The sequence below is a fragment of the Rhizobium sp. BIGb0125 genome, assembly GCF_024810055.1.
In the GTDB taxonomy this organism is placed as follows: Bacteria; Pseudomonadota; Alphaproteobacteria; order Rhizobiales; family Rhizobiaceae; genus Agrobacterium.
In genome coordinates this window covers 345208-575893 of sequence record NZ_JANUDV010000001.1, presented here as the reverse complement: position 1 = coordinate 575893, position 230686 = coordinate 345208, and the positions used below count along the sequence as shown (strand labels likewise).

Below are 230686 nucleotides of genomic sequence, written 5' to 3'. Positions count from 1 at the left end.
TCGCAGTTGTAACGTTTCAGTAGATGAAATGACCTAGCTGGAAAAAATCACATAATTTGTACACCGCACCGGATGAAACCGGCAAACCCAGCAAAAAATGGTATTTTCAAGCCCGAAACCGGCAAATAGAGTACGTTTTCTTAACAAAATTTGCTGATAAACTATTTTTACATGATAATATAAAACGAAACTAATAAAGTGGTCCTATACCTTAGATTTAGGTATATACAACATTGTGTCCATCTTGCTAAATTGGGCACATCAAATTTAATAAGCCAACGTGACGCGTTCGCAGGAGAGCCTCGCATATGAATACCCAATCTCTTTCAGAGCAATCCAACGCGGCTGCGGGGCTTTTGTCGGCAATGGCAAACCCAAAGCGGCTGATGATCCTTTGCAGCCTTGTAGAAGGTGAAGTCCCCGTTGGTGTTTTGGCAACACAGGTTGGCCTCAGCCAGTCCGCTCTGTCCCAGCACCTTTCCAAGTTGCGTGCACAGAGGCTTGTTAAAACCCGTCGCGACGCACAGACGATCTACTATTCCAGCTCGTCAGAAGCTGTGAAGAAAATCCTGGCTTCGCTTGAAGAGATTTATTGTCAGCCGCAGAGCAGCAAGTCTGCCGCCTGAATGATAGCGCGAACATTGCAACCTTCTTGTGAAAGAAGTCTGCAAAATAATTGCGTCAAATAGGTATATTTCGATGAAAGCGGTCATTTTTAATGGCCGCTTTTGTCATTTATGGCCTAACGCAGAATAAATATTCATTTCAATCGATATAAATCACATTTTTTACTTCACGTTACGTGAGGTCATAGTCACGGTTGACGGCTACCTTGCCTCAACGCCAGTGGATTTACGCCATTTGCGCCTTGAGGCGGCTTGCCGCCGTGGCGTAACCGCCTGAAGCACCATCGACAAAATGCATGTGATCGTGACTAAGCGCAGTTGGCACGATACAAGTCATCAACGCTGCGTCCTGTTCGTGCATGCCGTAATAACAAACGTCATCGTCCGCCGCCTGCTTTAGCGTAGCCTTTATGCGAGCGAGACTGGATACCGAGACATCCACAGTCATTTTCAACCCGTCATCGAACTTACGGAAATCGGTATTGCTGGCCACTTCTCGCTTATAGTTTGCCGCATTAAAGCGTCCCAGCGATGCCCCGAAGGCATAAAGCACACGCACCAGAAAAACTTGGCCCAGAATAGACAGGGAGTGCCGCAGCCGCGCGGTCAGATCGCCTTGAGCGGATTGCGCCCGCGCCTCCATGCCGAGCCCCTCGCGCACAAAACCGAGCTCCGGCCCATCCACGGGTACGGGATGCCCTCCCCGGCCATCTTCATTGGCAAGCATCACCACCCGCGCCACCAGCTTGCGAAAGGCGGTTGGGTCAGCTTTGGGGTGTGGAATGGCAATGATGGAAACAATCTGACCGTGGTTGGATTTGATCGGGTTCCAGCGACAGGAAAGCCCGGTCAGATCCGGCCGTGAACCAGAGGTGGCAGCTTCAATCGTATAAAGCCCTTCCTTCATGCGAGCTTCTGCCCAGCTATTACCGCCGCCCGAAAACATAGCATAGGTCGCATGTTCGCTGGCACGGTAACGGGCGACCCGTACGTCCAGACCATTCGCCCTGATTTCTGACACCGGCACCAGTGCTGCACGTAATACCAGATCCATATCGTCACGCACCCAGCTTTGGGCACGAGATAGCGCGTCTCGCGCTTGATCAAGACCGTCGGGCGGGATTGCAACCACGGCGCCATCGCCACCAAACACGAATGGAAGGTCGGCCTTGCCAAGCACGTTGGCGATGGCCGAGATGACGCCTGCACCCGCCATGTTGACGGCCTTGTAGCGCCCGCTTTCAATTGCCCCGGTAGAGTCGATAATATCAGCAACCGCAAGCGCCCAGCCATCTGGCAATGGCAAGTAGAGGGACGCGTCTGCCACATCCTCAAAATCGAAAATAACAGGCAGCTTTTCAAGGAAATCGTCTGTGGTTTGGCTCATCACTGAAATATCGGTCCATTTCAGTTCAAACACCAGAGGCTGCATGGGAATATTTATCGTGTCGAGCCGACGAAAGAAGCTGTCCAAGATACCACAAACAAAACAATAATCGGCACGAAACACCTTGTGGAATCGTGGTCTAATTTCCTAGACTGCGAACAGGATGCTGCCGAACGCAAAAATGAACGGAGCGACCAACGTCTGGTGGTGTGAAAACCGTCCAGACCACAAACGGGCGAAAAGCCCACCCCAAGGAGACAGCACATGAAAACTAAGCTACTGGCAAGCGTCGCTCTCGCCGCCTCGTTCGCCTTCGCGCCTCTGGCGCATGCAGAAATCGTAATCGGCCTCATCGCCCCGTTAACCGGCCCGGTTGCCGCTTATGGCGAGCAGGTCAAGAACGGCGCACAGGTTGCCGTGAACGAGATCAACAAGAAGGGCGGCATTCTCGGTGAGCAAGTCGTGCTCAAGCTGGCGGACGATGCCGGCGAACCAAAGCAGGGCGTTTCTGCCGCCAACCAGCTGGTTGCTGAAGGCATTCGTTTTGTCGTTGGTCCTGTAACGTCGGGCGTTGCCATTCCAGCATCTGACGTCTTTGCTGAAAACGGCATCCTGATGGTGACGCCGACTGCAACGGCTCCAGACCTGACCAATCGTGGTCTCACCAACATTTTGCGCACCTGCGGTCGCGACGATCAGCAGGCTGAAGTTGCAGCTGCTTATGTCATCAAGAACCTCAAGGACAAGCGCGTTGCCGTGCTGAACGACAAGGGCGCTTACGGCAAGGGCCTGGCAGACTCCTTCAAGAAGACCCTGAACGCCGGTGGTGTAACGGAAGTGTTCGATGACGCCCTGACACCAGGCGAAAAGGATTTGAGCGCGCTCGTTTCCCGTCTGAAGTCTGAAAAGGTTGATGTGGTTTACTTCGGTGGTTACCACCCTGAAGCTGGCCTGCTGGTTCGTCAAATCAACGACGCTGGCGCCAAGATCACCGTAATTGGTGGTGACGGCCTCTCCAACTCCGAGTTCTGGAACATCGGTTCTGAAGCAGCTGCTGGCACCGTTTTCACCAACGCTGCTGACGCCCTGAAGAATGCAGACTCCAAGACTGCCGCTGATGCGCTTGCTGCTGCAAACATTCCTGCGGAAGCATTCACCCTGAACGCCTATGCTGCAGTTGAAGTTCTGAAGGCTGGCATCGAAAAGGCTGGCAGCGCGGAAGATTCCGAAGCAGTTACTACAGCCTTGAAGTCCGGTGAGCCTGTTGCAACAGCAATCGGCGCCGTGACCTACGGTGAAGCTGGTGACCTGACTTCGCAGGCATTCTCGCTCTACAAGTGGGAAGGCGGCAAGATCGTTCCAGCTGAATAAGCTGCAACTTTCGTCACTTACGACACAGAAAAGCCGGGTGTTGCAAAGCGCCCGGTTTTGTTTTTTCAGGAATTGTTCTAGGTTGAGAATCCATATTTTTTGAACAGATGAGGCTGCCGTGACCGCTACTCTTGAAAACAGGATCGATCAGGGCACAGGCCGCCAACCGGCAGATATCGTTCTGAAAGGCGGTCGTTTTTTCGATCTGGTCACCGGTGAACTCGTCGCCTCCGACATCGCGATCTGTGGTGATACCATCGTCGGCACCTGCGAAAACTATGTCGGAAAACAGGAAATCGACATCACCGGCAAGATTGTCGCCCCAGGCTTCATTGATACACATCTGCATATCGAATCCTCACTGGTCACACCGCATGAATTTGACCGCTGTGTGCTGCCCTATGGCGTGACAACAGCGATCTGTGATCCGCATGAAATCGCCAATGTGCTGGGCACGGAAGGCATTCAGTTCTTTCTGGATTCAGCGCTGCAGACAGTCATGGATATCCGCGTGCAGTTGTCATCCTGCGTGCCGGCAACCCATTTGGAAACCGCAGGTGCGGATTTGCCGATCGAACGGCTTTTGCCGTTCCGCAGCCATCCCAAGGTCATCGGCCTTGCCGAATTCATGAATTTCCCCGGCGTCATCCACAAAGACCCGGTTTGCATGGCAAAGCTCGAAGCCTTTCAAGGCCAGCACATTGATGGCCATGCCCCGCTTCTGTCTGGCACCGCGCTCAATGGTTACCTGTCGGCTGGCATTCGCACAGAACATGAATGCACCAATGCACCTGAGGCTTTGGAAAAGATCCGCAAAGGCATGCATATTCTGGTACGCGAAGGGTCTGTCTCCAAGGATCTGCACGCGCTGATGCCCATCATCACCGAACGCCTGTCGCCCTATCTGGCGCTCTGCACCGACGACCGAAATCCGCTAGACATCGCCGAGCAGGGCCATCTGGACTATATGATCCGCACGGCAATTGCCCATGGCATTGAGCCTCTGGCGATCTACCGTGCGGCTTCTATCTCCGCAGCGCGCGCCTTCGGCCTGCGCGACCGTGGCCTCGTCGCACCCGGGTGGCGCGCTGATCTGGTGGTGCTGGACAGCCTTGAAAACTGCAAGGCGGAAATGGTCTTTGCTGCCGGCAGGCGGGTATCCGACGCGTTGTTTGATGCCCGTAAACCAATTGAACCCGTCGGTCTGGATAGCGTGAAGGCAAGGCATGTTCTGGCTTCACATTTTGGCGTGCCGGTCAGCGAAGGTGAAACACCCGTCATCGGCGTTATGCCGGGCAAGATCATCACCGAACATCGCCGTTTCCGCCTCCCCTCCAGCAGCAATCAGACGGCCGTTGATCTTGACCGGGATATTATCAAGGTCGCTGTTATCGAGCGCCACGGCAAGAACGGTAACCATGCCAATGGTTTCGTGCAGGGATTTGGTCTGAAGAACGGTGCGATCGCTTCTACGGTCGGTCATGACAGCCACAATATCTGCGTGGTTGGCGTCAATGAAGACGACATGGCGCTTGCCGCCAACCGACTGGGTGAGATCAAGGGCGGTTTTGTTGTGGTCGCGGACGGCAAGGTCACCGGCGAAATTGCCTTGCCTATCGCTGGTCTGATGAGCCTCGAACCCTATGAAAGCGTGCGCGACACGTTGCACACATTGCGCCAGGCGGCTTACGCACTTGGCACCACGCTCGAAGAGCCGTTCTTGCAGGTGGCATTCCTACCTCTGCCGGTCATCCCTCACCTGAAGATTTCAGACAAGGGCATGGTCGACGTGGATAAATTCGCCCTCATCTAAACGGAGCTGCTTAAATGGGGGTGAGCGAAGTTGTCTTCGCTCACCGTCAAGCGATCAGCGCAGAAAAACCGTCCAGCCCATCCAGCTTTACCACCTGCTGGTTCATCGTTGCGGAGAAACCGGGCATTGGCAGGATATCTTTCACCCCGACGCCTTTCGGCAGCAGGAAATCCACTGGCTCCCTCGTCAGGTTGAACACGAAAAGCAGGCTTTCGCCCGCCTTGCTGCGGGTGAATGCCAGAACATCCTGATTGCTATCAAGGAATGTCATGTCACCATCAATCAGCGGACCATGGCTTTTGCGGAACGCCAGCGTTTCCCGGTAATGATGCAGCACCGTATCCGGCTTGCGCTCCTGCCCATCCACCGCCAGCAGACCATGGTCATAGGGCACCGGCAACCACGGCTTTTCCGCCGTGGAGAACCCGGCATTGGGGCTGCCTGTTTCCCAGACCATTGGTGTGCGGCATCCATCCCGGCCCTTAAATGCCGGCCAGAAGCGAATGCCATAGGGGTCACGCAAATCCTCAAAGGCAAGTCCGGCTTCCGTCAAACCGAGTTCCTCGCCCTGATAAAGGCAGATAGAACCGCGAAGGCTGGCCAGCACCGAAAATGCCAGTTTGGCAATATGCTCGCGCTCCGCACCGCTTTCGGTGAAACGGCTGACATGCCTGACGACATCATGATTGGAAAAGGCCCAGCACACCCAACCATCCGTTACAGCCTTGTGGAAACCATCGACCGAGTTGCGAATGTGCTCAGCGGTAAAATCCGGGCCTAGAAGGTCGAAGGTGTAACACATGTTCAGCTTGTCATTGCCGGATGTGTAGGCCGCCACAGTTTTGAGTGAGCGCGCACCGTCGCCAACTTCACCCACCGTCATGCGGCCGTCATAGCGGTCCAGCAGCGTGCGGAACCGCTTGAGAAACTCGATATTCTCGCTCTGGGTCTTGTCATAGAGATGGTTCTGCATGCCGTATGGATTGACATCAGGCGCATCCAGACCAAAAGCGCCTTCTTCATCCAGCGGCGGGTTGTTGCGCAGCGCCTTGTCGTGAAAATAATAATTCACCGTGTCCAGACGGAAGCCATCAACGCCGCGATCCAGCCAAAACCGGACGGTGTCCAGCAAGGCATCCTGCACTTCCGTGTTATGGAAATTCAGGTCAGGTTGCGAGGTGAGGAAGTTGTGCATGTAATATTGCTTGCGAACGCCGTCCCACTCCCATGCTGGTCCGCCAAACACTGACAGCCAGTTGTTGGGTGCCGTGCCATCCGGCTTTGGATTGGCCCATACGTACCAGTCCGCCTTGGAGTTCGTCCGGCTGGCTCTGCTGTCCACAAACCACGGATGCTGGTCGGACGTGTGGGATATCACCTGATCGATGATCACTTTCAGTCCAAGACGGTGTGCCTCGGCCACCAAAATATCAAAGTCATCCAGCGTGCCGAAAAGCTTGTCGACGTTGCGGTAATCGGAAACGTCATATCCCATGTCCGCCATGGGCGAGGTAAAGAATGGCGATAGCCAGATACCGTCGACACCAAGAGATGCAATATAGGGCAACCGCTTCGTCACGCCGGGAAGATCACCGTAACCGTCGCCGGTCGTGTCCTGAAAAGACCGTGGATAGACCTGGTAGATAACCGCTCCCCTCCACCAGTCTGCATTGATAACGGGCTTGATAGCGGAGGTATTCGGTTGCGTCATGAAAAGGCTCCCTGAAATAGTGAGGGTAACGATATAGGCGCGCCTCCGATCCGTAAACCACACTTAAGATTGAACAACGCAGAGGCCGCAAGAAAATGCCTTTGCCCTTGTCAGCCGGGCCAAGGCATCGTAATGGCCACACGTTCAACATATGCGGGAGGACATGGTTTTGGGCGGACGTTTTGTTTCAATAGGCGAATGCATGGTGGAACTCTCGCAAGCTGGCGACAATCTGCTGCGCAAAGGTTTTGCCGGAGATACGTTCAACACCGCATGGTATGCCCGCGCCTGTCTGTCCCGTGATTGGTCGGTCGATTATTTCACAGCACTGGGTGACGACCCGCTCTCCGAAGAGATGCTGACCTTCATCAAGCAGGCCGATATCGGCACTGACGCGGTAACCCGCATTCCCGGCGGCACACCCGGCCTTTACCTGATCAACCTCAAGAATGGCGAGCGCACCTTCAGTTACTGGCGCGGCATGTCCGCAGCCCGGCAACTTGCCGCGGATGCAGACCATCTGCGCCGCACGATGGACACCGCCGACCTCATATATTTCTCAGGCATTACGCTGGCGGTTCTGGCAACCCCTGCTCATGTCGAAACATTCCTGTCCGAACTGCGCCGCGCCCGTGCGGCCGGCAAGATCGTCGCCTTCGATCCCAACATCCGTCAGCGCCTTTGGGCCAACAAGGATGTGATGTTGCAGACAATCACCGATGGCGCACGCGCCGCCTCCATGGTCATGCCAAGCTTTGACGACGAAGCTACCAATTTTGGTGATGCATCGGTTGAAGCAACGATTGAGCGCTACCGCAGCCTCGGCGTCGCAAACATCGTGGTCAAGGATGGTGCAGCAGGTGCAACGCTGGACTTCGAGGGCGTTCGAAGCTTCGCGCCCGCCCATGAGGTCAGCGATGTCGTTGACACGACCAGCGCTGGCGACAGCTTCAACGGCGCCTTCCTGGCACGTCTCCTGTCCGGCGCGACACCCCAGGATGCAGCGGCATTTGCCGCCAAGGCCGCAGCAACCGTTATCGGCCATCACGGCGCCCTCATAAGCCCTGACCTGCTGCCTCTCATGGGCTAACAAGCCTACCGTTGCCCTGACATGATCCTGTAACACGCGCACGCCATAGAGGGATTAAATCCCGCAGGCGGATTCGCAAGCGCGGGTAAAAACAGGATCGGCGCAGCAATGACGAGAATTACCATTGTCACGGATGCCTGGCACCCGCAGGTCAACGGCGTGGTCCGCTCGATTGAAAACACCAATGCGGAACTACAGCGCATGGGTGTTGAGGTGTGCATGGTCACACCGCAGAGCTTTCACAACGTGCCTTGCCCGACCTATCCGGAAATTCGCCTCTCGGTCACAAGCTACCGCCACGTTGCGCAGGAAATTGAAAAAAGCCAGCCATCCTATGTGCATATCGCAACAGAAGGCCCGCTTGGTTTTCTGGCACGCCGCTGGTGCATCAAGAACCATATGCGCTTCTCCACCAGCTACCACACCCGTTTTCCGGAATATGTGGCTGCCCGTTTCCCCGTGCCGGAAAGCTGGCTTTATGCCTTCGTGCGCTGGTTCCACAATGGTGGCAATGCCTGCATGGTGGCCACACAAAGCCTTGAAAACGAACTGGAAGATCGCGGTGTGCGTAATCTCAAACGCTGGAGCCGCGGCATCGATCTGGCGCAATTTCACCCACGCCAGCGACGCGAAGCGCCGTTCGATCTGCCGCGCCCGATCTTCATGACCGTTGGTCGTGTCGCCGTTGAAAAAAACCTGCCTGACTTTTTGAAGCTCGACCTGCCCGGCTCCAAGGTGGTGGTGGGTGATGGCCCTGCCAGCGCTGATCTTCAGGCACAATTCCCCAACGTTCACTTCACCGGCACCAAGACGGGTGAAGACCTGGCCGACGCCTATGCGCAGGCTGATGTGTTCGTGTTCCCATCCAGAACAGATACCTTTGGCAATACCATTCTGGAAGCACTGGCCAGCGGCGTGCCGGTTGCCGCCTATCCGGTCACCGGCCCAATCGATATTATCGGCCCGAATTCCAAGGCTGGTGCCCTGAACCGCGATCTGCGGCAGGCCTGCTTGGATGCGCTTGAGTGCTCGCCGAAGGACGCCATAGCTCTTGCCAGAACCTATTCCTGGGAAAAGGCATCCAAGCAGTTTCTGGACAACGTCACGGCTGCCGCCAACAATTGCCTTCCGGATTTTCGAGCAACGCCGGCGATCTAGGATCGTCTGTCAGCAGATTGCAAAATGAAGTGCTGGACGAAACGCTTGCGGGCTGTCACAAGACGGGCTGGACGCGACTGCCGTTATTGAGAACGGGGTCGGGCTGCTGATTGACGTCAGGCGGCTGCCACGAGATCACGATGGCCGTCCAACTTAACTCCCCTTTCCCTGAAAGCTCCGTCTTCTAAATCCCCTTGTTATGTGTGCAGCATGTAGCAATTCATGTGCTCGGCCCTATATAGAGAACCGTAGCTGATTGCGTAATAAAAACAGGGCCATGCATATGAAAGACCTTCAAGGGAAAACCGTTGTTGTCACCGGCGCAGCACGAGGATTGGGGGCGGCCTTTGCAATTGCGTTTGCTGATGCCGGATGTGATCTGGTGCTATGTGGTCGGCGTCTTACCGACCTTGAAGACATGGCCGACATCATCACAAGGCGTGGCGGCACCCGGCCTCTACAGGTCGTGCTTGATCTTGCCAATTCTGACAGCGTCAACCGCGCGGTCACCGAGATCAGTGAACGCACATACAAGGTCGATATTCTGATCAACAACGGTGCCATGTGGCTCGAAAGCAGCGATACACCTTACGCCGCAGATGCTGTGCTGACCACGATCAACGCGGCAATATCAGGCACATTTCTATTCACTCAAGGCTTGCTACCGCGACTGCAAAGCTCAGACAGACCAGATGTCGTCACAATCGGGTCAATTAGCGGCCTGCCTAATGCCGCACTGCAGAGTGTTTCGGTACCGTTTTATGCAGCCAAGCGCGGACAGACAGCGCTGGCCGACGGTTTCCGGCAGAGTTTTGCAGGCACGAAAATTCGCTCGATCGCCGTTCACCCGCCGTACCTCGATGATATCAGCCCTGATCAGGACGATTGGCAGCAAGCGGCAGAGCGCCAAAAGGGCGAGCGCGGAACCAGCCGTGATGTGGTGGAAGCAGTGCTCTTTGCCGTGACCAGACCGCGCCATGTGACGCTGAACATCACCATTGATACGGATGATGGCGGCCTGTTTCCCGCCTAAGCCAGAGATCGAAACGATCGCGCGCCGTGTGAACAAATCCACGGCGCTCCAATTGCAGACATCACCAGGCGCCGGTCAGCGCGTTACCAGACAGCGGAATGGTGTTTGTTTCACCATTATGATTTTTGGTGGAAATCGACGTCTGCATCTGCTTGGGCGATTTTCTGAACCATGTTGCGGCGATGCTGGCGAGATCACCGATCATCGCATGTTTATGCCAGTCGGCGAAGCGCTTGGCCGTTGCATCCGGTTCCGACTGAAAGAAGAAGTCACCGGATTGGCCAAGATCGTTGATTGACTGCGCCATCACGGCCAGCGGCCGCTGAAACATCTTGGAAGGCAACGACAATTCTGGCGCAGCCTGGCTAAATGCCGGAGCCATGAAGTCGATCGCCCAGCCATCGGCCTCAACCCAGCAGTGAAAGTTTTCGCCAGCGCCAGTCACGTAACCATCTTCACGATGGTCGGCAAACAACAGCATCGTCCCACCAAGATTAAAGGCTGCAAGGCCGCCCTTGGGTTTGGCCTTGATCTTGAATTGCTGTTCAAGAATGAACGCACCAAAGGTGCTGAAATACATCGATGCGGATGCCGGATTGGCATTTTCGTTGATCAGCAGGCTGTTGATGACACGGTAAATCCGGTGATAGTCGCTCTGCTTGATCAGCATTGTCTTGTCTTCCGTTAGAATGGGACGGTCAGTCTGAATGACCATCATCCCCGGCCCTTTGCCGGGGTTTCGTCATTGCCATGGATCAAACCACCACTGACCTGCGGGTCGAACCCGCAGATGGCACTGAGTGTCTGGCATGCCTGAAGCTTAAAGGAAGCGGCAGATTACCGCTTCTTTTTAGCCTTATTCTCGAACGGGTTGTCCGAGCCACGGTAATGCACACGGATCGGCACGCCCGGCATGTCGAAATCATTGCGCAGGTTGTTGACCAGATAACGCGTGTAGGATTCCGGGATCGACTCTGGTCGTGTGCAGGAAATCATGAAAGCAGGTGGACGGGCCTTTACCTGCGTCATGTATTTCAGCTTCAGACGACGGCCAGAAACGGCTGGCGGCGGGTGATGCGTGGTCTGCGATTCCAGCCAACGGTTGAGCTTTGCTGTCGAGATACGGCGGTTCCACACCTTGTCCGTATCGACAATATTCTGCATCAACCGGTCAAGCCCGTAGCCAGTCTGGCCCGACATCGGAACAGCGCGAATACCACGCGCCTGTGGCAGCAACCGTTCGGTCTTTTCACGCAAGTCAGCAAGGTACGCCTGAGGGTCTTCAACCAAATCCCACTTGTTGAATGCCAGCACCGCTGCACGACCCTCGCGAATAACGAGGTCCACAAGCTGCAAATCCTGCTTTTCAAATGGGATGGTGGAATCGAATACGATCACCACAGTTTCGGCAAAACGGATGGAACGCAGGGAATCGGCAACCGACAGCTTTTCCAGCTTTTCCGTAACCTTGGCCTTGCGGCGCATGCCAGCCGTATCAAACATCTTGATGCTGCGTCCGCGCCAGTCCCATTCGACAGAGATGCTGTCGCGGGTAATGCCGGCTTCCGGACCAGTCAACAGGCGGTCTTCACCGAGGAAGCGGTTGATAAGTGTCGATTTACCGGCATTTGGGCGACCGATGATCGCAACGCGAAGCGGCTTGGTTTCATCGTAAACCGGCTCTTCTTCGTCTTCGTCCTCGTCTTCACCGCGTTCGGAGCGAGGAATGACAACGTCGGTTTCCGCCTCATCGTCTTCAGACGGAAAGGCCATGTCTTCGCCAATGGCTTCGATGATCGCGTCGCGCAAATCATGCATGCCTTGGCCGTGCTCAGCGGAAATAGGGGTCGGTTCGCCAAGGCCCAGAGTGAAGGCATCATAATAGCCACCATCAGAACCGCGCGCTTCAGACTTGTTGGCCACCAGCACAACTGGTTTACCACGACGACGCAGCATGGTTGCCAGGGTTTCGTCTGCCGGTGTCAAACCATACTTGGCATCGACCACGAACAGCGTCAGGTCCGCCTCTTCGATCGCAGCCTCGGTTTGCGCCCACATGCGACCCTGCAGTGTCTCGGGGCCGGACTGTTCAAGACCTGCGGTATCGATGATCGTGAAGCGCAGATCATCAAGCCGTGCCGCACCCGGCCTGCGGTCGCGGGTCACGCCGGGCGTGTCGTCCACAAGCGCCAGCTTCTTGCCAACCAGACGGTTGAAAAGCGTCGACTTTCCGACATTGGGGCGCCCTACTATGGCGACGGTGAAGCTCATGGTGCGTTCTTCCTTGGGGTATATGTTTCTTACGGCGCCTTGCCGGAAGCAGCGATGTTATCGAGCATGATCTGGGCGCGGTTGGCAACATTCCGCGGTGCCTGTGCGTCGGTGGTGATCTGCTGGAACCAGTCTCTGGCCTTCGCGAAATCACCCGCCTTATAGGCGGCAAGACCAAGAGCCTCGCGTGCAGAGCTGCGGAACGCCTGGCTTTCGCCAGAGAGAACCTCAACCTGGGCAGACACCTGATCATAGCTGCCATTGTCGACCAGCAGCCATGCGGCGCGGATCTTGGCAGCGTCACGGAACACCTGCGGAGCAGATGTGTCATTGCCGATGGCGGTGAACGCTTCGGTAGCAGCCGTTGCGTCGCCCTTCTGGGCCTGCAGGGTTGCCGAGCGGAACTTGGCCAGAACCGGGTAGGAACCGTGGCCAGCCGTCTCAAGTGCAGCCAGTGCTGCCAGTGCATCATCTGGCTTGTTTTCAGAAGCCAGCTTCATAGCAGCGATAAATTGGTCACCGGAGTTGGAGGCACGGTTGCTGTTCCAATATTCGTAAATACCAGCGCCCGCAGTTCCCAGCACAATCAATACCGCGCCGCCAATAACAACGATGCCGTATCTGCTCCAGAAATTCGTCATCTTCTCCGAACGAAGCTGCTCGTTCACTTCGCGGATGAAGGTGTCATTTTCATTTGCCATCGAATTCTCCGTAGCCGCATATCCGCATCGATATCCATCGAGAAGGATGAACGGTTATGACTTCACGCTGAAACTTGCCTGTCGGGCACTGAACCGCAGGCATTTGTTCGGCCTTCTAGCGCATTTTGCCTTTTATGTAAGGGGGAAAGCGTCACTTTCCTGTCAGTGACGCCCCATCAGTACATAGATTTTAAAGCGCAAGCGGCTGAACGCCAATCAGCCATTCGTGCAACTTGAATATAAATGCCGCCCAAAGTGCAACCCCGCCGACCACGGCAATCAGGTCATAGCGAGCAGAAACGAAGGCCGGGCGCACCAACAGACCTGCCCGCTCCCGCCGTTTCAGCGCAATACGCATCACCACACCCCAAGCCAAAAACGCAGCAAACAGAATGACCGACGATGTTTCACCATTGGCAAGCAGGTGCGACAACGCCCAGATTTTAACCGACAAAACCAGCGGGTGTTTGGTCTTGGTTGCAATGTGCCCCGGCGGAAGAAGGCTTGCCACAAGACAGATCATCGCGATCAACATCAGCGTCAGCGCAATATGGCTCATCCAGACCGGTGGATAATACAGCATTCCCGTGACCTGCCGGGCCTGACCGAAAGCATAGATCACCAGCACAAGCGTTATGACGCTGGCAACGGAATAAAGTCCCTTCCAAGCACCAGCGCCCAATCTGGCAATTGCGGCATCCCGAAAGCCCGGTGCAACGATGCGTATCAGGTGGGTGGCGAAGAACAAGCAAAGACAGAGTACGAGCAGCAGCATGGGAAAATCCTCGAAAACAAGCGGCGTTTCAGCCGGATAATTGAGATCGTTACCACGACCTTGCTATAAGAAAATCACAAAAATGCCAGACAATTCAAAGGTTCGCCTTATTCCGGCGGCACAAGGCCCTGTCACGGCAGTTTTTCTCCTGCTTCAAAACATGGGCGCCTTCGCCCGCGCCTTTAGAACATGCACGTCGATTGGTCCTGAAATGTTGCGTAAAATCTTTGTTGCTTCGCTTCTCTGTTCGGTTTTCTCATCTGCGGCACTCGCTGAGGAACAGCCGCGCAAGCAATTTGTCATCGTGTCGTTCGATGGCGCAGGCGACAACACGCTGTGGGACCGCAGCCGTGCGACATCAGCCGAGACAGGTGCAAAATTCACCTACTTCCTGTCATGTACCCTCATCATGGACTACAAAACTGGCAAGGCGACCTACCAGGGACCGGGCAAAAAACTCGGCCGCTCTAATGTCGGTTTCGGCCAGACCGTGCAGGAGGTGGAAACCCGCCTCAACAACATCTGGCAGGCCCATCAGGAAGGCCATGAAATAGCCAGCCACGCCTGCGGCCACTTTGATGGCAAGGACTGGACGGCAGCCGACTGGGAAGCTGAATTCGAGACGTTCAGCAAAACGCTTGAAAACGCGTGGGAGATGATTGGCAAAAAAGATGCCGAGCCGCAAGGCTGGCGGGAATTTGCCAAAACCGACATCAAGGGTTTCCGTGCCCCTTACCTCTCGCAAAGCGATGGCCTGACTGCAGCCGAAAAGAAACACGGTTTCATTTATGATGCGAGCCTTGTGACCAAAGGCCCGCAATATCCTGTTACGGCCAAGGATGGCATGACCCGCTTTGGTCTGCCACTGATCCCCGAAGGACCGAACAGCCGCCCGATCATTGCCATGGATTATAATCTGTTTGTGCGCCATTCCGTCGGCGTAGAAACACCCTCCAAGGCTGCGGAATTCGAGGAGCGCGCCTACAAGGCGTTTCGTGCTGCATTCGACAAACAATATAATGGCGAGCGCATTCCCCTGCAAATGGGCTTCCACTTCGTGAAAATGAATGGTGGCGCCTATTGGAATGCCTATGAGCGTGTATTGCGGGAAGTCTGCAAAATGCAGGATGTGTCCTGCATCAATTACGCCAGCTACATGGAAACCTTGAAGAGCGAGAAGGCGGAACAGAAACCAGCGGCAGGTTCGTCTTTCTAAAACCGCATCCCCGCTATCATCCAATAGGGATTTGCAGAATAAATGCCTTTATACGAGGCAATAAAAAACCCGCCTCGAAGGCGGGTTTTTGTTTGATGGAGAGGCTTATGGACGGTTGGCAGCCATTTCACCGTCTGCAGCTTCACGCTCCAGATAGCGCTGGTCGATCTCAGGCAGAGCATCACCTTCGATTGCAGCTTCAAACGCCACCAGACGCTTGCGGATCGACATGAGTTCGATGATCGTCGACCATGAACTGACGAGATACTGGAAGCTGTCGCTGACCTGACCGAAGGCCGTCGCAATCTGCTGCCAGATGCCCATGGTGATACGGCCTGCAACAAAGGTTGGAATAAGCATGAAGTTCAAGAAAATAGCGTCCAGCTGGCCATAGGTGTAGCGGGCAACGTTGAAGTAGAGATAATGCCAGTACATGCGGAAATAGTTTTTACGCACGTTACCGAACAATTGCGTCATCGTGACAGGATCCGCACGATCCTCATGGTCTTCGCCATAGACCAGTTCCTTGCGGAACGCCGCTTCGACGCGCTGATTACGGAATTGCAGACCTGGAAGCTTGATGCCGACTGCCGCCAGCAAAACCGTGCCGAATACGGACCAAACAATCGCCAGCCAGAACAAAGAATGTGGAATTGCACCAAACAGTGGTAGATCACCGACATGTTGTGACATGGCGAACAGAAGTGGCAGGAACACCACCAGCGTCATGATCGAATTAATCAGCGCAACGCCAAGCCCTTCGATGATATTGGCAAACCGCATCGTGTCTTCTTGCACACGCTGGGACGCACCTTCGATGTGACGCAACCGGTCCCACTTGGACAAATAGAAATTATTCATCGCCGTGCGCCAGCGAAAGACATAGTGGTTGGTGAAGAACGCTGTGATAACGTTGAGCGCCACGTTCACCATACCGATTTCCACGAAGCGCAATTGCAGATCGTAGAACTGCCCGGTTGTTATTCCCGGCTGCTTGGACAAGGCATTTTGTAAGAGATCGAAAAACGGACCGCGCCAGTTATTCAGCGCGACGGAAACCTGTACGCTGAAATAAGCAATAAAAATAATAAACGCCGACCCCCAGATAGACCAGTTGGTCCATGGATGATCTTTGGCAATTGTCTTCCACGCCGTTCCAAAGATCAGAACGAAAATGGTGAAGTACATGTAGAACCACAAATTGTCTGGCGAGATGAAATAGGCCAGACCGATCGGTGCTGTTTCACCTGGCGCCAGCGGCGGCATGCCAAGTGCCGCACCCATTTGCGGGCCGACCAGATACCACACGGCGATACATATGGCAGCCCATACAACGGCAGACGTGAAGAACAGTTTCGGATTTGGGAAAAATGAATGGAACACGTTTGGAACTCACGCGGACGTTAGGGAGCGGCCGGAATTGGCGAAGCAGTCAAGGTATGGAAAATACGGCAGAAATCAGCGTACAGCAATCAACCATCCGCATCCTTACCAACTTGTAACTGAAAAACCACCAAAACCTGATGTTTGACGCTTACCGCATCAATCCCGCATGCGGGCAACCGGCACCATCAACAGCATGGCAATGCCAAGTGCAGCGGCAGCGAGAATGGTTGGCAGGGTAAAATTGCCGGTAAATTGCGCCACCCAGCCGGCCACCAGAGGTCCGGTAATCTGCCCGACACCAAAGGCAGCAGTCATGAACGAAAAGACGCGCCTCGGGCTGTGCGGCGAAAACTGCCGGCCCAATTGCAGGCCATATGCCGTCACGACCATGAATGTCAGGCCAAACAATAGCCCGCCGAAAAGCGCGCCCACCACAGGTGGCAGCAGTACGGATGCAAGAACACCGACAACTTCAATTGCGAGGGCCATGACGAAGGTCCAGCGATGCCGGATGAGTTTTGCAACCGGTCGCCAGATGTAAAGAGAAATTGCACTGGCGCTACCCGTGATAAACCATGCCAGACATTCTACCAGTGCGCCCCCATCGGCCATTCGCACAATGGTGATCAGAAAGGTGGCGGTAATCACATAACCAAAACCGAACAGACCATAGGCAATGGTCAGCAACACCAATGGCATGCGCCAGCGTATTGGCGGCTCAACAGTTGCTACTGCGGTGCGAGGTGGACCAGAGGGTAAAACACGCGCCACGAAGATGAAGGCAATAAAAACGAACACCGCCCCGACAATCCATTCCGCTTGCCAGGACACGCCCTCCCCGTGCAGCAGCGAACCGATAACAAAAACGAGAAGTGACGAAACGGCAATGCCGACGCCAACGCCAGCAAAATGCAAAGACTGCACATCTTCCCGCCCGGCTACAGTGGCGTGGCCGATAACGATCTGCGACGTGAAGATCATTGCCAGAGCGCTGGCCATACCGGCCAGAAAACGAATGAGAATAAAGACTTCGACTGCACGCGTCATGGCCATGGCCAACAGCAGCAGACCGGTGGCCAGCATTCCGCCAAGCGCCACCAGTTTTTCACGTCCGTTCGCCCAACCGTAAGCGGCAAGAATGGCACCCAGCAGATAACCGGCAAAGTTACCTGCGGCAATCAACCCTGCATCAGAAGCCTTGAGCGACAGGTCGCTGATCATGCCGGGCAGGACTGGCGTATACAAAAAACGCCCGAAACCTTGCGAACAGGCCATGGCCAGCGCGCCGGCAAAGCCGATCAGCAGGACACGCGAATGGGATTGTGCGGCACCGTCAGTCATGTCGCGTCTATGGCAGTGCAGCATGGGTCAGGCAAACCATTTATTTTGATGGCACCTGCCAATGCTATTGAACCCGATAATTTGGCGCTGATAAGCAGCCAGCCTATTTCGAAAGTGCCACCAACCGGTCAAGCGCGGTGGGAAATCCCTTCAATGACAGGCCCAACAGCACATTCTGCCCGCTGTCATGGGCTTTGGCGACCAGCTTGACATTACTGCCGCCCCGCAAGGTTTGCAGAGTGAGCGCATCAAGAAGCACTTGCACGATACAGCCCGTTGGCAAGCAGGTTGCAAAAGGTGACGGGTTCGACACCACGCCATCATCGACCTGAACCGTCACACCCGCCGCCAGTTGCAGTCCGAATGGCAGAATAATCGTTCCACGTATTTGGTCATTCTGGTCAGTGCTGATTTCGGCTGCAATGACCAGCTGCTTGGTATCGTTCTTGCGTTGTTGTTGCGTCATCAAACAAATTTGTTTTGCCTCAGCCTGTGAACACAGCACGATCCAGTCGCCATGGGTTTCGTTGACGGAGAAGACATTGTTACCTGCCGCCGCTGGTGCCTCTGTTTGCGCTGCCACGATGGATGGCTGTGTCACGAACGACACCAGAGCGACTGCGGCAGCCGCCTTTATGTTTTTTCCGAACATGCAGACACCTGTCATTATTCTGAACGTCCAGCGCCATCTACAAGCGACTGGCCGTTCAGAATTGCATTGAAATCAAAAACGAACCTGTAACTTGGCGTTGACGCCATGGTCATAGGCTTTGGCACTGAACTGCCCGGTATAGGATATGCTTAAGGTCGAGGCCGACGAAAGAGCAAAATCCATTCCCGTTTGCACAATCGCCGTATTTCTGTCCAGTGGCGTGCCAACCACTCTGAAGCTGTCACCGGAGGCGAACCGGGCCGTGGTTTCCGGCTCCACGTCACCAAAGGCGTAGATCCAGCCTAGGGAGCCACGCAATGTGGCCGGAACAGACCCGACATCAAGATCGGTCGACGCGCGGAACCCAAGTGTCGTGTAGGTGGTGTTCAAATCGGTCTCACCCATGGTCAGGGCGGAAAGGCCACCGGTTTCGGTAAAGCCATCGGTCTTTACCCGTATATGGCTCAGGCTAACGAAGGGTTCGAATGATGCAGGTGCGACATCGATACGGTAGCTCATCTCGCCAAACATGTTGAGGGTGCTGGCATCATAGTCAGCTCTCAGCGTCTCACCGAGAAAATCAACCTCGCGCACCGTGTCGACCCTGTGCCAAGTGTAGTTGATGCCAGTACGAAACGAGATGGCATCCCAACGGCTACCGGCATAGACACCGAGATGATAGTTGTTGCTGTCGCCGTCACTGTCTGACGTGTCAAATGATGACCGGCTGTAGCCACCAAACACACCGACCCGCCAATTGTCGGAGATGCTAGCGTCACCACCGATCAACACACCCGCATTAGATATATCGGTATCGGGACTGCCAGTCAGACCGTCAACTTTGCCCCAGGAACCAAAACCGTTTGTCCAGACGGAGAACCGGTCCTGATCGAAAACATCCGTTTTCTTCTCGAAGGATGCAAACTGGCCACTTTTGGCCGGTTTTGTTTCCTCGGCATAACCGAGGGCTGGAACGGAGGGTGCAGCAACCCCATCGGTCATGGAACGGATACGGCCATTCACCGTGTTGTTGACGGATTGGGCGGTCTGGAAAAAGGCGGCACGCGGTGCGGTATGAGTTTCGCCCGACAATTGCCGCAGTGCCTCTTCCTGCTCACTGTCAGACACGGAACCGAGCGAAGACCAGAGACCACCAGGCGCGCCACCGGATTGCAGAACAGACAGCACCGAAGACTGGTTTGGCGTCAGATCAGACCCGCCATTGCCAACACTGACCGTTGAGAGAAGCGAAACAACACCATTGTCATAGGAGATTTCGTAATTGGACAATCCACCCCAATCAATCGTGACAAATGTGCCGGTCACACTCGTTGCCTTCAGGATGGTGTACCGACTGGCATTTGCGGCCCCGGAAAGCGAAATTTGCAGCGACGTGCCGGGATTGATGGTCACCGCCCCGCCGGTCAACACCACTGCATCGCTGCTAAGACCTGACACCTGCACGACATAGGTTGAGCCGGTCGAAAAGGCGAGATCGCCCACAACAGACAATGTCCCTCTGGAACCCACAAGACCGGGCGATAGTGTGCCACCATTGCCGATCGAAAGCGTGGACCCTGACTTGCCAACAGTGCCCGTGCCGCCCAGTGTGCCGTCGCTCAAAACGTCTATCATACCGCCGAGCGAACCGGTAACCAGCGCGGTTCCACCAGAGATGCTGGTGATACCACCAAGCGTGGAGCTGTTGCCGGAAAACGTCGTCACACCAGAGAGATGATTGATGAAGCCGGTGCCCGAGATAGCGGACGAAAAATCATAGCTAGTATTTGTGTGATTGAAAACGAGCGTGCCTGAACCGGGACCGAACACCACCTGGGGAGACTCGATATGTCCAGCAACACCAGCCGTATCGCCTGCTGCAGCGCCGATATTCAGCGTACCTGTTGAGCCTGCCAAATATCCAATTCGAACACCAGCAGCACCGGTTACCGCAATGGTGGCCCCATCCCGCACAGTTGCTTCACCGATCCCATAATAACCAACAGCTATGTAATTGGTGTTTACAAATCTGGTATCGGCTCCAGTCAAATCGAGAGTGCCGTTACCGGATGCCAAGAAGCCCAAAACAGCCGTATTGCTATTGAACGATGCTCCATCAGCCAGTTTGACCGTGCCAACACCAGAACTACCGACGGCAAGATAAATGTCGGAGGTCGTACCGTTTATTGTAAAGCTGCTGTCGGCTCCGGTGACTGTGATTGTCCCCTCAGCAGTCGATTTGTCACCGACGATTACTCGCTTGAAAGTATTGGTCGTAGCGCCGCCACTCACAGTCAGGCCACCCTCGCCCTCGTAACCAACAACCAATGCGCCGCCTGTGATAGACCATGTCGAGTCGTCGCCGTCGATCAGTGCGGCACCAACGCCCCCATCACTATAACCAATCGTTACAGCGTAATCTGTCGCTGTCGCGCCACCGCTGACCGTAAACTTGCCCTCACCTGTATGGCCGATAATTGTGGCTCCACCGCTGGCAGTCCAGGAACTACCCTCACCATCAACGGTAAACGTACCCGACGAGCCGGCAAATTGGCCGAGATGCAGTGCATTAACGGTACTTGCAGATCCGCCATCTTCAATAAGGATCGTACCATCGCCGTAAAATCCTGCTGTAAGCCATCCAGTGGCCAAGAATGCATCTGCGCCCGAGATCGTCAGAGTGCCGATTTCACCGACGGCTTCACCTACACTCAGACTGGTGCCCGTCAGACTGCCGTTACCCGAAATATCTAAGTAAATTTCGCTCCCCGAACCAACGTACAGATTGTTATAGCTCGCGGCATCGGTGATGCTCGTTCGCCCGTCGACGCCGGGTAGCTTGATGTTGACAGTGCTTCCCGCTACCGGGATGACACCTCCAATCCAGTTTGCTGGATTGTGCCAATCGTTTGACGTGCCGCCAGTCCAATCAATGGCATAAGCTGGAAAACCGCTGCTAACAGCGACGACGAAAATAGCTGCTGATCCCAGCAACCTGCTTCGGTAGAACCTCATGCTCCCCCCGGAATAGACGATACACAACGCTTGGTGGCTGTCCTCCATCAGGTTTAAGTTGATTTAACCTGACCCAACCACTGATTGCGTTAAGGCTTGCATATTTGGAGAGCGGTTGAAAGTTAGCAAATGGGAATATTCGCCTTCTGGATGTGGTCATCCAGCGCGTAAAATAGAATTTATTACGCCGACGACTGAACATCTTGATATTACGTAACGAAGGATAGTCGCCAATTTAGGGCGTAGATCAACAGAGTAAGGTACGCGGCAAGCGCTGAGTCGGTGCTTTGGGCACCGGCCTCACCTCAAATGCAATCCCTGCAAAATCAGTCAGCAAGCGTCAAAACGAGCGGACCATTTTTGGTCACCACAATCGTGTGCTCGAACTGGACGGTCGGAGCACTGGGATCGCTGTAAAGTGTCCAGGGATCATTATCGCCATCTTCCGCCCAATAGGCACCGGTAGACAGGAAGGGCTCTACGGTAAAAACCATGCCCTCTTCCATGATCCGGGTTTCATCCTTGTCCGGCCATGTCGCAAGTTCGCGCGGCTCTTCATGCAATGAGCGGCCAATGCCATGGCTGGCAAGGTTGGTGATGAGGGTGTAGCGGTTCTTGCGGGCAAAGGCGCCAATGGCATTTCCGATATCAGCCATCGGCTTGCCGGTCTTTACCTGCTGCAGACCAGTCCACATGGCGCGTTTACCATCCCGGCACAGACGCTCGATTTCCTTTTTCACGGGCGGCACGGCGAATGACGCGCCTGTGTCACCAAAGAAGCCATCCTTTACCGCGGAGACGTCGATGTTGACGAGGTCACCTGGCTTGATGATGCGCACGCCGGGAATACCATGCGCCACTTCTTCATTGACGCTGATACATGTCGCGCCGGGAAACTGATAACAGAACTCTGGTGCCGATTGTGCACCATTGTCTTCCAGTATTTTACGACCGATATCGTCCAACTCGGCCGTGGTGATACCCGGCTCCAGCGCATCAGCCATGGTATTCAGGGCAACGGCACACAGGCGGCCGATTTCCTTCAGCTTCACCAATTCTTCTTCGGACGAGACGATCATAAAACTACCCGGACATGCGGATTGCGGCAGTTTGGCGCCGCAACCCTATACTTACATCATGCGGTGGCTTTCACCCTATCAGCGCTGCCAGTCAATTCTTTTCTGACAATCGGCGCGACTTTCGTACCGTACAACTCGATACCGCGCATGATCTGATCGTGCGGCATCAGACCGATGGCCATCTGCAGCAGGAAACGATCATTCTTGAACACGTCATGTGCTTTGATGATTTTTTCCGCAACCAGTTCTGGCTCACCTAAGAAGAGATTGCCTTCCGGCCCACGCGCCATGTCGAAATGGGCACGGCTGGTCGGCCCCCATCCGCGTTCACGCCCCAGCCGGTTCATAACCTCTGCCTGCGGACCATAGAACTGGTCAGCGGCAAGATCGGTGGTGTCGGCAATAAAGCCATGCACGTTAATGCTGGTTTTCTGTTTGGTCTCCGGCTGGCCAGCGCGGCGGGCCGCTTCGCGGTAAAGATCAAACAGCGGTGCAAACCGACGGTATTCGCCGCCGATAATCGCAAGCGCCACCGGAAGGCCCATTGCTCCTGCTCTTGCGACGGATTGCGGAGTGCCGCCAACGGCAATCCACACCGGCAACCTTTCCTGCAAGGGGCGCGGATAAACACCACGGCCATTGATCGGCGTGTGTTTGTTGCCAGACCATGTGACAATCTCGTTTTCACGCAGGGTCAGTAGCAGGTCGAGTTTTTCAGCAAACAACTCGTCATAGTCTTCCAGATTATAGCCGAACAGCGGATAGGATTCGATGAAGGAGCCGCGACCGGCCATGATCTCTGCGCGGCCATTCGACAGCAGGTCAACTGTTGCGAACTGCTGGAAGACGCGGATCGGATCATCGGAGCTCAAAACCGAAACTGCGCTCGACAGTCGGATATTGTTTGTCTTGACGGCGGCAGCGGCCAGCACGGTGGATGGCGACGACACCGCATAGTCCGGGCGGTGGTGTTCGCCAAGACCGAACACATCCAGCCCGACCTGATCGGCAAGCTCGATTTCCTCGATAAGATTTTTAAGACGTCGTGCACCTTCCGGTCCCTTGCCATCCGGTGCGTTCGGATCGACATCCGCAAATGTGTAAAGACCGAGTTCCATGATCGATGCTCCTGTTTCTTCACGCAGAGATAGGCATCGCAAAAGACTATGGCAATTTCAAAATATGGAACGATCCGTTCGATGAAATGGATAGGAAAACTTTGCCCCGAAGCGGGCCGTAAGATCAGAGATGCGATTCTGTTTTCAAACACTTGGCAGCGTAACTTGAATCACTCTGCCAAGCAGTTGAATCAGAATTTGAAGTCTCTTCAGATTTGCTCCAAGAGAGCCTCCAGTTGGTCGGCGGCTTTGCCCCAGCCTTCGTCGAAACCCATTTCTTCATGAGTCTTCTTGTCCTCAGCCGTCCAGTGCAGCGCCTTGGCGGTGTAGCGTGTCTGGCCGTTTCCAGCCTCCTCAAAACTCACATAACCGGTCATGAATGGCTTTTCGCTGGGCACCCATCCATCCTGATAGGCATCTGTAAACACGAGAAGCCGATTGGGGACAACCTCAAGAAAAATGCCGTTATTGGGATAAACCTCACCATCCGGACCGCGCATGGTTACGTTAAAAACGCCACCGGACCGCAAATCCATTTCCACGTCGGAAACGGTATAGGGTCGCGGTGTGAACCATTCTTTCAAAAGATCAGGATCGGTCCACGCCCGATAAACCTTATTAGGTGGCGCATCAAATATACGGGTTAAGGACAGTTCATGTTCTCCCAGTCTTGGCATGCTGCTTCCTCCTCTGTGTGATGTCGGCCAACCGATACAAGCGCCGTCAGACCTTAACGAGCGTCCTGCGAACGGCGTTCCTCCACCCCTTCACTTTTGTTTTACGGATACTGGTTTCCATTTTGGGTTCAAACCGCTTATCTCGCGACCACGCCTTTGCAAATGCCTCCATGTCTGGCCACACACCAGCCCGGCTGCCCGCAAGCCATGCAGCACCAAGTGCGGTCGTTTCCAGAATGACGGGGCGATCAACCGGCGCATCGATAATGTCCGACAGTCGCTGCATCGTCCAGTCACTTGCGACCATGCCGCCATCCACCCGCAATACAGTCTCACCGTCGCCGTTATTTTTCCAGTCCTTATGCATCGCATCCAGCAGGTCACCCGTCTGGAAACAAACGGCCTCCAATGCGGCGCGCGCAAACTCCGCGGGGCCAGTGCCGCGCGTCAGACCAAAGATCGCACCACGAGCTTCCGCATCCCACCAGGGCGCACCAAGCCCGACAAAAGCCGGCACCAGATAAACCTCCTGCGAAGGATCAGCCTTGTCGGCCAACTCGCCGGTCTGCGACGCTTTCTCTATGATCTTCAGGCCATCGCGCAGCCATTGCACGGCGGCGCCAGCCACAAAAATCGACCCCTCCAGTGCATAGGTCGTCTTGCCGTCCAGCCGGTAGGCAATCGTCGTCAACAGGCGGTTCTTGGAGCGCACAATGTCCGCGCCGGTATTCAGCAACGCAAAACATCCGGTACCGTAAGTTGACTTCAACATGCCCGGCGCAAAACACGCCTGCCCAATGGTGGCCGCATGCTGGTCTCCCGCAACCCCCAAAATGGGTATTTCAGCACCGAACAGATCTTTTTCCGTTGTTCCGAAATCGGCAGCACAATCCTTTACTTCGGGCAGCATGGCCTGCGGTATATCCAGAATGCCGAGCAGCTTTTCGTCCCAACGATTTTTTTCGATGTTGAACATCAGGGTGCGCGAGGCATTTGTGGCATCTGTCACGAAGGATTTGCCGCCCGTCAGACGCCAGATGAGAAACGTATCAATGGTGCCAAAGCACAGTTCGCCCTTTTGGGCGCGCTTGCGTGCGCCCTTGATGTTGGACAACAGCCAGGACAATTTGGTGCCGGAAAAATAAGGATCGAGTAGCAGGCCGGTCTTGGCTGTAAAGGTCTTTTCATGCCCGGCTCGTTTGAGCTTTTCACAATCCTTTGCGGTGCGGCGGTCCTGCCAGACGATGGCATTGTGTATGGGCTTGCCACTTTCCCGCTCCCAGACCACGGTTGTTTCGCGCTGGTTGGTGATGCCGATGGCAGCAATGTCGCCCGCCTTGATATCGGCCTTTTTGATCGCCTCCCTGATCGACCACAGCACGCTTTCCCATATTTCTTCGGGATCATGCTCTACCCAGCCGGACTTCGGAAATATCTGGCGAAATTCCTTCTGCCCGACCCCGGCAACCTGCATCTTTGCATCGAACACGATGGCGCGGCTCGACGTCGTGCCCTGGTCGATTGCAAGAATGTATTCACCCATAATTTTGCTCCTCACATGTCCCGTCGCAGGGAAATGCGCCTCGCCGTCATTGTCAACCCGCAGCCATATTAGGAAGCTGTGAAAACCCGATTGCCAGCCGCCCCTGTTTGAGCATACCTTCGATGCTCGCAATGCGTCATCAAGTACGCAGGGGAACATATATGACGAGAACAGTCATCGTAACCGGCTCAACGAGTGGTATCGGCCTTGGAATCGCGCAAGCTTTTGCAAGGGACGGTGCAAACATTGTCATGAACGGACTTGGCGATCCCGGTGAAATTGAAAACACCCGCCTGATGATGGAGGCGGAAAATGGGGTGCATGTCATCCACCACGCCGCCGATATGACCAAGCCGGAAGAGATTGCCGACATGGTGGCGCAAGCCGAACAAAAGTTCGGACGCATCGACGTACTGGTCAACAATGCCGGTGTGCAGCATGTGGCCCCGGTCGACGAATTTCCGCCGGAAAAATGGGACCAGATCATCGCCATCAATCTGACGAGTTCTTTCCATACCATGCACCACACTATTCCGGTGATGAAGAAGGCCGGGAAAGGCCGCATCATCAACATTTCGTCGGCCCACGGTCTGGTTGCCTCACCGTACAAGTCAGCCTATGTGGCGGCAAAACACGGTATCATGGGCTTGACCAAATCCGCGGCATTGGAGCTGGCGGAAACCGGCATCACCGTTAATGCCATTTGCCCCGGTTACGTGCTGACGCCTTTGGTAGAACAGCAGATACCGGACATGGCAAAGACCAGCGGCATCAGCGAGGAAGCAGTTAAAAATGAGGCGCTGTTACGGCTGCAGGCCACCAAAGAATTTGTCAGCATTGAAGACATCGCAGCAACGGCAATATTTCTTGCCAGCGACGCAGCATCACAGATCACCGGAACACATATCTCGGTGGATGGCGGCTGGACCGCCCAATAAACCTGATAAAGAAGGCAATGCATGAACGACGCGATAAGCTTCATTCTTAATAGTCAGACCGTTTCCCTTGATGACTTCGGGCCAACGGACACTCTCCTTGACTATCTACGGCTGAACCGCAAACTGACCGGCACCAAGGAAGGCTGTGCAGAGGGCGATTGCGGCGCCTGTACGGTATTGGTCGGCCGACTGATCGATGGATCGCTGCGCTATGAGAGCGTCAATGCGTGTATCCGCTTTATAGGCTCGCTGCACGGCACCCATGTCGTGACAGTGGAACATCTGGCATCAAAGGACGGCACTCTCCATCCGGTACAGCAGGCGATGGTGGATTACCACGGTTCGCAGTGCGGTTTCTGCACGCCCGGTTTCATCATGTCGCTCTACGGCCTGTGGCTTTCCGATGAAAAGCCTTCGCGCGCAGCGATTGAAAAAGCACTGCAAGGCAATCTCTGTCGATGCACCGGCTATGAGCCAATCGTTCGCGCCGCTGAGCATGTCTCCTCTGCCCGTCCAAGCGCCCTGTTCGACCCGCTGCAGCGTGACCGCTCGGAGATTGTCAGCCGCCTTTGGGCCATTGCGCAGAACGGCACCATCACCGTGGCGAAGGGAAATGAGCGCAGCATCATTCCGGGCTCGGTCACAGAACTTGCCGAAATCCTGAAGCAGGAACCGAAAGCCACCATCGTTGCCGGCAGCACGGATGTGGGCCTGTGGGTCACCAAACAGATGCGTGCCCTCAATCCTGTGGTCTTCATCAACAATCTCGCGGAACTGCAAACCATCGCAGTGGATGAAAATACCATCACCATTGGTGCCGGCGTAACCTACAGTCAGGCATTTGAAACCATCGCCGCCCGTATTCCGGCCTTCGCCCGCTTGATCGACCGTATTGGTGGGCAGCAGGTCCGCAACATGGGCACGATCGGTGGCAACATCGCCAATGGTTCGCCAATCGGCGACACACCGCCGGCTCTGATTGCACTTGGCGCGACACTGACACTGCGTGCAGCCAATGGTCCGCGCACCATATCGCTTGAGAAATATTTCATCGACTACGGCAAGCAGGATCGCCTGTCTGGTGAGTTCGTGGAGAAGGTGACCATTCCTCTACCCAAACAGGGCAGTCACTATGCGGTCTATAAAATCTCCAAACGGCGTGATGAAGACATCTCCGCACTTTGTACCGCATTCCATCTGACGCTTGGCGAGGACAATACCGTCAGCGATCTCCGTCTTGCTTTTGGCGGCATGGCCGGCACCCCTAAACGGGCGGCCAATCTGGAAGCTGCACTTTCCGGCAAACCATGGACACAAGCCACCATCGACGAGGTCCGTGACACGCTGGACGAAGATTTCACCCCGCTGACCGACTGGCGCGCCACGGCGGCCTATCGCCAATTGACTGCCAAGAACCTGCTGACCCGCTTCTTCCTGGAAACCTCCGGCACCCCGCAGGAGATCAAGCGTTTCGAATTGCAGGAGGCCTGACCCCATGGACACCACAACATTCGACACCGCAAAAACCACGGTCGAGGGCCAGATGCATGGCTCGCTGCGACATGATTCAGCACACAAACATGTGACGGGAAGTGCCGAATATATCGATGATATTCCCGAACCCGCAGGCTTGTTGCACGGCGGGTTGGGCATGTCCGATCGCGCCCACGCCACCATCGCATCCATCGACCTTTCCGAGGTGGAAAGCGCGCCCGGTGTGGTCTGGGTCATGACGGCAAAGGATATTCCCGGTGAGAACGATGTGTCCTCCGGTGGCCGTCACGATGAACCCCTGCTGGCAGAAACCAAGGTCGAGTTTCATGGACAGTTGATTTTTGCGGTCTTTGCCGAGACACGGGATCAGGCACGCCGTGCCGCCCGCAAAGCCAAGATCACCTATGAAGACCTGCCGCACTGGAGCGATATCGACAGCGCGCTGGAAAACAATGCCCCGCTGGTTGTTGACCCCATGACGCTGAAGCGTGGCGAAGCGGCACTCGAGATGGATGTTGCGCCGCGTCGCCTGACCGGCACGATGCGGATTGGCGGACAGGAGCATTTTTACCTCGAAAGCCATATCGCCATGGCCATTCCGGGCGAAGATGACGAAGTCACGGTGTGGAGCTCGACCCAGCACCCCAGCGAAATCCAGCATATCGTCAGCCACATCATGCAGGTGCCGTCCAATGCCGTCACCGTGCAGGTACGCCGCATGGGCGGCGGTTTTGGTGGCAAGGAAACGCAGGGCAACCAGTTTGCCGCCCTGTGTGCCATTGCCGCCAAGAAGCTCAACCGCGCCATCAAGATCCGCCCTGATCGCGACGAAGACATGAGCACCACAGGCAAACGTCATGATTTCCGGGTCGATTACGAACTGGGCTTTGATGATGAAGGCCGCATCCATGCTGTCGATGCCACCTATGCGGCACGCTGCGGTTTCTCCTCGGATCTTTCAGGCCCGGTCACCGACCGTGCCCTGTTTCATGCTGATTCCAGCTATTTCTATCCGCATGTAAGACTGACCTCGAAACCGTTGAAAACCCACACCGTTTCCAACACCGCCTTTCGTGGGTTCGGTGGCCCGCAGGGCATGCTGGGTGCGGAACGTTTTATTGAAGAAATCGCCTATGCAGTCGGCAAGGACCCGCTCGAGGTCCGCAAGCTGAACTTTTACGGCCAGCCGGAATCGGGGCGCACACTCACCCCCTATCATCAGGAGGTCGAGGACAACATCATCGCCCGCATCGTTGAAGAACTTGAACAGTCCAGTGACTATCAGGCACGGCGACAGGCGATCATCGAGTTCAACAAGACCAGCCCGATCATTCGCAAGGGCATTGCGCTGACACCGGTCAAATTCGGTATTTCCTTTACGCTGACAGCCTTCAATCAGGCCGGGGCATTGGTGCACATCTACAATGATGGCTCCATTCACCTGAACCATGGTGGCACGGAAATGGGCCAGGGCCTTTACACCAAGGTTGCCCAGGTCATTGCCGATGCATTCCAGGTCGATATCAGTCGGGTGAAGATTACCGCGACAACGACAGGAAAAGTGCCCAACACCTCGGCCACCGCCGCTTCATCCGGCACCGATCTCAACGGCATGGCCGCCTATGATGCTGCCCGTCAGATCAAGGAACGCCTTGTCCAGTTCGCCTGCGAAAAGTGGAATGTCGGACCGGAAGAGGTAACCTTCCTGCCAAACCGCATTAGAATCGGTTTGGAAGAAGTTGCCTTTAACGACTTCATAAAACAGGCTTATTTCGGTCGCGTGCAGCTCTCTGCCGCCGGCTTCTACAAGACCCCGAAAATCCACTGGGACCGTGCCGCCGGTCGAGGCAAACCGTTTTATTATTTCGCCTATGGTGCGGCAGTCTCGGAAGTTTCCATCGATACGCTGACCGGCGAATATATGGTAGAGCGGGCCGATGTGCTGCATGACGTCGGCAAATCCCTCAACCCTGCCATCGACATTGGCCAGATTGAGGGTGCCTTCGTACAGGGCATGGGCTGGCTGACCACGGAAGAACTGTGGTGGGACAACAAGGGGCGTCTGCGCACCCATGCACCGTCCACCTACAAGATACCGCTGGCATCTGACCGTCCCAAGACCTTCAACGTCAAGCTGGCGGAATGGGCTGAAAATGCCGAGCCAACCATTGGTCGTTCCAAGGCCGTAGGTGAGCCACCATTTATGCTGGCCATATCCGTGCTGGAAGCATTGTCCATGGCAGTTGCCAGCGTGGCCGATTACAAGGTCTGCCCACGACTTGATGCACCGGCCACACCGGAACGGGTGTTGATGGCCGTCGAACGCTTGAAGAAGGTATAAGGGGGAGCCTTGATGCGCGACACCTCCCTTGCAGCCTTTCTGGATGGCGCAGAACCAGTCATCCTGATCGAAATTGAATCCGTGAAAGGCTCGTCGCCGCGCGAGGCGGGTACCATCATGCTCGTCTCCAAGGACGGCATCTGGCAAACCATTGGTGGTGGCCAGTTCGAATATATGGCCATTGACCACGCGCGTGCGATGTTGAGCGGCAAGACGGTGGCCGGCAGCATGGACATTCCGTTGGGGCCGGAAATTGGCCAGTGCTGTGGTGGGCGCACACTTTTGCGTTTCACCGAGGTCAATGACACGGTGGCGGCAGAATTAAAGGCAAGGCTTGAGCAGGAAAACCGCGCGCAGCCATCGGTGTTCATCTTCGGGGCCGGTCATGTCGGAAAGGCACTTGCCCAGGCGTTTTCGCTTTTACCCATGTCAACCAGCATCATCGAGACGCGGCAAGACGAGTTACACGACCTGCCGGATGGCGTGGCAACACATCTCAGTGCCATGCCAGAGGCGAAAATTCCCTCCATTCCTGCTGGCAGCGCCGTTATCATCGTCACTCATGACCACGCACTGGATTTCCTGATTGCGAAACAGGCCTTGGCACGCGCAGACCTCGCCTATGTCGGCATGATTGGCTCAAAGACCAAACGCGCCACCTTCGCCCACTGGATCGAGCGGGAAAGCGACGCCGAGGCGTCCGTCAATCTTGAAAGGCTGACCCTGCCAATCGGCGGATCAACCGTCAAAGACAAACGCCCGGCGATCATAGCGGCCTTGGTTGCCGCAGAAGTGCTTCACGCATTTCATCGCTCTGCCGCTCCCGTGGAGAGCCAAGCCCTCGCCTTCCATCCATAAGACCGAGATCACGTTTGATGTCGTCACTTAGGCTGTCATCGACAAGGTTCTGGGGTCGTGTTGTCGCGCTTTTAATCCGCATGGACCTGACAAGGTCCAACAGCCGCGAAACCGCAAGCATAGGGCTTCGCACGCGCAAGGTTGCTCCACGCATCGTCTTTTCCTCATAAACTGAATTGTTGTATGAGATGAAAATGCCGTTGTTTTCTTTCAAAAACCAATGAAATATCGCAGGTAGTAAATAAAGAGAACTTATCCATGAAACTGTCACGCCAGTTGCCGTTGAATGCCTTGCGGGTTTTTGAGGCCACCGCCCGCCATATGAGTTTCACCAAGGCGGGTGACGAGCTTGGCATGACGCAGACCGCTGTCAGCTATCAGATAAAACTGCTCGAAGACTTCATTGGCATGGCGCTGTTTGTGCGCAAACCTCGACAGGTTACCCTGACGGAAAGCGGACAGAAGCTGGCGCCAAGAGTGGCCGAGGCTTTTGGCGTATTGCGCAATGCGGTGGCCGATGCGAAGCAGATCAAAAGCGACACGCTTTTTATCCACACCACACCAACCTTCGCAGCCCGTTGGCTGTCACGCCATATCGGTGCCTTCCAGCTTGAAAATCCCGGCATTGCCGTCCGGCTGGAAACCTCGCAGGAATTTGTCAATTTCAGCCAGACGGATGTTGACCTGGCAATCCGCGCTGGCGCTGGTATCTGGCCGGGCCTGAACTCGCATCTTCTGATGCGAGGTGGGTTTTCACCGATGTTAAGCCCGGCACTGGCCGAGACCATTGGCGGCGTGAAGACACCGGCCGACCTTTTAAAACTGCGCCTTATCGATGCAGGTGATCCATGGTGGCAACAATGGTTTCATCAGGCTGGAGTGAGCGACCCGCCCTTGCAAAACCGCACAGGCAGTCGTCTTGGCGCGCAAACATTCGAGGCTGCTGCCGCCATCGCCGGTCAGGGCGTTGCCATTCTGACACCCGAGTTTTATACTGATGAGGTGGCGCTTGGGCGCCTCATGCAACCCTTTGACATTACCAGCCACGACGGCGCGCATTACTGGCTGGTCTATCCCGAAAACCGCAAGAACGCGCCAAAGATCAAAGCCTTTCGCGAGTGGATTTTCAAGCTAATGCCATCAGTTGATCAACAGGGTCAAAAACCCATATCCGGCGCGTAAAAACAGCGCGGCGTATTTTCATCCGGATAAAGGCACAGGTGATATTCACCATCATCGGAACGGCGGGTTTCCCGTTGCGTCCAGTTAAACACATGTCGTCTCGTGACCAATCGATGATCACCGGGCGCCAGTGACACCTCATACCCACCCTGCACGACCCGCACGCTTTTTGTCGGGATCATCTGGCAATCACCGGTCTCGGAATTGCCATTGCAGCAATAGCTCTCATATTTGAATCCCTTGTGGGATTCATGGGCAAACACACTCGGTACGAGAGCAAAAACAAGGGTAAAGACGGCATAGAACCAAACCGGCCGAAATCCGGAAAATTTGTAAAAACAAGAAGCTAACGCATTTGCCTGATTCAATTTCGCATGCAAACGCTCAATCACAGTCACAGTATGGCGCATGGGCATTGTCTCCGTTGAAGATAACGGCAGTCACCCGAAACGCATTGCGTCCTCACAAAAATTACGACTTTAGACCAGATTTAAAAATCAACATCGGGACGCAATGCATTCATTGGCATATCTGCAAATCCCTCCCCTTGAACCACCCCCGACCCAAGGATATGCAGCATTGCGATTTCGGAAAACCGCCACGCGAACCATGAGAGCGCCGTGCGTCCTTTGGATTGCACACAAGACACTCTGACTTTCTGCACAACGCATCATGCTCTCACGGAAATCGGCGCCGCGCGGCCTGTTGCGTGCAACAGATTTTAGCTGAGTCGTGGGTAGTCGGCTAACGGCATTTGCGCAAAACAAAATCCGCCGCCATGCAAATTTGCAAGAGCAGATAAAGCTTGCGTGGAGAATGAGAACAATCCGTCGTTCGCACCGGCTTTTCTCTTTTCAGAGACTGTTTTTTTTCGCAATGTGCAATGCAATAAGCATAAGGGGAACTGCATGTACGAATACGCCATTGCCTGGGAATGGATGGCCTTCGCCGTCCGTTGGGTGCACGTCATCACCGCCATTGCCTGGATCGGCTCATCATTTTATTTCATCGCGCTGGATCTGGGCCTGGTACAACGCGCCCATCTGCCACCGGGTGCCTATGGCGAGGAATGGCAGGTGCATGGCGGCGGTTTCTACCACATCCAGAAATATCTGGTCGCACCGGCCCAGATGCCCGAGCACCTGACCTGGTTCAAGTGGGAAAGCTACGCCACCTGGGTCACCGGTTTTGCCATGCTGTGCGTGGTTTATTATGGTGGCGCAGACCTGTTCCTGATTGACCGCACGGTCATGGACCTTTCGCCAGTTCAGGCCATCTGTCTTTCCATCGCCTCTCTGGCCATTGGCTGGGTGTTTTATGATCTTCTGTGCAAATCCCCGATTGGAAACAACACCTGGGGTCTGATGATTGTGCTTTACATTGCACTGGTCGCCATGGCCTGGGGTTACACGCAGGTCTTTACCGGCCGTGCCGCCTTCCTGCATCTGGGTGCGTTTACGGCCACCATCATGTCGGCCAATGTGTTCATGATCATCATTCCCAACCAGAAGATCGTGGTTGCGGACCTGATTGCCGGACGCACGCCAGACCCGAAATACGGGCGCATTGCCAAGCAGCGGTCTTTGCACAACAACTACCTGACCCTGCCCGTCATCTTCTTCATGTTGTCCAACCACTATCCGCTAGCCTTTGCCACGACCTATAACTGGATTATCGCGGCGCTGGTGTTCCTAATGGGCGTCACCATTCGCCACTGGTTCAACACCACCCATGCTCGCAAAGGCAAACCGACATGGACATGGCTGGCAACAGCGGTGATCTTCATCATCATCATGTGGCTTTCAACCGTGCCGAAGGTTCTGACCGGCGAGGAAGAAACCACATCCTCGCTGACACCCGTGCAACAGATGTTTGCGAGTGACGTCCATTTTGCGTCGGCGCGCGATATCGTGCAGGGACGCTGTTCCATGTGCCATGCCGCCGAGCCGGTTTGGGAAGGCATCAGTTTCACACCAAAGAACGTCAAGCTGGAATCGGATGCGGATATCGCCGCCCATGCCCGAGAGATCTATATTCAGGCAGGCCGCAGCCATGCTATGCCGCCCGGCAACATCACGGATATAACGCCCGAAGAACGCAAGGTGCTGACCGCCTGGTATGAAAGCGCCTTGTCACAAGGAAAAACAGAATGAGCATGCTTCTGCTGCGCGGTCGTCTTTTGAGTTTTCGCCGCGCACCACACTCCATCGATGACACGGCAAGTTATCTTTACATCGAAGATGGCGGCCTGCTGATTGATGATGGCAAGATTGTCGCGATTGGCGACTATAGCGACATCAAAAAATCCGCGCCCGAAGATGTGGCAGAAAAAGACCATCGTCCGTACCTTATCGTGCCCGGCCTTATCGACCTGCACCTGCATTTCCCGCAAATGCAGGTCATCGGCTCCTACGCCGCCAATCTGCTGGAATGGCTGAATACCTACACCTTCCCCGAGGAATGCCGCTTCGTGGAAAGCGCGCATGCGCAGCGTATTGCCACGCATTTCTACGATGAGCTGCTGCGCCACGGCACCACCACGGCTGCCGCCTATTGCTCAGTACACAAGACCTCCGCCGATGCCTATTTCGCAGAAGCCATGAAGCGCAACATGTTGATGGTTGGCGGCAAGGTGATGATGGACCGCAACGCACCGCAGGGTCTGCTCGACACACCTGAAATGTCCTACGATGAAACCAGAGCGGTTATCGCAGACTGGCACGGCAAGGGCCGCAACCACGTCGCCATCACCCCACGTTTCGCCATCACCTCCACCCCGCAGCAAATGCAGGCGGCACAGGCGCTGGCGCAGGAGTTTCCTGATCTGTTCATCCAGACCCACCTGTCGGAAAACCTGGACGAGATCAAATACACCTGCGAACTTTATCCAGAGGCGACCGACTATACCGACATCTACGTGCGCTATGGCCTGATGCGCGATACCACCCTCTTGGGTCACGCCATCCACCTGTCGGAACGGGAAGCGGATGTATTGTCGGAAACCGGCGCGGTTGCCGTCCATTGCCCGACCTCAAACCTGTTCATTGGTTCCGGCCTGTTTCCGATGAAGAAGCTGCAGCGCCGCGAAAAGCCAGTTCGTATTGCCGTTGCCACAGATATTGGCGGCGGATCCAGCTACTCCATGCTGCGCACCATGGATGAGGCCTATAAAATCCAGCAGCTGCTGGGTGAACGTCTGAACCCGCTGGAAAGCTGGTTCCTGATGACGCTTGGCAATGCGCAGGCACTGTCGATGGCAAGTCGCATCGGTACACTGGATGTTGGCACCGACGCCGACATCACGGTGCTCAACGCATCCTCAACGCCTGCCATGGCGTTGAAAATGGAAGTGGTCAACAGCCTGACCGAAGAACTGTTCCTGATGTTGACCATGGGCGATGACCGCACCGTCAGCGAAACCTATGTTGCTGGCAAGGCGATGAAATCGACATTGGCCTGAAGACCATCACGTTGTAACCTCATGCATGCGATACAGTCTGCATGAGGAACGGCCGTCATGGCACTGACCAGCAAAATCACCGCCTATGACCCGAATTGGCCCAGCCTCTACCAATCAGAGGCAATATGCCTGCGACAGGCATTTGGTCCCGCCCTTCTGGAAATTCACCACATCGGCAGCACCGCCGTTACTGGCCTTGCCGCAAAACCGGAAATCGACATCCTCATTCTCGTCAAGGACAGCGATGTGGCTGAGAACATGACGCCAGCACTTGTTGATCTCGGTTACCGGCGTGGCGGTGATCTGTCGGTTGGTCACAGCTTTTTCAAGCGGGATGTGGATGGTGTCAGAACCCATAAGCTGCATCTCTGCCTTGCTGGACACGAAAAGGCTATTGAGATGCTCAAATTCCGCGATCATTTGCGGCAAGACAGCGAGGCGCGTGATGCCTATGGTCGCCTGAAACTTCAGCTTGAACAGGAAAACACCAAAGGGATCTCCGAGTATCTGCGCGGCAAGGAGCCCTATATCCAGTGCATCGTTGACGGGCTCTAGACCAGACACATGACGTTAATGTGGAAGAGGATACATCGGCCGTCACCGTAACATCAGGTGGGATATCCGGTTAAAAAAGCCATACCCGCCACTCACCGCACCGGATGCTCATGCCTGAAATGACAGCTGACTTATCTTTCGCCGCAATCGCCCTCATCACGCTTACCTTCTTTCTGGCCGGCATCGTCAAGGGCGCAACCGGCATGGGTCTGCCCACCGTTGCTATGGGTGTGCTTGGGCTGTTCATGTCACCAGTTACGGCGGCAAGCCTGTTGATCCTGCCTTCCTTCGTCACCAACATCTGGCAGCTGCTGGCCGGGCCATCCTTCATTGCCTTGTTGAAACGGCTGTGGACCATGATGCTGGCCATCATCATTGGCACATTGCTGGGCGCTTCTTTCATGGCAGGCAATTCAGGCGTCTGGGCAACGGCGGCTCTCGGCGTTGCGCTCGCTTCTTATGCGGCCTACACACTGTTGGCCCCACCATTTTCCGTGCCTGATAAAATCGAGCCCTGGTTGTCACCGATCATCGGTCTGCTGACCGGTTTGATGACAGGCGCAACCGGCGTTTTTGTTATTCCGGCCGTCCCCTACATCCAGGCCCTCGGTTTTGATCGGGAAAATCTGGTGCAGGCCCTTGGCCTCTCCTTTACCGTTTCCACGATTGCGCTGGCCATCGGTCTTGGCTCCCACAGCGCATTCCAGCTGCAGGAGCTGGCAACCTCGACACTGGCTGTTGCACCTGCTCTCCTTGGCATGTGGGCAGGCCAGATCGTGCGCCGCGCGGTCAGCCCCGCCACCTTCAAGCGATGGTTCCTGATCTGCCTGCTGCTGCTCGGTTTGCAGCTTGCCCTGCGGCCATTGATGGGTTGAACGGCGTCATCGAGCGGTACTTTTAAAGTGCCGCACAATCCGTTGAATCGACTCTGCTTTACCGTGGCAGTTTCGTCAAAGCATGCTAGTCATGGACGCTGAATTTGAACTGTGAAGGCATCATCCATGAGGAAACCACTCGAAATCGCGGACCTGAAAAAGCTGGCGAAAAAGCGCGTGCCAAAAATGTTTTTCGACTACGCCGATAGCGGCGCATGGACGGAAAGCACCTACCGCGCCAACGAAGATGACTTTGCCAAGATCAAGCTGCGTCAGCGTGTGCTGGTGGACATGAGTGACCGTTCGCTGGAAAGCGAAATGATCGGTCAAAAAGTGGCCATGCCCGTGGCACTATCCCCCACCGGCCTCACCGGCATGCAGCATGCCGATGGTGAAATGCTGGCAGCACAGGCGGCCGAAGAATTCGGTGTTCCGTTCACTTTGTCCACCATGAGCATCTGCTCGATCGAGGATGTCGCATCCGTCACCAAGAAACCTTTCTGGTTTCAGCTCTACGTGATGAACGACCGTGACTTCGTTTATAATCTGATTGACCGGGCGAAGGCCGCTAAGTGCTCGGCTCTGGTATTGACGCTTGACCTGCAAATCCTCGGTCAGCGTCACAAAGACATTCGCAACGGTCTGTCTGCCCCGCCGAAATTCACGCCCAAACATATCTGGCAGATGGCCACGCGTCCTGCATGGTGCCTTGGCATGCTTGGCACCCAACGCCGTACCTTCGGCAATATCGTTGGCCATGCCAAAAGCGTGACCGATCTGAAATCTCTTTCGGCCTGGACCACGGAACAGTTCGACCCGCGCCTGTCTTGGAAGGACGTCGAATGGATCAAGGAACGTTGGGGTGGCAAGCTCATTCTCAAGGGCATTCTCGATGAGGAAGATGCACGCGCTGCGGCTGGTTCCGGCGCAGATGCGATCATCGTTTCCAACCATGGCGGTCGCCAGCTTGACGGCGCACATTCATCCATCGCCATGCTGCCCAAAATCGTCGAAGCTGTCGGTGACAAAATCGAAGTGCATATGGATGGTGGCGTTCGCTCTGGACAGGATGTGCTGAAAGCCCTCGCACTCGGTGCAAAGGGCACCTATATCGGCCGCCCGTTCCTTTACGGCCTCGGCGCCGGTGGCAAACAGGGCGTTACCACCGCACTTGAGATCATTGCCAAGGAAATGGATATCACCATGGCGCTGTGCGGCAAACGCCGTATCGTCGACGTCGGCCCCGATATCTTGGCTTGAGCGCAGAATAACAAACACGGGCTGCAACAACCTGCAGCCCGTCTTCGGCGGACCATCAGGGCATAACACGCAGTCGACCTCACAAAACAGGCTCGAACCAATTGGCACCAAAACTCGTTTAGCTGATCATCCAGCCTTAGAGGCAGCTGATGGAGGACCGCCATGACTATCACCATTACCGCATTTGAAAACTCTCCCGATGGCGGCAAGGGCATGGCGCGAGACATGCGGGTGCGCTGGGCCCTTGAAGAGGTCGAGCAACCCTATGACGTTCGGCTTTTGTCGTTCAAGGCCCTGAAAGAGCCGGCGCATCTTGAGCTGCAGCCCTTCGGACAAATCCCGACCTATCAGGAAGATGACCTCACCCTGTTTGATTCAGGCGCAATCGTTTTTCATATCGCCGACCACCACCCCGGGCTGCTACCGAAAGATGACAATGCTAAGGCCCGTGCCATTACTTGGATGTTTACGGCAGTCAGCACCATGGAACCGCCGATGCTGGAACGGGAGGTTGCCCGCTTTCTTGAGGGCGATGAAAGCTGGCACGATGCACGTCTGCCACTGATTGACAAACGGATCCGCAAACGACTGGGCGAGCTTTCCGTCAAATTCGGCCAATCGCAATGGCTCGAAGACACATTTACGGCCGGTGATCTTCTGATGATATCGGTGCTGCTGAGAACTCGCTCGTCAGGCATATTGGCCGAATTTCCCAATCTTCTGGCCTATGTCGAGCGGGGAGAAAAACGCCCCGCCTACCAGCGCGCCTTTGCGGCGCAACTGGCAGTATTTAATGCGGGTCTGAAAGGATAAATTACTTCACCCAACCGCCGGTCAGGGCATTGGCAAAGCCGTCCATTCCCTTGTTGCGGGCCAGTTCCGCCATGGCAAGGTTGTCATAGCGCACCTGACGGAAGGTGGGCTGCCAGCCGCGTGAGGTCTTTTCAAGAACCGCGTAGCTTGCAAACGGTGTCGCCGTTTCCACCGTGTGGAAAACCGGTTTGTCGTCCGTGTAACCGGGGCAACCAACACTGCCAGGGTTAACGATCAAACGCCCGTCGGAAAGCTGCACAGAGCGTGGAATATGAGTGTGGCCACACAGGATCAAAGGTTGCTCAATCCCTTCTGCCAGAGCCTCGATTTCGGCAAGCGGACGCAGATGCATGATACCCTCTGCACTGACCGTTTCCAGCCAGTACTGATTATCATCTTTCGGCGAGCCGTGGCAGCAGAACACCTCGTCCTTGTAGACCATGCTGAATTGAAGCGTCTGCAACCAGTCGAAATGTTCCGGTGACAGCTGCTGATACGCCGGTCTTTCCCAGTCGCCCATGTCTTCATAGGCACGGTCAATCAGTGCACGGTCGTGATTTCCGCGCACGGTCGGCACCCAGTTCTTGAGCAGGAGATCGGCTGTCCAGCCAGCCTCCAGCGGCCCACTGAAACAATCCCCGAGATTAACGACATCCTCAATGCCGAGCTTCTCTATATCCGCCAGCACCGCTTCCAGCGCGGCGCAGTTTCCATGAATATCGGCAATTGCAGCGAAGATCATGAGCGGTCAACTTCCCCGGTAGGTCGAATAGCTGAAGGGTGAGAGCAACAGAGGAACATGATAATGTCCCTGTGTATCAGCAATGCCAAAACGGATCGGAATAATGTCGAGAAACGCGGGTTCCGGCAATGTAATGCCCTTGCCACGTAGATAATCCCCGGCATGAAACACCAGTTCATATTGTCCGGCTTGAAAACTGTCGCCAATCAGCAAAGGCCCGCCATCGACGCGGCCGTCATTATTGGTCTGCACGCTTTTAAGCTTGGTTCGGCCTTCCCCGTCCAGCCGGTAAAGGTCGATTTTCAAACCTTCTGCCGGAGTGCCATGGGCAGCATCAAGAACATGGGTCGTAAGACCGGTCATAACGTTGGCTCCGCAATGATATAGGGCGACTCGAAAAAATACTCTTCCAGATTGTTGCCCGGGCCTTCCCGGTCGGCAACCAGAAAATCACTGACGACATCCAGTGCCATTAACGGATGATGCCAGACATTTCTGCGATAATTGACGCCCTGATCGGCCCGCGCCAGAAAGACCCGTGGTTTGCCGGGTTTGCCATTATCATCTTCTGCCACCACCACTAGAAACGGTCGCGCGGACAGTGGCGAAAAACTCTGGCTGCCAAGCGGATGCCGTTCCATCATGTCAACTGAATAGGGAAAGGTGCGCGGTTGGCCGCGAAACATGTTGATGACAACCCGTGCGCCCTCACCTGCGGCCTCTGGCACGAACAGAGCATGGTGGCGTTCTGTCGTGCCGCCATTGATCATTCTCACCGACGAAGGTGTGGCCTCGATCACCTCACCGAACGGCGCAAATGCCGCGCTGCTCAACGGCTCGATGTCGAGACGTTCACCTTTGATCTGCGTGGTCATTCAGGCCTCCGGCAGCATGGATGTCAAACGAAGCAGGGCAATTTTCTCAACCTGTGCGGTTGCAGTCGCAAACTCCGTGTCATGATCATTGCTGATGCGCGTCTCGAATGCCGCGAGAATGTCGTGTCGGTTCAGACCCTTCACCGCGATAATGAAGGGAAAACCATGTTCGCTCACATAGGCCGCATTCAACTCGGTAAAACGGGCATGCTCCTCCGGCGTCAGACGGTCGAGCCCGGCACCGGCCTGCTCATTACGACTGTCATCCGTCAGCTTGCCCGCGATGGCCAGCTTGCCGGCAAGATCGGGATGGGCGCGCAAAACGCCAAGCCGCTCCTCCTGTGAAGCAGTTCGGAACATAGCGACGAGCGCGCCGTGCACACCCTGCGCAGTCAACGGCTCGACAACAGATCCGGCATCATAGGCCCGCTCGGCAATAAAGGGCGAATGCTCAAAAACACCGCCAAAGCGGCTGACAAAATCCTCACGTGATATCATCTCAAACCGCCCCGGGCTTATGGTGTTCATGCCAGTGACGGGCAATGTCGATACGTTGCGGTATCCATACCTTGTCGTGTCCGAGCACGTATTCGATGAAGCGGCGCAATGCAGCCGCCCGGCCCGGACGCCCGACAAGGCGACAATGCAGGCCAACGCTCAACATCTTCGGCGCACCTTCCTGTCCTTCCTGATAAAGGACGTCGAATGCGTCTTTCAGATAGGTGAAGAACTGGTCGCCCGAGTTGAAACCCTGAGGCGTGGCAAAGCGCATGTCATTGGTTTCAAGTGTGTAGGGAATGATCAGGAACGGATCGTCCTTCGCGCCCCTCACCCAATAGGGCAGATCATCGGCGTAAGAGTCCGAGGAATAAAGGAAACCGCCCTCTTCCATCACAAGCTTCAAGGTGTTGTCGGATGGTTTGCCCTGGTACATGCCATAGGGACGCTCACCGGTTAGTTCAGTGTGAAGACGCACCGCCTCAACAATGTGCTGGCGCTCTTCTTCTTCTGAAAAATCCTTGTACTCAAGCCAGCGGTAGCCATGGCTGGCAATCTCCCAACCGGCCTCTTTCATCGCGGCAACAGCGTCCGGATTGCGGGCCATGGCCGAGGTTACGCCATAAACTGTGGTCGTTACTCCAAGACTGGTAAACATGCGCCACAGGCGCCAGAAGCCGGCACGCGAGCCGTATTCATAGATCGATTCCATATTTAGATTGCGCTGACCAGCCCATGGCTGCGCACCAACGATTTCCGACAGCAGCGACTCAGATGCCTTGTCATTATCGAGAATGCAGCTTTCCCCGCCTTCTTCGTAATTGATGACGAACTGAACTGCTATTTTGGCCCCACCGGGCCATTTCGGATCGAAACCGTTACGACCGTAACCAATCAAATCACGCGGGTAATTATCGGATATCATTCACTCACCTTCCGCAAATCTCGCAGAACGGTAACATTCAGATTGGGAAAGTCGAGATGAATAATGTCCTCATCCCGATCTCTTTTTGCATGAGATAAGGACGCGTGGGGATCAATGAAAACGGCGCTGCTCATCAGGCAGGCTGCATCACGTCAGAAGCAGGTTCTTTGCGTGCCACACGCCTGGCAGAAACCCGGCCCATGGGATGAAGTGAATGCACGCGGAACGGCGCACCCGGTTCATCCTCCACAAACAGCGCAAGATTGTTGAAGCTCAGCTTGCGTGACAAATGCGGCTCAAACACCACGCGTACGGCATGTTCAACCCGCACGAAATCAGATTGCGACACACTTCCGGTCAACGGCATCTGAAAGCGGAAATCCTCCATCACATAGGGATGACCCCAGCGATGCAGATTGGTCAGCTGCGCTGCCGACAACTGGTCAGGGTCGGCACGATCAATTTCCGCATCGCTCAGCGGGGCGCGGTAACGGTCAAATGCCTGCACGACACTTGCTGCCAGGAAGCCCAGCTTGTCGCATGGCCATGATGGAATAAGGCTGAACACCGAACCGATGCGGGCAATTTCAAGCGGTGGCAGTTCGAATGGCTGCTGCAAACCGGCAAAGCACATCAACTCGCGCAGCAACATGGCTTCAGTAACATCATCGTTTAGCCGGAAGGGCGCCTTGACCAGACCATGAAAACCATAACGTCGCGGCAAAGCCGTGTGATAAGAAATTTCCTGCATACCAAGACCGGTCGCAGGCGGCGGATCGACACTCTCACCGGAATAGACATCACGGCCAAGCCAGGCCGCAGCAACCGCCGTCAACGGATCGTTGGGGGTCGGAGTGAAATGAATGGCGTATCGCATGCGTCGTCACCTCGCTCCACTGGCGATTTGCTCAGACCTCGCTTCAACACGCCGCCGCATTCAATATCCACTGAATGCCAAATGCCGCTACATGCATTGAACCGAAGCATCGTACTCTCTGAAAATCGTGGCTCGACTTTCAGGCCGATGATTTAGCGATAGGTGATTTGCATGACAGATTAACGACGCGAAACGCCTGAAAATCATGACGACTTTGTGGCCACGGCAATGTGACTTTCAAGCAAGAAGCTTTGCGGTAGCTTTGGCTCAATGCCTTGCACGACCGAAAGAGCAGCATCCGCCAACCGGTGTGCCAGTCCAAAACTGACTTTGAAGCCGCCGGTCAAGGCGACAAGACGCGGGTGCTCTGGCAGGCTACCGACCATTGGATCACGGTCAATCGCCTTGGGCCGCAGCCCGGCCCACCGCTCCACCACCTCAGCATTCCCCAAAGCAGGAACAAGGTTCCGGGCTTTCTCTATGAACACGTCGAGTTGGGCATCGGTTGTGAATGGTTCTGAAAAACTCTCCTCGCTGGTGCTGCCAACCGCTACCATGCCATCATCATGCGGCACGACATAAAGGCCCCCAAGAAACAGCACCGGCATTGCGGGGTCAATATCGGCCTTCATCAGTGCAGATTGCCCTTTGACCGGCTGACCAAGTGGCGCTGCACCCACCAAATTCAGGCTTTGCTGAAGCAGCGGGAATGATTGACAACCGGCAGAGACGATGACATGGCCGAATGATACGGTTTCACCAGTTGATAATGTGGCTTGTGCCCGATCAGGATCGAGAGAACTGACGCCAACCCCTTCAACCACAGTCACGTTTTGTGCGGTTTTGAGAAATGCAGAGAGCGCCCGTCCCATGGACCGCGGCGACATGCGTGCAGCAAGCGTGTCATGAACAAATCCACCCGCCATTGACGCATCTGCCAGATAACCCGCAACCGGTGGCGCATCCAGAACATGCCAGTGGAACTGACGCCCATCCCGCATCCAATTCGTTTTGGCATCCTGCTCATGACGCAGCGCGATGTCGCGCAAATGCGGTTTGGGCAGAGGAATGATGCGTCCGCAACGGCGATACCCGGCCGAAAACCCGGTCGCAGCCTCCAGCTCGGCGATCTCGGCTTCCAACGCTACCAGCGCATCAAACTGGAATTGCTTTTTCTCTGACCATCTGTCCGGCATATGAGCCATGAGAGCGCCAATAAGGCCACCGCTGGCGCCCTGCCCCAAAAAATTCTGCTCAACCAGTAATGTCTTGAGACCAAGTCGCTCTGCTTTTACCGCAGCCCACAGCCCCATAACGCCGCCACCGACGATCAAAAGGTCGACAGAGGAAGGAGAGGAATGAGATTGACCCGCAGCACTGGCCAGATTATCGGCTTTATTCATGACACATCCAGACGAAAGCACACCGGCCAACCAGAGCCAACCGCAGGATAACACACCAACCACGCTCGATTGGCGCGAGGGCGATATGCCCTATTCGCTTGCCTTTGGCGACCACTTTTATTGCCAGACCGATGGCCGCCTCGAATGCGGGCATGTGTTTCTGTCTGGTAACGGACTACCGGAGCGCTGGCAAACAGCAACCGATACCTTCCGCATCGGCGAGCTTGGTTTCGGCACGGCGCTTAATCTTTGCGAGACCTGGCGACAGTGGAAACAGACGCGCCCGACAGGCGGCCAACTACATTTCGTGTCCTTCGAGCTTTATCCAATGAAGGCAGAGGAAATTGACCGCGCCCTTTCCCGTTGGCCGGAAGTCGATGAAGAACGGAACGCTCTGGTCAAGTTGTGGCCGGAGGAACCGCAAGGTCATGTCGATCTGCAACTGGATGAACAAACTCGCCTGACCGTGGTCTGTGGTGTGGCTTTTGACGGCATTCAGGCCAGCCCCCACACATTCGACGCCTGGTACCTGGATGGTTTTGCACCCGCCCGCAATCCGGACATGTGGTCGATTGAAATCATGACCGCATTATTCGACAAAACGGCGGAAGGCGGCAGTTTCGCCACCTACGCCGCAGCCGGTTTCGTACGCCGCAATCTCATTGCCGCTGGCTTTGATCTGGAACGGCGCAAAGGTTTTGCTGGAAAACGTGAAATGCTGTGTGGAACCAAGCGATAGTTACAACACGTCCAGGTTTACTTTTGAGCTGAAATCGGTAGCGATCTGCCTAACGGTACCGATCGCCGCCTGATTGCATTTGATCTCTGTTGTTCAAGCCGCCAGCCATGACAAATAAATGCAGGCGTTAACGGCTATACGGTAGAACTTTCTATATAAGAAACATATAGATTTATTTTATTTCAATGACTTAAGAAAATCTTAGTTATAGTATCTCGAATTGCAAAACGTGAAGAACAAAGCCGTTGGTTAACGTATTGTTTATAATATCCGCATAATTTTATGCATAATTTCTTCCGCTATTTCTCTCGGAAATTGTTATGACGTCGATATTGACCAACATCGCTGCACAATCAGCCCTTGCGACATTACGCACGATCAATTCGCAAATGCAGAATACGCAAGAAGCGGTTTCGAGCGGCCTTCGGGTCGGTGAAGCAAAAGACAATGCCGCCTATTGGTCAATCGCCACAACCATGCGCTCAGACAATGGCGCCATTAGCGCAGTTGAAGATGCCCTCGGCCTGGGTGCCGCAAAAATCGACACGGCCTATTCCGGCATGGAAGCTGCGATTGATGTCGTCAAGGAAATGAAGAAAAAGCTGGTTACGGCAACGGAAAATTCCGTCGACCGCAGCAAGATTCAGGAAGAGATTTCCCAGTTACAGGATCAGTTAAAATCCATAGCTGATTCAGCCTCCTTCTCCGGTGAGAACCTTCTGAAAGCCACCTTTGTGGGATCACTTGGCGCTACAAACGGCTCTATGCTTTCTTTCGCGGTGAAAGACGTCAAAACGATCGTCACAAGTTTTGTCCGGGATTCGAATAACAACGTATCTGTCAAAACAACCGAAGCTGTTCAGACATCTGACACGGTCTTGTTCGGCAACCATACCGAAGGCATGGCGCACGGGATACTCGACATCGGCCTGATCTATGACGGTATTCCGTATGAAGAGGGAAATGGCGGCTGGTTTATTAAAACATTTCAGTACGATTCAAGCTGGACCGTCAATGAAAACGGCGTCTACAGCGACGGAACCAACTACTACACCCGACGTGACGGCCTGTTCGTTAAAGCCCTCGATGCCAGCGGTGGCTTCGATAAAAGCAGCACGACAAACGTTATCATGCACTCCAATGCCAGTATCACCACAATGGATATTACCCAACTGGGCACCTACAGAGACCAGATATTTGGGCCAGACGGTGATGAAGACATGGTGATCGATGTCTTCATTTCCCATACCGATAAACAACTTGCGAAAATGACCGATGCCGCTTCATCTCTGGGCTCATTATCAAAACGCATAGAATTGCAAATGGATTTTGCCTCTAAATTGTCGAACGCCATCGACAGCGGCATTGGCCGTCTGGTGGACGCAGACATGAATGAACAGTCCACGCGTCTCAAGGCGCTGCAAACCCAGCAGCAGCTCGGTATTCAGGCTCTATCGATTGCCAATACCCAGCCGGACAGTGTCACGCAGCTGTTCAGATAATCACTCAGAAACTTATGCCGGTCCACAACCGGCTTAAGTTTTTTACTCTTAGAATGAGCTATGAACGTCGATATTGATCGATATCGCGGCGCGGTCGGATTTTCCAACCTTGGACCATCAATTCCCAAATGCAGAATACGCAAGCACAGATCTCAAGCGGTCGTCGTTTCAAACCAGTTCAAGACAATGCCGCGTACTCGTCTATCGCGACCACAATGGGTTCCAACGATGACGCTATCACCGAGGCTGAAGACGCACTTGGTTTAGGTACCCAAAGTAGACACCGTGGCTGAGGTTTTAGATCGCTCCAGCCCGCGGGATAGCATTTTCACCCAGCCACTGCTTTAGTTTGGCTTCTAGCAACTCAGGACTGATTGGTTTGGAAACATAATCATCCATGCCAACCTCAAGGCAGCGTTCTCGATCGCTTTCCTGTGCATGCGCAGTCACCCCAACAATCGGCACATGCCGCCCATCACCAGCCTCTTCTTCGCGCTCACGAATAAGCTGCGTGGCCTGATGGCCGTTCATAACGGGCATGGAGACGTCCATCAGGATCACTGCCGGATTATGCTCCTCCCACGCCGCCACGGCCTTTTTGCCATTATTGACAATCTGGAACCGCAAACCGGTCCCCTGCAGGATTTGTGAAAATACAATCTGGTTGACGTCATTGTCTTCAGCCACAAGCACATCGAGAGTGGGCGCAACGACCGGCCGAACAACCTTCGTCACCGGCTTACGTGTCTCCGGCTTCGACAAGACAGGCGCCGCAGGTGCATCTGTGACTGCTTCCTGGCGTCTCGTCAGCATGCGTCCACGCCGTTGTAGGCGCGATGCACGCACGATTTCGCCAAGGGTGGAGCGCAGCAGCTTGGCGCGGGCCGGCTTCATCAGATGTGCCTGAACATTCATATCATTCAGCAGACTGTCATCACCAACCACCATATCCATAGAGGTCAGGAAAACGATGCCCATATCCTGCAAACGGTCGTCCGAACGGATTTGCCGAGCGACATCGATGCCGTTCATAACGGGCATGTGATAGTCAAGGATGACAGTATCGATGACGAAGCCAAGTTCGGCGGCCTGCTGAATGATCGCCAGACCAGCTGCACCACTTTCAGCGGCATAGCTGTCGTACCCCCATTGCGACAACTGTTCGCTGAGGATCTGGCGGTTGATTTCATTGTCGTCGATCACCAACACGCGTGCACCGCCAAGATCACCGGCCGGAAGCGTTATGGTTTTGTTGCCGCGCAGTGCTGCCGCCTCAAGCGGCAACTTGATGGTAAACAGCGTCCCCTGCCCGACAGCACTTTCGACGTTGATCGATCCTGCGAAAATACCGACCAGACCAACGGTAATGGCAAGACCAAGTCCGGTGCCTTCGTGTCTTCTGGTGGACGAAGAATCCACCTGGCTGAACTTGTCGAAAATCGACGCCAGCTTGTCGGCGGGAATACCGATGCCGGTGTCCTGAACCTTAATGGTCAGCAGAACCTCACCCGCCTCCAACGTCTGTTCGGCAAGCTCGATCAACACGTAACCAGTTTCGGTGAATTTGACGGCATTGCCAACCAGATTGGTAATGATCTGCCGAAAACGGCCGGCATCACTCACCACCATGTGCTGCACGGAAGGATCAATGCGGATGGCAAGCTCGATGTTTTTTTCCGACGCCGTGGATGACAACAGCGAGGCAACATCCTCAACCGCTTCAACTGGATCGAAAAGCACCTTGCGTAACTTCATCTGACCGGCATCGATCTTGGAGAAATCGAGGATGTCGTTGATGATTGTCAGCAGCGCATTGCCGGATTTGACGATGACATCGGTAAAGGTTTTCTGGCGGGAATCGAGATCGGATTTGGCAAGCAACTCCGCCATGCCAAGCACACCGTTCATCGGCGTACGGATCTCATGGCTCATATTGGCCAGGAACTCTGACTTGGCGCGGTCAGCGGCTTCCGCTCTCTGCACCAACCGCTCAAGCTCGGCCTCACGGCGCTTCATCTCCGTCACATCGGTTACGGTGATGACCCAGTAACCCGTGGAACTGATCGTCGCTTCGAGATTAAACCAACTGTTGTTGGCACGTTGGAACAGCCATGTAAACGGCTTTGCATTGGTAACATTGTCCCGCCAGGTGGCAAGCGTTGCGGACGCCTCCTCCGGACCGCCGAAATCGCCCCGTTGCGCACAGAAGGCAAACATGTCCGCCCAGTCCTGACCCGGCTCGAAATAGCTGGTCGGTACATCGAGCATGCGAGGCAACGCATCATTGGAGGTTATGATAACGCCATTCTCGATCAGCAAAAGACCCTGCGCCATGGCGCGGGTGGCTTCCTGCATATATTCACCGACACGTGCCAGCTCGGCCCTTGCCAGGCTGATTTCATTGTCGCGCTCACGCACGCTCGTCACGTCGGTATAAGTGATCAAAACCTTACCGCCGGCAATACGGGCAGCCGAGATAACCGTGACCTTGCCAGACACACTGCGCATTTCCAGCGGCTCAAACTGATCCGGTACTTGCAAACGTGCGATACGGTTGGAGTAGACCTCATCAAAGGACTTGCTGCCGTAATCGTAAATCTCTTCCCTGAAGGTCATCTCCAGAAAATCACGGTAGCTCATACCAACCAGATCGACTGTGGCACGGGTATCCAGTGTCTGGTAAAATGACTTGTTGGCGTATTCAATGACCAGTTCCGGGCCAAGCAACAGAACACCAACAGGCAGAGAGGCAAGAATGCCTTCCAGTTCTGCATGCAGGGCTTCGGTCTCTTTTTGCGCCTGCACGACCCGCGTTTCGCGGTCTTTCAGCACAGAAACATCAGTGATGGAGCCAACCAGATAACGTTCGTCATCGGGCGTCACAATCCGGCCAAGACGGGTGATGACCGGTACGGCATGACCTTCGCTATGGAAGGAAATACTTTCTTCCTTCTGCAAGGCGGTTCCGCTTAACAGAACCTCTTCATCCTCCTTGCGAAATGCCTCACGCATTTCCGGGAACATGTCTTCCGCAGTCTGACCGATGAACCTGCGGCGGTCACCGCCCAGCAGACGCTCATAGGCAGCATTGATGAAGGTCAAGCGACGATCGCTGTCACGTAGAAATACCGGAACCGGCAATTCTTCCAGAGCTTCGCGATAGAGCCATGTTTCGCGGATGTGGCGGCTGAGCAAAACCTCATGCGCCTTGAACTCAGTCACATCGACGCGCAGACACACCAGCAAACCGCTTTCGAGCCGTTTGTTGACCTGACGCAACCAACTGCCATCACACAACTGCTCAGTGGATTCGAAATAGGGCAGATTGTATTTTTCGAGACGATCGTTCAGCCAGGCACGCCGGGCAGCCGGATCTCGGCTGACACCCTCTTCACCGTTATTGGCGGCATGGTCATAGATAGCGCCCTGCACTTCCGAGAGGCGCATGCCTGGCTTCAATTCCAGATCGATCATCCGATAGAAATCAGACAGCCGAGCATTGTGATACAGCAGACGGTTTTCTCGGCTGTAAATGCAAATGCCGACATCGATCAGGTCAAGAACACCGCTGCCGACCAGAATTTCAGCCTCATGCCGCCCAAGCGTTTCCAACTCGAAAGCAGGCATGTTCTCAAACACTTCGTAGAGGAACATGGCACCGTCATCGGCGATGAAACGTTCACAACGAATGGCGTGACGGCCGAGCGAAACTGCACCTTGGCAGGCCGCTATTTCTTCTGTCGCGAAAACCAGAGAACGACGTTCCTTATCCTCGCGATCGATATCGCTTGGATTACCCGACAGTTCGTATGTTCCCTTTCCGGGAAAGTCCTGAGGGGGTCTGCCGATAAAACGGGCGTAAGACTCATTGACGGCAACGTAGCGCAATTCGCTGTCTTTGATGCACGCAGGAAGATCCAGGTCGCGGATCCCTTCACACGCCATCGCCAGCAATTCGCCGTTAGTGCTCACCAATAGGCCCTCGTTCGGTCACTACAATCACAACCAGCCTTATTCCATCGAATCAATCCCACACGGATTGCGCAATTCCATTGAATCTATGGATTGATATGCAGGATGGCCAGAACCAGCAGCTGGATAAACAGATTAAATTTAATAAAAATGTATATAACTGAAAATATGTTCAAAGGGTAAAGTAGTCCCTGAGAATAGGTCTCGGATAGCGTATCCAGAAACAATTGCTTGACTTTTGGTCTTGAAGAGCCCAAATGCACACTGCTTTCACCTTCCGGCAGCCGCGTGAGCTGCATGACGCATACGATTTAAGCGCAGGAAGGAAAAGCGCAGATAGCAAGCAGATGGTCTTCGTGACCGCACTTAACGCGCAGAAAGTCATTCCAACCCACAAGTTCCCAATTCACGCGGGGTTCTTGACGCCAAGACAACCGGACAGCATGGGCTGTTCCGGCGACAGCGTTTTGGCGCCCCGAAAGGTTATTTTATTGACCAGTTTTAACGAACTCGGCCTATCCGAAAAGCTCGTGGCTGCTGTTACCCAGCTCGGCTACACCACTCCGACCCCAATTCAGGCAAAAGCAATACCGCTGCTGCTGGAAGGTCGCGACATGATCGGTCTTGCACAGACCGGCACCGGAAAAACGGCAGCTTTTGGTCTGCCAATTATCGAAATGCTGCAGAAGCATGCGGATCGTCCGGCAAATCGCACAACCCGCACCCTCATCCTCGCGCCAACCCGCGAACTGGTAAACCAGATCGGTGAAAGCCTGCGCTCCTTCGTGCGTAAGACCCCACTGCGCATCAACCAGGTTGTTGGTGGTGCATCGATCAACAAGCAGCAGCTGCAGCTTGAAAAGGGCACTGACATTCTGGTGGCAACACCGGGCCGTCTGCTCGATCTCATTGCACGCAACGCAATCAGCCTTTCCAAGGTAACACACCTCGTTCTCGATGAAGCTGACCAGATGCTGGACCTTGGCTTCATTCACGACCTGCGCAAGATTTCGCGTATGGTTCCGTCGAAGCGTCACACACTGCTGTTTTCGGCAACCATGCCAAAGGCAATTGCCGATCTGGCTGGCGCCTATCTGACCAACCCGGTCACCGTTGAAGTCACACCTCCCGGCAAGGCTGCCGACAAGGTGGAACAGTATGTTCACTTCGTTGCCGGCAAGAACGACAAGACCGAACTTCTCAAGAAGTCGCTCAACGAAAACCCCGATGGCCGCGCTATCGTGTTCCTTCGCACCAAGCATGGCGCTGAAAAGCTGTCCAAGCATCTGGAGCATATTGGCTTCAAGGTTGCCTCCATTCACGGCAACAAGAGCCAAGGCCAGCGTGAACGTGCGTTGAAGGGCTTCAAGGACGGCGAAGTCAAGGTTCTCGTCGCAACCGACGTTGCCGCTCGCGGCATCGACATTCCAGCCGTTACCCACGTCTTCAACTACGACCTGCCTGAAGTACCGGATGCATACGTTCACCGTATTGGCCGTACCGCTCGTGCTGGTCGTGATGGTATTGCAATCGCCTTCTGCGCACCGGACGAAACCCGTTTGCTGCGGGACATCGAACGCCTGATGAACATTGATATCACTGTTGCATCTGGCGAACGGCCTCAGGTTCTTGCGAGCCCCACTCGTGGCGACAATCGCAACCGCAATAATGGCGGTCCGCGCCGTCAGGGTGGCGCAGAACGCGGCCATGGCGAGCGTAATGATCGTGGTCATCGCGAAGGCGGTGCTCAGCGCAACGGCGGACGTCGTAACGGCGATTTCCGCGGACAGCGCGCTGGAGAATTCACTCCTGCAGAGCGCGACAACGATCTGGAAGTCACGTCCGATTTCAAGCGCGTAAAGCAGGTAGAAGGTGAAACCGGCAGACCCGGTGGTCCTTCCAAGAAGCGCGTAAACCGTCCGGCCCGCAAGCCAGGCGCAAATCGTCATTCTCCAGCCGGCGGCAACGCTGGTGAAAAGCGCGCCTCCGGCAATGGTGGCAACCGCGGTCGCACTCGCTAATTAATTTCGTCGTGGGGCGTCTTTCGTGACAGGTCCTGCAATTGAATTTCAGTAGTTTAAAAGCCCGGCAGGTGCCTCACCTGCCGGGCTTTTCTTGTGTTCAAGCCTCTTGAGCGGGACGAGGCTGGCGTTTGGGCAATGTCATCGCAATCACCCCGACTAGTACGCACACCATACCAATCCATGCCTCCGCCGTTGGCATTTCTCCCAGAAAGATCATGCCAACCACAACACCAACTGGCACACGCAAATAGGCCTGTGACGTTGCACCAACGGAGCCAAGCGTCTGCATCAGCCGGAAATAGATGATGAAGGCGAGAGCCGTGGAAAACACCGAAAGCCCCAGCAATGCCACAATGGAATGCAATGAGGGATGCAAGGTCCATGGGTGATCAACGGCAATACTGAGCGGCACTAGCATCACCGCACCACAGATAAGAGAACCTGCGGCTGGTATCATCGGATCAAAACCTTTGAACCCCTTGCCGAAAATGGCTGCAGCGCCGTAACACATGGTCGCAACCATCACCGCCAGCTGCGCCCACAACGCGTCCCCCAGCCCGGAAAGCGCCTGCACGCCTATGATCAGGCAGGTTCCCGTCATACCGACAATGATACCGAACAGTTTGCGTCCGGTGACGATTTCGTGTCGCGTGACGAAAGCCGTCAACAGCAGCGTGAAGATTGGCGTTGTCGAATTGAGGATAACGGCGAGGCCCGCATCAATGGTCTGTTCAGCCCAGGCAATCAGCGTAAAGGGAATGGCGCTGTTAAGGCAGGCCTGAATAATGAACCTTCGCCAAACGGCCCTGTCCTTTGGTAGACGCACACCACGCAGATAAAGGACAGCAAGAAGAACCATACCGGCAATCAAAGTTCTGGCGGCGATCAGAGTAACCGGCGGTATTGTCTCCACCCCGATCTTGATGAACGTATAGGAGGCGCCCCAGAGTGTGGACAACAAGGCCAGAAGTGCGAGCTCTCGAAGAAGACTGTTTTTATTGATCACAACCGATTCCCTGTCTGAATGAATGCCATCCTTCTAGGGCCAGGCGCAGACGTGATGTTTCGGCGCTCACCGAAGTTTCGAAAAAAATCCAGATACGAAAAACCCGCATGGAAAACCATGCGGGCCTGTTGTCAAACCGCTGCAAGCGATACCGTTTAAGGCAGGTCAGCCGCGCCGTTCATCCAGGGAGAAGGCACCGGGACCCGACAGGGCCATGTAAAGAAACACAAAGCAGAAAAGGATTGCCGCATCGCCACCATTCAACGCCGGGAAAAAGCTCGATGGGGCATGGGCCATGAAGTAGGCGACAGCCATCTGGCCGGACAGAATGAAAGCAACGGGACGTGTGAAAAGCCCGACCAAAATCAGAATACCGCCCACCAGTTCAAGAAGTGCTGCAACCATCAAGAGCGGTGGTAGCGAACCTTCCATCTGGGACGCGGGAAAGCCGAATAGTTTCTGTGTACCATGCTGAATGAACAGCAGCGCAACGATAATGCGAAGAGCAGCAAGGCCATAAGGCCGGTATTTGGAGAGATTGTCGAAGATTGCCATGAAGGATGCCCCTGTTGGATTTATTTCCGCTCGATAGCTCTTCGTAAACCCGTCGCGAAGACACATCTCGAACACCGGAATTCACATTTTCGGCATTTCCAAAGTCAGTCCAAGGGCCAAAAAGCCCTTATTCCACAAGTAGTTGAAAGCGAGCCGTGTTTGGTGGCCGAATCGCGAAATTACAACCTCGACACGTGAAGCAATATTAGCAAAGCCGGATTGTTTACCAACGCATTTTTGATTGTTTTATACGCAATCCAGTGGAAAACCATTAAATGCCTTTATCTCTTTCAGCACAAATGTCGTCTGCATTTCCTTGATTCGCGGAAGGCGGCGAACAACAGACATGGCAAAATCTGCATAGCTATCCAGATCGGGCGCTACAACCTGCAACAGGAAATCCGCGTCACCCGCGATACTGTAGCAGGCAACCACTTCCTTCAGGGCAGACACTTGTTGCGAAAAATCCTCCGCCTCTGCTTCACTGTGACTGTCGATCTTCACACGAATGAACGCCAGAACACCGAGCCCGACCTGCTTGCGGTCCAGTCTTGCGCCGTACCCCTGGATAACGCCGGTTTCCTCGAGATTACGAACCCGCCTCCAACAGGGAGAGGTCGACAGTCCCACCGCGTCCGACAGCGCCTGATTGGTCATGCGACCATCCTGCTGCAAATGATTGAGGATGTGCACATCCTCCGCCTCAAGTCGCCTAATTGACATAAATCACCTTACAAATCCGTCCATTAGGTAAATCCTACCAAATTAAGCTTTGTCTTGGCAATAAAAGGTATGATCTACCTGATAAAACCGCCTAACTTCCTCGCAGCACAATGAGGAAAACCATGACAACCGAGCTTCACACCGCCATCATCGTCAACCCTGCCCTGCCCGCTGGCCTGATTGCCAATACCGTCGGCGCCATCGGCATCGGCATTGGCGCCAAACGCCCGCAATTGGGGGGCGACCGACTGACAGATAGGCACCAGCGGACAATCGACATAAGCTCCAACAAGCCTGTCCCTATTTTGCAGGCAGATGCAGAAACCATCCGTAACATCATGCTGAAGATCATTGCTTCAGGTACGGAGGAAATCGTGACAGTGCCGTTCCCGGCATTCGCCAGGGCCCTGCACAATTATCAAGATTATCAACAAACGTTCCCCGACCGTGACCTGTCGCAGGAAACGATAGACGGACTCGGACTGGCCGGACCAACCAAACTGGTGAAGTCGCTGACCGGCGCTCTCAAACTGTTGCGCTAACCAGTATCACGCGGATTTGCAGAGAAGCTCTTCGTTGGCATCCGCCAGGCATGGATCGAACGGTGCAAAGGAAATCTTTGCGCCCTTCACCGTGGCAACCGTATCGGCCGGAATCAGTTCCCACGTCTCGTCCCGATCGCCGAAGGGCTCCGATGCAACCGCCACACCATCCGGCATGCGCCGCCAATAGAGCGACGGCGGCCGTTCATCGCTCGACCAGCGAAACGCATGCATCGTATCGCCATTGGCCAGAACCGCACTAAAACGGATGGGTTGGTCAACATTGGAAGAGTGCAGGATATCGAGGCAGGTCAGCAAGGTGCGTGAGAACGCCGAGATCGGATCAGCCGCCAGACCAAATCCCGCAGCGATCAGGAACATTGCCTCACTATCGCTGCTGCCGCTGCGTGCAGCATAGACATCATCGGGAATGAGCGCCTCGACCTTGCGTTTGACATGTTCGTAGCCACCAATCTGGCCATTATGCATGAAGAGGTGCCGATCAAGCCCGAAGGGATGGCAATTCGCCATCGACACGCCTCCGGTGGTGGCCGAACGCACATGTGCCAGAAACATCTGCGCCTGGATTTGGTGACAGAGCGAGGTCAAGTTGCGGTCAGACCAAGCGGGCAGAATGCCCTTATACATGCCAGGTTCCTTGCGGTCCCCGTACCAGCCAATGCCGCACCCATCGCCGTTAACAACGGTTTTGGCCTCGCGCGCCGCCATTGACTGGCTGATGAGTGAGCTCTCAGGCTCGATCAACAACGTGTCGAGCCAGACGGGTGAACCGGAATATGCAAGAAAACGGCACATAACTTTGGTTTCTCGTGTTTTTGCTAACAAGCAGCCACATTATAGAAAAATATGGCGCGAATTGATTAATGATTAGAAAAAGCGACTGCGCAACTCAAACACCCACAATTTTTGAAACAAAGCGCGATCACTGCGAAGACACCTTGCGCGATACAACCAGTGATTTCTCGCTGTAAAAAAACGCTACGCACCTCTGCATTTCTTCTGAAAGCTGATAGAGCCGAACCACCTTCTTTATCAGCGCAGAATCTCAATGACCGCAGCCCCATCCTCGATTAGTTTTCGTGAGCGTATCGCCCTCTATGCCCTGCTGACCTCGTTGACCTCGCTCAGCATCGACGCGCTGTTGCCGGGCCTGCGCCAGATCGCCGATGAGGTGGGCACTGCGCCGCCGCTATCGACCCAGCACATCATCTCGCTGTTCATTTTTGGCATGGCCTTTGGCGAATTGTTTCTGGGACCAATCTCGGATGCATTGGGACGCAAGAAAGCGCTGGTTCTTGGCCTGTGCGTCTACGCAGCGGGAACGGTCATAGCCATGCTGGCCGGATCACTCGAAATGGTCATTCTCGGCCGATTTCTTCAAGGTGTTGGCGTCTCCGGACCAAAGATCGCAACCCGTGCCATGATCCGTGACCAGTTTGAGGGCAATGACATGGCACGCGTCATGTCTTTCATGTTCACCCTGTTTATCCTGGTGCCGATGCTGGCCCCTGCGCTGGCGCAGGGCATCATTACCCTGTCGGGATGGCGCACGGTTTTTGCCATTTATCTTGTCATGGCAATGGTACTGGGCCTGTGGATGCTGATCCGACAGCCGGAAACTTTGCCCGTTGAAAAACGTATCCCCTTCCGGCCAAAACTGCTTTTCAGCAATGCCGCGCGCATCCTCGCCAACCGCCGAGTGTTGCTGCTGATCATCACCACGGGCGTCGTATTTGGCGCGCAGCTTCTCTACCTCAGCACTGCGGCAGATCTGTTCTTTGATGCTTACGGCATCAAGGAAACCTTTCCGTTTTATTTTGCCGCATTGGCGACCGGCATCGGGCTGGCGTCATTCCTCAACGCAAAACTCGTCCAGCGTCTTGGCATGGAGGTGATGGCTCGCGCCGCTTTCATGGCTTTGGCAATCACCGGCTTCCTGATGCTGCTCACCACCCTCTTGTGGACGGGTCATCTGCCGCTCACCGCCTTGATGGCATTCGGTTTTGCGGCATTCTTCGCAATCGGCATCCTGTTTGGCAATCTCAATGCCATGGCTATGCGATCGCTTGGACAGGTTGCTGGCCTCGGCGCATCCCTCATCGCTTCCGGATCCAGCCTTGTTGCCACGGTTTTTGCAGTCGTGATGGGCAGTTTTTACAATGGAACAGCAACCAATCTGGCTGCTGGATTTTTTGTCGCCGGCGTTATCTCGCTAATATTGGCAGAACTTGCCCTGCGCAGCGACGCCTCACCGATTGAAGCCCTGCGATAGGCACAACAGCCCGGAACACTGAAGCTCCGGGCTGTTGTGATATGGTCGTGCTGTCAGCGATCTCGACCTTGATCAGGCCTGAAGAACCACCACGCGTGCGCCAACCGGCACGCGCTCGAAAAGATCAATCACATCGTGGTTCAACATGCGGATACAGCCGCTCGACATGGCGTGGCCGATCGACTGCGGCTGGTTGGTGCCATGCAGACGGAACATCGTGTCGTTGCCACCGCGGTAGAGATAAAGCGCACGTGCGCCGAGCGGGTTGTTCGGACCACCCGGCATGCCGCCAGCATATTTCAGGTTATTGGGGTCACGGCGCATCATGTTCGCAGTGGGTGTCCAGCTTGGCCATTCCGACTTCCGGCCAATATAGGCATCACCCTTCAACGCCAGCCCCTGACGACCAACGCCAACGCCGTAACGCATCGCACGACCTTCGCCCATCACGTAATAGAGGCGGCGGGCTGGCGTATCGACGACGACGGTACCAGCCGGATGTGCTGTTTCATATGCCACTTCCTGGCGGCGCAATTCCGGCTTGATCTTGTCAAGCGGCATGGCTGGAAGCGGGAACTTTTCAGCAGGCTTCGCGGCATACTTCTGCGTCATTGGAACACCGGTGCTCGCGCAACCGGCAACGAAAAGCGGCAATCCGAACAGTACCGCACGGCGTGAGATGGACATATAACCCCCGTCATCCAATCGAATATGAACAAGAGGTATAATTTTATGGTTAACAATGTACTAAACCCTTACGCGAAAGGTTAATCTTTTCCTCTTTGATGCATTTCCCCTTCTTCGTATTTTTGACGCGGCGCGCCACGCCTCGATTTTGTGCGCTTTGACTGGCATTTCTTCGTTCGCCCAAACTCAAAAAATGCAATTCAGAGTAAAAAATAAGCAATCGCATTTTTATCACGCAGACAGTTCGCAAAGATAATATTTGCCGCCCCGGAACCTTTGCGCAAATGCCGAATTTTTACACAGATCGGGCAATGCAAATTCCTGATTTGCGTGGGCTTTTTCTTGAACCAACGAATAAAAAATCTTTTTGCTGAACTGCGCATGGTTCTTGCATTGCTTCTGTCGTTGTATTCAAATGGTAAAAAATGGGGAACATACCGTTGGCATTTGACGAAATGATAAGTGCGGACAACGCTCCGCGAAGCCCATATCAAAACTATAACGAGTGGTACGACCGCCAGGACAGGGCGCACCTGATCCGCAAGTCAGAAGACGCAGAAAAGATCTTCCGAAAAACCGGCATTACCTTCGCAGTCTACGGACATGCCGACAGCGCCGAAAAGCTTATCCCCTTCGACATTATTCCCCGCATCATCTCAGGCCGTGAGTGGAGAAAGCTGGCACAGGGTATCGAGCAGCGCGTTCTCGCGCTCAACTCTTTCCTTGATGATATCTATCACAAGCAGGAAATCATTCGCGCCGGACGTATTCCGCGAGAATTGATCGAGAAAAACGAAGCCTTTCTTCCGGAAATGATCGGCTTCACACCACCGGGCGGCGTTTACACCCACATTGTTGGCACGGACATTGTCCGCACTGGCGAAGACCAGTTTTACGTGCTGGAAGACAATGCGCGTACACCATCAGGTGTCAGCTACATGCTGGAAAACCGCGAAACAATGATGCAGATGTTTCCGGAACTTTTCCACGAGAACAAGGTACAGCGGGTTGAGGATTATCCGTATCTGCTGCGTCAGTCTCTTTCGTCTCTGGCACCACCCGGTTGCACCGGCAAACCGCGTGTCGCCGTACTGACACCCGGTATCTACAACTCCGCCTATTATGAACATTCCTTCCTGGCCGACATGATGGGCGTGGAACTGGTGGAAGGGTCTGACCTTCGGGTGATGGATGGCAAGGTCAAGATGCGGACCACACGTGGCTACGAGGCCATCGATGTGCTCTACCGTCGCGTTGACGACGACTTCCTTGACCCGCTGACCTTCCGTCCGGATTCGGCACTGGGCATTCCCGGCATCATGGATGTCTACCGCGCAGGCAACATCACCATTGCAAACGCGCCCGGCACCGGCATTTCCGACGACAAGGCGATCTATTCCTACATGCCTGAAATCGTCGAGTTCTACACCGGCCGCAAACCACTTCTTGAAAACGTGCCAACCTGGCGCTGTTCTGAACCGGACAGTCTGAGATATGTGCTGGATAACCTTGCCGAACTAGTGGTCAAGGAAGTCCATGGTTCCGGTGGTTACGGCATGCTTGTTGGTCCGACAGCCAGCAAGAAAGAACGCACTCTGTTTGCTGAAAAGCTGCGTAGTCGACCCGCAAACTACATTGCCCAGCCAACACTTTCGCTTTCAACAGTTCCCATCATGGTAAAGAACGGCATTGCCCCGCGCCATGTCGATCTGCGCCCTTATGTTTTGGTTTCCGACAAGGTTCGCATTATCCCCGGTGGCTTGACGCGCGTTGCGCTGAAGGCCGGCTCGCTGGTTGTAAATTCCAGTCAGGGCGGCGGCACCAAGGATACATGGGTACTGGAGGACTGAAGCATGCTGGGACGGACTGCAAACGGACTTTATTGGATGTTCCGGTATATCGAGCGTGCCGAAAACATCGCACGCCTCATCGATGCGGGATTGCGCGTTTCTCTGACACGCAGTGGCACCGGTGATGAAGACTGGGACGGCGTGTTGCAAAGCGCTGGTGTGCGCGAAAGTTTTGCCGAGATACACGAGCGCGTCACCTCAAGTGACGCCATCGATTATCTGTTACGAGACAGCAGCAACCCCTCCAGCGTGATGTCGTGCATTGAAGCGGGTCGTAACAATGCCCGCATGGTGCGCACCGCACTAACACGGGAAACATGGGAAGCAACCAACGAATTCTGGATTGAGGTGAAAGCCATGCTTTCCCGAAAGGTCAAGGCAGCCGAACTTCCACAATGCATCGACGCCATCAAGCAACGCGCCGGACTGGTGCGTGGTGCATTCCATGGCTCCATGTTGCGCAACGATCTCTACAATTTCTCGCGCATCGGCACCTTCATTGAACGTGCTGACAACACCGCCCGAATTCTGGATGTCAAATATTATGTGCTGTTGCCGGCGGCCAGCCATGTCGGTTCTTCACTGGACAATGCTCAGTGGGAATCCATTCTGCGCTCCGTTTCGGCGCATCGGTCCTATGGCTGGGTTTATGACGCTGAATACAAACCCGCAAACATTGCCGACTTCCTGATTCTCAACGGTCGCATGCCGCGCTCGCTCGCCTATTGCTACGAAAAAATCGTCAGCAATCTCGGATATCTTGCTTCGGACTATGATGAAAAGCACAAGGCACATGAAACCGCCGATGCTATTCGAGCAAGTCTTAAAAGCACGACGGTAACCCGCATCATGGATGGCGGCCTGCACGAATTCCTTGAGGAGTTTGTTAACCGGAATAGCCAGCTCGGCCAGGAAATAACGGAAGGGTACCGCTTCTATCAATGAGCGGGAAACGGATGGAACAATGCGTCTGAAGATAAACCACGTTACCCGCTACACATATGATGCCCCTGTACCCTACGCCTTGCAGCGTGTGCGCCTGACCCCGACAACGGGACCGGGCCAGACAGTAAGACATTGGGCGGTCACCGTTGAGGGGGCAACAGTTGAAGCCAACTACGACGACCATTTCGGCAACCGTGTGGAACTTGTCGAACTTGAAGGACAAGGTCAGACCGTGACCGTGACGGCATCGGGCGAGATCGAGACGGAAGACCGCGCCGGTGTCTACGGTCCGCACAACACCTATGCGCCGCTCTGGTTGTTCATGCGCGAAACGCTACTGACAAAACCTGGCAAACTGATCCGAGAATTGGCCCGCAATGCGAGCGGTGAAAACGAACTTGCGAAACTGCATGGCCTGATGGAGACCATTCACCAGACTGTTGAATATTTGCCTGGTTCAACCGACAGTGAAACAACTGCCGAACAGGCGCTGGAGGCGCAAAAAGGCGTCTGTCAGGATCACACTCACATTTTCATTTCCGCTGCTCGAATGCTCAACATTCCAGCGCGTTACGTATCCGGTTATCTGCTGATGGATGGCGTGAAAGAACAAGCCGCAACCCACGCATGGGCGCAAGCCCATATTACCGGGCTTGGCTGGGTTGGTTTTGATGCCGCCAACAACCTCTGCCCGAACGACCATTACGTCACAATCGCCTCCGGCCTATGTTACCGTGATTGTGCGCCTGTTTCCGGCATGCGGATTGGGAACTCGGCGGAGGATCTGAACGTCTCGGTGACTGTGGAGCAGGCCCAAAGCCAGTCACAGAGCTAAGGCGGACGCCGGAATGGCAGACGGCAAACACGACATTACCACGCTGGACTTTTACACCCGGGAGGCAGATGCCTATACCTCGCGCGGCGAAAAACCATTGCATGTACAGTTGACACAGTTCCTGTCTCTGCTTCAGCCGGGCGCCAGCATTCTTGAACTGGGGTGCGGGGCCGGACAAGACAGCGAAGTGATGATTGCCCAAGGGTTTGACGTGCATCCCACTGACGGCACGGCGGAAATTGCACAAGCCGCAGCGCTGAGGCTTGGCATCCCCGTCAAAACTCTGCTGTTTGACAATATCGATGCCAAGCAGACCTATCATGGCATATGGGCCAATGCCTGCCTTCTGCACGTACCCCGTGCCGCACTTGGTGGCATCATCCGTCGCGTTCACGCTGCCTTAAAGGACGGCGGCATTTTCTACGCCAGTTTTAAGGCAGGGGAAAAAGAGGGGCGCGATCAGTTTGATCGCTATTTCAACTACCCCTCGGAAGCCTGGCTACGCGAGGTCTATGACCAATGTCCCTGGGCCAGCCTGTCAGTGGTGACAGCGAACGGCAGTGGCTATGACAGGCAACCCACACAATGGCTTCAAGTCACTGCGGTTAAACCCTAACCGTTCCGTTTCGCAAGAACGCCACCCGGTTGATGCGCATGTGCTGCTGGCCCTCCCGGAATAATTGGTATCTGGCCACCACGAATTTTGGCAACGCGAGCATTCATCCAATGCCGGATGACGCTGCGATATAACAGGCCCTTCAACCCGGTGATCGCCTGTCTATGCTGGCGATAAAAGACATCCGGACTGTCAAACAGGCCGAGATCGGCATTGATGCCGGTTTTCTGAATGTAGGTGCCGCGACCATTCCATTCAACGGCCGGCGCCTCAAGACAATCGGTGCCTGCACCGTAACCACACAGTGGTGTACCCTGCCCCGCAAACCGACCCTGCAAAATTTTCAGAAATGCCGCGTCCAGAATGAAACCCTCAAGTTCCACCCAAGTGCCCTCATGATACACCTCCACCCAGCTATGCAGTATATTGTCAGGCGCAAGTCCATAGACCAGTTCCGGTACGATGCCACGCTGCAAACCCTTATGGATTGTAAAACCATGCAAGCGGCACGGGATGTTGACGGCCCGCAACAATGCCATCAGCAGCGTCGCCTTGGTGTTGCACTGGCCGTAACCATCAACCAACACATCACTGGCCGGAATATCGTCGGCACTGTTATAGCCAAACCTGATTTCGTTTCTGACATAGTCATAGACCGCACCAATCCGTGCATAAGCAGACAGCTCAGTCCAGCCTCGTTCTTTCACCAGCGCTTGAATACTACCCGATCCGAAATTCAGCAGAGCGGTTTCTGCGAGATATTTCCTTGCCTCGTCTTCCATCATGATGCCATCCTTCAACTTCATGGTGAAAGTCTACAAGCTACAGCGACTAGAGGTTCAAGCGCTAATTTGGAGAGAGCCAACACAGAGACGTGCTCGCTACTTTACTTGGACAACGGAGGAAACCATGCAACCACCAAAAGCCATTCTCGAAACCGTGATTTACGCCGATGATCTCGATGCGGCAGAGCGCTTCTATCACGACGTATGCGGGCTTGAGATTGTGCGAAAACTGGCCGGGCAATTTGTATTTTTCTGCTGCGGCCAACAGATGCTGCTGATCTTCGACCCGGAGAAATCTCGCATCGCCGATCCCTCCAATCCCATCCCGCGTCACGGCACCACTGGCAGCGGCCATTTCTGCTTCCGCGTCGACAGTAAGACCGAAGTCGACATATGGAGAGACCATTTCTTGTCACTGAGCATTGAGGTCGAGCACTATCAACGCTGGAATAACGGTTCTTATTCCGTCTACATCAGAGATCCCTCGGGCGACTCCGTGGAGGTTGGTGAAGCGGGGCTCTGGAACCCGCAATAACGCATCCAAAAGCAAAAGCCCCGAACCGTGAGGTTCAGGGCTTTTGATCGTAGTCAAAGAGCGCGGCATGCGCTCCCGGGAAATCAGAGCTGCTTTACAGCAATTGTTTCTTCAGCCTCAACCTTCAGCGGGTTCTTGAGCGGCAGACCGAAACCGGCAGCTTCAATCTCGAACACATCGCCAGCCTCAGGCTTTACGCCATCCGCGAAGGACAGGGTTGCCGTACCGAACATGTGGACATGCACATCGCCCGGTGCGCGGAACAGGCCGTATTTGAAATGGTGGTATTCAAGGTTCTCGAACGTATGGGACATGTTGTCCTCACCCGACAGGAACGGCTTTTCGAAGATTGCCTTGCCGTTTCGAAGAATGCGCGATGTACCGCGAATGTCGGCAGGTGGCGCACCAACGCGGATTTCCGGGCCAAAGCTTGCAGGACGCAGCTTGGAGTGTGCCAGATAGAGGTAGTTGACCCGCTCTGTCACGTGGTCGGAAAACTCGTTGGAAACGGTAAAGCCGATACGGAAGGGCTCGCCCTTGTCCGAGATAACGTAGATGCCAGCCATTTCAGGCTCTTCACCACCGTCCAAGGCAAATGACGGCGACAACAGTGCAGCACCCGGTGCGGTGGCAACGTAACCGTTACCCTTGTAGAACCACTCCGGCTGAACGCCCTTTTCGCCAGCCTTCGGCTTGCCGTTCTCAAGACCCATCTTGAACATCTTCATGGAGTCGGTCAGCGTTTCTTCGGCCGTATCGTTGGCCTTCTTGTGCATGCTGTCACGCGTTGCAGCGGAACCGAGGTGGGTCAGGCCGGTGCCGGTCAGGTGCAGGTGTGCAGGATCCGGATGGGTGATCGGTGGCAGGAAACGACCTTCAGCATAGGCCTTCTCGAGATCGACAACATCGCCAAGACCATGGGCCTTAACAACATCAGCAAGGCTCTTGCCGCTGTTTGCGGCTTCGATTGCCAATGCATAAACGGAATCAGCATTGTTGACGGCACGCGCCTCGCCAGCGTCTTCGCGAACAGCGACCACCAGCTTGCCACTGGCATCCTTGACCTGTGAAATCAGCACGGTATTTCCTTTCCCGGCATTAAAAGCTTTAGACATGAACACGGCCGCTGAACGGCCGTGAAAAACCTCTGTAGTGAAGATGGAAGGCTGATCCGAAGATCAGCCCTTGTTCTTGTTGTAGACGTCGAAGAAGACGGCAGCCAGCAGCACGAGGCCCTTGACCATCTGCTGGAAGTCGATGCCAAGACCGACAATCGACATGCCGTTGTTCATCACACCCATGATGAAAGCGCCGATAACAGCACCGGTGATCTTGCCCACGCCGCCGGATGCCGAGGCGCCACCGATGAAGCAGGCCGCGATCACGTCAAGCTCGAAGCCCACACCGGCCTTCGGCGTTGCCGAGTTGAGGCGGGTTGCGATGATCATGCCAGCAAGGCCGGCCAGAACACCCATGTTGACGAAGGTCAGGAAGCTCAAGCGCTCGGTGTTGATACCGGAAAGCTTGGTTGCCTTTTCGTTGCCACCCAGCGCGTAGATACGGCGGCCAATGGTCGTGCGACGGGTAATGAAGCTGTAGAAAGCAATCAGCACCAGCATGACGATCAGAACGTTCGGCAGACCACGGTTGGCCGACAGCTTATAACCAAGGAACAAGATCGCAGCCGTTACCAGCACGTTCTGGATAACAAAGAAGCTGAGCGGTTCAACATCGATACCGTGGCTCTGGTTGACCACACGGCGACGCCAGCTGAGGAAGAACATAACCAGCGGGATCAGGATGGTAATGATCATCGATGTGGTGTTGAGACCTTCGATGCCACCGATATCCGGCAGGAAGCCGGTGCTGATGATCTGGAAGTCACGTGGGAACGGACCGATGTTCTTGCCACCCAGCACGAACAGCGTCAGACCACGGAACACCAACATGCCCGCCAGCGTCACGATGAACGATGGAATGCGGTGATAGGCAATCCAGTAACCCTGTGCCGCACCGATAACGCCACCGACCGCCAGACAGACAATAGCTGCCAAGAGCGGGTGCCAGCCCCATTGAACGGTCAAGATAGCCGCAATCGCCCCGACGAAGGCAACGATTGAACCGACCGAAAGGTCGATATGCCCTGCCACAATGACCAGCAACATGCCCAGCGCCATGATGACGATGAACGAGTTCTGCAGCACGAGGTTGGTGAGGTTGGTCGGAGCAAACAGAATGCCACCGGTATAGACCTGGAAGAACAGCATGATCGCGACGAGCGCAAGCAGCATCCCGTATTCCCGGATATTACTCCGCAGATAGGACGAGATGGAAACGACGTTGCTTTCTTCGGTATTGGTATTGGCCGAACTCATGAGTTCTTCTCCCCTGAGCGCATGATAGCGCGCATGATGCTTTCCTGGCTCGCCTCTCCCTTCGGCAGTTCAGCGACGATGCGTCCTTCGTTCATGACGTAGATGCGGTCGCAGTTACCGAGCAGTTCAGGCATTTCTGATGAGATCATCAGAACGCCTTTTCCATCGGCGGCAAGCTGGTTGATGATGGTGTAGATTTCGTATTTCGCACCGACGTCGATACCGCGCGTCGGTTCGTCGAGGATAAGAACCTCGGGGTTGGAGAACAGCCACTTGGACAGCACAACCTTTTGCTGGTTGCCGCCGGAGAGATTGACTGTTTCCTGGAAAATGCCGTGTGAACGGATGCGCAGGCGCGAGCGGAAATCCGTTGCGACCTTCATTTCCTTGATATCGTCGATGACGGATGCCTTGGAAACACCGGCAAGATTGGCAAGCGTGGTATTGTGCAGAATGTTGTCATTCAACACCAGACCAAGATGTTTGCGGTCTTCCGTCACATAGGCAAGCCCGGCATCAATCGCCTTGCGAACCGTACTGACATCCACCGGCTTGCCATCGATCAGCACGTCTCCGCTGATCTTGTGGCCATAGGACTTGCCGAACACGCTCATGGCGAATTCGGTACGTCCTGCACCCATCAAGCCTGCGATACCGACCACCTCGCCCTTACGGACGGTAACGTTGATATCATGCAAGACCTGACGGTCACGGTGCTGCTGGTGGAAGGCGTTCCAATTCTTGACCTCAAGAATGGTCTCGCCAATCGGCACGTTGCGTGGTGGATAACGATCTTCGAGATCGCGGCCCACCATGTTGCGGATGATGACGTCTTCGCTGATCTCTTCCTTGTGACAGTCCAGCGTCTTGACGGTCATGCCGTCGCGCAGAACCGTGATCTGGTCGGCCACCTTGCGCACTTCGTTTAGCTTGTGCGTGATGATGATCGAGGTCAGACCCTGATTGCGGAATTCAATCAGCAGGTTGAGAAGAGCATCGGAATCGCTTTCGTTGAGCGAAGCTGTAGGCTCATCGAGAATGAGCAGCTTCACGCTCTTGGACAGCGCCTTGGCGATTTCAACAAGCTGCTGCTTGCCCACGCCAATATCGGTAACCAGAGTTTCAGGCGATTCTTTCAGCCCGACCTTCTTCAGAAGCTCACGCGTGCGATTGAACGTCTGCTGCCAGCTGATCACGCCATTGGTGGCGATTTCATTGCCCAGAAAAATGTTCTCGGCAATCGACAGCAGCGGCACGAGCGCCAGCTCCTGGTGAATGATAATGATGCCAATATCTTCACTGTCATTGATGGCGCGGAAATTACGCACCTGACCTTCGTAATGAATTTCGCCGTCGTATGAGCCCGCGGGATATACACCGGAAAGAACCTTCATCAAGGTCGATTTTCCTGCGCCGTTCTCACCGACGAGTGCATGAATTTCACCCTTGCGAACCTTAAGGTTCACATTCTCCAGCGCTTTAACGCCGGGGAACGTCTTGGTGATATTCCGCATTTCGAGAATGGTATCGTCCATATCAAAATCCAGCGCCGGTTTAATCCGGCGATTTTTTCAAACAAAATCCGGGGGAGAAGACGATGCTCCACCCCCGGCATTCAGAAACAGATTACTTCAGCTGGTCTTCTGTGTAGTAACCGCCGTCAACCAGAACTTCCTTGTAGTTGTCCTTGGTTACAGCAACTGGCTTCAACAGGTAGGAAGGAACAACCTTCACGCCGTTTTCGTAGGTCTTGGTGTCGTTAACTTCAGGTTCCTTGCCCTGCATAACGGCATTGACCATGCCAACGGTAACCTTGGCCAGCTCGCGTGTGTCCTTGAAGATCGTGGAGTACTGTTCGCCAGCGATGATCGACTTGACGGACGGAACTTCAGCGTCCTGACCGGACACAACCGGCAGTGGCAGATCGCCAGAACCGTAGCCAACGCCCTTCAGCGAAGACAAGATACCGATGGACAGACCATCGTAAGGCGACAGAACTGCATCAACCTTTGCATCTGTGTAGAATGCGGAGAGCAGGTTATCCATACGGGCCTGGGCCGTTGCTGGGTCCCAACGCAGTGTACCAACCTTGTCCATGCCGGTCTGGCCAGACTTTACAACAAGCTTGCCGCTGTCGATGTAAGGCTGAAGAACAGACATCGCACCATCGTAGAAGAAGAATGCGTTGTTATCGTCTGGAGAACCACCGAACAGTTCGATGTTGAACGGGCCCTTGCCATCCTTTAGGCCGAGCTTGTCCGTGATCGAAGTTGCCTGCAGAACGCCAACCTGGAAGTTGTCGAAGGTTGCGTAGTAGTCAACGTTGCCGCTGTTACGGATCAGACGGTCGTAAGCGATGACCTTAACGCCCTTGTCAGCAGCCTGCTGCAGAACGTCAGACAGTGTCGTGCCGTCGATCGAAGCGATAACCAGAACCTTGACGCCCTTCGTTACCATGTTTTCAATCTGCGAAAGCTGGTTCGGAATGTCGTCGTCAGCATACTGCAGGTCTGTGGCATAGCCAGCGTCCTGAAGCTGCTTGACGATGTTGTTGCCGTCGTCGATCCAGCGTGCAGAGGACTTCGTTGGCATTGCGATGCCGACAGTGCCCTTGTCCTGAGCGAATACAGGCGCAGCAAAGCTTGCAACGCCGATGGCACAGGCTGCCATTAACGAGACGATGGATTTCATAAATCTCTCCCTTTGAACCCTTGTCAGGCGCGCCCCAGGCGCCGCCTTCAAATCCATGCCAGAATTGTAAGGAGGCAGATTTGGACAGGACGGTTTTTTACTTATCAGTACGCCTGCCCGCCGCTCCTCCACGGCACAGGTGCAAACTGTTCTGAATCCATATAACTGTCAAATAGAATATCTGGCGTTTGTCATATCAATTCTGATATATTAAATCGATATAACACCCGAAATTGGCGAGATGTGACATTATGAGCAACTCCAGAGAGCAAAACGCACTTGATAGGGATGATTTTTTCTCAGCAGTCGAGGATAATCCACTTTTGCGTGCAGGCTTGAAGATGGCCCATCTTCGTATGCTGGTCATGATAAAAGACCATGGACAAGTCAGCGCTGCGGCGGCAGCCCTCAACATGACGCAGCCAGCCGCATCACGCATGTTGTCCGAAATGGAATCAATCGTCAAAAGTCCACTCTGTCAGCGCGCCTCCCGTGGCGTCGTCTTGACACAGTTCGGTGAGGCTCTGGCCCTTCGTGCCCGCAAGATACTTTTGGAACTGCGCGAGGCCGGGCGCGAACTTGCCCAGATGAAATCCGGCAGCGGCGGATCGGTGTTTATCGGCTCGGTCACGGCACCCGCCATCAGCATGGTGGTACCCGCCATCAGCCGCGCCGTGGAGACTTATCCGGGCATTGAAATCAACGTGCAGGTGGAAACCAGTAACGTGCTGGCACGCGATCTCTTGGCCGCTCGTCAGGACTTTATCATCGGCCGTATACCCGAAGACCTGAACCCGGCTCCGTTCAACGCCCATGAAATTGGCGTCGAGCGCGCCTGTCTTCTGGTGCGAAAGGGCCATCCGTTACTCGACAATGGCCCTGCCCGCCTGCAGGATCTGTCAAACTTTGACTGGGTTTTCCAGCCACCTGGTGCCCTGCTTCGTCGCACCATGGAAGAGATTTTTGTGGCGAATGGCGCACCGATGCCCCGCAACATCATCAACACACCATCCGTGGTACTGACCCTGGCAATCGTCTGCAAAACCAACGCCATTGCACCGCTCGCCTATGACATGGCGGAGTTTGTGGCCGGGCAAAGCTCGCAGGTCGGGGAAATTCGCATTCTGCCAACCGACTTTGAGCTGAACCTGAAACCCTACAGCCTGATCACCGCAAAGGACCGCGCCCTGCCGCCCAGCGCTCAACTGCTTTACGACCTTGTTCTCGAAGAAAGCCGCAACGTCGCGTCCACCACCTATTCACCGTTGCAAGCCCTGCGCCATCTTTCCAATGCATAAGGTCTGAAACGGCAACGCTCACCTCAACGAAGGGAGGAAGACATGCTTTTTGGACAATCCGTCTTTCAGTCCGTTGTTGAACGGCTGAACCAGGAAGCGGAAGAACAGGCACAGGAAGAAGCAGTTACACCGCACAAGACGGTTACCGGTTTCACGACAAGTTTTGTGTTGGAGACAGAACGACCCGATCCTGAACGGTTTGGCGCAGCCTTCGATGCCTATCTCGACTTTCTGCCGGATCCACCAGAACCTGAGCCGGAGCCCGAACCGGAACCAATGCCCGCCTATCTGGAGCGAACGTCACTGGCTGACGTTTCCGACGAACTGGCAATCGATGACAAAGACACAGTTGAAAGCCTGTCGGAAAAACGCCGCGCCTTTGCCAAGCTTAATCATCCCGACCGGCTGTCACCCGACTTTCGTGCCAACGCCCATACCCGCATGACAGCGGCCAACCTGCTGATCGATCAGGCTATCAAGCTGATCAGTCGTTAGCCTCTTCGTCTTTTGCCGCATCAGGCTTTTGTTCGACTGGCGGTCCAGGCTTGAATGTAAACAACAGCATATAGGCGGAATAGGCAGCAACGCCGCCGACAATCGTGCCCCAGAATGCTTCCTGGGTGATAAAGAACTCAATCAGAGACCACACAGTACAGGAGATAACAATCAAAAGCCGCACCCAGAGTGGACGGTAAATCGGATGATTGGTATCAATGAGTTGCATAAATCTCTCCCGTTTGGATCACCCCGCCTGTGCGCTGGGGGGTGTTGTCATTCCCGCCGAGACCATATCTTCATCCATGCGCGACAATGCAAGCCCCATATGCCCCTCAAAAACCAGTTCTGGTTCATTAAGTTCGACGTGAATGGTAGGTAAACCGCCAAAACGCACGGCTTGTGACTGTAAAAGCCCTTCCAGAATGCCGCCCTGCAACAGATCATAATACCGTGTGCCCGGCCCGGTGACGAAGACCGGCATATGATCATGAAGACTGAACAGGCGCGCAAGGCCATTGCCGAGCGCAAGTCCGGCCTGCCGGAATGCAAAGGCGGCCATGCGATTACCATGGCGGGCATTGCTGGCAATCTTGTCCAGTTCAGCCAACGGCACGAATTTCGCTGGTATCGTGTCCGGCGGCACTTCAAAGGCCGTTCGCAAGATGGCGTAGAATCCGCAATAGGCTTCGATACAGCCACGCGAACCACATCGACAAAGCGCAGCGCCCGGCATGTGCAACATGTGCCCGAAATTCGGTGCAACCACTTCAAAACCGCTTGCCGTTGAACGAGCGATACCAAGCCCGATACTGTGACCAAGCGACAGTGCCGCAAGCATGCCCTTGCCCCCGGTCAACAAACTATCCGGTTTGGTTTGCTGACGCATCCACAAGGCTTCGGCCACCAGAAGCGTCTCATTGTTGACCGCAACGCGATTTTGCCAGACCTCGGCGAGATCGTCATGAAAATCGACCTGTTCGTCCCCGAGCACCGGCGACCAGACAAGCCGCCCACCGGCCGGATCCACCAGACCCTTGCTGCTTATCGACAAATGGCGGATCGCCTCATGGGTAATCCGCGAACGGCTGGCAAGGCGTGCAAGCCCCGTATTGATTGCCGCCACGAAATCGCCGCGCCGCGTTTCCTGCCGTCGTTCGGAAAAACGGTCGATCAGTTTGCCGTTGTAGTCGGCGAGTGAATACTGGATGGCGTCTGATGATATGATGACCACCGCCAGATAGGCGCAGGCGGCATTGGGTGTGAATAGAACACGAGGACGTCCCCGCCCCTGCGCCGACTGCTGCTCGGTGCGCAGGATCAACCTGCTTTTCTCTAACTCGGCCGTAATCGCCGACACGGTGCCCGAGGCAAGGCCGGTAAAGGATGAAATCTCGGTATGCGAAAGATTGCCGTGATGGCGCAGCGCCGACATCACCAGAAGACTGTTCTTCTGACGCACCAGTTCAGTGCTGGATATGGCCGAAAGCGGCAAAATATGTCCCTCATTACGAACAACACAACGCTGCCGCCAGCGCCAGATAAGCCCGGCGCCCTCACAGTACAAGTGTTATCCGGCTCCTCCCGAAACCTTGGCTGATCCGACGTGGTTGCGAAGCACTACGTCTGGTTGACAGCTTTCGGAATCTCTGCCATTTAATTTCTCGACTGTCGAGAAAAAATGCATAGGGCATACTCGGACAGCAAATTCAGACAGTAGAAAACGCATGGAGGTGCGGACGCTACCTGTCACATCCGGGAGGACATCATGAAATCATTTGCCAAGTTATTGGCCGGAACGGCTTTACTCGTTTCACTGCACGGCGCTGCCATGGCAGCGGACCTCGTGGTTGGCGTGTCTTGGTCCAACTTCCAGGAAGAACGTTGGAAGACTGACGAAGCCGCCATCAAGAAAGCTCTTGAAGCCGCTGGCGCAAAGTACATTTCCGCTGACGCCCAGTCTTCCGCTGCCAAGCAGTTGACCGACGTTGAAGCCCTCATCTCGCAAGGCGCCAACGCCCTGATCGTTTTGGCGCAGGACAGCGATGCCATTGGTCCTGCCGTTGAAAAAGCGGTCGCTGAAGGTATTCCGGTTGTTGGTTACGACCGTCTGATCGAAAACAAGGACGCCTTCTACATCACCTTCGACAACAAGGAAGTTGGTCGTCTCCAGGCGCAGGAAGTGTTCAAGGTCAAGCCGGAAGGCAATTACGTGTTCATCAAGGGCTCGTCTTCTGACCCGAACGCAGACTTCCTGTTTGCCGGCCAGCAGGAAGTGCTGAAGGCAGCGATTGACGGCGGCAAGATCAAGAATGTCGGTGAAGCCTATACAGATGGCTGGAAGCCGGAAAATGCCCAGAAGAACATGGAGCAGTTCCTGACCGCCAACAACAACAAGGTTGACGCTGTGGTTGCATCCAACGACGGTACGGCTGGTGGCGCGATTGCCGCGCTCGCAGCGCAGGGCATGGCAGGTTCTGTTCCGGTCTCCGGTCAGGACGCCGACTTTGCAGCCCTGAACCGCGTGGCTCTTGGTACACAGACCGTGTCTGTCTGGAAGGACAGCCGCGAACTGGGCAAGGAAGCAGCCAACATCGCGCTGGAACTGGCCGGTGGCAAGAAGATGTCCGAAATCAAGGGCGTAACAAGCTTTGAAGGCGGACCTAAGAAAGTTGCCATGCAGTCCGTGTTCCTCAAGCCGATTGCCATCACCAAGGACAATCTGAATGTGGTTATCGAAGCAGGCTGGATTCCGAAGGAAACCGCTTGCCAGGGCGTAAAGGCCGGTTCGGTCAAGGCCTGCGAATAATCGCATAGGCACCATCCTTTCCAAAGCGCCGCGAAGCAATCTGCTCCGCGGCGCCTTCGGAGTGAAATGACCTTTTACTAGGTCGTAGTGAGCAGCGGTTTCAGCCGGTAATGCTTAGACATCAGCATGATGTGAGGAGGAACGGCAGCCAATGGCCGACATCACGCAATCAAAATCGTCCCATCCCGCCAATGATGCAGGTCGCAGTTCAATTTCGCGATTTATCGCGGCAACGGAACTCGACACCCGTCTTCTCGGCATGGTGGGTGCTCTTCTTCTTATATGGCTAGGTTTTCATTTCCTGTCCGGCGGATTGTTTCTGACGCCGCGCAACCTGTGGAACCTCTCCGTTCAGACGGCGTCGGTTGCCGTGATGGCGACGGGCATGGTGCTCGTTATCGTTACCCGCAACATCGACCTGTCTGTCGGCTCCATTCTCGGCTTCTCCGGTATGATCATGGGTGTAATGCAGGCTGAACTGCTGCCTAAGGTTCTCGGCTTTGAACATCCGGCGACCTGGATCATCACACTCGGCATTGGCCTGCTTGTCGGCGCTGCGATCGGCGCATTGCATGGCCTCATCATCGCCTTCATGAATGTACCGTCCTTCATCGTCACACTTGGCGGCCTGCTGGTCTGGCGCGGCGGCACATGGTTCATCACCAGCGGTCGCACTGTCGCTCCTATGGACAGCACATTCCGCCTGATGGGCGGCGGCACAAACGGGTCGATCGGCGCGACATGGAGCTGGATCGTCGCGGCATTTGCCTGCGTGGCAATCATTGTCGCCATTCTCAACTCACGCCACCAGCGACGCCGTTTCGGTTTCCCCTTGCGCCCGGTCTGGGCGGAATATTTCCTCGGTGCACTCGGTTGCGCCATCGTGATTGGTGCGGTTGCCGTTGCCAACAGCTACCCATGGCCGGTTGCCATTGCCCGTAACTATGCCGATGCCAATGGCATTGCATGGCCAGACGGCGGGCTGTTCATCGCCCATGGCATTGCCATTCCGGTGCTGATGGCTCTGTGCGTGGGCGCAGTCATGACCTTCATCGCCACGCGCCTTCGTTTTGGCCGTTACGTGTTTGCTATCGGTGGCAACCCGGAAGCCGCTGAACTCGCCGGCATCAAGACGCGCTGGGTCACCGTAAAGATTTTTGCGCTGATGGGAGCACTTTGCGCCATTGCTGCCGCCATTTCCACGGCACGCCTCAATGCAGCCACTAATGCCCAGGGTGAGCTGGATGAGCTTTACACCATCGCAGCAGCCGTTATCGGGGGGACCTCGCTGGCTGGTGGTGTGGGCACGATCGCAGGAGCCATGCTCGGCGCGCTCGTCATGCAGTCGCTGCAATCCGGCATGGTTCTGGTCGGCATCGACACCCCGTTCCAGCGTATCGTCGTCGGTTTCGTTCTGGTGGTGGCCGTCTGGCTCGACACCATTTACCGCGCCCGCGCCAAGTAAGAGATTTAGGAGCTTCCGACATGACGGAACAAACCTCTCCCCTCGTGGAAATGAAAAACATCTCCATATCCTTCGGCGGCATTCACGCAGTCGAAAACGCCTCGGTCGATCTTTTTCCCGGTGAAGTCGTGGCCCTGCTTGGGCACAACGGTGCGGGCAAATCGACACTTATCAAGATATTATCCGGCGCCTACCGCCGCGACCAGGGCGATATTCTAATCAACGGTGAAGCGGCAGACATCCGCAATCCGCGTGATGCCAAGAAATACGGTATTGAAACCATCTACCAGACACTTGCTGTCGCCGATAACGTCGATGCGGCTGCCAATCTTTATCTTGGCCGCGAGTTGAAGACCAAATGGGGCACGCTGGACGATGTGGCGATGGAAGCATCTGCCCGCGAAGTCATGGGACGTCTCAACCCCAACTTCCGCCGTTTCAAGGAACCTGTGAAAGCGCTTTCCGGCGGTCAGCGCCAGTCTGTCGCCATTGCCCGCGCCATTCTGTTCGATGCACGCATCCTCATTATGGATGAGCCAACTGCAGCCCTTGGGCCTCAGGAAACCGCTCAGGTCGGCGACCTCATCAAGGAACTGAAAAAACAGGGTATCGGCATCTTCCTCATCAGCCACGACATTCATGACGTGTTTGATCTGGCAGACAGGGTATTCGTGATGAAGAACGGCAAGGTGGTTGGCCATGCCCGCACACAGGACGTCACCAAGGATGAGGTGCTTGGCATGATCATCATGGGCAAAGTACCTGCGGGTGCAACGCCAGGCCCGGGCGCCATGAAAAACTGAAGTACCTTATCGGTTGCATGAACACCAACACAAGAAAAAGCCGCGCTCCGAAGAGCGCGGCTTTTCTCTTTATATATAAGAGAGTGAGTGGTCCGATTAACGGAACAGCGACAGGATGTTCTGCGAGTCCGAGTTTGCAATCGACAGCGACTGGATGGCCAGCTGCTGCTGCGTCTGCAGAGCCTTCAGACGAGTGGACTCTTCGTTCATGTCCGCGTCAACCAGACGGCCGATACCACGCTCAAGCGAAGCGTTCAGCTTGGCGATGAAGTCTTCCTGCATGTCGATACGGGTAGAAACGGAACCGAGTTCAGCGCCAGCACTTGTCATCTTGGTCAGCGCGCTTTCAATAGCTGTCAACGCCTGATCGAGATAACCGGTCGAAGTGTTTGTAACGTCGAGGTTATTGACCGAAATCCCGAGCGCACCGCTGGTTGCACCGAGAATACCAGCTGTCGTGACAAGAGCGCCGGCAGTGTTGGTGCCGAACAGAACGTTGGCATCGGTGCCGGTGGACTTCATGACATAGTCGGTCTTCTTCACGGAAACGCCGCCGCTGCTGTCACGAACAAAACCCGAGATAACAGACTGCGTGCCCGAACCAGCGATCATGTTTTCGCCAGAGAAGGAAGCAGATTCAGCAATCGACTTCAGCTGTTCCTGCAGCTGCGTGATTTCTTCCTGAACCTTCTTGCTGTCTACGGAACCTTCCTGGGCCGTAACGAGCTTCTTCTTGATTTCTTTCACAACTTCAATTGCGGATTCCATACCGGAGTAGGCGGTATCAACCTTGGCGGCGCCAAGACCGATAGCGTCCTGAACAGCCGAAAGCGCACCGTTGTCAGAACGCATGGTAGTTGCGATTGACCAGTAAGCGGCGTTGTCGGACGCTTGTGAAACGCGCTGACCCGTAGAAATGTTGTTCTGGGTCTTCTCGAGGTTGCTGTTGATCGAGCGCAGCGTCTGCAGAGCGGACATCGCGGAAACGTTGGTCAGAATGCTAGCCATAATTTTTTTGTCCCTGTTTTTACGAAATACTGGTTATGGGGACATACCGGACTGATAATATCCTACCGGAGCACAGCAGTTCGGCATCATGCCACTCAGCTGATTGCTCTTAATGAACGACCAAGCCAAACCTGCTGCGGATGTGAGGAAATTCACATCCAATTGTTTCAGACTTCTTAATTTCGGGGGTTGTTCAAATGGCTGAAAATGGGAAGGGTTAACAATCGCTTAACAAAATTCGCCAGATCTTAAAAAATGTATGAACAAAAGATGAAAAACATCGCTCACGGGTTAATTTTCAGATTGCTAAATCAGGCTCCTCCCCTATTCCATAGGCATGGTCTGGTCACAACTGATTCGGGTCCCTCGCGGCCTCTCCAGAACGCAAGATTCGGCGACAGTTACTCTCTCGAAAACCCTTGTTTTCGGGTCGATTCCGCTATTTCTTGGCATCCTCTCAGGCTGCACGGATAAGGGCGGCATCCAGACATCTGGCGCACCGCAAATGGTGGCAGCCGAACAGGCAATGATTTTCCCCCCGCCTGGCGGACCTGAAATCATGGCCGTGATTAACTACAATTATTCCAATGCCATGAAGCAGGATGTCCTGCTGCGCTCCGAAGGCACCACACCTGGCCAGAATTATCTGAAGATCGAGCTGTTCGGACCGCAAAGGCAGGGTACCACCGTAACAGACGGTCTTGGCTTTGAAGGGACACGGGCTAGCCAGATTGCACGTGAAATCCGTCGCGAGTTTCCCGGCAAGCGCATTTCGATGTCGCAAGAATATCTGCAAAACAGCTACGGCGCATTTTCCTATGCCGTGGGCAACGGACAGGGCAGCGATCTATGCCTTTATGGTTGGCAGGAAATTCGCTCCAAGCAGGACATGCGCCAGGGATTACGTAACCTTGGCAAAATCAACGTTCGTGCACGCCTTTGCCAGCCATCGGCAACCGTGCAGGAACTGCTGTCACTGATGTATAATTTCACGATCACTGGCAACTACACCAATCCGACATGGAACCCATACGGCACGCCGCAGGCACCTGATGCCGGCATTGGTCGTTCCAGCAACCCGATTTATCCTGTCGTTGGAACATCCTTCCCGATGCAGCCGGGCTCGCAAGCGCCATTGCCGCCGCCAACGCCTCGTCGCATGTCCGCACCCGCCAACATATCATACCAGCCTCAGACAGTGGTAACTACCGCACCTCAGGCCGTCGCAACGCAGCCAAAAGTAAATGTCGCCATACCGTCACCGCTGCCTCAATCGCCACAGGCGACAACGCAGGAAACGGCTGTAAAGCCTGAGAAATCGGTCGTCATTCCTTCTCCAGGATGCCTGTCAGCAAATGGCAGCACGCAAGGATGTCGTTAACCTTTTTCGTTTAGGTTTTGTAAAGAAATGCCCGCGTGGGCGATAATTACAAAAGCTCAAAAGAGCATGCGAAACAGAAGGTCGCCGATGAGTAAGGCCATTGCCATCCTAGTCTGGTTGCTGACATCGGTCTGCGTACTGACCATCATTACCTTGCCGGTGAGCCTTCAAACGCATCTTATTGCCACGGCAATCTCCATCGTCCTGCTTGGCACGATCAAGACGCTCGATGGGACCGGCCGTTGGCGGCTGATTGGTCTTGCCTTCGGCACGGCCATCGTGCTGCGTTATGTCTACTGGCGCACCACCAGCACCTTGCCTCCGGTCAATCAACTTGAAAACTTCATTCCAGGCTTCCTGCTTTATCTCGCAGAAATGTACAGCGTGCTGATGCTCGGCCTCAGCCTTGTCATCGTTTCGATGCCATTGCCGTCGCGCACATCGAGACCCGGTTCGGAAGACTATCTGCCAACGGTAGATGTGTTCGTTCCAACCTACAATGAGGATTCCGAGTTGCTGGCCAATACGCTGGCCGCAGCCCGCAATATGGACTACCCGGCCGACAAGTTTACCGTGTGGCTGCTGGATGATGGCGGCACCGAACAGAAGCGTAATTCGAACAATATTCCAGACGCACAGGCCGCCTTGCGCCGTCACGAGGAATTGCAGAAATTATGCGCCGATCTCGATGTGCGTTACCTGACCCGTGCCCGCAACGAACACGCCAAGGCAGGTAACCTCAACAACGGCCTTGCTCATTCGACCGGCGAACTGGTGACGGTGTTCGACGCCGACCACGCGCCTGCCCGTGACTTCCTGCGCGAAACTGTTGGTTACTTCGAAAGTGACCCGAAGCTGTTTCTGGTGCAGACACCACACTTCTTCATCAATCCGGACCCGATTGAACGTAACCTCAATACGTTCGAGACAATGCCAAGTGAAAACGAGATGTTTTACGGCATTATCCAGCGTGGTCTGGATAAATGGAACGGCGCATTCTTCTGTGGATCGGCAGCTGTCCTTCGCCGCACCGCCCTTGCCGATACCGATGGCTTCAGCGGCGTCAGCATTACCGAAGACTGCGAAACCGCACTTGCCCTGCATTCGCGCGGCTGGAACAGTATCTATGTCGACAAGCCGCTGATTGCCGGCCTGCAGCCAGCTACCTTTGCCAGCTTCATTGGCCAGCGCAGCCGCTGGGCACAGGGCATGATGCAGATCCTGATCTTCCGTCAACCACTGTTCCGCCGCGGCCTCAGCCTCACCCAGCGCCTGTGCTATATGTCGTCAACGCTGTTCTGGCTGTTCCCATTCCCGCGCACGATCTTCCTGTTCGCGCCGCTGTTTTACCTGTTTTTCGACCTGCAGATCTTTGTCGCATCGGGTGGCGAGTTCCTTGCCTACACCGCAGCCTACATGCTGGTGAACCTGATGATGCAGAACTATCTCTACGGCAATTTCAGATGGCCGTGGATTTCCGAACTCTATGAATATGTGCAGACCGTCCATCTGCTGCCAGCCGTGGTTTCGGTGATCTTCAATCCGAGCAAACCTACCTTCAAGGTGACGGCCAAGGACGAGTCCATCAAGCAAAGCCGCCTGTCGGAAATTAGTCGACCGTTCTTCGTCATCTTTGGCGTACTGCTGGTGGCCATGGCCTTTGCGATCTATCGTATCTATGCCGAGCCCTATAAGGCCGACGTTACGCTGGTGGTGGGTGGCTGGAACCTGCTCAACCTCATTTTTGCCGGCTGCGCACTTGGCGTTGTCTCCGAGCGTGGTGAACGTTCGGCTTCGCGTCGCATCACAGTCAAACGTCGGTGTGACCTGCAAATTGGCGACAGCGATGTATGGCACCCGGCTATCATCGACAACGTTTCGGTTCATGGTCTGCTGATCAACATCTTTGATCGCAACCCGCCAACGGTCGAAAAGAACTCAACGGCTATCATCCGTATCAAGCCCTATGCCGATGGCGTGCCAACGACCATGACCATCAATGTTGTGCGCACCACCAAAAACGACGGTTACACATCGATAGGTGCCACCTTTGCGCCTCAGCAGGCACAGGACCACCGCCTGATCGCTGATCTGATTTTCGCCAACTCCGAACAGTGGACGGCTTTCCAGCGTGCAAGGCGGTCCAATCCAGGCCTGATCCGCGGCACCTTGTCGTTCATGACCATTGCTCTCTATCAGACCAACCGCGGGCTCTATTACCTGTTCCGCGGCATGCGGGGTGAACCACAAGCACCAGCAGCCGGTGCGAAGGGTGGCAAACAATGAAACAACGTCTTGTTTCCGCACTTCTGCTGGCATCCGTTTCGACATTTGCCTATGCGCAGTCAAACCCGTTTGACATGACCGGCGAGCGTCCAACCAACCCGCCAGCTGCCGCACCACCAGCGGTTACTCCGCCACGCGCTCCTACTCCGGCTGTGCCACCTGTCGCTCCACCTGCAACACCACAGGTATCAACACCGCCTGTCCGGCCACCGGTTGCACCGCAGCCCACATATCAGCAGCCCGCACCCGCCGCGCCAACTCCGGTACAACAACCGGCCAGCAATCAGGCAACGCCGCAGGCACCGGCAAGGCCTACAGCTGCGGCAGCTGTTGATGACCGCAAACGTTTTCTGTTGCCGTTTAAAAGTCTTAGCCTTTCCGGCGAGACCGAACGCAAGCAATGGACAATCTATCTGACGCCGGAACAGGCACAGACGGCGACATCCCTGCGGATCGGTTACCAGAACTCGATCGTGGTGGCGCCTGAAAGCTCTAACCTGAGCGTCCGCATCAACAACACCATGCTGCCACCCAGCCCAATTTCTTCGCCGGATGGGGAAGGCAGCGCCTTGATGCCAATTCCTCCCGGCACCTTGCAGGCGGGAGCCAATGTCATCGCCTTCGCGGCACAGCAGCGGCACCGCACTGACTGCACCGCACAATCGACCTATGATCTGTGGACAGACATCAACCCCGCTGAGACCTACATCAACTTCGGAGCCGATGTCGCCAATCGCATACAAAGTATCGATGACATCAGCGCAACGGGCCTCGATGCTTCCGGCGTAACCACAATCATCATCGTGGCGCCGACACTGTCCAACCCGGCATTTTCCGACCAGTTGCTGCGCCTGTCACAGGCACTTGCATTGCGCACCCAGATGCCGAACCAGAATGTTGTTGTGACAACAGAAATGCCGGCGACACAGCCTCCCGGCACCTTGACCGTAGTTGTGGGCACCACACGCGAAATTGCACCATTGGCTGGCGAACTGCCGCCAGAAGCCCTGGCTGCGGCGTATTCCGGTTTCGAAATGGATGCCAACCGCGCCTATGCGCCTCTGCTTGTCACCGGGCCGACACCACAGGCAGTCCAATCGGCAATCGACACGCTGTTCACGGCCATGGAACGCCCTGCCGGCTCGGTCAGAAGCACGCTTTACACCAAGGCATGGCACGGGCCCGATACGCCATTGGTAATGAGTGATCGGCGCATTGCCTTTTCAGAACTTGGCATTCAAAGCAGCGAGTTTTCCGGACGACGTTTCCAGACCGACTTCATGATCGGCGTTCCCTCAGACTTCTTTGCAGATGCCTATGGCGAAGCAACCTTGCTGCTCGACGCCGCCTATTCGGATGAAGTACTGCCGGGCAGCCAGATCAACATCTACGTCAACGGCAATATTGCGTCCACGGTACCGATCTCAAACAATGGCGGCGGTATATTCCGTCATTTACCTATCAATCTGACGCTACGTCATTTTGTCCCCGGCGCCAACGCCATTTCTATGGAAGCAGTGTTGTTGACCGAGGCGGACAAGGCCTGCCTGCCCGGTGCTACGGCCAGCGAAACGCCGAGATTTGCGTTGTTCGACACGTCCGAATTTTACATGCCAAACTTCGCCCTTCTTGGCAAAAAACCTGATCTCGCTGCTACCAGTGGCGTCGGCCAGCCTTACCGCGCAGACAATAGCCCGGTAGCAATTTCTCTGGACCGCGCCGATAGCGAAAGTCTGTCGACCGCAGCAACGCTGGTCAGCCGCCTCGCCATGTCCGCCGGGCACCCTATTCCGGTTGAAACTGTGGCCTCGGCCTCGGCAGTTGGCGACCGAGATGCAATTTTCGTTGGCACCGTCTCCCAAATGCAGCAGGCATTGCTTGCACAATTCAACATCACACCGTCAAGCCAGGTTTCCTGGCTAGGAGGCCAAGGCGCCAACCAGAATGGCGACAATACCGAAGTCATGTTTGATGACTGGCGTCGCAAGGTTAACAACGGCAAATGGCAAGGACAGATCTCCTCCTTCGAGGAATGGATGAAGCGCAACTTTGACATCAGTCCGGATACGCTACGCTTCCTACCATCTGCGGAAGAATCCTATTCTCCGCCAGCCAATGTCTCATTCATGCTGGCTCAAGGCTTGAGCCCGTCCGGTGGCGGTGTGTGGACCATGGCGACAGCACCAAACTCCAGTGATTTGCGCACCGGCATGGCCGCCATTTCCGAGGAAACCCGCTGGCGCAAGGTAGCAGGCCGCGTCACCACCTATGATGCCGCAACCGACACGGTGCAGAGCATTCCGGTGCAGCAGCCACGTTTTTATGTGACACGCGAATTCTCGTTATCAAACTGGCGTTTGATTGCTGCCAACTGGCTTTCCACCAATGTCCTTTCCTATTCGCTGGCCTTTGTTGGTTTTCTCTGCCTTTTGGGTGTGATCACCACGGCCATGCTGCGCATGATGGGGAGACGCAAATGACGCCCTCTATCTTGCGCGCATTGCGTATCGCCGGATTTGCCCTGATGGCCGCCCTTCCCGCCAAATCCTTTGCCGCAACAATCGATGCACTGGCATGGAGCGCCTACAAGGCTGCGTTTCTGGACAACAGCGGTCGGATCATTGATACCGGCAATGGCAACATCAGTCACAGTGAGGGCCAGGGTTATGGCATGTGGTTGTCGGTGCTGGCTGATAATCCAGCGGATTTTGAACTGATCTGGTCCTTCACCAAAACCGAACTGCTGGTACGCAATGATGGTTTGGCCGCCTGGAAATGGGACCCTCAGGCAAACCCGCATATTACCGACATAAACAATGCGACTGACGGCGATATCCTGATTGCCTACGCGCTGGCTCTGGCGGCACAACAGTGGAACCGCTCGGACTACCAGCAGACCGCACGCACCATCATCGATACGATCGCACAAAAGGCTGTGATCCAAAACGCGGGGCGCACATTGCTTCTGCCGGCCGTCGAGGGGTTCTCATCCAGCGAGCGCGCTGATGGACCGGTTATCAATCCGTCCTATCTGATTTTCGAAGCTTTTCCGGTGTTTGATGCCCTCTCGCCCTCGCCAGTGTGGCAGGCATTGACAAATGATGGCGTTGCGCTGCTCGACAGCTTCTCTTTCGGTGATCGCAAATTGCCTGCCGACTGGGTGTCCATGAAGCGTAGGCCACAACCGGCCGAAGGTTTTGCCCCTGAGTTCGGTTACAATGCCGTTCGTATTCCGCTTTATCTCGCGCAGGCAAAGGCAGGTACTGCCGCCCTTTATAACCGGCTGCTGACCGGCATGAGTGCAGACAATGGCAATATTGCAACGATTGATCTCAGGCAGAATGCGGTGAAGGACACGTTGTCCGACCCCGGTTACCGTATCGTTGCGGCCATTGCTGCCTGTGCAGCCAATGGCACCAAGATCCCCGAAGATCTGCGCAGCTTCAGTCCAACCCTCTATTACCCCTCGACCCTGCACCTGCTGGCCCTGTCCGCAGCGACGCAGACACATCGGGAGTGCCTATGAAAACCACACCGCTTCTCGTATCCACCGCTCTTCTGGCCGCAGTCGGTTTTGTCGCCGTCGAATGGCGAAGCGAAATCATGGGCCAAGTGACAGGCGTACATGGCAAGCCCGCGCAAAGCGGGCTGCTGGCGTTGCAGCCAACACCGTCTGCAGCACCTGCGCCCTACAGCGTGCCTGACAACAGCCAGAGACCCATTGAAGTGGCACAGCTGTCAAATGAACTGCCAGCGCAGCAAACCGCACAGGCACGTGTCCCGCAGACCACTACCGCCCCGCAGCCAGTAGCCACTGCTGTGCCGCAGGTAGACGAAAGTGCATTGCGTTATTTTGCAACGCAGGGCGACACGGCCCGTCTGAACGCCGAAATTGCCCGCCTGAAGTCGCTTTATCCCAACTGGGTTCCACCGGAAAATCCACTTGCTGTACCGCCGGTTGGCGATCCGCAGCTTGAAAACATGTGGAAGCTGTATTCCGAGTCGCGTTACGCGGAAGTTCGCAAGGCCATTGTCGATCGTCAGCAGGCTGAGGCCGGTTGGCAGCCTCCGGCCAACCTGCTCGAAACGCTCGACATGGCAGAGGCCCGCATCAAACTCGTCAATGCATCCAACCTCAAACAATATGCGACGGTAATTGAGGTGGCGGCTGCCAACTCCGGCCTTTTGACATGCAGCGAGGTCGATACGTTGTGGCGCGTTGCCGAAGCCTTCGCTCAAACCAATCGCGATAATCGCGCCCGCGATGCCTACATGTATGTGTTGACCAATTGCACGCAGGAAAATGAACGCCTGGCAACCGTGCAGAAGGCCGCCGCTTTGCTGCCGCCCGCCATGACCGAGGAGCTGCTGGCGCAGGAAAAAACCAAGGCAGACGGAACACTTGAATTCGAACCGGTCAAGAATGATCTTGCCCGCCAGTTTGTCGCCAATGGCGGCACGGACGCAAAACTCACCGTCGCTCCGACCTATGTAAGTCGCTTGGAACGTCTTGCGGAAACCGATGGGCTGGCCAGCGATGATCTGTTGCTTGGCTGGTACTACATTATGCGGGAAAACGTCACCGACGCAGAAAAATGGTTCCGCAAAGCACACGACAAGGAGAACTCTGCATCAGCCTCTCAGGGTCTGGCACTTGCTCTTCTTGCACGTGACAAACCGCAGGAAGCCGAAGAGATCATGTATGAGTGGCGTGATGCATCTGACGATGCTCACAAGACCTATCTGGCAGCAACCGCCAACCTTCTGGCGCTCGAACCGCCTGTTCCCTTGGATGCCGAGGTTTTGAAACGCATTGGCCAGGAAACCGTCAAGGCGAAAGACCCGGCAACCGCCCAGGAATTTGGTTGGTATGCCCGCGCTTTCCAACAGCCACAACTAGCCATTCAGTGGTTTACAACGGCCCTCGGCTGGAAGGCTGATGACGAACCATCTGCCTATGGTCTGGCATTGACCAATCACGAACTTGCCAATTTGCCGGAAACCCGCCGCATTCAACAAGAATGGGCAGGTCGCTCAGAGCGCATTGCCCAGGTTGGTCAGGTTCAGGCGGTCAATACCGCGCCACGCACCGTCTATCCCCAGGCATATTCCACGGCACCTGTCGCGCAGGCGCCTGTTGACACGCGACCAGCCGCGGCAATTGTCCCGAGACAACCCCGTGTTGTTGCCGCCGACCGAGGTGGATCCCCGCAACAACGTGGCTGCAACCTGAACAGCCGTCCGCAAAATCTGTCATCGCAAACTGCCTTGCAACAGGGTTGGTGCCTGATGGAGGCCAACCGGCCCGCCGAGGCACTTAAAGCCTTTGAATCTGCCCTGCGCAGCGACCAGTCCAATATTCGCAGTGATGCCGCTTACGGCCAAAGCCTCGCTTATCTGCGCATGGGTCTGACCGACAATGCCGCCGTTTCGGCCGCCAAGGGTGGCATGGACAAGGGCAAGGCAACAGAATTGCAGGTCGCAATCCTGACTGATCGCGCGCTGGCGGCCTATCGCAACGGCCGTTACCCGGAAACGCTGATCATGCTGGATCAACGGTCGCGTTTTGCAACGGAACGCACCGACCTTATGGTCATCAGAGGGTATTCCTACCTCAACATGAAACGGTATGCCGACGCGATCCAGATTTTCGAAAGCGTTGCAGCGACCGGCAACCGCGATGCTGTATTGGGTCTTGCCAACGCCCGCAGCGCCAGAGCTGCGGCCTCCGGCGCGGATTACTAAAACACTCAAAGAGCGAAGTTTGACAGGACTTCGCTCTTTTGATGTTCACGAAAAGCGTTATTCGAACGAATTTGCTTTACGTACCTCACAATGAAGGCTAGCCTTACATAAGGTCATGGTGAGCATGAAAAATGCCACCGAGCCGGAGCTTTGGGAGGAGTTCACGTGCAGCCAGAAAACCGGTGGACGCACAGCTTTTTGCTGGCGGCCTTAGCAGACATGCAGCCTGCGGGACGCGCCCTATGACGGCGCAGGGCAAAGATACCGCGTCTTTGATTCTCGAAGCCGCCTCACTCAACAAGTCTTTCGGCCCCGTACAGGTTTTGCACGACATCAATCTTCAGGTTTATGCCGGGGAGGTTCACGCCATCATTGGCGAGAATGGCGCTGGCAAATCGACATTAATGAAGTTATTCGCCGGAAATGAACGTCCCACAAACGGCGAACTGCGCATTGACAAGAAACCGGTTACATTCGCCGGCCCCGTGGATGCGGAAAGCCACGGCGTCGTGCTGGTCCATCAGGAAATCCTGCTGGCACCGGATTTGACCGTTGCACAGAATATCTACCTTGGCCGCGAGTTGACGCGTGGCCCTGTCGTTGATGATGCCGCCATGCGCGAAGGTGCCGCCAAGGCGATCCGTGATCTTGGCGCAGTCATCGATCCGGATGCCATCGTTGGCCGCCTGTCGATTGCCCAGAGGCAGTTGGTGCAGATCGCCCGGGTTCTGCTGGTGCCGCACCGTCTGGTCATTTTCGATGAGCCAACCGCATCGCTCTCCCCTGTCGAAACCGATGCACTGCTGGCTGTCATCCGTGACATCAAGGCCAAGGGTGTCGCCGTTCTCTATATTTCGCACCGTCTGCCGGAAGTGAAGGAGATTGCCGATCGCGTCACCGTCCTGCGTGACGGTCGCCTGATTGGCACCCATGACGCCGCATCACTTAACCCGGCAGATATGGCTCGGCTGATGGTGGGGCGTGATGTTTCCAAGCTCTACCCGGACCGCAAAGCAGCGGCCGCACGGGAACCGGTGCTGGAAGTCGATAACTTCACCGTATCAGGCTACGTCACCGACGCCAGTTTCAAACTGCAAAAGGGTGAAATTCTTGGCTTTGCCGGGCTGGTCGGCGCGGGCCGCACAGAACTGATGGAGGGGGTTGTTGGTCTGCGACCTGCAAGCGGCACTATCCGGCACAATGGCAACCAGGCACGCTTTCGTGACGCACAGGAAAGCCTGAAAGCAGGCATTGTTTACCTGAGTGAAGATCGCAAGGGCAAAGGCTTGCTGCTCGGCAAGGATCTGCGCATCAACCTTACCCTCGCCTCACTCAGACATTTCGTCAGCGGCCTGCAGATTGATGCGCGCAAGGAACGGCAGGCATTGGACGACGCTATCCGCGACTTCGATATCCGCACGGGCCGCAAGGATTTGCTGGCAGGTCAGCTTTCCGGCGGCAATCAGCAAAAACTGTTGCTGGCAAAAATGATGATGCTCAATCCATCCATCGTCATCATCGATGAGCCGACACGCGGCATCGACATCGGCACAAAGGAACAGATCTACCGCTTCATCGTCGGGCTGGCCGAACAGGGAAAATCGGTGATCGTCGTTTCATCGGAAATGCCGGAGTTGATCGGCATCTGCGACCGCATCGTTGTCATGCGCTCCGGCCACATCGCCGGGGAAGTGACAGGCGATGCAATGACGGAACATGAAATCGTTGTGCTGGCAACAGGCGTCAGCTCTGAAAAAGTTGCTTAAGGGGGATTGAATGACAGACGCCGCTGCCGAAAAAACCAAGGCACCCAAAACCTCGAAAGACTGGGATTTACGCGCTGTCGCGCCCTTTGTCGCGCTGGCGCTTTTGCTGGTGCTCGGCACCATTGCCAACCCCAACTTCATCGGCATCGACAACCTGCTCAACGTCATCACCCGCAGCGCCTTCATCGCGATTATCGCACTTGGCGCAACCTATGTGATTTCGGCTGGTGGGCTTGATCTTTCCGTCGGATCCATGGTGGCTTTTGTCGCCAGCCTGATGATCCTGTTCATCAATAGCGGCACGATAGCCGATCCGACACGGATGTTGCTGACAGCCATGGTGCTGGCGCTGGTCATTGGCGCGATGTGTGGCCTTGCCAATGGTCTGATCACAACGATTGGGCGCATTGAGCCGTTCATCGCAACACTTGGCACGATGGGCATCTATCGCGGTTTGACGACATGGCTATCGCAAGGTGGCGCAATCACCCTGCGCAATTCGGAAATTCAGGCCATGTACCGCCCGGTCTATTTCGGCACGGTGTTTGGCGTTCCGGTTCCCGTTCTGGTCATTTTCATCACCGCTGCCATCGCCGCATTCGTGCTCTACCGCACCCGCTACGGCCGCCATGTCATTGCTGTTGGCTCCAGTGAAGACGTCGCCCGTTACTCCGGTATTTCCGTCAACCGGGTTCGCACCATTGCTTATGTCGTGCAGGGTCTGTGCGTCGCAGTTGCGGTACTTCTTTACGTGCCACGCCTTGGCTCGACCTCTGCAACAACGGGCATGTTGTGGGAATTGCAGGCCATTACCGCCGTGGTCGTGGGTGGTACGGCGCTACGTGGAGGTGTCGGCCGCATATGGGGTACCGTTTGTGGCGCTTTCATTCTTGAGATCGTCGGCAACATCATGCTGCTGTCCAACTTCGTCAGCGAATATCTGATTGGGGCCATTCAGGGGGCCATCATTATCATTGCCATGCTGGTCCAGAGATCCTTGACCCGCAAATAGCAGGATTGGCCGGGCCGTTGGGGCGAGCCTGGTTGAGGAGGAGACGTGCCCCGCAATCTTTTGGGAGAAAGATCATGCGAACGAAAATATTAGGCATCGCGTTTGCAGCACTTGCGGCATCATTTGCCGGATCCGTGCATGCTCAGGACAAAAAAGTCACCATCGGCGTTTCCATTCCGGCAGCCGACCACGGCTGGACAGCCGGTGTGGTGTATCATGCAGAACGTGTCGCCAAGCTGCTGATGCAGGAACACCCTGGTCTCAACGTCATCGTAAAGACCTCCGCTGACCCAGCCAGCCAGGCCAACGCCCTGCAAGACCTTTCCGTACAGGGACTGGACGCGCTGGTTGTTCTGCCAACCGACCCGGATCCGCTGACAAACGCCATCAAGGAAATCAAGGACAAGAAAACCTTTGTTGCCCTGGTTGACCGTGCACCAAGTGTCAACGACAACACCATCCGCGATCTCTACGTGGCCGGTAACAACCCTGCACTTGGCCAGGTGGCCGGTGAATACATCAAGGCCACAACCCCTGACGCCGAAGTTGTGGTTATCAGAGGCATGCCAATCCCTATCGACCAGCAGCGTCAGGACGGTTTTGACAAGGGTATTGCCGGTTCCAACGTCAAGGTTCTCGACCGTCAGTACGGCAACTGGAACCGCGACGATGCCTTCCGCGTCATGCAGGACTACCTGACCAAGTACAAGAAGATCGACGTGGTCTGGTGTCAGGATGACGACATGGCGGTCGGTGTGCTCGAAGCCATCCAGCAGGCAAAACGCACCGACATTCAATACGTGGTCGCAGGTGCGGGCTCCAAGGACATGATCAAGCGCGTCATGGATGGCGACAAGCTCGTACCGGTTGACGTGCTTTACCCACCTGCAATGGTCGCAACAGCCATGCAGCTGACCGCCGCGCATTTCTACGATCAGGTTCCGGTTAGCGGCGAATACATTCTCGACGCAACCCTGATCACCAAGGACAATGCCGAGCAGTTCTACTTCCCGGATTCCCCGTTCTGATATCGCAAACTGCAATGCGCCCGCCTGCGGGCGCATTCACCCCATTCCTATGTTTTTTGTATGTTCGATAATGGAGGGTATTTATGAAGACGATCAAAGGACCTGCCTTGTTTCTGGGCCAGTTCGCGGGCGATACCGCCCCGTTCAACACCTGGGACGGCATTACAAAATGGGCCGCCGAAAAAGGGTACATCGGCGTGCAGGTGCCGACATGGGCAAGCCAGCTGATCGATCTGAAAAAAGCCTCGGAATCGAAAGACTATTGCGATGAATTTGCCGGTGTCGCCCGCCAGAACGGCATCGAAGTAACGGAGCTTTCCACCCACTTGCAGGGACAGTTGGTCGCCGTTCACCCGGCCTATGATGAAGCGTTTGACGGTTTTGCAGTGCCGGAAGTGCGCGGCAATCCAAAGGCGCGCCAGCAATGGGCGGTAGAACAGGTCAAGATGGCCCTGAAAGCCTCCCGCAATATGGGTATCAAGGCCCATGCAACATTTTCAGGGGCGCTAGCCTGGCCTTTTGTCTACCCATGGCCACAACGGCCAGCCGGCCTGGTCGAAGCCGCCTTTGACGAGCTGGCAAAACGCTGGACACCAATTCTCAACTACGCCGATGAACAGGGTGTCGATATCGCCTATGAGATCCACCCCGGCGAAGACCTGCATGACGGTGTAACATTTGAAATGTTCCTGGAGCGGGTGAAAAACCACCCTCGCGCCAACATGCTCTACGACCCCTCGCACTATGTGCTGCAGTGCCTCGATTATCTCGACAACATCGATATCTACAAGGACCGCATCAAGATGTTCCACGTCAAGGATGCGGAGTTTAACCCGACCGGCCGACAGGGCGTTTATGGCGGTTATCAGAGCTGGGTAAATCGTGCCGGACGTTTTCGTTCGCTGGGCGACGGACAGGTGGACTTCGGTGCAGTGTTTTCCAAAATGGCTGCTAATGATTTTGATGGCTGGGCCGTGGTCGAGTGGGAATGCGCACTCAAACATCCGGAAGATGGTGCCCGCGAAGGCGCAGAATTCGTCAAAGCCCATATTATCCGCGTCACTGAAAAGGCATTTGACGACTTTGCCTCCAGTGGCACCGATGACGCCGCAAACCGCCGCATGTTGGGCCTGTAAAAAAGCTCCAAGAGGAACACGATGACTATTGAAGCAAAAACGACCGAAACAGCCACCAGCCGCATTCGTCTGGGCATGGTCGGCGGCGGTATCGGCGCATTTATTGGCGGCGTGCACCGCATGGCAGCGCGTCTGGACAACCGCTTTGAACTGGTGGCCGGCGCCCTCTCCTCCTCACCTGACAAGGCCGTGGCCTCGGGTCATGAACTAGGCCTGAGCCCGGACCGCGTCTATTCCAGTTACAAGGATATGGCGATCCGCGAAGCCCGGCTGAAAAACGGCATTGAGGCGGTCGCGATCGTCACGCCGAACAATGTGCATTACGAGGCGGCACGTGAATTTCTCAAACGTGGCATTCACGTCATCTGCGACAAACCGCTGACCTCTTCACTCGCTGACGCCAAGAAACTGAAAAAGGCAGCTGACGAAAGCGGTGCGCTGTTCATCCTAACCCACAATTACACCGGCTACCCCATGGTGCGGCAAGCCCGCGAAATGATATCGGCCGGCGAGCTCGGCGACCTGCGTGTCGTTCAGGTCGAATATGCGCAGGATTGGTTGACCGAAGCGCTTGAAACAACCGGCGCCAAGGGTGCGGTATGGCGTACCGACCCCAAACAATCAGGCGTTGGCGGCTCCACGGGCGATATCGGCACCCATGCCTTCAATCTGGCCTCCTTCGTCACCGGACTGACATTGGACAGTCTGGCCGCAGATCTCGACAGCTTCGTTGAAGGCCGTCGTGTTGATGACAACGCCCACGTGATGTTGCGTTTTGCCGGCGGTGCCAAAGGCATGTTGTGGTGCAGTCAGGTGGCTCCCGGCAACGAAAACTCTCTGAAACTACGGGTTTTCGGCACCAAGGGCGGGCTGGAATGGGCCCAGGAAGATCCCAACCGTCTGTGGTTCACACCCTTTGGTCAGGAAAAGCGGTTGATTACCCGTGGTGGTGCTGGCGCAGGTGCAGCAGCAGCCCGCGTCACCCGCATTCCCGGCGGCCATCCCGAGGGATATCTGGAAGCCTTTGCCACCATCTACACCGAAGCCGCCCATGCCATCGAGGCAAGGCGCAACGGCAAGACCGTCGACAAATCAGTGGTCTATCCAACCGTTGATGATGGTGTGAATGGCGTAGCCTTCATTGAGGCTTGCGTTGCTTCATCGCGGAAAAATGCCGCCTGGGTAAAGCTGTAAAAAACAACGCTTCCGGCTTCGCTAGGAAACCGGAAGCGTTCTCCAAGTCTCAGAGCGCGCCATCCACGATCACCAGCGGGCGACCCAGCGAGCAGTTTTCGATGCGTGCCTCAATCTTGTAGATGTCCCGTAGCATATCGGCATTGATCACATCAGATGTGTCGCCGCTGACGATCATCTCACCTTTTGCAATAACGATAGTGCTCTCGCAGTAACGAAGCGCATGGTTGAGGTCGTGCAGTGCAATAAGCACGATCATGCCATTCTTTTTGGCCAGATCGGCCACGAAACCCAGCACCTCAATCTGGCGATGCAGGTCAAGTGCCGAGGTCGGCTCATCCATCAGCAGCACTTCCGGCCTGCGCACCAGCGCCTGCGCCAGCGAGACCAGCTGGCGCTGACCACCCGAGAGTTCACCGAGACCACGAAACGCCAAATCTTCAATACGCAATGCCTTCAAGATGGCATCGATCTCATTGAGCTCACTGTCCTGAACACGCCAGCCTCCACCCTGTTTGGCAGATAGCAGGATGGATTCGTACACGGTCAAAACCGCGTTCGCACCGGTATCCTGCGGCATGTAACATATGGTGCGATCACCCCGTTCCGTATCGGAAAGCTGCACCAGGCCGGGGCCGGAAATGAGCCCCGCAATACGCTTGAACAGTGTCGATTTGCCAGCCGCGTTTGGTCCAATAACCGCCGTCACACTGCCGCTTTGCAGAAGATCGATGCCGACCTTTGAAAGAACGGTAACGCGACCGTAGGCCGCGCCGACATCCTTGAGAGCAAGGGCTACCATGCGCGCCTCCTGTTGGAAAAGATCAGAACGAAGAAGAAGGGAACGCCAACCAGCGCGGTGATGACACCGATCGGCAGGATAGCGCCTGGAATAAGCATCTTGCTGACAACCGAGGTCACGGACAACAGCAGTGCACCGCAGATGACCGAACCCGGCAGGAAGAAGCGCTGGTCCTCACCCACCACCATACGCGCAATGTGCGGGCCAACCAGACCGACAAAACCGATTGTCCCGACAAAGGACACCGGAATGGCAGCCAGCAGGCTGACGGTCAGCATGGTCTGCAAACGCAAGCGACGAACATTGACGCCCATGCTGGCAGCCTTGTCGTCACCAAGACGAAGTGCCGTCAACGCCCAAGCGTTTTTCATGAACAAGGGCACCGTCAGCACAATGATGCCACCGGTCACATAGACCTTCATCCATGTTGCCTTGGTCAGGCTACCCATGGTCCAGAACACAACTGCGGCCAGTGCCTGTTCCGATGCCAGATATTCGAGCAGCGACAGCGCAGCGTTGAAGGTGAACACCAAGGCAATGCCGAGCAGAACAATGGTTTCCACGCTGACACCACGCATGGTGGATGCAAAATGAATGAACATTGCAGCCAGCATCGCCATCAGAAACGCGTTGATCGGCACCATGTAGTGTACGGCACCAGGAAAAATCGCGACCCCACCCACCAGTGCCAAAGCAGCGCCAAAGCTGGCCGCAGCCGAGATACCAAGCGTAAACGGGCTGGCAAGCGGGTTGGACAGTATGGTCTGCATCTGCGCACCGGCAACCGAAAGCGATGCCCCGACTGTCACGGCCATCAAGGCAATCGGCATACGAATATCCCAGATAACCACACGAAGCTGGTCAGTGACCGAAGCCGGATCAAGGATCGCACCAACAACCTGCGATAAAGTGTATCGCGCCGGGCCAAGAGCCATGTCTGCCGCGAGACTAACACACAGGGCAAAAACCAGCCCCGCCAGAATGATAATCCTGCGTGTGGCAAGAGCGCGATATTGATCGCGCCCTGTTACTTTGACCTCGATTTCACTCAAGGAAGCCATCAGTTCGAACCTTTTTCGAGAGAGACGAAATATCCCGGCTTATACGTCACCGGCAGGAATTTCCTATGGAATTCCTCAAAAATCTTCTCCGGGTCCAGATCGGCAAAGATGTCCGGATGGAACCACTTCGCAAATTGCTGGATTGGGAAAAACTCATATGGCGCGCCATAAAACTGGTGCCAGACTCCATGAACCTGACCATTCTTGACGGCAGACAGGTTGGGAAATGGCGTGCGTGTCATGAGATTGGCAAGACGGTCGCGCGCCACCACCATGTCGGCCCCACGACCGAGCGGGACAAACTGGTTGATATCGGATTCAGCGGCCCAATTGGAGCCGGTCACGATGACATGGGCTGGATCCGAAACCACAAGCTGTTCCGGGTTGAGATCGCCAAAGGTGGTCTTGATAATCCCCTCAGCTACATTGTGCCCGCCAGCCAGATCAACCATCGCGCCGAAATTGGCGGGGCCAAATGTGCGGCAGCAGGTGTTCTCACCCGAGATACCTGGCGAGCGTTCGATGAACACATTAGGGCGTTTCAGATCCTTGATGCCAGCCAGCCTGTCGATGACGCGGGCAATTTCTGCACGGCGATAGGCAATGAATTCTTCTGCCCGCTGTTCCGCACCAAAAAGCTGGCCAAGAATACGGATTGATTTTTCGCTGTTCTTGTCCGGGTCAATTCGGAAATCAAGATAGATGACCTTGATGCCGGCAGCCGCAGCCTTTTCTTCAAAGCCGCTTTCCTTGGCACCCTTTTCGGCCTCAAGGTTCAATGTGATGACGTCAGGTGTCAGCGAAATTGCGGTCTCGAGGCTGAAATCGCCTTGCGGGATGTAACCGAAACGGGGCAAATCCGCCAATGCCGGAAACTTTTCGACATAGGCCGTATAACTATCAGGATCTTTTTTGATCAGGTCATCGCGCCACCCGACAATGCTGTCGAATGTCTGATCACCTTTCAGCGCAGCGATAACGTGGATCTGCCGGGCTTCACCAACTATCACGCGCTTGGCGGGCAACTCGATCTCGACCGTATGTCCCGTGACATCGGTAATTTCAGCAGCGAATGCCGGCATTGCCAGAAGCGAAACGGCGAGCACCGTTACATGGCGAAACATCTTGAACCGCATGGGTGGTCCCTCTCTCTTTAATCAGAAATGGCGAGGCTGCAATTTTGCAGCCTCGCCTGTCGATCAACCGGCACACCCCCATGCACCGTCAGTCGTCTTTTTTACTCTGCGTCCTTCAGCGACACGAAGTAGCCGGACTTGTAATCCAACGGCAGGAAACGTGCGTGCAACTCCTTGAAGGTTGCTTCAGGGTCCAGGTCCTTGAACAGATCAGGGTGCAGCCACTTGGCAATTTCCTGAATGGCAACGAACTGGTACGGATTGTTGTAGAACTGGTGCCAGATGGCATGGACATTGCCATCCTTGACCGCCTGCACACCGGTAAAGGCCGGACGCTTGGTCAGGTTTTCCAGTTTGCGGCGGGCTTCTTTCAAATCAGCGCCATAACCGACACCAACCCAGTTACCACCGGGAACATAAGCGTCCCACTTACCACCCGTCACGATGATCTGGTCAGGGTTCGAAGCAATGACCTGTTCAGGATTAACGGTACCGAAAGTGCCGGGAATGATGTCCTTGGCCATGTTGATGCCACCGGCAATCTCAACCATCTTTCCGAAGTTCTCGTTGCCGAAAGACATGCAGCAATCATCGGAATAACCACCTGCGCGTTCGATGAAAACAACAGGCTTCTTAGGATTGTTCCTTTCCAGAACGTCCGTGACACTCTTGATGCTGTCGGCGCGGAACTTGATGAAATCTTCAGCCAGTTGCTCCTTGCCCATCAGCTTGCCCATGACGCGCATGCTTGGCTCGGTGTTTTCCATCGGCTTTTCACGGAAGTCGACATATACAAGCGGAATGCCAACCTTGCCGAGCTTCTCGATGTAACCGGCTTCTTCCGTCGCCGTCTTGGCATCGATGTTCATCAAGATAACGTCGGGCTTCAGCGCCACTGCCTGCTCAATGTCAAATGTACCATCCTTCATACCACCAAAAGTCGGCAGCTTGGCGATGTCAGGATATTTGGCCAGATAGGCCTCATAGGTTTCAGGGTCAGCCTTTGGCAGGTCATCGCGCCAGCCAACCACGTGTTCAAACGGGTTGTTCTTGTCTAGAGCAGCAAGGAAGTAGATCTGACGGCCTTCGCCAAGAATGACATTTTTGACAGGCACATTCACCTCAACGTCACGGCCCGTGACGTCCTTGAGGGTGACCTTGTCTGCAAATGCCGGCCATACGCTCGACACGAGAAGACCCATTGCAAGTACAGTTGATTTGCCTGTAATGCGCATTGAAATTGCTCTCCGGTAAAAACTGCCGGGGCTTTATTATTTTATGACTGATACCGTCAAGTTTTATCTTTTAGACGGTTTCCAAAGTGACAAACGCCAGGGTTGGATACGATGTCGAGCATAGACGGACACGGGAATAATTTCGCGCTGCGTGATGAAATCAAGGCCTATTGGTCATCCCGCGCTGCAACCTTCGATCTTTCCCCGGGTCATGAGATTTTCTCCGATGAGGAGCGCGCCGCCTGGCACGCTTTGATCCTCAAGCATCTGGGTCCGGGTAACGGTCGGGTTGCACTGGATCTTGCCTGCGGCACCGGCGTAATCTCCCATCTGATGGATGATCTCGGTTTTGCCGTCACCGGTCTAGACTGGTCCGAAACCATGCTGTCACTGGCCCGCTCAAAGGCAATCTCCAGAGGCCGCTCAATCCATTTCAGCATGGCAGACGCGGAAAACACCATGGAGCCGGATGGCACCTATGATGTCATCATAACCCGCCATCTGGTGTGGACGCTGGTAGACCCGAAGGCCAGCTTTGCCGAGTGGTTTCGCGTGCTGAAACCCGGTGGAAAACTGCTGATCGTGGATGGGGATTTCGTAAACATCAGCCTAGGCGAAAAGCTGCTCAAGAAGCTTGCCGCGCTTCTGGAAAAAGCCGGCATCAGCAACCCCGGAACACCACATGCGCCGGGCCACAGTGCCAGCACCCACAATAGCATCCTGTCCCGCGTCTATTTCTCGAATGGGGCACGCGCAGATGCCGTCGCCACACTGTTGAAAGACACGGGTTTCCAATCACTTACTGTCGATGCCAACCTTAAGAAAATCCATAAGGCGCAGGCCAAAGACCTCGGATTTTTCAAGGCAACTGCCCGTGGCCTGCAACACCGTTACGCCATTCTGGCAACCAAACCGGATGTCTGAGTAACAAAAAGCCCACGCGTTTCACCAAAGCGTGGGCTTTTGAAAATTCAGACCAAAACGATCAAACCGGCTGCGGGAGACCCGGAGCAACGGCAACCATCGGCGCCGAAAGGTTCATAACCAGGATCGGTGTCTTGCCCGGTACCCGGTTATAGAGATCGATGATATCCTGATTGAGCATGCGAACGCAGCCAGACGATACCGATTTGCCAATCGTCCACCATTCCGGCGAACCGTGAATACGGTAAAGCGTATCCTGGTTGTTCTGGAAAATGTAAAGCGCGCGAGCACCAAGCGGGTTGTTCAGACCAGGTTCCATGCCGCCATTGGCAATGCTGTAAGGCTGCAACTCAGGCTGGCGCGCCACCATTTCATCCGGCGGTGTCCAGCGTGGCCATTGGCGTTTGTACTGGATAACACCCCTGCCCGCCCATTCAAAACCGGCGCGACCAAGGCCAACGCCGTAACGCATGGCCTGACCACCTTCCATCGTCAGATAAAGGAAGTGGTTGCTCGTATCGACAATGATTGTGCCAGGACGTTCACTGGTAGGATTTGCAACCATCTGGCGATGAAAACGCGATGGAATTTTTTGATACGGAATGGCCGGCAGCGGGAACTGCTCCTCCGGCATCGGGCCATACATGCTGGCCAGCATGGAATTATCCACAGACGGTTCAACCGGTGCCGCAACGGTCTGGTTGGAGGTCGTGGTGCAGCCAGCCAATACGGTGGTTGCCATTCCGGCCGTTCCTAGCAGGAACATGCGTCTTGTGATAATCTCGGTCTTCAATCGACGTCCTCAGTTTATTTTCTTATGCCCGCAAAGGGATCAGCCAGCGCCGCTTCGGGACGGCTGACGGGGTATTTGGTTTTAGATACGCTGGCCGCCATCTTCTTCGCGCCATTCTTCTCGAGAATTGCGCGGAAGCTCGGATGCATGCCACCGTCGGAATATGCCATCACCGGAACCGACGTCGCCTGCGCGATGGCCATATCCACTTTCTGCTTTTCCAAATCCAGTTTTGCCATGAGTGCCGAATCCGGCTGGTTTACGGCAGGAGGACAAACGGCCAAGGGATCAGAAGGTTCCCCACCGGAAAATTCTGTATTGAACACATAACGGCGACCGCAGACCGACACCTTCGGCTGGCGTTTTGTCAGCTCGAAGGAATCATATCCTTCCTTCAAGGTGCGCCAGAACGGCATGTTCTCGTCGTCCTTGTGCATGGCCATATTTTTCGCCGTCATCCGGAAAGGATAGGCCTGCACCTGGAAGCGGCTCTGACCACTTTCCAGCGCCTTTTGAACGACAGCGTAAATTTCACCAACCTGCTGGTCAGTCATGGCGTAACATCCCGACGATGAGCACGCGCCATGCACCATCAATGCCTCTCCGGTGTAACCGAGGGCAGATTCAAGACGGTTGGGATAACCAAGGTTGAACGATACGTAATATTGCGAGTTCGGGTTCAGCATCCCGGCCGAGACATGATAAAAACCTTCAGGCGCTTGACGGTCGCCAGATTTCATCTTCGGTCCAAGTTTGCCGGACCAGCGGCACATCGGGTAGGTTTTAAACAGCGCATAGGCACCAGACTTATCAACCTTCCAGACTTCCAGTTCGCTTTCCTGCTTGAAAATGCGAACAAGAACAGGGCTTTCCTGTTTCATGCCCTTGCTGGCCATCTCGGCCTTCACCTTACTGGACAGCTTTGGTGCCTCGGCCGTTGCGCTGAGGTCCATAGACGTACAGCTGGCCAGAGAAATACCCACCAGCGCAGCCGCCGCCAGCTTGTAAACAGATGGCAACAGAGAGCGCTTAAGCGAAAGACAGTGGTTTTGTTCTGGTAAAAACATTCCGCAATAATAGTCCGTATTCGAGTGCCGCTTTTATCACAGCTTCCGATGGACACATTACCCATTCGTTAAACATACGGACACAATGTGTTGATCACCGGAAGCAGTCTGTCAGACCCGCCAGGGCATTACTTGGGGATTTTTAGCAACCGCAGCGCATTGAGCGTAACCAGCACCGTTGCCCCCGTATCCGCCAGAATTGCAGGCCAAAGGCCAGTAATTCCAGCAATTGTCGTGACCAGAAACACCGCCTTCAAACCAAGAGACATGGCGATATTCTGGAAGATGTTGCGCATGGTACGCTGAGACAACGACACCATTTGGGCAACATCCCCAACCCGGCTGTGAAGAATTGCCGCATCGGCCGTTTCCAGCGCAACATCCGTTCCGCCACCCATGGCAATGCCGACATTGGCAGCCGCCAGAGCCGGTGCATCATTGATGCCATCACCGACTTTGCCAACGATGTAACCTTCTTTCTGCAACTCACCGACAATACGCTGCTTGTCCTGCGGCAACAGTTCGGCACGCACATCAATGCCAAGCTGCGCGCCGATGGCAGTCGCAGTACGTTTGTTATCGCCTGTCAGCATCACAACCTTGATGCCACTGTCCGTCAAAGCCTTCAAACCAGCGACCGCATCGGCACGGGGTTCATCACGCATGGCAATGGCGCCACACAACACGTCACCGGCAATCAACAGCGACACCGTCTTGCCCTGATCGTTCAGCGCGGCAATCGCATCCAGCCGTTCCTGCGAGATCGCAACACGCTCAGCCGCAGCATTGGGCGATCCAAGGAAGACGTCGGTCCCTTCAACCCTCGCAGCAACTCCCTTACCACCCAGTGCCTTTGCATCGTCAACAGGCGGAATTTCAATGCCGTCTTCTTCCGCCTTGGCCAGAATGGCAAGCGCCAGCGGATGGCTTGATCCGGTTTCAAGGGCAGCGGCGAGACGCAGCGTTTCCACCGCCGTTTTCTCAAAGGCCAGCACATCGGTGACCTTCGGCTTGCCTTCGGTCAGCGTGCCCGTCTTGTCCAATGCAACCGCCGTCAGCTTGCCAAGCCCTTCAAGCACTGCGCCACCCTTCATCAACAGGCCACGTCGCGCACCTGACGACAGCGAGGCGGCAATAGCGGCGGGTGTTGAAATAACCAGCGCACAGGGGCAACCGATCAGCAGAATGGCAAGACCCTTGTAGACCCACTCGCTCCAGTCCGCCCCGAGCAGCAGCGGCGGCAGAACGGCAACCAGCGCCGCAACGACCACGACACCGGGGGTGTAATATTTGGAAAAACGGTCGATGAAACGTTCGGTCGGCGCCTTGCTTTCCTGTGCCTCCTCCACCAGCCGGACCACACGGGCAATGGTATTATCCTGTGCAGCCGCCGTCACTCGCACCCGCAAAGCTGCGTCACCATTGACCGTACCTGCAAAGACTGCGTCATCGACAGACTTGCGAACGGGAACACTTTCCCCTGTTACCGGTGCTTCATCAATGGCGCTTTCACCCGAAACAACAGTGCCATCTGCCGAAATGCGGTCACCGGGACGAACCAGAATTACCGAACCTACAGCCAGGCTTGCGGCCGGCACTTCGCGGGTTTTGCCGCTTTCTTCCAACAAGGCGGTTTTGGGCACCAAAGCAGAAAGCGACTTGATGCTGGCACGCGCCTTTCCAGCCGCCACACCTTCCAGCAGTTCGCCAACCAGAAACAGGAAAACAACGGCAGCCGCCTCTTCCGTAGCGTTGATGATCAGCGCGCCGACTGCGGCAATGGTCATCAGCATTTCAATGGAAAATGGCGTTCCCGCCAAGGCCGCCATGATGGCGCGGCGCGCAATGGGAAACAGGCCAACCAGCATCGCTGCCGTAAAGGCGTAAAGCTGGATTGCCGGGAACAGGTGGCCGATGCCGTAAGCCAGCACAAGTGCCAGTCCGGCCATGATCGTCAAACGGCCCTTGCGGCTGCGCCACCATGGCCTATCACTGACGCCGTGGTCATGACCATGCAACCCTTCAAGTCCATCATCGGCCGCTGCACTCGCAGCACGCTCATGCCCGTGGTTATGTTTCTGATCATGCCCATGATCGTGGTCGCCATGATCATGATTGTGAGAGCATGAAGGACCATGCACATGCGGCTCGGGCGCCGGCTTCACATCACGGTCTGCTAGACGCGTTGCCGGATAACCAAGGCCTGAGACCTTTTTGCCGATCGCAAGCAGATCGCTCACGTCATCATGCGTCACCGTCATCGTGCCACCGGTCACAGAAACGGAAACATCCTCCACGCCCGGCATACGGCGAACTGCCGTATCGATCTTGGATGCGCAGGAAGCGCAATCCATGCCGTCAATCTTGAAACGTGTGTTGTGCGACGTGCCCATAATGAACCCTCATTTTCAAGTCGCTCCTTTTTTAAGACCTATAGCAACTAGAGGTACAAGAGGGTTTTTCATGTAAATTCCCGAAAAATGACAACCATTTGAAACAAAAACATAAAAGCAGAAAACGACCTGCAATGGTCTGCAGGCCGTCTGTATATCATCAATACGTCTCACTCCTCACGGAATGCGCGGTTTACCTGATCGGACAAAGGTTTCATCAAATAGGAAAGTGCGGTGCGTTCGCTGGTCTTGATAAAGGCTTCCGCCGGCATGCCGGGCACCAGGGTGGCGTTTTCGAGTTTACTGCGCTCCCCTGAGGATACCGCGATACGGGCAACATAATAGGAAAATCCGGTCCGCTGGTCTGTGGTGAGGTCAGCTGCGATACGGCTGATACGCCCTTCAAGCTCCGGTGTTACACGCTGGTTGAAGGCAGACATCCTCAAAACGGCTTTTTGCCCCAGCTGCAGTTGATCGATGTCCTTCGGCGCAATTTGCACCTCCAGCGCAAGATCATCCCCTTCCGGTACAACAAGCATGATCGGATCTGCAGGCGTGACCACACCGCCCACCGTATGAACCGCCATTTGGTGCACGACACCGGATTGTGGCGCAACGATATCGATGCGCTTCAACTCATCTTCAGCGGCAACTTTGCGTTCGACATATTCCCCCATCTGGGCCTGAATTTCGCGCAACTCACGCCCAACTTCGGTGCGTAGTTCCTGATCGATCTGCAAAATCTGTAACTTGGTTTCGGTGATACGGCCTGCAGTCTGTGCCTGATAGGCAATCTTTTCACCACGCTCGCCACCAAATGTGGCGGCCTGCGTCTGCAAACTATTCAGTCGCTGAACGGACACAATGCCCTGCTCACGCAGTGATGTCTGCGAAACGATTTCCGCTTCCAGCACCGAGAGGCCCTTCTTGTAGGCCATCTCCTGCGCCTTCAACCCCTCGATTTCATGTTCGAACTGGGTGATGCGTTCGGCCAATTGCGCTTTTCGGCCTTCCCGGAAGGATTTGCGGAATTCAAACAGCTTGGTTTCGCTGCGCATGGCGGCAGCAACATCGGCATCGTCCTGCCGCGATTGAAGCGCAACCGGAAAAACCAGCGCTGGCAAACCATCTCGCTCCGCTTCCAGCCGCACAAACCGCGCCGTCAACTCATCCAGCCGCTTGGTCACAATGGCAAGATTAGCCTTTGTCTGGGTCGCATCCAGCCGCATGACGATATCACCGGCCTTGACCTCATCACCTTCGCTGACCAGAATTTCACCCACCACACCGCCGGTTGGATGCTGGACTTTCTTCACATAGGAATCCACCACCAGATGGCCTGATGCAACAATGGCGCCTGCCAGATTTGTTGTTGCTGCCCAGCCACCGACACCACCCAGCAGAGCGACACTGACCACCAGCGCCATGAACAGATGTTTGCGAATGGAACCGGAAACGTAAGTGCGCTGGTCAATGTTTGACATCAGGGTCTTCCTTTCGGTCATCCGGTTCACTTGCATTTTCAAGCCGTGCGGCCTGTGCATTGGCAACCACCCGCAGTGGTGTTACCGCATGGGCAGAAGCGGTGTAGCCGCCGGCCGGCTGTTGTGGTGTAGGCGGTGTACGCAGCACTTTCGACAGAACCTCGTCACGCGGTCCAAAAGCCTTCATTCGCCCATCTTCCATCATCAGCACAAAATCGACGATACCGATGGCACTGGGGCGGTGAGCAATAACAACAACAATGCCTTTGCGATCCCGCACCGACGCCATGGCACGCACCACAGCAGCCTCACCTTCGGCATCGAGATTGGCATTCGGTTCATCCAGAACGACAAGGAAAGGCTCGCCGTAAAGCGCACGTGCCAGACCGATCCGCTGACGCTGACCGGCGGACAGCGACGAACCGGCCTCCCCAATATTGCTGTCGTAACCCTTTTCAAACCGCAGGATCAGTTCATGCGCACCAGCGGCCTTGGCCGCCGCAATAATGGCGTCCGGATCAGCATTGTCCTCGAAGCGGGCGATGTTTTCGGCGATCGTGCCGTCAAAAAGCTCAACGCCCTGCGGCAGATAACCGATGTGACGACCGAGCGCCTCACGATCCCACTGATCAAAGCTGGCACCATCGATCCGCACCTTACCGCCAGCCGGAGTCCAGGCACCGGTCAGAATACGCGACAGTGTGGATTTTCCGGAACCGGACGGTCCAATAATGCCAAGCGCCTGACCAGCAGCGACAGCAAAACCAACCCCGGCTACCGTTGGTCGTTTTTCGCCGGGCGGTACAATGGTGACATTCTCGACGCGCAAATCCTTGACCGGACGCGGCAAAGCCATTGATGTGTCGGTCGATGGCACCTGGGTGAAAAGTGTGTGCAGACGCGCCCAGCTTTGCCGTGCTGCCACGAATGATTTCCAGTTGGAAATGGCGAGATCAACAGGTGCCAAAGCGCGGCCCATCATGATTGAGCTGGCGATCATGATACCACCAGAGGCTTCCTGCTCAATCACCAGCCAGGCACCGACCGCCAGAATGGCAGACTGCAACACCATGCGCAGCGATTTGGCGATATTGCCAAGGCTACCGGCGACATCACCAGCCTTGCGATTGGCAGCAAGATACCCCTCGTTAGACACCTGCCAGCGCCTGCCAAGCCGCCCGACCAGCCCCATGGCCTGCACAACTTCGGCATTACGGCGCGAAGCCTCCAGCAATCGATTACGCGCCATGTTTTCGGTGATGGTGTCGCGAATGGGCTTTTGCGAATAGATATTGGTGAGAACGGTCAATGCCACCAGCACGATAGCGCCGCTCAACGCCGTCACGCCGATCCAGAAATGGAAAAGAAAACATATGCCGAGATAAAGCGGCATCCACGGCAGATCAAAAAACGCCGTCGGTCCAGTGCCGGACACGAAAGTCCTGACATTGTCGAGATCACGTAGCGGCTGCAAACCATCACCAGAGGTCCGTGCGACAAGCGGCAAACGCACCACGGCATCGTGCACCTGACCGGAATATTGCATGTCGAAATGTTCACCGACGCGGATCAGCACGCGCGACCGGATGATATCAAGCATGCACTGGAAGGCATAAAGCCCGACGGCAAGCAGGGCCAGCCCAACAAGGGTTGGCACGCTACCGCTGGCCAGCACCCGGTCATAGACCTGAAGCATGAAGATCGGTGAGGTCAAAGCCAGAATGTTGACCACGCCACTGACGAGCGCAACACCGCTGAAGGCGCGCTTGAGGGGCGAAACGACCGCCGCAGTCAGAGACTGCGGCGGCGTTTGCTGCTGGTTTTGAAAGCCCACAGCGTTGTCTTCCCTTAGGCGGCCAGAGCCGTTGCACTTGCGAAGACGAAGTCAGATGCGTCCAGAACGCTGGAGTTCACGCCGACGAGCTGGATGGAGTCGGAGCCGTAGGCAACGTAAGCATCTCCAGCGTCATCGAAGATCGTCAGATCGCCGAAGTTGACAGCGCCCCAAGCAGAGATGTCGAGCTTGTCAACGCCGTCCTGGTAACCGGATGTACCAGCAGGGCCATCATTGGTGACAACATCGTTGCCGCCGGAGAACACAAAGGTGTCCGCGCCGCTGAAGCCGACGAGAATGTCGTCACTTGCGGTGTCTTCAATCACCGTGCCGGTGGCACCCAGGTAGGAGTAGAGGTAGCTCAGCGTGTTACCACGGGTGATGCCGTAGATTGCGTAGTCAAATGCATCAAGGCCCGTGCCGTTGTAGTTAAAGGATGGATCGAGATCGAGCGAGAGCGCGACATTCGACAGGGTGATGCCAGAAGAGGATTCACCGTAGCCGGTGCCGAAATCCAGCGAGCTGACAGTACCGGTCAGGTTACCGAAGGAGTACTCGAAAGTACCACCGACGAGCACACCATTACCGCCGCTTGTGTTGCCGTTGCCCCACTGCGTGTAATCCCAGGAAGGATTTGCACCGATAACTGCCGGATCTGTCTGCAGGCCAGGGCCGCTACCGTAGAATGCACCGTAAGTGGAGCTGTATGTCGTGTTGCTCCAATTCTCCAGATAGGATTTGAAATCCGACGATGCAGACGTTAGTGAAATAGTGGTAGCCATGATAAATTTCCTTTGCTTGGTTGCTAAGGTTTATCCTGATCCAACAATCAGGACGGTTACTCCCTTGGCCGGGTTGCCGCCCGGTCAGGGGAACTTGCATTCGAGCCTGCCACCGGCTCGAAAATTCGTCACAATCTCACATTCAGACTGGCGAAGAAGGTCCGCCCTGGAGAGGGGTAACGGCTTCCCGCAGGAACGTGGTTGATATCGGTTACGTTATCAATGCTCAGTCGCAACGTGGTGCGATCGTTGAACTGGTAGGAACCGTAGAGATCGAGTTTTGTGTATTTATTGGATGTGTAACCGCCATCCGGATTAAAGGTTTTCACCTGCGATAATGTCGGCGTCGAATGGGTTACTCGACCACCAATTGCCAGCTTGTTATCGAGGAAACGCACACCGGCATCAAGAGTAGCCTTGAGTTTTGGCGGCACACCCACGCTCGAGTACATCTGAACATTGTCTGAGGAGACGGTTTGACCGTACCAGGTGCTTGGCACCTTTTGCGCCCATTCTGCGTCCAACCAGGTCGCAGAGCCACCGACCCAAAAGCGACCGGTGTCATAGTTGCCCTCAAGCTCGACTCCGCGCATCCGGGCGGCATCAGTTGTATTGACATAACTCTGGAGTTGTCGAGATCCTGCATATGGATAGAAATAACCAATCACAATAAGATCATCGATTTTGCGATTGAAAGCGGACACCTTCAGACGGAGCGTGTCATCCTCTGTAAAGACACCGTCAAAGTTGATGTTGGCACCAATTTCCCAGGTTTCTGCTGTTTCAGGCCGGAGACTTTCGTTCGGTGCATAAACAGACAGCGGAGATACGTCTTTCGGCAAGTCTCCAGCAAAGAACGCCTCTGTTACAGTCGGTGGCCGGTAGCTCTTCGAATAGCTAACATATGGTCGCAACCACTCAACCGGCGTAAACTCGACAGTGAAGGACGGCAACAATGCGCCGCCGGAACGATCGATATTCACGGTGTTTTCGGGATAACCGGCCAGCGTGCTTAAGGCAGCAATGGTTGTGCCAGCTCTGTAAAACTGGCCGTTATAGATTTCACCCTGACGGGTCGACCAGATATTTCTCAGAACGGCGTTAGCGCTGGCAAATCGTGCCGGATCATATGTCGCGACGTAATCATACTCAGTTGTGACGGCGGATGCGATGTAATTTACACGATCTCTGTAGTCGTAGTATTTCGGCGAACCCTTGAGCCGATACCAGTCATATCGTAAGCCTGCCGATAGTTTGACCCAATCGGTTGGCTCAATGTCTCCGTTGACAAAGAGACTTGCCATATCGCGACGACCGGCCGGACTGAACGATGTAAAGTTCGATGCCAATTCCGGCCACACATCAATTGATGTGCTGGAAGCACTGGAATTTCCGTGATCACGGAAGGCTTCGACGCCATAATTCAGTGTTGCCGGACCGATAGCAGTTTCAAAACGGCTGGTATTGTCGATATTGATACCAAAGCTCATGAAATCAGCGCTGATCAGTGTGTCAGGATAACCTGCAGCACCGCCCCGGGTGTGGCGAAGCGTCTCTTCCATCGTGTCGTTCAGCCAAAATGTTGAACGGAAATCGATCAGGTCATTATCGACGGGGTTCCAGTCAAGATTGGCGGTTACAGTATTAACTGTGGCCTCTTCATCGCTGAGCCCACCCATGAACCATGCAAAATCCTTCTTCTGATGGGTCCATGCTACGCCGGTCGTCACGTCTCCGAAATCACCTTCCAGTTTCAACAGCGACGACATATTGTCTCGTTGCATGAAGGTAACTTCACCGTCTTCATCCCCATCCCACTCAATATCCCCGTGGCTGCCAATCTTGTAATTGCCAAGCTTCTGGCGCGCGAAGCCGCCGGTGATCGAGAATGGGGAATCTCCCATACGCTTCGACGCCAGTATGGAACCGTTGAAATGCTGATTGTTGGTGCCAACAGTCGTATCGATCTCGACACCCCAGTCTTTTCCATCCGAGATGATATCGTCTGCGCCAACCGTGCGGAATGTCACTGCGCCCGCCAGTGAACCTGCAAGGCCCGATTTGGCGCCCGTTAACCGTTCAACCTCAACGGCACGAATGAAGGACGTTTCAACATAGCCCTTACCAGAACTGCCAATGTAGCTGTCGCCACCTGCTGAAATCGTACGATTAGCGTTCTGGCGCGCACCATCAACGGAAAGCACCACTCGACCCATGTCCTGCACACCGCGAACATTGGGCGACACTGCTGGAGAGTTGGCAACGGAGTTGTTGACGTAGGTCCCCGCGACATTGTCGAAGAGATCGCGCACATCACGTGCACCCAGGTCAGACTGAATGGCCTCGCGGCTGACAACACTGACACTGGCCGGTGTTTCGTACACCCAGTCGGGTGTTCCCTGATACCCGGCTCCTGATGCAGCGTTTCTGCCCGATTTACCGGTGATCGTAATGGTTTCAAGCATTGTGGAACCATCCGCTGACGGCACGTCGGCAGCGGCCTGATTTGCACCGATAACCACCGACCGGCCATTGCCCGCAAACCTGAATGTAATACCCGTGCCACCAAGCAGTTGCGTCAAAGCTTCCTGAACGGTCAGGCTGCCGGTAACCGCGTTGGTACGCACGCTTCCGGAGGCCGGAGAGGCAAGCGTCACCTGCAGGCCGGACTGGCGACCAAACGCGCCAACCGCAGCCGACAGCGATTGCGCTGGGATATTGAAAGCACGACGTTCAGCCTGAGCTGCATTCGTTGCCGGTGTTGCCCCACCGGATGACTGCGCATGCGCCGCTGATACCCCGTAAAAAATTGCCATGGCCGTGCTGGCCATAAGAAGTGCGCGCTTGCCCGTCTGCCCCACGCCAGACTGCTTTGCACTTTGTTTATTGGAAGAACTCATTACCCTGCCCGTCTTCTTTGCCTACAGTGGCAAATGTTGAATTTCACATTCAACAAAAAGACGATTGCTCTCGGAATTTTTTTCAACCAAAACGAATTTTGTCTGTAACCAACTGGAAAGTAATGGAAATTTTTACGCCAAGTGAGACTTAAAAGCGCGACACGATCCGGACTGATCCCGATATCGAGCGGATTTTTCCGCCATAGGGCGTGACCAAAGCCTCAAGCGCCTGATCCGGCTCGTTGAGATTGTAAAAACCGGTCACCTTGCTATTGGCTAGCGACCTATCCGGCACGCTGATCCAGGCGGAGTGATAACGGCCAATCTTTTCGACGACTTCGGCGATTGTCTCGTCCACGACATAGAGTTCGCCACGACGCCAGGCACCAATCTCATCGACAGAAACCGCCTGTTTGCTCATGCGTTTTGTTGCACCGTCAACAGTCACCCGTTCACCCGGCACCAATACTTGTGTTGCGGATGGATCGTCACGGAGACTGGCCTTCACCGAGCCACGCGCGAGGGCAACGCTGGTCGCCTTGTCGGACATGCCAATATCAAAAGCGGTTCCCAGAACCTCCACTTTGATATCGCGTACATCGACCACAAACGGTCGCGCCTCATCCTTGATCACATCAAAGAATACCTCACCGGCAAGCACGGCTACATCACGCTGACCTTGATGATAATTGACCGCAAGCGCACTTTTGGGTGCAAGCACAGCGGTACTGCCATCGGCCAATGTCACGGTGAGACTTTCACCATTGCTCGTGCGATAATCAGCTTCCAGACGAACGGCCATGTCCGGAATGGACATGACGGCAAGACAGAGCACTGCAAGCGTTGCCCCACCCAGCGCGAACCGGGAAAAGGTTCGTCTCGGCATGAAGAACCGCCGGGTTGCACGACGTTGTGGTGCGGCCTGACCCGCATTCTCCCACTGGGAGCGCATAGCCGGTTCAACCGCTCCGAAAACACTCCAGCCACGACAGGTCTTTTCCCATGCCTGACGGTGGTTCGGGCTCAGTTCCAGCCAGTTGCTGAATTCCTTCAGCAGATCTGCATCATCCGAATTTTCCTCGAGACGTAAGAACCAGTCAGCGGCTTCGTCAAAAACATCCAATTCGCCTGCGTCTGTTTTCGCGGGATCGTTCATCGACGTGCTGCCTGTGGTCTCTCATGAGTAAAAATAACGGTTTCATGCTCTCCTTCTAAAGAGACGATTGAACGCATTATTTTTTTCATGGAAACGTCATGTTTTTGGACGTTCATTTCATTTTCCTGACAAACTCCGCAAGCCCGGTCTTGACCAGACGGTGTGCGGTGGCAACCGAGACACCCAAATGCACCGCAATATCCTCCATGCGATAGCCGCCAAAACGGTGCATTTCCAACGCGAGGCGCGTGTCCGCTGGCATCTCGTTGAGGATTTCGCTGACCTGACGAACTTGATCGCAGAACAAAGCATGGTCTTCGGGTGAGCCATGGTCCTGCGGCAGGCCCCAGAACGGCGTGTCATCCGGTCTTTCCCGAAGGTCGTAGCGACGACGTTTGCGGACGTCGAGTGCAAGGTTGCGAACAACACGGAAGAGATAGGCCTTGAGGGCACTCGGCGCTTCGGCCTGCTGCGGTACAAATTTGATAAAGGCTTCCTGCACAACATCCTCTGCCTCCTCTCGGGAGCCAAGAATGGGTGTGGCATATTTAATAAGATCAAGGCGATGCGCGACATAAACGGCATAACGCTTGTCGTCTTCCCGAATGCCCATTTTATACCAAACAGCTAATCAATATCGGATGACCCCGAACCATTCCAAGCTCGTATATCAGCAGGAACAACTCCGATCCAGAATTACATGAATGAAAAACTCATGAAATTCTACTTTCCATTGATTACCTTTATGTGATGTGTCCGATCGGCTGAGATCGGGCACATCAAAATTGAGATCGAGGGCCGGTCTTAGCTCAGACTTTTGCCATAGCGGGCAAAACTTTCCGCCAGAATGGTGGTGCTGGCACCCGGACGTTCAGGACGCGCGTAGACACCATCCTTGACAGCAATCGGCTCTTCGAAATGGTCCTTGATCCATGGAATATACTCCAGAATGGTCGAGGCCGGATGCCAATAGCTGAGGTGCACATGCACTTGGCTCATTTCGCCGGCATGCGGCACGACCGGCAAACGATGCGCCAGAGCAAGGTCGGCCACCTGAATATATTCGGTAATGCCACCTAGGCGCGTCACATCCGGCTGGACATATTGAACGGCACCGGCCTCAATAAAGGAACGGAAGGCATCAACCGTATAAAGCTGCTCACCCAGTGCGACAGGGATAGTGGTGTTGCGCGCCAGCGTCGCATGGCTGCCGACATCATCGTACCAGAGTGGTTCTTCAAACCAGAAGATATCCAGTCCCTGCGCTGAGGCGCAAAACCGCTGGCAGGTGGGCAAATCCCATTTGCCATTACCATCAATGGCGATGCGAATGGAACTACCCAGGCGTTTACGCACTGCAGTCAGGCGCTCAATATCGACATTGGGATCATCATGCCCAACCTTGAGCTTGATGCGGGTAAAGCCATCCTCTTCCACGGCCTTTGCCGATCCGGCAAGCAGTTGGTCCTTGCTAAAGGAAAGCCAACCGATATCGGTGTTGTAAGCCTCGACACCTTTGGTGCGGGCGCCACCGAGATAACTCCACAGCGGTACGCCTGCCTTCTTGGCCTTCAAGTCCCACAGGGCGACATCAACAGCCGCAAGCGCCAGATGGGTTATGCCGGCGCGGCCGACCCATTGCAGTGCCGGATCGCGCGCCAGTTTCGTCCAGAGGCGCGAGTGTTCCGACGCATCTTCACCGATCAGCAGCGGTGCGTAACAATTCTGAATGCAGGAAGTGATCAACCGGTCTGACGCAAGATGTGAATGCGTACCAGTGAAACCATAGCCTTCCAGACCATCATCGGTGACGATCTTGGTACCTACCACACCCCAATGGGTGATGTTGTGCGTTGAATCTGAAATGGAATCCGACGTCAGTGGCAGGTGGAGAATAAAGGGGTGAACTGAGACAATTTTCATCTGTTTTGCTCCTGGTCGATCCGTGAACGCTGGAAAACGTGGGGATCGTGAACTGGAATGTCATGGATGGGGGTAGCTGTGCTGCCGCCTCTAGGGTGCAGGCAAACTGGCGCTGCAGGAAAAATTTGGCTGGTGAAACGAAGGCCTCCTCTCCTTCTTTGATCATCATCTAACGCAGAACCACACGTTAGAAAATAAAAAATTTTTTATTTTTTGTTTTTAATTGCACTCGTGATGGATCTGACAGAAAATACCGCCATGACGATGATTAAGACCACGCTGGCCGAACAGGCCTATCAGGAACTGCGCAACCGCATCATTCAGGGGCGATTGCCGGAAGGTTTCCGCCTTTTGCCCAACGAACTTGCTGTCGATCTCGGCATCAGCCCGACCCCCATCAAGGAGGCATGTCTTCGTCTGGAAGCAGACGGCCTTGTCACCACCTCAAGCCGGCGGGGAATGGTTGTCCGCAGTTTCGGAGAAACCGATGTCGAAGCGCTTTATGCCGCGCGTATCCTCATCGAAAAGGGCGCGGTGGAGGCAGCATTTGACGCAGGTCGTTTCGATCTGACCTTACAGAAGAAACTCGCAGAAACACTTGCGCAGCATAAATACTTCGCAACCCGCCATTCCCTCGACGACCTGTCGAAAGCCCTGCAGCACGACCGGGCCTTTCACAGCTTGTTGGTGGATGCCGCGCAGATGCCGATCATCTCGGAAACCCATGCCCGCATTGTTGCGCAAACCCACACGGTGTTCGTTTCACTGCCGGGAGATTACAGCCGTTCGGTCGCCGAACATCAGTCCATCCTCGATGCTATCAAAGCTGGGGACAGGGATAAGATCGTGCAGGCGCTCAAGACACATCTGGAAATGAGCAGACGCAATACGCTGCATCAGGTTGCTATTCTGAAAGCCCGTAAATCAGCTTCGGCATAAGTCGCTCTACACAATACCCTTTACATCGCTATTTAGCATCGGCTTCTGGAGAGCAGCGCTTTAATGCATAGAGCTCGAAAACAGATTCAGCCAATATTATATGCAACCAAAAATTATATATTCAATTATTGATTGTGCTAAATTCACAATAATGTCTACCATTCTGACGGGGAGTTGATTCTACGTTTCGAGGAGGAGACAGTGATGACAACCACATGCCGCAAAGCCGCGTTTCTCGTGGCAGGGACAGTCCTGTCCGGCATGATCGTGCCGATTCTCGCCGCACAGGCACAGGAAGACATTGCCCGGCAGGCAATTAGCGCGAATGATGGCTGGGCCGCAGGCACGGATGGTGGCTCGAAGGCCGACCCGTCCAACATCTACACCGTGTCAAACCGCAACGAATTGCTGGACGCACTCCAAGCAGGCGGAAAACCTGATTTGCCCAAGATCATCAAGGTAGAAGGCACTATCAATCTGTCGGTCGACGATAACAATAACGAGTTGACCCAGAAAGACTACGCCGATCCCGCCTATGACTTTGAGGCCTATAAAAAGGCTTACGCGCCCGCAGTCTGGAACCTGAGATTGACGGACAAAAAGCGCCCGGAACGTGACTTGACTGGCCCACAGGAAGAAGCACGGCAACGGTCTGCCGACAATCAGAAAAAGCGCATCGTTATTCAGGTCACCTCCAACACCACGATCATCGGCCTTGGCAATGATGCCAAAATCATCAAGGGTAATCTGTTTATCGGCAACAGCACCGAAAACGTCATTATCCGCAACATCACATTTGAAGATGCCTTCGATTATTTCCCGGCCTGGGATCCGGGTGATTCCTGGTCGCTGAACAAGAATTACCCCGGTTGCGACGAGATTTATGTCGATGCTGATACCGGCCCGCAAAAATGCCCCGGCGGCCGCTGGAACTCCGAATATGACAGCATCTCAATCAATGGCGGCAAAAGAGTCTGGCTGGATCACAACACCTTCACCGATGGTGAGCGGCCGGACAAGCTGTTCCCGCCAGTATTCCCCTTCCCACACAATCAGGTCGAGCAAAAAGTGCAGCACCACGATGGCCAAGTGGACATTACCAACGGCGCCGACCTCGTAACTCTGAGCTATAATCACTTTCAAAATCACGACAAGACATCACTGATCGGCGGTAGCGACAGCCTGACGTCAGACGAGGGCAAACTGAACGTCACGTTTAGGGGCAACTGGTTTGAAAACGCAGGACAGCGTATGCCGCGCGTGCGCTTTGGCAAGGTGCATAGCTACAACAATTACTTCTCCGGCGATGCATCCGGTGCGCCTGACGCAAATTTGAGCGTCCTTGAAAATCATGAACTCGGCATCAGCCAGTCAAAGGACATCCCTATTTTCCGCAGCGCTTTTGGTATCGGCAAAGGCTCCGCCATTTATTCGGAAAACAACTTCTTTGAGATCAGGAACGGTAACATTGGCAATGCGGGCAACATTCAAGGCGGAACAAGGTTCTTTGACTCCGGCTCGCTGGTGAATGGTGAGGCCGCAGACTTTGCGACAGTACTGAATGCTGATCCGAAAAAGCCGATTTCACCAGATGTGGGCTGGAAACCGGCTCTCTATGGCAAGCGTCCCATTCCCGCGAAAGACGTACCTGATTATGTCAGGGCGAATGCCGGGGCTGGCAAACTTTAACTGCAAATCCCTGCCTTACGTACCAGAACGCTCTTATGGCGGTTTGCACCGCCATAAGTTCCCTGTCAGAACGTCGAATCGACGCGCTGCTATCAATTTCCAAAAAATAAGTGCTGCGGCCGTGCAAAACCCGGCCGACTTGCGATAACAACGCTCTAACTTCAGCATTGGTAAAAGCAGGATGGCATTCCGAATGGCGACAAAACGCGTGGCAATCATTGGTGGAGGACCATCCGGCCTGATGGCCGCTGATATTTTGTCTGCCGCGGGTCATGATGTCAGCGTCTATGAAGCCATGCCCACCGTAGCACGCAAGCTGTTGATGGCCGGAAAGTCGGGTTTAAACATCACCCATTCCGAGCTCTACCTCGCGTTCATTGAGCGTTTCGGCGCAGCCAAACAACACCTGCAACCGGCACTTGATGACTTTGGACCATCCGATGTGCGTGACTGGATGGCAGAACTCGGTCAGCAAACCTTTGTGGGAACCTCCGGCCGGGTGTTTCCCGAGGTCATGAAAGCCTCGCCTCTGTTGCGCGCATGGCTGCATCGCCTCGAACAACAGGGCGTCAAACTTCATACCCGCCACCGCTGGACCGGTTTTAACGGCGACCTGCTGACCTTTGAGACCCCAACTGGAACAATCGACGTCCGCTCAGACGCCACATTGCTTTCACTTGGCGGCGCAAGTTGGCCCCGGCTTGGATCCGACGCCGCCTGGGTGCCGACCTTGAGAGACAAAGGCATTGGCATTGCCGACTTCAAACCAGCCAATTGTGGTTTTGATCTTCCGTGGAGCGATGTCTTCCGCAGCCGTTTTGCCGGTGCCGCAATCAAATCCGTGGTGACAAGTTCAGCGGCTGGCAGCTTTCAGGGTGAATTTGTCATCAGCAAACATGGCGTCGAAGGCAGCCTGATCTACGCCCACTCCGCCGTGTTGCGTGACGCGCTGCTGGACACAGGCAAGGCAACCCTGTTTCTCGATCTTGCGCCGGGCAAGACGGAAGAAAAGCTGGCCAGCGACCTCGCCAAAGCCAACTCGAAAGACAGCCTTACCAACAGACTGCGCAAAAAGACTGGTCTTAGCGACGTCAAGATTGCCCTGTTGCGTGAACTCACACCTGAGATCACCCAGCTGGACCCTGCCGCTGTCGCAGCAAAGATCAAAGGGCTTGCACTTCCGGTAGCCACGACCAGACCAATTGCCGAGGCAATATCGGTCGCTGGCGGCATTGAATGGTCGCAACTGGATGAAAATTACATGCTGCACCCGTTGCAGGGCATTTTTGCAGCTGGTGAAATGCTGGACTGGGAAGCGCCAACAGGCGGCTATCTGCTGACCGCATGCCTTGCGACAGGCAAAGCGGCAGCCAAAGGCATGCTGAAATTCCTCAAGACGTAAGCCAAAGCCACCTCCAGGTTTCAGGCCACCCAGTTTCAGCGGCAATTTCGATCAAAATACAGGCAGTCTTGCAACCCAGCATCGTAAAGCGGCATGGGATGCAAAAAACGCATGCCTGCCAATTATACTTATGCATTATTTTTAGGCGAGAAATGTCCTATTATTTAGTCATACCAAACAAAGGAGATGGACATGAAATTCGGTGAGATCGTAAGAAGTTACACAGCAAAGCGTCGCGCAGTTCGCGAACTGAACCAGATGGACGAACGTTCGTTGAACGATATCGGCCTGCGTCGTGAGCAGATCAGCCATGCTGTTTGGGGTCGTTGATCCCTTGGCAGTGTGCGCCAATACGCACATTGAAACTACTGCACATTAATGGTGGCGGACGCTCAAAAGCCGGCACCATTTGGCTCCCATAAATGAGCCTTTTGACAGGTAACGCACAGTTTAGAGCGGCCTGCCCCAGCCTTCCAAAAACACATCACAGAACCCAGCAGGGCAAACCGTGCCTATGGTCACGCGCATCGCAGTTTGTGGAAATTAACCCACACGCACTGGTTTGCATTTGCGATGATTGGCAACAGCACAGTTTTGTTCTATGCAAATGCCATGTCAGAAAACGTTTTAAAATTCGAGCGTCGCCCTCAACCAAAACCACCGCGGCAAACCCCGCCGTGGCAAAAACGTTTGCTCGTCATTTTGGCTGTTGTGGCCTTTTTCGCCGCCGCCTTTTTCTATTATTATCTGACAGGCGAGCAGAGCGGCACGCTGGGCTGAAGTCCTGTTCGGACATCTGCATTCTACATGGCGGGCAACGGCGATCGTCACGTCTGCACGTGAAAACATAAAATCATTATTTTTGAAGATTATGGCGCACCCGACAGGAAACGCCTAAGATTCCTAAAAGACGAACAAAAACAACGTGATATAAGCCATCCAATTTGGCCGTGTGTAGCACTGCAAGGGACTAGAGACAAGTACTGATAGATTGCTGACCTGTGTGATCATTAAAATTGATGAAACTTGTGCCTTTCCTTAAAAGGCCTTTGCCAACGTCATACAAGGGAAACTATATTACAGGTTGTTTTAAATACGAGGTGCACCTTGCAGATCGAAGACAAAGCAGAACGGCTTCACGCCCTTATTGAAAAGCTTCAGCACTATGCCGCCCACACAAGTATGGTCAATAAGTTAGCCACGCAAAGTAGTGGCAATGTTCACAGCCTCAACGCACTCCAACTTTGGCAAACCATGGGAAGGCTGGCTGAAGAATTAGGCATGGCGGATGACCGTGAATTGAGAAATTCATTCGAGAGTTTATGCGCCTCCGTACAGGCGGAAATTCAAGGTATTCCTATCCGAAAAGAATCCGTTCGTACGACATGGGCAGCACGCATTGCTAGCATCTCGCTAGTATTCAGCGCCGATAATTTCGCAAAGTCTACACAGGAAGCATTCAAAAAACACTTCACGTCTTCCAACCTAGAGGCGCTGGACGCGATATCAGAGCGTTTCCGTGCAGCCGGTTTGAAAGAGAGCTCAGACGCAGAGTTAAAAGAGGCTTTGGCGGCTGTTCGCGAAACGATTGAAGCGATCACTTCGTCTGGTGGTCTGGATGCACGCATTGCTGCTGTGCTCAGCCACTACCTACAACAAATGGAAACCGTGTATGCCCAAGCTTCGGATTTCGGGGACGAGGTGTTCTGGAAAATCTACAAGGAGACTTTCGCGACCTTTGCGCAAATTCACCCGATCATAGCTGAATTAGAGAATGCAGATGAGGTGAAAGGTAAGCTTCAAGTTGTGTTCCAAAAGCTTACATCGAAATCGATAGCGGGTGTCTCACTGGCAGCGAACTTGGCGACATTGGGCGCAACGCTGTATCCCCTTCTTGGCTGATCATGGAAAACGAATTGCCGCTTAACACGATTGCCCCGAACACCCCCCTTACGGTGGAGGAATTAATCTTCCGCAATAGTGCGCAATTCGCTTTACCAGCTAGCGAGTGGGAGAAGAAAACCTACCAAGAGATTATCGCTCTCCCTCGTGTCACAGTAACTAGACCACCGAAGGACCAGCTTCTTGCCCTTGATATGGTGGAATATGACTGCCATACAAATTGCGCTGCACAAGAAGCTAATGACCTAACCAAGTCGAGCCACCATGTTTTTGGGTGGATGGTGTTGGGCTCTGATCTGATATTACATTCTGTGGTCAAAATAGGCAGTCAGTGGTTCTGTCTGACGCCGCAACTAGTAGAACTCGCATCGCGGTTTGAGTATATCCCAGACCCCTTAATAGAGTGGTGTAGTTCCGGCGATGGGCGTTCGCGTGAACCATATCGGAGCGGAGTGAGGCTCCCGGACGCTTTAAGAAAGCATCCTGAACGGCACATTAAAATGCACGGCGAATTGCTACGTCTGATAGCATCTGGACTTCCAGTCATTGAAGCCCGTGACAAGGTGGCGGCTACTTTTCGTAGACCCATTGGAGACTAGAGACCTGCGGATAGCCCTCTAGGCTTTCGCATTCTTTTTGGACTCCCCCTCAAGAATGAAGGTGAAAACCACATGCGGAATGACCCAAACAAAGACTGCTAGCAGGTGAGTCAAGACGACCCACGCAAAGAAAACAATATGTGTAACCCCCACTTCCGCCGTAGATATCACTCGCATAATCGCATGGACTAGCAACATGCAGTGCAACACAGGCAGCATCAAAAAGAACAGATTGTTGCAGATATCATAGAGTTTCGCAGTCACCTTGAACCCCTTTCCCGCTGCGTACCAGTCGGGACCCCATATGTTTAGCTCAGGGCCAAGCATCTTGAGAGTAGGCTCTGAGGAGGTTTCAGCGAAACTGTAAAGGTCCGGGTCAAGCTCCTTTTTCCGTGCAACACGTTCGATGAATACATAGTGGATTTGTGAGTAGCAGAGCCAAGTCGTAAATGAGTGAGCGCTTAAATAGAATGCAGCCGACACGAGCCCTATAAGCACCTCCATCAGTGCCGGAATGTCGGACATGCTAATTCCAACACCAGGGATGTTCACGCTTTTCCCTGAGGACGCAATCGCCAGAAAGGTATTGAGGACCACCAGGGCCTTCAGAGTGCTGTCCCTTCGCGCGGATGCCTCCTGTGCCCTAGCAAGATATTTATCTGCTAACTCAGCCTCCTTCACGGGGTCGGCCATTAGGGTCAGCTCAGCGTCAAACGCCATAGTTAATCGAGTGAGAGGGGTAAGTTTCCGCTTGAGCATTTGAGGAGTAACATCCAGCAATCGAGAAGGTGGCATCAGGCAAGCTGCCTGCAAAGTGTCCGCTTCACAAGACCCAGACGATTGGAACTCCCCAACTAAAATAGGGGTCACATATCTCAGAGGTAATCACGTAGCAGCGGCGGCGAGCTTTCCCCCCGGTGCCCCCTAGGGTTCCCCATATTCAGCGAGAAGGCCACCCCCTAGGCGGCAGGGGACTAGGTGGCTTGCGAACCTAGATGGGCAGGCTGTGGAGGCTGGAGACTAATCGGAGAGGCTTGCTTGATGCGGGCTGTTCGTTAGTTCAGTTCATCAATAACATTCTGGCTTTCACACTTGGCATACGCTTTGGCCGCGTTGGCGAAGGTAATAGCCTGGTTTGCTACTTGAACCGCATCATTCGCATAGTCCCGTAGCTTCTCAAGGTACTCGTCAACTTCGTTCTGATAGCGCGTAATCTCCCAATCTGCGCAAGTGTGCGTCTTGGAGTATTTGTAACCAGACAAACAATATGGAGCTGAGGGCTTGTAGAGGGTTCCCGGCACGCTGGGTAACATGACGCTACCAAAAGGTTGAGAGCAGAAGGCCAGCGCTGAGGTTGGTCCTGCGATGAAGATAACAAAAAGAAACGCTAATCGCTGCATACCCAAGCCCCCCGTCTATTTGACTAGCCCGAAGCTTACCTTAGGTTGATTGCTAGGAGAAGGACCTACGAAACGTAAGGTTCTTTCACGGAATTTGCAGCCACACGCTATCTTGTTTGCACGCAATTCATCTTTGCCATTTGTGCTGTGAGAGCTTCCAGACGGTCCTTTTCACTGCTGTAGATCGTGCCTGCGGAGACAATTTCGTTAAACGTATCGGACAGCTTTGCGCAAGATGATGCTATTGCTTTGTGCAATATATCCAAACCGTTTTGGCTTACCTGGTCTTTGGTATCAGGCGCAGTTTTTGTAGTAGAAGTGTTTGAAACTGCTGACACTCCGAGCGTAAAGTTGGACTGAGCTTCCAGCTTTGATATGCGACCTTCAAAATTAACAGCATAAGTTACACCTGTCGCAATAGCAGCTACTCCTACCCCCGCCAGCGCGAAAACAATCTTTTCTAACATCCCAATCTCCATGATCTGCCTTCAGCGATTGCTACAACGGGCAGGTGTTGGTTACAAGAGAGAGGCTGTCCGTTAAGGTATACCTCATTGGACGTGAAGTTTTCGGACAAATAGACGTCCGTTAGGGTTGACCTAGATATTTCGGACATGTATCTATGTGGACATAATCCTTTCGGACACATGGAGGCACAATCCAATGGCTACATTCCTTTATGCACGGGTATCAACCACAGAGCAGACCATTGAGCACCAGCAAGCTCAGGCTGAGGCGGCAGGCTTCACGTTTGACCACATCATCGCAGACAAGGGGGTCTCAGGCGTTAGCGTTCCTATGCGGGATAGGCCTGAAGGTAAGCGACTCTTTGACATGCTCAGAGCCGGAGACACTCTGGTAGTCCGCTGGGTTGACCGTCTTGGTCGTAATTATAAGGACGTGACGGAAACTATTAAGGCATTCCTTGAGCGGGGTGTCGTAGTCAGGACCATCATCAACGGTATGCTCTTTGACGGTAGCACTAAGGACCCCATGCAGATGGCTGTACGGGACGCCCTTATTGCTTTCATGGCGGCAACCGCAGAGGCTCAGGCAGAGGCAACCAAAGAGGCTCAGCGTGCTGGTATTGCCCACGCCAAGACCGCCAAAGAGGACGTATACAGAGGCCGCAAGCCAAGCTTTACGCGAGAGCAAGTTGCTACCGTGCGGGACCTCCTGTCAAAGCAGACGCAGATTGCTGAGGTGTCGAGGGTTACAGGTCTATCCCGTCAGACAGTTTACCGCATCAAGGATGACCCTGAGGGAACCGAGAAGGCACTAGCGATCTGGGCGAACGCCTAAAATCAATTCGCGTATTGGTGGAAAGAAGCGCCTGCCTTTGGTTAAATCCATCGGCAGGCGTTTTGCATTTAACCACCCCGGAAGAAGGCCATCATGTAACCGCATCCTGTACTGCCAACTCTCAGCCACCAAAAATCAATTCGCGTATTAGCGAGAAGAAGCGCCACTCGCCTGCCCTCAAGCAGTAACTTCTCGAAATCCTAATCGAAACATGCTAGATGGGTCTCGTGACGAACCAAATGCTGCCCTTCATGGGCCAACCTGAGACTGCCCCGGAGAGCTCCCCCGGATTGGTTGAGCGTGCTCCTCGAACTCAAGTCGTTCCAACCCGCCGCAGGAAACCTGTGGTCAGCCCTGCAAGCTCTGCTGAAGCGCACCCAGCACGAGGCCAGCTTCCAGACTTCCCCCGGCCAATCCTTGGCGCTCGCCCAGAGACCCCAGATGTGGAGAAGGTGCCCCTATCGGAAATCCGAAGCCGTAATCTTATCCGCCACCAAGAGCTTTATGCCGTACAAGAGGCCAACAAAAAGCTTCTCAAGGAACGCCAGAAGCGAGCCCGCAAGGAAAATCTCTGCACAGCGCTTGTGAAAGCAGGCAAAAAAGACAGGGAGCTGGGTAGAGAGAAAGACGTCTGTGGAACATTTGCCACCAACCATGGCCTTTGCCGAAAGCACTATAACCTGAAGTATCTCAAGGTGCCTCCCATACAGCCAGGCGCAGGGGCGACAATGCGTCCATTCGCAGGGTGGCAGCTTCCGGGGAACATGACGGAGAAGCAGCATGAGGGCTTGCGAGCATTACCTCTGCGAACGAGCTATGCGGATTGCTTAGAGGTCCTAATTGCTCTGGACCCAAGCAATATTCTTGAGGCGATTTGCGAAAAGCCAGCCTCAATGAAATCAAAGCCGTAGACCATTACCGGCTTATTGGAGAGAGAAGCTCGATTTTCTTTCTTTAGGGGCACGCGGCAATCCCTGCTTACTTCTTCGCCTAAAATCAATTCGCGTATTATTGGAGAGAGAAGTACCATTCCCTCCCTATAGCAGAAGGCTACCTTTTCGCTCAGCTTTAAGCCCGCATCGTGCCAAGCTACGAGCACCCGCTTGTTTATTACCATATCGGTAGCCCGTTACTTGGTCAGTGGGTTTCACCAGAGCGAGACCTCAGGCCAGCATCACGCCCGCATGGTGCCTCCTGAACGCAGGCTCAAAGGCATTCCCTCCGTGTCGGACAGAGAAGCCTCTGCTTTTTGCTTTTCTGCCTCCGTATTCCAGAGCGCTTTAATCACAACCAATGCCAACTGAAGGAACGGCCATGAGCGAATTACTCAATGCCACCGCAGACCACATTGCCCAACTCTTCGCCAACCCTATCCGCCAGCATGATGCTTCCCTTCTGGGCACGGTGACTAGTGGCCCACTTCTCGCCGCCACTTGGGCAACCATCATGGAGGGCGCTGAGCTACCGCCTCAGGCCATCGTCAACGATGAGAATGGTCTTTGCATAGCAGCATGGGGCTTCACCTATGAGCCGCTACTTGCGGAGGCCCACCTGTGGCTTGTGGTCTCTCAGAGTGCAGCACCGGAACGCTCATCCTCCGTCCCCACCCATCTAACCAACAGCATCACCGAGATGCACAGCACGTATCACCGCATTGTAGCGGAGAGCGAGCAAGGAGACTTCGTGCGTATCAAATGGCTGCTTGATGCCGGTTTCAAGCTCTTAGAGCGACCGGACGACACACCCACTCCCAATCTAATCTTCATTAGCGAGAGCAAGAGCAATGGCTAGACCACCTGTCCAACAGATACCCCTTACAGCTCAGCTAAGGCCTGTTGCTTCCCCTATCGATACCTACGTAAGGCCGGGCCCTTCATCTTTACGTCAAGTGGCTGAAAGTCTGGGCACCATCAACAAAGGCTTGCAGACACTCATTGAGACACGCGACCAAAAGAAGGAGCAAGACGAAGAGCTCAAAGGCCGCGCTGCATTCTACGCTGATGGAGCTGGGGAGTTTGCTCAGCTCGTAACCGATGGCACCATTCCGGCAAATGCCAATCCGTTCTACGTCAGGGGCTTCAAGAATGCTCAAGGCTCAGCAGCAGGCGACGCCCTCCGCACCAAATGGCAGGACGCATGGGATAACTGGGAAGGCAAGGACAGTGAAGACCCTGAGGCCTTCGATAAGTTCTTTTCCAGCTTCATCTCCACCAATGTAGGCACCGAGGACCCTGACGTATTGCGTGGTGTCTTGCCTTCAGTTGAGGCGCTCCAGGCGAATGCACGGACCCAATATGTTCAATACCGGCATGATAGGACAGTCAACGGCAACTTGACGGCGCATGGTGCAGTCATCTCTGGGTCTATTCAGGATGGCCTTGAGGATGGCCTCTTGCAAGACAATGGGGCAGACTACGGTGCTATCTTCAACAGGGTGGACACGGTGGTTGCCGAAAGCCTTGCCAAGGGTGACCCCGGCAATAAGGCTGTCGATACGTTCATTGATGTGATGAGCGCCAAGATACTTGAGACCGGTGATGCCAAGCTGATGGACTGGTTTAACCGCAAGGTGCCCGGACAGGATTACACTTACGGCCAGACGCCACACGGCATTGAGGTCAAGAACACCACCACCAATAGCCTTGAGGTATCTGCACGCCAGCAGCAAGCCACCCTTACAGCTCAGCAAAAGGCAGAGCAGGAGCGGCGAAAGGATGAGGCTCAAACCGCAATAATCAACGGCATTCTGGAGAACCCTGAGGCCCCATTCAGTGAGGAGTTACTGAAGCAAGCGGAGAAGAACGGCGACCCAACCATTAGGGTCAAAGCCAGACAGTGGCGCGACGATCTAACTAAGGGCAGCAGCAACCCCAAAGACCTAGCAACCTTCTATGATGATGTGGTCTCAGGCCGAGTACCTCCTAAGAGGGCATTGCGAGAGGCCCTAGCCAATGGTGTGTTCGGCACATCGGAAGACATGCGAGCAGCAAGCAGCTTCGTGCAGTCCTTCCAAGACAGTGAAGACCGCATCAGTAAGGGTCTTGGTGGTCAGGTCAGCAAACAGATACTCGACGCAATCCGGCAACGAACTCTCACCAATGCCGACATGCAGGTTAACCCTCTGCTTGGTATCTCAGATGAAGGGTTTGAAGCACAAACAGACTTCCGACAACTGCTCACCCGCTGGATTATCGACAACCCAGAGGCCACGCAGTACGAGATTGATGAGCAAGCCAGCAAGTTTGGCAAGCAGATTACGGACCGGTTCCAGTATGATGATACTGAAGACCCCAAGTATGACCGCGATACCGCTCTACCTTTCGACAACCCATACAGCACGCCTTCCAGTCAGGAGCAGAACGATGAGGCCGGTGGTGATGCGGATGTGAGGCGCTGGGAAAAAGCAAATAACATCACCCCAGAGGACCGCCAGAAGATTGAGCAAATGGCCACCAAGAGTGGCATGGGCTACGATGAGTTTGTCCGCTCCCGTGTTCTCAAGCCCAAGGCCACCCCTGAAGCCAACCCCAACACCGCCAAGCCGATATCGTACAGCCCACAGCAGGAAGAGCCTGAAGATACCGGTGCGGGTGATAGAGCGGGGACAGGCATCACGCAGGAGCAAGCAGCGGCCTACATCGATAGCGCCTTTATGCAGACCCAGCAGATGAGCGGCACTGCCGCCGATCAGGCAACCATCTTGCTAGACCTTATCGGAAAAGGTGAAAGCCACGGCAACTATAACGCGGTCTATGGCAATATCGCCAACACCAGAGACCTCAGCCAGTACACTCTTGATGACATCCTGAAGCATCAGCAGGAGGCCAGACGTAGAGGTATAGCCTCAACCGCTATCGGCAGGTATGGCTTTATCTACAAGACGCTCAGGGGTCTGAAAACGGAGCTGGGTCTCAGCGGCAATGAGCCATTCACCCCCAAGCTACAAGACCAAATGGGCAAGGCATTGCTCAATCGCCGTGGCTTGGAGGCATACCGTGCTGGGCGTATCGGAAAGCAAACCTTTGCGCTGGCCCTAAGCCAAGAGTTTGCAAGCCTGCCGGACCCAACAACAGGCCGTAGCTTCTATGATGGCGATGGGCTCAACAAGGCTCAGGTGTCTCGCTCCACAGTCTATGCAGCTTTAGGCCTACCCGTTCAGGCAGCGGCCTACAGCCCCGGCAACCCGGAAGCAAAAGGCCTAGCCCGCCTGTTACCCCCTGAGCCTAACTTCCCGCGTGGGCAAGGTGGTAAGCTGAACTTTGTCCATAAGGGGCAAGAGGGCATCAGCCCAGCATTACGCAATAGCCTCACGGCAGTCTCTCAGGAGCTCGGCATGGATTTAACCATCCAGTCTGGCCACCGTGACAAGAGCCATCCGGTGGAGAAGCGCAAGCGTAATGGTGGCGGTGAGCACACACGCGGCAACGCTGCTGACATCAGTATGCGCGGCATGTCGGAAAGCCAGAGGGCTGACCTCGTGCAACGGCTTATTGCCAAGGGTGTACGCCGGTTCATCACGTATTCCGGAAGCCCTGACATGCTGCACATCGACCTCAAGAACCAGAAAGGCAGCAACGGCTCGCCTTACTTCATGCACGACCGTAGCGCTGCCAACCTGAAGCGAGCCCCCAAGTGGCTCAGAGCTTTAGCAGCCGGAAATAACACTTCCACCTAAAGGGAAATCCCCAAAATGAATGATGAAGAAATTAACCGGCTGCTTGGCAATGATGCCCAGCCGCAAGGAACAACTGTGCCCGCCTCTGACCAGGGCGTTGAGTTTGACCCTGAGGCTACAGCTGAGCTGCTGGGGTCTCTTTCCGGAAATACTCAGGTAGACCCTGAAGCTGCTCAGAACATGATGGGCTCCATTCAGGCTGGCATTGAGGGAGCTCAGCGACCAGAAGGCCTGCTTGATGCTATCTCCAAAGGCTTCAGTGCTCCGGGTGTAGCTTCCGAAGGTCAGGCCTTAGGTGAGCAGGAACGCTTGCAGGCAGCTGTTGCCGGTGGTGGGGCTGTTGGCACTGGGGGCATGAAGGCAGTCTTTGAGACCAAGGACTTCCTGTTTGGCGATACGCCTCCCGAACAGCAGAGTGCATTCCGCCAGAGCGTAGAGAAGCTTGATGCCGACATGAAGGAGGCCTCCCCGATTGTGGGTGGTCTCTCATCTGGCATCGGGCAGTTCGCCGTAGCCATGATTGGTATCGGCAAGCTGGGCAAGATCGCTCAGGCCATCCCTAAGGTTGGCGAAGCGCTGTCAGCAGGCAAGGCCGCAGTGGAAAGCGTAAGGGGTGGAGCCGTAGCGCTTGAGAGCGGGAAGGCTGCACTTGCCGGTGCCATTGCGTTTGACCCTCATGAAGCACGCCTCAGTAACCTCATTCAAGACACACCGCTGGCCAATCCCATTACGGCTTGGCTTGCGGCTGACCCTTCAGATAGCGCTGCGTGGGGCCGTGTGAAGACCGCAATGGAAAGCATCGGGCTTGATGCTGCAATCATCGGGACACTCAAGGTGGGTGGAACCGTATGGAAGAAACTCAAGGCTGGCGATACGGCAGGCGCATCAAGGACCATTTCGGACTTTGAGCGCAAGCGTGCAGCTGAGCCTGAGGTTGCCGTGGAGGTGGATGAGGTTGACCCTCCTGCCCCCGCTCCCGTGGAAACTTCAGCTACCGGAGCAGGAACCGAAACTGCCCCGCTGCAAACTGGCACAGAGCCATCCATAGCGTCTGTTACCGAGAGTGGGGAGAATGGGGCGTCCAGTGTTGCCAAGACTCCTGAAGGCCAGCCTGAGGCCTCACAAGCAGTACCAGCAGAAGAGTTGAGCAGCCAGCCAGCCCCCCAAGCCTTCCATTGAGTTTACCTCCGAGGACATGGTGGGCAACCCTACACGCCCCGGCTTTCAGGATATCGCAAAGCCAGGACTGCTTGATGACATTGACGTGCACCTAGAGAATGCTGCCAAGGACTGGGACACAATCCAGACATACGGAGATACCACCAGAGCTCTTTCGTCCGGCAAAGAGTTCCGCGACATGGGCACTTTGTGGTCTCGCTTCCGCACGGATACGGACGTGCAGCAATACATGGAGCTGGCTGTTGCGCATAAAGCTGAGAAGCTTGAGGCGGACGGCTTCAGGGTACGCCTCACTGATGCAGAGTTGCAGAAGCAGGTAAACGGCTTTGCGCAGCTCACGGGAGAAGACCCCGCGCAGTTGTTCGGCTTATTGCAGGCAGCGGGGGAAGCATCACGCAACCTTACGCGGGGGAAGCATCACGCAACCTTACAGCAAAGATGCAAGTTGCGGGCTCCCTTGCAGGTAAGGCCTTCACGGATGCCTCACTGTTGGCGATGCGCCGGAAGCTGGGAGATTACTCAGGGTTTGGTAGCCTCGCTGAGATGGAAGCCGAAATTGCACGTCGCTTCAGCTTGGCAACAGAGTTCCTGAAGATTGCCAGTGACATCCGAGCACAGGGCGGGCGTACAGTGAGAGCCAACCGGGGCAAACCATTTGACCCTTCCCTATTTGAGGGTCTTAGCAAGGAACGGTTCTACGATTTGCTTGCTGAAAGTGGGGGAAGCCCTTCACAGCTCAAGCGTCTGGCAGACCCTTCATTGGGTCGCAAGCTCATGGACACTGTGAACTATATGCGTATCTCTTCCCTTGTCTCCGGTCCAAAGACGCAGCTCATAAACATCATCAGCAATGGGTACATGGTAGCCGCTAGGCCTATGGAGCGCATTCTTGGGTCTATCCCTGGTGCCGTGACAGGTAAGCAAGCCAGCCGCATGTTGCTAAAAGAGAACCTGAGGCAGTACACCTATATGGCCTCAAGCTTCACGGATGCCTTCGGACAAGCAGTAAAGGCCTTCACCCGCAACGATGGGCTTCTGTCACCCCATGGTAGTCCAGAGCTACGCCGGGAGGTCAACATTGGATGGCAAGTCCCCGGCACGCAAGCATTCGGCAAGGGCTACTTCCGCCCATTCGACAGCTACGGCAATATCCTGCACAACGCCCTCTCAATACCCCTCAGCGCAGCCGGTATGCCCACCCGCTTGCTTGGCACTGTGGATGAGATGGTTAAGCAGACGGTCTATCGCAGCAAGGTGGCTGCAAGGGCCCATATGGAGGGCGTGGAGCTGGCTGTTGAGCAAGGTCTGTCCGGCAAAGCCTATAAGGACTTCATCAAGACCCACGTTGAGAAACGACTTGATGCGGCCTTTGACGCTGAAGGCCGGGGCCTTGATGCTGAAGCGCTGAGAGAGGCCAACATCTCCACCTTCCAGCAAGAACTACTTCCGGGGACAGTAGGCAAAACGGTGCAAGGCTTCATCAGCAACGAGCGGTCTCAGTTCACACGGCTTATCCTGCCCTTTGTGAAAACCCCTACGAATGTGATTAGATACGCATGGAAGATGACCCCCATACTGAATGGGCTACAGGGTGAGTATCGCCAAATGTTCTCCGGTGCGATGGGGCATGAGGCTAAGGCGCAAGCTGTAGGCCAACTGGCTATGGGCACACTCTTCATGGGGGCAGCCGCATCCCTCGCCAACAGTGGGATGATAACTGGTGGTGGACCATCCAACCCACGCTTGAAGCAACAGCTTCTCGCTACAGGCTGGCAACCCTACAGCATCGTCACCGAGAATGAGGATGGAACCAAGACCTACGTCCCATTCAACAGGTATGACCCTGTAGCCCTCCCCTTTGGCATTATCGCAGATATTCAGGATGCCCTACATGTTGCCCAACAGTCTGGTGATGATGAGCTAGAAGACAGTATTACTGCGGCAATGGTTGGTCTGGGCATCTCGCTTGCCAAGCAGTTCACATCCCGGTCTTACTTGCTGAGCCTAAACCAAGCGCTTTCAGCTCTTAGCGATCCTGAACGGCAAGGCAAAGTCTTCGTAGGTGGCATTGCCCAATCAATGGTCCCATTCAGTGCAGCTACCCGCCAACTGAGCCAGGACTCCTACATGCGGGAGGCCCGAACGGTTACCGACAGAATGCTTCAGGTTATCCCCGGCCTGAGCGAAACGCTGCCCCCGCGCTTCAACTGGTTGGGTCAATCTATCCTCAATCGGCAAGGTCTCTGGACGGACGACAATGGCTCTCTTGTCGATATAGAAACCGTAAGGCTTGGGCTTGAAGGTTCCAGCGTCATGGGGCCACCAAGCTATACAATGGGCTACAAAGGCGGCAAGGTTGACCTCAGGGACATTACGCTGACAACAGGCGAGAACGCCTACATCAAACTGCAAGAGTTGGCGGGCAAGCCTGGCCCTAATGCAAAGTCACTTCGGGATGTAATCGCCAAGGTGATGGCTTCTGAAAGATACAAAGACGCACCTGATGGGGATATGCAGACCCCGCACACAAGGCCGTGGATGCTTGCCACAGAGGTCAGTAGATACCGCGACTTCGCAGCAAAGCGCATACTTAGGGACAAGAATGTGCGTGATGGTCTCATGAAGGCTCAGCGCAAGGTCAAGGACCATTTTGCGCACCTGAAGCAGGAGCCAACAGAAGATCAGAAGGGCGGCCTGAGGGCTATCCTTGAAGGCTTCGGCGCTGGCGGCAACGACTAATCCAACAACACACGGAAACCAAGGTATATGACTGAAGAACACGAACCGGACACCCACAGCGGTGTTTTGCGGAACCTTAAGATATACGCCACCTCCAATGGCCCGAATGGTGGCTTCTCTTCCCACCTTTTCACTTACAGGGTTGAGGATGGGCAGGATAACTTGGTCTATACGAATGCAGACGCAGCCCCCGAACTGCTTGACGGCAACCAGACGCTTGGCTTCCATGGGTGCCTCCTCGACTGGCTTTGGCGTTGGCCACACCTTGTTGGTGACCACATTAAGAAAGATGCACTGGAAGGCATAAGGCGAGACCCTCTAGCTATCGTGGATGAGCTCAGAGCCCCACGGCAGCTGACCATCATCACCACGCACACAGATGGCGTCTATGAGGTCTACACCCATCAGACCAATGACCTCGTGGCTTCAACCTTCCACAAGAAGAACGGAAAGCTTTTTGCCAATCACGAGTGGATTTTGCAGGTGCTTCTGCGAGCCGAAGAGAACCGGACGGCCATCACATGCAGGAAACCGGAAAGCATCCATGAGGATGTCACACTTGCCATTGTGAGAAACGAAGGGGCACGCCGATGGAACCGCAGCAAGGTGGCATGACGGACGGTAACAAGAAGCTTGGCGGCAGGGGAAACCTTGCCGTCACCACTGACATTGATGAGCTTAGCACCCTCCATTTAGATCCGTGGTTGACCTGCAAAGGTGTGGCATTGCGTGAGCTGGCTGATGAAATCTTTGAGGCACTGCCCTTTCCCTGCCCTTTGCGGCGAAAAGCTCCCCGTGCAGATGTGACCGAGCGGCGGCGGCGATGTGTTGCAAGCGTTCTCGCAAATGTGGTCTCCATGGTGCTTAGTCCTTCAAGCCATGACGCGCTGGCCACTCCGCTAAGAAACCCTACAGCTTCGCGCACCCGCTACGAGTATTCAGGCTATAGCGTTCAGGTACTTGCGGCCACCATCACGGCCATGCGCAAGGCGGGGCTTTTGGTGGTATTTAAGGGAGCTCAGCATAGCCATAGGACACGCATTCTACCTACCCCATCGCTCTCCATCATGCTGGAGGGAGCGAGTGTCGAACTTCAGGATGTGGGTAGGGAGGCAGGGGCTGAAACCATCATTTTAAGATTAAAACGGTCACCCAAATACGGGCCACGCGATGAAGAGGAGGAAGAGGACAAGCAAGACGCAGACGGTTCACGCTTGGTCGATTACACTGACACGGCGGAAACAGCCGCGCTTCGGGAGCAGATCGACACAATAAACGATGGTCTGAACCAGCTTGCCAACGTGCGATATCCGCATTTTCACCACGACAGAAACGGATGGGCCTCAAAGGTTTGACTTACATGGGCGTCTGTATCGCGGTGGTTTTTGGCTGACACTTTCAGAAAAGAAACGACACCTGATAACCATAAATGGCGAGCAAGTAGCTGACCTGGATTTTAGCAGTATGTTCTTCCGCTTGGCTTACCTACAGCAAGGCGTGAGGCCACCTGATGGGGACCTTTACGCCATCGAAGGTTTGGAGAACCACAGGCCAATGGTAAAACAGCTTGTTGCAGCTCTTTTCTCCAAGTCTGGTTCAGCCCAAAGAATGCCCCGGAAGGTGAGGAAGGCGTTGCCCTCAGAGTGGACGATGCCCCGCTTTGTTGATGCAATGACGGCCAAGCATCCCGCCATAGCGCCACTATTCGGAAAAGGCATGTGGTTCACTTTCGCCTACACGGAAAGCAAGATGATGGTGGACATCCTGCTTGAGCTCTTGGCTTTAGGCATCCCTGCTCTCCCCATGCATGATGGTCTAATGGTTGGTAGGAGCCATCAAGCCACAGCTGTCAGCATCATGAAAAAGGTAAGCGTGAGGCATCTGGGGGCTGAGCTTCCGGTTACCGAAAAGCAGGTCATTGTTCCCACTTCCTGAATTCTTCCTCCGATACCTTTAGGAGTTCTGCCTAAAGCTATTCCGCTAAGGTAGTCTCCTCAGGTTCTCCAATGGAGATATCAGACCATCATCACTGGAGCATTATGCCGGTAGCTTAAAGCCCAGCCTTATGCCCTACCCTTATGCTGTAGCTTCAAGTTACCAGACGTACAGCTAACCTACTTGATGCCCACCCATATGCCTAACCACATGCCACCACCCATGACCGTAAGCATTCTGGCAAGACATGAAGGCAGGCATGATGCTGGGCATAGGGCTAGGCATAGGGCCACACCCCGGAGAAGGTGATTAACAATGAGCAGGAGAGTAGCAGGGAGTGAATACCGTTAAGCTTCTCCCCTGAGGGTATCACTGTAGATGAGGTGGTCTATCAGCCAGCAGGCTTGGGTGCTTTGAGCCTAACACCTGGCTGACCATGATTTAGAAACTCAATGCCAGCCTCTTCAAGGGCTGTCTGAACGGCCAAAACCTTGTCGGCAGCACTCGTGATATCTGCGGAACCTGTCCGCTCCATAAAGACCACCGTGTTAATGTTCACCCCAGCCAGCTTGGCAAGGTCCCCTTGTTTCATGTCAATGAGCGCTCTCGCTGCTTTGAGCTGGTTTCCTGTCTTGAGCATTGCCCCTCCAAAAGGCGCTAGTAAAAATTAATAGCCCAGCATTGACACGAAGCATTTAACATGGTGTTACTTTGCTAGTAAAAATTACTAGACAACGGACCCACGCACCATGAATATGAACATTTCCAGCCCTTCCGAGGGAACCCTTTCGCACGCCCTTATGCAACCCCATCCAAATGATTTGCCGGACCTATACGCGCTGATCTGTGATGGTGACTGCATGGAGCCCCTTTACCAAAGTGGTCAGCCGCTGCTGTTTTCACGCATTGAAGCTTGCAAGCCCGGTGATGTTGTTGCCATCTATAGGGACCCTAGGTCAGTAGCCCCCGGTGAGAACCCCGTACTTCTCAAGAGGCTGATATCAAGTCCCCCGGCCTGCTTCTTCAATAAAGCCAGAGACATCTACGGACGCCCTAAGGGAGCGCTTCAAGGCAAAGTCATTGCCCGTATGCTAAACCCTGACAAATCCCTGATCATCGGAACTGAGGACGTACTGGGAATACACAAGTGCCTTGGCGCATTGGGCCCACATGATGTGCTATCTGGGGTGGTCTGACCATGCCGCGCCTCATCCCCCTAACGCGTGCCGTGGGATACATTGAGCGGCATCTCCTTGAGGTCTTCATCACGCCGGACGGCCTTGTGATCAAAGACGAAGCGGGTTTCTTCACGGGCCCTAATGCCAACCCTACAGCGCTAGCTGATGATGACGCATGGTTTGAAGAGCTTCAGGCCTTCCCAATCGCAGCTAACAAAATGGTGGACATCACGGCCATTCGCTTTTGGCTGGAGGGCACCAAGGATGCTCACTGAGCTTACGAAGCTGTTCCCGCCATCGGTTGACCTCTTTACCCTGAGCCGGCTCCCAGCGGCGAACGGTTTGCCACAAGGCTGGGCCTTCAAGCTGCCTATCGGGGACCAGACAGTAACCGCCGAGCTTTACCCAATGCGACCAAGGGAGCTGGGAGCCTACTTCATACGCTTGTCAAAAGGCCGTCCTGTGGACGACTGGGAAGCAGCTGCTATCGATGTGCTGGGTGACCTCATGGCTTTCGCCTTGATGGAGATTGTTGACATCTTCGAGAGCCAAGCTGAAAGCATTGCCGCAATGGTGCACAGGGTCTGGACTGAGGGTGTTATTGACGCCTTGGTGCCACACCTCAGGACCACTTATAGAACTACGGCAGACCTAAAGGCACTGCGCTGGGTGACCATGAAGGACGGCAGTTAGCCGCCCTCAGGCCCATCGAAAAGCCTAGGCCCAATGTCACGGCGGCGGGCTACATCCTGTAGATGCTTCAAAGTGCTGAGCGCTTTGACAGGCGTGAGGTTATCAATATCCAGCTTCATGAGCATTGAGATGGCATGAGGCGGCTCTCCGTTTATTTCGGCATGAGCTGCCCGCAATGCTTCATGCGCTTCGGCTGGAGTAAGGTGTCTCCGTGGGCTGTGGTCACCGCTTACCCCCTTGGGATACAGGATGGCACGAACTTTTTTGAAGTCATCCCAAGTAACTGAGTTGGCGGGGAGTTCGGGCAAACTCTCTCTTTCCTGCCAAGGACGGCCTTCAGCTTTGCGCCTTGCTAGCCACCGTCTCAATCCAGCTTTGGGAGCGTTAATACTCCACCAAATTTCCATCATCTCGCCCTCAGGGAGAAAGATGGCATCGTACCACCGCTTTGGGTCTACACATGCCAGCCGATCAAGGAATGTAACAATAAGAAGCGCCCCCAGCCTTTCTGGTTGTGCTTTCAGTGTGACGCGACTAGGGCGGGGGTCATCATCAAACCCATATTGAGCTAGTAGAAGCTTACGTTGCGTTGTGAACATTCGAAGCTCAACAGCTTCACTGAACATAACCCTCAATGCTGGACCGCAAGCTGTGAGTTCTGCGTTCAATTGCTCCTTGGTTCGGACACGGTTTGCAAGGATTTCTGGTGGCCTATTGCTCTCATCATGGTGATATTGTTGAACAGCCTTCCCAACCTCAGCAAGTTCCATTTGGATAGCCTCAAGGACGGCAGCAGATGCAGGCTCAGACAGACCTTCAAGTGTCAGCATCAAACATCCTCGCTCATCGCTGTGGCATCCTGCTGGCACATCGGTAATTGCTGTCATGCACAAGGCAGTCACTCAGGGCATTCTCTAAGGCTCGCTGCCAGTTGGCCTCATGCTGTTCGATTAAGATGATGCTCAAGATAATTAAGGGGCCAAGCATCCAATTCACGAAGAAGCTATTGGGGTGCATTCGTGCTACCCTCCTCTACGATGTACCGGGGAAATGTGCTGATTGCATCAACTTTGGTCTTTAGCGATACGGAACCATAAGACCGGCCTACGGAGGCAGGGGCATGCCCGCAGATGGCATCAAGCACTTTCTCCTGAATGCCAGCCTCAAAGCCGATACTCTTGAAGGTGTGCCGCCAGCCGTGGTTAGGTGCTACATTGGGGCCAGGCATGTACTTTCGAGCAAAGCGCTGCACGAGTGTCTTGCGGGTATTCCAAACGGTTCTGAATGCCTCATCCTCACGCTTCAGCTTCAGGAACAGGTAGTCACTCTTCACGCTCTTCACGAAGTCCAAGAAGCCCATCTCAATGAGGTGAGCATGTATAGGGACCACCCGAACCTCCTTGGTCTTGATGGTAAAAGCCTCAGGGGACAGCGTGAAGGTCCAGACCCCATCACTGCCCTTCTTGATGTCCTGCTTGCGTAGCTGTACGATTTCCCCAATGCGAGCCCCTGTGTAAGCACAGAGCCAAGGCACCCAGCGCCTAAGCAGATTGTTGGCTTGAAGCTTTGGCTTCTTGGCGAGCTCAAGGGAAGCACTAAGCAGCCGCCTTACTTCTTCATCCGTGAAGGTCTTCTCACGAAGCTTGGTCTTGCGGGATAGCCTTAGGCTTACGTCATTGGCTGGATTGAACGTAAGCAGCCTCTGCTCCACACCCCATTTGAAGATCGTCTTGAGAGGCCCAAGGTCAACCGTCTTGAATGACTGGGGAGCCAACATCTTCAACTGGTGTTTGCCTATTGGTGTCGAAAGCCGGTGAGCCTTGTACTTCTGGATATCCTCATGGGTAATCCTGCGGGCATCATCGTGACCAACAAACTCCTTGAGCCGCACAAAGCACGCCAGGTAGGTGCGATAGGTGGTGGACACCTTGCCAGCAAGCTGAGCCTCAGACCACCAGCTTTCCACGAGGCCCTCAAGCGATACGGCTCCCTTGATGGGAATTGGCCTGATGGGGCCTTGTGCTGCCTCTGGAGGCTCCCAGCCGGGAAAGCGGAGAGCATACTCATCAGGTCGATAATCCCCCGATGCTAACCGTGCCCTTGCTTGCAAAGCCATCGGCAACACATTGGCTAGCTCAACGATTAGCCTTTTCTTGCACAACTCGGTGACTTGCCAGATGCCAAGCTCACCCAGCAGGGCACCGGAAATATCATCGAATAAGCTACGCTGTATCGCCTCCCCCTCTGCTGCATAAAGCTCCTGAAGGAAGTCTCGGATAACTAGGAGGCGTCTGCTCTCAGCTTGAAAATCTGCAATCGCACCATGAGGCAACAGGCCATCCAAGGGAGGGACGTAATGCGCAGGAGGGGTGTAATCTGGATCACGAGACCACGCCGCATAGAAGATGCCAGCAACACCCATTATTTGACGGTGTGTCAGCTCCACAATGAAGCCTGACCTCAATCGACAGAAGAAATCATCCACATCATCCCAGAGCTTAGAGCCAATACGCTGGGCCTCCTGCTTGCTCCTTGTTGCAAGGGTGAGCCTCACATCGTTCGTGCGTTCCCTAAATGTTAGCTTGACTGATGTGCCCTGCACGGTGAGGCTCAAGGTTCGGCCAACGATTACCTGCCGTACATCATTCGGAATACGCCTCACGAAGTAATAGACTGGGCCACGTTGAAAGACACCACGGACCAAGCCGCGTTTCCCGGTCACTGACCTTTCCTCCTCTTTGCTTTCACTGGAGGTTTCCAATCCGGCAGCGCAGTGACGGCAGTGGGGGCTGTGATCTCACCTATAGCGTCCGCGAGAGAGGGAAGCCCAAAGCCATCCCCGTACTCCCTGCCAACACCGCCACCTCCTACATGTCCCGTGAGTGCATCACTGACTTCTGCCGTTAGTTTGGCATTACGCCCTAAGCGCTTGAAGGTATGGCGGAATGAGTGAAACACCTTGCTGGGCTCTAGGATGCCTATAGTCACCCTCAGATATCTGTTGAACCACTTGGACCAAGCAGTAGACCGGTATTTAGGATCTGCGGAATATAGCTCAGGCCACATGCTGCTATTGCCTTTGGCTCCACCACTAAGCAATCCTTCACGATAGCGCAGCAAGCCTAGCCGCAAGAGTTCGCTATGAAGAGGAACCTGCCGACGAGAGCTCACAGTTTTTACTGAGCGGTCCCCATCGGTATCAATATCAATAATCCATATGCCTGTTTCCGGGTCCTTCTTGAGGTCTGACAGCCGAAGCTGCGCAATCTCATTGAGACGGGCCCCGGTGAGAAGTGAGATAAGCGGAAGCCAGTAAGCCGCCTCTCCCCGACCACCTAAAGGTCTAGACCCATCCCTGTAAACAGGGGACGTGAAGATGGCATTGAGGTCAGCTTCAGTGAAAGGCTTACGGCGGTTCGGGTCATTTCGCTTATCGACCACAATAGTAAGCTTGGAGAAGGGGTTGGAGAAACCACTGATGCGGTCCATGTAGCCGTCCCTCTCAGCTGAGCTAACGAGCGCAACCAGAAGAGTGAGATATTTGTTCACGGTGTTGGCATGGAGCAGCTCAGTGCCCTTGCCTTGGGTACTCTCCACGAGTTGGCGGAAAGACATCTTCCTCTGTGCACCCTTTAGGCGCGTGGGCATGGCGGCCAAGGCATTACGAAAGTCCCTCGCCTTCTCCTTTGTGATATCACCTAGATGAAGATCGCCATGCCATTGCTTGAAGAACCGCACCACTCGCTCCGTCTCACGGACACTGCTAACGGTTGGCCTCTTGCCGCCTTTGGCTGGGCTCCCGGCTTTCCATTGTGCAAAGGCTTCTGAAAGTTTTGGACCAGGTTCAACCGGCTGCTCTGGCGCTGGGGTCTTTATCGTACTCCCTAATTGCCTTTCTTTCGAAGCTTCATAACCTCGGACATAGCCGCGCAGCATCGCTAGGCCAGCCTCTTGGTAGAACTCTGATTGGGGGTCTATCGGCAGGCGATTGTCTGTGAGGTAGCCATGAAGCTCTGTCTGGATGATGGAAATATCATACCTGGCCAAGGCACTCCGATAGTCGCCAAGGTATAAGTCCAGCTCCTCCCCATGGACCTCCAAGTGCAGCTTCTCCATGCCAAAACCAGAGAAGCGGATGCGCTCCATGTCCGGCCACTGGCTACGCTCATCAGGAGATTGAAGTTGCTTGCGGAAGTCACCCTGCTTTCTTGTCTGCTCATCCTTCTCCAGCACCCAGCGGAAGGCCCAAGCTTCTATGGTGCTCACATCAGGCAGCGGCGGGGAGTATTGGGCAGCGGTATCCGGGTGCTTATCTAGTAGCATAAGCTTGGCGGTTTCGAACAACTCGGTTGCCCTTAAGGCCTCCGCAAGGTCCCTGCGTTTCGCCGTCCTTTGGTCGTTCGTCCCAAGTGAGATCACGAGCTCACGCTTGAAACATCCTGTGTCTGGGTTGATGAGTTCCGGCAACCTAAGCCTTACGTCCTCAGGCGCTGGCTTTCCGGCCAGCTCAATGGGTAGCCGCTTTCGGAATTGATAAATGCCTGAACCACGACGCCTTTGCATATAGGTCATTCCTGCCATGGAGTGTAACACCCTTGTGCGATACCAATGTGTAGCAGATGGCAATCGCTAAGGTCATGAAACCTTAGATGTTTTGGCAGTTCAATGCATTAGGAAAATCGTGGCGCACCCGACAGGATTCGAACCTGTGACCTTTGGAATCGGAATCCAACACTCTATCCAGCTGAGCTACGGGTGCATCCGTAAGGGCGCTGAATCACCCTGAACTATGTTGGTTCTTAGACTAGGTTGCGCTTCGCATCAATGCGGAAAATGCAGCGAGTTGCATCACTCCACCCTTCAGCATGTATCTAGCCGTCATAGAGCAGGTTGTCGCATGAAACTGGCTAAGCCCGTGACTTCGCCAACAAAACCGCCGACTGCGCTACGAAGCGCATCGTTACCAAAATCACAAAATCATCAGGACATTACTATCAGAAATAGAGCAATATCGTTTATTTTTCATTCGTTATTAAACTTGTTCTAATAAAGATAATTCTGTAATTAATTAATATCACTATCGAATCAGAGGAGTCGATGATGGATGGGAATCTCGCATATGTAACTTCAAAGAGTAAAAGCAAGTATGCAGCGTCCCCCGACAAGCCGTCCTATGGGGGGAGTGATGTCGATTATTCCATACTGTCGGAGGCAGTATTATACCGTTTGCGTCGCGCACAGCTCGCTGTAGTTCAGGACTTTAATGACAGCCTGGCATCGATCGGGCTGCGGCCCGCGGATTTCTCGGTCCTTATCGTCGTGGCCAATAACACTGATCTCAAGCAAAGCGACGTTGCCGAGGCACTCGGCATACAAAGAGCAAACTTCGTTGCAATCATTGACAATTTGGAAGCCAAGGGGCTGCTGGCCCGCAGAAAATCAGACACGGATCGCCGGGTACATTTTCTGGATATGACACCTGATGGCCGCGAAATGCTCAGCAATCTCTCCGAGATCTGGAAACATAATGAGGAAAAGCTCATCAGCCGCCTTGGAGGAGAAAAGGCGCGCAATCAGCTGATCAATCTTCTACGACGCATAAAAGACTAAGGCATCTGCCCTAAAGTCACATTACAAACGACACGACTACCGTAGCCGTGTCGTTTCCGTTAAGAGCGGACCTCAGCCCCACCTTCCTGTGAGGCCCTTCCCCGCTAACCTCATTACATGCCTTCATGCACAGCCCTTGTGCGGTATGGTTAGCAAAAGATGAATACAAAATCCCCTTATGCTGTTTCACCTGTCCGTTTGGGAACATTTGACCAACTTAACGACAGGAAACGACCCACTTTCTTGGCTAAATAACGGTAAAAACGCTCGATTATACGAATTGGCGTAACTTGCAGTTAACTAGACCAACCCTTTCGCGTTGCAGTTTTGTATTTAGAGAGGCAGTAATATAGTTCGAAACGGGCCAATAACCGTTTAAATCCAAAATGATTTTGTGGGGATGAACACCATGCATGCAAAAGGCCAAGGGAGAAACTGGCCGACGATTGCACTCGCGAGATTGCAAGTCGTTAAAGCAGGCATGGAAGAATCGGCCGATGACTTCATCGAACGTGCCACCCCCACACGTGACCGCACTGCCCGCCCCTATTACTCCACATCTGCAAACGGCCAAGTCATCGCCGAATGTCACGGCAATCCTGCCTTTGAGCAGACCATTGTCGAGGCCGATGAAATCCATGCTGACGGCATGTCGCTCGTGCTCTTCACCCGCTGGTTCTGCAAACAGCAATTGCCGGAACGTGTCGCCACAACGGATCTTGTTCATGCCGTTGCCAAACGGGCAGAGAAGACGGGAACGCGGTTTTATTTCCTTGGTGCGACGCCACAGGTCAATGACGCCGCAGTTGCCAAAATGAAAGAGCTTTATCCTGATCTGATCTTTGCGGGTGCCCGCAATGGCTATTTTACTGCCGATCAGGAAGACGCCGTCATTGAAGAAGTCGTCAAATCAGGCACCGACATATTGTGGGTCGGCTTTGGCATTCCGCTTGAGCAGCAATTTGTCAGCCGCAATATCGACAAGCTGAAAGGCGTCGCCGTCATCAAGACCTGTGGCGGCCTGTTCGACTTCCTTGCCGGACGCAACAAACGTGCGCCACAATGGATGCAGGATATGGGGCTGGAATGGCTTCACCGCATGCTGCAGGAACCCCGCCGTTTGGGCAAACGCTATCTACTGACCAATCCGCTGGCGATCTATGCCCTGCTACAGCACCGTTTTTTTCCCAAGCGCGCGGCAGCTGCCAAAAAACTGCCGCGAACGAAGACCCGGCAGAACCCGAAACCCTACCAGATGAGCCAGCCCAAATAAGGTCTGGCTCTTTTCATTTCTGGAAAGTGGCTGAGACCCTAAGATTTGAAGGGTGACAATTAGACCGGTTTGCAGGCGTTCCGGGCGTTCTTCAATGTTGCCGCATTTCCATGATTGATATAATTTTAATCAATAACTCGGTAAATGAATTTTCTAACGTCCATAGTGGGAAACGACAATGCTCACGACCATTTCGCTTGTTATTTATGTGATCGGCACCGCAATTTCGCTGACCATGACGTATCTGGAAGGTGTGAAGAAGGGCCGCGAATGGGATGTCATGCGCGTCATGGGTCTGGCACTTTGCTTTATCTGGCCAGCCCTGATTGTCGTCATGCTTGTGGTCATTAGTGCCTCAGGCCTCAAAATGAAGCTGGCAAGGCACTAACCAAAACCAACTATACCTTGGCAGCCCGCTTCGTCTCTACGAGGCCAAGCTCCTCCAGCGCCGCATCGACAGTCAGAATGCGGCAACCGGCAGCAACCGACCTTTGCACAAGCGATTGCAGACGCTCCTTTGGGCATCCGTAAAATGATGGATTGTCCGAGACGTCATGCGTGAAGAAAATCAGCCAGCCGGGATTTTCAATCGCCGAATTCAGCCAATAATCTGCAGTTTCCAGAAAATGCGGATCAGGACGAAGTTCGACCGCCAGCAGATGGTAGAGATCGGTATTCTCGCGATTGACGCCAGGCAAAATGCCGCGTGATGAACGGAAGCGTCGCTTCAGCATTGGCTGCGATGGCAAATAAGCCTTTCCAAACGGTACTGAGAAATTGCGTGGCGTCTGACGCTGGTCGAAACTTGAAAGCACTTCGCCATTGCGTGTCAGATCGTTATCCAACTCCTGCTTCGAAAAGCTAATCAGTTTGCGGTGAGAATATGTGTGGCAGGCAAGCTCATGCCCGCGCGCGGCAAGTTCTCTGCAGTCGGCAGTGGTTGCCATCTGCTCGCCATTGTCGACCGTATCGATAAAACTGGCAGAGATATAAAACGTACCCTTCCCGCCGGCATCTTCCAGGATCTGCGCACCAGCCCTGCTTGCCGTCTGCGGAATGTCGTCAAACGTAAAGGACACGATTGGTGTGCGGGTCTGCACATTCACACGCTTCGTTGGAATATGCCGGACAAGACGGTTGGAAATTCTCTCAAACAGCGTTCCCTTGCTAGACATGGGTTATGTGCCTTTCCGGATAACGTTGTTTCGAAGAACTTGAAGCAACATTTGCCTCACAGAGTTGGTCATGTGCCTGATGATGCATACAATAGATTGCAATCAACATTGACGACCAGATGGGACCAGTCCCAGTGAAAAAATTGCTTTCAAGGCAAGCTGAAAGCAGAGCGAAGATCCACATACGGGCAAACAGCCGGTTCAAATCCGGCGCTGCACCGTTCTGGATAGCCTTGGTAAGATCGCGTGCTGGCAGGATAACCAGCCAGATGCAGGTGAGAACGAAAGCCGGCAGACCGCCATTCAACAGACTTTCAATGTAACCGTTATGGGCGTGCGCCGCACCAACCGCCCATGTCTCATGAACTGCAAATTGGTCCAGCAAGGCGGTGGTGTTCCAGAAGGACTGGAACCCCTGCCCGAAAATCGGTGAATGGAAAAAGGTGACGAATGACAGTTCCCAGATATCCGTACGTCCGGTGAATGTCGCGTCGACGCCAAGGCTCTCAACCACATCGCGGATCGAGCTGGAGAAGGTAGAGCCCACCGCAAACAGGTTCAAAAGACCGATCAGGCCACCCACAACCAGCAGAACCTGCCGCGGGTGCCGTTCCAGCCACCAGGACAATATCAGCGTAACAGGCAAAAGCATGGCGGCTGTTTTACCATTGGTCTTCATCAAAAAGACGAAGGCCAGCAACGTGACGATCGTTCCCTTCCATTTGGACCAGGAACCGCGCAGGTAAAGTCCAAAAAACACCAGCATGATCATGGCTGGTGCAGCGGCATTTTTGTGGTTGAACACACCACGCCAGTCCCCGGCAAGCGCCGGTTCTGACAGGTCATAGGCTTGATGAATGGATCGTGCTGGCAGAAAGATGACACCGGCATAACAGACCAGCAGCAACACGCTGGACGCTATGGCCAGCAAACGCGCAAACTGCTGGCGATCAGACGGAAGTACCGCAATGATGCTGGTGATGAGGCACAAAAGGCCGGTAAAAACCAGGCGCTGGATGGCCGTGCCTGGCTGACTGCCCAGCACGGACGCAATCAACATCCAGCCAAACAACAAAAATATCGGCAAGCGCGGTTTCAGCAAAAGGCCAAGAAGCTGGTAGCGCATTGCAAACAGCAAAAGCACGCCGGTAATGGCAAGGCCAACAAGCTGGTTCAGCGCATTGGAACCACCAGAAGCAGTCGCAAGATTTTCAAATGGTCGAACGGAGATCCACAAGTACAGAAACACGGCTACGAACAAAAAACCGACAAGCCACCGCGGTCGCTCGGAGACGTCATCCGACATAGAAACATCATCCATGTCAGTTAAACGTGCCATAAGGTCCTGCTGTGGTGACGTTAATGTTCATAAAGCCGTTTTCAATTTACCTGATCTTGCTGACTACTGAGCTATCGACCTGAAATACAGAATCATTTTCTCAGAGATACGATACATAAGCCCCAGTAACCATAAAAACATGAAGCTCTTTAACTCTCTCTTACCGTCAGGCAGTTAAGGTCAGAAGTCAAAACTCAATTCGGGTCTGGCAGGGCGTTGTCGCGTGACTGAAGCCAGATATCCGGATGTGCGGCACAGACGCCGGAAAACAGGAGCAGGACGTGAATACGTCAAACTATAATTTCCGACGTTTGCTGCAAATGGCCCTGTCTTACTCGGCGTCCGGTGGTGCACTGCTGATGTCGAGCGCTGCCCAGCTTTTGACATTCGCCCTGCTCGCCCGCCATCTCGGCGTAGAACAGTTCGCACTGTTTGCCTCGATTACCGCCGTCACCAATCTTGGCGTGCAAATCTGCGGTATCGGCTCCAACGAAACACTGATCCGCCGTGTGGCGCAGGATCGCTCTTCCTATCCGATGATGCTGGGTCATGCCTACATTCTCAGCGCTGCATCCGGCGGCCTGCTGTTTCTGATTGGCATGATCACCATACCGGTGTTTTTCCCGACTTCTCCGCTGCTGGTCGATACGCTCATCACCGCCGCACTGATCTTGTTCACCAACCTCATTCTGTTGAAAGTGGTGTCGCTATCGACGCAGAGCTTTATCGCTCACTCCGAATTTGCCTCGGCAAACAAGCTGGAAGTGCTGTTTGCGATAACCCGGACCATTGCTGCGGTTGGCGCATGTCTGGTTTTCAATGTCACGACCGTGGAAGGCTGGGCACTGTGGAACTTTGCGGCTCACGCCATCACAGCCGTCATCTGCCTCAAGGCCACCAAAAGGCTGGGCGCGCCGCTGTTTACGATCGTGCGTGAAGAAATCCGTATCGGCATCCTGTTCTCGACCCAGTTTTTCTTCAAGGCTGTGCGCGGTAATGCCGACATCCTGATACTCGGCGCTTTGGCCAGTGCAGAAATTCTCGGCAGCTATTCGATTGCACGTCGTATTCTGGACAGCTCCTACCTTTCTGTAGAAGCGCTCAATCGCCTGATCTATCCGGGCTCCGCGTCGCTTGCCATGCAGGGCATGGGCAAGACCATTGAACGCGCCAAGGGTATTTTGAAAGCAGCACTTATTATCGCTATCGGCAGCGCCGGTGTCATCACCATTTTTGCGCCACTTCTGCCGCTGTTGTTCGGCCAGGAATATGTGTCCCTGCCAACCCTCACCCGGATCCTCTGCTGGGCGGTGCTGCCTATGGCGGTCGCAGCCACGGCGCTCGAGGCATTGGGGGCTTCGGGACACCAGAATATCCGCGCAAAAATCTGGAACAGCGGCAACCTCATCGGTTCGCTGCTGGTGGCGCTGACCACCTGGGCCTTCGGCATTTATGGAACGCTTGGCAGCTATTTCATCGTCGAAATCGGCATTGCCTTGGCCGTATGGATGGCTCTGCTCAGCCTGCGCAATTCTCCTTCGCCTGCACAGGCAAGCGCCTGAACCGGCTTATGATTGCGGTTTTGCCTTATAGGGCGACAGCGTAATACCGATGCTGGCAAGAACACGGCCGACCGAAAGCAAAACCGGGTGTGTGGCAACCAGCGGCTGGCCGGTTTTTGCAAACACCGAGACGGCACGCACGAGCGACAGTCCAAGGCTTATGACATTCTTGGCCTGCAACAGCACCGCTCCCTGCAGGCCGGGCCTGCGGGCACGATCAATCGAATAGTTGATGATGCCGGTACGCAGTGAGCGTGTCATGATCCATTTGGGTTCCATACGCTCAACCGGCACGAACTCGGTGATGATGGCTTCCGCACTCCAGCCAAAACGCAAGCCGGAGCGTTTGCTGCGTGTGAAGAAATCCATGTCGCCGCCACCGAGAAAGTTGAACTGTACGTCAAATTGCGGCTTTTCCAGTCTCTCGAAAACCCGTTTGGACAGCAGGCAATTTCCAGAGCCGTGGATCATATCGACAGGGCCGGTTTTTGCCTCGATCGAACCAAATAGCGGATGTAGCTCCACCCCCTTGGAAGCGGGCTTGTCAAAGGCGCGTATGACTGGACCGCCGACAATGTCGACACCAAGCGTTTCAGCCGTGCGCACCATATTGGCGAGCCAAATGGGCGATGCGATCTCGTCATCATCGATCATCAAAAAGTAAGATGCAGAGGGATAAAGGCTGCGCGCTTTGGCAAAGGCCGAGTTGATGGCGTAACAATTGCCCTGCTGCGGTTCAACAAATGCCTGCCCCAACATGCCTGTATCAGCAAGAAAGCTTTGCGTGACCGCCAGAGCCTCTTGACCGACGCCATCATTGTCAATGACCACGATGGCAAAGGAAAAATCGACCTGTTGTGTGGCGAGCGACGCCAGCGTCTTTTTCAAACCGTCCGGCCGGCGAAAACTTGGAATACAGACAACGGCGTGAGGAGCCTGAGTGGTCATAAAATCTAACTCCTACAGTCCAGCGAGCGCAGCAGCCGAAAACAGCAATGCGCGCTTGGCCTGTCTTGGCCGGTGAATTAAAGTATCGCTTAATGCCATGAATGCTTTCCCATATCGGTGCGCACGTATGTCTTGGGCAATCGTATAAGCATTCATATGCCCTTCCGCCTTCTGCCGCAGGGCTTTTACCCGCTCGGACGGCAGATCTGCCAGAATGGACGGGTCATTAAAAATCGCGTCAATGACAGGAATACAATCGGCAAACTCCAGCGTCTTGGACATCATCACGCTTGAGGTGTGGACACGGTAATCGAGCACATGCGCGCCTTCGACATATCGGAACGGTCCTCTGGCCGCCAGCAGACACCAGCCATGCCAGTCTTCGCCGTAGCGCAAGGTTTCGTCAAAGCCGCCAACCGCACGAAACACTGCCGTCTTGACCAGCATGATGCCGCCATTGACAATAAAATTGCCGCTGACCAGATTTTCCAGAATGTGACCTGAAGGCTTGCTGCGTTTGCGGATCAGATTGCGCCTGCCGATTTTTTCGCCCTGCTCATTTATCCGCTCATAGTCGCCATAGATGGCAACGTCGTCAGCGCAGTCTGCACCTGCAAGCAAGGTGGCAAAAGCTCCCTCACGCAACCGGTCATCGGCATCGAGAAACAGTGTCCATTCACCCGAGGCTTTTGAAAGACCGAAATTGCGAACCGCCGACACGCCCTTTCGCCCGTAAGGTCTGGTCAGCAACGTGACGCGCGGGTCTGTAATTGCCTTAACAACTGCAGCCGTTCCATCCGTCGAACCATCGTCGACTACGATCACTTGCCCGGCCAGCGGACCTTGCGCCAGCACGCTGTTGATGGCTTCGCCGATAAAGGCTTCACCATTGCGAACAGGAATGACGACGGACACGGACATGGGTGATTTCTGGCCAAATAATAAAACTGGCGGCAGCATGCGCAGAGGGAAGTTACTACGGCATTAAATGAAAAACTGCCGATATATCATGCCAAACAGGGCGTTAACTTCATTTCACAAGAAAACCCTCCGGTAAACAATAGTCTGTTATTATCCGTCCCATCAAAAGACAAAGCGGAGCAGGTGCCGAGAATGTTTGGCAGAAGAGATTTTTTGCGCACAGCAACAGCAGCAGGTCTGTCACTGACAGCAGCTGGTTCATCTTTCGCCAAATCGACCAAGACCGACAGTAAACTTATCCCCTATGGCGCTGCGGTCTATCTGCCGGACATGCAGGCGGATTCTCGGGTTGGCGAAGCCGTCCTGCAATATTGCTCGCGCATCACGCCCGTCAATGAAATGAAGTGGGACGCCATGCGTCCCTCCCCTGACGCATATGATTTTACCGCGGTGGATGCGATTGCCGACTTCGCCCGCCAGAACAAGCTGACCATGCATGGACACCCGCTGGTGTGGTATGCAGCGCTGCCAAGCTGGATATCGTCAGTCAGTGGTGCAGCCGCCGTTGAAAAGCTGATGGAAGATCATATCAACACTACTGTCGCCCGTTATAAGGACGTGACGCGAAGCTGGGATGTTGTGAACGAACCAATCCCCGACGCCGCAGATGGCCCAAAAGCCCGTCGTGATGGCTTCTGGTTCGAGAACCTTGGCAACGACCATATCGCCAAGGCGTTTCGTTATGCCCATGCGGCAGACCCAACAGCACAACTTGTCCTCAACGAATACGACATTGAATTTTCGATCCGCAACTCACCCAATAAGCGCGCGGCCTTCCGCGATCTCGTACTGGAACTGCTGGATCAGGACGTACCGATCCATGCCATCGGTTTGCAGGGTCATCTGCGTGGCGGCTGGCCAATTGCCAAACAGGAACTGGCCGCCTTTGTCAGCGAAATGCGCGGACATGGCCTTAAGGTTCTGGTGACCGAGCTTGATGTGATGGACCATGAACTGCCGGAACCAGCAGAGGAACGCGACGCAATTATTTCAGCACAGGTCAAGGACTTCCTCGAGGCCGCATCGGAAGGCGGCCCTCTCGATTCCATCACCACCTGGGGCATTTCCGACCAGTACAGCTGGATACGTTGGGCCTATCCGCGCAAGGATGGCACGGTCAATCGACCATTGCCGCTGGACTGGAGTTTCCAGCCGAAATCCATGTTGTCCGTTATCAACGAATTCCGTAATCGCGGTGCATAATCCATGAGTGCTGATCTGCCGCCCGTCCAAACTGCCCTTCAAATCAATATGCATCCATTTGATGCGCAGCATGTCATCCACACATTGCCGCATCAGATCCGGGTATGGGAAAATCAGGTCGACCGCATTTTGCTGACGGTTGATACCGGACAGGTCAATGCTGGCCGCTACAAGGGACAGGGCTTTGACGCGGCCAAGGCACGGTTATTTGCATTTCTGGAAAGCCTGAGGATCAAGCATCCCAAACTGCATATCGACACTGTCGACTATGGCACAGAAGCACACCGAAAACTCGGGCAACTGTTCTTTTCCAGGGCTCCGCATTATCCCGATAAGGCATTCGATGGCGGCCCTTTCTATGTGTATTTTTATGGGCTCATGCGCGCCAACGCCCGTTACGTGCTGCACATGGACAGCGACATGCTGTTTGGCGGCGCCAGCCAAACATGGATAAGCGAAGCCATCGCCCAGCTTGAAGCACAACCAAACGTATTGGTCGTGTGCCCCTTCTCCGGCCCACCGAAAGATGGTGGCGACATGAGCCTTTCACTGCATGTTGGGATGCCCGGGGTAAAGCACATTCTTCGTGCAGAAAAACTGCAGCTGGACAGTCCCGCCTGGCGTTTCCCGACTGTCAGCACGCGCATTTTCATGATCGACATGCAACGGTTTGCTGACCGCATCGGCTCGCTGGACCTGCTGCGCCCCGACCTCAAGCGCCGCATACGCTCCTATGCCTTTAACCAGAAGCCGATTTCCATGCCGGCAGAAGAAGCCCTGAGCACCAATATGATTGCCAGGGATCTCTATCGGTTGGACTATATGGGAACCGGCCAGGGTATGTACTCACTGCACCCACCCTATCGCTCGCCGCAGTTTTACGCGGCCTTGCCATCACTGATCAAACGCATTGAAGCGGGCGATATCCCGGAAAGCCAGCGCGGAGATTTCGACATCAATTCGTCGATGGTCGACTGGAGTTCGGCAATTGCCGCCAAAAGCCGTTCCAAACGCTATCTCAAGGCGCTCAAGCACCTGATCTCCGCCAATATGGAACGATTTTCGCGAAAATAATCAGGCGCGCGTGGCAGAAGCTGGGGCAAATCCGTAACTGCCGCGCAGATAACGCCACGCACCAAACGTCAATGCCAGGCCAATTCCGAGGAACAGTCCGGCAAAACCACCCAAGATTATCAGCGTCATTTTACCGGGAGGCCAGCTGCGGAAGTTTGGCGCAACCGCACGGGAAATAACCCGGACGTTGGTGGAGTTGATGGCCTGCTGTTCGGCAATCTGGCGCGATCGCGTCAGATAGGTTTCATAAATTGCAGCAACGGTTCTTGCATCGCGTTCAAGATCACGCAGTTTCACCTGCGCATCATTGTCGGTAAACACATTGGCACGTTCGGCAACAGCCTTCTGGCGCAATGCATCCAGTGAAGACCGTGATTCAGCAACGCTGGTTTTGACGGTTTCGAGAATACGCTGCGCTTCCTGCGTAAACCCCTGTTCCAGCATCGCCTTTTCTGCATTCGCAGTCGCAATGCGTGGATGGCGGCTGCCATAGGTCATGGTCATCGCGCCGATCTGCTGCTGTAAGATGCTGTATTGCTCGCGGATCGTGTTCATCGTCTCGCTGTCAAAAATGGCAGAACTCGCCACACGCTGTTGCGAAATGGCCTGCTCCATCTGCTTCAGTCGCGATTCTTCCTGAATAAGCCGCTGTTGCGCAGAAAGTACCTGTGCATTCAGTTCACCAGACAACTGGTTACTGACCAGTTCACCATTATTGACCTGCAAGCCGTTCTGCCGCTTGAACTCCTCGACCTTCTTTTCCGCTTCCGTCACATTGACGCGCAATTCCTCAAGGCGGGTGTTCAGGTCATCGGCGACACGACGACTGCCTTCAGACGTTGTCTGGAACAGTTCATTCTCAAACGCATTGATGATGGCGTTGGAAAGCGTCACCGACTTTTCGGGGTTTGCTGACCAGACAGCCACCGTCACGACAAACGAACGTGGGTCGCGTTCGGCGACCACCCGGTCGCCCAATGCACGCAATGCTCCAATGCTGTTGTCGCCTTCTTCCGGCGGACGGGACAGCAACATTTTGAAGCGTTCAATCGGGGTAGGGTTGATAAATTCCGGGTCTTTGTCCAGCTTGAGTTCGCTCACAACCTGCGACAGCACGTTGCGGGATGTCAGGGTTCGCAGCTTGCTTTCGACTTCAAGGATTTGTGTATCGCGCTGCGGGCTGACCGAAAACACACCATCATTGATCACGTTGAGGTTGGATGGGTTAACGATGATATCGGTGTAGGCGGTGTAACGCTGTGGTGTCATTGCCGAATAGGCAAGCGCTGCACCAACACAAGCGATGATCGCCAGAATGATCCATATGATGCCGTCCCGCAGCCACGACAGAATATCACCGATACCAATGCGATCGATGAAGTTGATGCCGGGGAAATAACCGGCAAATGCAGATTGTTGCGGACGGATAACGTAAGGTTGTTGCGGCTCCGGCCTTAGTGCGGACCGTTCAGATTCCGTATATGACGGCTTATCGGATTCGACATTCAGATAGGCGTCAAGCAGCGATCCCTGCGGCCGCGGAGCTTCTTCCATGGGCGAGTGAGCCTGTTTGTCTTTCGCTTTTCCAAGCTTGTACATCCGCTCTTCCAACACACTCCATGATCAACACTCAGCCGTCCCACAAATGGACAGGCAAAGCTTACGCACCAACGATTTGGCAAAATTGCGCAAAACCGCACACGTCATTTCTAGGTCATCATCATGAATATTGAGTTACTTTAGTTAAAACTTGAAAGGCTGGCTTTTAGCAACGACCAAACATTTTGTTGCTCTTGCAAAGCAGATGGGCCAGAAAATGTGGTAATGTGCGCCAACATGGATGCTGGAACCTAACCGGGTTTAATTCATTTAAAAATCTGGACAAAATTCAATTTAGCTGCGTCGCAGCGCAAATGTGGAACGAGGGATTATGAGCCTGAAATTCGGAACGAGTGGTCTTCGCGGCCTCTCAGTCGACCTCGAAGGCAGCGCTTCTGCCGTTTACGCAACTGCCTTTGCAAAACACCTGATTGCTGCTGGTCTTGCCAAGACAGGGTCACCCATATTGATCGGGCGCGACTTTCGTGCGTCCAGCCCTTCCATCGCAGAAACCTGCATTGGCGCGTTGACGCGCGCGGGTTTCAAGCCGATTGACTGCGGCACAGTGCCGACCCCGGCTTTGGCGCTTCACGCCATGTCGCTTGATGCGCCAGCCTTGATGATCACAGGCTCCCATATTCCGGCTGACCGTAACGGCATCAAATTTTATCGCCCGGATGGCGAGATCGACAAGCAGGATGAGACCGCTATTGCTGCGCAAGCCGAAAAGGTGGAGCAGGAACTCCGCGATCTGACGCCCGGAACGGCAGAAGACCAATCGGCCAAGACGGCAAAGCTGTTCTATGACCGCAACATCGCTCTGCTCCCTGAAAACGCGCTCGCAGGTCTGAAGATCGGCGTCTATCAGCACAGCACGGTCGCTCGGGATTTGTTTGTCGACGTTCTCAGCCATTATGGTGCCGACGTAGTAGCTCTCGGACGCTCTGAGACATTCATTCCCGTCGACACGGAAGCAGTTTCTGACGAGACGTTAAAACTCCTGAAAAAATGGGCTTACCAGCAAACGCTCGATGCCATTGTTTCCGCCGACGGTGATGGCGACCGCCCTCTGCTCGCCGATGAAAACGGCACGCCTTTGCGTGGCGACCTGATTGGCCTCATCACTGCTGGTTTCCTCGGTGCCAAAGCTGTCGTCACCCCGGTCACGTCCAACTCCGGTATCGAAGCGAGCGGTGACTTCGATGTTGTCCGCACCAAGGTGGGCTCGCCCTTCGTCATTGCAGGCATGAACGACGCACTAGCGGCGGGCAAGGATGCAGTCATGGGCTTTGAAGCCAATGGCGGCCTGCTGACGGCCTCGACGTTCACCATCAACGGATACAGCCTTTCACCGCTGCCAACCCGTGACAGTTTCCTGCCGATCCTCGCCGTTCTGTCGCTTGCCGCTGAGCGCAAACAAACACTCTCGGCACTGGCAGAAACATATAATCTGCCCGTTGCAGCAGCCGATAGGCTGGAGAATTTTGCCCAGGAAAAAAGTGCTGCCCTAATGGCGCATTTGCGTGCCTCCGGGGACAATCTGGCTGGTTTTCTTGCATCAGTCGGCAAGGTACAGTCCACCAGTGACATAGATGGACTTCGTGTTACCCTGACCGACGGAAGCACCATTCACTTCCGCCCATCCGGAAACGCGCCAGAGATGCGCTGCTACGTGGAAGCCGCCAACGAGCAGGACGCTGAAACGCTGTTGAAAAAGGGCTTGAACCTCATCCGTAATTTCGGCTGAGGTCACCCTGCGAAATTGCCGCATCCCCTGTTTCACTGTTGCGCTTGCGTTTTGTTAGCGCAATAAGTGCGGCAACCAACAAGGGATGACGGTCTTGAGCGATGAAACCATCACGCTGTATCAGGCGATTGGCGGCGACGAGACCGTCCGCGCGCTGACGAAACGGTTTTACGAATTGATGGATACCATGCCGGAAGCGGCCCGCTGCCGTGCCATCCATCCACCTGATTTGTCCAAAAGTGAAAGCAAGTTTTACGACTACCTGACCGGCTATCTTGGCGGACCACCGGTCTATGTCGAAAAATATGGCCACCCGATGCTGCGCCGTCGCCATTTCGTGGCACCGATTGGTCCGGCCGAACGGGATGAGTGGCTGCTGTGCTTCCGGCTTGCTATGGAAGAGACCATCGCTAACTCCAAATTGCGCGACATCATCTGGCGGCCGGTCGAACAGCTCGCTCTGCATATGCAAAATCAGGAAGAAAATCCATCATGACCGCACATGACCGGTTGCGCCCCGTGGCACTTTTCCTCGGTGGTATTCTTGGTGCTGCCGGTGTCGCCTTGGCGGCAGCGGCCACCCATACCGGCGAAACCTATATGCTGGGCAATGCGTCAGCGATGAGCCTTGCTCATGCGCCTGTCCTCGTTGCACTGTTCATCGGATGGAATACTGTCAGAACAGCAATGCCCGCCAGCCTTTTATTGGGCCTGGGAACGCTGATCTTCGTTGGCGATCTAGTATCACGCCACTTCTCAGGAAGCAGCCTTTTCCCGATGGCGGCGCCATCAGGGGGCCTTGGCATGATCGGTGGATGGCTGGTTCTCGCCGCGGGTGCTTTCTTCAAGGTCAGAACCTGAGCCAGGAAAGCACTCCGATATTGCAAGAGTAACGTTCTACCGCTTGTACCAGCGAAACTTCAGAATATTACCGCCATTTTCCGCATCCGCGCCGAGATCGGCCGGAATGTCACCGCCGGGATGGCGTGCCCTCAAATAGGGAAAGAGCAATATGTTGGTCTTTTCCCGTGCGGCGCGGGAGCGTCTCTCACGCTCGCCGATAATTTCATGCATATCAGGTAGAAACCCTTCGCCATTGCTGGCTGCGATCTTGTGCAGATCGGCAAGGTCGTCGTTCAAAGATAATGAACTGTCACTGTGCTCTTCGCTCATTGCTGGTATTCCGCTCATTCATCGTCTGCAGCGCCCGCTCCAGACTGGATTTGCTACCGTTGCGCAGCGGAATAAACGTCTTGCCGAATTTCTTGCAGCCCGACTTCACCCGCAGACACGCATCATGACTAATACAGTCGATGGGGCAGAAAACGCAGTCGACAGAGTGAAGCAGTGTATCGATACGCGAGACGGCCTCACGTAACCCGCCATCGTGATGGATCAGTTCAGCATCGAAGTTGCTGGCAATCTGGCGAAGATGTGCAACCTGGCAGTCGCGGCCGCCAACATAAAGAAAGCTTTTCGGGCCGGCAGCGACCTGTTCATTGGCGGAAACTACAGATTGAGACTGACTTGCAGCAGACTTGCCACCACGTTCAGCTTTCTTCTTGTCTTTCCGCGCCATGCCTCACCTTTATGTTGTTTAACACACCCTGAATCGTCGGGGTTGCCGGCACCATAATAAAGGTGAGTTTTCGAGTAAAGTATAAAGTTGATGATTTACGTCATGATTTTTCACCTGACGCATTTTTCAACCGTAAATATATATCGTATCACGCGCTCAATGGCTTGATGTTGAGGCCGCCGACGAACAACTGTTCGAGATAACGCGCCGCATCTTCAAAGCGCCCCTCCCCGTCATTTTCCTTGCCGAGCACGGCACGCACCTGCACGTCAAAGTCGGCATAATGCTGGGTTGTCGACCATATCGAGAAAATCAGGTGGTAAGGATCACACTTGGTCATCAGCCCCGCCTTGATCCACACACGAATGACCTCGGCCTTTTCATCGACCAGTTCTTTCAGCGGGCCCTTCAATTCATCTTCAATATGCGGTGCGCCTTGCAGGATTTCATTGGCAAACAGTCGGCTTTCACGCGGAAAGTCCCGTGCCATTTCCAACTTGCGACGAATATAAGACCGGATTTCCGTTTCAGGATTACCGTCCGCATTAAACGCCCGCAGCGGATCCAGCCATGTGTCGAGCACCCTTTCGATCAGGCCGCGATGCATCGCTTCCTTGGTGCGAAAATAATAGAGCAGATTGGGTTTGGACATTCCCGCCACTTCGGCAATCTGGTCTATTGTGGTGCCGCGGAAACCATGAACGGAAAATACATCCAGTGCCGCTTCCAGAATTGCTTCCTGTTTCTCTTCCTGAATACGGGTGCGTTTTTGGGTTTTTGCGGCACGTGGAATGGCCATGGGCTTCCTGTTTCTTTTAAATGCAATTGCCAACCAGCAATGACTAGAAAATTGGCATGGTCTATAGTTTAGGCATTATTTGCGGATTTTACCATTGAAATTCACGACGCAGGGTAAATCAGCAGATCGAAAATTCACAATGTTTACCAAGCGGTCAATTTATCAAACATCGCTGGCAACGGGCAATCCGCGAAAAAGAATTGTGAAAAATCAGGAATGGCATGCCCCTTGCGTCAGTAATATCAAACAGGTGAGGAAAAGATAAGAATGGTGGCAGCACCGGGACAAAATATGCGGATCAATGCCGACAGGCTTTGGGATGCATTGGAAGACATGGCGAAGATCGGCCCTGGCATTGCTGGCGGCAACAATCGCCAGACATTGACGGATGAAGATGGCGAAGGTCGCCACCTGTTTAAATCATGGTGCGAAGCTGCCGGCATGACGGTTGGCGTCGACCAGATGGGCAGCATGTTTGCCACCCGCCCCGGCTCCGATCCGGATGCCCTGCCGGTCTATATCGGCAGTCACCTCGACACCCAGCCGACAGGTGGCAAATATGACGGTGTTCTCGGCGTATTGGCGGGGCTTGAGGTTGTGCGCAGCCTCAATGATCTGAACATCAGAACCAAACATCCGGTTGTTGTTACCAACTGGGCCAATGAGGAAGGCGCGCGCTTCGCCCCAGCCATGCTGGCGTCAGGCGTATTTGCTGGCGTGCATTCGCTTGACTACGCCTATGGTCGAAAGGACCCGGACGGTAAAACCTACGGCGATGAGCTGAAACGTATCGGCTGGCTTGGCGAGGAAGAGGTCGGTGCACGCAAGATGCACGCCTATTTCGAATACCACATTGAACAGGGACCCATTCTGGAGGCCGAAAACCGGCAGATTGGCGTGGTCACCCACGGCCAAGGCCTGTGGTGGCTGGAAGTGACGTTGACAGGCAAAGAAGCCCACACCGGCTCGACGCCGATGGATATGCGCGTCAATGCCGGGCTGGCAATGGGACGCATTCTGGAAATGGTTCAGGGCGTTGCAATGGACCATCAACCCGGTGCAGTCGGCGGGGTTGGCCAGGTCTTTTTCTCCCCGAACTCCCGTAACGTCCTGCCAGGCAAAGTCGTATTTACCATCGACATCCGCACACCGGATCAGGCAAAACTTGACAGCATGCGCGCGCATATCGAAGCCGCAGCACCAAAAATCGCCGCCGATCTTGGCGTTGGTTGCTCTATCGAGGCCATTGGCCACTTCGACCCTGTAACCTTTGACCCAACTCTGGTGAACTGCGTGCGTAATGCGGCGGAACACCTCGGCTACAGCCACATGGATATCATTTCCGGCGCCGGTCACGACGCCTGCTGGACCGCCAAAGTCGCGCCAACCACCATGATCATGTGCCCCTGCGTTGATGGGCTGTCCCACAATGAAGCCGAAGCCATCTCGAAAGAATGGGCTGCGGCCGGTGCGGATGTCCTGCTGCATGCAGTGTTAGAAACAGCGGAGATTGCAGAATGACCACAGTCATCAAGGGTGGCACCATCGTCACAGCCGATCTCAGCTACCGGTCCGATGTGAAGATCGACGACGGCAAGATTATTGAAATCGGCACCGACCTCTCCGGCGACGTGGTGCTGGACGCCTCCGATTGCTACGTGATGCCGGGCGGTATCGACCCGCATGTCCATCTCGAAATGCCCTTCATGGGCACCTATTCGGCGGATGATTTTGAAAGCGGCACAAGAGCGGCTCTGGCAGGCGGCACCACCATGGTGGTCGATTTTTGCCTGCCTGAACCCGGCCAGTCACTGTTGGATGCTTTGCAGCGCTGGGACAACAAGACGACCCGCGCCAATTGCGATTATTCCTTCCACATGGCGATTACCTGGTGGGGCGAACAGGTCTTCAACGAAATGAAGACCATCGTTCAGGACAAGGGCATCAACAGCTTCAAACACTTCATGGCCTACAAAGGCGCATTGATGGTCAATGATGACGAGATGTTTGCCTCCTTCCAGCGATGCGCTGAACTGGGCGCCCTGCCCTTCGTCCATGCTGAAAACGGCGACATCGTTGCCCAGATGCAGGAAAAATTGATTGCCGAAGGCAATTCCGGACCGGAAGCCCATGCCTATTCCCGACCGCCCGAGGTTGAAGGTGAGGCCACCAACCGCGCCATCGTCATCGCGGACATGGCAGGTTCGCCTGTCTATATCGTGCACACCTCCTGTGAACAAAGCCATGAAGCGATCCGGCGCGCGCGCCAGAAGGGGATGCGTGCCTACGGTGAACCGCTGATCCAGCACTTGGTTCTGGATGAAAGCGAATATTTCGACAAGGACTGGGATCATGCCGCCCGTCGCGTCATGTCACCACCATTCCGAAACAAACAACATCAGGATAGCCTGTGGGCTGGCCTGTCCAGCGGCTCACTGTCGTGTGTTGCGACCGACCACTGCGCCTTCACGACAGAGCAGAAACGCAATGGCATAGGTGATTTTCGCAAGATACCAAACGGCACCGGCGGCCTTGAAGACCGCATGCCACTTTTATGGACCCACGGCGTAACGACTGGACGCCTGACCATGAATGAATTTGTGGCAGTGACCTCCACCAATATCGCCAAGATCCTCAACATCTACCCGCGCAAGGGCGCTATTCTGGTTGGCGCCGATGCCGATATCGTTGTCTGGGACCCCAAACGGGAAAAGACCATCTCGGCTGCTCAACAACAATCCGCCATCGACTACAATGTGTTCGAGGGCCGGAAGGTCAAAGGCCTGCCCCGCTTCACCCTGACAAGAGGTGTTGTTTCTATTGAAGAAAACACCATCAAGAACCGTGAGGGACATGGCAAATTTATCGCCCGCGATCCGTTCACAGCAACGGGCAAGGCGCTCTCGACATGGAAAGAACTGACCGCACCACGCAAGGTGGAACGATCAGGCATTCCGGCAAGTGGAGTGTAACATGAGCGACGATACAACACGCGAAATCATTATCTCCGCTGCAATTCTTCTCAACGAAAAGCAGGAAATGCTCGTGGTGCGCAAACGCGGCACCGGCCAGTTCATGCAGCCCGGCGGCAAGATCGACGCCGGCGAAACGCCCGGTCAGGCGCTGTGCCGCGAACTGTCAGAGGAGATTTCTCTCGATCTCGACGAAAGCGCCTTCTCCTATCAGGGCGTCTACCGGGAAATGGCAGCCAACGAACCGGGCGCCACCGTTGTTGCCCATGCCTTTGTCGCCATGCTCAACCAAGACGTCACCCCGCAGGCAGAAATCGAAGATGTCCGCTGGCTTCCCATTCACGGGCAAAGCCCGCTGCCTCTAGCGAAACTGACAGAGTTCCACATGTTGCCGCTCGCCAGAAAGGCGCTTGGCAGCAACACACCGTATTAAGCAGGACAGTCCGCAAACACGTCAAAACGCAAATTTCACAACAGGTTGGATCAGTCATGGCCAGAATTCTGATGTTGATTGCATTGCCTTTATTGTCTGCCACCACAGCCATGAGCGCCACCTTCCTGGATGGCGCTTATGGAGAAAAGGAAGGCTGCCGCTATTCCAAAACCGGGGAATCCAGCGGAGCCGATATCTTCTTCCTGCTGAATGACGACGGCATCACCACCTCGACCGCCTATTGCGCGTTTTCAGGCACAGCCGAGAAGACCTCGTCCGGTTTCCGCATTGAAACCCAATGCGAAAGCGAAGGGGAACAGGGCGACAAGGAAATGGTCGATCTGACCAAAAGCACCAAGGGTTACACGATCCGTTTCAAGGATGGCACAAGCTGGGGACCGCTTCCGAAATGCCGATGACAGTACCTTCTTCATACTCCGTTGTTTCCGCCCAAAACCTCGGCCTCACCTTTGAAACGGGTGATGGTCCGGTGCACGCTCTCTCCAACGTCAATCTGGAGGTCAAGAAAGGAGATTTTGTCTCCTTCATTGGCCCATCCGGTTGTGGCAAGACGACATTTTTGCGAGTGATCGCCGATCTGGAAAAACACACCTCTGGCGATATCACCGTCAATGGCACGACACCGGAAAATGCCCGCAAGGATCGCTCCTACGGCTATGTATTTCAGGCCGCCGCCCTTTACCCCTGGCGCAGCATCGAAAAAAACATTGCCTTGCCGCTGGAAATCATGGGCTACACCAAGGCCGAGCAGCAGAGCCGCATTGAGCGCACGCTGAACCTCGTCAACCTCAATGGCTTTGGCAAAAAATATCCATGGCAGCTTTCCGGCGGCATGCAGCAACGCGCATCGATCGCCCGCGCATTGGCCTTCGACGCAGACCTTCTGCTGATGGACGAACCATTTGGCGCGTTGGATGAAATCGTACGCGACCACCTCAACGAACAGCTTTTGAAGCTTTGGGACAGGACAGGCAAAACCATCTGCTTCGTCACCCACTCCATTCCGGAAGCGGTCTACCTCTCCACCAAGATCGTTGTCATGTCACCGCGCCCCGGCCGCGTAACCGACGTCATTGAATCAACTCTTCCACGCGAACGGCCACTCGATATTCGCGAGAGCCCGGAATTCCTGGAAATCGCCCACCGGGTCCGCGAAGGTCTGAAAGCGGGGCACAGCTATGAGGAGTAGTCTATTTTCCGCCTTGTTTCTCGCCAGCCCTCCCGCCTCCAAGGAATTCTCATCACACCCCTCTTCCCCACATTTATCCTCACCTCGCAACACGTCGAGGGCTGAGGCAGAAGTAGAGATCAAGACAGGGATGATGCCACAAACAGGGGGCCGGTCATGACCCTCTTCCGTGATCGCATCCTGCCCGTCCTTACCGTTGTTCTCGCCATCCTTGTCATCTGGCACCTGTTTGTCGTCTATCTGAACGCGCCATTCGTGCGTGATCAGGCGGCACGCGCCGGTCAGGACATCGGCTTCTGGCAAGTGCTGCCACAAACCTTTGCGCAGGAGCGGCCGGTACTGCCCGCCCCGCATCAGATCATCGCCGAACTTTGGGACACCACCGTCAACAAGGCGATCACCTCAAAACGCAGCCTCGTCTATCACGCCGGCATTACACTCTCTGCCACGCTGCTCGGCTTTGGTATCGGCACCGTGCTTGGTGTTATTCTGGCCATCGCCATCGTGCATAACCGCGCGCTGGATCGCTCACTGATGCCGTGGGTCATTGCCAGCCAGACCATTCCGATCCTCGCAATCGCCCCGATGGTCATCGTGGTCCTCAACTCCATCAACATCTCGGGCCTGTTGCCCAAGGCACTGATCTCCACCTATCTCAGCTTTTTCCCGATTGTTGTTGGCATGGTCAAAGGACTGCGCAGTCCCGAAGCCATTCAGCTTGACCTGATGCGCACCTACAACGCCACACCGCAGGAAACCTTCTGGAAACTGCGCTGGCCATCAGCCATGCCCTACCTGTTCACCTCATTGAAAATTGCGGTCGCCATTTCTCTGGTCGGCGCCATCGTCGGTGAACTGCCAACCGGTGCTGTGGCCGGTCTCGGTGCACGGCTTCTTTCTGGCTCCTACTACGGGCAGACCGTGCAGATCTGGGCGGCCCTGTTCATGGCAGCTGCCGTGGCTGCCATCCTCGTATCGCTTGTTGGTATTGCCCATCGACGTGTGCTGAAACGCATGGGAGCAAGACCATGACCCAACCCTTATGGATTATCAGCGCAGTCGCATTCTGGATCGCCGCTTGGTCTCTGAATGAATGGCTTGTCCGCCAGAAATTCCAATCTGACGCGTTGAACCGGACAGCCCGTCTTGCCGTGCCTATCCTGTTCGGTGTCACCTTGTTGGTTCTGTGGGAAGGGCTGGTGCGCGGTTTTGCCGTGCCATCGATCCTGCTGCCTGCACCGAGTGCCATTGGTGCGCGGCTCTTTAGCTCACTTCCCATTCTCTGGGCGGACTTCCGCCAGACATTCCTGAAATCGGTTCTTACCGGGTACATCGCAGGCTGCTGTCTTGGTTTCATCGTCGCCATTCTGATCGACCGCTCTCCTTTCTTGCAAAAGGGCCTGCTGCCAATCGGCAATTTCATTTCCGCCCTGCCCGTCATCGGCGTAGCGCCGATCATGGTCATGTGGTTCGGTTTCGATTGGCCGTCCAAGGTCGCGGTGGTGATCATCATGACCTTCTTCCCGATGCTGGTGAATACCGTGCAGGGGCTGGAAGCGTCGAGCCACATGGAGCGGGACCTGATGCACACCTATGCGGCCAGTTGGTGGAAGACGCTGCTGAAGCTGCGCCTGCCTGCCGCCTGGCCGTTCATCTTCAACGCCCTGAAAATCAACTCCACGCTGGCACTGATCGGCGCCATCGTCGCGGAGTTCTTCGGCACGCCCATCGTGGGCATGGGTTTCCGCATCTCTGCCGAAATGGGGCGAAGCAATGTCGATATGGTCTGGGCCGAAATCGCCGTCGCGGCGCTGGCGGGTTCAGGCTTTTACGGATTGGTGGCGCTCGCAGAGCGGGCCGTCACCTTCTGGCATCCGTCCGTCCGTGGTGGACGAACGTAAATAAGAAAAAGGGAACAGCAATGAAAATGAAACTTGCATCCATTCTTCTGGCGGGCGCGTCGCTGACGACTGCGTTCAGCGCTCAAGCTGCCGAAAAGGTGACACTGCAACTCAAATGGGTCACACAGGCACAGTTTGCCGGATATTACGTTGCCAAGGACAAGGGTTTTTACGAGGCTGAAGGGCTTGATGTCGACATCAAGCCGGGTGGCCCTGACATTGCACCCGCACAGGTTCTGGCCGGTGGCGGTGCGGATGTCATCGTGGACTGGATGCCATCGGCGCTCGCAACACGCGAAAAAGGCGTGCCGCTGGTCAATATTGCCCAGCCATTCAAAAAATCTGGCATGATGCTGACATGCCTGAAAGAAACCGGCATCACCAAACCTGATGATTTCAAGGGCAAGACACTGGGCGTCTGGTTCTTTGGCAACGAATACCCGTTCCTGTCCTGGATGGCGCACCTGAACATCCCGACCGAAGGTGGTGCAGAAGGTGTCACGGTTCTCAAGCAGGGCTTCAACGTCGATCCACTGTTGCAGAAGCAGGCCGCTTGCATTTCCACCATGACCTACAATGAATATCTGCAGGTTCTGGAAGCTGGCGTGAAAGCCGACGATCTCGTTACCTTCAAATATGAAGATGAAGGCGTCGCAACTCTGGAAGACGGTCTCTACGTTCTGGAAGACAAGCTGAAGGATGCGACGTTTAAGGACAACATGGTCAAGTTCGTCCGTGCGTCATTGAAGGGCTGGAAATACGCCGAGGACAATCCCGATGAAGCCGCTGATATCGTTCTTGAAAACGACGCCTCCGGCGCACAGACCGAAGCACACCAGAAGGGCATGATGACGGAAGTGGCAAAGCTGACGGCAGGCGCCACCGGTGCGCTTGATGCAGCGGATTACGAACGTACCGTCAAAACACTTCTTGGTGGCGGCTCCGATCCGGTCATTACCAAGGAACCAAGCGGTGCCTACACCACTGAAATCACCGATGCTGCCCTGAAATAGTTGCGGGCCGCTCGACTGGCGACAGAACCTGAACACTCATTCTCAAGTGTTTTGGTGCTGGGACACATTAACTGACGAAAATGAGGTGCGTGGTTTTGGCTACGCACCTCATTTTATTTAAACCAGCGATTTCGATGAAAATTACAACCACTGGAGATATTCAGAAATGTATAGCAACTAAAGTTGTTGCGTATATTGATTTGTACCAGCTGACTAATTACATTGCGCTGCAGATAAAAAATTTCTGTTTGCGGTTTCGATGGCTGGCATTGGTGCGGGGGATACAGTTTCGCCTTAATGCTCTGGACAATATAGCCTGCGCCAAATGACAAGAGTTTTCGTCTCTGGTTTCACAAGTCGTAGTCAATGCCTTCTGACGTGGAGCACGCATAAGAGCATGTGAACGACCTTTCGCGGATATGACACATGCAGCGCAAAACCATCGGCAAGCCATTTGTTGTGGCACTTCTTTCCAGCGTATTTCTGCCCTTTGCAGCAATGGCCGCGGAACAGTCTCCCGCTGAGGCACAAGCAAACCTGCCTTCAATCGTCGTGACAGAAACGGTCAAACGCGATTTGGTGGACCGGATTATCGCCACGGGCACCATTCAGCCGGTTGATGAAATCTACGTGCAGCCTTTGGTCGACGGTCTGTCCATTGACAAGCTGAATGTCGATATCGGTGACAAAGTGGAAGCCAACGAAGTTCTGGCTGTGCTGTCTACCGACGCGCTTCTCCTGCAAAAGAGCCAGCTTGAAGCCAACAAGGCGAAGGCTGAAGCTGCCCTTGCACAATTCAAGGCGCAGGTTATCGAAGCGCAGGCCAATTCCGACGATGCCTCCCGTCAAAGCGACCGCGCCGCAAGGCTCGGCAAAAGCGGCTCAGGTTCCGTCTCGCAGGTTGAACAGACCCAGGCACAGGCCGAAGTTGCGCTAGCACGGCTGCAAGCCGCCAGACAGGCGGTCACGGTCGGCGAAGCCGATGTAAAGGTCGTTGATACCCAGATTGATGACATTGATCTGAAACTTGCCCGCACCGGCGTCAAATCTCCGGTGGCCGGTATCATCGCGGCAAAGAACGCCAAGATTGGTGCCATTGCCAGTGGTTCTGGAACACCGCTTTTTACAGTTATCAAGGACGGCGCTATTGAACTGGTCGCCGAACTCTCGGAAACCAGCATTCAGAAAATCAAAATCGGTCAGTCCGCATTTTTGACCATTGCCGGAGCCAGCAAACGTGTCGAAGGCAAGGTGCGTCTTGTGTCGCCAATCGTTGATCCGGTGACCCGTCTTGGCTCTATCCATATTACAATTCCGGCAGATGAGGCACGCTCGGGCATGTACGCCAACGCCGAAATCATTGTCGCCCGGGAAAATGCTCTGGCGCTTCCTCTTTCCGCTGTTACCACCAATCGTGACGGATCGACCGCACGCAAGGTGGAGGATAATATTGTCCGGCAGGTGAAGATCGAAACCGGCATACAGGACAACGGTTTCGTTGAAGTGTTGAGCGGCCTTTCCGCAGGCGACAAGGTTGTCGAAAAGGCCGGTGCATTTGTGCGTGATGGTGACCATATCAGCCCTGTCGCGGCTTCTGCCGCCGTCTCTAATTAACGGAGCGATCCCATGAACTTCTCAGCATGGTCGATCAAGAATCCGATTGCTCCGATACTCGGCTTTGTGCTGCTGCTTGTTGTCGGCATACAGTCGTTTTATACGTTGCCGATTACCCGCTTCCCGAACATTGACGTTCCAGTGGTGGCCATCACGGTCAACCAGAGTGGCTCCTCGCCATCTGAATTGGAAATGCAGGTCACCAAGGAAATCGAAGATGCGGTCGCATCGATCAGTGGCATCGACGAAATCCAGTCTACGGTCACCGACGGCCAGTCGCAGACGACGGTTATCTTCCGCATCGAAAAGCCGACCGAAGAAGCCGTTCAGGACACCAAGGACGCCATCGACAAGATCCGTAGCGATCTTCCATCTGACATTGAAGAACCAATTGTTACCAAGGTGGATGTCGAAGGCCAGGCCATTCAGACATTTGCGGTTTCTTCGCCAAACATGACGCTGGAAGAACTGTCATGGTTTGTGGATGACACCGTCAAGCGAGCGCTGCAGGGCCAGCCCGGCATCGGCAAGATCGACCGTTATGGCGGTGCAGACCGTGAAATCCGTGTTTCGCTCAATCCTGCCAAGCTGGACGCCTATGGTATTACCGCAACCGAGGTAAACAGCCAGCTTCGTGGCACCAACATAGACCTCGGTTCCGGTCGTGGACAGGTCGCGGGCAACGAGCAGACCATTCGTACACTGGGTGATGCACGCAATGTCGCACAGCTTGCCGACACCACCATTTCCCTGCCAAGCGGCCGTTTCGTAAAGCTGTCGGAACTCGGCACCATCACCGACACCTACGAGGAGCCAAAGTCCTTCTCGCGGTTCAATGGCACACCGGCTGTAACCTTTGCCGTTTTCCGTTCGAAAGGCGCCAGTGAAGTCTCCGTTGCCGAAACCGTTGCTAAAAGCCTTGATGAAGTGCGTGCCGCACATAAGGACGTTACCATCGAAATGGTCGATGATGCCGTCTACTTCACTTATGGCAACTACGAGTCTGCCCTTCACACGCTGATTGAAGGTGCAGTTCTTGCCATCATCGTGGTGTTGCTGTTCCTCCGCAACTGGCGTGCAACACTGATTGCCGCCGTCGCGCTGCCGCTTTCTGCGATCCCGACATTCTGGATCATGGATGTCATGGGCTTTTCGCTGAACCTCGTCAGCTTCCTCGCCTTAACGCTCGCCACCGGTATTCTGGTGGATGACGCGATCGTGGAAATCGAAAACATCGCCCGCCATATCAAGATGGGCAAAACGCCGTATCGTGCAGCACTGGAAGCTGCCGATGAAATCGGTCTTGCGGTGATTGCCACCAGCTTCACCATCATCGCGGTCTTCGTGCCGGTGTCCTTCATGCCGGGCGTACCCGGCCAGTACTTCATCCAGTTCGGCTTGACCGTTGCCTTCTCGGTGTTCTTCTCGCTGATGGTAGCGCGTCTCATCACACCGTTGATGGCCGCCTATCTGATGCGTGCTGAAGACGCCATGGATGACCATCACGATAATGACGGCAAGCTGATGAAGGCATATACCCGCCTCGTCACTGCCACCACACGCAAATGGTGGGCCCGTTATCTGACCCTGGTCGGTGCAGTGGCGTTTCTTGCCGGCTCGCTATTTCTTCTCAGCGGCGTGCCGGGCAGCTTCATGCCTCCGGAAGATTCCTCACGCGTCGTGCTGTCCATCGAACTGCCGCCTAATGCGACTCTCGATGAAACCGACGCCACCACCACGAAAATCTATGACGCATTACGCGACATTAATGGGGTGGAAAGCGTTTTCGTTCTCGGTGGTGCCTCGCCAAAGGGTGATCTGGAACTGCGCCGTGCCACCGTGCGCGTGATTTTGCAGAACATCGACCACTCACTTGTCAAAATGCTGGTCAACAAAGGTCTAGGCTCCATTCCGCTCATTGGACAGTACTTGCCAAAGGTCGAGGAAACAGGGCGCACCAGACCGCAATGGGATGTTGAACGCGATATTTTCGCTCGCGTAAAAAGCATTCCCGATGTTCGCATCATTAAGCTGAATGACCGTGCAGAACGCGAACTGACCTTCAACTTCCTGTCGTCAAATGAAGCCGATCTGAACGAAGCAACCGGCATCCTGGAATCTCGCCTGCGTGCCTCGTCCATTCTGGCAAATGTCAGCTCGGAAGGCGCCCTGCCCCGGCCGGAACTGCAAATTCGTCCACGCAAGGATGAGATTGCCCGCCTCGGCATAACGCCCCAGCAGATCGCCCAAACTGTTCGCGTTGCCACTATCGGTGATATCGACGCCTTGTTGACCAAGATTTCGTTGGATGATCGCCAGATCCCGATCCGGGTTCAGGCCTCGCTCGATGTTCGCCGCGACCTCGCACAAATCCGTGCCATCAAGATCAAGACGGCAGCCGGTGCATCCGTACCGCTCTACAGCGTTGCCGACATTGATTATTCAGAAGGTCCAAGCTCCATCAAGCGCAACAACCGTAACCGCGTGGTCGCCATTGGTTCGGACGTTCCATTCGGCACCGCACTTGATACGTCGACGGCCGAATTCAAGCGCATCGTTTCTGAAACCCAGCTGCCACCATCAGTGCATCTGGCCGAAAGTGGTGACGCCAAAATTCAGGCCGAGATGCAGCAGAGCTTCGGCAACGCCATGTTGCTTGGCCTGATGCTGGTTCTGGTGGTACTCATCCTGCTGTTCAAGGACGTCATCCAGCCATTCACCATCCTGTTCTCTCTGCCGCTGGCAATCGGTGGCGTGGCGGTGGCGTTGATCATCACCCAGAATGCGCTGTCCATGCCTGTTCTGATCGGCATCCTGATGCTGATGGGTATCGTCACCAAGAACGCCATCCTGCTGGTTGATTTCGCCATTGAAATGCGACGCCACGGCATGGAGCGTGTTCACGCCATGGTGGAGGCTGGTCGCAAACGTGCCCGTCCAATCATCATGACATCGATTGCCATGTCAGCCGGCATGCTTCCTTCGGCGCTCGGCGTTGGTGAAGGCGGCTCATTCCGCGCGCCAATGGCGATCGCGGTGATCGGCGGCATCATCGTCTCGACAGTCCTGTCCCTGGTGGTTGTTCCTGCCTTCTTCCTGATCATGGATGACCTCTCCACGCTTCTGGGACGGATTTTCGGTCGCTTTGTCGGCAAGAAAGAAGAAGACCCGGACGTTCTTTCGAAGGAAGAACTATCCCAGATGGCGCTCGATAACTCCCGCGCCCTGGCAGAGGTTGAAAAACGGATGGATGCCATGGAGCGTACCGGCTCAGGCTCAACGCGAGACAATACCAAGAACGACAATGTCCTGAGATTGCCGCCTCTCGCAGCAGAATAAAGTCTTGCCCAATGACACGACAAACGCCGGATGCATAATCCGGCGTTTTTGTTTGCGCAGGCACATAAATGCCAAGCAACATTTACAGGGAACTTCACAGTTCGTTGATCGAAATCAAATAGCGGATTTTCCGCCGTGTTATTCTTTCCGAAATTGGCAAGTTTAATGTTGGCAAGACTTGGCAGACAGTGAGAACACCAGTGGCATGGTGTGCAGGGCCGGAAGCAGTGAACCGGACTGCTGCGTTCATGGTATCGTCTGTCAGGTCAGGGTTTGATCGGGAGCCATGACAAACGTGAACAAAACTGTGAAACTGAGCAATAAGGACAGGAACATCCTTGTCCGCGCTCCCTTCATAGGAGCGGGGGATGATGCGTCGGCGCTGAAACTTCTGGAAGCGGCGGCCATCGTAACATTCGATCCACGCCATATCCTTTTTCGCGAAAATGACCCGGCCGAGCACCTTTACTGTGTGCTGAACGGCTTTGTGCGTATCTATCGTCTGAACAAGGACGGCCGCGAAGCGGATATCCGTGTCTGCGGACCGGGTGACACTTTCAACGAGTGTCTGATTTTCGGTAGCGACCGCTACCGTTACAACGCCCAGACCGCCGAAAGCACAACGCTGGCGCGTTTCGAGCTGCCGCGTATCCGCAACATGATCGAGCAGGAGCCCGGTGTTGCGAAGGCTGTTATGCAGTGCCTGTCGAACAGCCTTCTCAATGCCATGGACTGTGTGGCCAATGACCGTTTGCAGACAGCACCACAGCGTGTCGCAAACTATCTGATCACCAGCGGCCCTCACGGCGCGACATCTTATTCCCTGCGCCTGCCATTTCAGAAAAGCCTTCTGGCAGGCAAGCTGGGCCTCGCGCCAGAAGCGCTGTCCCGCGCTTTTTCCACCCTGCGGGACGCAGGTGTGACGGTTCGTGGTCGCGTCGTTCAGGTGAATGATATCGGCGCGCTGCGCCAGATTTAGCAACGCATCTCTTAACGCTGAGATGGCATTGGGAAAGAAGACAACAGGACAAATCCAAAGCCGTTGCATGACCATTATCCGCAACGTGCTTTGCCCCTTTCCTGCGGGGAGCGGGGGAGTGAAAAGACGGGATGCCTTCGTGGGGCGTGCCGTCTTTTCTGTTTCATGGCACCCAAGGGTTACGGAGCAGGAAACAAGGCAACAGCCTTAAAGACCGCCCTGCACTTTCAGGAAACTGACGATACCATCGACGCCATCGCCGCGTTTCATATCTGTGAAAAGGAACGGCATCTGTTTGCGCATGCGCGTCGCGTCCTTGTCCATCACATCAAGATCAGCCCCGACATAGGGCGCCAAGTCTTTTTTGTTGATCACCAGCAGATCCGAGCGGGTAATGCCCGGACCGCCCTTACGCGGGATTTCTTCACCCTGGCAAACGGAAATCACATAGATGGTGATGTCAGCGAGATCAGGGGAAAAGGTCGCAGCCAGATTGTCGCCACCCGATTCGATAAACACCACATCGAGATCCGGGAACCGTTCATTGAGACCGGCGATGGCCTGCAGATTGATGGTGGCATCTTCACGAATGGCGGTGTGCGGACACCCACCTGTCTCGACACCGACGATGCGCTCAGATGGCAAAGCCTGCATACGCACCAGCGCCTCGGCATCTTCCTTGGTGTAGATATCATTGGTCACGACAGCGACCGAGTAATCCGCGCTCATCGCCTTGCACAGCTTTTCCGTCAGAGCGGTTTTTCCCGAGCCTACCGGCCCGCCAATGCCAACCCGCAAAGGGCCATTTCCCGAATTCATCAGCTGTTCCTTTATATGTTCTGATCGCACGACTTTATGGAGCTTGGTCGTCTGGTTCAATATGCTGCGCTGCACCGTCAGAAAAATTGACCCGACTTTTGCGGGGGAGATCATGCGCCGAATGTCAGCGTTCGAAATGCCGCGATAATCAGGACCGAAACAGCCGTGAATGCTGGATTTCATGCCGCATGAACGCGATATCCGCCAGAATGGTCGAGCTTCCCAGATCATCCAGTGTCGAGCCCTTTGCCTTGACCGAGATGTCAGTCAGAAGCTGCTCGTTGTTTGCGAGAATAGCAACACCGTCCGTCTGACCTGCGAGCCCCAAGCGTATCGCTGCTGACACTATTTGGGAGACACCGGCATGCAGATAGGCGGCAATAACACTGACCGGATCAACCCCATGGGCTCCCGCAACAGCACCAACGGCAACCGGATATGCTGTTTGCGTTGGCAGCAGTTCAAATACCTGATGTGGCCAGGCTTTGGCAGCGACAACAAACGCGTCGCCCAGTTGAACCGTCTCGCGGTAACGTTCCGCAGATCCGGCCAGGGCACGGGCCAGTTCACACAATTCATGCAGCGCCTGATCGTCTTCATGGCAACGGCTGGCCGCCGCCAGTAATACCGCATCGTTCCACAGCGCACCACGTTCAAGTGATAGTTTCACCCAAACGGAAAGCTCGTGCGGATTGCTAAGCAAACCATCATGCACCGCCCCTTCTAGGCCAGCAGAGTAGGAAAACGCACCGACGGGAAATGCCGGAGACATCCACGCCATCAGCCGCAGCAGCCCGGCAACATCGCTCTGTGCGCTCATCGATCAGTCGTGATTATGGTGTTGATGACCGTGATCATGCCCATGATCATGTTTGTGATCGTGGCCGTGTGAGTGGCTGCCATGCGAATGATAGGCGCCCCGCGCTGGCTGGAACGGTTCTTCAACGTCGCGAACCGTTGCGCCAAGGCCTTCAAGCATCGAGCGAATGACATGATCACGCAGGATCAGAATGCGGCCCTCTTCGATCTGCGCCGAAAGATGCCTGTTGCCCAGGTGCCAGGCCAGTTCGATCAGATGGAGCGTATCGCGTCCGGTGATTTCAAACAGTTTCTCATTGGCAGCACGCACTTCAATCAGGTCGCCATTTTCCACCACCAGAAGATCCCCGTGCGCAAACAATACCGGCTCCTTCAGGTCCAGCATCACCATCTCATCATTCTGTAAATGAAGCAGCTTGCGGCGCAGATGGCGCTGGTCATGGGCAAGCACCACAAAGTCGGATGTTTCATCGGCAGGCGTGCCAGCTGGCAGGTATGAAGTGACGCGTAACATGGCTTTTCCGGTTCCATCAAAAAGTCTCGAATGAAATAACTGCCGGATCACCTGCCTGATTGCAAGGTTCAACTTGCCCTTGCCTGCCCCTGTTTGACATCACGAACGGCAGAACCTTTCAACAGCGTTATGCCGCTGCGATATTCCTGCTGTACACCATGCATCTCATTCTCGTGCAGGGCGCGATTGCGGCCACTGGCCTTCGCAAGATAAAGCGCACGGTCCGCAGAAATGAAAATATCGTCCTTGCGCCGACCGGGCACGATCTCCGCCACGCCAACCGACACCGTGGTGCTAACCACATCCGTTTCAAAATTGAGTGTCAGCGCTTCAATTTTCCGACGCGCCAACTCCACAAGTGCCATCCTGTCACCCTGCTGTCCGCCCTTGATGATGACGGAAAACTCCTCCCCGCCCAACCGTGCGACCGGATGCAGGGAACTGAAAGAATCAGCCAGCGTGTTTGCAACGGTGCGAATGACGATGTCGCCAGCGGAATGGCCGTGACAATCATTGATCGCCTTGAAGCGGTCGAGATCGAAGATGGCAAGCGAGGCATTATCCTGCACACTCTCAAAGGCCTCGTTGAACGCCCGACGGTTCAACAGGCCTGAAAGTGCATCGGTGCGGCTCAACCGCTCGAATTCATCGCGAGAATGATAAAGTTTGCGGATAAGGCGCCATGCACAAAAGGAAATGAACAGCGCAACACTACCACCAACCAGCCAGGACATGGCAATGCCATAGGCAATGGCCAGCGAGAATGTCACCGGCAAAAAGTCGAAAACACTCGCCATCAGCAAGACTGAAATACTGACGAAAATCGAGAGAATAATTGCAAGAAAAACCGTCTTACCAGCGAATGCGGGAATAGTTCTCGCATTCTCAAGTTCGGCGGAATCAATATCGATTGAAAAGAGTTTTTTCAGACGAGCAAACATCGAAGCACCTCATTTAACCTCCTAACGGATAAGGCCCAGATGTTTGTTCGAAGTTAATACAATGTCTAAAATTTTAGTATTTCCAAGTATAAAACTGAAGACACACAGAACATAGCAAAAATCTAAAAACAACTTGACACACCAAGAAGAAAACACTTTTCGGCCTTAAAAATAAGGACAAGGCGAATCAAATACGACTTGCGACGGTCCACGTCCGGCAAACGATAAAGTGTTCTAATGCCTTGCTGCATAGGGATAGTTGCTACGGATAACCATTAACACTTTAAAGTCATACATCGTTTGCAAAAAAGGCCCGGAATTGCTTCCGGGCCTTTGCATTCAAATCCAAATTTGACGTGGGTCTCAGGCGACCTTGCGAGCCTGCAGATGCTCAAGAATGCTCTGTGGAGAAGACAGGCCGTATGGATCGCTTTCGCAATTGTCGGAATAGCCTTCTTCTTCGAACCACTGCTCGACAACACCGTCATTAACGACGGCAGCATAACGCCATGAGCGCATGCCGAAACCGAGATTATCCTTGGCAACCAGCATGCCCATCTTGCGGGTGAATTCACCCGAACCATCAGGGATAACCTTGACGTTTTCGAGGTTCTGGCTCTTTGCCCACGCGTTCATGACGAACGCGTCATTGACCGACAGGCAATAGATTTCATCGACGCCCAGCGCGCGGAATTCTGGTGTCAGCTTTTCAAAATCTGGCAGCTGGTAGGTCGAGCATGTTGGTGTGAAAGCACCTGGCAGGGAAAAAAGAACAACCTTCTTGCCTGCAAAGTAATCGTCGGATGTTACGTCCTGCCAACGGAATGGGTTTGGACCGCCAACAGCTTCGTCGCGAATGCGCGTGCGGAATGTAACTGCGGGAACTTTTTTACCTAGCATGATTTTCTCCTGTCGATGGCGCGACAAAGCTTGGGAACAATGCCCGCCTTTAATTCGTGTTTCGAGATAGCGTAAAACGGCGTTCAATGCAGCAGGAAATATCCCTCTGCACAGCAGCCATGCACAATTACGCGGTTTCTGAGGCGCTTTCTTAAAACAGGAAGTAACGTTGCGCCATAGGCAGAACGGTTGCCGGTTCGCAGGTCAACAATTCCCCATCGGCACGCACTTCGTATGTTTCAGGGTCGACCTCGATATGCGGTGTCAGATCATTGAGGATCATCGATTTCTTCGAGATGCCGCCACGGGTGTTTTTGACCGCAACAAGGTTCTTTGCAACACCCAGACGCTGCGCCAACCCTGCATCGAGAGACGCCTGCGACACAAAGGTCACCGAAGAATTGGTACGTGCCTTGCCGTAAGCCCCGAACATCGGACGGTAGTGAACCGGTTGCGGTGTCGGAATAGAAGCGTTTGGATCCCCCATCGGCGCTGCAACAATCATTCCGCCCATCACCACCATATCCGGTTTGATGCCAAAGAAAGCAGGGTTCCAGATCACCAGATCCGCACGCTTGCCAACCGCGATCGAGCCGATTTCATGGCTGACGCCATGTGCGATGGCAGGATTGATGGTGTATTTGGCAACGTAACGACGCACACGGAAATTGTCGTTATTACCCTTTTCTTCCGGCAAACGGCCACGCTGACGTTTCATCTTGTCTGCCGTCTGCCAGGTTCGGATCGCCACTTCACCCACGCGCCCCATCGCCTGACTATCGGACGAAATGATCGAAAACGCACCGATATCGTGCAGGATGTCTTCTGCAGCGATTGTCTCCTTGCGAATGCGGCTTTCCGCAAAGGCAATATCCTCGGGGATGGATGGCGACAGATGGTGGCAGACCATCAGCATATCCAGATGCTCGGCCAGGGTATTGACAGTATAGGGCCGCGTCGGATTGGTGGACGACGGAATAACGTTCATCTGACCGCAAATCTTGATGATGTCAGGCGCGTGACCACCGCCGGCACCTTCGGTGTGAAATGCATGGATGGTGCGGCCCTTGATCGATCCGACCGTGTCTTCGACAAAGCCACTTTCGTTTAGCGTATCCGTATGGATCATCACCTGAACGTCATATTCATCCGCCACCGAAAGGCAGCAATCAATAGCGCCGGGTGTTGTTCCCCAGTCTTCGTGCAGCTTGAGCGATGTGGCGCCGCCAAGCACCATTTCTTCGAGTGCGCCGGGCAGCGAGGCATTACCCTTGCCGGCAAAGGCAAGGTTCATCGGGAAGGCATCTGCGGCCTCGATCATGCGGGCAATGTGCCATGGCCCCGGCGTGCAGGTCGTCGCCAGCGTGCCATGGGCCGGGCCTGTGCCGCCACCCAACATGCAGGTTATGCCACTCATTAGCGCTTCTTCGATCTGCTGCGGGCAAATGAAGTGAATATGGCTGTCCATACCGCCAGCGGTAACAATCTTGCCCTCACCGGCAATCGCTTCGGTGCCCGGTCCAACAATGATGTTAACGCCCGGCTGCGTGTCCGGGTTACCGGCTTTGCCGATGGCAACAATACGCCCGTCTTTGAGGCCGATATCGGCCTTGATGATACCCGAGTGGTCAACAATGACAGCATTGGTGATAACCGTATCAACCGCACCATTGGCGCGCGTCACCTGGCTTTGCCCCATACCGTCACGAATAACCTTGCCGCCACCAAACTTGACCTCTTCACCATAGGTGGTGTGGTCTTTTTCGATTTCGATAAACAGTTCGGTATCCGCCAGACGCACCTTGTCGCCCACCGTTGGGCCAAACATGCTGGCATAGGCTGCACGGGAAATTTTATAAGCCATTAGATCATGCTCCCTGAAAAGCGGAGAAAAGCTATTCTATTGAAATTCTTACAAGTTTACCTTCGCTTGCGAAGGTATCGACCAATTGTTTTTCAGCCTGAAACGGATGCCCTGCCCACCCCTGATGGCCAAAGCCGGTAATAAAAACCTGGGCCTGATCTTTAGCCGCCATGTCCAGCACCTGGAAAATGGCAATCAAACCACTGCTCGGGCAAATATAGGGTTCTGGCGAATATGCGGCCAAAAATCCGTCCGCACGCTCATGGATGTCACGCGAAATGATCTGGTGCTGTTTGCCGTTGTCTGAAGCGATCACAGCAAAGGCATCACTATAGTCGTCACAGAAATCATCCAGCTCCGGATTGGAAACCTTCAAACCGGAACGCATGTCCAGAAATTTAGCGGGATCGCGTACCGACCAGATGGTTGACGCCGCCTGGACCGGCTGTAGTGAGCGCCATTGCGGCTCTTCACTCATCGACTTTCCCGGCCGCCCGGTATTACACACGGCAACGATATCAGTTTTGACGCCACCACGACCGAACGAACGGCAATCGTTGAAACGGATCACCAGATCCGCAACATCAATCAGTGCATTTGCACCGTCAGGTATGTCGCCATTGCCGACAACCACGATTTTTTGCCCCATCGCGGTTAAAATCCTTCCGAGAGGGAACGTAATTCTTCCGTCCGCTTACGGCTCATATCGGCAAGACATGACGACACCAGCAACGGTTCCATGGAGCCGCCGCGCGCCTGAAAGCCAACCGCTTCGCAATTGGCATCACGGTATGCAATCCATGCTCGCTGCGCTGCCAACAATGCCTTGACCGCACCTGCACCATCTTCACCCGCAGAACTGTCTCGCTCCGCCAGAACCTTACGCACGCTCTGATATTGCGTGTTTAGTTCCGCGTCCGCTGTCTCGTAATCTCGCGACGCGCAGATGTTCATCTCTGCCTGCGTCATCGGCGAATCACAGTCGATGTCAGGTTCACTCTGCGCTAACGCCGCTGTTGCGGAAGCAGCACTGATGATAAGTGCTGCTATTCCGTTATAAATCATCCGTCCTGTCATCGTGACGCGCCGTCATAGGCTTTGGGCGACAGCGCCCTAGCATCCACGCCGTCGAGGCAATTGGCGTTGACGGCGACCATCGGCGTACCATCAGGTGCATCGGCATAAGCAAAGCTTTCAATGCCGCAGGTTGCGCAGAACAGGTGATTGATCTTGTGCTTGTTGAACAGATATTCGCTGAGGCTCTTTTCGCCCGAGACCAGTTTAAAATGATCCTTTGGCACAAATGTCAGTACCGATCCCAGCCGTTTACAGCGGGAGCAGTTACACACCACCGTCTGATCGAGATCGGCATCTGCCTCAAAACTGACTGCGCCGCACTGGCAACTTCCGTGATAATGTTGCGTTGCCATATCAAAGCCTCCCCATGACCTGCTGACGAAAACCATAGACCTCACGTTTGCCGGAAAGCGGCACCAGCGTCACTTCACGGGTCTGCCCCGGCTCAAAGCGCACGGCCGTTCCTGCCGGAATATCAAGGCGCATGCCAAAGGCGCGGTCTCGCTCGAAGGCAAGTCCGGCATTGGTTTCTGCGAAGTGATAGTGGCTGCCAACCTGTACCGGACGATCACCGGTGTTGGAAACCTTGAGAGTAATCGTCTCCAGACCCGCATTGAGTTCGATGGAGCCTTCGGCTGATATAATTTCCCCTGGGATCATTTGATCCTCCTTATATTTTCGGCCTATGCACTTGTTAGAGAACTACAGCCTTCCGCCTTCAGTACGCGAACCGTGGAGGGCGGATTGTTCACCAGCTTTCCAGCCGGTCTTACCGGCCTGCGCACGAGTTCGCCGCCGCAATTCGGGCATTTTCCTCCAAGAGTGCCCTCAGCGCAATCGCTGCAATAGGTGCATTCGAAAGAGCAGATCACAGCCTCAAGGCTTGCCGGAGGCAAGTCCTTGTCGCAGCACTCACAATTGGGTCTCAGTTCCAGCGTCATGGTGTTCCCCTTGATAAGCGTCAGCGGATTGGTTCGTGAACCGTCACCAGCTTTGTGCCATCGGGAAAGGTCGCTTCCACCTGAACGTCATGGATCATTTCGGCAATGCCTTCCATGACTTGGGCACGGGTAATGACATGCGCGCCAGCTTCCATGAGCTCGGCAACAGCGCGACCGTCGCGCGCGCCTTCCACGACAAAATCCGTGATGAGCGCGATTGCTTCAGGATAGTTCAGCTTCACACCGCGCTCCAGACGACGGCGTGCAACCATGGCCGCCATGGAAATAAGCAGCTTGTCTTTCTCTCTCGGGCTAAGGTTCATTATCGTCCCACTCTTGTTCTTATAGATTCCAGACTTTCGGCACTGGCGCGCCATTACGCAAGTGCGAAATGACCGGCACCAGTATTTTTCTCAACGCAAATCCGTCTTCCGCGGCAACACGCACCACAAGCTTGCCTTGCCACTCGCTTGCCCCACCATGATCGCCCAACGCTTCGCGCACTTTCGGCAACATCGCCTCGGCCAGAGGCCCGATATACAAGAGAGTTGCAAAGGCCACCTGCCCGTTCAGTACGGATGCAGATCCTGCCAGTTCTTCTATCTCGCCATCCAGCAACAGTTCTTCGGCATGGATGAGTTTGCCGCCATGGCGAATGCGCCAACGGTCGCGAAACATCCCGCCACGCATCATTTCACCCATGGCCTTGCGGCCTAGCAAAACGGCTTCGACGGCCAGAAATTCTGCGGAGGGATCAATATCTGCCTCCAACCTGCGGCTCAGGGAGGCATTGTCGAAAAGAATGGTTTCCTGTGGCAGCCAATGCAACACAGAACCAGCTTCAGCCGTAACCTTTGCAGCGACGGCAGCAGTACCAAACGACGCTTTGTAGATTTTTTCGCAGGCTTGCGTGGTGACAGTCAGTCGGGAGCCAGCACCTGCAACGGCGCTCCACTCAAGTTCATCGCCACCGGTCAACCCACCGGAGGAATTGATCAGAATGGCTTCCATCTCATTGGAAAACGTATCAGGAAGGCGGATCTTTGCGCAGCCTTCCTGATACAATGTTTCTAGCCGGGTCTTGCCCTGCGGCGCCTTGGTTACAAGGCGTCCTCTACCACGCGCTCTTTGCTGACGGCTTTGATGGCGGGTATGCTCCCCGAGTTGCTGGTCTGAATGCACGTCGTCTCCGAAGTTTTCGCCGAAGCCGAAGCTGGCACTGCCTGCAAGACGCAATCGCTTTTCTTGACCGCAGCATCAACCACCAGTTGGCCTTCTGTGTTCTGGAAGAAATCCCACATCGTGTCAGCCGCATCAACCTGTCGCGACACCTCAGCCACAGCTTTGCGCTTGCCGTCGGCAGAGGCTTGAATAACCTCGGCTTTTACCGGGCTGCGCGGCCATGCATGGTCCCAACCGTCAATCACGTAAGAATAGACACGTGAACCGGATTTGCAGACATCATAGGTATTGAATGTCACACGACCGGCAGTACGGCTTTTGACGGCGCCCTTGCAGCCGTCCAATTCCGCCCAACGCTTCAGCGCGGTTTCACCGCTATAACGCCAGTAGGCTTTACCACCACCTTGATAAGGGTTGGCAGGATCCTTGGTACCGGCAAAGGCAATAATGGAGATAGGACGTGCTGGTGTACAGGTCGCGCCGTCAGGCATCCATGAACCATCTTTTTCAACCGGATAACCGGCACGAAGCGACGCGACAAAACCGGCTGCCGCAAAGTCCTCGTTACCGTTGCACAGATATTGCGACAGCATGCGGCCACCACCGGAATAACCGGAGGCATAGATGCGCTGTTCATCGACACACAGTGTCTCCGAAACGGTCTTGATCGCCGCGCGGATGTAGCTGACCTCATCTAACCCGCCTTCGCGGGTGGTGACACCCGGTACATTCCAGGCATTCGTTCCGGTCATCTCGCCGGATAGACTGCCCTGCAGCGCAACTGTGATAAAGCCGTCGCGTTCCGCGACCCGGTCCCAGCCACTGCGGTTCATCTGGCCAATGGCATTGCTGTTGCTGCCATGGAAATCAAACACCACAGGCAATTTTTTCTGTCCGTCATACGATGATGGAACAAAATAAACGGCAGAGCGTTGATCACTACCGGACACCACGGAAAACTGGTGACGGCCCGGCTCGACAGGTTGACCGCACATCGATGCAGATGCGGCGGCACTCATGGCTGTGAGCGCGAAAAAGCTTGCGGTGATGGTTCGAAGGGGCAAAACAAACCGGACGATCCGGCCAGCATTATCAAGTTTCATCGGCACGCCTTTATTGGCACAAGTTCCCAACCATACGGCAGAGACACGTGGAATGTAAGGGATCGACGGGAGCCGCATGCTTTAAGGCTCTTCATGTGTCCTGCATGCGTCTATGTTGCGCCAGATACCACAACTCGTTATTCGATGAAATGCTAAAACAATGCATAAATGCCATGCAACAACGCATAGGACTTCACTTTATTATAGCGGCTTTACATGTCCGTGAACGAAAACAGGTTGATTACACTGTCAAATGGCGACGCGCCTCCTGGCTATCCAGCGTTTCAGCCGCCCCTTGATGAACGATCTCACCGCGATCCATGATGTAGACATAGTCTGCAAGCTCACGGCAGAAATCCAGATATTGCTCCACCAGCAGAATAGCCATTCCGGTGGAATCTCGCAGATATTTGATCGCCCGCCCGATATCCTTGATGATTGATGGCTGAATGCCCTCAGTCGGCTCATCCAGCACCAGAATTTTCGGCCGCGTTACCAATGCACGGCCAATTGCCAACTGCTGCTGCTGCCCACCGGACAAATCACCGCCACGGCGCGACAGCATGGATTGCAGCACCGGAAACAAGCTGAAAATATCATCCGGAATAAAACGATCCTTGCGTGGCAGCGGCGCATAACCGCTTTCCAGATTTTCCTGCACACTCAACAACGGAAAGATTTCACGTCCCTGCGGCACATAACCAACCCCACGCTTGGCACGCTGATAAGGGGCGAGGCCGTTGAGGCTTTCACCACCAAAGCTTATGGTGCCGGCACTTAAAGGATGCTGACCGGTAACGGCCCGCAACAGCGAGCTTTTACCAACACCATTACGTCCGAGAACACAGGTAATCTTGCCCATCTCCGCATTCAGCGAAATGCCACGCAAGGCCTGCGCTGCGCCATAGTGAAGATTGATGTTGTTAACGCTCAGCATGTCATCGCCCCAGATAATTCTCGATCACCTTCGGATCGCTAGACACAAAATCGATGGATCCCTCCGCCAGCACCGAACCTTCGGCAAGGCAGGTCACCTTCACACCCAGTTCACGGATAAAGCCCATGTCATGTTCCACCACCACCACGGAACGTGTCTTGGCGATTTCCTTTAACAGCACAGCCGTTTCGGCGGTTTCGGCATCCGTCATGCCAGCCACCGGTTCGTCGACCAGAAGAAGTTTCGGTTCCTGCGCCAGCAACATGCCGATCTCCAGCCACTGCTTCTGGCCGTGCGAAAGGTTGGCTGCCAGATCATTTCGACGATGACTAAGACGCACAGTGCCAAGAATTTCCTCGATGCGGGCCTTGTCTTCTTCGGTCAGCCGGTAAAAAAGCGTGGCGAACACCCCGCGCTTGCGGTTCAGCGCCAGTTCCAGATTGTCCCAAACCGTGTGGCTTTCAAATACGGTCGGTTTCTGGAATTTGCGACCGATGCCAAGCTGGGCAATATCCGCCTCGTCTTTTTTGGTGAGGTCGACGCTATCCTCGAACAGCACCTTGCCGGTGTCAGGTCGCGTCTTGCCAGTGATGATATCCATCATCGTCGTTTTACCGGCACCGTTAGGGCCGATGATGGCACGAAGTTCCCCCGGCTCCACGACGAAGGACAGGGAGTTCAGCGCCTTGAATCCGTCAAACGACACCGACACACCATCAAGATAAAGCAAGCTTTTCGATCTGTTTTCAGCAATCATATTCATGGATATCACTCCGCCGCCTGCTGCGCAGGTGTTGCCGTGTTCACCTCAACCGCAGCTGCCTTTTTGGTGTTTGCCAAGGCATTACGCCTGTCCCGGCGGTTGCCTATGACCTGCTGGATGGTGCCAACAATGCCCTTGGGAAAAAACAGCGTGACGGCAATAAAAAGCCCGCCCAATGCAAACAGCCACAATTCAGGGAAAGCACCGGTGAAATAGCTCTTACCGCCATTGACCAGCACGGCACCGATAATCGGACCAATCAGGGTGCCGCGACCGCCGACCGCCGTCCACACCACCACTTCAATCGAGTTGGCAGGTGAGAACTCACCGGGGTTGATGATACCGACCTGCGGCACGAACAGAGCACCGGAAATGCCTGCCATCATGGCTGAGACAACAAAGGTGAAAAGTTTGATGTTTTCGACCCGGAAGCCGAGGAAACGCACGCGGCTTTCGGCATCGCGCACCCCAACCAGCACCTTGCCGAATTTGGAATTGACGATAGCCGAGGCGATCAAAAGGCTGAGCGCCAACATGATGGCCGTCATGGCAAACAGAACGGCACGTGTGCCATCGGCCTGCACGGAGAAACCGAGAATATCCTTGAAATCCGTCAGGCCATTATTGCCGCCAAAACCCATGTCGTTGCGGAAAAAGGCCAGCAGCAGCGCGTAGGTCATCGCCTGGGTGATGATCGATAGATAAACGCCGTTGACGCGGGAGCGAAAGGCAAACCAGCCGAACACAAAGGCCAGAACACCCGGAACCACCAGCACCATCAGCATGGCAAACCAGAACATATCAAAGCCCTGCCAGAACCACGGCAATTCTTTCCAGTTTAGGAACACCATGAAATCCGGCAGCACCGGATGGCCGTAGACACCCCGCGTGCCGATCTGGCGCATCAGGTACATGCCCATGGCATAACCACCCAGCGCAAAGAACGCAGCATGCCCCAGCGAAAGAATGCCACAATATCCCCATACGAGATCGAGGGCTAAAGCAAGCAGCGCATAGGCCAGATATTTGCCGAGCATCGACATGATATAGGTCGGCACATGCAGCGGGTTATCGGCAGGCAGCAAAAGGTTTGATGCCGGGATGAGCAGGGCAACCGCCAGAAGAATGGCAAGAGCAATGGTGATGTGGCGATCAAGCGCCCGAAGAAGGAAGCCGGTAATCATGCTTCGATGGCCCTTCCCTTGAGTGCGAAGAGACCACGCGGCCGCTTCTGAATGAACAGGATTATGAGCACGAGTACGAGGATTTTGCCGAGAACAGCGCCGACCGTCGGCTCCAGGAACTTGTTGAGCACGCCAAGCGACAGCGCCCCGACAAGCGTTCCCCACAGGTTACCCACACCGCCAAACACCACCACCATGAAACTATCGATGATGTAGCTCTGGCCAAGGTTGGGTGACACGTTGTCGATCTGCGAAAGGGCAACGCCGGCAAGACCGGCCACACCAGAGCCAAGCGCAAAGGTAAAGGCATCAACCCAGGGCGTTCTAATGCCCATTGATGAAGCCATGCGGCGGTTCTGGGTGACTGCTCGCATTTGCAGACCGAAGGATGACCGTTTCAAAAGCAGAAGCAGCGCAAAGAAAACCGTGAGAGAAAAGGCAACGATCCATACGCGATTCCAGGTAAAGTTCAGATAACCGACACTGAACGAACCGGACATCCAGCTCGGATTGCCAACCTCACGGTTGGTCGGCCCAAAAATCGTCCGAACCGCCTGTTGCAGCACAAGCGAAATGCCCCATGTGGCAAGCAGGGTTTCAAGTGGACGGCCATACAGGAAGCGGATGACACTTCGCTCCATGACCAGTCCGACAAAGCCAGTCACCAGAAAAGCCACTGGCAGTGCAATTGCCAGAGACCAGTCAAACAAACCAGGGTAATTGCTGCGGATAACCTCCTGCACCATGAAGGTGGAATAGGCACCAATCATCACCATTTCGCCATGCGCCATGTTGATGATGCCCATCACACCGAAGGTGATGGCAAGGCCAATGGCGGCCAGCAGCAGCACGGAACCAAGCGACAGGCCGTACCAGACATTTTGCACGCCGTCCCAGACAGCAAGCGAGCTTTCAATGTTTGAAATCGCGCTATCGATATCAGCCTTCAGGCTGGTATCGACAGAAGATGAGGCCGCCATCAGAATGCTGATCGCATCGCGCCCGCCAATCTTGCTGATGGTTTCAATTGCCGCTTTTTTCTCGTCCACCGAACGGTCTGACGACAAAAGGGATACAGCCCGCGCCTCTTCCATGCGGCCACGCACTTCTGCGTCCGTTTCCTTGGCAAGAGCAGCATCCAGCAAATCGAGATTTTCGGCACTGGGTGCCTTGAGCACCGCATCTGCCGCGGACAGGCGAACAGATTTTTCCGGGCTCAACAGTGTCAAACCGCCCAAAGCGGAACGGATAACCCGGCGCAGATTGTTATTGACCTTGATCTTCGTCACAGCCGCTTTGGGCACTTCTCCAGCGGCCTCACCCGACAGCGGGTCGATCAACGCAAAACTGGAGCCTGCAGCCGTTGCCATGAAAACCAGATTATCGGCTTTACGCACATAGAGGTCGCCGGATGCAAATGCCTCAAGAGCAGGAACGACACGTGGATCCCCCGTCGCTGCAATCTGCCCGATCAGGACCTCTGCCTGCTTGAAGTCAGCTGTGCCAAGCGCATCGAACAGCGCCTTTGGATCACTTTGCGCCATTGAAGCCGACGCCAAACTGAACAGCAGGCCGGTCACGGCCAATAGACGAAATATCATAGTCCCAAGTCCCCCTTGGAAGCCTGCACATCAGTTGCGAAAACTGGCAGACGAATTCTGGAGTGAAGGAGCTTTCCTTCATGCCTCAGGGGCTTTCCCCTTAGACGTCATCAGCGGGCCTCACCCGGCTTAGGCGCTTGGTGCCGACCAACTTCACGTTGATCGGCATCCGCATTTTTCGTTTATCAGCTGCCTTTGCCGCCGCACTTGCCCGAGGCCACGTTGAAGTTGCCGCACTCCATTGGCTTGCGCCAATCCGAGATCAGGTCCTTGCTGTCCGGCAGGTAATCGGACCACTCGTCGCCAACCACCTGTGGGGTCTGCTGAACGATATCGAACTGGCCATCGGCCTGGATTTCGCCAATCAGCACCGGCTTGGTGATGTGGTGGTTCGGCATGACGGTGGAATAACCGCCGGAGAGGTTTGGAACCGATACACCAATGATCGAGTCGAGAACGGCATCCGTCTCGGTCGTGCCAGCGGCCTCAACAGCCTTTACCCATGCACTGAAGCCGATATAGGCCGCTTCCATCGGGTCGTTGGTGACGCGCTTGTCATTTTTGGTAAAGGCGTGCCAGGTCTTGATGAACTCTGCATTGACTTCGGAATCGACGGACTGGAAGTAGTTCCAGGCTGCAAGGTGGCCAACCAGTGGTCCGGTGTCGAGACCGGCCAACTCTTCTTCACCAACCGAGAAGGCAACGACCGGAATGTCTTCAGCCTTGACGCCCTGGTTTGCCAGTTCCTTGTAGAACGGTACGTTGGCATCGCCATTGATGGTGGAAACAACGGCGGTCTTTTTGCCAGCCGAACCGAACTTCTTGATATCGGAAACGATGGTCTGCCAGTCGGAGTGACCAAATGGCGTGTAGTTGACCATGATGTCTTCAGACTTCACGCCCTTGGATTCAAGATAGGCCTTGAGGATCTTGTTGGTGGTCTGCGGATAGACATAGTCAGTACCAGCCAGAACCCAGCGCTCAACGCCTTCTGTGCTGGCGAGATAATCAACGGCCGGAATAGCCTGCTGGTTTGGTGCGGCACCGGTATAGAAAATGTTACGCGAGGATTCTTCGCCCTCATACTGAACCGGGTAGAACAGGATGGAGTTCAGCTCTTCAAACACCGGCAGAACGGATTTGCGCGAAGACGATGTCCAGCAACCGAACACGGCGGCAACCTTGTCCTGGCTGATCAGCTGACGTGCCTTTTCGGCAAACAGCGGCCAGTCGGAGGCCGGATCGACAACAACAGCTTCGAGTTTTTTGCCGAGAACGCCACCCTTCTTGTTCTGCTCTTCAATGAGCATCAACATGGCATCCTTCAGCGTCGTCTCGGAGATCGCCATGGTGCCGGAAAGGGAGTGAAGAACGCCAACCTTGATTGTGTCATCGGCAGCAAACGCGCCGTGGAAGGCGGTGGTGGACAGGATTGCGCCCAGCAGCGCGCCTGTAACCTTTGTTCTGAATGTCATCTGATCGAACCCCTCTTATGGTTTGCCTTAAAAGGCACCAGCAGCCTTTTTGACTGCCGCCGTGGGGAACTATCAAACGCACATCCGCAAAACCGTATACGTCAATTGACGTATGCAGGGTGGCGAAACAGGAAGGCAGAAAACTCAGCCATCAAGAAGGCCGCAAGAAGCGGCGCGGAAGGCAGGAGCATTATTCGTTTAAAAAGAACCTAGTGGTGGAACTTAGTTCTGCGGTTTTGGATCTGTAGACGTCTCAAGGATGGCTTCCTGGTGATACCAGCTGTCGAAGTCGACCTGAGGCAGGGGAGCGGCATGAGGTTCAGGGTGCACAGACGCGTCCTTGCGGAAGCGGTTGTAGCCTGCACGACCACCAACGGGAAACTGATAAATTCTGGCACTTTCCATTTGCGGTTCATTTCTCATGATATTCTCTCTTCGTTAAAAACACCTCAGCATCTTGCTTCATCCTAATATAGCGCATCAGGATCGAAATTTCACCGTATCGATTAAAAAAAAATCAGAAAGATTAAAAATTAGGCACTTAAGAAATCAGAGACGTGAAAGAGTAGTCTTTATGCAGCTAACGACCTAAAATCGGTCATTCCTGGCGCAAAAAGCGCCTCTATCGGCAAATTTCCGGTCCGAAGCGTTATAATAGCGCCCTTCCCTTTATAAAAACTTCATATTTGCAGGGAATTACGATTTGTCGCTTGGGTTTAAACGAACAGCTGAAACAGTCGTTCCACCGCGCACGAATCCACTCTCCAAAAGAATTTTGCAGCCGTTCCGCCAACCAAATTCAAACTGGCACGCCGCGTGCTTGTATGTAGGCAGCCCTTGAAAGCGAAAGCGGTTTCCCTGCGGCCTGAACAGGTCAGGGGATATCAAGGCTTCGCATTATTACCTATGAGAGGTTCGCAATGACTAAGTTTAAACTCGAGTACATCTGGCTCGATGGTTACAAGCCGGTAGCAAACCTGCGTGGCAAAACGCAGGTCAAGGAATTCGACGAATTCCCGACACTCGAGCAGCTTCCGCTTTGGGGCTTTGACGGCTCCTCCACCCAGCAGGCCGAAGGCCACAGCTCGGATTGCGTTCTGAAGCCAGTTGCCATTTATCCTGATCCAGCCCGTACCAACGGCGCGCTCGTCATGTGCGAAGTCATGATGCCAGATGGCGTTACGCCACACGCATCCAACAGCCGCGCGACCATCCTCGACGACGAAGATGCATGGTTCGGCTTCGAGCAGGAATATTTCTTCTACGAAGACGGCCGCCCGCTCGGCTTCCCTGAGCAGGGCTACCCAGCTCCGCAGGGCCCATACTACACAGGCGTTGGCTACAAGAATGTCGGCTCCATCGCCCGCGAAATCGTTGAAGAGCACCTCGACCTCTGCCTCGAAGCAGGCATCAACCACGAAGGCATCAACGCCGAAGTAGCCAAGGGTCAGTGGGAATTCCAGGTATTCGGCAAGGGCTCCAAGAAGGCCGCTGACCAGATCTGGATCGCTCGTTACCTGCTTCTGCGCCTTTGCGAAAAGTATGGCATCGACGTTGAATTCCATTGCAAGCCGCTCGGCGACACCGACTGGAACGGTTCGGGCATGCACTGCAACTTCTCTACCAAGTTCATGCGCGAAGTTGGCGGCAAGGAATATTTCGAAGCCCTCATGGCCGCGTTCTCCAAGAACTGGCAGGAGCATATCGACGTATACGGACCAGACAACCACCTGCGTCTGACCGGCAAGCACGAAACAGCCCCATGGAACAAGTTTTCCTACGGTATTGCTGATCGTGGCGCGTCGATCCGCGTTCCACACTCCTTCGTCAACAACGGTTACCGTGGTTACCTGGAAGACCGCCGCCCGAACTCACAGGGTTGCCCTTACCAGATCGCGTCTGTCGTTTTGAAGACGATCGCAGAAGTACCGACTGCAAAGTCGGCTGCGGCCTAACATAAAAATGATGGCGTCGTTCGATCCGGACGACGCCATTTTTGTGTCTGCACAGGCAGGCCGCGTTGCTAAGACGAGCAACGACCACAAACTCTGATAACGGTTTCGGAGGCTATGAAATCCGGCATGGCCGCACGACAACGCATCATTCCCGTCAGACGTGAATATAACCGTTGGGTCGCCAACCAGACGCTGGAAGATTATGCGTTGCGCTTTACCGCAAAAAGCGCCCGGCAGTTTTCATCAAACCGAATTTCCCATACCGCCATTGGCGCTATCTCCTTCCTAGCTCTCGAAGCTATCGGCGGTGCGATCACCCTGTCCTATGGCACGACCAACGCGTTTTTTGCCACTATAGTCGCGGCTGTCGCCATGTTGGCCGTCGGCCTGCCGATCAGCCGTTATGCCATCCGCCATGGCGTCGATATTGACCTTCTGACCCGCGGTGCAAGCTTTGGCTACATCGGCTCGACGATAACCTCGCTGATCTATGCCGCCTTCACCTTCATGTTGTTTGCCATCGAGGCATCCATCATGTCCGGTGCGCTGGAACTGGCGCTCGGCATCCCCTTGTGGATCGGCTACATCATTTCTGCCGTCATGGTCATACCGCTCGTGACGCACGGCGTGCGGTTGATCAGCAAGTTCCAGATCATGACCCAGCCATTCTGGATCATCCTGAACATATTGCCGTTTATCTTCATTGCTTTTCTGGACTGGGACAAATTCGATCTTTGGCTGGCCTTTTCCGGCATCCACCACACACCTGCACCAGTTGGAGAGTTTGCGCGGTTCAATCTCGTTGAATTTGGTGCCGCCTCCGCCGTCATTCTGGCATTGATGTCCCAGATCGGCGAACAGGTCGACTTTTTGCGCTTCCTGCCCGCCGAGGGCCAAAGCAAATTGCGCCATCGCATCGCTGTTTTTCTGGCAGGTGCCGGCTGGGTCGTGGTGGGGGTGCCAAAACTGCTGGCCGGCTCCTTCCTTGTCGTTCTGACCCTGTCGTCAGGCGTGCCAGTCGACAAGGCCGCCGACCCCTCGCAAATGTACCTCACCGCCTTCGGCTACATGATACCGAACGAAAATGCAGCCATGCTGTTAATGGTGGCTTTCGTGGTGGTGTCGCAGCTCAAGATCAATGTCATGAACGCCTATGCAGGATCGCTGGCATGGTCGAATTTCTTCTCCCGCCTCACCCATAGCCATCCCGGTCGCGTTGTGTGGCTGGTGTTTAACGTTGCCATCGCCCTGCTGTTGATGGAACTCGGCATTTACAAATTGCTGGAAGAAACGCTCGGCATATTCTCCATTGTTGCAATGGCGTGGCTATGCACGATCTCGGCCGACTTGTTTGTCAACAAGCCACTTGGCCTTGCTCCACCCGGTATCGAATTCAAGCGCGCCCACCTCTACGACATCAACCCGGTCGGTGTCGGCAGCATGATGCTATCAGCAACCATTGCACTTGCCGCCCATTTTGGCCTGTTCGGCTCAATGGCCGCCTCACTTGCACCCTACATCACGCTGGTGGTTGCCTTCATCGCCTCCCCGCTGATTGCGTGGGGTACGAAGGGAAAGTTTTATCTCGCTCGTAAGCCGCGCCAGAAATGGCATGAAGAAAGCAGCATTACCTGCTCTATCTGCGAGCACCCATTTGAGCCGGAGGACATGGCGTGGTGCCCTGCCTATGCAGCGCCTATCTGTTCGCTCTGCTGTTCGCTGGATAGCCGTTGTCATGACATGTGCAAACCCAAGGCAAAGCTCAATTATCAGGTAGCGACGGTCGCCAAGTCCTTCCTGCCCAATGAACTGGTGGCCAAACTTGCCACACGCCTTGGCCGTTATGGCATGTCAGCAGCATTGGCAATCGCAGCCCTTGGCGGCATTCTGGCATTGATTGCCCATCAGGTCGCCACAGCATCGCCGGAAACCGCTGATGTCGTGAACCGCACCATTCTTATCGTATTTTTTGTTTTCGCGGTCATTGCGGGCATCGTCTGCTGGTTTCTGGTCCTTGCCCACGACAGCCGCGTGGTCGCGGAAGAAGAATCATCGCGCCAAAACACGTTGCTGCTTAAGGAAATTGCCGCCCACCGCAAAACAGATGCCGCGCTGCAGACCGCCAAGGAAACCGCTGAGGCGGCAAACCGCGCTAAAAGTCGGTATGTGGTTGGCCTCAGTCATGAACTGCGCACGCCGCTCAATGCCGTGCTGGGTTACGCACAAATTCTCGAACGGGATGAAACTATCCCGGCGCCGCGCCAATCTGCCATCAAGGTCATCAAACGTTCAGCAGACCACTTGTCCGGTCTGATTGACGGCCTGCTGGATATTTCCAAGATTGAGGCTGGCCGACTGCAGGTCTACTCCAACGAAATCAATATCCAGGATTTTCTGGATCAGATCGTCGATATGTTTCGCCCGCAGGCTCAGGCCAAGGGGCTGACATTTCATCACATCAGGGCAAAGTCACTGCCGCAATATGTGCGCAACGATGAAAAACGCCTGCGTCAGATCCTCGTAAACCTTCTGTCCAATGCCATAAAGTTCACCGATACAGGCAGCGTGACCTTCGATGTTGCCTATCGTAGCCAGGTCGCCACCTTCACCGTGACGGACAGCGGACGCGGTATTTCCCCCAAGGATTTGGCGCGCATTTACGAACCGTTTCAGCGCGGTGAAGCGGATAACATCAAACCCATGCCGGGTCTTGGCCTTGGCCTCACCATCACCCAGCTATTGACCAACACGCTTGGCGGCGAAATTTCCGCCACCAGCGAAAAGGATGTAGGTTCGACATTCCGCGTGCGCCTTATGTTGTCGGCCATCGACCGCCCGAGCACGGCGCCGGCCGCTGAAAAGAAAATCGTGTCCTACGCCGGGCCACGTCGCACCATCATGGTGGTGGATGATAATGAGGACCACCGTGATCTGATGCAGGAAGTCCTCTCTCCGCTCGATTTTGTGGTGCTAACTGCCCAGAGTGGTCCGGACTGCCTGACCCTCATCGAAGGGTTAAGGCCGGACGCATTCCTCATCGACATTTCCATGCCCGGCATGAACGGCTGGCAACTGGTCGCCAAGCTGCGCGATGCCGGTCAAACCGCACCTATCATCATGTTGTCAGCCAATATTGGGGACACGGCCATTATTGGCCCAGGTACCGATGGCCATAATGATGCCATTGCCAAACCGGTCGACATTCGCAAGCTCTGTGACCGCCTCGCCGTGCATCTGGGTCTGCACTGGGTGTATGAAAAAGACCTTTCCACGGTCATTGTTTCGACAGCTCCGCCAGCCCCGTTAAAGGCACCGGCTTCTGTTCACCTTCAGGACTTGCTGCGCCTTGGGGAAATTGGCTACATCCGAGGTATCGAAGCCAAGCTGGATGATCTTGACCGCAGCCAAGAAAACCTGCCATTTACCGCACAAGCCCGCAATTTCGTGCGATCCTTCGACTTGACGGGTTACGCGGACTTTATAAAAAAATTTGAAGACAAAAGGACGGGCACGGATGACTGAGCCGATGAACCCGCGCGATATCGTGCTGCTGGTGGATGACAGCCCAGAAGCGTTGGGCTTTCTGACAGAGGCACTTGAGCAATCCGGTTTCTCCGTCCTGATTGCCACTTCCGGTCAAGCGGCCCTCAACATTATCGAACGCATTACCCCAGATATCATTCTGCTGGATGCGATCATGCCCTTGATGGACGGTTTTGAAACCTGCCGTCGTCTTAAGGCCAATGCCTCGGTCGCACAGGTGCCGGTTATCTTCATGACCGGTCTGACGGAGACCGAACATGTGGTGCACGCATTGGGTTCCGGTGGCGTCGACTATCTGACCAAGCCAATCAATATCGATGAATTGCGCGCCCGAATTCGTGTTCACTTGTCCAATGCCCGCTCAGCACAAAGTGCCCGTGTGGCACTGGATGCCGCCGGACGCCATCTGTTGGCGGTACGGGCCAATGGTGCAATCCACTGGTCAACACCGCAGGCGACACGGCTGATCAACGCAGCGACGGGCAGTGACGCCGGATTGGAAATTGTCTCCACCGAAATTGCCACCTGGCTTGGCACTCCCGATCGCGCCCGGCATATGCGGGATGCAGCCTTAAGCATTTCCAACAATGGGCAGGCGATCCTGCAGCTTACCTTCTTGGGAGCGATGGGGGCTGACGAATATCTGTTCCGCCTGATGGCAACCAATGACAAACCGGCCGATGCCTTGCTGCGACAACATTTTGGCCTGACGTTGCGGGAATCCGAAGTGTTATTGTGGATTGCCAAGGGTAAATCCAATCGCGACATCGGCGATATTCTTGGCCTTTCTGCCCGCACGGTGAACAAACATCTGGAGCAGATTTATGTGAAGCTTGGCGTTGAAAACCGCGCATCTGCTGCGGTGAAAGCAACGCAGGTCATCCATAACAACGGCTGAGCCCTCCTAAGTCTACGGTGCCTCCTCAGAACGGCTGGCGAGTAGCTGTGAAACGGTCACGAAATCAAAACCGCGCTGTCTCAGACCCTGGACAATCTTCGGTACGGCTGCACGGCTTGCCTCTCCGCTGCGATACATCACATGCAGCAAAATGATCGATCCATTCTGCGCTTTTTCAAGCACATGCGCAGCCATGGCATCAGCATTGCCCGCAATGTCAGGATAACTTTCCGGCTCTATGTCCCAGGTGATTGTTTTGCGATTATTCTGCGACAGATACCACGGCAAGGTCACCAGCTTTTTGCCATAAGGTGGGCGAAAATCGATCTCGCCCTGATAGCCGGCTGCACGGATAGCGGCATCAGTCCGCTCAATTTCGTCGGCAACGGTGGCAGGCCCTGTCAGTAACATGCGGGAATGCGAGTAGGAGTGATTGCCCACCTGATGCCCTGCCTCGACAATCGCCCGCGCCTGCGCCGGATTTTCCTGCATCTCTCTGCCGGTCAGGAAAAACGTTGCCGGGACATCATGCTCTTTCAGCATGTCCAGCACATCCTGTGTGAAACGAACGGTCGGACCATCATCAAATGTCAGGGCAACGAGGGGCTTGCTCGTTTCGACCCGGGCGAAAATCTCGCCAAACAACTGTGTGGTGCGAGAATTGCCGAGGGTGTAAAGGCCAAACAGACCGCCTCCCAGCCCAAGCACGACCAAACCGACTGTCAAAAGTCGCCGCATCACCATCGAATCTCTCCCGGCAGTTGTCCCCTCCACATTCATTGCAACGACAATGTCGCCTTTGTGGCAAAAACAATCTGGTGCGCGGGAAAGTCAGAAAACAGCTGCTATTCCGTGTCCTCAAAAGTAAAAAAGCCCGGCATCTCTGCCGGGCTTCTTGGATGCATTAGCAGAAACTTAGCTGCCCTGCTGGAAGTAGCTGAACTTGCCGTCCGGACCCTTCTTCCACTCGTACATAACGTAACCAGGAAGCTTTGGATCGCCCTTTTCGTCGAAGGAGATATCGCCAAGAACGGTCTTGAACGTACCCTTCTTCATTGCTTCGGCAACAGCTTCAGCGTCGGTCGAACCGGCAGCCTTGGCAGCTTCAGCAATCGTCTGGAGCGCAGCATAGGAGTACAGAGTGTAAGCTTCAGGGTTGAAGCCGGCAGCCTTGAACTTCTCTACCAGTTCCTTGTTTTCAGGACGCAGGGTTGGATCAGGACCGAATGTGTTGAGCGTGCCTTCAACAGCGTCACCAGCAATCGAGGCCAGTTCGTTGGACACGATACCGTCACCGGAAATGAGCGTTGCCTTGAGACCCTGGTCAGCAGCCTGACGGATGATCAGACCAGCTTCTGTGTGCAGGCCGCCCCAATAGATGATAGAAACGCCGGCTTCCTTCATCTTTGCGATCAGTGCGGAGAAGTCCTTGTCGCCGACGTTAACGCCTTCGTACATGGCTTCAGTCACACCAGCGGCGTTTGCAGCCTTTTTGGTTTCGTCGGCAAGGCCCTGACCATATGGGGTCTTGTCGTGAATGATGGCGATCTTTGCATCCTTGAAGTGGTCAGCAAGATACTTGCCGGCAATGCCGCCCTGCTGGTCGTCACGACCGCACGTACGGAAGGTGTTCCACAGGCCGCGTTCGGTGAAAACCGGGTTGGTCGCAGCAGGCGTCACTTCGAGAATGCCGTTTTCTGCGTACACTTCGGAAGCCGGGATCGAAACGCCCGAGTTGAAGTGACCAACAACAAACTTCACGCCGTCAGCAACGAACTTGTTGGCAACGGAGATGCCCTGCTTGGGGTCGGACACGTCGTCACCCAGGACGATCTTGATCTGTTCGCCGTTGATACCGCCAGCAGCATTAATGTCTGCTGCCGCTTGCTCGGCACCCTTCTGGAGCTGTGCACCGAACGCTGCGTTCGGGCCAGTCAGCGGGCCACCAACGGCGACGAGAATATCAGCCCAGGCAGAGCCGCTGAACGCGACCATTGCAGTCAGCGCCACTGCGGAAAGAAGAGACTTCTTCATTATGTTACTCCCAGTTCCTTTTGGATGGGTATTGTTGTTTACCTGTCCAGCCCCATCATCACTAAACAGGAAAGCTGTTCCACCTTTGCGAGCAGTCTGAGGTCAGAGACCCTGCCCTGTCAATCTTTCTTCTTCCAGGAAAAAGCAGAACTTTTTTCGTATAGCCAATAGTAGTTATTGACCATTTGGCTCGTTCTGCGAGTACGGAAACCGGCAACGGAAAAAACAAGCAACACCACCACATCGATTGTGTAGTAGAAGCCATTCAGTATCGGGCCGTTAAACAGCGCGTGATGCAAGAAGCGCATGGCAAAGCCCAGAAGTAACGTATAGACGATGACCCGAGGCATTTCGCCCCAACCATCGGCTACCGACTTGCCGGTACGCCATGCTGTCCAGAACCCCAGAAGCAGAACCAATACCCGCAAAACGTAACGAGGCATCGTATCTGTTTCGAAAAAAAGTCCCTGCATTTCATTTTCCCCTTTAGCGCGGTCGCCCTTACGACAGACGCTCCGTTATTCTTATTTTAAAACCGGTCCTTGCAGACCGGGAATTCCATTTCCCACCCCTTCAAATCTGTTGCCAGCTTTGAGGCCAAAGACGGGAAAGTATTTTGCGGCATGACATTTTTCAGAAAGAGAAACACCATTCCGATTGCAGGCGTGCCAGCTTCTTTTTGATGGCTGGCGACACCTGAATTTCTTTTCAAAACGTCGAACTCGTAAAAATATCGCCGTTCAAAATCTCGTTGCCTCACCTTTTATCGTCTTGAAAACCGCCAAAAGTTTTCATGACGAATATCAGTGGCGGCCACCTTCCAGATAGGCCGCACGCACTTCAGGATCGGCCAGAAGTTCCTTGCCGGAACCGCTCATGGTTACCTTGCCGTTCACCATCACATAAGCGCGGTCGGAAAGCTTGAGGGCAGCAAAAGCGTTCTGTTCAACAAGAAACACGGTCAGACCGTCTTCCCTGTTCAGTTTCTTGATCGCTTCGAAAATGCCCTTCACAATCAGGGGCGCCAGACCCAGTGAAGGTTCGTCCAGCAACAACAGTTTCGGACGGGCCATCAGCGCACGGCCGATGGACAGCATCTGCTGCTCACCGCCCGACAATGTACCGCCGCGCTGGCTCTGACGTTCCTTCAGGCGCGGGAACATCACAAAGATCTTCTCCACATCTTCCTTGAAGTATTTCAGATTATCCAGACCAGCGCCCATCTGAAGGTTTTCCAGAACCGTCATGCGCGGAAAAATGCGACGACCTTCAGGAGACTGCGCAATACGCTTGCGCGCAATCAGGTGTGTTGGAACACGGGTAATGTCCTCGCCATCGAAGATGACCGAACCGGAACGGGCCTGCGGGCTGCCGCAAATGGTCATCATCAACGTGGATTTGCCAGCACCGTTAGCGCCGATAAGGCTGACGATCTCGCCCCTGTTCACCTCGATATCGACACCGGCGAGCGCACGGATATTGCCGTAATAGGTTTCAACATTCTGGACTTTAAGAAGGGATTCACCGGACATCAGACCGCTCCCCCGTCAAGTTCTTCAGCAATAATTTCTTCCACTTCATCGTCCTCGACACCGAGGTAGGCGGCGATGACCTTGGGGTCATTCTTGACATGGTCCGGCGTCCCGTCAGAAATCTTCTGACCGTATTCAAGCACCACCACATGGTCGGAAATTTCCATAACCACCGACATGTCGTGCTCGATCAGCAGAAGCGATGTTCCTTCATCGCGAATGCCACGCAGCAATGCGTTCAGTGCCAGAGATTCCTTCGGGTTCAGACCAGCGGCCGGCTCATCGAGGCACAGAAGCTCAGGACCGGTGCACATGGCACGTGCAATTTCCAGACGGCGCTGCGCGCCATAGGAAAGATCACCTGCCGGATCATCAGCACGATCCGTTAGATTGGCCTTGTCGAGCCAGTACTTTGCCTTCTCGATGGCATCGGCTGCAGCGTTTTTGTAAGCCGCGAAACCCAGCAGACCGAGAATGGTGTAACCGGATGCCTTCATCAGCACGTTGTGCTGCGCAACCAGCAGGTTTTCGAGCACCGTCAGACCGGAGAAAAGCCGGATGTTCTGGAAGGTTCTCGCAACCTTGGCTTTTTTGGTGATCTCGAAATCCGGCAAACGTTCCAGAAGGTGCTGCTGACCCTCCTTCCCGTTCATCGTGATCATGCCCATTGTCGGTTTGTAAAAACCAGTGATGCAGTTGAACACAGTTGTTTTGCCAGCACCGTTCGGCCCGATCAACGCGGTGATTTCACCACGCTTGGCTTCAAACGAAAAGTCGTTGATGGCCATCAAGCCGCCGAACTTCATCGAGAGGTGTTCGACCTTCAGTATCGTATCTTTTTTCATGGAACTTGCTCCGGATGCCATCAGCCGTGACCTTCCTTCGTAAAGCTGCCGGAGACAGCCTTGCGTTTTTTCAAGAAGGCAGTTGGTTCGCGTGAACCCACAAAACCACGTGGCTTGAACAACATCACGATAATCATTGCCAGACCGAACAGCAGCATACGGTAGAGTTCCGGCGTGAAGTCATTGCCGAAGAAATGCTTGAGGAACTCCATTTCGCGCAGTGCTTCCGTGCCACCCACCATCACAACAGCCGCAATGGCAATGCCAGTGAGTGATCCCATGCCACCGAGAACCACGATGGCCAGAATGACCGCAGATTCAAGGAACACGAAGGATTCAGGCGATACGAACCCCTGACGAGCTGCGAAGAATGAACCGGCAAAACCACCAAACATCGCGCCTGTTGCAAAGGCGGTGAGTTTGGTCGCAACCGTGTCGATACCAAGCGAGCGGCAGGCAATTTCATCTTCACGCAGGGCTTCCCATGCACGACCGATCGGCATGCGACGCAGGCGGATCGTGACGTAGGCTGTCAGAAGGCAAAGCGCCAGGATGACGTAGAACAGGAAGATTTTATAATAGGCCGACGACATCGACAGACCAAAAGCCTTGGCGAAGTTGTTCGGCGCACCGGTATCGAACGACCAGATGCCGAAGACCGATGCCTTGGCGATGCTCGAGATACCGAACGTGCCCTTGGTCACATCTGTCCAGTTTATCAAAACAAGACGAATGATTTCACCGAAGGCAAGTGTCACGATAGCAAGATAGTCACCACGCAGGCGCAGAACGGGGAAGCCGAGGATAACACCCCAAAACGCCGCCAGGATACCGGACATTGGCAAGAGCAGCCAGAACGAGAAGCCGAAGTAGCTGGACAGCAGTGCATAAGAATAGGCACCAACCGCGTAGAACGCCACATATCCCAGATCAAGCAAACCGGCCAGACCGACAACGATATTCAAACCCCATGCCAGCATGACGTAGATCAGGATCTGGATACCGAAGTTATCAACGTATTTCAGTGAACCCTGAAAGCCGTTAATTGCGACCATAACAGGTGGGTAGAGAAGCAACGCAACAAGCGCGATCTTCAGAAAATACTTTTGGAAATCGCTTTTTTCTTCAGTGATATCCAGTACGCCAGTGCGTGCTTTTTTCAGTTTGCGTGAATCAAGCGCTGGCTTGATAAAACCAACAACCAGAAAACGACCGACAGCAGCGATAGCGACAAAAATCGCCAGAAGATCCCAACGGGTCTCCCAGACCAGTGCGTTATTGATATCCTGAAAGGTACGGATACCAACGAAAAGAAGGAACATGCCGAAGGAAATCAAGCCCGCGTAGAGGCCTTCCTTCAACGCCACGGCCGTAAGATCGGGGCTGGAGGATTTTGTTTCAGAGCCAGGATTTGCCATGTTTTTATACCTTCTCGACTTCGGGACGTCCGAGGATGCCCGTAGGCTTGAAGATCAGAACGAATGCAAGAATGGCAAAAGCTGCAACATCCTTGTAGGCAATCGAGAAATAGGCAGACCACAGGCTTTCGATCAGGCCGATCAGCAGACCACCCAGCACAGCGCCTGGCAGTGAGCCAATGCCGCCAAGAACCGCAGCCGTGAATGCCTTTACGCCCGGAATGAAGCCGTCATTGAACGAGGCAACACCATAATACATGAGGTACAGCGTGCCAGCGACGGCCGCGAGAGCAGCGCCCATAACAAAGGTGATCGAAATGGTGCGGTCTACATCGACACCCAGAAGTGCCGCCATCTTGCGGTCCTGCTCGGTTGCACGTTGCGCACGGCCAAGCGGTGTCTTGTTGACGATATACCAGAACACGAACAACAGCACGGATGTGACGGCCACAATGATAAGCTGCTTCAACGAGATGGTGATTGCGCCGAAGTGGAAGACATCTGTCACAAGCGACGGGATCGGCTTGTTGCGTGGACCCTGTGTAACCTGAATGAAGTTGGACAGCACAATCGACATGCCGATCGCGGTGATCAGCGGTGCGAGGCGGAAGGAACCACGCAGCGGCCGGTAAGCCACACGCTCAATCGTCCAGTTCCACAAACCGGTCATCAGCATCGCAACAACCATCATAAGAAGAAGGAGCAGCGCCACCGGAATACCGGCAAAAAACGATGTGAGAATGAGGAAGACGATAAGGGCTGCGAAGCCACCCAGCATGAAGATGTCGCCATGGGCGAAGTTGATCATGCCGATAATGCCGTAAACCATCGTATAGCCAATTGCGATCAGGCCATAGATAGAACCAAGAGTCAGCCCGTTTATGAGCTGCTGGATAAAATACTCCATATTTTCCCCCGGATGCACTCTCTAAAGGAGCACATCTCTTTTATTACGTTCCCGCGATCCTGTAAGACAGATCCGTATGAAATGCATAACGCGTTCGAAAGAAATGTGAAGCCCAAAAGGAAAATTTCAGCCAAATATTTGGAGTTTTCATATTCACTGCCGCATTTGGGATCACAAAGAGCAGGAATTCGGCAGAAGCTGAGCAAAAACCACTCATTTCGCAGTGTAATACAACGTTATCACTTAACGTAACTCGAAATGATACCCGTACCATTTCCCGACACAATTTAATGCTGTATTTATCAATGTTATATATCGTAAATACTTGAAATAAATGCGATATATCTGAGACAACGCTGGGAACCCGAGGACACATCGTCAAAATGCTGGAGCATCTGACACACGCAGCCTTTGCAGCAGGTCGAGAAATCATGGCCATCCACACGGCTGGGCCACATGTGCTCTATAAGAATGACTGTTCCCCCGTCACAGAGGCGGATCAGCGTGCCGAAGACGTTATTCTGGCAGCGCTGGAACAGGCTTTTCCCACTATTCCGGTTATTGCCGAAGAGGCTGTATCATCTGGCATCATGCCGGAAATATCCGGCGGCGATTTCTTTCTGGTCGACCCGCTTGATGGCACCAAGGAGTTCATCGCCGGAAACGACGATTTCACCGTCAATATTGCGCTGATTCGCGATGGTGAACCGGTAACCGGTGTGGTGCTGGCGCCTCTGCTCAGGACACTCTGGACCGGCCACGAAGGTATTGCCGAAAAGCTCACACTCGACGAGGATTTCAACATCGTCTCGCGGGAAGAGATCAACACAAGAAGCTGTCCTGACGCGATGATGGCGCTCATCAGTCGCTCGCACAGCACGCCGGAAACGACAGCTTTCGTTACACAGCATGGCATTCGCAATTTCAATTCGGTCGGATCATCGCTGAAATTCTGCCTTATTGCCGAAGGTCAGGCCGATGTTTATCCACGGTTTAGCCGCACCATGTTGTGGGATACGGCGGCAGGTGACGCCATCTTGCGCGCGGCCGGTGGCATCACAGTCACACCTGAAGGTGCCCCACTGGTCTATCTGCCCAAGATCTGCACGGAAGAAGGCCTTGCCAACGGCAACTTCGTGGCTTGGGGCACGCCCGCCATGGCGGAAAACACCTGATTATTGCTTTGAGAAGTAAGGACGGTTGATTGCTCCAATCATCCGCCCTGCCCGTGACCAAATTCACAGCAATCGATAACGATAGGCCCGCGCCACCGCTTGCATGCGGTTGACTGCCTCAAGCTTGCGCATCGCGCTTTTCAGGTAGCTGATCACGGTATGGCTGGAAATGGAGAGAATGATGGCGATCTCTTCACTGCTTTTACCGGCAGCAGACCAACGCAAACACTCAATTTCACGAGCCGTCAGTTTTTCCCGTGGCCCAGCCTGCAACAGACTGTCGCCAGATGCCCTGTCCAGAATCTCCACAGCTTCAAAATATAATGACGCCATATCTGGCTGCGTGGGATCGACAGCGTCGCTGCTGAGAGCCAACACATAGATATTCATATGTGCATCATGCAACGAGCAGGCCAGGACATTGGCATAGCCAAACCGGGCAAACTCCTTGCCAAGATCGGCCACATCACGACCATTCTCGTCCTGCCAGAAACATGAACCTGGCAGCAACACCGGAACGACCTTGCGCTTCAGCATGGCAATCAGCTTGCTGCTCCGAAACGCATCACTCAGCGAATAGGCATTCACCAGCCCGGTTGGCCAGTTGCTGTGAACGATATTGTCCCGGAAGCCGGATTTATCCGCACGTGGAAAAGCCGTCAGCATATAACGGTCAAAGCCATGTCGCTTGCATAAGTCTGCAAGGTCACTTTCCAGACGGTTTGGAAACTCGCTATCGCCCTTGTCTGTCATCACGGCCCCGGTCACACCCTGCACTCCGACGAAAACAGACCCTGAACTGCCATATCAATTGCATCAGTCGTTGAAACGTTGCCCGACACGTTTCTTCTCCCCTCTATAAAAGCATCTGGAAATTCACATTTGAAAATGGTGCTGGATTTTTGCATTGGCTTATCGGTTGGAACAGTACACGGAATCGCTGTGCAACCGACCATACTGCACGCATGAGAATAATAACATTAAAACATTCGAATATATTACAATTACAGTAATCGCCAGAAACAACAAATAAGAAATACTTAAATCAGCGGACACAGATATATCCGGCCGGGTTTATGTCGAAGATGTGCCTTTTTATTGGCACGACGAAGACTGCGTTTTTTTGATACGACCGTAATCTTTCGGCCAGATTTGAACCGTTTTCCTCACAGAACACCCGAAATAGTTCAAATTGTTAACAAATTCTCTCGAACAGCTTAGTTCTTTTTTAAAGTTAGCGCGCTAGGTTGATCCTATATGGTCTTGAGTTTGTATAGAGTGTCCAATGACCGAAATGATACGTCCACGAGTTAAATATGTCATCGGCCCAGATGGCAGCCCGCTAACAATTGCCGACCTTCCTCCGGCTGATACCCGTCGTTGGGTGATCCGTAGAAAGGCAGAAGTAGTTGCTGCGGTTCGGGGTGGGCTTTTGAGCCTGGAAGAAGCCTGTGAGCGTTATACGCTGACGGTTGAAGAATTCCTGTCCTGGCAGTCTTCGATTTCCGATCACGGCCTTGCAGGTCTGCGCACCACGCGCATCCAGCAGTACCGTCACTAGTTAAAGTCCTGTTGCGGCGTAAGCCGCATCGAGACCATTATACAAGATAGCGCCACGGCATGTTTAAAAACATGCACCGTGGCGTATCTGTTTTCAGCGGCCATACAAATGGCTCGCCTCGCGCTCCCCACCCACGGCATTCAGCGGCGTCGCACAAGCTGAACATGCCAAATTGTAACATCACTGTTCACAAACTGCGGTCACCTTTTCCCGTCTGCTGCTCATGTGGCATGGTATAGCTACGCCATCACAAACGTTAAGCGGGAGAAGATAATGGAATTCAAAAGCAGTGAAACGGGCTCAAAAGGTCTCTACACGGCAACGCTTGAGGGCCATACCGGAGAGATGACCTATTCTCGCGCATCGGAAAAGTTAATCATTCTTGATCACACCGGTGTTCCCGACGAGCTTCGCGGCAAAGGCGTTGGCCAGGCACTGGCAGCGCATGCAATCGAAGAGGCGCGAAAAGGTGGCTGGAAAATCATACCGCTTTGCCCTTTTTTCAAGGCGCAGGTGCTTCGTCACCCAGAATGGAACGACGTCATCTCCGGTTAAGCGGATTTCAGGTGCATAAAAATTGCCATTTTTTTGGATTCAAAACCCAACATTCGCGTCGATGGTCGTCAGGTCTTAAACATTTCAGCGGCGCGTTAACCGTTATAGATGGCCCCGGAACGCAAATCCAAGGTCGGATTCTCGGCTAAAGCATGACGAAAATCACCAGCGCGCGCCAAACGAATCACTTTCATCGCGAAAATGACAAAAAAATCCCAAAATGGGTTCAGGCACGCGCCTTCGATGAAGGCGCCTGCCTGAAAATAGTCATCAGTACAGCCTTTGCGAGAAAACGGATTTATCGTTTTGCCAGCAAATAAAGGTGGCTTATGCCCGTGCCCGCATGGCGCCATCGCGACTTTCGAGAGCAGCAGCCTTTTCATAATCGGCCACTACTTCCTCAAGCGATGCTTCGGCCGCCTCCTGCTGCGCCCTCAGTTCCCGAATGGAAACCTGAAGGTTATCAGCACGTTGACGTGCCGCCTTGGCAAAGGTCGGATACGCAAAATGTGTTGGGTCCGTAATGCCCGACTTGGATTCTTCAAGACTGATCTGGTGAACCAGTTCCTTAGCCATCCGGTCGAACTCCGCCATCATGAGTTGCAACTGCTGCAACTGGCGGCGTTTCTCGTTGACCTGAAATTCCTTCAGGCGAATTAGGCTGTCACGCGACTTCATACGCAATACTCCGTGGATGTCGAAACCCCGGTTCAAGACAATTTTAACCCGTTGATGCCGGTGTGAGCCGAAATCGTTCAAAAAAATAACAAGACGTTAATAAAAAAACGTCCGCGTTAACCTTTCGTTTACGGGCATCATTAATGATAACGACGATCATTTAAGGGTCGGTAAATGCCATGTCCAAAAAATTGGACGCGACAATGTACGAGTCGGTTGAATCACTTAGCACGATATCCTCATGTTAAGATTCAATGTTGGCGATGGTGGATTCATATGGAAAATCAGTGGCGTGCCATTTATATTTAACAAATTCGATACACTTGCCAGAGGCGATTAGAATTTGTTAACCATTTGATGGCAGCCTGCAAATCAGGCAACGTCTGGATCCGTATCGCGCAAGGCACTTACCTTCCGGCGGGCGGCAAAGGGGATAATTATGCGGGTTCTACTCATCGAAGACGACAGCGCGACAGCTCAGAGCATCGAGCTAATGCTGAAGTCAGAAAGTTTTAATGTCTACACGACCGATCTCGGCGAAGAGGGCGTGGATCTAGGCAAGCTGTATGACTACGATATCATTCTTCTCGACCTCAATCTTCCGGACATGTCCGGTTATGAAGTTTTGAGAACACTTCGCCTGTCCAAGGTGAAGACACCTATCCTTATTCTCTCCGGCATGGCCGGTATTGAAGACAAGGTACGTGGTCTCGGCTTCGGCGCAGACGACTACATGACTAAGCCATTCCATAAGGATGAGCTTGTTGCCCGTATCCACGCTATCGTGCGTCGTTCGAAGGGCCATGCCCAGTCGATCATCGCAACTGGCGAGCTGATCGTGAACCTCGACGCCAAGACTGTAGAAGTCGGCGGTCAGCGCGTTCACCTGACCGGCAAGGAATACCAGATGCTGGAGCTGCTTTCGCTCCGCAAGGGCACTACCCTTACCAAGGAAATGTTCCTCAACCACCTTTACGGCGGTATGGACGAGCCTGAACTCAAGATCATTGACGTGTTTATCTGTAAACTTCGCAAGAAGTTGGCAAATGCCGCAGGCGGCGCGAACTACATCGAAACGGTGTGGGGTCGTGGTTACGTTCTGCGCGAGCCGGATGGCGCGACAGAATATCTTGAAACTGCCTGATACCGCATTCCCCAATGCAAAAGCCCGCCTTCATGGCGGGCTTTTTTGTTTCAAGCGGTGAAACATACGGTCATTTCAGCGCCTCATGCAAAAATGAGACAATACCGTCAGCGATTTCGCGGTGAATATCTGCACGGTTTCGCCCGCCACCATCACGGCAAACAAAACCTTCTCCGGGCGATTCCTCTTCAATGATCTTGTCCGCACCAGGTTTGCACGTCTGCACAAAACTGAAATGTGTTGCATCGCCAATTTCCCGGTAAAGCGTTGAAGAAGCTAGCAAATGTTGCCGCAAATACTCTGAATCGCTTTTTATCGCGGCAATCTCAGCCGTCTCATGACCCGCAGCATAGACCAAAACCGGTATATCGATCCCTGCAAGACTGTCAGGCACAAAGCCGGAGGCAGGTCCAAGGTCAAGCGAGACAGCAGCCCTGATGCGCTTGTCTTTCAAATCCTGAGAAAGCTCTGGACGAGTGTTGCCACCGCCGACAATACCGATCCGCGCCATAAGTTTCAGGTCTTTGCATTGCGCAGGCATGACATCGCCCGTGCAGTCCTTGAGAGCGCGATCCACCTGATAACGACCGCCAGCCAGTTCGATTGCCGTCCAACCACCCAGAGAGTGGCCTATGACGGCGATTTTCCCGTCGTCTATCTCGCCAGCCAGCGACGTATTCTCCAGCACAGTCGTTAACGTGCGGCTGATATCGCGCGGACGCTCCCAAAGCCGCAAGGCTTCTGCGTCGTCCATATTCTGGAATGTCGTGCCAGGATGGTCTGGTGCCGCAACAACGTACCCGCTTTGCACAAGCTCACCAGCCAGCCAATTAAGGTTTCGCCAGCTGCCGCCATAACCATGCGACAGTAAAACCAACGGATGTCTGCCCGGTGCTGCCAACACATCCTGCTCGACACCAAGACCATAAAAGACAGGATTCTCCCCAACGGTCTCGGCTTTCGTCACCGTCTCGTTTGCCGGGTACCACAATGAAATCTTCAGCGGCCGATCATTACCTTTTTCAGCCTGCTCGATTTGTTTGAAACCTACCCCCGTGTCCGCCAGGGCAACCTGCCCTGTCAAAGTCAACACCAGCATCGCCAATGAAAAACAACGCATTTCCGTCTCCACATGTTGAACTGGGTCAATCCAATGAGACAGCTGTGCAAATGCGGCGACCTGAAACAGGTTTGAGGCCGACTGAAACATGATCAAGGACCAGCGGCTCTATAAAGCGGCATAAACAAAAACGGCGTCCACTGGACGCCGTTTGTTTAAGAATAGTCGGAGACCTGATCAGGCCTTGAGTGTCGCCACGAACACGATCTTGTCTTCGTGCACCGTATAATTCAGTTCCATGTCAGCTTCCTGTGCCAACAGCAGCGTATAATAGGGCTGCACGGAATGGGCGTCGATCGCCTCTTCAAGAGCGCCTTTGCAAAGCTCGGCGAACTTCGCCGGAACGCGCAGCATGCGGCCCTTAACGGTGATTTCAAATCGCGCATCGGTTTCTGGATTTTCCAAGACAACGTCGAGATTGCCACCGCGTGGAATAGCGCCGTAAGCGACCAGGAAAAGGTTCAGAAGCAACTTCACCCGGTTCTTGGCGACGATAGCGCGCGGCCCGGTCCAGCTAACCTCAACCTTCTTGTCGGCACCGGCAAAATCCTTTGCCGCTTTTTCACCCTCGCCCGTGTCGATGGACGCACCGGCCGAACCGGAAGCACCAAAGGCCAGACGGGCAAATTTCAGTCGCACAGAAGCGTTCAACGCGGATGTACGGATCAGATCCATTGCATCTTCGTCCGCGCCACCTTCATCAAGAAGCTCAAGGCCGTTGTTAATCGCGCCCACGGGCGAAATGACGTCGTGGCATACACGACTGCAAAGCAACGCCGCAAGATCGGCTCCCGAGAGTGTCAGGTTCGGGTTAATGGTCATAAATATCTCCTGCGCCGTCGGCTCTTCGGTCGTGCGTTATTTCAAGAATAACCTGCCGTCATAATGACACCATATTTGGTAAACCGATTATTAAGACCATGCTTCCAAAATGGTCAGATGTCATGATACGGCAAGTAAAACGAAACAGACGGACGGAAATGACGATGAGCCTCCACCAAATTCGCACTTTTGCGCACCTGGGACTGATCAGGATTTTCATGGTCGTTGCAGGAATGATTCTGCCGGCACAGGCCATGGCGCAAAGCAGTGACCAATACACGATGCAAGAAATCGTGGATGCAGGACACGGCTTTTTTGGCTCCACCACCGGTGGCCTTGCAAAGGTCGTTGAACAGGCATTCCAGCGTTACGGCCTGCCAAACGGTTATATTCTGGGCCAGGAAGGCTCAGGCGCATTTGTCGCGGGCCTCACCTATGGCGAAGGTCAGCTCTACACAAAGAACGCAGGTCAGCACCCAGTTTTCTGGCAAGGCCCATCGCTCGGCCTTGATTACGGTGGCCAAGGCACGCGCACCATGATGCTGGTTTATAACCTTGCATCCGTGGATGGTCTTTACCGCCGCTTTGGCGGTGTCAGTGGCTCCGCATTCGTTATTGCAGGTGTCGGCATGACCGTTTTGAAGAACAACGACGTAACCATTGCACCGATTCGCACCGGCATCGGCGCACGTCTCGGCATCAATGTCGGCTATCTCAAGCTGACGCAGCAGCCAACTTGGAACCCTTTCTGACATTTTTTGCAGTTGATATCGGCCGACGGTAAAAGCCAGCGTCGATTCGCCATCCCTTAACGCAGGTATGGAACGGCCAGCGCAAGCTCCGCGTGTGACACATGCGGCAGCTTTTTGCGTCGGTGGTGGCGACAAAAGTCAGAACGGTATAGCGTGTCTTAGTTTGGAGATCCCGGCGTGATCGAGTTTGCGATTTTATTTGGATTGGGTTTTTTGAGTGCCGCTCTTGTTGCAGCCCTCATAGCGCCCGCCATTCATCGCCGCATCGTCGCCTATACCGAAAAGCGCCTGCGCGCCACCATGCCCATCAGCCCCCAGGAAGTGCGTGCACAGAAGGACATGGCGCGTGCGCTGTATGCCGCCGAAAATGCGAGAACCCGCCAGGAGCTTGAAAATGAGCGCGCCAAGTCGGTCCAGATTTCCGTGCGCAGCAACAGCCTGGCCGATGATGCCAGCAAAATCCTGACCGAGAACCGCGAGCTTCGCCAGCATCTCGAAGAAATGTCTGTCGAGACCGGAGACCTGCGCTCCAGATTGCGCAAGCAGGAAGACGCCGCTGAAAAACTGAAAAGCACCTTGCGTCATGCAGAAGAAAGCAATCAGCTGAAGGCCGCAGAACTGGCTGACCTGATGAAGCGCGCCAGCCGTATCACTAGCGAGTTGGATGAGTTGAAAATCAACCTGTCTGCCCGTGAACTCGAGGTGGAACAGGCGCGTCAGCGCAATGATTCTTGGCGCAAGGAAAAAGATGCCATTACCCGCGATCTGAACAGCTCGACCGACAAAAGCCGCGACATGGCAAATCAGATCACCCGCGACAGCCGCAAGATCCACCGACTGGAAGAACAGCTGGCGCAAGAAGCTGCTCGCAATGCCGACAATGAAAATCTGATTGAGCGCCGCAACCAGGAAATCGCACGCCTCAAAGAGCGGTTAGCAACATCCGGTCCACAGTCCGGCGAAATGGTCATTCGCTTGCCCAACCCGGCCGTGGCCAACAAAAGTGCTGCTTCCACCCTACCAGAGATGCCTGTCGTGGCAGCAAAACCGCCCATCATCGATATCGCCGGCAGCGCCGCAACATCGGCCACAGCAGCTGACAAAGCTGATCTAAACAGCGAAATCGAAGAAATCCGCAATCAGGGAACGGCGCTCACCGAGCGCCTCATCAACATCAAGAATACCAACAATGATGAAGCGATCCGTCAGGAGATTGCCATCATTGCCGCGAGGATGATTGCCCTGACTGCCCGCCTTGAAGGCGACAACTCACCAATTCCGGAAATTCTGGCGCGTGACATCGCCAATCCGGATGCAACGCGCCAGAGCCTTGCGCAACGGGCAAACGAGCTTCTGTCGCAGAAACCAAACTAATCGAGATACGCTTACAAGCGGCCGAGTGCCGCCGCCATCTGGTAAAGCGCAAGACCAGATGACGTACCGGCATTCAAGCTGTCCAACCGCGCCGATTGCGAGATACGCGCCGTTCGAAAACGCGACAGCACCTCCGCTGGCAAACCGTCGCCTTCTGTTCCGATAACCAACGCCATACGCTCGGAAACCGGAATATTGCGAATTTCCGTTTCGCCGGCAGGAGACAACGCCCAGATGGTAAAACCTTCTGCCGCCAATTTTTCCAGCAGCGACACCGCATTGCCTTCACGGATGTAGGGCACCGCAAGCACAGAACCGACAGAGACACGCAGTGCCTTGCGATACAGCGGATCGCAGCATGTCTCGTCCAGGAGAACGGCATCGGCATAGAAGGCCGCTGCATTGCGGAACATGCCACCAATATTATCGTGGTTCGAAACGCCACAGCCAACCACCACCAGCGATGATTTTGGCAGCCTGGCAATCAGACTATCCAGTCCCTGCCCGGTCGCGTCGCCGTCAGCCTGAGCGCCTGCCAGACGTCGACCGAGCGCGAGGATACCGCGATGCAGGTGAAAACCGGCAATCGCATCCAGAACGGCAGCATCAGCAATGTAGAGCGGAACAGAGGCCGGAAACTCCTCCAGAATGCTGGCAACACCCTCCAGGCGGTTCTTCAGCACAAGAATGCATTCAGCCTCGAATGTACCGCCCTCGCGGTGGGCGGCTGCCAGCATGCGCAACACCACGGTGCCCTCGGCAATAAAACGCCCCTGCCGTCCGGTCAGATCGCGTTCCCTGATGTTGCAGAACGCTTCTATACGCGGATCATCGGCAGAGGTTATCTCGATGACAGCACGGCCGGTCGCGGCCGTTGTTGCCTCATTGTGCATCGATTGTCACATCGGCCACGAAGCGGCCCGTTGCGATATCAAACACCAGTGCCTTGCGTGTGCCATTTGCAAGCCTGCCCGTAAACAGCAACTGACCCGCAGCCAGCGAGGTATTTTCAATGACAAAGCCCTGGGGCAGGCTTGCGGTGGCAGAAACAGGTCCATCAGACGGCACTGCACCATTGACTGCAGCAACCGGAGCCTGCGTTTGCGTCTTGGATGGCCCCATAGCCTTGTAGACAACGGCTCCGAACACCGCCATAAGGCTGATGAACATCACGGACCCAGAAACGATCTGCAAGCGTATCATCTTGCGACGAACGCTTTCCATGGCCGGGTCGAGCGGCTTGTCTTCCTGTTCTTCTGGCTCGATCTGCGTCATCTGAGGTCCTGTCATTACTATTTGATCGGAAAGTTGAATGAACGACCCCTTTAAACAAGGCGCAGACGCAAGAAAAGTCCTGATTGCCGAAGAAGATGCCGAAGGTCGTCTGGATTCGTGGCTGACTACGGCTGTTGAGGGCGATTTTTCACGCAACCGCCTCAAATCTCTCATCGAGCAGGGTGCCGTCACCGTCAATGGTGTCGCCATCACTGAGCCAAAAAAGAAAATCCGCCCCGGTGACCGCGTGGAAATCAACATGCCGGAACCGGAAGATCCTGAACCGCAGGGCGAGGACATCCCGCTTGATGTTCTCTACGAAGACGAAGATTTGATCGTGCTCGTCAAACCGGCCGGTCTTGTCGTTCATCCCGGCGCTGGCAACTGGACGGGAACACTGGTCAACGCGTTGATCCATCACTGCGGTGATAGCCTTTCCGGTATCGGTGGCGTCAAACGCCCCGGCATCGTGCACCGCCTGGATAAAGAGACCAGCGGCGTTATGGTGGTTGCCAAAAACGACAATGCCCATCGCCATCTTGCTGCGCAGTTTGCCGACCATGGCCGCACAGGCCCACTGGAACGCGCCTACAAGGCAATCGTCTGGGGCCGCCCGAAACAGCTTCGTGGCACCATCGATGCGGCTCTCGGCCGTTCGGGCAATGACCGCACAAAGCGCACCGTGAAGCGCGAGGAAGCGGAAGACGCACGCGAAGCCATTACGCATTACGAAGTCATGGAACGCTACCGGGAGAAGCCGGACGCTTCGTGCCTTGCATCGATGGTCGAGTGCCATCTGGAAACTGGCCGTACGCACCAGATCCGCGTACATATGGCACATATCGGCAATCCATTACTTGGCGACCCCGAATACGGTGCAGCCTTCCGCACAAAGGCAAACCTGCTGGATGACGAAGCAAAAGCCGTAGTCAACCGCTTTCCCCGCCAGGCCCTGCATGCTTTCCTTTTGTGTTTTGAACATCCGCGCACCGGTGAGGTGATGGAGTTTGAAACCGACATGCCTGACGACATGGAGGAATTGGTGCAAGCGCTGCGAAACGACAAAGAGGCGTGAATTCAAGAATGGGACCGTTACCGGTCCTTTTTTATCAAAAAAGCAAACCGTAACGGCTTCGTGATGCAACCGTATTCTTGAAACACCGTTCACCCCTACATATCTGTAACGGGAAATTGTGCGTGATACATTGTATGCGCACGAGGCGGCCTGCCTGAAAAGCAATGATTAGGGGGCCGTAGTTCAAGGATAGGGGGTGCTTTATGGCCCGCAATAGTTTGCCTTCAATTACCGCCGGTGAAGCCGGCCTCAATCGTTATCTCGACGAAATTCGTAAGTTTCCTATGCTGGAGCCGCAGGAAGAGTACATGCTCGGCAAACGTTATGCCGAACATGGAGACCGCGATGCTGCGCATAAGCTCGTCACCAGCCATTTGCGACTGGTAGCCAAAATTGCCATGGGTTATCGCGGCTACGGCCTGCCGATCGGTGAAGTGGTGTCCGAGGGTAATGTCGGCCTGATGCAGGCCGTCAAGAAGTTTGACCCGGAGCGTGGTTTCCGACTGGCGACTTATGCCATGTGGTGGATCAAGGCCTCGATCCAGGAATATATCCTGCGGTCCTGGTCGCTCGTCAAAATGGGCACCACCGCCAACCAGAAGCGCCTGTTCTTCAATCTGCGCCGCCTCAAGGGCCGTATTCAGGCAATCGATGATGGTGACCTGAAGCCCGAACACGTCGCTGAAATTGCCAGAAAGCTGAAGGTTTCCGAAGAGGAAGTCGTATCGATGAACCGTCGCCTGCATGGCGATGCTTCGTTGAATGCACCAATCAAGGCAGCGGAAGGCGAATCCGGCCAGTGGCAGGATTGGCTGGTCGATGACCACGACAGCCAGGAACAGGTGCTGATTGAGCAGGACGAGCTCGAAACACGTCGCCACATGTTGGCGCGTGCCATGAGCGTTCTGAACGATCGTGAACGCCGTATCTTCGAAGCCCGTCGCCTTGCAGAAGATCCGATCACTTTGGAAGAACTTTCCGAGGAGTTCGATATCAGCCGCGAGCGCGTACGCCAGATTGAAGTCCGTGCCTTTGAAAAGGTACAGGAAGCGGTGCAGAAACAAGCTCTGGAAGCAGCCAAGGCTCTTCGAGTGGTGGACGCCTGATTAAGTTCGCTCCTCCCAAGCGACCTCGGCTGTAAAAGCCAAAAGAAAAGCCCCCGAACAGTGTTCGGGAGCTTTTTTAATGGTTGCGCGTTGAAACCTTACTGGCCAGCGGCGGGTGCGGTTGATGCCCAGTCCTTGAGCGCAGCATCAAAAGCAGCACGACCCTCAGGACCCTTCTGCATAGTTAGCAATGCACGACGGCCGTTGCGATAGGACACTGGAATATCGATCCAGTCACGGGTGGCAAGCAGCTCCAGATTGGTCTTCATCGCATCTGGGAAGTCATTCAGGGCGATCATATGGAAATCGTCCGTGATCTTCGCTGGAACGGCAATCAAAGCGTTACCGCGGTCCTGTTCAGTCTGCTTCATGGCAATACGCTGAACGCTGTCGATCGCGCCACCTTCAAAGCCAGGCGTAACAGAGAAGACGATTTCCACCAGATGGCTCGCAGGCAGCGACGAGTCCAGATTACGCTTGAAGGTAATCAGTGCACTCAAACCGCGCGCAGGAATGCTCATCTGACCCTGAACGGTCGCAAGCTGCTTGCCATCTTCACCCTGCTCATGCTGCAGGGTCCAGGCCACGCTGCCTTCGATTGCAGTCGGAACCGTTTGGCCAAGCACCTCTTCATAGAGGAACATGCGTTCTGCACCGGCTGCAAGTGGCGCACCCACGCCAGGTGTCGCAGCAGCGCCCTGAGTGGCTGGCGGTGTCGTAGCGGCAGCATCTGGTGTCTGCGCAGGAGCAGCTTCATTCTGCTCGTACACAGATTGACCTTCGGCGGTAACCGGCTGACCGTTGGCGCCAGGTGCCGGACCTTCGTCCCGCTCGGTGCCGTCAGGAAGCAGACGCTGGGTAAACTTGCTACCCTGCACCGAACCGTCATCCGTCTGCGGCGTGGCAGGCGGTGTCTGGTCCGTCGTTGCAGGTGGGGTCGTCGTTGTTTCGCCTGCACCGTTCTGGGCTGGCTGCTCTGTCGTGGCGGGTGTTTCTGGCTGCGCAGACTGCGTTAATCCGCTGACCATGTCATTCATGGCATCGCGGTTGACCCACAGCGCGTAACCACCACCGGCCAGAAGCAGAACACCCAGCAGAGCAAGCACATAGCTTGCATAATTGCGGCGCGGCTTTTTCTTCACCATGTAGGACGCAGGCGGAACACCATCGGCAGAAATGCCAGAGGCCCCAGCCTCGTAGGAACCGACCTTGCCGGCAACCTTGGCATCGGTGCCAATGCCGTCATAACCGATTAGTTCTTCCAGATCGTCCCAAGGAGTGCGTTCCTTGTTGGCGGCTTCCTTTGTAGTGTCAGCAGGTGCCTGCTTGAAGTCCAGCGGCACTTCCTGCAAGGACGGCTTGCCGGTTCCAGCCGCCGCAGCAACTGCAGCGCTGGAAGCCTCCCCAGCGGTCGGCAGATCAACAGTCGCGTCTTCAAAATAGGAGGAGAAATCCTCATCCTGTGCCGAATGTTTGCGTGGCTGCTCGACAGCAGGCGTCGCAAACACGTCGTCACGGTAATCAGCACGGGCGGCGAAAGGATCGGATTCGTCTTCGAAACTGTGACGGTTATCCGGTTCAACCACGCTATAGGCTGGAGCGGCAACGACTTCGGGCTCAGGCTCTACCTCTGCCTCATTTTCGACAGCGGGAGCAACATACACCGGCTCAACCACTTCCGGATAGGAACGTGGCGCCTGCAGAACAGGCTCTTCCGCTTCTACACGCACGTCATCGGCATACACGGCATCATCGGCAGGCTTGCGCCATTCGTCTTCCGCAGCAGGAGCATCATCATCGACCCAATGCGGCTCTTGCGCATGGACGACGGGCTCATGGTAAGCGGTTTCTTGTTCTGGTGCCGGTTCGTCTTCTACGGGCTCCTCATAACGAGGCTCATCGACGTAGACAGGTTCAACGGTCTGCGGTTTGAAGTAGGTAACTTCAGGCGCGGGCTCGTAAGCCTGTTCGTAAACAGGCTCAACCGGCTCTGGCTCTTGTTCAGTCTCGGGTTCATAGGCACGAGCCGCTGCATAGGCAGCAGGCTCTTCCTCCTCAACCTGCGGCTCTTCAACCGCAGGTGCAGGTTCTTCTTCAACCACATCGGCAGGCTCTTGCACATAGGACTGCTGTCCGGAGGTTGTTTCCTCCGACGCAGCATAGTCGTCATGCACATAGTCATCATCTTCCTCAAGCGGCGGCAAGGCTTCGGCATATTCGCCTTCAACCTCTGCAATCGCCGCATCAAGTTTGACGACCTGACGTCGCAGCAACTCTTCCGGTGGACGTGGGTTCATATTCTCCAGTTGCCGAACAACGGCACTGCGAGCTTTTTCGTAAACCTTCGCCCGGGTTTCGGGAGTGTTGTTCGCCAAGCCATCAACGGCTTTGCGAATGACCGCTACAAAATCTGCCATAAGCACTTTCTCGTCGTCACCGGCGACGTACCGGCCCGATATGGTTTATTAATTGTGACATTAATCCTCAAAAGGATCAGTCACAAGTATCGTATCGTCACGCTCAGGGCTGGTGGAAAGAAGCGCAACTGGTGCACCGATCAGTTCTTCGACCTGACGAACGTATTTAATCGCCTGAGCAGGCAAATCCGCCCATTTTCGGGCACCGACGGTCGATTCTTTCCAGCCTTCCAGCGTGATGTAGATTGGTTCGACGCGAGCTTGCGCTCCCTGGCTTGCCGGAAGGTGATCAATCTCCTTGCCGTCGAGCTTGTAGCCGATGCAAATCTTCAGCTCATCAAGGCCATCAAGAACATCGAGTTTGGTCAGCGCGATGCCGGTAATGCCGTTGGTTGCAACCGACTGGCGAACCAATGCAGCATCAAACCAGCCGCAACGGCGCTTGCGTCCGGTAACGGTGCCGAACTCATGCCCCTTTTCACCCAGGAACTGACCAATTTCATCGTTCAGTTCGGTCGGGAATGGACCTTCACCAACGCGGGTGGTGTAGGCCTTGGTGATACCAAGAATGTAACCGAGGGCACCGGGGCCCATGCCGGAACCGGCAGCAGCCTGACCGGCAACCGTGTTGGACGAGGTCACGAACGGATATGTGCCGTGGTCGATATCGAGCAGCGAACCCTGCGCGCCTTCAAACAGGATGCGTGCGCCAGCGCGACGCTTCTTGTCGAGCAGAAGCCATACGGTTTCACGGAACGGCAGGATCTTGTCGGCGATCGATGTCAGTTCTTCCATGATTGTTTCATGGCTGACTTCAGCCACACCAAAACCGCGACGCAGCGCATTATGGTGGTTGAGGATACGGTCAACCTTGGCAGCCAGTGCCTCGGTGTCTTCCAGATCCATCACGCGGATAGCGCGACGACCGACCTTGTCTTCATAGGCAGGGCCGATACCACGACGCGTGGTGCCGATTTTTGTGCCGCTGTTGGAGGCCGCGTCTTCGCGCATGCCGTCCAGTTCGCGGTGCAGAGACAGGATAAGTGTGGCGTTGTCGGCGATACGCAGATTATCCGGCGTAACCGTAACACCCTGTGCAGCGAGACGGCCCATTTCAGCAATCAGCGCATGTGGGTCGACCACAACGCCATTACCGATCACGGCCAATTTGCCAGGACGCACGACACCCGAAGGCAGAAGAGACAGCTTGTAGCTGACGCCATCAATGACAAGTGTATGACCGGCATTATGCCCACCCTGGTAACGAACGACAACGTCCGCACGCTCGGAGAGCCAATCAACAATCTTACCCTTGCCTTCGTCGCCCCACTGAGAGCCGACCACTACGACATTCGTCATTATCTTGCTTTCCTGCTTATGGCGCGTGTCTGCGCCCTAACCCAAACCCGCGAATGTATACTGCGTTGTTTTAAGGAAAGCGACCCTGTTTATGCTAGCGTTTTTTGCTTTTTGCATGACAAAATCCGTGACAAAGCACGCTTTGCGGCTTTATCTCGGCACCGAGGCGGCAAAAACGTTGTCGACGACCGACGATTCCCGCCCTGCGCCTGCATATAACCACCGAAAGAATCCCCCGTGCCTTCAAGAGCCTACCTCGCCCTGATCATCGCCACACTGTGCTGGGGCGGCAATGCTGTCGCCGGAAAACTGGCTCTTGGCCACGTCAGTCCCATGGTGCTGACATATCTGCGCTGGGTATTTGCGGTTGCTTTCATCTTTGCCATTTCCGTGCCGCAACTGGTCCGTGACTGGCCGGTGGTGAAAAAGAACCTGCCCTATTTCTTCGGGTTGGGCGTCATCGGTTACACCAGCTTCAACGCCTTTCTCTACACCGCGTTGCAATACACCTCCGCCATCAATGCCGCCGTTATTCAGGCTGGTATTCCCATGGTGATTTTTGCGCTAAACTTCGCGCTGTTTGGAACACGTGTGATGAGTGGCCAGATCATTGGGTTCTTCATGACGATTGCCGGTGTTGCCCTGTTGGCCTCGCATGGCGATCCATGGTCGTTACTCGCGCTGGACTTGAATGCCGGGGATGCCATCATGCTGCTGGCGGTGCTGGTATATGCCGTCTACACCATCATGTTGCGCTGGAAACCACTGGTAAACTGGCGCACCTTGATGGCCATACCGGCGCTTGGCGCACTCATCTCATCTTTCCCGCTGATGGGATGGGAGGTCATGCAACAGACAGCCGTCTGGCCGGATCAGAAGGGTTGGATAATCACGCTTTATACGGCGATTTTTGCGTCGCTTCTGGCACAGATTCTCTACATCAGAGGCGTCGAAAGCATTGGCCCAAACCGCGCCGGACTGTTTATCAATCTCGTACCGGTGTTCGGCACGTTGCTTTCCGTCATCATTATTGGAGAAACACTGCACACCTACCAGATCATGGCTCTGCTTTTGACGCTGGGTGGCATTGCGGTGGCAGAACGAAAAAAGCTGCCAGTCCCTTGAAAGGGAGCCGGCAGCCAAGTCAGTCATGAATAGTGTGAACGCTTAAAGCGTAATTTCGCTGGCAGTCGGGCTGGCGTTGCGCGAACCGTTGCCGAGGACGACGCCGCCCTTTGCCGTTTCGACAATCAGAACCTTTTGCAGCGAGCCATCATCACCCAGCGCGTAACCGATGCGCAACGCATGTGATGGCCAACCACGATGGATCAATTCCTGGCGCTTGATGGTGGCGCAGTCACCGCAATTGTCGGCTTGCATAAAGGCCGGCACCGAATTGTTGCTGTCGAAAGAGCCGAAAAAGTCATCCAGTGCCTGCATTGGCTCATTGACCGCCTTGTTGACGCGCAACAGGTCCTTGCGACGAGCCTCAGTCAGCGAAAGGGCGGCGCGCGGGGCACACTGACCGGCAACCAGCAGGCAATCGCCGAAACGCAGACCCTTGCTGGCTGATGCCTCAACGGCCATTGCCTGCGCCTTTTCAGCCGAGGCAAAACCACGTGCGAAACCAGCAGGCCCGGCCGCATCGGCTTCGCCACTGACAGATGCTACGAATACGCCGCAAATTGCGGCAGCTATGATCTTCTTCAACATTTCATACCCCGTTTCGGTATCAGCCAGCTTGCCCGCCGGTCTTGAATAACGTTTCTGGAGTTTGCTTCGGTATCTGCCGCCACAGGGCAACAGGTCCCTTCTCCAGTGACACCCAACTTACAGGGCAGTCTTTTCGGGGCATTTAAATCGATAGCTACAATTTTATCGGAATTTGTTTTTATTGCCATCTAACGCGATTTTTTTGAAATCACGGCCTGGGACGGCACCAGCCCCCTCTCTATTTTCGGCAGCTGTCCATTAACATTTGCAACACGCGACGAGACGCTTTTGTTAATAAACGAGCGTGTTGTTGCTGTCGGCTTTCGGCATCCAGGGAGCCTGTTTTCCCTATAAAAAACGAATGTGCTGCCAAGCTGAAAAATGGCCAAAATCCGGCATTTTCCGGACGCAAAACAAGCTTGAAACCATGCCCGTTTCACACATGTTTTCATAAGGTTAAACAGGCAGTGGACAAGCGGTCCAGCGTTAACCTTATCTAAAAACCTAACGTTAGTATTTACCAATTAGTAATCAGCAAAACGTGAGGTTTTGCGATGCGTAAACTATTTGTCGCGCTCTTTTTGACCGCTTTATTGGCAGGCTGTGCGACAGCCCCTACCCAGACGCGCAACATATGCGCCGTGTTTGAACAGCGTGATGGCCTGTTTAACAACTGGCGTCGTGATGCGCAGGCGGCAGAACGCACCTGGGGTGTGCCTGTACCTGTGCTGATGGCAACGATCTACACAGAATCCAGTTTCCGTCAGTATGCGCGCCCGGCACGCACCAAGCTGTTTGGTTTCATTCCATGGAAGCGTCGCTCCACCGCCTATGGTTATGCCCAGGCACTGGATGGCACCTGGAAAGAATATCAGCGTGACACCGGCCGCTGGAGTGCAAGCCGCACTGATTTCACCGACGCGATCCACTTCGTTGGCTGGTATCACAACAAGAGCAACAAGCGGAATGGCATCGCCTTGCGCGACACCTATAACCTCTATCTGGCCTATTATTCCGGCCACGGCGGTTATGCGCAGGGTGTCTGGAAAAGCAAACCTGCAATCCGCGAAGCTGCACGCCGTTCCGCCAACATTGCCGATAACTATGCACGGCAACTGCGAAACTGCGGCTACTGAAGCAGTTTCAGCGAAAACGAGAGCCGATTTCGAACCCGTAATTGCGTGAAAAGATAAAGATGGAGCGCTTCAGGCGATGTGATGTCGCCAGAAGCGCTCTTAAAAATTATGCGTAAGGCGCTATGAATTCGCGCACGGCATCAACTTCACCCGAGCGGATTTCATGGCCGCCCGGATGCCAGACCAGCGACACATCTGCACCAGTTCCGGTGAAATGCTCGGCAAGCGCCTGCGTCAACGGTACCGGGCTGATGGGATCGCGTTCACCAGCAGTGATCAGGATACGTGGCGTCTTGGTGGATGGCTTGACGGCCGGCTGGAACGGGATGAGCGGATGCATCAGGACCGCCGCATCAAACAGGTCTGGAAATTCAATCAACACATTGGCGAGGATATTGGCACCATTGGAAAAACCGAGTCCGATAACCTTTCCCGCCTGATAGTGATCGCGGTGCGCCTCAACAAAGTCGGCCATATTTTTCGTAGCGCGTTCAAGATCATCTAGATCATAGACGCCTTCCGCTTTGCGACGGAAAAAACGCGCAGCACCATGTTCGGAAACATCGCCAAGCGGCGAAACGACGGTTGCCTGCGGCAACAACCGGCTGCCAAAGTCGAAGAACTGGTTTTCATCACCACCCGTGCCATGCAGCACGACAAAAAGCGGCTGACCAGCAGCACCGGCCCTGAGATTGTGAATGTAGTTATCCTGGCCCATGAAAAGGTCCCTTTTTTCGCTCGCGTCATGGCAAGATTTGATCTGACCATCCATGCCAACGGGCTGGCCCTCGGGCAAATCCCGAGGGTGACGTCATCGTTTCATCAATAGTTTCAGTGAAGGCCGTTACGCGGCCTTTTCGTCACCAAGCGGTTCCAGATGCTGTTCCAGAATGCCGCGCATATGCGCATGCTGTTCAGGCAGTTTCAGTGCTTCACCGAGATGCGCCGTGTCTTCGTCCCGGTCAAAGCCCGGCTCATTGGTGGCAACCTCAAACAATACGCCGCCCGGTGTGCGGAAATAGATCGCCCAGAAATAGTCTCGGTCGATCACGGGCGTGACCTGATAGCCGGTATCCATCAATGCCTTGCGCACCTCGAGCTGCTTTTCACGGTTTTCGACCGCAAAGGCGATGTGATGAACGGAACCGGCACCAAGACGTGCACCCGAAATATTGGGCATGGTTTCGATGTCTATGAAGTCGGCACCGTTGCCGCCGGGAATACCAAGGCGCAACACCCCGTCTTGCCGGTCAACTTCTTCATACCCCATGAATTTCAGCAGTTCGCCAGTTGCACCTTCGTCACGAAGACGCAGCGACGCACCCTGAAAACCATGGATCGCATGATCCGCCGTCACACCATTACCAACCCACTGGCCACGATTATCGTCAGGCACTTCAACCATCGCAAAACCATCGCCATCAGGACCGGCAAAATGCAGACGCTTGTTGCCAAAGGCTTCGTCGGTTTTCAGGCCATCCGCACCGGCCTTGGTCAGGCGGTCCTGCCAGTAACCGAGCGATCCCTGCGGAACGGAAAACAGTGTCGTGCCAACCTCGCCTGTCCCCGGCCGGCCGCGTGCAATGTGCGGGAATGGGAAGTAGGTCATGACCGAGCCGGGCGTACCAACCTCATCACCATAATAAAGGTGATAGACGTCGGGCGCATCGAAATTCACGGTCTTCTTGACGCGGCGCAGGCCAAGCGTGTCAGTGAAGAATACATTATTGGTGCGGGCACTTGCTGCCATCGACGTGACGTGGTGCAGTCCCTTGATCTGGCTCAGCATGATAAAAACCCTTTTGCCTGATCCCTGAGAAAGGATCGTTGCTGTTGATGGGCTTATAATTAGGCCGATCTGCCACAAAGCATAGACCGAACTCTCAGAACGCATTGTTCACAAAATGAGAACGAAAAATCAAACCCGTTCAACAATCCGCAAGATCTCAAAACACAAAAGCCGCCAGTTTATAGCGGCCTGAGAGGATTACATCGTAGGTCTGGCGGCTACCGACAATTACGTTCAGTGATCATCGGCTTCGCCCAGCACCCAGTATCCGGCCGTGCGGAAATCGTTCTTCGGCAGTTTTGCCTCATCGCTGAGGAATTTCTTGATCTGTCGAACCTCGCCCTTTTCACAGGCAATGAAAACATGGCGGCTGTCGCTATCCTTGCTCCAGTCGTGCTGACGCAAAGCCTGTTCCAAAAGGCCGGATGTGCCGGCAGCCTTGCCCTTGCGGTAAAGCCAGGTCCACTTCACATCAGCTTCTGACTTGATGTCCTGACGTTCATTTTCGTCAGCCACTTCAGCATAAACGGTAATCTTCTTTCCAGCCGGGAGTTCTTCCACCATACGCGAGATAACTGGAAGCGCCGTTTCGTCACCGGCCAACACGCACGCATCAACCTCAACCGGAACGACGCCACCACCGGGACCGATAATACCGACCAGATCACCGGCCTTGGCAGTTGCCCCGAAATGCGCACCAGGCATGTGGTCTCCCTCATGCATGACGAAATCCAGTTCGATTTCCTGACGCTCCACATTGCCGTAACGAATGGTGTAAACACGCCGGATCAACTCGTCATCACCTTCCGGCCAGACGACAGCACCGGTTTGCGACAGGTGAGGCCAAACCGGTGTGCGACCCTGCGGCACGATCAGAATGCGGATATGCAGACCGCCGGTCATCAGGCGTTCAATGCCCTCACCAACCGAAATAACCAGACGACGCATGCGGGGTGTGACGTTAAACGCCCTGACCACGCGACCTTCAAACAGATTTGGCAGCTGGTTCAGATCAGCGCCGTGGCCCTGCCAACGAAAACGAAGATCCTTGTCGCCCGAGAACTCCAGCAGATGTTCCGCAAGCATTGCCTTGATCGACATCAGGACATGGGCGTCATAACAATTGACCTCAGCCTGGAAGCGGCCCTTCTCGCCAGCCATCCAGACTTTGCCGTATTCCGTTTCGTAATGGAGAACAGTACCTTCACGGATGACAGGAAAATGCTCGGCAAAGTGCTGCTGAAACTTGTCAACAATCAACTCCGCATTGGCAATTTCAACAGAAGTTTCCGCAAATAACACAGACACAACAAAAATCCTTCGGCCGTAAGTCCACTTATCTCATAGACCAACGAACTGGAACTTTAAAGTCAGGAATTGCAGAAAATACGACTTACGAACCGTCCGCCACATCCGCCGGCAATGCCCACTCAACCGGCGTGCGGCCATGGGAAACGAGATAATCATTAGCCTGCGAAAAATGCCGGCTGCCGAAAAAGCCATTATGGGCCGACAGCGGGGAGGGATGCGGTGCCTTCAAGACCAGATGGCGGTCGCGGTCCACGAAGGATGCTTTTTTCTGCGCGTAGGAGCCCCACAACATGAAGACAACATGTTCACATTCGTCATTCACAACACGGATAACAGCGTCAGTGAATTTTTCCCAGCCCTGCCCCTGGTGAGAAGCCGCACGTGCCTCTTCAACAGTCAAAACGCTGTTGAGCAACAACACGCCCTGCTGCGCCCAGCTTTCCAGAAAGCCGTGGCGAACTGGCTGGATGCCGAGATCGCTTTGCAGTTCCTTGTAGATGTTTACCAGTGATGGCGGTGTGCGGACACCGGGGCGGACGGAAAAGCACAGGCCATGCGCCTGACCGTAACCGTGATATGGGTCCTGTCCGAGAATGACCACCTTGACTTTGCCAAGCGGCGTTAGGTCAAGAGCACGGAAATATTCATGCCCCTTGGGGAAGATGTGCTTTCCTGCCTGTTTCTGTTCAAGCAGGAAAGCCTTGAGCTGGGCCATATAGGGACTGGAAAATTCCGGAAGAAGCTTCTGCCGCCAGCTCTCTTCGAGCTTCACACTCTCTTCGGTCATATCCTGCCCCTTCTGGCCAACCTTTTACTTGAAGCGACCGCGGCGCTCGAGAACTTCGATCTTGTAACCATCCGGGTCGCAGATGAAGAAGTAACGGGCAAACACGTCGTCCTTGCGGACAAATTCGATGATCTTGCCCGGTGCCAGACCGGCTTCGATCAGGCGTGCGTGTTCTGCGTCAAGATTATCGACGGAAACGGCCAGATGGCCATAACCATCGCCAAGCGCATAGGGAACATCACGGCCTCGGTTGATCGTCAACTCAAGTTCAAAACTCTCCTCTTCATTGCTCATATAGACCAATGTGAAAGTTTCCTGCTCCACACGCTCCGCCACATTCAGGCCGAATGCGAGAGAGTAAAAGTCAACCGAACGCTTTTCGTCCAGCACCCGGACCATCGAGTGGATCATTTTGGCCATGGTGTTTTCCTTCTTCTGTTGGCACTTCGACTTGGAGCCAAATAATTGCCGCATCGGGATAAAGGCATATACAGACGCGAAGCAAGCCCCTTATCACAACCGTTAATATAGGAATGCAACTCGGGCGACGCAAATTCACATATCCTACCCGCTGTGACAGCACCCAGCCTCACCTGTGAAACGAAAACGGGCTGATTATTTCAAGCCTTTTACGCGGCGTCCTAGCCAATGTGTCTCACGCCATTTGTTCAAAAAACAAAGGTCAAACCTAGACATCACAAGCCTATCATGAGAATTGCACTCATAAAGACAAAAGGCAGCAAACGACATGCGGTACGTGTATCTCTGTTTGGGATGGATTATGGTGGCGACCGGCGTTGCTGGTGCGTTCCTGCCTGTTCTGCCGACCACGCCGTTCCTGCTTTTAGCCGTCTGGTGTTTTTCCCGCTCGTCCCCGAAACTCGAAGCATGGCTGCTGTCTCACCCGCGTTTTGGCCCGTCTCTGCGCAACTGGAAAGAAACTGGCTCGATTGCCCGCCGTGCCAAGATTGCCGCCGTCTCCGTTATGACCGCCAGCTACGCGATCTTCTGGTTCACCACAGATCCACCCGCCTTGCGGGCGGTAATTGTACTCGTTGTCATGCTCTGTTCCGCCGCCTTCATCGTCACGCGGCCGGAACCAAAGGCTTGAATTCTGACCCGTTATCTGTGGCGTGACTGCGGTAAAACATAGGGGATGTGCGCCGCCGGCAGACGTCCCACCGCACCGCCAATGCCATAGACCCGGGCAATGGTCTCATCGCTGATCGTGTCGAAGGATGCGCCCTGCGCAGTGATCCTGCCATCGTGCATCACGATCAGGTGATCTGCGAACTCCGCCGCAAGATTAAGGTCGTGCAAAATGGCCAGTACCAGACCGCCCTTCTCAGCGAAATCACGTGCTGTCTCCAGAACACTGATCTGATGGCCGATATCGAGGCTTGCGGTGGGCTCATCAAGAAACAGCGCCCGCGCCTCACCGTCTTCAACGGAATGCGGGACCTGCGCCAAAGCGCGGGCAAATTGCACACGCTGCTGTTCGCCGCCAGACAGGTAATTATAAGAACGGCTTTCAAAGCCACGCAGACCGACATTGACAAGCGCCGTCTGGGCCTGTGCGTCAGGATCCAGGCCGCCATAGGCAACAGCGCCCATTCGGACAATTTCAAACGCAGTAAACGGAAATGCCAATGTGGTGTTTTGTGGCAGCACTGCACGTTGACGTGCCAGTTGCCGAGGCGAGAACAGGTTTATGTCCGCCCCACCATAAGAAACGGTGCCGACATCCGGCTTGGTTTCTCCACACAGCACCTTCATCAAGGTCGACTTTCCGGCACCGTTCGGGCCGATAATCACATTGAACTTGCCCGGCTCGAGTTTCAATGAAACTTCGTGGAGCAGCCTGCGTCCCGAACGGGTGAGATTGATACCGCTTGCCGTGATCATGACAGGTTCCTCATACCCATACCGCCCTTGCCAAACAGCAGGAACAGAAACACCGGTGCACCAATAAGCGCCGTGACGATGCCGATCGGCAGCTCGGCAGGCGCAGCAACCGTGCGGGCAAAACTGTCGGCCAGCAACAACAACGCGCCACCACCCAGCGCTGATGCCGGCAGCAGAAAGCGATGCGAGGGACCAATGGCAAGACGCAGCAGATGCGGCACGACAATGCCGACAAAACCGATCGAGCCGGCCGCCGCAACAGCTGCCCCACAGGCGGCAGCAACCGCCAGAATGACCAGACGCTTCAAGCGTTGGACCGGCACGCCCATGTGGAAGGCAGCCGCGTCACCCAGGATGAGTGCGTCCAGCCCCTTGGCAACAAAGGGTATGATGACCAGAACCACCAGAATAAACGGCAGTGTCGCCAGAACTTTTGCAGGCGTTGCGCCACCCAGTGAGCCGAGGCTCCAAAAGGTGATGTCGCGCAGCGCACGGTCATCGGCGACAAAAATCATCAGACCGGTCAGGGCACCACTCAAGGCTCCCACCGCGATACCGGCCAGAACCAGCGTCGTGGTTGACGTCATACCGTTGCGCGTAGCAATCACATACAGAAGGATGGTGTTGATCAGGCCACCAAAAAACGCCATGACCGGCAGGAACTGCGAACCGAAAAATTCCGCCAGCGGCGCAAGCATGCCACCACCCAGCGCCAGTGCGGCAACCGCAAACAAGGCAGCACCCGAGGTGACACCGACAATACCCGGATCGGCCAGCGGGTTGCGGAACAGACCCTGCATCATGGCACCGGACACACCAAGCCCAGCACCAATGAGAAGGCCAAGCGCGGTGCGCGGCAAACGCACGGCTTCAAGAATAATCCGGTCACGCGGTTCCATATCGGCCGCATGACCGGTGAAATAGGCCCAGATTTCTGCCGGCCCTACCCCGGTTGGCCCACTGACCAGCGACACCAGACAGGCCAGAAACAACAGGCCGACAAGCACGGCAAGTGCAATGCCGCCAACGCGCGATCTGTTGCCTTCAACGGGAGCTGTAGCAGGCGTCACGGCAAGCGATTTCACGGCTTCACCACATCCGGATACAACTTGGAGGCCAGTTCATGTGCCGCCGCAGGTGTGCGCGGACCAAAACCGATCAGATAAAGACCGTCCATGCTGATCAGAGCCTTGTCGGCTGCGGCAGGTGTGCTCTGGAATGCAGGCAGCGCAAACACTTCATCGGGAGAGGCCTGATGATTGCCACGCGCCATGGTCAACACCACGTCAGGTGCTGCTGCTATGACAGCCTCGTCGGTCAGCGGCTTGTAACCGGTAATCGCCGACGCAGCATTTACACCACCGGCCATTTCGATAATGGCCGCAGCTTCTGTATCCTGACCGCCGGCCATGATGCGACCACCCGCGGTCGACAGCACGAACAGTACGCGCTTTTTCTTCTCGCCAACCGCCGAAACATCCCTGGCAAGGGCTGCTAGACCAGTGTCCACTTCTTCCGCCAGGTTCTTTGCCTTGTCTTCAAGACCAACGGCAGCGCCGACATCCTGGATCTTCTTGGCAATCGCGGCACCCGATGGCGGAGTGTCGATTGTCACGACGGGCACTTCGCTGTCCTTGAGAATATTGAGAACATCGGCCGGGCCAGCACCGTCTTCCGTCAGGATGAGATCGGGCTTCTGTGACAGAATGCCCTCAGCGGAAAGCGCACGCATGTAGCCGACATCCGGCTTGGCCAGCGCATCAACAGGAAAGCTGCTGGTGGAATCACGTGCCACGATGCGGTCCTGCGCGCCGAGCGCATAGAGGATTTCCGTAATGGTGCCACCGACAGACACGATACGTTGTGCCTTGACGTTACCGCCATCGGCCGCCTGCGCAAAAGTGGATGTTACCAGCGCCACCGGCATGAACACGCCGAAAGCCAGAGATCGAAGCGAACGTTTTGAAGACATCATGAGCTTTTCATCCAGATAAGAGGCAAGCTGCCATGGGCAGTTCATTTAAGTGGAGTTTGGTACACATGTTTAAAAACCCGCGCAAGAGTAGACAAACCAAGAAATGAAAACTGTCAAAAACCACTGGATTTCTTGCACATGCGGGCTTTTCAACCCTGGGAACCACCTATATCCTGACAATTACAGGAAACTTATTTCAGTCAAGGGAGTTATTGGATGTTCATCGCAATGAACCGCTTTCGCGTGGTACCGGGTTTTGAGGAAGCGTTTGAAACGATCTGGCGCGAGCGCAAGACGCAGCTCAACGAATTGAAGGGCTATGTCGAGTTTCACATGCTCAAAGGCCCTAAGTCTGACGACCACACGCTGTATGCCTCGCATACCGTTTGGGAAACCCGCGAAGATTTCACCGCATGGACCAAGTCCGAGCAGTTCCGTGCAGCACATGCCAATGCCGGCAACAACCGTGGCAAGGTCGAATACCTCTCCGGTCCGCATTTTGAAGGTTTTGACGTGATCATTCACGACGACAAGAACGGCCAACGCATTTTTGATGCGGCATGAGGAAACCATGACAGCTGTGGCATACAACACGCCTGAGCGTCGTGAGAGAGCCCTTGCCGCCTTGAACGAGAAGCCTGACGGCATCGTTGAGGCGATTGCCGGCAAGGCAGACGTCACGCCGGCCGAAGTTCTGGAAATCCTGCCGCCGGGCGCTGCAGTCACCATTCCGGCCGAACAGTTCTCCGCAATCTGGTCCGACATGATGACCTGGGGCGAAGTCCTGATGATCGTGCAGACCGCCGACATCGTGCTGGAAGTACCGGGTTTTCTGCCGGAAGGTACCGAAAGCCATGGCTGGTTCAACATTCACGGCGACAGCCCGATTGGTGGCCACATCAAGAAGGACAACTGTCACGCCATCAGCTTTGTCGACCGCGCATTCCACGGCCGTCGCTCCTGCTCCGTATGGTTCATGAATGCCAGTGGTCAGGCCATGTTCAAGGTTTTTGTCCGTCGTGATGAAAACAAGGAACTGAAGGCAGACCAGCTTTCGAAGTTCGAGACTTTGCGCGACAGTCTGTCACGCTAAACAACAACAACGCTGCCAGCCACGGCCCGGCAGCGTTGCTTATCCGGGCAGTTCATCCCGGATTCATCTGGCTTCCTTATTATCGAAGGCGAATATTCGCACATCGTGATCATGGGGGTTTGGAAATGACCAACAAAAATACACTGATTGGCAAAACGCCAATCTCTCGCCGCGGCTTTGCCAGCCTTCTTGGCCTGTCCGCCGTTCTGGTTGCATCACCATCGCTTGCAGCCCCGGCCTCCATTCGCGGCACAGTCAGCTACCGTGAGCGCATGGCGTTACCACCTTCTGCGACAGTCACGGTTCAGTTGATTGATGTCTCACGCGCTGGCGCAAGTTTCAGCATCATTGCAGAAACCACCCCACTGCCGGGACGCAACGTACCTATTCCCTATGTTATTCGTTACAATGACCGAGACATCCGCCCCAACCGACGTTATGCGCTTCGCGCCGAAATCCGCGATGGTCGCCGCCTGCTGTTTACCACCACGCAGAACTACCCGATCCTCAACAATCGCCGCGAGACCACGGACCTGATGCTTGAACGTGCCGGTGCGTCACCACGGCCGGAGCCGGACCGTGAACCATCTCTGGTCGGCTCCTGGGTTGTCGTCGACATTGCAGGTCAGCGTGTTACCGACAGAAAACCACCGGTCCTGCAAATTGGGCCTGATAACCGCGTATCCGGCAACACCGGCTGCAATGGTTTTGGTGCCGAACTCAGAGTAAACCGCCGCGAGATTGATTTCAGTCGCGCCATTTCCACGCAAATGGCCTGCGAACCGCCAATCATGCGACAGGAAAGAGCGTTTCTTTCCGCGCTTGAGCAAGCACGCGGCTATGATTTGAGCCCGCGCAGCAATCAGCTGGAGTTACGCGACCGTCGGGGTCGCCCACTGATGCGCCTTCGCCGGGCCTGAACGGCATCGGTTTCCGCCCCGTTTGATGGTGATATCAGGCGGGGCGTTTTCATCTCACGTCAGAAACTCGTTATCCGATGTCGTTTTGCGCAACACAGAACGGCAGCAAGCACCGTATGACTATGGGCGCTTGATCGCTCTTCCGCTCGCACACATGTCGCGGATATTCAAATTGCGACAAAGCCACTATGCCACGGCCAGCGACTGCGCTAATGCAGGACGCCCCAATTGTGGCGCGTGACGTAAAACCAGAGGCACCGGAAATGGCGCTTCCAGAGGAATAGACTGATGACGACTTATGTTCTGACTGTAACCTGCAAATCCACCCGCGGCATCGTGGCGGCAATATCGGGTTATCTGGCAGACAAGGGTTGCAACATCGTCGACAGTTCGCAGTTCGATGACCTTCAGACCGGCATGTTCTTCATGCGGGTCAGCTTCATTTCCGAACAGGGCGAAAGCCGCGAAGCCATCACCGAGGGCTTTGCACCCGTCGCTGAGAAATTCGGCATGGATGCCAAGATCGAAAGCTCGGCCGAGCGCATGAAAGTGCTGTTGATGGTGTCGCGGTTTGGCCATTGCCTGAACGACCTGCTGTACCGTTGGAAGATCGGCGCACTGCCAATCGATATCGTCGGTGTCGTCTCCAACCACTTCGATTACCAGAAAGTTGTCGTCAATCACGACATTCCTTTCCACCACATCAAGGTGACCAAGGATAACAAACCGAAGGCCGAAGCACAGTTGTTGGATCTGGTCGAACAGACTGGTACAGAACTGATCGTTCTTGCCCGTTACATGCAGGTGCTGTCCGATGAGCTCTGCCAGAAAATGTCCGGCAAGATCATCAACATTCACCACTCGTTCCTGCCAAGTTTCAAGGGCGCAAACCCTTATAAGCAGGCCTATGAGCGCGGCGTGAAGCTGATTGGCGCAACTGCCCATTACGTGACGGCCGACCTTGATGAAGGTCCGATCATCGAGCAGGAAACCGTCCGTATTACCCACGCACAAAGCGCCGATGACTATGTGTCGCTGGGCCGCGATGTCGAAAGCCAGGTGCTGGCACGCGCCATCCACGCGCATATCCATCACCGCACCTTTATCAACGGCAACCGCACGGTCGTTTTCCCACCAAGCCCCGGCAGCTACGCATCCGAGCGCATGGGATGATAAGAGATTAACCGGCTGTGGGCAGCAGCACGGTGACCTTCAAACCCTTGTCGTTCTGACCGGCATCCAGCAGCAATTGCCCGCCAAACAGGTGGGCAATTTCCTCGACAATAGCCAGCCCCAGACCGGCACCGGGAGCTGGATTGCCATCCCCACGGGCAAAACGCTGACGCACCATGTCGCGTTTTTCAGGCGCGATGCCCTGCCCGTTATCCTCCACCTCAAGGCAGACTTGCCCCGCAGAACTACGGTAAGCGCGCACTGTCACCTCAACATTATCACCGGCATAGGCAATGGCATTACTGATGAGGTTGCCCAGCAGCTCGCCGATCAACAACGGTTCGGCTAGAACGGCAACGGTTCCCTCACCCTCAAAACCCAGATCGACACCAGCTTCCGCCGCCTGAGGAATATACTCTGCAGTTATTGTCTGGGCGACTTCTACCAGATCGATGCGTGACAGCGCCTGCGGCTCACCTGATCCTGCCGCATCGATTTTTGCCATGCGCAGAAGCTGCGCCAGAATATGCTCGGCATGAGCAACGGATTCATCGCCTTTCCGCGCTGCTTCCTTGGCCTGCGCCAATGTTTCCGCCCGCTCGGAAAGCGCCAACTGAGTGCGGATGATCGCCAGCGGCGTGCGCAACTGGTGACTGGCATTACCGGTGAAATGTCGAAGCGCTTCCAGCGCCGCATTCAGGCGCACCATAAAGGAATTGACAGTATCAACGAGGTTTTGCACCTCCACCGGGACCTTCTGGTCAATAGGATGGAGATCGCTCGGATTGCGCTCGGCAATCGCTTCACTCAGCCGAAACAGCGGCCGCAAGGAAATCGTCACCGCCACCCACACGATAACCGAAGCTCCGACAATCATCGCCAATAGGCGCAGGGCAGAACGAAACAGAATGGATTGCGCAAGCTGGCGGCGGGCAATGGTGGTTTCAGCAACGGTCACGGTAAACGGCACCGAATTGATGCCGGTCGAAGCGGATCGCTGCATGACAGCGACACGAATCGGTTCACCTCGAAAAAACGCATCCTCGAAAATCGCCACATTCGGCTCTTCAGGCGAAACTGACGGCAGACCCTGATAACCGGTCAGGAATTCTCCGTGCGAACCGTCAACACGGTAAAACACCCGGTCCTGTGCCGCCGATGTCAGCATCTCCAATGCAACGTAGGGAATGTCGACCTCAAGCTTGCCGTCCTCAGACACGGCAACCCGCTCGGCAATGGCTAGGGCAGAGCCCGCCAGCACACGATCCGACACCACATTTGCTGTTTTGACCGCCTCTGAATAGGTGTCCGTCAGGGCAACAGTGCCGATAATTGCCGTCGAAAACAGAAGCCAGCCCAACAGGCGCTTGCGGAGCGAGTAGGCTCCGCCTGTCATTCGGCAATCTCCGGCAGACGCTCCAGATAATACCCGATGCCGCGTGCCGTCTTGACGGTCAGCCCATGGGGCGCAAGGCGTTTACGCAGACGGCTGACATATTGCTCAATGGCATTGCCGCTCAACTCGTCATCAAATCCGGCCAGCGATTGCATGATAGCCTCCTTGGCAACCACTTTGCCAGCGCGCATGAACAACAGTTCCAGAATGCCAAGTTCACGCGCCGGAATATCCAGCGGCACACCCTCAGCGCTAAAGGTGCGCGAGGTCAGATCAAACGATACCTTGCCGTAACTGACGGTCGAAGAGCGCAGACCCGCCTGACGGCGCAGCAGAACACGCACCCGTGCCTCAAGCTCGCTGACATCAAAGGGTTTGATCATGTAATCATCGGCACCAAGGTCCAGCCCCTTGACGCGTTCTTCCGGGGAGCCACGCGCCGTCAGGATCAGTACGGCAGCCCTTTCCTGCCGCGCCCGCATGGAGCGCAACACGGAAATGCCATCCATTTCCGGCAGATTGAGATCAAGAATGACCAGATCAAAACTTTCCGTCGCAGTCGCAGCCAGGGCCGACGTGCCATCCGATACCCAATCCACGGCATAGCCACTGCCGCGCAGCAAAGCGACCAGACCGTCCGCCAGAACCTGATTGTCTTCGACCAGCAATATACGCAAATCAATCTCCTGCCCTCACCGCGCACCCTAACGCATCGATTTGAAAATCGGAATCGAATTTCGTTTGGGCATGATGCACAGTTTCAAGGAGTTAGAGCGTCTACGCGTGACATCGGTCCGTCAGCCGTGCGGCAATCACAGGGGCAGACGCTTGTGCACGCAAAGCTGGTGCGGCATGATATTTTCATGCGTATTCTTCTCTGTCTCTGCCTGGGTCTCTCTTTCGCAGCACCTGCTCTGGCCAAACCGACTGTGTTTCCGGCACCATCCGGCAATCCGGATGCACCGGTATTGATCGTTTATTCCTCATTGGATGAGCCATTGGCTGCACCGATGATCGAAGGATTCCAGAGACAGAACCCGGATGTGACGGTGTCCTATGAGGATTTGCTGACCGGTGAGATCTATGACCGCATCGTCAAGGAAACCGATGCTGGGCAGAAAACCGCCGACTTCGCCTTTTCCTCGGCCATGGATTTGCAGGTCAAACTGAGCAATGACGGTTATGCGCAAC

General features: G+C 54.7%; 212 protein-coding genes and 1 tRNA gene (1 of these 213 cut by a window edge). 101 read left to right on the top strand and 112 right to left on the bottom strand.

All coding sequences use genetic code 11. The annotated features are described in order from the left end of the window. Positions 1-308: 308 nt before the first annotated feature. Complete coding sequence (locus tag M2418_RS02605) at positions 309-626, top strand: helix-turn-helix transcriptional regulator (protein WP_192488369.1); 318 nt, start codon at positions 309-311, stop codon at positions 624-626. Between the two features lie 226 nt (positions 627-852). Here M2418_RS02605 and M2418_RS02600 read toward each other — a convergent pair whose 3' ends face one another. Continuing rightward, entirely contained in the window at positions 853-2013 is a 1161-nt protein-coding gene (locus tag M2418_RS02600; protein ID WP_405049374.1) for a DUF3095 domain-containing protein, read from the bottom strand. A 264-nt stretch (positions 2014-2277) separates the two neighbouring features. Here M2418_RS02600 and M2418_RS02595 point away from each other — a divergent pair, with 264 nt between their 5' ends. Continuing rightward, positions 2278-3384 carry a branched-chain amino acid ABC transporter substrate-binding protein gene (locus M2418_RS02595; RefSeq protein WP_259143667.1) on the top strand — a complete coding sequence of 369 codons (1107 nt, stop codon included), beginning with the start codon at positions 2278-2280 and terminating at the stop codon, positions 3382-3384. A gap of 118 nt (positions 3385-3502) precedes the next feature. After that, positions 3503-5197: an adenine deaminase gene (gene ade / locus M2418_RS02590; protein ID WP_259143651.1), complete on the top strand. Its 1695-nt coding sequence runs from the start codon at positions 3503-3505 to the stop codon at positions 5195-5197. 46 nt (positions 5198-5243) lie between these two features. On the opposite strand, the gene M2418_RS02585 is transcribed toward ade, so the two are convergent. Continuing rightward, complete coding sequence (locus tag M2418_RS02585) at positions 5244-6908, bottom strand: alpha-glucosidase family protein (protein ID WP_259143649.1); 1665 nt, start codon at positions 6906-6908, stop codon at positions 5244-5246. 169 nt (positions 6909-7077) lie between these two features. On the opposite strand from M2418_RS02585, the gene M2418_RS02580 reads away from it, so the two are divergent. The 3 genes from M2418_RS02580 to M2418_RS02570 all read left to right on the top strand — a co-directional run bounded on the left by M2418_RS02580 (position 7078) and on the right by M2418_RS02570 (position 10189). Continuing rightward, the gene (locus M2418_RS02580) at positions 7078-7998 is read left to right on the top strand and encodes a sugar kinase (protein WP_250981992.1); all 921 of its coding nucleotides are present in this window, start codon (positions 7078-7080) and stop codon (positions 7996-7998) included. A gap of 108 nt (positions 7999-8106) precedes the next feature. Further along, the gene (locus tag M2418_RS02575; RefSeq protein WP_259143645.1) at positions 8107-9156 is read left to right on the top strand and encodes a bifunctional monoglucosyl/glucuronosyl diacylglycerol synthase; all 1050 of its coding nucleotides are present in this window, start codon (positions 8107-8109) and stop codon (positions 9154-9156) included. A 283-nt stretch (positions 9157-9439) separates the two neighbouring features. Beyond that, positions 9440-10189 carry an SDR family oxidoreductase gene (locus tag M2418_RS02570; protein WP_259143642.1) on the top strand — a complete coding sequence of 250 codons (750 nt, stop codon included), beginning with the start codon at positions 9440-9442 and terminating at the stop codon, positions 10187-10189. 61 nt (positions 10190-10250) lie between these two features. Here the strand turns inward: M2418_RS02570 and M2418_RS02565 are convergent, their stop codons facing one another. The 4 genes from M2418_RS02565 to M2418_RS02550 form a co-directional block, all read right to left on the bottom strand. Then, positions 10251-10859, bottom strand: coding sequence for a DUF2026 domain-containing protein (locus M2418_RS02565; protein WP_259144792.1), 609 nt, complete (start codon positions 10857-10859; stop codon positions 10251-10253). A 167-nt stretch (positions 10860-11026) separates the two neighbouring features. After that, positions 11027-12460 carry a ribosome biogenesis GTPase Der gene (der, locus tag M2418_RS02560; RefSeq protein ID WP_259143640.1) on the bottom strand — a complete coding sequence of 478 codons (1434 nt, stop codon included), beginning with the start codon at positions 12458-12460 and terminating at the stop codon, positions 11027-11029. A gap of 29 nt (positions 12461-12489) precedes the next feature. Beyond that, positions 12490-13161, bottom strand: a complete 672-nt coding sequence (locus tag M2418_RS02555; RefSeq protein ID WP_259143625.1) for a tetratricopeptide repeat protein — start codon at positions 13159-13161, stop codon at positions 12490-12492. 190 nt (positions 13162-13351) lie between these two features. After that, positions 13352-13936, bottom strand: coding sequence for an NnrU family protein (locus M2418_RS02550; RefSeq protein WP_259143615.1), 585 nt, complete (start codon positions 13934-13936; stop codon positions 13352-13354). Positions 13937-14147: 211 nt separating this feature from the next. Between M2418_RS02550 and M2418_RS02545 the strand changes: the two genes are divergently transcribed. Continuing rightward, on the top strand, positions 14148-15152 hold the full coding sequence (locus M2418_RS02545) for a polysaccharide deacetylase (RefSeq protein ID WP_405049373.1): 1005 nt from the start codon (positions 14148-14150) through the stop codon (positions 15150-15152). Between the two features lie 105 nt (positions 15153-15257). Here M2418_RS02545 and sbmA read toward each other — a convergent pair whose 3' ends face one another. The 8 genes from sbmA to glpK all read right to left on the bottom strand — a co-directional run bounded on the left by sbmA (position 15258) and on the right by glpK (position 25963). Continuing rightward, on the bottom strand, positions 15258-16535 hold the full coding sequence (gene sbmA / locus M2418_RS02540) for a peptide antibiotic transporter SbmA (protein ID WP_259143613.1): 1278 nt from the start codon (positions 16533-16535) through the stop codon (positions 15258-15260). 159 nt (positions 16536-16694) lie between these two features. Further along, the gene (locus M2418_RS02535) at positions 16695-17879 is read right to left on the bottom strand and encodes an MFS transporter (RefSeq protein ID WP_259143604.1); all 1185 of its coding nucleotides are present in this window, start codon (positions 17877-17879) and stop codon (positions 16695-16697) included. Between the two features lie 103 nt (positions 17880-17982). Beyond that, on the bottom strand, positions 17983-18531 hold the full coding sequence (locus M2418_RS02530) for an invasion associated locus B family protein (RefSeq protein ID WP_259143602.1): 549 nt from the start codon (positions 18529-18531) through the stop codon (positions 17983-17985). A gap of 72 nt (positions 18532-18603) precedes the next feature. Then, positions 18604-21546, bottom strand: a complete 2943-nt coding sequence (locus tag M2418_RS02525) for an autotransporter domain-containing protein (RefSeq protein ID WP_259143600.1) — start codon at positions 21544-21546, stop codon at positions 18604-18606. A 326-nt stretch (positions 21547-21872) separates the two neighbouring features. Next, positions 21873-22625 carry a type I methionyl aminopeptidase gene (map, locus tag M2418_RS02520; RefSeq protein WP_250982001.1) on the bottom strand — a complete coding sequence of 251 codons (753 nt, stop codon included), beginning with the start codon at positions 22623-22625 and terminating at the stop codon, positions 21873-21875. A gap of 56 nt (positions 22626-22681) precedes the next feature. Continuing rightward, positions 22682-23743 carry an LLM class flavin-dependent oxidoreductase gene (locus M2418_RS02515; protein WP_259143587.1) on the bottom strand — a complete coding sequence of 354 codons (1062 nt, stop codon included), beginning with the start codon at positions 23741-23743 and terminating at the stop codon, positions 22682-22684. 209 nt (positions 23744-23952) lie between these two features. Next, positions 23953-24420 carry an SRPBCC family protein gene (locus M2418_RS02510; protein ID WP_192488351.1) on the bottom strand — a complete coding sequence of 156 codons (468 nt, stop codon included), beginning with the start codon at positions 24418-24420 and terminating at the stop codon, positions 23953-23955. Between the two features lie 46 nt (positions 24421-24466). Beyond that, positions 24467-25963 carry a glycerol kinase GlpK gene (gene glpK, locus M2418_RS02505; protein WP_259143584.1) on the bottom strand — a complete coding sequence of 499 codons (1497 nt, stop codon included), beginning with the start codon at positions 25961-25963 and terminating at the stop codon, positions 24467-24469. A gap of 161 nt (positions 25964-26124) precedes the next feature. Between glpK and M2418_RS02500 the strand changes: the two genes are divergently transcribed. The 5 genes from M2418_RS02500 (at position 26125) to M2418_RS02480 (ending at position 32776) form a co-directional block, all read left to right on the top strand. After that, positions 26125-26901, top strand: a complete 777-nt coding sequence (locus M2418_RS02500; RefSeq protein WP_259143582.1) for a 3-hydroxybutyrate dehydrogenase — start codon at positions 26125-26127, stop codon at positions 26899-26901. Positions 26902-26922: 21 nt separating this feature from the next. Next, positions 26923-28392 carry a xanthine dehydrogenase small subunit gene (gene xdhA, locus M2418_RS02495; protein ID WP_259143580.1) on the top strand — a complete coding sequence of 490 codons (1470 nt, stop codon included), beginning with the start codon at positions 26923-26925 and terminating at the stop codon, positions 28390-28392. A 4-nt stretch (positions 28393-28396) separates the two neighbouring features. Further along, on the top strand, positions 28397-30736 hold the full coding sequence (gene xdhB, locus M2418_RS02490) for a xanthine dehydrogenase molybdopterin binding subunit (protein WP_259143578.1): 2340 nt from the start codon (positions 28397-28399) through the stop codon (positions 30734-30736). A 12-nt stretch (positions 30737-30748) separates the two neighbouring features. Beyond that, a complete protein-coding gene (gene xdhC / locus M2418_RS02485) occupies positions 30749-31594 on the top strand; it encodes a xanthine dehydrogenase accessory protein XdhC (protein WP_259143576.1) in 846 nt (281 codons plus the stop codon). Positions 31595-31852: 258 nt separating this feature from the next. Next, on the top strand, positions 31853-32776 hold the full coding sequence (locus tag M2418_RS02480; RefSeq protein ID WP_259143574.1) for a LysR substrate-binding domain-containing protein: 924 nt from the start codon (positions 31853-31855) through the stop codon (positions 32774-32776). Here M2418_RS02480 and M2418_RS02475 read toward each other — a convergent pair. Next, positions 32752-33039: a hypothetical protein gene (locus M2418_RS02475; RefSeq protein ID WP_259144780.1), complete on the bottom strand. Its 288-nt coding sequence runs from the start codon at positions 33037-33039 to the stop codon at positions 32752-32754. The genes M2418_RS02480 and M2418_RS02475 overlap by 25 nt on opposite strands. A gap of 645 nt (positions 33040-33684) precedes the next feature. Here M2418_RS02475 and puuD point away from each other — a divergent pair. The 6 genes from puuD (at position 33685) to M2418_RS02445 (ending at position 39739) form a co-directional block, all read left to right on the top strand. Next, positions 33685-34929 carry a urate hydroxylase PuuD gene (gene puuD, locus M2418_RS02470; RefSeq protein WP_250982010.1) on the top strand — a complete coding sequence of 415 codons (1245 nt, stop codon included), beginning with the start codon at positions 33685-33687 and terminating at the stop codon, positions 34927-34929. Then, positions 34926-36236 (top strand): guanine deaminase, encoded by a 1311-nt coding sequence (gene guaD / locus M2418_RS02465; RefSeq protein ID WP_259143570.1) that lies wholly within the window; start codon positions 34926-34928, stop codon positions 36234-36236. The genes puuD and guaD overlap by 4 nt, the downstream gene beginning before the upstream one ends. A 57-nt stretch (positions 36237-36293) precedes the next feature. Next, on the top strand, positions 36294-36791 hold the full coding sequence (locus tag M2418_RS02460; protein ID WP_259143567.1) for a GrpB family protein: 498 nt from the start codon (positions 36294-36296) through the stop codon (positions 36789-36791). A 119-nt stretch (positions 36792-36910) separates the two neighbouring features. Further along, positions 36911-37666, top strand: coding sequence for a sulfite exporter TauE/SafE family protein (locus tag M2418_RS02455; protein WP_259143566.1), 756 nt, complete (start codon positions 36911-36913; stop codon positions 37664-37666). A 126-nt stretch (positions 37667-37792) separates the two neighbouring features. Further along, a complete protein-coding gene (locus M2418_RS02450) occupies positions 37793-38926 on the top strand; it encodes an alpha-hydroxy acid oxidase (protein ID WP_259143564.1) in 1134 nt (377 codons plus the stop codon). A gap of 162 nt (positions 38927-39088) precedes the next feature. Then, on the top strand, positions 39089-39739 hold the full coding sequence (locus M2418_RS02445; RefSeq protein ID WP_259143563.1) for a glutathione S-transferase family protein: 651 nt from the start codon (positions 39089-39091) through the stop codon (positions 39737-39739). A 1-nt stretch (position 39740) separates the two neighbouring features. Here M2418_RS02445 and M2418_RS02440 read toward each other — a convergent pair whose 3' ends face one another. From M2418_RS02440 to M2418_RS02410, 7 genes are all read right to left on the bottom strand, one after another. Continuing rightward, the gene (locus M2418_RS02440; protein WP_259143561.1) at positions 39741-40481 is read right to left on the bottom strand and encodes a metallophosphoesterase; all 741 of its coding nucleotides are present in this window, start codon (positions 40479-40481) and stop codon (positions 39741-39743) included. 6 nt (positions 40482-40487) lie between these two features. Further along, the gene (uraH, locus tag M2418_RS02435; RefSeq protein WP_259143558.1) at positions 40488-40844 is read right to left on the bottom strand and encodes a hydroxyisourate hydrolase; all 357 of its coding nucleotides are present in this window, start codon (positions 40842-40844) and stop codon (positions 40488-40490) included. Beyond that, entirely contained in the window at positions 40841-41356 is a 516-nt protein-coding gene (locus tag M2418_RS02430) for an ureidoglycolate lyase (protein ID WP_259143556.1), read from the bottom strand. The genes uraH and M2418_RS02430 overlap by 4 nt, the downstream gene beginning before the upstream one ends. Then, positions 41357-41854: a 2-oxo-4-hydroxy-4-carboxy-5-ureidoimidazoline decarboxylase gene (gene uraD / locus M2418_RS02425; protein WP_259143551.1), complete on the bottom strand. Its 498-nt coding sequence runs from the start codon at positions 41852-41854 to the stop codon at positions 41357-41359. Position 41855: 1 nt separating this feature from the next. After that, positions 41856-42779, bottom strand: a complete 924-nt coding sequence (gene puuE / locus M2418_RS02420; protein WP_259143549.1) for an allantoinase PuuE — start codon at positions 42777-42779, stop codon at positions 41856-41858. A gap of 133 nt (positions 42780-42912) precedes the next feature. Then, positions 42913-43656: a DUF1045 domain-containing protein gene (locus M2418_RS02415; protein WP_250982021.1), complete on the bottom strand. Its 744-nt coding sequence runs from the start codon at positions 43654-43656 to the stop codon at positions 42913-42915. Between the two features lie 203 nt (positions 43657-43859). Continuing rightward, entirely contained in the window at positions 43860-45059 is a 1200-nt protein-coding gene (locus M2418_RS02410) for an FAD-binding oxidoreductase (RefSeq protein WP_259143547.1), read from the bottom strand. Between M2418_RS02410 and mnmD the strand changes: the two genes are divergently transcribed. The 3 genes from mnmD to M2418_RS25730 all read left to right on the top strand — a co-directional run bounded on the left by mnmD (position 45058) and on the right by M2418_RS25730 (position 47593). Continuing rightward, positions 45058-45798, top strand: a complete 741-nt coding sequence (mnmD, locus tag M2418_RS02405) for a tRNA (5-methylaminomethyl-2-thiouridine)(34)-methyltransferase MnmD (protein ID WP_259143545.1) — start codon at positions 45058-45060, stop codon at positions 45796-45798. The genes M2418_RS02410 and mnmD overlap by 2 nt on opposite strands. A 320-nt stretch (positions 45799-46118) precedes the next feature. Then, entirely contained in the window at positions 46119-47300 is a 1182-nt protein-coding gene (locus M2418_RS02400; protein WP_250982024.1) for a flagellin, read from the top strand. Between the two features lie 128 nt (positions 47301-47428). Then, positions 47429-47593: a hypothetical protein gene (locus M2418_RS25730; protein WP_352230535.1), complete on the top strand. Its 165-nt coding sequence runs from the start codon at positions 47429-47431 to the stop codon at positions 47591-47593. Between the two features lie 4 nt (positions 47594-47597). Here M2418_RS25730 and M2418_RS02395 read toward each other — a convergent pair whose 3' ends face one another. Beyond that, the gene (locus M2418_RS02395) at positions 47598-51245 is read right to left on the bottom strand and encodes a response regulator (protein WP_259144778.1); all 3648 of its coding nucleotides are present in this window, start codon (positions 51243-51245) and stop codon (positions 47598-47600) included. Between the two features lie 470 nt (positions 51246-51715). Here M2418_RS02395 and M2418_RS02390 point away from each other — a divergent pair, with 470 nt between their 5' ends. Then, a complete protein-coding gene (locus M2418_RS02390; RefSeq protein ID WP_405049372.1) occupies positions 51716-53293 on the top strand; it encodes a DEAD/DEAH box helicase in 1578 nt (525 codons plus the stop codon). A 100-nt stretch (positions 53294-53393) separates the two neighbouring features. On the opposite strand, the gene M2418_RS02385 is transcribed toward M2418_RS02390, so the two are convergent. The 3 genes from M2418_RS02385 to M2418_RS02375 all read right to left on the bottom strand — a co-directional run bounded on the left by M2418_RS02385 (position 53394) and on the right by M2418_RS02375 (position 55580). Then, the gene (locus M2418_RS02385) at positions 53394-54302 is read right to left on the bottom strand and encodes a DMT family transporter (RefSeq protein ID WP_259143542.1); all 909 of its coding nucleotides are present in this window, start codon (positions 54300-54302) and stop codon (positions 53394-53396) included. Between the two features lie 165 nt (positions 54303-54467). Then, entirely contained in the window at positions 54468-54857 is a 390-nt protein-coding gene (locus M2418_RS02380; protein ID WP_192488325.1) for a DoxX family protein, read from the bottom strand. Positions 54858-55103: 246 nt separating this feature from the next. Continuing rightward, complete coding sequence (locus tag M2418_RS02375) at positions 55104-55580, bottom strand: Lrp/AsnC family transcriptional regulator (RefSeq protein ID WP_250982026.1); 477 nt, start codon at positions 55578-55580, stop codon at positions 55104-55106. Between the two features lie 122 nt (positions 55581-55702). Here M2418_RS02375 and M2418_RS02370 point away from each other — a divergent pair, with 122 nt between their 5' ends. Then, positions 55703-56122, top strand: coding sequence for a DUF2000 domain-containing protein (locus M2418_RS02370; protein ID WP_250982027.1), 420 nt, complete (start codon positions 55703-55705; stop codon positions 56120-56122). A gap of 6 nt (positions 56123-56128) precedes the next feature. On the opposite strand, the gene M2418_RS02365 is transcribed toward M2418_RS02370, so the two are convergent. Beyond that, positions 56129-56938 (bottom strand): class II glutamine amidotransferase, encoded by an 810-nt coding sequence (locus M2418_RS02365; protein ID WP_250982028.1) that lies wholly within the window; start codon positions 56936-56938, stop codon positions 56129-56131. A gap of 253 nt (positions 56939-57191) precedes the next feature. Here M2418_RS02365 and M2418_RS02360 point away from each other — a divergent pair, with 253 nt between their 5' ends. After that, positions 57192-58415, top strand: a complete 1224-nt coding sequence (locus M2418_RS02360; protein WP_259143537.1) for a multidrug effflux MFS transporter — start codon at positions 57192-57194, stop codon at positions 58413-58415. 72 nt (positions 58416-58487) lie between these two features. Here M2418_RS02360 and M2418_RS02355 read toward each other — a convergent pair whose 3' ends face one another. Then, complete coding sequence (locus tag M2418_RS02355) at positions 58488-59102, bottom strand: L,D-transpeptidase (RefSeq protein ID WP_259143536.1); 615 nt, start codon at positions 59100-59102, stop codon at positions 58488-58490. A 440-nt stretch (positions 59103-59542) separates the two neighbouring features. On the opposite strand from M2418_RS02355, the gene M2418_RS02350 reads away from it, so the two are divergent. Genes M2418_RS02350 through M2418_RS02335 form a run of 4 tightly spaced genes read left to right on the top strand, consistent with a single transcriptional unit; the run spans position 59543 to position 63348 of the window. Continuing rightward, entirely contained in the window at positions 59543-60952 is a 1410-nt protein-coding gene (locus M2418_RS02350) for a circularly permuted type 2 ATP-grasp protein (protein ID WP_259143535.1), read from the top strand. A gap of 3 nt (positions 60953-60955) precedes the next feature. Continuing rightward, entirely contained in the window at positions 60956-61897 is a 942-nt protein-coding gene (locus tag M2418_RS02345) for an alpha-E domain-containing protein (protein ID WP_192488318.1), read from the top strand. Positions 61898-61916: 19 nt separating this feature from the next. Then, positions 61917-62732 (top strand): transglutaminase family protein, encoded by an 816-nt coding sequence (locus tag M2418_RS02340; protein WP_250982031.1) that lies wholly within the window; start codon positions 61917-61919, stop codon positions 62730-62732. Positions 62733-62745: 13 nt separating this feature from the next. Next, entirely contained in the window at positions 62746-63348 is a 603-nt protein-coding gene (locus M2418_RS02335) for a bifunctional 2-polyprenyl-6-hydroxyphenol methylase/3-demethylubiquinol 3-O-methyltransferase UbiG (RefSeq protein ID WP_259143532.1), read from the top strand. Here the strand turns inward: M2418_RS02335 and M2418_RS02330 are convergent. Next, positions 63345-64154 carry a transglutaminase family protein gene (locus tag M2418_RS02330; protein WP_259143530.1) on the bottom strand — a complete coding sequence of 270 codons (810 nt, stop codon included), beginning with the start codon at positions 64152-64154 and terminating at the stop codon, positions 63345-63347. The genes M2418_RS02335 and M2418_RS02330 overlap by 4 nt on opposite strands. Positions 64155-64257: 103 nt before the next feature. Between M2418_RS02330 and M2418_RS02325 the strand changes: the two genes are divergently transcribed. Then, the gene (locus M2418_RS02325) at positions 64258-64668 is read left to right on the top strand and encodes a VOC family protein (RefSeq protein WP_259143529.1); all 411 of its coding nucleotides are present in this window, start codon (positions 64258-64260) and stop codon (positions 64666-64668) included. 83 nt (positions 64669-64751) lie between these two features. Here M2418_RS02325 and araD1 read toward each other — a convergent pair whose 3' ends face one another. The 4 genes from araD1 to chvE form a co-directional block, all read right to left on the bottom strand. Then, positions 64752-65747 (bottom strand): AraD1 family protein, encoded by a 996-nt coding sequence (gene araD1, locus M2418_RS02320; protein WP_259143526.1) that lies wholly within the window; start codon positions 65745-65747, stop codon positions 64752-64754. A 99-nt stretch (positions 65748-65846) separates the two neighbouring features. Further along, on the bottom strand, positions 65847-67043 hold the full coding sequence (mmsB, locus tag M2418_RS02315) for a multiple monosaccharide ABC transporter permease (protein ID WP_192488313.1): 1197 nt from the start codon (positions 67041-67043) through the stop codon (positions 65847-65849). Continuing rightward, on the bottom strand, positions 67040-68578 hold the full coding sequence (gene gguA / locus M2418_RS02310) for a sugar ABC transporter ATP-binding protein GguA (protein WP_192488312.1): 1539 nt from the start codon (positions 68576-68578) through the stop codon (positions 67040-67042). Before gguA ends, mmsB begins: the two co-directional genes overlap by 4 nt. 91 nt (positions 68579-68669) lie before the next feature. After that, the gene (gene chvE, locus M2418_RS02305; protein WP_192488311.1) at positions 68670-69734 is read right to left on the bottom strand and encodes a multiple monosaccharide ABC transporter substrate-binding protein; all 1065 of its coding nucleotides are present in this window, start codon (positions 69732-69734) and stop codon (positions 68670-68672) included. A 251-nt stretch (positions 69735-69985) separates the two neighbouring features. Between chvE and M2418_RS02300 the strand changes: the two genes are divergently transcribed. Further along, positions 69986-71032 carry a LysR family transcriptional regulator gene (locus M2418_RS02300; protein ID WP_192488310.1) on the top strand — a complete coding sequence of 349 codons (1047 nt, stop codon included), beginning with the start codon at positions 69986-69988 and terminating at the stop codon, positions 71030-71032. 42 nt (positions 71033-71074) lie between these two features. Beyond that, positions 71075-71527 (top strand): hypothetical protein, encoded by a 453-nt coding sequence (locus M2418_RS02295; RefSeq protein ID WP_259143519.1) that lies wholly within the window; start codon positions 71075-71077, stop codon positions 71525-71527. Here M2418_RS02295 and M2418_RS02290 read toward each other — a convergent pair. Further along, positions 71517-71756, bottom strand: coding sequence for a hypothetical protein (locus tag M2418_RS02290; RefSeq protein WP_259143517.1), 240 nt, complete (start codon positions 71754-71756; stop codon positions 71517-71519). The genes M2418_RS02295 and M2418_RS02290 overlap by 11 nt on opposite strands. An 18-nt stretch (positions 71757-71774) precedes the next feature. Beyond that, complete coding sequence (locus M2418_RS02285; RefSeq protein WP_405049371.1) at positions 71775-72962, bottom strand: ROK family protein; 1188 nt, start codon at positions 72960-72962, stop codon at positions 71775-71777. Between the two features lie 333 nt (positions 72963-73295). Here M2418_RS02285 and xylF point away from each other — a divergent pair, with 333 nt between their 5' ends. From xylF to M2418_RS02270, 3 genes are all read left to right on the top strand, one after another. After that, entirely contained in the window at positions 73296-74336 is a 1041-nt protein-coding gene (gene xylF, locus M2418_RS02280; RefSeq protein WP_250982038.1) for a D-xylose ABC transporter substrate-binding protein, read from the top strand. 151 nt (positions 74337-74487) lie between these two features. Then, complete coding sequence (locus M2418_RS02275) at positions 74488-75801, top strand: sugar ABC transporter permease (protein ID WP_250982039.1); 1314 nt, start codon at positions 74488-74490, stop codon at positions 75799-75801. 20 nt (positions 75802-75821) lie between these two features. Beyond that, positions 75822-76604, top strand: a complete 783-nt coding sequence (locus M2418_RS02270; RefSeq protein WP_250982040.1) for an ATP-binding cassette domain-containing protein — start codon at positions 75822-75824, stop codon at positions 76602-76604. Between the two features lie 96 nt (positions 76605-76700). On the opposite strand, the gene M2418_RS02265 is transcribed toward M2418_RS02270, so the two are convergent. Next, on the bottom strand, positions 76701-77612 hold the full coding sequence (locus M2418_RS02265) for a flagellin (protein WP_192488304.1): 912 nt from the start codon (positions 77610-77612) through the stop codon (positions 76701-76703). A gap of 505 nt (positions 77613-78117) precedes the next feature. Between M2418_RS02265 and bcsN the strand changes: the two genes are divergently transcribed. The 10 genes from bcsN to M2418_RS02215 all read left to right on the top strand — a co-directional run bounded on the left by bcsN (position 78118) and on the right by M2418_RS02215 (position 93160). Continuing rightward, complete coding sequence (bcsN, locus tag M2418_RS02260) at positions 78118-78993, top strand: cellulose biosynthesis protein BcsN (protein ID WP_259143508.1); 876 nt, start codon at positions 78118-78120, stop codon at positions 78991-78993. Between the two features lie 87 nt (positions 78994-79080). Further along, positions 79081-81279: a UDP-forming cellulose synthase catalytic subunit gene (bcsA, locus tag M2418_RS02255; RefSeq protein WP_250982042.1), complete on the top strand. Its 2199-nt coding sequence runs from the start codon at positions 79081-79083 to the stop codon at positions 81277-81279. Continuing rightward, a complete protein-coding gene (locus M2418_RS02250) occupies positions 81276-83759 on the top strand; it encodes a cellulose biosynthesis cyclic di-GMP-binding regulatory protein BcsB (protein WP_259143507.1) in 2484 nt (827 codons plus the stop codon). Before bcsA ends, M2418_RS02250 begins: the two co-directional genes overlap by 4 nt. Then, the gene (locus M2418_RS02245) at positions 83756-84805 is read left to right on the top strand and encodes a glycosyl hydrolase family 8 (RefSeq protein ID WP_405049363.1); all 1050 of its coding nucleotides are present in this window, start codon (positions 83756-83758) and stop codon (positions 84803-84805) included. The genes M2418_RS02250 and M2418_RS02245 overlap by 4 nt, the downstream gene beginning before the upstream one ends. Next, positions 84802-87024 carry a cellulose synthase gene (locus M2418_RS02240; RefSeq protein WP_259143506.1) on the top strand — a complete coding sequence of 741 codons (2223 nt, stop codon included), beginning with the start codon at positions 84802-84804 and terminating at the stop codon, positions 87022-87024. Before M2418_RS02245 ends, M2418_RS02240 begins: the two co-directional genes overlap by 4 nt. 242 nt (positions 87025-87266) lie before the next feature. Next, positions 87267-88790, top strand: a complete 1524-nt coding sequence (locus M2418_RS02235; protein ID WP_259143505.1) for a sugar ABC transporter ATP-binding protein — start codon at positions 87267-87269, stop codon at positions 88788-88790. Between the two features lie 10 nt (positions 88791-88800). Then, positions 88801-89802, top strand: coding sequence for an ABC transporter permease (locus M2418_RS02230; RefSeq protein ID WP_259143504.1), 1002 nt, complete (start codon positions 88801-88803; stop codon positions 89800-89802). Between the two features lie 74 nt (positions 89803-89876). Further along, entirely contained in the window at positions 89877-90830 is a 954-nt protein-coding gene (locus M2418_RS02225; protein ID WP_250982046.1) for a substrate-binding domain-containing protein, read from the top strand. Positions 90831-90913: 83 nt separating this feature from the next. Beyond that, complete coding sequence (locus M2418_RS02220) at positions 90914-91966, top strand: sugar phosphate isomerase/epimerase (protein WP_259143501.1); 1053 nt, start codon at positions 90914-90916, stop codon at positions 91964-91966. A 21-nt stretch (positions 91967-91987) separates the two neighbouring features. Continuing rightward, positions 91988-93160 (top strand): Gfo/Idh/MocA family protein, encoded by a 1173-nt coding sequence (locus M2418_RS02215; protein WP_259143499.1) that lies wholly within the window; start codon positions 91988-91990, stop codon positions 93158-93160. Between the two features lie 49 nt (positions 93161-93209). Here the strand turns inward: M2418_RS02215 and M2418_RS02210 are convergent, their stop codons facing one another. From M2418_RS02210 to M2418_RS02195, 4 genes are all read right to left on the bottom strand, one after another. Further along, positions 93210-93962 carry an ABC transporter ATP-binding protein gene (locus M2418_RS02210; protein WP_259143497.1) on the bottom strand — a complete coding sequence of 251 codons (753 nt, stop codon included), beginning with the start codon at positions 93960-93962 and terminating at the stop codon, positions 93210-93212. Beyond that, the gene (locus tag M2418_RS02205; protein WP_259143495.1) at positions 93956-95023 is read right to left on the bottom strand and encodes an iron ABC transporter permease; all 1068 of its coding nucleotides are present in this window, start codon (positions 95021-95023) and stop codon (positions 93956-93958) included. The genes M2418_RS02210 and M2418_RS02205 overlap by 7 nt, the downstream gene beginning before the upstream one ends. Continuing rightward, on the bottom strand, positions 95023-96159 hold the full coding sequence (locus M2418_RS02200; RefSeq protein WP_259143493.1) for an ABC transporter substrate-binding protein: 1137 nt from the start codon (positions 96157-96159) through the stop codon (positions 95023-95025). Before M2418_RS02200 ends, M2418_RS02205 begins: the two co-directional genes overlap by 1 nt. Positions 96160-96260: 101 nt before the next feature. Beyond that, on the bottom strand, positions 96261-97394 hold the full coding sequence (locus M2418_RS02195; protein WP_259143491.1) for an ABC transporter substrate-binding protein: 1134 nt from the start codon (positions 97392-97394) through the stop codon (positions 96261-96263). Between the two features lie 111 nt (positions 97395-97505). On the opposite strand from M2418_RS02195, the gene M2418_RS02190 reads away from it, so the two are divergent. Then, positions 97506-98318, top strand: coding sequence for a class I SAM-dependent methyltransferase (locus M2418_RS02190; RefSeq protein ID WP_250982053.1), 813 nt, complete (start codon positions 97506-97508; stop codon positions 98316-98318). Positions 98319-98379: 61 nt separating this feature from the next. Here M2418_RS02190 and M2418_RS02185 read toward each other — a convergent pair whose 3' ends face one another. The 10 genes from M2418_RS02185 to M2418_RS02140 form a co-directional block, all read right to left on the bottom strand. After that, positions 98380-99111 carry a L,D-transpeptidase gene (locus M2418_RS02185; protein WP_405049362.1) on the bottom strand — a complete coding sequence of 244 codons (732 nt, stop codon included), beginning with the start codon at positions 99109-99111 and terminating at the stop codon, positions 98380-98382. Positions 99112-99125: 14 nt separating this feature from the next. Beyond that, positions 99126-100130, bottom strand: coding sequence for a L,D-transpeptidase family protein (locus tag M2418_RS02180; protein ID WP_405049361.1), 1005 nt, complete (start codon positions 100128-100130; stop codon positions 99126-99128). A 176-nt stretch (positions 100131-100306) separates the two neighbouring features. Further along, positions 100307-102571 (bottom strand): heavy metal translocating P-type ATPase, encoded by a 2265-nt coding sequence (locus tag M2418_RS02175; protein ID WP_259143488.1) that lies wholly within the window; start codon positions 102569-102571, stop codon positions 100307-100309. Positions 102572-102741: 170 nt separating this feature from the next. After that, entirely contained in the window at positions 102742-104055 is a 1314-nt protein-coding gene (locus tag M2418_RS02170) for an HlyD family type I secretion periplasmic adaptor subunit (RefSeq protein ID WP_259143487.1), read from the bottom strand. Beyond that, entirely contained in the window at positions 104042-105889 is a 1848-nt protein-coding gene (locus M2418_RS02165) for a type I secretion system permease/ATPase (RefSeq protein WP_259143484.1), read from the bottom strand. The genes M2418_RS02170 and M2418_RS02165 overlap by 14 nt, the downstream gene beginning before the upstream one ends. A 14-nt stretch (positions 105890-105903) precedes the next feature. Beyond that, the gene (locus M2418_RS02160; RefSeq protein WP_259143481.1) at positions 105904-106671 is read right to left on the bottom strand and encodes a hypothetical protein; all 768 of its coding nucleotides are present in this window, start codon (positions 106669-106671) and stop codon (positions 105904-105906) included. A gap of 128 nt (positions 106672-106799) precedes the next feature. Next, positions 106800-109571 (bottom strand): TonB-dependent receptor, encoded by a 2772-nt coding sequence (locus M2418_RS02155; protein WP_259143479.1) that lies wholly within the window; start codon positions 109569-109571, stop codon positions 106800-106802. Between the two features lie 148 nt (positions 109572-109719). After that, positions 109720-110727, bottom strand: a complete 1008-nt coding sequence (locus M2418_RS02150) for a FecR family protein (protein WP_259143477.1) — start codon at positions 110725-110727, stop codon at positions 109720-109722. 112 nt (positions 110728-110839) lie between these two features. Further along, positions 110840-111340, bottom strand: a complete 501-nt coding sequence (locus M2418_RS02145) for an RNA polymerase sigma factor (RefSeq protein ID WP_259143474.1) — start codon at positions 111338-111340, stop codon at positions 110840-110842. A gap of 191 nt (positions 111341-111531) precedes the next feature. Next, on the bottom strand, positions 111532-112650 hold the full coding sequence (locus M2418_RS02140; protein ID WP_259143473.1) for a mandelate racemase/muconate lactonizing enzyme family protein: 1119 nt from the start codon (positions 112648-112650) through the stop codon (positions 111532-111534). Positions 112651-112908: 258 nt separating this feature from the next. Here M2418_RS02140 and M2418_RS02135 point away from each other — a divergent pair, with 258 nt between their 5' ends. The 6 genes from M2418_RS02135 (at position 112909) to M2418_RS02110 (ending at position 118582) form a co-directional block, all read left to right on the top strand. Further along, the gene (locus M2418_RS02135; protein WP_259143471.1) at positions 112909-113589 is read left to right on the top strand and encodes a GntR family transcriptional regulator; all 681 of its coding nucleotides are present in this window, start codon (positions 112909-112911) and stop codon (positions 113587-113589) included. 204 nt (positions 113590-113793) lie between these two features. Then, on the top strand, positions 113794-115278 hold the full coding sequence (locus tag M2418_RS02130; protein ID WP_259143469.1) for a polysaccharide lyase family 1 protein: 1485 nt from the start codon (positions 113794-113796) through the stop codon (positions 115276-115278). A 193-nt stretch (positions 115279-115471) separates the two neighbouring features. Next, positions 115472-116680: a TIGR03862 family flavoprotein gene (locus tag M2418_RS02125; RefSeq protein WP_259143466.1), complete on the top strand. Its 1209-nt coding sequence runs from the start codon at positions 115472-115474 to the stop codon at positions 116678-116680. Positions 116681-116872: 192 nt separating this feature from the next. Further along, entirely contained in the window at positions 116873-117010 is a 138-nt protein-coding gene (locus M2418_RS02120) for a DUF1127 domain-containing protein (RefSeq protein WP_192488279.1), read from the top strand. 243 nt (positions 117011-117253) lie between these two features. Continuing rightward, on the top strand, positions 117254-117460 hold the full coding sequence (locus M2418_RS02115; protein ID WP_259143463.1) for a hypothetical protein: 207 nt from the start codon (positions 117254-117256) through the stop codon (positions 117458-117460). Positions 117461-117787: 327 nt separating this feature from the next. Then, complete coding sequence (locus M2418_RS02110; RefSeq protein WP_259143462.1) at positions 117788-118582, top strand: hypothetical protein; 795 nt, start codon at positions 117788-117790, stop codon at positions 118580-118582. 617 nt (positions 118583-119199) lie between these two features. Here M2418_RS02110 and M2418_RS02105 read toward each other — a convergent pair. From M2418_RS02105 to M2418_RS02095, 3 genes are all read right to left on the bottom strand, one after another. Continuing rightward, positions 119200-119901: a hypothetical protein gene (locus M2418_RS02105; RefSeq protein WP_259143460.1), complete on the bottom strand. Its 702-nt coding sequence runs from the start codon at positions 119899-119901 to the stop codon at positions 119200-119202. A 335-nt stretch (positions 119902-120236) separates the two neighbouring features. After that, positions 120237-120581 carry a hypothetical protein gene (locus tag M2418_RS02100; RefSeq protein ID WP_259143459.1) on the bottom strand — a complete coding sequence of 115 codons (345 nt, stop codon included), beginning with the start codon at positions 120579-120581 and terminating at the stop codon, positions 120237-120239. A gap of 107 nt (positions 120582-120688) precedes the next feature. Further along, the gene (locus M2418_RS02095; protein WP_259143458.1) at positions 120689-121048 is read right to left on the bottom strand and encodes a hypothetical protein; all 360 of its coding nucleotides are present in this window, start codon (positions 121046-121048) and stop codon (positions 120689-120691) included. Between the two features lie 196 nt (positions 121049-121244). Here M2418_RS02095 and M2418_RS02090 point away from each other — a divergent pair, with 196 nt between their 5' ends. The 8 genes from M2418_RS02090 to M2418_RS02055 all read left to right on the top strand — a co-directional run bounded on the left by M2418_RS02090 (position 121245) and on the right by M2418_RS02055 (position 132411). Then, on the top strand, positions 121245-121883 hold the full coding sequence (locus tag M2418_RS02090) for a recombinase family protein (RefSeq protein ID WP_259143456.1): 639 nt from the start codon (positions 121245-121247) through the stop codon (positions 121881-121883). 1314 nt (positions 121884-123197) lie between these two features. After that, on the top strand, positions 123198-123674 hold the full coding sequence (locus M2418_RS02085) for a hypothetical protein (RefSeq protein ID WP_259143455.1): 477 nt from the start codon (positions 123198-123200) through the stop codon (positions 123672-123674). 97 nt (positions 123675-123771) lie between these two features. Beyond that, positions 123772-126558 carry a hypothetical protein gene (locus M2418_RS02080; RefSeq protein ID WP_259143453.1) on the top strand — a complete coding sequence of 929 codons (2787 nt, stop codon included), beginning with the start codon at positions 123772-123774 and terminating at the stop codon, positions 126556-126558. 15 nt (positions 126559-126573) lie between these two features. Beyond that, complete coding sequence (locus M2418_RS02075; RefSeq protein WP_259143450.1) at positions 126574-127737, top strand: hypothetical protein; 1164 nt, start codon at positions 126574-126576, stop codon at positions 127735-127737. Positions 127738-128226: 489 nt separating this feature from the next. Further along, positions 128227-130476 (top strand): hypothetical protein, encoded by a 2250-nt coding sequence (locus M2418_RS02070; RefSeq protein WP_259143449.1) that lies wholly within the window; start codon positions 128227-128229, stop codon positions 130474-130476. A 27-nt stretch (positions 130477-130503) separates the two neighbouring features. Then, positions 130504-131091, top strand: a complete 588-nt coding sequence (locus M2418_RS02065; protein WP_259143448.1) for a hypothetical protein — start codon at positions 130504-130506, stop codon at positions 131089-131091. After that, positions 131067-131831, top strand: coding sequence for a hypothetical protein (locus M2418_RS02060; protein WP_259143447.1), 765 nt, complete (start codon positions 131067-131069; stop codon positions 131829-131831). The genes M2418_RS02065 and M2418_RS02060 overlap by 25 nt, the downstream gene beginning before the upstream one ends. 109 nt (positions 131832-131940) lie before the next feature. Further along, entirely contained in the window at positions 131941-132411 is a 471-nt protein-coding gene (locus M2418_RS02055; RefSeq protein WP_259143445.1) for a hypothetical protein, read from the top strand. Positions 132412-132802: 391 nt separating this feature from the next. Here M2418_RS02055 and M2418_RS02050 read toward each other — a convergent pair whose 3' ends face one another. Next, a complete protein-coding gene (locus tag M2418_RS02050; RefSeq protein WP_259143443.1) occupies positions 132803-133051 on the bottom strand; it encodes a hypothetical protein in 249 nt (82 codons plus the stop codon). A 558-nt stretch (positions 133052-133609) separates the two neighbouring features. On the opposite strand from M2418_RS02050, the gene M2418_RS02045 reads away from it, so the two are divergent. Both M2418_RS02045 and M2418_RS02040 read left to right on the top strand, forming a co-directional pair. Next, the gene (locus tag M2418_RS02045; protein ID WP_259143442.1) at positions 133610-133864 is read left to right on the top strand and encodes a hypothetical protein; all 255 of its coding nucleotides are present in this window, start codon (positions 133610-133612) and stop codon (positions 133862-133864) included. Beyond that, positions 133854-134282 carry a hypothetical protein gene (locus M2418_RS02040; protein WP_259143441.1) on the top strand — a complete coding sequence of 143 codons (429 nt, stop codon included), beginning with the start codon at positions 133854-133856 and terminating at the stop codon, positions 134280-134282. Before M2418_RS02045 ends, M2418_RS02040 begins: the two co-directional genes overlap by 11 nt. On the opposite strand, the gene M2418_RS02035 is transcribed toward M2418_RS02040, so the two are convergent. The 4 genes from M2418_RS02035 to M2418_RS02020 all read right to left on the bottom strand — a co-directional run bounded on the left by M2418_RS02035 (position 134279) and on the right by M2418_RS02020 (position 139041). After that, positions 134279-135112: a hypothetical protein gene (locus M2418_RS02035; protein ID WP_259143440.1), complete on the bottom strand. Its 834-nt coding sequence runs from the start codon at positions 135110-135112 to the stop codon at positions 134279-134281. The two genes, M2418_RS02040 and M2418_RS02035, sit on opposite strands and share 4 nt — an antisense overlap. Positions 135113-135285: 173 nt before the next feature. Next, positions 135286-137004, bottom strand: coding sequence for a tyrosine-type recombinase/integrase (locus M2418_RS02030; RefSeq protein ID WP_259143439.1), 1719 nt, complete (start codon positions 137002-137004; stop codon positions 135286-135288). Further along, entirely contained in the window at positions 137001-138863 is a 1863-nt protein-coding gene (locus M2418_RS02025; RefSeq protein ID WP_259143433.1) for a site-specific integrase, read from the bottom strand. The genes M2418_RS02030 and M2418_RS02025 overlap by 4 nt, the downstream gene beginning before the upstream one ends. Before the next feature lie 101 nt (positions 138864-138964). After that, a tRNA-Arg gene (locus M2418_RS02020) sits at positions 138965-139041 on the bottom strand. A 341-nt stretch (positions 139042-139382) separates the two neighbouring features. Between M2418_RS02020 and M2418_RS02015 the strand changes: the two genes are divergently transcribed. The 3 genes from M2418_RS02015 to M2418_RS02005 all read left to right on the top strand — a co-directional run bounded on the left by M2418_RS02015 (position 139383) and on the right by M2418_RS02005 (position 141553). Continuing rightward, the gene (locus M2418_RS02015) at positions 139383-139892 is read left to right on the top strand and encodes a MarR family winged helix-turn-helix transcriptional regulator (RefSeq protein WP_250982067.1); all 510 of its coding nucleotides are present in this window, start codon (positions 139383-139385) and stop codon (positions 139890-139892) included. A gap of 409 nt (positions 139893-140301) precedes the next feature. Beyond that, complete coding sequence (locus M2418_RS02010) at positions 140302-141165, top strand: WecB/TagA/CpsF family glycosyltransferase (protein ID WP_259143431.1); 864 nt, start codon at positions 140302-140304, stop codon at positions 141163-141165. 178 nt (positions 141166-141343) lie between these two features. Then, positions 141344-141553 carry a hypothetical protein gene (locus tag M2418_RS02005; protein ID WP_259143428.1) on the top strand — a complete coding sequence of 70 codons (210 nt, stop codon included), beginning with the start codon at positions 141344-141346 and terminating at the stop codon, positions 141551-141553. Between the two features lie 10 nt (positions 141554-141563). On the opposite strand, the gene M2418_RS02000 is transcribed toward M2418_RS02005, so the two are convergent. Both M2418_RS02000 and M2418_RS01995 read right to left on the bottom strand, forming a co-directional pair. Next, positions 141564-142340, bottom strand: a complete 777-nt coding sequence (locus M2418_RS02000) for a polysaccharide deacetylase family protein (protein WP_259143427.1) — start codon at positions 142338-142340, stop codon at positions 141564-141566. Then, positions 142333-143646, bottom strand: coding sequence for an O-antigen ligase (locus tag M2418_RS01995; protein WP_310503176.1), 1314 nt, complete (start codon positions 143644-143646; stop codon positions 142333-142335). The genes M2418_RS02000 and M2418_RS01995 overlap by 8 nt, the downstream gene beginning before the upstream one ends. 353 nt (positions 143647-143999) lie before the next feature. On the opposite strand from M2418_RS01995, the gene M2418_RS01990 reads away from it, so the two are divergent. Further along, complete coding sequence (locus M2418_RS01990; RefSeq protein WP_405049370.1) at positions 144000-145241, top strand: lipopolysaccharide biosynthesis protein; 1242 nt, start codon at positions 144000-144002, stop codon at positions 145239-145241. Positions 145242-145247: 6 nt separating this feature from the next. Here the strand turns inward: M2418_RS01990 and M2418_RS01985 are convergent, their stop codons facing one another. Further along, the gene (locus M2418_RS01985) at positions 145248-146189 is read right to left on the bottom strand and encodes a glycosyltransferase family 2 protein (RefSeq protein ID WP_259143422.1); all 942 of its coding nucleotides are present in this window, start codon (positions 146187-146189) and stop codon (positions 145248-145250) included. A gap of 12 nt (positions 146190-146201) precedes the next feature. Continuing rightward, positions 146202-147110 (bottom strand): glycosyltransferase, encoded by a 909-nt coding sequence (locus M2418_RS01980; protein ID WP_259143420.1) that lies wholly within the window; start codon positions 147108-147110, stop codon positions 146202-146204. A gap of 192 nt (positions 147111-147302) precedes the next feature. On the opposite strand from M2418_RS01980, the gene M2418_RS01975 reads away from it, so the two are divergent. After that, positions 147303-148373, top strand: a complete 1071-nt coding sequence (locus tag M2418_RS01975) for an endo-1,4-beta-xylanase (RefSeq protein ID WP_259143418.1) — start codon at positions 147303-147305, stop codon at positions 148371-148373. Between the two features lie 3 nt (positions 148374-148376). Beyond that, positions 148377-149447: a glycosyltransferase family 2 protein gene (locus tag M2418_RS01970; RefSeq protein ID WP_250982075.1), complete on the top strand. Its 1071-nt coding sequence runs from the start codon at positions 148377-148379 to the stop codon at positions 149445-149447. Here M2418_RS01970 and M2418_RS01965 read toward each other — a convergent pair whose 3' ends face one another. Then, positions 149448-151046 (bottom strand): GumC family protein, encoded by a 1599-nt coding sequence (locus tag M2418_RS01965; protein WP_259143416.1) that lies wholly within the window; start codon positions 151044-151046, stop codon positions 149448-149450. Between the two features lie 331 nt (positions 151047-151377). Here M2418_RS01965 and M2418_RS01960 point away from each other — a divergent pair, with 331 nt between their 5' ends. The 3 genes from M2418_RS01960 to M2418_RS01950 all read left to right on the top strand — a co-directional run bounded on the left by M2418_RS01960 (position 151378) and on the right by M2418_RS01950 (position 153654). Beyond that, positions 151378-152793: a phosphomannomutase gene (locus tag M2418_RS01960; protein ID WP_250982077.1), complete on the top strand. Its 1416-nt coding sequence runs from the start codon at positions 151378-151380 to the stop codon at positions 152791-152793. 94 nt (positions 152794-152887) lie between these two features. Beyond that, on the top strand, positions 152888-153289 hold the full coding sequence (locus M2418_RS01955; RefSeq protein WP_259143414.1) for a group II truncated hemoglobin: 402 nt from the start codon (positions 152888-152890) through the stop codon (positions 153287-153289). Continuing rightward, positions 153286-153654, top strand: a complete 369-nt coding sequence (locus tag M2418_RS01950) for a DUF423 domain-containing protein (protein WP_250982079.1) — start codon at positions 153286-153288, stop codon at positions 153652-153654. The genes M2418_RS01955 and M2418_RS01950 overlap by 4 nt, the downstream gene beginning before the upstream one ends. A gap of 36 nt (positions 153655-153690) precedes the next feature. Here M2418_RS01950 and M2418_RS01945 read toward each other — a convergent pair whose 3' ends face one another. The 3 genes from M2418_RS01945 to M2418_RS01935 all read right to left on the bottom strand — a co-directional run bounded on the left by M2418_RS01945 (position 153691) and on the right by M2418_RS01935 (position 155171). Further along, complete coding sequence (locus tag M2418_RS01945; protein ID WP_250982080.1) at positions 153691-153966, bottom strand: hypothetical protein; 276 nt, start codon at positions 153964-153966, stop codon at positions 153691-153693. Then, a complete protein-coding gene (locus tag M2418_RS01940) occupies positions 153947-154372 on the bottom strand; it encodes a DUF2325 domain-containing protein (RefSeq protein WP_259143413.1) in 426 nt (141 codons plus the stop codon). The genes M2418_RS01945 and M2418_RS01940 overlap by 20 nt, the downstream gene beginning before the upstream one ends. Positions 154373-154520: 148 nt before the next feature. Continuing rightward, complete coding sequence (locus M2418_RS01935) at positions 154521-155171, bottom strand: TetR family transcriptional regulator C-terminal domain-containing protein (protein ID WP_192488264.1); 651 nt, start codon at positions 155169-155171, stop codon at positions 154521-154523. A 267-nt stretch (positions 155172-155438) separates the two neighbouring features. Between M2418_RS01935 and M2418_RS01930 the strand changes: the two genes are divergently transcribed. The 11 genes from M2418_RS01930 to M2418_RS01880 all read left to right on the top strand — a co-directional run bounded on the left by M2418_RS01930 (position 155439) and on the right by M2418_RS01880 (position 168632). Beyond that, positions 155439-156692 (top strand): Zn-dependent hydrolase, encoded by a 1254-nt coding sequence (locus M2418_RS01930; protein WP_250982083.1) that lies wholly within the window; start codon positions 155439-155441, stop codon positions 156690-156692. After that, the gene (gene hydA, locus M2418_RS01925; protein ID WP_250982084.1) at positions 156689-158143 is read left to right on the top strand and encodes a dihydropyrimidinase; all 1455 of its coding nucleotides are present in this window, start codon (positions 156689-156691) and stop codon (positions 158141-158143) included. The genes M2418_RS01930 and hydA overlap by 4 nt, the downstream gene beginning before the upstream one ends. Before the next feature lies 1 nt (position 158144). Then, positions 158145-158576, top strand: coding sequence for an NUDIX domain-containing protein (locus M2418_RS01920; protein WP_259143412.1), 432 nt, complete (start codon positions 158145-158147; stop codon positions 158574-158576). Between the two features lie 56 nt (positions 158577-158632). Further along, positions 158633-158995: a hypothetical protein gene (locus M2418_RS01915; protein ID WP_259143411.1), complete on the top strand. Its 363-nt coding sequence runs from the start codon at positions 158633-158635 to the stop codon at positions 158993-158995. Then, positions 158992-159786, top strand: coding sequence for an ABC transporter ATP-binding protein (locus M2418_RS01910; protein ID WP_259143409.1), 795 nt, complete (start codon positions 158992-158994; stop codon positions 159784-159786). The genes M2418_RS01915 and M2418_RS01910 overlap by 4 nt, the downstream gene beginning before the upstream one ends. Positions 159787-159942: 156 nt before the next feature. Continuing rightward, positions 159943-160818 carry an ABC transporter permease gene (locus tag M2418_RS01905; protein WP_259143403.1) on the top strand — a complete coding sequence of 292 codons (876 nt, stop codon included), beginning with the start codon at positions 159943-159945 and terminating at the stop codon, positions 160816-160818. After that, complete coding sequence (locus tag M2418_RS01900; RefSeq protein ID WP_259143402.1) at positions 160815-161687, top strand: ABC transporter permease; 873 nt, start codon at positions 160815-160817, stop codon at positions 161685-161687. Before M2418_RS01905 ends, M2418_RS01900 begins: the two co-directional genes overlap by 4 nt. A 20-nt stretch (positions 161688-161707) precedes the next feature. After that, the gene (locus M2418_RS01895; RefSeq protein WP_259143401.1) at positions 161708-162700 is read left to right on the top strand and encodes an ABC transporter substrate-binding protein; all 993 of its coding nucleotides are present in this window, start codon (positions 161708-161710) and stop codon (positions 162698-162700) included. 426 nt (positions 162701-163126) lie between these two features. Next, positions 163127-164314 carry an efflux RND transporter periplasmic adaptor subunit gene (locus M2418_RS01890; protein ID WP_259143400.1) on the top strand — a complete coding sequence of 396 codons (1188 nt, stop codon included), beginning with the start codon at positions 163127-163129 and terminating at the stop codon, positions 164312-164314. 12 nt (positions 164315-164326) lie between these two features. Next, positions 164327-167653 (top strand): efflux RND transporter permease subunit, encoded by a 3327-nt coding sequence (locus tag M2418_RS01885; protein ID WP_259143398.1) that lies wholly within the window; start codon positions 164327-164329, stop codon positions 167651-167653. Between the two features lie 286 nt (positions 167654-167939). Beyond that, positions 167940-168632 carry a Crp/Fnr family transcriptional regulator gene (locus tag M2418_RS01880; protein ID WP_250982092.1) on the top strand — a complete coding sequence of 231 codons (693 nt, stop codon included), beginning with the start codon at positions 167940-167942 and terminating at the stop codon, positions 168630-168632. Positions 168633-168839: 207 nt separating this feature from the next. Here M2418_RS01880 and ureG read toward each other — a convergent pair whose 3' ends face one another. The 20 genes from ureG to M2418_RS01780 form a co-directional block, all read right to left on the bottom strand. Continuing rightward, on the bottom strand, positions 168840-169451 hold the full coding sequence (ureG, locus tag M2418_RS01875; RefSeq protein ID WP_259143394.1) for an urease accessory protein UreG: 612 nt from the start codon (positions 169449-169451) through the stop codon (positions 168840-168842). 148 nt (positions 169452-169599) lie between these two features. After that, entirely contained in the window at positions 169600-170271 is a 672-nt protein-coding gene (locus M2418_RS01870) for an urease accessory protein UreF (protein ID WP_259143391.1), read from the bottom strand. Positions 170272-170274: 3 nt separating this feature from the next. Next, positions 170275-170784, bottom strand: a complete 510-nt coding sequence (ureE, locus tag M2418_RS01865; protein ID WP_259143389.1) for an urease accessory protein UreE — start codon at positions 170782-170784, stop codon at positions 170275-170277. Between the two features lie 68 nt (positions 170785-170852). Then, the gene (locus M2418_RS01860) at positions 170853-171725 is read right to left on the bottom strand and encodes a GGDEF domain-containing protein (protein WP_250982096.1); all 873 of its coding nucleotides are present in this window, start codon (positions 171723-171725) and stop codon (positions 170853-170855) included. Between the two features lie 363 nt (positions 171726-172088). After that, positions 172089-172625, bottom strand: coding sequence for a peroxiredoxin (locus tag M2418_RS01855; protein WP_192488248.1), 537 nt, complete (start codon positions 172623-172625; stop codon positions 172089-172091). Positions 172626-172776: 151 nt separating this feature from the next. Further along, on the bottom strand, positions 172777-174489 hold the full coding sequence (gene ureC / locus M2418_RS01850; protein ID WP_259143386.1) for an urease subunit alpha: 1713 nt from the start codon (positions 174487-174489) through the stop codon (positions 172777-172779). Between the two features lie 31 nt (positions 174490-174520). After that, positions 174521-175138 carry a Urease operon accessory protein gene (locus M2418_RS01845; RefSeq protein WP_259143376.1) on the bottom strand — a complete coding sequence of 206 codons (618 nt, stop codon included), beginning with the start codon at positions 175136-175138 and terminating at the stop codon, positions 174521-174523. A gap of 5 nt (positions 175139-175143) precedes the next feature. Continuing rightward, positions 175144-175554, bottom strand: a complete 411-nt coding sequence (locus tag M2418_RS01840; RefSeq protein WP_259143375.1) for a lysozyme inhibitor LprI family protein — start codon at positions 175552-175554, stop codon at positions 175144-175146. A gap of 8 nt (positions 175555-175562) precedes the next feature. After that, entirely contained in the window at positions 175563-175919 is a 357-nt protein-coding gene (locus M2418_RS01835; protein ID WP_250982100.1) for a GFA family protein, read from the bottom strand. 1 nt (position 175920) lies between these two features. Continuing rightward, positions 175921-176226: an urease subunit beta gene (locus M2418_RS01830; protein ID WP_192488243.1), complete on the bottom strand. Its 306-nt coding sequence runs from the start codon at positions 176224-176226 to the stop codon at positions 175921-175923. Between the two features lie 23 nt (positions 176227-176249). After that, the gene (locus tag M2418_RS01825; RefSeq protein WP_250982101.1) at positions 176250-176507 is read right to left on the bottom strand and encodes a DUF1272 domain-containing protein; all 258 of its coding nucleotides are present in this window, start codon (positions 176505-176507) and stop codon (positions 176250-176252) included. Positions 176508-176527: 20 nt separating this feature from the next. Beyond that, on the bottom strand, positions 176528-176830 hold the full coding sequence (locus M2418_RS01820) for an urease subunit gamma (protein ID WP_192488241.1): 303 nt from the start codon (positions 176828-176830) through the stop codon (positions 176528-176530). Between the two features lie 19 nt (positions 176831-176849). Continuing rightward, a complete protein-coding gene (locus tag M2418_RS01815) occupies positions 176850-177689 on the bottom strand; it encodes an urease accessory protein UreD (protein WP_310503170.1) in 840 nt (279 codons plus the stop codon). Then, a complete protein-coding gene (locus M2418_RS01810) occupies positions 177608-178792 on the bottom strand; it encodes an alpha/beta hydrolase family esterase (RefSeq protein ID WP_405049360.1) in 1185 nt (394 codons plus the stop codon). The genes M2418_RS01815 and M2418_RS01810 overlap by 82 nt, the downstream gene beginning before the upstream one ends. 241 nt (positions 178793-179033) lie before the next feature. Beyond that, on the bottom strand, positions 179034-179729 hold the full coding sequence (urtE, locus tag M2418_RS01805; RefSeq protein ID WP_192488239.1) for an urea ABC transporter ATP-binding subunit UrtE: 696 nt from the start codon (positions 179727-179729) through the stop codon (positions 179034-179036). 1 nt (position 179730) lies between these two features. After that, on the bottom strand, positions 179731-180492 hold the full coding sequence (gene urtD / locus M2418_RS01800; protein ID WP_405049359.1) for an urea ABC transporter ATP-binding protein UrtD: 762 nt from the start codon (positions 180490-180492) through the stop codon (positions 179731-179733). Between the two features lie 5 nt (positions 180493-180497). Then, positions 180498-181676: an urea ABC transporter permease subunit UrtC gene (urtC, locus tag M2418_RS01795; RefSeq protein ID WP_259143367.1), complete on the bottom strand. Its 1179-nt coding sequence runs from the start codon at positions 181674-181676 to the stop codon at positions 180498-180500. Beyond that, entirely contained in the window at positions 181673-183277 is a 1605-nt protein-coding gene (urtB, locus tag M2418_RS01790) for an urea ABC transporter permease subunit UrtB (RefSeq protein ID WP_259143366.1), read from the bottom strand. Before urtB ends, urtC begins: the two co-directional genes overlap by 4 nt. Positions 183278-183462: 185 nt before the next feature. Next, the gene (gene urtA, locus M2418_RS01785; RefSeq protein ID WP_250982105.1) at positions 183463-184752 is read right to left on the bottom strand and encodes an urea ABC transporter substrate-binding protein; all 1290 of its coding nucleotides are present in this window, start codon (positions 184750-184752) and stop codon (positions 183463-183465) included. A gap of 222 nt (positions 184753-184974) precedes the next feature. Then, positions 184975-185175, bottom strand: coding sequence for a DUF2735 domain-containing protein (locus M2418_RS01780; protein WP_250982106.1), 201 nt, complete (start codon positions 185173-185175; stop codon positions 184975-184977). A gap of 497 nt (positions 185176-185672) precedes the next feature. On the opposite strand from M2418_RS01780, the gene M2418_RS01775 reads away from it, so the two are divergent. The 3 genes from M2418_RS01775 to M2418_RS01765 all read left to right on the top strand — a co-directional run bounded on the left by M2418_RS01775 (position 185673) and on the right by M2418_RS01765 (position 191148). Further along, positions 185673-186707, top strand: coding sequence for a glutamine synthetase beta-grasp domain-containing protein (locus M2418_RS01775; protein ID WP_192488234.1), 1035 nt, complete (start codon positions 185673-185675; stop codon positions 186705-186707). 126 nt (positions 186708-186833) lie between these two features. Then, the gene (locus tag M2418_RS01770; RefSeq protein ID WP_259143364.1) at positions 186834-190229 is read left to right on the top strand and encodes an ATP-binding protein; all 3396 of its coding nucleotides are present in this window, start codon (positions 186834-186836) and stop codon (positions 190227-190229) included. Then, positions 190222-191148: a response regulator transcription factor gene (locus tag M2418_RS01765; RefSeq protein ID WP_259143362.1), complete on the top strand. Its 927-nt coding sequence runs from the start codon at positions 190222-190224 to the stop codon at positions 191146-191148. The genes M2418_RS01770 and M2418_RS01765 overlap by 8 nt, the downstream gene beginning before the upstream one ends. A 12-nt stretch (positions 191149-191160) precedes the next feature. Here the strand turns inward: M2418_RS01765 and M2418_RS01760 are convergent, their stop codons facing one another. From M2418_RS01760 to M2418_RS01730, 7 genes are all read right to left on the bottom strand, one after another. After that, positions 191161-191892 (bottom strand): polysaccharide deacetylase family protein, encoded by a 732-nt coding sequence (locus tag M2418_RS01760; protein ID WP_259143359.1) that lies wholly within the window; start codon positions 191890-191892, stop codon positions 191161-191163. Between the two features lie 171 nt (positions 191893-192063). Beyond that, positions 192064-193182, bottom strand: coding sequence for a branched-chain amino acid ABC transporter substrate-binding protein (locus M2418_RS01755; protein WP_192488230.1), 1119 nt, complete (start codon positions 193180-193182; stop codon positions 192064-192066). A gap of 119 nt (positions 193183-193301) precedes the next feature. Continuing rightward, a complete protein-coding gene (locus M2418_RS01750; RefSeq protein WP_259143357.1) occupies positions 193302-193655 on the bottom strand; it encodes a DUF6867 family protein in 354 nt (117 codons plus the stop codon). Positions 193656-193985: 330 nt separating this feature from the next. After that, positions 193986-194714, bottom strand: coding sequence for an ABC transporter ATP-binding protein (locus M2418_RS01745; RefSeq protein ID WP_259143355.1), 729 nt, complete (start codon positions 194712-194714; stop codon positions 193986-193988). Next, positions 194714-195559, bottom strand: coding sequence for an ABC transporter ATP-binding protein (locus M2418_RS01740; protein ID WP_371815269.1), 846 nt, complete (start codon positions 195557-195559; stop codon positions 194714-194716). Before M2418_RS01740 ends, M2418_RS01745 begins: the two co-directional genes overlap by 1 nt. Before the next feature lie 20 nt (positions 195560-195579). Beyond that, positions 195580-196977 carry a high-affinity branched-chain amino acid ABC transporter permease LivM gene (gene livM / locus M2418_RS01735; protein ID WP_250982114.1) on the bottom strand — a complete coding sequence of 466 codons (1398 nt, stop codon included), beginning with the start codon at positions 196975-196977 and terminating at the stop codon, positions 195580-195582. Positions 196978-196981: 4 nt separating this feature from the next. After that, positions 196982-197884: a branched-chain amino acid ABC transporter permease gene (locus M2418_RS01730; RefSeq protein WP_192488225.1), complete on the bottom strand. Its 903-nt coding sequence runs from the start codon at positions 197882-197884 to the stop codon at positions 196982-196984. A 383-nt stretch (positions 197885-198267) separates the two neighbouring features. Here M2418_RS01730 and cysQ point away from each other — a divergent pair, with 383 nt between their 5' ends. Next, a complete protein-coding gene (gene cysQ / locus M2418_RS01725) occupies positions 198268-199059 on the top strand; it encodes a 3'(2'),5'-bisphosphate nucleotidase CysQ (RefSeq protein ID WP_259143354.1) in 792 nt (263 codons plus the stop codon). 63 nt (positions 199060-199122) lie between these two features. Here the strand turns inward: cysQ and M2418_RS01720 are convergent, their stop codons facing one another. Next, the gene (locus M2418_RS01720; RefSeq protein ID WP_259143353.1) at positions 199123-199827 is read right to left on the bottom strand and encodes a LuxR family transcriptional regulator; all 705 of its coding nucleotides are present in this window, start codon (positions 199825-199827) and stop codon (positions 199123-199125) included. Between the two features lie 517 nt (positions 199828-200344). Here M2418_RS01720 and M2418_RS01715 point away from each other — a divergent pair. From M2418_RS01715 to M2418_RS01705, 3 genes are all read left to right on the top strand, one after another. Next, on the top strand, positions 200345-200620 hold the full coding sequence (locus M2418_RS01715; RefSeq protein ID WP_027675777.1) for a DUF1153 domain-containing protein: 276 nt from the start codon (positions 200345-200347) through the stop codon (positions 200618-200620). A gap of 273 nt (positions 200621-200893) precedes the next feature. Then, positions 200894-201175 (top strand): GNAT family N-acetyltransferase, encoded by a 282-nt coding sequence (locus tag M2418_RS01710; protein ID WP_259143351.1) that lies wholly within the window; start codon positions 200894-200896, stop codon positions 201173-201175. 152 nt (positions 201176-201327) lie between these two features. Then, a complete protein-coding gene (locus M2418_RS01705; RefSeq protein ID WP_259143349.1) occupies positions 201328-201495 on the top strand; it encodes a hypothetical protein in 168 nt (55 codons plus the stop codon). Positions 201496-201502: 7 nt separating this feature from the next. Here M2418_RS01705 and M2418_RS01700 read toward each other — a convergent pair whose 3' ends face one another. Beyond that, positions 201503-201853, bottom strand: a complete 351-nt coding sequence (locus M2418_RS01700) for a flagellar export protein FliJ (RefSeq protein ID WP_250982118.1) — start codon at positions 201851-201853, stop codon at positions 201503-201505. 439 nt (positions 201854-202292) lie between these two features. Between M2418_RS01700 and ctrA the strand changes: the two genes are divergently transcribed. Beyond that, the gene (gene ctrA / locus M2418_RS01695) at positions 202293-202997 is read left to right on the top strand and encodes a response regulator transcription factor CtrA (RefSeq protein ID WP_192488220.1); all 705 of its coding nucleotides are present in this window, start codon (positions 202293-202295) and stop codon (positions 202995-202997) included. Between the two features lie 70 nt (positions 202998-203067). On the opposite strand, the gene M2418_RS01690 is transcribed toward ctrA, so the two are convergent. Next, positions 203068-204117, bottom strand: coding sequence for an alpha/beta fold hydrolase (locus M2418_RS01690; RefSeq protein ID WP_259143339.1), 1050 nt, complete (start codon positions 204115-204117; stop codon positions 203068-203070). A gap of 177 nt (positions 204118-204294) precedes the next feature. After that, on the bottom strand, positions 204295-204939 hold the full coding sequence (gene chpT, locus M2418_RS01685; RefSeq protein ID WP_259143335.1) for a histidine phosphotransferase ChpT: 645 nt from the start codon (positions 204937-204939) through the stop codon (positions 204295-204297). Positions 204940-205097: 158 nt separating this feature from the next. Between chpT and M2418_RS01680 the strand changes: the two genes are divergently transcribed. Next, positions 205098-205691 carry a DUF1134 domain-containing protein gene (locus M2418_RS01680; protein WP_192488217.1) on the top strand — a complete coding sequence of 198 codons (594 nt, stop codon included), beginning with the start codon at positions 205098-205100 and terminating at the stop codon, positions 205689-205691. Positions 205692-205904: 213 nt separating this feature from the next. Continuing rightward, positions 205905-207065: a hypothetical protein gene (locus M2418_RS01675; protein WP_259143329.1), complete on the top strand. Its 1161-nt coding sequence runs from the start codon at positions 205905-205907 to the stop codon at positions 207063-207065. 11 nt (positions 207066-207076) lie between these two features. Here M2418_RS01675 and M2418_RS01670 read toward each other — a convergent pair whose 3' ends face one another. Both M2418_RS01670 and M2418_RS01665 read right to left on the bottom strand, forming a co-directional pair. After that, a complete protein-coding gene (locus M2418_RS01670) occupies positions 207077-207958 on the bottom strand; it encodes an RNA methyltransferase (RefSeq protein ID WP_259143328.1) in 882 nt (293 codons plus the stop codon). Beyond that, positions 207948-208340 (bottom strand): hypothetical protein, encoded by a 393-nt coding sequence (locus M2418_RS01665; protein WP_259143327.1) that lies wholly within the window; start codon positions 208338-208340, stop codon positions 207948-207950. The genes M2418_RS01670 and M2418_RS01665 overlap by 11 nt, the downstream gene beginning before the upstream one ends. A gap of 37 nt (positions 208341-208377) precedes the next feature. On the opposite strand from M2418_RS01665, the gene M2418_RS01660 reads away from it, so the two are divergent. Further along, positions 208378-209415: an RluA family pseudouridine synthase gene (locus M2418_RS01660; RefSeq protein ID WP_250982123.1), complete on the top strand. Its 1038-nt coding sequence runs from the start codon at positions 208378-208380 to the stop codon at positions 209413-209415. Between the two features lie 203 nt (positions 209416-209618). Beyond that, positions 209619-210521 (top strand): RNA polymerase sigma factor RpoH, encoded by a 903-nt coding sequence (gene rpoH, locus M2418_RS01655; RefSeq protein WP_192488212.1) that lies wholly within the window; start codon positions 209619-209621, stop codon positions 210519-210521. 98 nt (positions 210522-210619) lie between these two features. On the opposite strand, the gene M2418_RS01650 is transcribed toward rpoH, so the two are convergent. Continuing rightward, the gene (locus M2418_RS01650) at positions 210620-212938 is read right to left on the bottom strand and encodes a hypothetical protein (RefSeq protein ID WP_259143326.1); all 2319 of its coding nucleotides are present in this window, start codon (positions 212936-212938) and stop codon (positions 210620-210622) included. A gap of 60 nt (positions 212939-212998) precedes the next feature. After that, a complete protein-coding gene (locus M2418_RS01645) occupies positions 212999-214297 on the bottom strand; it encodes an adenylosuccinate synthase (protein WP_192488210.1) in 1299 nt (432 codons plus the stop codon). A 237-nt stretch (positions 214298-214534) separates the two neighbouring features. Here M2418_RS01645 and M2418_RS01640 point away from each other — a divergent pair, with 237 nt between their 5' ends. Next, positions 214535-215422, top strand: a complete 888-nt coding sequence (locus M2418_RS01640; RefSeq protein WP_259143324.1) for a DMT family transporter — start codon at positions 214535-214537, stop codon at positions 215420-215422. A 42-nt stretch (positions 215423-215464) separates the two neighbouring features. Here M2418_RS01640 and M2418_RS01635 read toward each other — a convergent pair whose 3' ends face one another. Next, positions 215465-216010, bottom strand: a complete 546-nt coding sequence (locus M2418_RS01635) for a transglutaminase-like cysteine peptidase (RefSeq protein WP_259143323.1) — start codon at positions 216008-216010, stop codon at positions 215465-215467. Positions 216011-216564: 554 nt separating this feature from the next. Here M2418_RS01635 and M2418_RS01630 point away from each other — a divergent pair. Then, a complete protein-coding gene (locus M2418_RS01630) occupies positions 216565-217146 on the top strand; it encodes a transglycosylase SLT domain-containing protein (RefSeq protein ID WP_192488207.1) in 582 nt (193 codons plus the stop codon). Between the two features lie 106 nt (positions 217147-217252). Here M2418_RS01630 and M2418_RS01625 read toward each other — a convergent pair whose 3' ends face one another. From M2418_RS01625 to M2418_RS01605, 5 genes are all read right to left on the bottom strand, one after another. Next, on the bottom strand, positions 217253-217864 hold the full coding sequence (locus M2418_RS01625; protein WP_259143322.1) for an alpha/beta hydrolase: 612 nt from the start codon (positions 217862-217864) through the stop codon (positions 217253-217255). Positions 217865-217990: 126 nt separating this feature from the next. Beyond that, positions 217991-218935, bottom strand: a complete 945-nt coding sequence (locus tag M2418_RS01620; RefSeq protein ID WP_259143321.1) for a VOC family protein — start codon at positions 218933-218935, stop codon at positions 217991-217993. A gap of 234 nt (positions 218936-219169) precedes the next feature. Then, positions 219170-220243, bottom strand: a complete 1074-nt coding sequence (locus M2418_RS01615) for a siderophore-interacting protein (RefSeq protein ID WP_259143317.1) — start codon at positions 220241-220243, stop codon at positions 219170-219172. An 85-nt stretch (positions 220244-220328) separates the two neighbouring features. Continuing rightward, on the bottom strand, positions 220329-221033 hold the full coding sequence (gene ung, locus M2418_RS01610; RefSeq protein ID WP_259143316.1) for a uracil-DNA glycosylase: 705 nt from the start codon (positions 221031-221033) through the stop codon (positions 220329-220331). A 24-nt stretch (positions 221034-221057) separates the two neighbouring features. Further along, a complete protein-coding gene (locus M2418_RS01605; RefSeq protein WP_250982131.1) occupies positions 221058-221453 on the bottom strand; it encodes a VOC family protein in 396 nt (131 codons plus the stop codon). A gap of 328 nt (positions 221454-221781) precedes the next feature. Between M2418_RS01605 and M2418_RS01600 the strand changes: the two genes are divergently transcribed. Then, positions 221782-222144: a YbaN family protein gene (locus M2418_RS01600; RefSeq protein ID WP_259143313.1), complete on the top strand. Its 363-nt coding sequence runs from the start codon at positions 221782-221784 to the stop codon at positions 222142-222144. A gap of 11 nt (positions 222145-222155) precedes the next feature. Here M2418_RS01600 and M2418_RS01595 read toward each other — a convergent pair whose 3' ends face one another. From M2418_RS01595 to M2418_RS01585, 3 genes are read right to left on the bottom strand one after another with little or no spacing between them, the layout of a single operon-like run. Beyond that, positions 222156-222938: a heme ABC transporter ATP-binding protein gene (locus tag M2418_RS01595; protein WP_259143312.1), complete on the bottom strand. Its 783-nt coding sequence runs from the start codon at positions 222936-222938 to the stop codon at positions 222156-222158. Beyond that, positions 222935-224023: an iron ABC transporter permease gene (locus M2418_RS01590; RefSeq protein WP_259143311.1), complete on the bottom strand. Its 1089-nt coding sequence runs from the start codon at positions 224021-224023 to the stop codon at positions 222935-222937. Before M2418_RS01590 ends, M2418_RS01595 begins: the two co-directional genes overlap by 4 nt. Continuing rightward, positions 224020-224913, bottom strand: a complete 894-nt coding sequence (locus tag M2418_RS01585; RefSeq protein WP_259143310.1) for a hemin ABC transporter substrate-binding protein — start codon at positions 224911-224913, stop codon at positions 224020-224022. Before M2418_RS01585 ends, M2418_RS01590 begins: the two co-directional genes overlap by 4 nt. A gap of 216 nt (positions 224914-225129) precedes the next feature. Between M2418_RS01585 and M2418_RS01580 the strand changes: the two genes are divergently transcribed. The 4 genes from M2418_RS01580 to purU all read left to right on the top strand — a co-directional run bounded on the left by M2418_RS01580 (position 225130) and on the right by purU (position 228099). Next, the gene (locus tag M2418_RS01580; protein WP_192488197.1) at positions 225130-225477 is read left to right on the top strand and encodes an antibiotic biosynthesis monooxygenase; all 348 of its coding nucleotides are present in this window, start codon (positions 225130-225132) and stop codon (positions 225475-225477) included. 7 nt (positions 225478-225484) lie between these two features. Beyond that, complete coding sequence (gene hutX / locus M2418_RS01575; RefSeq protein ID WP_259143309.1) at positions 225485-226006, top strand: heme utilization cystosolic carrier protein HutX; 522 nt, start codon at positions 225485-225487, stop codon at positions 226004-226006. A gap of 125 nt (positions 226007-226131) precedes the next feature. After that, positions 226132-226926, top strand: a complete 795-nt coding sequence (locus M2418_RS01570) for a YbaY family lipoprotein (protein WP_259143306.1) — start codon at positions 226132-226134, stop codon at positions 226924-226926. 288 nt (positions 226927-227214) lie between these two features. Further along, positions 227215-228099 carry a formyltetrahydrofolate deformylase gene (gene purU / locus M2418_RS01565; protein WP_192488195.1) on the top strand — a complete coding sequence of 295 codons (885 nt, stop codon included), beginning with the start codon at positions 227215-227217 and terminating at the stop codon, positions 228097-228099. A gap of 7 nt (positions 228100-228106) precedes the next feature. Here the strand turns inward: purU and M2418_RS01560 are convergent, their stop codons facing one another. After that, positions 228107-229495, bottom strand: coding sequence for a sensor histidine kinase (locus tag M2418_RS01560; RefSeq protein WP_259143301.1), 1389 nt, complete (start codon positions 229493-229495; stop codon positions 228107-228109). After that, on the bottom strand, positions 229492-230172 hold the full coding sequence (locus tag M2418_RS01555; RefSeq protein ID WP_250982139.1) for a response regulator transcription factor: 681 nt from the start codon (positions 230170-230172) through the stop codon (positions 229492-229494). The genes M2418_RS01560 and M2418_RS01555 overlap by 4 nt, the downstream gene beginning before the upstream one ends. 186 nt (positions 230173-230358) lie before the next feature. Between M2418_RS01555 and M2418_RS01550 the strand changes: the two genes are divergently transcribed. Next, positions 230359-230686, top strand: the 5' end (the start) of a protein-coding gene (locus tag M2418_RS01550; protein ID WP_250982140.1) for an ABC transporter substrate-binding protein. 740 nt of this gene lie beyond the right edge of the window; 328 of the gene's 1068 nt are visible here — the first part of the coding sequence; its start codon is at positions 230359-230361; its stop codon lies beyond the right edge, outside the window.

What these genes read in the sequence shown, in the direction of transcription:
- M2418_RS02160 (WP_259143481.1), bottom strand. Translation starts at nt 106,671, where the DNA reads ATGGCTACCACTATTTCACTAACGTCTGCATCGTCGGATTTCAAATCC.
- M2418_RS01985 (WP_259143422.1), bottom strand. Translation starts at nt 146,189, where the DNA reads ATGACCACTCAGGCTCCTCACGCCGTTGTCTGTATTCCAAGTTTTCGC.
- xdhA (WP_259143580.1), top strand. Translation starts at nt 26,923, where the DNA reads ATGAACGACGCGATAAGCTTCATTCTTAATAGTCAGACCGTTTCCCTT.
- M2418_RS02155 (WP_259143479.1), bottom strand. Translation starts at nt 109,571, where the DNA reads ATGAGTTCTTCCAATAAACAAAGTGCAAAGCAGTCTGGCGTGGGGCAG.
- xdhB (WP_259143578.1), top strand. Translation starts at nt 28,397, where the DNA reads ATGGACACCACAACATTCGACACCGCAAAAACCACGGTCGAGGGCCAG.
- M2418_RS02220 (WP_259143501.1), top strand. Translation starts at nt 90,914, where the DNA reads ATGAAGACGATCAAAGGACCTGCCTTGTTTCTGGGCCAGTTCGCGGGC.
- M2418_RS02450 (WP_259143564.1), top strand. Translation starts at nt 37,793, where the DNA reads ATGAGGAAACCACTCGAAATCGCGGACCTGAAAAAGCTGGCGAAAAAG.
- M2418_RS02200 (WP_259143493.1), bottom strand. Translation starts at nt 96,159, where the DNA reads ATGCGGTTCAAGATGTTTCGCCATGTAACGGTGCTCGCCGTTTCGCTT.
- M2418_RS02035 (WP_259143440.1), bottom strand. Translation starts at nt 135,112, where the DNA reads ATGCTGACACTTGAAGGTCTGTCTGAGCCTGCATCTGCTGCCGTCCTT.
- M2418_RS02390 (WP_405049372.1), top strand. Translation starts at nt 51,716, where the DNA reads ATGGGCTGTTCCGGCGACAGCGTTTTGGCGCCCCGAAAGGTTATTTTA.
- M2418_RS01560 (WP_259143301.1), bottom strand. Translation starts at nt 229,495, where the DNA reads ATGACAGGCGGAGCCTACTCGCTCCGCAAGCGCCTGTTGGGCTGGCTT.
- M2418_RS02355 (WP_259143536.1), bottom strand. Translation starts at nt 59,102, where the DNA reads ATGTCCATCTCACGCCGTGCGGTACTGTTCGGATTGCCGCTTTTCGTT.
- M2418_RS02285 (WP_405049371.1), bottom strand. Translation starts at nt 72,962, where the DNA reads ATGTCGGCGCTGCGCCATCACGGCAATCTTTCGCATACCGAGATTTCA.
- M2418_RS02005 (WP_259143428.1), top strand. Translation starts at nt 141,344, where the DNA reads ATGCTCACGACCATTTCGCTTGTTATTTATGTGATCGGCACCGCAATT.
- chpT (WP_259143335.1), bottom strand. Translation starts at nt 204,939, where the DNA reads ATGACCATTAACCCGAACCTGACACTCTCGGGAGCCGATCTTGCGGCG.
- M2418_RS01870 (WP_259143391.1), bottom strand. Translation starts at nt 170,271, where the DNA reads ATGAGCGCACAGAGCGATGTTGCCGGGCTGCTGCGGCTGATGGCGTGG.
- M2418_RS01660 (WP_250982123.1), top strand. Translation starts at nt 208,378, where the DNA reads ATGAACGACCCCTTTAAACAAGGCGCAGACGCAAGAAAAGTCCTGATT.
- M2418_RS01990 (WP_405049370.1), top strand. Translation starts at nt 144,000, where the DNA reads ATGGCCCTGTCTTACTCGGCGTCCGGTGGTGCACTGCTGATGTCGAGC.
- gguA (WP_192488312.1), bottom strand. Translation starts at nt 68,578, where the DNA reads ATGGACGATACCATTCTCGAAATGCGGAATATCACCAAGACGTTCCCC.
- M2418_RS01915 (WP_259143411.1), top strand. Translation starts at nt 158,633, where the DNA reads ATGGCCAGAATTCTGATGTTGATTGCATTGCCTTTATTGTCTGCCACC.
- M2418_RS01705 (WP_259143349.1), top strand. Translation starts at nt 201,328, where the DNA reads ATGACGAAAATCACCAGCGCGCGCCAAACGAATCACTTTCATCGCGAA.
- M2418_RS02145 (WP_259143474.1), bottom strand. Translation starts at nt 111,340, where the DNA reads ATGGGCATTCGGGAAGACGACAAGCGTTATGCCGTTTATGTCGCGCAT.
- M2418_RS02045 (WP_259143442.1), top strand. Translation starts at nt 133,610, where the DNA reads ATGCCGCGCCTCATCCCCCTAACGCGTGCCGTGGGATACATTGAGCGG.
- chvE (WP_192488311.1), bottom strand. Translation starts at nt 69,734, where the DNA reads ATGAAATCCATCGTCTCGTTAATGGCAGCCTGTGCCATCGGCGTTGCA.
- cysQ (WP_259143354.1), top strand. Translation starts at nt 198,268, where the DNA reads ATGCTGGAGCATCTGACACACGCAGCCTTTGCAGCAGGTCGAGAAATC.
- M2418_RS02075 (WP_259143450.1), top strand. Translation starts at nt 126,574, where the DNA reads ATGAATGATGAAGAAATTAACCGGCTGCTTGGCAATGATGCCCAGCCG.
- M2418_RS01665 (WP_259143327.1), bottom strand. Translation starts at nt 208,340, where the DNA reads ATGACGCAGATCGAGCCAGAAGAACAGGAAGACAAGCCGCTCGACCCG.
- M2418_RS02325 (WP_259143529.1), top strand. Translation starts at nt 64,258, where the DNA reads ATGCAACCACCAAAAGCCATTCTCGAAACCGTGATTTACGCCGATGAT.
- M2418_RS02215 (WP_259143499.1), top strand. Translation starts at nt 91,988, where the DNA reads ATGACTATTGAAGCAAAAACGACCGAAACAGCCACCAGCCGCATTCGT.
- M2418_RS01995 (WP_310503176.1), bottom strand. Translation starts at nt 143,646, where the DNA reads ATGTCGGATGACGTCTCCGAGCGACCGCGGTGGCTTGTCGGTTTTTTG.
- M2418_RS02340 (WP_250982031.1), top strand. Translation starts at nt 61,917, where the DNA reads ATGCGTCTGAAGATAAACCACGTTACCCGCTACACATATGATGCCCCT.
- hydA (WP_250982084.1), top strand. Translation starts at nt 156,689, where the DNA reads ATGACCACAGTCATCAAGGGTGGCACCATCGTCACAGCCGATCTCAGC.
- M2418_RS01605 (WP_250982131.1), bottom strand. Translation starts at nt 221,453, where the DNA reads ATGGCCAAAATGATCCACTCGATGGTCCGGGTGCTGGACGAAAAGCGT.
- M2418_RS01885 (WP_259143398.1), top strand. Translation starts at nt 164,327, where the DNA reads ATGAACTTCTCAGCATGGTCGATCAAGAATCCGATTGCTCCGATACTC.
- M2418_RS02510 (WP_192488351.1), bottom strand. Translation starts at nt 24,420, where the DNA reads ATGCCAAGACTGGGAGAACATGAACTGTCCTTAACCCGTATATTTGAT.
- M2418_RS02225 (WP_250982046.1), top strand. Translation starts at nt 89,877, where the DNA reads ATGCGAACGAAAATATTAGGCATCGCGTTTGCAGCACTTGCGGCATCA.
- M2418_RS01975 (WP_259143418.1), top strand. Translation starts at nt 147,303, where the DNA reads ATGTTTGGCAGAAGAGATTTTTTGCGCACAGCAACAGCAGCAGGTCTG.
- M2418_RS01895 (WP_259143401.1), top strand. Translation starts at nt 161,708, where the DNA reads ATGAAAATGAAACTTGCATCCATTCTTCTGGCGGGCGCGTCGCTGACG.
- M2418_RS02380 (WP_192488325.1), bottom strand. Translation starts at nt 54,857, where the DNA reads ATGGCAATCTTCGACAATCTCTCCAAATACCGGCCTTATGGCCTTGCT.
- M2418_RS02265 (WP_192488304.1), bottom strand. Translation starts at nt 77,612, where the DNA reads ATGGCTAGCATTCTGACCAACGTTTCCGCGATGTCCGCTCTGCAGACG.
- M2418_RS01860 (WP_250982096.1), bottom strand. Translation starts at nt 171,725, where the DNA reads ATGTTTGCTCGTCTGAAAAAACTCTTTTCAATCGATATTGATTCCGCC.
- M2418_RS02400 (WP_250982024.1), top strand. Translation starts at nt 46,119, where the DNA reads ATGACGTCGATATTGACCAACATCGCTGCACAATCAGCCCTTGCGACA.
- urtD (WP_405049359.1), bottom strand. Translation starts at nt 180,492, where the DNA reads ATGAATATGATTGCTGAAAACAGATCGAAAAGCTTGCTTTATCTTGAT.
- M2418_RS02015 (WP_250982067.1), top strand. Translation starts at nt 139,383, where the DNA reads ATGGATGGGAATCTCGCATATGTAACTTCAAAGAGTAAAAGCAAGTAT.
- M2418_RS01625 (WP_259143322.1), bottom strand. Translation starts at nt 217,864, where the DNA reads ATGGGCCAGGATAACTACATTCACAATCTCAGGGCCGGTGCTGCTGGT.
- M2418_RS02345 (WP_192488318.1), top strand. Translation starts at nt 60,956, where the DNA reads ATGCTGGGACGGACTGCAAACGGACTTTATTGGATGTTCCGGTATATC.
- M2418_RS02195 (WP_259143491.1), bottom strand. Translation starts at nt 97,394, where the DNA reads ATGCGCATTACAGGCAAATCAACTGTACTTGCAATGGGTCTTCTCGTG.
- M2418_RS02135 (WP_259143471.1), top strand. Translation starts at nt 112,909, where the DNA reads ATGACGATGATTAAGACCACGCTGGCCGAACAGGCCTATCAGGAACTG.
- M2418_RS02410 (WP_259143547.1), bottom strand. Translation starts at nt 45,059, where the DNA reads ATGAATAAAGCCGATAATCTGGCCAGTGCTGCGGGTCAATCTCATTCC.
- M2418_RS01690 (WP_259143339.1), bottom strand. Translation starts at nt 204,117, where the DNA reads ATGCGTTGTTTTTCATTGGCGATGCTGGTGTTGACTTTGACAGGGCAG.
- M2418_RS01650 (WP_259143326.1), bottom strand. Translation starts at nt 212,938, where the DNA reads ATGGCAGATTTTGTAGCGGTCATTCGCAAAGCCGTTGATGGCTTGGCG.
- uraH (WP_259143558.1), bottom strand. Translation starts at nt 40,844, where the DNA reads ATGACCGGTCTTACGACCCATGTTCTTGATGCTGCCCATGGCACTCCG.
- M2418_RS01820 (WP_192488241.1), bottom strand. Translation starts at nt 176,830, where the DNA reads ATGAACCTTAGCCCGAGAGAGAAAGACAAGCTGCTTATTTCCATGGCG.
- M2418_RS01730 (WP_192488225.1), bottom strand. Translation starts at nt 197,884, where the DNA reads ATGGAGTATTTTATCCAGCAGCTCATAAACGGGCTGACTCTTGGTTCT.
- M2418_RS01980 (WP_259143420.1), bottom strand. Translation starts at nt 147,110, where the DNA reads ATGTCCGTGTCCGTCGTCATTCCTGTTCGCAATGGTGAAGCCTTTATC.
- M2418_RS01910 (WP_259143409.1), top strand. Translation starts at nt 158,992, where the DNA reads ATGACAGTACCTTCTTCATACTCCGTTGTTTCCGCCCAAAACCTCGGC.
- M2418_RS02360 (WP_259143537.1), top strand. Translation starts at nt 57,192, where the DNA reads ATGACCGCAGCCCCATCCTCGATTAGTTTTCGTGAGCGTATCGCCCTC.
- M2418_RS01950 (WP_250982079.1), top strand. Translation starts at nt 153,286, where the DNA reads ATGACCGCACATGACCGGTTGCGCCCCGTGGCACTTTTCCTCGGTGGT.
- M2418_RS01745 (WP_259143355.1), bottom strand. Translation starts at nt 194,714, where the DNA reads ATGTCCGGTGAATCCCTTCTTAAAGTCCAGAATGTTGAAACCTATTAC.
- M2418_RS01760 (WP_259143359.1), bottom strand. Translation starts at nt 191,892, where the DNA reads ATGGTGATGCGGCGACTTTTGACAGTCGGTTTGGTCGTGCTTGGGCTG.
- M2418_RS02480 (WP_259143574.1), top strand. Translation starts at nt 31,853, where the DNA reads ATGAAACTGTCACGCCAGTTGCCGTTGAATGCCTTGCGGGTTTTTGAG.
- M2418_RS02570 (WP_259143642.1), top strand. Translation starts at nt 9,440, where the DNA reads ATGAAAGACCTTCAAGGGAAAACCGTTGTTGTCACCGGCGCAGCACGA.
- M2418_RS01780 (WP_250982106.1), bottom strand. Translation starts at nt 185,175, where the DNA reads ATGAGAAATGAACCGCAAATGGAAAGTGCCAGAATTTATCAGTTTCCC.
- M2418_RS02555 (WP_259143625.1), bottom strand. Translation starts at nt 13,161, where the DNA reads ATGGCAAATGAAAATGACACCTTCATCCGCGAAGTGAACGAGCAGCTT.
- ctrA (WP_192488220.1), top strand. Translation starts at nt 202,293, where the DNA reads ATGCGGGTTCTACTCATCGAAGACGACAGCGCGACAGCTCAGAGCATC.
- M2418_RS01775 (WP_192488234.1), top strand. Translation starts at nt 185,673, where the DNA reads ATGACTAAGTTTAAACTCGAGTACATCTGGCTCGATGGTTACAAGCCG.
- M2418_RS02530 (WP_259143602.1), bottom strand. Translation starts at nt 18,531, where the DNA reads ATGTTCGGAAAAAACATAAAGGCGGCTGCCGCAGTCGCTCTGGTGTCG.
- uraD (WP_259143551.1), bottom strand. Translation starts at nt 41,854, where the DNA reads ATGATATCACGTGAGGATTTTGTCAGCCGCTTTGGCGGTGTTTTTGAG.
- M2418_RS01595 (WP_259143312.1), bottom strand. Translation starts at nt 222,938, where the DNA reads ATGATCACGGCAAGCGGTATCAATCTCACCCGTTCGGGACGCAGGCTG.
- M2418_RS01825 (WP_250982101.1), bottom strand. Translation starts at nt 176,507, where the DNA reads ATGACGCTGGAACTGAGACCCAATTGTGAGTGCTGCGACAAGGACTTG.
- M2418_RS02290 (WP_259143517.1), bottom strand. Translation starts at nt 71,756, where the DNA reads ATGCAACTCATTGATACCAATCATCCGATTTACCGTCCACTCTGGGTG.
- M2418_RS02100 (WP_259143459.1), bottom strand. Translation starts at nt 120,581, where the DNA reads ATGCAGCGATTAGCGTTTCTTTTTGTTATCTTCATCGCAGGACCAACC.
- M2418_RS01880 (WP_250982092.1), top strand. Translation starts at nt 167,940, where the DNA reads ATGACAAACGTGAACAAAACTGTGAAACTGAGCAATAAGGACAGGAAC.
- M2418_RS02175 (WP_259143488.1), bottom strand. Translation starts at nt 102,571, where the DNA reads ATGGGCACGTCGCACAACACACGTTTCAAGATTGACGGCATGGATTGC.
- M2418_RS02525 (WP_259143600.1), bottom strand. Translation starts at nt 21,546, where the DNA reads ATGAGGTTCTACCGAAGCAGGTTGCTGGGATCAGCAGCTATTTTCGTC.
- M2418_RS02245 (WP_405049363.1), top strand. Translation starts at nt 83,756, where the DNA reads ATGACGCCCTCTATCTTGCGCGCATTGCGTATCGCCGGATTTGCCCTG.
- M2418_RS01890 (WP_259143400.1), top strand. Translation starts at nt 163,127, where the DNA reads ATGCAGCGCAAAACCATCGGCAAGCCATTTGTTGTGGCACTTCTTTCC.
- M2418_RS01960 (WP_250982077.1), top strand. Translation starts at nt 151,378, where the DNA reads ATGAGCCTGAAATTCGGAACGAGTGGTCTTCGCGGCCTCTCAGTCGAC.
- M2418_RS01585 (WP_259143310.1), bottom strand. Translation starts at nt 224,913, where the DNA reads ATGATGTCTTCAAAACGTTCGCTTCGATCTCTGGCTTTCGGCGTGTTC.
- M2418_RS02125 (WP_259143466.1), top strand. Translation starts at nt 115,472, where the DNA reads ATGGCGACAAAACGCGTGGCAATCATTGGTGGAGGACCATCCGGCCTG.
- M2418_RS02430 (WP_259143556.1), bottom strand. Translation starts at nt 41,356, where the DNA reads ATGACCACGCAGATCAAAGGTGAACGTCTCGACATCGAGCCGTTGAGC.
- M2418_RS01835 (WP_250982100.1), bottom strand. Translation starts at nt 175,919, where the DNA reads ATGGCAACGCAACATTATCACGGAAGTTGCCAGTGCGGCGCAGTCAGT.
- M2418_RS01940 (WP_259143413.1), bottom strand. Translation starts at nt 154,372, where the DNA reads ATGGCGCGGAAAGACAAGAAGAAAGCTGAACGTGGTGGCAAGTCTGCT.
- M2418_RS02235 (WP_259143505.1), top strand. Translation starts at nt 87,267, where the DNA reads ATGACGGCGCAGGGCAAAGATACCGCGTCTTTGATTCTCGAAGCCGCC.
- M2418_RS01900 (WP_259143402.1), top strand. Translation starts at nt 160,815, where the DNA reads ATGACCCAACCCTTATGGATTATCAGCGCAGTCGCATTCTGGATCGCC.
- M2418_RS01905 (WP_259143403.1), top strand. Translation starts at nt 159,943, where the DNA reads ATGACCCTCTTCCGTGATCGCATCCTGCCCGTCCTTACCGTTGTTCTC.
- M2418_RS01580 (WP_192488197.1), top strand. Translation starts at nt 225,130, where the DNA reads ATGTTCATCGCAATGAACCGCTTTCGCGTGGTACCGGGTTTTGAGGAA.
- M2418_RS02595 (WP_259143667.1), top strand. Translation starts at nt 2,278, where the DNA reads ATGAAAACTAAGCTACTGGCAAGCGTCGCTCTCGCCGCCTCGTTCGCC.
- M2418_RS02170 (WP_259143487.1), bottom strand. Translation starts at nt 104,055, where the DNA reads ATGTCAAACATTGACCAGCGCACTTACGTTTCCGGTTCCATTCGCAAA.
- M2418_RS02210 (WP_259143497.1), bottom strand. Translation starts at nt 93,962, where the DNA reads ATGGTAGCCCTTGCTCTCAAGGATGTCGGCGCGGCCTACGGTCGCGTT.
- M2418_RS02000 (WP_259143427.1), bottom strand. Translation starts at nt 142,340, where the DNA reads ATGTCTAGCAAGGGAACGCTGTTTGAGAGAATTTCCAACCGTCTTGTC.
- M2418_RS02240 (WP_259143506.1), top strand. Translation starts at nt 84,802, where the DNA reads ATGAAAACCACACCGCTTCTCGTATCCACCGCTCTTCTGGCCGCAGTC.
- der (WP_259143640.1), bottom strand. Translation starts at nt 12,460, where the DNA reads ATGAGCTTCACCGTCGCCATAGTAGGGCGCCCCAATGTCGGAAAGTCG.
- urtE (WP_192488239.1), bottom strand. Translation starts at nt 179,729, where the DNA reads ATGCTGAGCGTTAACAACATCAATCTTCACTATGGCGCAGCGCAGGCC.
- M2418_RS02010 (WP_259143431.1), top strand. Translation starts at nt 140,302, where the DNA reads ATGCATGCAAAAGGCCAAGGGAGAAACTGGCCGACGATTGCACTCGCG.
- M2418_RS01920 (WP_259143412.1), top strand. Translation starts at nt 158,145, where the DNA reads ATGAGCGACGATACAACACGCGAAATCATTATCTCCGCTGCAATTCTT.
- M2418_RS02515 (WP_259143587.1), bottom strand. Translation starts at nt 23,743, where the DNA reads ATGGAACTCGGTCTTTACACATTTGCGGATGTCGATCCGAACGCACCG.
- M2418_RS01765 (WP_259143362.1), top strand. Translation starts at nt 190,222, where the DNA reads ATGACTGAGCCGATGAACCCGCGCGATATCGTGCTGCTGGTGGATGAC.
- map (WP_250982001.1), bottom strand. Translation starts at nt 22,625, where the DNA reads ATGATCGTCTCGTCCGAAGAAGAATTGGTGAAGCTGAAGGAAATCGGC.
- M2418_RS02190 (WP_250982053.1), top strand. Translation starts at nt 97,506, where the DNA reads ATGTCGAGCATAGACGGACACGGGAATAATTTCGCGCTGCGTGATGAA.
- M2418_RS01635 (WP_259143323.1), bottom strand. Translation starts at nt 216,010, where the DNA reads ATGTTGAAGAAGATCATAGCTGCCGCAATTTGCGGCGTATTCGTAGCA.
- M2418_RS01965 (WP_259143416.1), bottom strand. Translation starts at nt 151,046, where the DNA reads ATGTACAAGCTTGGAAAAGCGAAAGACAAACAGGCTCACTCGCCCATG.
- urtB (WP_259143366.1), bottom strand. Translation starts at nt 183,277, where the DNA reads ATGATATTTCGTCTATTGGCCGTGACCGGCCTGCTGTTCAGTTTGGCG.
- xylF (WP_250982038.1), top strand. Translation starts at nt 73,296, where the DNA reads ATGAAATCATTTGCCAAGTTATTGGCCGGAACGGCTTTACTCGTTTCA.
- mnmD (WP_259143545.1), top strand. Translation starts at nt 45,058, where the DNA reads ATGACACATCCAGACGAAAGCACACCGGCCAACCAGAGCCAACCGCAG.
- M2418_RS02040 (WP_259143441.1), top strand. Translation starts at nt 133,854, where the DNA reads ATGCTCACTGAGCTTACGAAGCTGTTCCCGCCATCGGTTGACCTCTTT.
- M2418_RS01740 (WP_371815269.1), bottom strand. Translation starts at nt 195,559, where the DNA reads ATGAAAAAAGATACGATACTGAAGGTCGAACACCTCTCGATGAAGTTC.
- mmsB (WP_192488313.1), bottom strand. Translation starts at nt 67,043, where the DNA reads ATGAGTTCGGCCAATACCAATACCGAAGAAAGCAACGTCGTTTCCATC.
- M2418_RS02600 (WP_405049374.1), bottom strand. Translation starts at nt 2,013, where the DNA reads ATGAGCCAAACCACAGACGATTTCCTTGAAAAGCTGCCTGTTATTTTC.
- M2418_RS02330 (WP_259143530.1), bottom strand. Translation starts at nt 64,154, where the DNA reads ATGAAGTTGAAGGATGGCATCATGATGGAAGACGAGGCAAGGAAATAT.
- M2418_RS02275 (WP_250982039.1), top strand. Translation starts at nt 74,488, where the DNA reads ATGGCCGACATCACGCAATCAAAATCGTCCCATCCCGCCAATGATGCA.
- M2418_RS02365 (WP_250982028.1), bottom strand. Translation starts at nt 56,938, where the DNA reads ATGTGCCGTTTTCTTGCATATTCCGGTTCACCCGTCTGGCTCGACACG.
- M2418_RS02445 (WP_259143563.1), top strand. Translation starts at nt 39,089, where the DNA reads ATGACTATCACCATTACCGCATTTGAAAACTCTCCCGATGGCGGCAAG.
- M2418_RS01930 (WP_250982083.1), top strand. Translation starts at nt 155,439, where the DNA reads ATGGTGGCAGCACCGGGACAAAATATGCGGATCAATGCCGACAGGCTT.
- ureC (WP_259143386.1), bottom strand. Translation starts at nt 174,489, where the DNA reads ATGGCTTATAAAATTTCCCGTGCAGCCTATGCCAGCATGTTTGGCCCA.
- ureG (WP_259143394.1), bottom strand. Translation starts at nt 169,451, where the DNA reads ATGAATTCGGGAAATGGCCCTTTGCGGGTTGGCATTGGCGGGCCGGTA.
- M2418_RS02230 (WP_259143504.1), top strand. Translation starts at nt 88,801, where the DNA reads ATGACAGACGCCGCTGCCGAAAAAACCAAGGCACCCAAAACCTCGAAA.
- M2418_RS02295 (WP_259143519.1), top strand. Translation starts at nt 71,075, where the DNA reads ATGCTTTTTGGACAATCCGTCTTTCAGTCCGTTGTTGAACGGCTGAAC.
- M2418_RS01770 (WP_259143364.1), top strand. Translation starts at nt 186,834, where the DNA reads ATGGCCGCACGACAACGCATCATTCCCGTCAGACGTGAATATAACCGT.
- glpK (WP_259143584.1), bottom strand. Translation starts at nt 25,963, where the DNA reads ATGGGTGAATACATTCTTGCAATCGACCAGGGCACGACGTCGAGCCGC.
- purU (WP_192488195.1), top strand. Translation starts at nt 227,215, where the DNA reads ATGACGACTTATGTTCTGACTGTAACCTGCAAATCCACCCGCGGCATC.
- M2418_RS02025 (WP_259143433.1), bottom strand. Translation starts at nt 138,863, where the DNA reads ATGGCAGGAATGACCTATATGCAAAGGCGTCGTGGTTCAGGCATTTAT.
- M2418_RS02300 (WP_192488310.1), top strand. Translation starts at nt 69,986, where the DNA reads ATGAGCAACTCCAGAGAGCAAAACGCACTTGATAGGGATGATTTTTTC.
- M2418_RS02455 (WP_259143566.1), top strand. Translation starts at nt 36,911, where the DNA reads ATGACAGCTGACTTATCTTTCGCCGCAATCGCCCTCATCACGCTTACC.
- M2418_RS01600 (WP_259143313.1), top strand. Translation starts at nt 221,782, where the DNA reads ATGCGGTACGTGTATCTCTGTTTGGGATGGATTATGGTGGCGACCGGC.
- M2418_RS02460 (WP_259143567.1), top strand. Translation starts at nt 36,294, where the DNA reads ATGGCACTGACCAGCAAAATCACCGCCTATGACCCGAATTGGCCCAGC.
- rpoH (WP_192488212.1), top strand. Translation starts at nt 209,619, where the DNA reads ATGGCCCGCAATAGTTTGCCTTCAATTACCGCCGGTGAAGCCGGCCTC.
- M2418_RS02055 (WP_259143445.1), top strand. Translation starts at nt 131,941, where the DNA reads ATGTTCTTCCGCTTGGCTTACCTACAGCAAGGCGTGAGGCCACCTGAT.
- hutX (WP_259143309.1), top strand. Translation starts at nt 225,485, where the DNA reads ATGACAGCTGTGGCATACAACACGCCTGAGCGTCGTGAGAGAGCCCTT.
- M2418_RS02605 (WP_192488369.1), top strand. Translation starts at nt 309, where the DNA reads ATGAATACCCAATCTCTTTCAGAGCAATCCAACGCGGCTGCGGGGCTT.
- puuE (WP_259143549.1), bottom strand. Translation starts at nt 42,779, where the DNA reads ATGATATCCGATAATTACCCGCGTGATTTGATTGGTTACGGTCGTAAC.
- M2418_RS01680 (WP_192488217.1), top strand. Translation starts at nt 205,098, where the DNA reads ATGACGATGAGCCTCCACCAAATTCGCACTTTTGCGCACCTGGGACTG.
- ung (WP_259143316.1), bottom strand. Translation starts at nt 221,033, where the DNA reads ATGACCGAAGAGAGTGTGAAGCTCGAAGAGAGCTGGCGGCAGAAGCTT.
- M2418_RS02585 (WP_259143649.1), bottom strand. Translation starts at nt 6,908, where the DNA reads ATGACGCAACCGAATACCTCCGCTATCAAGCCCGTTATCAATGCAGAC.
- M2418_RS02545 (WP_405049373.1), top strand. Translation starts at nt 14,148, where the DNA reads ATGTTGCGTAAAATCTTTGTTGCTTCGCTTCTCTGTTCGGTTTTCTCA.
- xdhC (WP_259143576.1), top strand. Translation starts at nt 30,749, where the DNA reads ATGCGCGACACCTCCCTTGCAGCCTTTCTGGATGGCGCAGAACCAGTC.
- bcsA (WP_250982042.1), top strand. Translation starts at nt 79,081, where the DNA reads ATGAGTAAGGCCATTGCCATCCTAGTCTGGTTGCTGACATCGGTCTGC.
- M2418_RS01970 (WP_250982075.1), top strand. Translation starts at nt 148,377, where the DNA reads ATGAGTGCTGATCTGCCGCCCGTCCAAACTGCCCTTCAAATCAATATG.
- M2418_RS02050 (WP_259143443.1), bottom strand. Translation starts at nt 133,051, where the DNA reads ATGCTCAAGACAGGAAACCAGCTCAAAGCAGCGAGAGCGCTCATTGAC.
- M2418_RS02090 (WP_259143456.1), top strand. Translation starts at nt 121,245, where the DNA reads ATGGCTACATTCCTTTATGCACGGGTATCAACCACAGAGCAGACCATT.
- M2418_RS01945 (WP_250982080.1), bottom strand. Translation starts at nt 153,966, where the DNA reads ATGAGCGAAGAGCACAGTGACAGTTCATTATCTTTGAACGACGACCTT.
- M2418_RS01810 (WP_405049360.1), bottom strand. Translation starts at nt 178,792, where the DNA reads ATGAAACTTGATAATGCTGGCCGGATCGTCCGGTTTGTTTTGCCCCTT.
- M2418_RS02140 (WP_259143473.1), bottom strand. Translation starts at nt 112,650, where the DNA reads ATGAAAATTGTCTCAGTTCACCCCTTTATTCTCCACCTGCCACTGACG.
- M2418_RS01700 (WP_250982118.1), bottom strand. Translation starts at nt 201,853, where the DNA reads ATGAAGTCGCGTGACAGCCTAATTCGCCTGAAGGAATTTCAGGTCAAC.
- M2418_RS01620 (WP_259143321.1), bottom strand. Translation starts at nt 218,935, where the DNA reads ATGCTGAGCCAGATCAAGGGACTGCACCACGTCACGTCGATGGCAGCA.
- M2418_RS01830 (WP_192488243.1), bottom strand. Translation starts at nt 176,226, where the DNA reads ATGATCCCAGGGGAAATTATATCAGCCGAAGGCTCCATCGAACTCAAT.
- M2418_RS02065 (WP_259143448.1), top strand. Translation starts at nt 130,504, where the DNA reads ATGACTGAAGAACACGAACCGGACACCCACAGCGGTGTTTTGCGGAAC.
- urtC (WP_259143367.1), bottom strand. Translation starts at nt 181,676, where the DNA reads ATGATTACCGGCTTCCTTCTTCGGGCGCTTGATCGCCACATCACCATT.
- livM (WP_250982114.1), bottom strand. Translation starts at nt 196,977, where the DNA reads ATGGCAAATCCTGGCTCTGAAACAAAATCCTCCAGCCCCGATCTTACG.
- M2418_RS02060 (WP_259143447.1), top strand. Translation starts at nt 131,067, where the DNA reads ATGGAACCGCAGCAAGGTGGCATGACGGACGGTAACAAGAAGCTTGGC.
- M2418_RS02270 (WP_250982040.1), top strand. Translation starts at nt 75,822, where the DNA reads ATGACGGAACAAACCTCTCCCCTCGTGGAAATGAAAAACATCTCCATA.
- M2418_RS02085 (WP_259143455.1), top strand. Translation starts at nt 123,198, where the DNA reads ATGAGCGAATTACTCAATGCCACCGCAGACCACATTGCCCAACTCTTC.
- guaD (WP_259143570.1), top strand. Translation starts at nt 34,926, where the DNA reads ATGAGCATGCTTCTGCTGCGCGGTCGTCTTTTGAGTTTTCGCCGCGCA.
- M2418_RS02205 (WP_259143495.1), bottom strand. Translation starts at nt 95,023, where the DNA reads ATGGCTTCCTTGAGTGAAATCGAGGTCAAAGTAACAGGGCGCGATCAA.
- M2418_RS02395 (WP_259144778.1), bottom strand. Translation starts at nt 51,245, where the DNA reads ATGGCGTGTGAAGGGATCCGCGACCTGGATCTTCCTGCGTGCATCAAA.
- M2418_RS02535 (WP_259143604.1), bottom strand. Translation starts at nt 17,879, where the DNA reads ATGACTGACGGTGCCGCACAATCCCATTCGCGTGTCCTGCTGATCGGC.
- M2418_RS02335 (WP_259143532.1), top strand. Translation starts at nt 62,746, where the DNA reads ATGGCAGACGGCAAACACGACATTACCACGCTGGACTTTTACACCCGG.
- puuD (WP_250982010.1), top strand. Translation starts at nt 33,685, where the DNA reads ATGTACGAATACGCCATTGCCTGGGAATGGATGGCCTTCGCCGTCCGT.
- M2418_RS01935 (WP_192488264.1), bottom strand. Translation starts at nt 155,171, where the DNA reads ATGGCCATTCCACGTGCCGCAAAAACCCAAAAACGCACCCGTATTCAG.
- M2418_RS02565 (WP_259144792.1), bottom strand. Translation starts at nt 10,859, where the DNA reads ATGCTGATCAAGCAGAGCGACTATCACCGGATTTACCGTGTCATCAAC.
- M2418_RS01570 (WP_259143306.1), top strand. Translation starts at nt 226,132, where the DNA reads ATGACCAACAAAAATACACTGATTGGCAAAACGCCAATCTCTCGCCGC.
- M2418_RS01755 (WP_192488230.1), bottom strand. Translation starts at nt 193,182, where the DNA reads ATGAAGAAGTCTCTTCTTTCCGCAGTGGCGCTGACTGCAATGGTCGCG.
- M2418_RS02370 (WP_250982027.1), top strand. Translation starts at nt 55,703, where the DNA reads ATGACAACCGAGCTTCACACCGCCATCATCGTCAACCCTGCCCTGCCC.
- M2418_RS02500 (WP_259143582.1), top strand. Translation starts at nt 26,125, where the DNA reads ATGACGAGAACAGTCATCGTAACCGGCTCAACGAGTGGTATCGGCCTT.
- M2418_RS02150 (WP_259143477.1), bottom strand. Translation starts at nt 110,727, where the DNA reads ATGAACGATCCCGCGAAAACAGACGCAGGCGAATTGGATGTTTTTGAC.
- bcsN (WP_259143508.1), top strand. Translation starts at nt 78,118, where the DNA reads ATGGTGGCAGCCGAACAGGCAATGATTTTCCCCCCGCCTGGCGGACCT.
- M2418_RS02250 (WP_259143507.1), top strand. Translation starts at nt 81,276, where the DNA reads ATGAAACAACGTCTTGTTTCCGCACTTCTGCTGGCATCCGTTTCGACA.
- M2418_RS01715 (WP_027675777.1), top strand. Translation starts at nt 200,345, where the DNA reads ATGACCGAAATGATACGTCCACGAGTTAAATATGTCATCGGCCCAGAT.
- M2418_RS25730 (WP_352230535.1), top strand. Translation starts at nt 47,429, where the DNA reads ATGCAGAATACGCAAGCACAGATCTCAAGCGGTCGTCGTTTCAAACCA.
- M2418_RS01750 (WP_259143357.1), bottom strand. Translation starts at nt 193,655, where the DNA reads ATGCAGGGACTTTTTTTCGAAACAGATACGATGCCTCGTTACGTTTTG.
- urtA (WP_250982105.1), bottom strand. Translation starts at nt 184,752, where the DNA reads ATGACATTCAGAACAAAGGTTACAGGCGCGCTGCTGGGCGCAATCCTG.
- M2418_RS01710 (WP_259143351.1), top strand. Translation starts at nt 200,894, where the DNA reads ATGGAATTCAAAAGCAGTGAAACGGGCTCAAAAGGTCTCTACACGGCA.
- M2418_RS02130 (WP_259143469.1), top strand. Translation starts at nt 113,794, where the DNA reads ATGACAACCACATGCCGCAAAGCCGCGTTTCTCGTGGCAGGGACAGTC.
- M2418_RS01645 (WP_192488210.1), bottom strand. Translation starts at nt 214,297, where the DNA reads ATGACGAATGTCGTAGTGGTCGGCTCTCAGTGGGGCGACGAAGGCAAG.
- M2418_RS02105 (WP_259143460.1), bottom strand. Translation starts at nt 119,901, where the DNA reads ATGGCGTTTGACGCTGAGCTGACCCTAATGGCCGACCCCGTGAAGGAG.
- M2418_RS01630 (WP_192488207.1), top strand. Translation starts at nt 216,565, where the DNA reads ATGCGTAAACTATTTGTCGCGCTCTTTTTGACCGCTTTATTGGCAGGC.
- M2418_RS02115 (WP_259143463.1), top strand. Translation starts at nt 117,254, where the DNA reads ATGATTGGCAACAGCACAGTTTTGTTCTATGCAAATGCCATGTCAGAA.
- M2418_RS01670 (WP_259143328.1), bottom strand. Translation starts at nt 207,958, where the DNA reads ATGCACAATGAGGCAACAACGGCCGCGACCGGCCGTGCTGTCATCGAG.
- M2418_RS01845 (WP_259143376.1), bottom strand. Translation starts at nt 175,138, where the DNA reads ATGGGGCAAAAAATCGTGGTTGTCGGCAATGGCGACATACCTGACGGT.
- M2418_RS02095 (WP_259143458.1), bottom strand. Translation starts at nt 121,048, where the DNA reads ATGTTAGAAAAGATTGTTTTCGCGCTGGCGGGGGTAGGAGTAGCTGCT.
- ureE (WP_259143389.1), bottom strand. Translation starts at nt 170,784, where the DNA reads ATGTTACGCGTCACTTCATACCTGCCAGCTGGCACGCCTGCCGATGAA.
- M2418_RS02415 (WP_250982021.1), bottom strand. Translation starts at nt 43,656, where the DNA reads ATGCGATACGCCATTCATTTCACTCCGACCCCCAACGATCCGTTGACG.
- M2418_RS02375 (WP_250982026.1), bottom strand. Translation starts at nt 55,580, where the DNA reads ATGTCAATTAGGCGACTTGAGGCGGAGGATGTGCACATCCTCAATCAT.
- M2418_RS02440 (WP_259143561.1), bottom strand. Translation starts at nt 40,481, where the DNA reads ATGATCTTCGCTGCAATTGCCGATATTCATGGAAACTGCGCCGCGCTG.
- M2418_RS02575 (WP_259143645.1), top strand. Translation starts at nt 8,107, where the DNA reads ATGACGAGAATTACCATTGTCACGGATGCCTGGCACCCGCAGGTCAAC.
- M2418_RS01840 (WP_259143375.1), bottom strand. Translation starts at nt 175,554, where the DNA reads ATGATTTATAACGGAATAGCAGCACTTATCATCAGTGCTGCTTCCGCA.
- M2418_RS02550 (WP_259143615.1), bottom strand. Translation starts at nt 13,936, where the DNA reads ATGCTGCTGCTCGTACTCTGTCTTTGCTTGTTCTTCGCCACCCACCTG.
- M2418_RS02120 (WP_192488279.1), top strand. Translation starts at nt 116,873, where the DNA reads ATGAAATTCGGTGAGATCGTAAGAAGTTACACAGCAAAGCGTCGCGCA.
- M2418_RS01855 (WP_192488248.1), bottom strand. Translation starts at nt 172,625, where the DNA reads ATGCTAGGTAAAAAAGTTCCCGCAGTTACATTCCGCACGCGCATTCGC.